Genomic DNA, 187,751 nt, shown 5'->3' on the forward strand with positions numbered 1-187,751 from the left:
CACATCAGGCCGAACGTGATGACGCGGCGGCGCGATCCGCCGGGAAGGATGTTGACCAGGACGTCGACGCCGACATGGATGCCGGTGCGCACCCCGTAGGCCGCGCCGAATTTCGCCATCCAGATGAACATGTAGATGCAGAGTTCCTGCGCCCAGGACAGGTCGAGCGCGGCAAGCCAGACGAACGCGGCTCGCATGGGGACGGCCAGGAAGGCCAGGTTGCGGGCCTCCGCCCATTTGGCGATGTCGATCGACAGCCCGGCGCCATACCGGTGCAGCACGGCAACGAAGATGAGCGATGTCGCGGCCGCGATCATCGTCGCGATCAGCCATTCCTCGAGATGATTGAGCACACGATTCAATGCACGCAGCAACTTGGTCCCCTCAGTTTGGCTCATCATTCAAGAGCAACGGCCGGGAGTGCGATCACCCCCGACCGTTCATGGTTGTTCTCAAAGCGCGCCGGCGTCAGTTCATCTTGACGTCGAGTTCCTTGGCGACGAGATCAAGCACCTCCTGCCCGACCCGCCCCTTCGCCCATTTATAAGTCGGCTGCATCGCTTCCTGCCATGCCTTACGATCGGCGTCAGTGAGATAATGCAGCGTGGTCTTGCCCGTCTTCTTGATCTCGACCAGCGCGTCCTCGTTCTCCTGGTGCGCGATCTGGTTGGTGTAGTCGGTCGCCTCGTTCATCGCCTTCTCGAGCTGGGCGCGGATATCGGGCGGCAGGCCGGACCAGAATTTCGAATTGACGATGACGGCATATTGCAGGTGCGCGTGATAGGACACGGTGATGTCCTTCTGCACCTCGTAGAACTTCTGCGTCAGGTAGTTGGACGCGGTGTTCTCGCAGCCATCGACCACGCCCGTCTGCAAGGCCTGGTAGACTTCGGAAAACGCCATGATCTGAGGGATGGAGCCCATGATCCGGAGATATTGGTCGGCGACCTTCGATCCGGAGATGCGGAATTTGAGACCCTGGAAATCGGTCGGCTTCGCCAATGGACGATTGGCGGAGAGCATGTGGAAGCCGTTGTCCCAATAAGCGAGCCCGGTGATGCCCTTGGTCTCGAGCTTCTCGAACAGCCACTTGCCGATCGTGCCCTTCATCGCGTTCGAATAAGTCTGGTCGTCCTTGAACAGCCAGGGCAGGTCGAGCGCCTCGAACTCCTTGATGCCGAGCGGTGCGAACTTTGCGGTCGAGGGGGCGAGCATGTGCACCGAGCCGAGCTGCAGCGCCTCGATCTCCTCCTTGTCCTTGTACAGCGTGGAGTTCGGGTAGATTTCAACCTTGACCTTGCCGTCGGTGTACTTCTCCGCGAGTTCTTTAAACTTCAGGGCGCCCTTGCCCTTGGGAGTGTCGTTGGCGACGACGTGGCTGAATTTGATGACGATCGGGCTCTGGGCCTGGGCCAAGACGGGGGACAAGGCAGGCGCCACGAGAACGGCTGCGGCGGCGACCGCAAAAAGCAGCTTGCGCATGAACGAACCTCCCAACAACCTCTAAAACCGGGTCTTTTTTGTTTTCCGGTTTCTGTAGTGACAGCAATCCGCCACCCGAACAACTAGACCTAAGCCCAATTTGCCGTAGCCAAGCTGGCTTCAAGCTATCTTGACGGCTGCGGAATGCGCAACCCGGCACCTGCCGCCGTTCCCGGAAGCGAGCGTTTATGTCGCATTGCGGCAGTGCGATCAGCCGTTGCGCTGGGCGACGATGAACAAGCGCCGGAACGGAAACAGCGTTTGTCCCGCGGCGTTCTTCGGATAGGCTTCCGCGACCCGCATCCCATAGGCGGCTTCGAACGCGGCCTTCTCGTCGCCTTGCAGGATGTCGAGATAGCGCGTCAGCCAGGTCCCCTTGGTCCACTCCTTCACGGGGTTCTCGCCTTCCAGCACTTGCAGATATTCGGTCTCCCAGATGTCGATATTGGCCGACATCGGAGCAAGAAGACCGTGATAATAGGCTGGCCCTTCGACCGGCGGCGGCGTGACGAGATGCTCGACCTTGGACCGCCAGGGACCGTTCAGCGCGGTCTCGCCGATCAGCACATGCGAGGGAGCCAGAAAGTTGCGCGGCATCTGTACAGCGAGCATCCCGCCGGGCGTCACCTTCTCCATGACCGACGGAAACAGTGCCGCATGATTGGGCAGCCAGTGCAGTGCGGCATTGGAATAGACCACGTCATATTGCTTCGTCGGGCGCCAGTGGCCGAGGTCCTCGTGTGACCATTCCACGTCCGGCGCTGCCTTGCGGCCGGCGGCAACCATCTCGGCTGAGCCCTCGACACCGGTCACCGTCGCGTCCGGCCACCGCTCCTTGATCAGCTTGGTGACGTTGCCGGCGCCGGCGCCGAGATCGGCAACCGCACGCGGACCAGAATCCGGAATCCGCATCAACAGGTCGACGGCGGGGCGGAGCCGGTGGCCCGAGAACTTCAGATATTGCTGCGGATCCCAGACCATCCTTCGACGCCTTTTCTTTTTCGTGTTTCCTTCAACGCGGCTCTTGGTTACCACTGCTCGTCCCGCCCAGGCAATTCGCAAAGCCAGCGGGACGGGCAGGAAACGAACAACAACAAGCAAAAACGCAAACAAGAGAGCGTGCCACCATGGACCTCGGGCTCAAATCGAAAACCGCTATCGTCACCGGAGCGAGCGTCGGCATCGGCCGCGCCATCGCCAAGGGTTTGGCTGCCGAAGGCGTGCGCGTCGTCGGCGTGGCACGGCGAACCGATCTGCTCGCCGGGTTGGTGAAGGAAGTTGGCTCCGGCCTTATCACCCCGTTCGAGCAGGACGTGATGGTTAAGGACGCGGCGGAGAAGATTTCGGCCTTCGCGCTCAAAGAGCTCGGCCACGTCGACATTCTCATCAACAACGCCGGCGGCAGCCGCCCCCTCCCCGTCGATGCGCCTGACAGCCAATGGGACGAGGCGATCGCGCTGAATTTCACCAGCTATCGCCGCATCGCGCATGCGCTGCTGCCGCAGATGATCGAACGCAAATGGGGCCGCATCGTCAACATCACCGGCAAGTCCGAGCCGGAGGGCCTCAACGCCGCGTTCGCCGCCAAAGCCGCCGTGCACGCCTGGGCCAAGGGCCTGTCGCGCGAGATCGGCGAGCACGGCATCACCATCAATTGCATCCCACCCGGCCGCATCATGAGCGAACAGATCCGCCGCAACTACGCGCCGGATTATCGCGAGCGCTTTGCCGAGGAAGAGATTCCCGTCGGCTATTGGGGCGAGCCGGAAGATCTCGCCGCGCTCGCCGTGTTCCTGGCGTCACCCGTGGCGCGGTACATCACGGGCACGGTGATCCCGGTGGATGGTGGGTTGCGGCGGTATCAGTTCTAGAACCGATTGGACTTCGTAGGATGGGTAGAGCGCAGCGAAAACCCATCGACAGCATACGACGTGAAACCTGATGGGTTTCGCAAGTGCTCTACCCATCCTACGGCCTACGGCCTACCGCCTTACTCATGCAGCAGCGTTTGCCAGTCCGGAGGCACCGCGCCGTCCGGTCCGGGCACCGGCTGATCCAACGGATGCGCGTGAGGACCTTGAAGCTTCGGGCCGGCGAAAGCCTCTCCCGTGCGATAGTCGTAAAACCATCGTTCGCCCGGCTCGAAGCTCGTGATGATGGGATGACCTGTCGCCGCGCTGTGTTTCGTTGCGTGCTGATTTGGTGACGCATCACAGCAGCTGATGTGACCGCATTCGACACATCTGCGAAGGTGAAACCACCACCCGCCCGCAGCCGAGCATTCCACGCACCCCGTTCCGCTTGGCTTGGCCGCGAGATTGATTCCATCCCTGTCAGACTTCATAGGTCAGCTCACTGGAATTGCCCGCAGCCACCACCGATGCATTCGCGATCTCCGCCACGATCGCATTTTGCCAGTGTTTTGCCCGACGGGTCAACGTCATGGCGGCGGCGAATGTCGTCGTGACGCGGTTCGAAAATCCCTTATCGATCAAGGGGCCCTCTACTGTGCATGGGGTTGTTTTCGCGTTTTTTGTTTCGGCCCCTCCAAAAAAACACGCAAGACCCCGCATGACCACCTCACCCCGCCTGCAGGATCTCCGCGATCGCAGCCCCCGCGGCGATCGTGCCGAGCTTGCCGCCGACGTCGCGCGTCGCCCTGCCCTCGCCGATCGCCTTCGCCACGGCCGCCTCGATCGCACGTGCGGCCTCCTCGTAGCGCACCGCGCCGCTGTTCTCGCCGTGCCATCCGAGCAGCAGGGCCGTCGAGAGGATCAGCGAGGCCGGATTTGCTACGTCCTGGCCTGCGATGTCGGGCGCCGAGCCGTGCGCGGCTTGCGCCATGGCGTGGCTGTGACCGACATTGAGCGAACCACCGAGGCCGAGGCTGCCTGAGAGTTCGGCCGTGAGATCGGACAGGATATCGCCGAACATGTTGGTGGCGACGATGACATCGAAGCGGTCGGGGTTGCGCACCACATGCGCCATCATGGCGTCGACGAGGATGTCGTCGACCCCAAGGCCCGGATAGGCGTTCGCCGTCTCGCGGCAGATGTCCAGAAACATGCCGTCGCCGAGCTTGAGCACATTGGCCTTGTGCACGATGGTCAGATGCTTGCGCCGCTTCATCGCCAGCCGGCACGCCGCATGCGCGATGCGCTCGCAGCACAGGCGCGTGATCCGACGCAGCGAGATCACGACATCCGATGTGACCAGCATCTCGCCATTGCCCTGCTCCATGTTGCGGTCGGCGTAAAACCCCTCCGTGTTCTCGCGCACCACGACGAGGTCGAAATCGCCGACCCGGCCGGACCGCCCTGCATAGGTGCGTGCGGGCCTGACATTGGCGTAGAGGTCGAGGTTCTTGCGAAAATGCCGCGACGGGTTGATCTCGCCATGGGCCTCGTCCTTGAAGTCGAAGGTCGCGGTCGGGCCGAGGATCAGGCCGTCGGCGGCGCGGACGATGTCGAGCAGCTCGGGGCGCACGGTCGTGCCAAATTGCTTGAGGCTCGCATGGCCGACTGCGTGCTCCTCCAGGCGCAGATTGAGCTGGAAGCGTTCGGAGGCCGCGCGCAGCACGCCTGATGTCGCGGTCGTGATCTCGGGCCCGATGCCGTCACCGGACAAAACGACGATGTGCATGGCGCTCCCCTGACATTGCAGCAGTTCGCGCGATGATACGCCGGCGCCCGGATTCATCGCCCAGCCTTCGCGCATACACTGCATGCAAGCATGTGCCTGTGGAAGGCGGCCGCGCCGTAGTACATGCCAAAGTCCCTTGGAGCCGGCCGCCGGAGCAACGCGCTAACGCAATGACAATCACGTTACCTGCCGCCGCGCGCAAGCCCGACCACACCATTCCCGACGGTCTTCCGCCCGCACAACGGCGCTGGGCCATCGCCGCGATCTTCACCGCGCTGGCGATGGCCTCGCTCGACACCGCGATCGCCAACATCGCGCTGCCCGCCATCGCCGGCGACCTGCATGTCAGCCCGGAGCAATCGGTCTGGGTGGTCAACGTCTACCAGATCGCGCTGGTGGCGACGCTGCTGCCGTTGGGAGCGCTCGGCGAGATCGTCGGGCACCAGCGCATCTATCTCGGCGGCCTGATCCTGTTCACCATCGCCTCGCTGTTCTGCGCGGTGGCATGGTCGCTGGAGAGCCTGCTGGTTGCGCGCACGCTGCAAGGGCTGGGTGCGAGCGGCATCATGAGCGTCAACACGGCGCTGGTGCGCTTCGTCTATCCCGGCCGGATGCTCGGCCGCGGCTTCGGTCACAACGCGCTGGTGGTCGCGACCGCCTTCACCTTTGGTCCCTCGATCGCCTCCGCGATCCTCGCGGTCGGCCCCTGGCCATGGCTGTTTGCCGTCAACATCCCGTTCGGACTCGTCGCGATCGGCATCGGCTTTGCGATGCTGCCGAAGACGCCGCGCGCCGATCACGGCTTTGACTTTCTCGGCGCGGCCCTCGCGTCAGCCTGTCTCGGGTTGTTCATCACGGGCATCGGCAGTGCCGCGCATAATCTCTCACCGATGGTCGTGGGCATCGAGCTGGTCACGGCGTTAGTGCTCGGCTTCATCCTGACGCGCCGCCATGCCGACCATCCGGCGCCGATGCTGCCGATCGACCTGTTCAGCCGGCCGATGTTCGCGCTGTCGGCCGCGACCGCGGTGTGCTCGTTCGCGGTGCAGGGTCTCGCCTTCGTCTCGCTGCCGTTCTATTTCGAGGACGTGCTGGGGCGATCGCAGGTCGAGACCGGCTTCTTCATGACGCCGTGGCCCCTGGTCGTCGGCATCATGGCGCCGATCGCGGGCCGCCTCTCCGACCGCCATGCGGTCGGGCTACTCGGCGGCATCGGGCTCGTGCTGCTCGGCCTCGGCATGGCGCTGCTCGCGATGCTGCCGGCCAATCCTGCGATCCCCGACATCATCTGGCGGATGGTGATCTGCGGCATGGGATTCGGCTTCTTCCAGGCGCCGAACATGAAGGCGGTGATGTCGAGCGCGCCGCCACATCGCAGCGGCAGCGCCTCGGGCATCGTCGCCACCGCGCGCCTGACCGGACAAACGACGGGGGCCGCGCTCGCCGCAGCCTGCTTCTCGCTCGCCGGTCACGACGGCGCGACCGTAGCGCTGGCACTCGGCGCGGGCTTCGCCGCGCTCGGCAGCGTGATGAGCTTTTTGCGGCTGGCGGTGAAGTAGACCGTCAGGCCAGATGTCGGGCTGCCGTCACGTCGATTGTCGCGACCGGAATGACCGTCTCCTCATCCAGCGCGGCAAGGCGTTCATCGATGGCAGCGATGACCTTGCGCGAGAACGGCCCGAGATGCGCATAGGCCGCGATCATCTGCACCGCGATCCGCGCCGATGTTGTGTCGCGCTTGGCGCAGTTCATGAAGGTCTGCCACAGCGGCCCGCGCGCCTCGGGAAGGGCTGTCACCACCTTGTGCACCGTTTCCATCGCGCCGATCCCGGCGCGGATATCGCCCTCGGCGAGCTCTTGGCGCTGCTTGGATCGGTCGAGCAGCGTCATCAAGCGATCGACGCGCCTTGCATAGGCCGCCGGGCTGTAGATGTGCTCCAGCACGCGCTTGTAGTCCGTCAGGATGTCGCGCAACGGGCGCACCGGATCGAAGTTGATTCCGGCGGTGCACTGATCGGCGCCGATGGTCGGCGCCAAATCGTGGCCCGGATGCAATCGGCCTTCGCGCTCCAGGCGGCGCGTCAGCTGCGTGTTCGGCAAGGCATAGAGCAGGCCGACCATGCTGACCGGGATCGCCGCCTCTTCGATGAAGTCGATCATGGCATCCGCCATCGAGAGCTTCTCATTGTCGAAGCCGACGATGAAACCCGCGGTGACGAGCATGCCCGCGGCGTAGATCTTGTGGATGCTCTCGGCGATATTGCGCCGCGTGTTCTGCTTCTTCCGCATCGCGACCAGCGTCGCCGGATCCGGACTTTCGATACCGACGAAGATGGCGAAGAAATTCGCCTGGCCCATCAGGTCCAACAGCTCGGGATCGTCGGCCAGATTGACCGAGGCCTCGGTCGACAATTCGAAGGGATAGCCGTGAGCACGCTGCCATTCGGCGAGCTGGGGCAGGAACAGCCGCAGCGACTTCTTATTGCCGATGAAATTATCGTCGACGAAATCGAGATGGCCGCGGTAACCCATGGCGTAGAGCCTGTCGAGCTCGACCAGCATCTGCGCATTCGTCTTGGTTCGCGGCACCCGCCCATAGAGCTCGATGATGTCGCAGAACTCGCAGGTGAACGGGCAGCCGCGGGAATACTGCACGCCGAGATAAAGGTAGTCCTCGAACTTCAGCAGGTCGAAGCGCGGCACCGGCGTCTTGGTGACGTCGGCCTGGAATTTTGGCGCGATGAAGACGCCGGACCGTGCGCCACTGTCCCAGGCCGCGACGAACTCGTGCAGAACGCTTTCGGCCTCGCCGAGCACCTGGAAGTCGGCCCTCTCATAGATATGGGGGCTCGAGGTGGGATCGGGACCGCCGATGACCACCGGCTTGCCCGCGGCACGGCAAATTTCGATCAGGCGCAGCGTGTCGGCCTGCTGCGGCATCATTCCGCCGGTGAAGACCACGTCGGCCCAGGAAAGATCCTTGTCACTGAAGGCTTCCGTGTTGCAATCGATCAGCCGGACCGTCCAGTGCTCGGGCAACATCGCGGCAACCGTGATCAGCCCCAAAGGGGCCGCGGGGCGCTTCACGCCCAACACTTTGCAGGATTCGCCAAAGCTCCAGAAGGACTCTGCCGAGAACAGCGGATAGAGCATCAGGACTTTGCAAGGCTGCGGTACGTTCATGGAACCCCTTTTTGGCTGATTCCACTGTAGCAGAGCATTGTCGACTTGCACCCCGGCAAAAGGGACAAACTGTCGCTCTCGGTTCCATCGGCGTCGGCCCGGAAGCCGGTAGACGTCGCCCCAAGCCGTGCCGCGAGCGCCCGGGGAGGGAATCTCCGGCGGATACCCCTCGGACTATTGATTTGAACCTTTCCAATTTGCCGGACACATTGCGCCGCTGAGTCCAATCGGTGGATTGGGCCAATCAGGGGACTTGCGATGGCAGATCTAACAATCAACGGAAAAACCTTCACGCTCGACGTCGAGCCGGATACGCCCCTGCTGTGGGCGATCCGCGAGAATGCCGGCCTGACCGGCACCAAATATGGCTGCGGCATTGCACAATGCGGCGCCTGCACCGTTCACATCGACGGCGTCGCCACCCGCTCCTGCGGGGTTTCGGTCGGCGAGGCCGCAGGCAAGAAGATCACGACCATCGAAGGGCTCGCCTCCGGCAACGCACTGCACAAGGTGCAGGAAGCCTGGATCGCCCAGGACGTTCCGCAATGCGGCTATTGCCAGAGCGGCATGATCATGGCGGTGGCGGCGCTGCTGAGCGAGAAGCCGAAGCCGACCGACGCCGACATCGACGAGGCCATCACCAATATCTGCCGCTGCGGCACCTTCCAGCAGGTGCGCGAAGCGATCCACACGATCGCAAGCGCGTAAGGAGCCGCCACATGAACAAGCATGTCTCTCCCAGGATGAACCGCCGAGCCTTCGTCATCGGCACCGCCGCGGTCGGCGCAGGTCTCGCAATCGGCCTCGATATCCCCTTCGGCGGCCCCGCCGTGGTCCGCGCGGCCGACGGCTCCCCCGAGATCGGCGCCTGGGTCGTGGTCAGGCCCGACGACACCGTCGTCATCCGCATCGCCCGCTCCGAAATGGGCCAGGGCTCGCTCACCGGGCTTGCCCAGCTCGTCGCCGAGGAACTCGAATGCGACTGGTCGAAGGTCTCGACCGAATATCCGACACCGGGCCAGAGCGTCGCCCGCAAGCGCGTCTGGGGCGATTTCTCGACCGGCGGCAGCCGCGGCATCCGCTCTTCGCAAGACTATGTCCGCAAGGGCGGCGCCACCGCACGCGTGATGCTGATCCAGGCCGCCGCCGAGGCGTGGAAAGTTCCGGCGTCCGAATGCACGGTTGCCAACAGCGTCATCACCCACGCGCCGTCCGGCAAGACCACGACCTACGGCAAGGTCGCCGAGGCCGCGGCCAAGCTGACGCCGCCGGCCGACGTCAAGCTGAAGGACCCCAAGGACTGGAAGCTGATCGGCAAGGGCGTGAAGCGGCTGGACACCGCCGAGAAGACCACCGGCACCATGATCTACGGCATCGACGTCAAGCTGCCGGGCATGCTGAACGCCGCGATCAAGGACTGCCCGGTGTTCGGCGGCAAGCTGAAGAGCTTTGACGAAGCCAAGATCACCGGCATGATGGGCGTCAAGAAGGTCGTCAAGGTCGGCGATACCGCGGTCGCGGTCGTTGCCGACACCTGGTGGCACGCCAAGACAGCGCTGGAGGCGCTGCCGATCGTCTGGGACGAAGGCGACAACGCCAAGGTCTCGAGCGAGTCGATCGCGAAATGGCTGACCGAGGGCCTCGCCAACGAGCAGCCGGCCTATGTCGGCAACAAGAACGGCGACGCGAAGGCAGCGATTGCCGGTGCCGCCAAGAAGATCGAGGCCGTCTACAGCTATCCCTACCAGAACCACGCCACCATGGAACCGATGAACGCCACGGCGGTCTACACGGCGGACAAGTGCGAGGTCTGGTGCGGCACGCAGAATGGCGAGGCGGCCTTCGCGGCCACGCTGGAAGCGTCGGGCCTGCCGGCGGAGAAGTGCGACGTGCACAAGGTGATGCCCGGCGGTGGCTTCGGCCGGCGCGGCCAGACCGACTATGTCCGCCAGGCGGTCTTGATCGCCAAGGAGATGCCGGGCACGCCGATCAAGCTGTTGTGGTCGCGCGAAGAGGACATGGCGCACGGCCGTTATCACCCGATCACCCAGTGCAAGATGACCGGCGCGTTCGATGCCGACAACAACCTGGTCGCGTTGCACTACCGCCTCTCCGGGCAATCGATCCTGTTCTCGCTCCGCCCCGAAGCTTTGCAGAACGGCATGGATCCGGCCGCATTCCAGGGCGTCGCCCAGACCGGCGAAGCCGCGTTCGGCTACTCCGTGCCAAACCTCCTGGTCGAGCATGCGATGCGCAACCCGCACGTTCCGCCGGGCTTCTGGCGCGGCGTCAACGTCAATCACAACGCGATCTACATGGAATGCTTCATGGACGAGCTGGCCCAGGCCGCAGGCCAGGACCCGCTCGAATTCCGCCGCAAGCTGATGGGCAACCACCCCAAGCATCTGGCGGTGCTCAATGCCGTGGCGGAGAAGATCGGCTGGAGCACCCCGGCACCGCAGGGCATCTATCGCGGCATCGCGCAGGTGATGGGCTACGGCAGCTATGTCGCCGGCGCCGCCGAAATCTCGGTGACCGACGGTAACAAGATCAAGGTGCATCGCATCGTCGCCTCCACCGATCCCGGCTACGTCGTCAATCCGGCGCAGGTGGAGCGGCAGATCGCGGGGTCCTTCGTCTATGGCCTCTCCGCGCTGTTCTACGGCGGCTGCACCGTCAAGGACGGCAAAATCGAGCAGACCAACTTCGACACCTACAATTCGATGCGCATCAACGAAATGCCGAAGGTGGAGTCGGTGATGGTGCCGAGCGGCGGGTTCTGGGGCGGTGTCGGCGAGCCGACCATCGGCGTCGCGGCGCCGGCAGTGCTCAACGCGTACTTCGCGGCGACGGGCAAACGCATCCGCTCGGTGCCGCTGCGCGACCAGAACATCACCTTCGCCTGAGAAACGCCGCGGCGCCCGTAACGGCCGCCGCGGCCCACTTTCCGGACAAGACTCATGAATGCGCCGGTGACACGGCGGGATGCCGTCCTCGGCATCACCGCCGCGGCCACATCATTCGCCGTTCCTTCGATCCTGCACGCGCAATCGGCGGGCCGCGTCGTCGTGGTCGGCGGCGGCTTTGGCGGTGCGGCGTGCGCCCGCGCGCTGAAGCGCGCGCAGGCAAACTTGCAAGTCATCCTGATCGAACCCAATGCGGTCTTCACCTCCTGCCCGTTCAGCAACGAGGTGATCGCCGGCCTGCGCGAGATCGAAGCGCAGCAGTTCGGCTATGACAAGCTCGCCACCGAGGGCGTCACCGTGATCGGCCAAGCCGTGACCACAATCGAACCACAGCGGCGCAGCGTCATAACGGCCGATGGCGTTGCGCTGCCCTATGACCGTCTCGTGCTCTCTCCCGGCATCGACTTCCACTTCGAGGCCCTGCCCGGCTACGACGAAGCCGCATCAGAAAAAATGCCGCACGCCTGGAAGGCCGGCGCGCAGACGCTGCTATTGCGCCGCCAGCTGGAAGCCATGCCGGACGGCGGCACTGTCGCCATTGCGATCCCCGCCAATCCCTCACGCTGTCCGCCGGCGCCTTACGAGCGCGCCAGCCTGATCGCGCATTACCTGAAAACCAAGAAGCCGCGCTCGAAAGTGCTGATCCTCGATGCCAAGGACAATTTCTCCCAGCAGCGACTGTTCGAGAAGGCGTGGAAGGAGCTGTACGGCGACATGATCGAACGCATCGGGCTGTCGCAAGGCGGCCGCGTGACCTCGGTCGATCCCGCGACAAGGACCATCGTCACCGAATTCGGCAACTACACGCCTGATGTCGCCAACGTCATTCCGCCACAACGAGCGGGACGCATCGCCGAGATCGCGGGCGCTGCGGATGCGACCGGCTGGTGCCCGATCGATCCCGTCACCTTCGAGTCGAAGCTTGTCCAGAACATCCACGTCATCGGCGATGCCTGCCTCGGCGGGGGCATTCCCAAATCGGCCTCCGCGGCAAGTGCGCAGGGCAAGGCCTGCGCTGCCGCGATCGTGAACCTCCTTGCCGGCCGCGCGCCAGAAACGCCGCGATTGACAGGCGTCTGCTACAACATTGTCGCACCCGGCTACGGCTTTTCACTCGCGGGCAATTACCAGCCCAGGGGCGACATCTTCGCCGAGGTCGAGGGCGGAGCGACCAGCCCGGTCGATGCGCCGCGCGAATTACGCGCCCGCGAGGCGGCTGAAGCCGAGCACTGGTTTCAAACCATCACGGCGGACACCTTTGGCTAGGGCATCGGTCCATATCGCAGCTCTGATCGCCGCCAGTTGCGCCTTCGCCTGCCATGTGGGAGCCGAGGAACTCCTGCCCTACAACATCACCGGCGACGGCATTGCGGAATCGCTCACCGGCGCGCCGGGCGATGCCGCGCGCGGGCGCGCGCTGGTGCTGGCGCGCACAACGACTTGCATCCTCTGCCATTCCGGTCCCTTCCCGGAGACCCGGTTCCAGGGGGACCTCGCGCCCGACCTCTCGGGTGCGGGGAACCGCTGGACGGTGAGCCAGTTGCGGCTTCGACTGGTCGATGCAGCGCGCTTCAACCCCGAGACCATCATGCCGTCCTATTATCGCACCGACCGCCTCGCGCGGGTCGGGCGAAATTTCGCCGGCAAACCGATCTTGTCCGCCGCCGAGATCGAGGACATCGTGGCTTTTCTCGCAACGCTTCGGGACTAGGACTGTTTCATGCCGACCACGCGACGACAATTCCTGAACCTCGCCGGAAGCGTGACGTTCGCCGGGACGATCCCGATCGTCACGCTGCGGCCGCTCGAGGCGACACCGGCGATGCTCACCGCCGCGATCCGCAACGTCGTCGGCGAAGCACCTGTCCGCACCGGCAAGGTGAAGCTCGACATTCCGCCGCTGGTCGAGAACGGCAATACGGTGCCGCTGACCGTGAGCATCGCGAGCCCGATGACAGCGGACGACTACGTCAAGAGCATCCACGTCTTCAACGAGAAGAACCCGCAGCCGAACATCGGCAACTTCTACCTCAGCCCCTCCTCCGGCCGCGCCCAGGTCTCGACCCGGATCCGGCTCGCCGACACCCAGAAGGTGGTGGCGATCGCACGTCTTTCCGACGACACGTTCTGGCAGGTCACGACCGAAATCGTCGTAACGCTGGCCGCCTGCACCGAGGAGATGAATTGATGGCCGCGCTCATCAACGTTCCGGCGAAAGCCAGACGCGGCGAAATCATCGAGATCCGTACGTTGACCTCGCACATCATGGAGACCGGATTCCGCCACACGGCGGACGGCGCTCTGGTACCGCGCGACATCATAACGAGCTTTACGTGTCGCTATAACGGCACCGAGATTTTTCGCGCCGATCTCTTCCCCGCGATCGCGGCCAATCCTTATCTGTCGTTCTTCACGGTCGCGAAGGAGAGCGGCAAGTTCGAATTCGAGTGGATCGGCGACAACGGCTATTCGTCCAGCGCATCGGCGTCGATCACGGTCGAATGAGTTTTTGGCGCGCGATATCGGCCGCGGCACTCCTCGCCACGGCCCCTGCCCTGCTCGCCGGCGAGATTCCGCCGGACGCGCGCCGCTCCGGCTATTCGTTCATGGGCCCCGACACGCGCGCGATGCAGGATGACGACACCTCAAATCCCGGCATGCTGTTCGTGCTCGACGGTGAGGCGTTGTGGACGAAGAAGACCGGGAACGCCGACAAGGCCTGTGCGGATTGCCATGGCGATGCCCGCGGCAGCATGAAAGGCGTCGCGGCGCGCTATCCGGCCTTCGACAAGGCGCTGGCGCGCCCCGTCACGCTCGACCAGCGCATCAATCTCTGCCGCAGCAATCATCAGCAGGCAACGCCGCTACCCTACGAGAGCCGCGACCTGCTGGCTCTGTCCGCCTTCGTCGCGCACCAATCGCGCGGCACCGCGATCACGGCCGGCGACGATCCGCAACTGAAGCCATTCGTCGAGCAGGGCCGCGACCTCTTCATGCAGCGCGAGGGCCAGCTCAACCTTGCCTGCACCAATTGCCACGACGACAATTTCAACAAGCGACTCGCCGGTGCGCCGATCACCCAAGGACAACCAACCGGCTATCCGCTTTATCGCCTGGAATGGCAGACGCTGGGATCGCTGGAGCGGCGGCTACGCAGTTGCATGACGGGTGTCCGCGCCCAGGCCTATGATTTCGGCGCGCCCGAGCTGGTCGCGCTCGAACTCTATCTGATGTCGCGAGCGCATGGCTTGCCGATGGAAACGCCGGCCGTGCGGCCCTGAATTCCACCGATTAGGGCTAGGCAGACGCGGAACGGCCGCTAGTATCCGCCCAAATTGAGTCACAGGGAGGGACCTAAAGTGGTCAACCACAAAATCTCGCGTCGTACGCTCTTGACGGGCACTGCCGCAGCTGGCGCGCTCAGCCTGACGGGATTGCCGGCGCGCGCCGAGGTGAACTGGAAGAAATACGCGGGGACCAAGCTCGAGGTGATCCTCGCCAAGGGACCTCGCGGCGACAACCTGCAAAAATACGTCAAGGAGTTCACCGAGCTCACCGGCATCCAGGTCGAATCCGAGCAGATACCCGAGCAGCAGCAGCGCCAGAAGGTGGTGATCGAGCTGACCTCGGGGCGGCCGAGCTTCGACGTCGTCCATCTCAGCTACCACGTGCAGAAGCGGCAGTTCGAGAAGGCCGGCTGGCTCGCCGACTTGACGCCCTTCATGAAGGACCCCGCGCTGACCGCGCCTGATCTCGTCGAGAGCGATTTCTCGGCCGCGGGCCTGCAATACGCCAGGAACGACAAGGGCCAGATGCTGTCGCTGCCGTGGTCGGTCGATTATTTCATCCTCTATTACAATAAGGAGCTGTTCGAGAAGAAGGGCGTCGCCGTTCCCAAGACTCTCGACGAGATGGCTGCGGCGGCCGAGAAGCTCACCGATGCCAAGGAAGGCACCTTCGGCTTTGTCGGGCGCGGCTTGCGCAACGCCAACATGGCGATGTGGAGCAACTTCTTCCTCAACTATGGCGGGGAATTCCTCGACGCCAAGGGCAACATCCTGACCGACGGTCCGGAAGCCATTGCCGCAACCAAGCTGTATCAGACGCTCCTGACGAAATCGGCACCGCCCGGCGTCGCCGGCTTCAACTGGATGGAGTCGATGGCCTCGTTCACACAAGGCCGATCCGCGATGTGGATCGACGGCGTCGGCTGGGCGCCACCGCTGGAAGATCCGGCCGCCTCGCGCGTCGTCGGCAAGGTCGGCTACACCGTCGTGCCCGCGGGGCCGAAGGGGCAATATTCCTCGACCTATGGCGACGGCATCGGCGTCGCTGCCGCGAGCAAGAACAAGGAAGCCGCCTATCTGCTCTGCCAATGGGTGGTCTCGAAGACCCAGGGAGCCCGACTGCTGCAGGCCGGCGGCGGCGTGCCGTTCCGCAACTCGATCCTTGGCGATCCCGAGGTCCAGAAGGGCGTCAAGACCAAGGAGTGGCTGCAATCGGTGATCGATTCCGGCAAGATCAGCAAGCTGGGCCTGCCCGTCGTGATTCCGGTCGCCGAATTCCGCGACATCGTCGGCGCCGCGGTCACTGCGACCTTGTCTGGCGCCGATCCTGCCGCCGAGCTGAAGAAGGCCAACGATCAGTACCGGCCGATCCTGGAGCGTAGCGAGAAGGCGTGAGTGCGTTGACACAATCGACTCCGGGCGCGGCACAGTCTGATGCCGCGTCGGAGAAGGAGTTGCGACCGCCGTCGTACTGGCCGTTCGTGGTGCCGGCGCTGGTCGTCGTGATCGCGATCATCATCTTCCCGTGGGTCTTCACGATCTGGATGAGCCTGAACGAGTGGAAGGTCGGCTCGTCGACCACCTTCGTTGGATTGTCCAATTATCTGCGGCTGACGAGTGATCCCCGCTTCATTGAGGCCATCGGACATACGCTGGTCTACACCATACTGTCTGTGCTGCTGCCGCTGGTGCTCGGCACGTTTGCGGCCGTGGTGTTTCACCAGAAATTCCCTGGCCGCGGCTTTCTGCGCGGCGTCTTCATCATGCCGATGATGGCGACGCCGGTGGCGATCGCGCTGGTCTGGACCATGATGTTCCACCCGCAGCTCGGCGTGCTGAACTATCTGCTGTCACTGGTCGGAATCCCAGCGCAGCTCTGGGTGTTTCATCCCGCGACCGTCATTCCCTCGCTGGTGCTGGTCGAGACCTGGCAATGGACGCCGCTGGTCATGCTGATCGTGCTCGGCGGACTGGCCGCGATCCCGAGCGAGCCTTATGAAAGTGCACAGATCGATGGCGCCAGCATCTGGCAGGTGTTCCGCTTCATCACCCTGCCGCTGATCATGCCGTTCCTGTTCATCGCCGGCATGATCCGCATGATCGACGCCGTGAAGAGCTTCGACATCATTTTCGCAATCACCCAGGGCGGACCGGGATCGGCGTCGGAGACGATCAACATCTACCTCTACAGCGTCGCCTTCTCCTACTACGACCTCGGTTACGGCTCGGCGATCGCGGTCGTGTTCTTCCTGCTGATCGTTCTGCTTGCAGCGGTGATGCTCTATGCCCGTCAACGCATGCTGTGGACCGAGATCGCGAGCGGCACATGACCCCACGTCAGATCATCGGTAAGATCGGCCTGTGGTTCTCGGTGTTCGTCATCGTGTCGCCGGCAATCCTGTTCTTCCTCTGGATGCTGTCGCTGTCGCTCAAATTCGAGATCGACAACGCCGCCTATCCGCCGGTGTTCTTTCCCGAGCACATCGCCTGGAAGAACTATGCCGACGTGCTCGCCTCCAACCGCTTCCTGACCTATTTCATCAACAGCCTGATCGTGACCGGCAGCGCGACGCTGCTTGCGCTGCTCGTCGGCGTTCCCGCCGGCTACGGGATTGCGCGGATGGCCGCGCACAAATCCGCGATCGTGATCCTGATCGCCCGTATCACACCGGGCCTGTCCTATCTGATCCCGCTGTTTCTCATGTTCCAGTGGCTGGGACTGCTCGGCACGCTGGTGCCGCAGATCATCATCCACCTCGTGGTCACGGTGCCGATCGTGATCTGGATCATGATCGGCTATTTCGAGACGACACCGATGGAGCTGGAAGAAGCGGCCCTCATCGACGGCGCCACGCGCTGGCAGGTCTTCCGCCATGTCGCGCTGCCGATCGCCAAGCCCGGCATCGCCGTCGCCTTCATCCTGGCCGTGATCTTCTCCTGGAATAATTTTGTCTTCGGCATCGTGCTGGCCGGACGCGAGACCCGCACCCTGCCGGTCGCTGTCTACAACATGATCTCGTTCGACCAGCTGAGCTGGGGGCCGCTCGCGGCCGCCGCGCTGATTGTCACCCTCCCGGTGCTGCTGCTCACGGTGTTCGCCCAGCGACAGATCGTCGCCGGGCTCACCGCTGGTGCCGTCAAGGGCGGGTAGCTACTCCGCCGGTGCGGCGTGCATGTCCGCATGCGGCATGTAGGGCTCGCTCGCGCCGAGCCTGCTGGCCGCGAACAGACCGGCGGCCATCACGGCATAGGCGAACGCCACCGCGGGCGTGACGCCAAAGCCGCCGCCGATGCCGACGGCTTCGCCGTGCATGAAACCGAAGTAGGTCAGGACCGCACCAACCAGCGCAAACGCCGAGGCCTTCTCGAAGTCGCGCTCGATGATGAAGACGCCGATCGCACCCAGGATCAGGCCGCCGAGGATGGAGCCGCCGCCCATCACTTCAAGTCCGTGATAGAACACGCCCTGCTGCGGCAGGGCTGCGATCGCCGCAGCCTTGACCGCGTCGGCCTTGTCGGCGGCCATTCCTCCGACGGTCGCAGCCGCGTTCATGGTCGAGCCCAGCATGGTGTCAATCTGGAGCTTGGCCCACGCTGCGAGATGCGGCGTCAGCGCCAGTACGACCGCGGGTGCATGCTTGACCGGCGTGGTCTGGAACGCCTGTGCGCCGATCAGCATGCCGATATAGAGCAGGATCGGCGAGATCGCGACCACCGGCACCAGCGCCAGCAGCACCGGGATGATGCCGAACCACGCCAGCACGACCACCATGATGCCGGTCGCGGCCGAATAGCCGATCCGGCCGCCCATCGCCTTCCAGCCGGGATGACCGATATAGACGGCGTTGATGAAGGGGTTGCCCATCAGGCAGCCGATCAGGCTGACGACGCCGTCGGCCGTAAGCACGCGCGTGGTCGGATATTCGTCGCCAGCGGCTTCCGCGCTCTCGACATTGTCCATGGCCTCGACGAGGTCGTAGATGCCGAAGGGAATGGCGGTGACCAGGATGATTCCGAGGAATTCGAATCCGGAGAAGACGTAGCCAACGGCGGGGATCGGCACCGAGAAACCGAAACTGGCGAAGGCATCGCCGACGCCCTTGACGCTGAGCCCGCCGAGACCGAGGCCGAACAGCTTCGAGCCCCAGGCAATGACCATGCCCACCGCGATCGCAACGAGACCGGCAGGTATGCCGCGCCAATATTTCACACCGCCGAACCAGCTCACCAGGATGATGGCAAAGCAGACCAGGCCGATCTGCGGCGTCATGTACATTTCGAGCGCCGGCCGCATCGAGATGAAGGTGACGGATACGCCGGCGAGCGTGCCGAGCAGCGCCGCGCGCGGCGTGATCTTTCGGATGAACGGCGCGATGAAGCCGCCGATCATCAGGATGAAGCTCTGGAAGAACACCCAGACGAGACCAGCCGACCAGCCTTTGAGCGGATCACCGGTCTTGATCGTGATCGGCAGCATGATCACGAAGGTGACGATGAACATGTGCGGCACGCTGACGCCCGAAGGCAGTGCACAGACGTCGTTGCGGCCGGTCTTCTGCGCCAGACGATAAGCGAGGAACGCGTAGTAGAAGGTGGAGAGACACATCATCAACCCGAGCGCGGGCAGGATGCGGCCGAACACGAGACTGTCAGGCATCTTCAGCACGAAGCGCAACAGGCCCGTGAGCACCAGCATGTTGACGAGGATGTTGGTGCCGAAGCCGAAAAACGCGTTCCAGTCGCCCGGTGTCCATAGTGCCGGCTTGAACTCGGAGGTGCCGGCCGTCCCTGTCGTGCTTGTGCTCATGGTGATGCCCCTAAGCTGGTGTGGAAATCTTCATCGCCTCCAGTACCGCGGCTGAGCTTGCGACCCAGCCGAAGATGCCGCCCTGGGCCTTGATCATCTTCAAGCCCATCTCATGAAATTCGGGGAAGTAGGACGCGCAGCCGTCCGAGATGACGACGCAGCGATAGCCGCGGTCGTTGGCCTCGCGTACGGTGGTGTTGACGCACACTTCGGTGGTGACGCCGCACACCAGCAGATTCTCGATGCCGTATTTCTCCAGCACGTCGGTGAGCTCGGTGGCGTAGAACGCGCCCTTGCCGGGCTTGTCGATCACGATCTCGCTGTCGAGCGGATAGAGCTCCGGGATGATGTCGTGGCCGGCCTCGCCGCGAATGAGAATGCGGCCCATCGGGCCCGGATCGCCGATGCGCAAGGATGGCGCGCCGCGCTCGATTTTCGCCGGCGGCGCGTCGGAGAGATCGGGCAGATGGCCTTCGCGCGTGTGGATCACCAGCATGCCGGTATCGCGCGCGGCCGTCAGCACCGCACCGATCGGCTTCACCGCGCGCGCGAGCTGGCCGACGTCGTTGCCGAGCGTCTCGCCGAAGCCGCCGGGCTCCATGAAGTCGCGCTGCATGTCGATGATGAGGAGCGCGGTGGCGGGCCAGTCGAGCTTGACCGGCTCCGGTTCGGCGCTGATGACACCCAGTGTCGGCTTGGTTGAGTTCAACATGACTCAAGGCCCCCGCGAGAACTCTCTCTGCAGGAGTTCTGCAAGCGCCGTGCCATTGTGTACAATTGGAGTTGAACCGGCGGCGCAGGAAAATTTACTGCGCTGTCAGAATGTTATTCGAAAAGCCGGGGTCTGCTTATTCGCTGTGCGGCGGCTTTGCGGCGTGCATTTGCCCAAAGGATGAGCGCTCTCCGTCGTCATTCCGGGGCGACGCTTAAGCGTCGAACCCGGAATCCATCGGGCGGCTAAACACGCGGTGAAATGGATTCCTGGCTCGCGCTACGCGCGCCCCGGAACGACGAAGGTGGCGTTAGCGACCCTCTCCATACAGCCCGCCGATACTCCTTCAGCGTCGCCATCCAGAGCGACCTTCAGGTCTTGAGGCTGACGGGATCGGCCAGCGGCTTGAGTTCGCGAAGACGTCTGTCGAGGGCTGTCGGCGGACCAACGATATCGGCCGTGCCGCGCAATACCTCTGCTTGCAGCATCTGACGCGGCTGACGCCACGGCCCGATCAGCGCCTCAGCCGTCTCCGTGATCTCGGTATCGAACGCTTGTGCCGTCATGGTGTCCTCCGCAAGCAAGCCATGACCAGCAGGAGCGCCACGGATGCGGCCAGCGATATTGACTTCGACTGTACTTGCCTTTGACTGTCACAATTCGCGTCGCGCAGCCGCTCCTCCCTCCCGCAGCGCAAACCCCGAAGTCGAATAAGAGCCGAGCAAGAGACGAGGACTCCTGAAATGACGCTGATGCAGGTCGAGCTGGACGACAAATACCGGCTCGAATCGAAGCGGATCTTTCTGTCCGGCACGCAGGCGCTGGTCCGGTTGCCCATGTTGCAGCGCGAACGCGACCGGCTTCAGGGCCTCAACACCGGCGGCTTCATATCGGGCTATCGCGGTTCCCCGCTCGGCATGTACGACCACGCATTGTGGCGCGCGAAGTCACATCTCCAGCAGCACGACATCGCCTTTGTCCCCGGCCTGAACGAGGACCTTGCGGCGACCGCGGTCTGGGGCAGCCAGCAGGTCGGCCTGTTTCCCGGTTCCAAGGTCGATGGCGTATTCGGCATCTGGTACGGCAAGGGGCCCGGCGTCGATCGCTCGGTCGATGCGCTCAAGCATGCGAATGCCGCCGGCACCTCCCTCAATGGCGGCGTGCTCGCGCTTGCCGGCGACGACCACGGCTGCCAGTCCTCGACACTGGCGCACCAGAGCGAGCAGGTCTTCGCAGCGGCGCTGATCCCCGTCATCAACCCGGCGACACTGCAGGATTATCTCGACCTCGGCCTCTACGGTTTTGCACTGTCGCGCTTCTCCGGCTGCTGGGTCGGCTTCAAGGCGATCAGCGAAACGGTGGAGAGTTCAGCCTCGATCTATAGCGACCCCGAACGCATCCAGATCAAGCTCCCCGACGATTTCGAGATGCCGCCCGGCGGCCTCAACATCCGCTGGCCCGACCCGCCGCTGGACGCCGAGAAGCGCCTGTTCGGCCCGAAGATGGCGGCGGTGCAGGCCTTTGCGCGCGCCAACCAGCTCGACCGCATCATGCTCGACTCCAAGCCGGCACGGCTCGGCATCGTCGCGACCGGCAAGGCCTATCTCGATCTGCGGCAGGCACTGGCCGATCTGGGCATTACCGACAAGGACGCGGAGGACCTTGGCCTGCGCATCTACAAGGTCGCGATGACCTGGCCGCTGGAGGAAAGCGGGGCCAAGCGCTTCGCCGAAGGACTTCAGGACGTGCTGGTCGTCGAGGAGAAACGCGGCTTCATCGAAGACCAGCTGATGCGCATCCTCTATAATATCGATGCGTCGAGGCGCCCGACCGTGACGGGAAAACGCGACGAGCGCGGCGCACCGCTATTGCCGAGCGAGGGCGAGTTGACGCCGACCATCGTTGCATCCGCGCTGGTGGCGCGGCTGCGCAAGCTCGGCCATCACAGCCCGGTGCTGGAGCAGCGCCTCGCCCGGCTCGAGGCGTTCGACACTCCTGTTCCCGCTACCGCGCAAATCAAGCTCGCGCGCACGCCGTTCTTCTGCTCGGGCTGCCCGCACAACACCTCGACGCGCGTGCCCGAGGGAAGCCGTGCCATGGCCGGTATCGGCTGTCACGGCATGGCTTTGAGCATGCCGACCCGCCGCACCGATTTGATCTCGCATATGGGCGCCGAGGGCGTGAACTGGATCGGACAAGCGCCCTTCACCACCGAGCAGCATATTTTCCAGAATCTCGGCGACGGCACCTACACCCATTCCGGACTGCTTGCCCTTCGCGCGGCATCGGCGGCCGGCATCAGCATCACCTACAAGATCCTCTACAACGACGCCGTCGCGATGACCGGCGGCCAGCCGGCCGAGGGCGGCTTCAACGTCGCCCAGATCGCGCATCAGGTCTGGGCCGAGGGCGTCAAGCGCCTCGCGATCGTCTCGGACGATCCCACCAAATACCCTGAAGCCAATTACTTCCCGCAAGGCGCGACCGTCCATCATCGCCGCGAGCTCGACGCCGTGCAGCGCGAGCTGCGCGACATCAAGGGCCTTACGGTCATCGTCTACGACCAGACCTGCGCCGCCGAAAAGCGCCGCCGCCGCAAGCGCGGGCTCTATCCGGACCCCGCCAAGCGCGCCTTCATCAACGAGCTGGTCTGCGAAGGCTGCGGCGATTGCTCGCAGGCCTCGAACTGCGTCTCGGTGCAGCCGCTGGAGACCGAGTTCGGCCGCAAGCGCCAGATCGACCAGTCGAACTGCAACAAGGACTTTTCCTGCGTCGAGGGCTTTTGCCCGAGTTTCGTCACCGTGCACGGCGGCACGCTCAAGCGGATCAAGACCTCGGCGGTGGACTCGGGCCAGTTGTTTGCCGACCTGCCGCTGCCGCCCGCGCGTGAGCTGGACGCTCCCTACAATATCCTCGTCACCGGCATCGGCGGCACCGGTGTCATCACCATCGGCGCGCTGCTCGGCATGGCCGCCCATGTCGATGGCCGCGGCTGCTCGGCGCTGGATTTCACCGGCCTGTCGCAGAAGAACGGCGCGGTGATGAGCCATGTCCGCATCGCCGCGAAGCCGGAGGATATTTCCGCAGTCCGTATCACCACGGGCGGCGCCGACGTCATCCTCGGCTGCGACATGATCGTCTCGGCCGGTCCCTCCGCGCTCAGCCGTGCCGAACGCGGCGTGACCAAGGCCTATGTCAATGCCGACCTGCAGCCGACCGCAAGCTTCGTGCAAAACCCGGATCTCGATTTCGAGATGGGCGCGATGCAGACGGTGCTGCGCGATGCCGTCGGCGACAAGAACCTCGACGTCATCGATGCCACCGGCATTGCCTCGGCGCTGATGGGCGACTCCATCGCGACAAACCCCTTCATGCTCGGCTTCGCCTTCCAGAAGGGTGCGATCCCGCTGTCGCTGGAAGCGTTGCTCCGTGCCATCGAGATCAATGGCGCCGCGATCGAAATGAACAAGCTCGCCTTCACCTGGGGACGCCTCGCCGCCCACGACATGTCGCGGGTGCGCAGCGTGCTGCAATTCAGGAGCCGGGCCTCCGCGCCGACGAAGTCGCTCGACGACATCATCGCGACGCGCGCCAAGTTTTTGACCGGCTATCAGGACAAGGCCTACGCCGACCGCTACCTGGCGGCGATCGCCAAGGTGCGCAAGGCGGAAGCAGCCGCCTCGCCCGCGTCCGCGGAGCTGACTGAGGCTGTCGCGAAAAACCTGTTCAAGCTGATGTCCTACAAGGACGAGTACGAGGTCGCGCGCCTCTATACCGACGGCAGCTTCTCAAAGAAGGTCTCGGAGAAATTCGACGGCGACTTCAAGCTGAAATTCTATCTGGCCCCGCCGATCTTCGCGCAGCGCGACAAGACGACGGGACACCTCCAGAAGAAGGAATTCGGCGGCTGGATGATCCACGCCTTTCGCGTGCTCGCCAGGCTGAAATTCCTGCGCGGCGGCGCGTTCGATCCGTTCGGCCGTACCGAGGAGCGCCGGACCGAGCGGAAGCTGGTCGAGGATTATCTCGGCATGATCGATCAGCGGATCTCCGGGCTCAAGGCGGAGCAGATCCCGCTGCTGACGAGGCTCGCGCGGCTGCCGGAGACGATCCGCGGCTTCGGCCATGTCAAGGAAGCCAACATCAAGCTGGCGGCCGCGGAGAAGGCGCGGCTGGAAGCGGAACTGGAGAACAGCCGCTTTGCGGTGGCTGCGGAGTAGCGGAAGACTGGCGCCACATTCTCGGCGTCATCGCCCGATCCAGTACTCCGAGGCGGTTGTGATTAGTCCAATGGGCCGCGGCGTACTGGATGCCCCGCCTTCGCGGGGCATGACAGCGCTGGGGATGGTTAGACTGAGGCTGCGGTCGCACCCGTAGCGACAATCACCCCCTCCGCCAGATGCCGCCCCGCGATGTACCCGAACGTCAGCGCCGGCCCGAGCGTGATCCCTGGCCCGGGATAATTGCCGTTCATGATCGAGCCCATATCGTTGCCGCAGGCGTAGAGCCCTGCGACCGGCGTGCCGTCCTCGCGCAACACGCGCGTCTGGGCGTCCACCTTCATGCCGATCGCCGTGCCGAGATCGGCTGGATAGATGCGCAGCGCAAAAAACGGGCCACGGAGGATGGGCGCGACGCAGGGGGTGGGCTTGTGGCTGATATCACCGAGATGGCGCTGGTAGATGGTGCTGCCACGACCGAATTCCGGGTCGCGCCCCTCCTTCGCACCGGAATTGTAGCTCGCGACAGTTGCTGAAAGCGTCGACGGCTTGATACCGATCTTCACCGCGAGTTGCGCGACATCAGGCGCCTCGATCAACTCGCCACTCGCCAGATAGCGCCGGACACTGCGCGCAAACGGCCGGATGCGGCCGAGACCATAACTCCACAGGAACGGACGGTCGCAGATCAGATAGAACGGCCGATCCGGTTCGCCGTCGCTGTCGCGCAGCATGGCGAGCACGAACTCGTGGTACGACAACGCCTCGTTGACGAAGCGCCGGCCGGCCGCATTGACCGCAATCACGCCGGGCTTGGCGCGGTCGGTCACAGTGTGCGGGAAAACGCCACGGCTTCCATCGGGGCGCCGGAACAGCGAGGCCGGCACCCAATAGGCCGGGCTCGTCGCATCCGTATTGAGCGCTGCGCCGGTTGCGGTCGCGAGGCGGAGCCCGTCGCCCGTAGCGGACATGTGGGCCGCCGAGATAAATCCGGCCGCGGGTGGGAAGAAGCGCTTGCGCAAGGTTGCGTCGTGCGAGAAGCCGCCGGTCGCGAGCACCACGCCGCGGCGCGCGGCAATCAGGCGATCGCGCGCCCCATGACGGATAATGACGCCGCCGACGCGATCGCCCTGCATCGACAAATCCTCGACGTCCGCGCTGAACAGGATCTCGACCTGCCGGACCAGCAGCGAGGCATACAGCTGTGCGGCGAGCGCGTTGCCGAGATGCAGCGTCGTGCCGCGCGGGCTCCGCAGCCGCTGCCACACATACTCCGAAACCAGCCGCGTCGCGCGAACAGTCGCGCGCAGCGATTTTCGGACCCGGCGCAGATGCGGGATGTCGCGGCGGCTGACCATCATCCCGCCGAACAAAGTGAACTCCGGCAGCGGCGCGCGCAGCCGCGCGAAATGCGCGCCCAGCCGCGTGCCGTCGAAGACGACCGGCTCGAGCACGCGCCCGCCCGGCGTCGCGCCCAATCGCTCCGGATAATAATCCGGATAGGCCTTCACCGGCTGGAGGCGCACTTGCGTGTTGGCTTCGAGATAGGCGACCGCCTCCGGTCCGCGCGCGAGGAAAGCGGCGCGGAGGCCCGCATTGGCGGGCTCGGGCACCGTGCTCGACAAATATTGCACGGCGTCCGTGACGCTATCGCAGAGCCCCACTTCTTTCATTTTGGCATTGGCGGGAATCCAGATCATGCCGTCGGACCATGCGGTGGTGCCGCCGACGAAAGCGGTCTTCTCGATCACCAGCACGCGCAGGCCTTCGGCGGCGGCGACGGCCGCGGCCGTCATGCCACCGGCGCCGGCGCCGACGACGATGACATCGTAGGTCTCATGCGCCGGCATCATGCGGCGGGGGTCCCGAAGCGAGGCATGACACCGTCATACCCCGCCTGGGCGCCCACACGCTAGCGCGCCGGCTTGCGCTCGACCGGGTCGATATCGATCGCCCGCAGGCGGCCCAGCCGCAGCACGTCCATGGCCAGCCGCCGGCCGATCCGGTCGCGGTCGAGCACGCGGATCAGATCGTCGACGCCGTTGATCTCGACGCCGTCGAGGCCGATCACGACATCGCCGGACAACAGCCCCGCCTTGGCCGCCGGCCCGTCCTGCTCGATCTGCGCCAGCAGCGCGCCCATCTTATTCTCGACGCCGGCCAGCACCGCGTGTCGCCGCGGGATCGGCGCGGTCTGGCCGGCCACGCCGATATAGGCGCGGCGGACATAGCCGTGGCGGATGATCTCGGACAGCACGAATTGCGCGGTGTTGCTGGCGACTGCGAAGCAGATGCCCTGTGCGCCGCTGATGATGGCCGTGTTGATGCCGATCACCTCGGCATTCGACGACACCAGCGGCCCACCGGAATTGCCGGGATTGAGCGCAGCATCGGTCTGGATCACGTCCTCGATGGTGCGGCCACTGACCGAGCGGATCGAGCGCCCGAGCGCCGAGACCACTCCGGCGGTGACGGTCGATTCAAAGCCGAGCGGGTTGCCGATCGCGATCACGAGCTGGCCGCGCCGCAAGGTCTTGGAGTTGCCGAGAGCCGCGTAGGGCAAATCCCGCGCCCCGTTGGCGCGAAGCAGCGCAAGGTCCGTGTCGGGATCGACGCCGAGGACCCGGGCGTCGCCGACATGGCCCTCGACGTCGCGTAGCCGGATCTCCTTCGACGAGCCGACCACGTGGCTATTGGTAAGCACGAGCCCGTCCGGCGAGATCACGATGCCCGAGCCGAGCCCGCCGCGCTCGCGGCCGTTCGGCACCTTTGGCCCGGTCTCGACGCGCACGACGGCCGGACCGACGCGGTCGGTTACGTCGATCACGGCATTGGAATAGGCGTCCAGCAGGGCCCGGTCATCGACCGGGACAGCCGCCATCGCCCGCGATGACGATCCGTCATCGACGATGTCTGAAGTAAAATCCAACATGGCAAGAGTCCTTGAGGCTCACACAGATGGTGGCCTGCTCCGTTAGGCGCAAGGGATCCGTCCGGGGCGCAAGGCTGGACTGCCCAGGTGGCTAGGGCGCCCGTCGCAGCGCGCCCGCCCTTGCCTTGACCGGGTCGAGCAGCGACCAGTCGCCATCCGGCAGCACGTAACCCATGGGAAACGGCGCACGCGGCTCCAGCCCAAGCGAGCGCAAAACGCGATCGTCGCGGTAGTAACATTGCAGCACCACGCGGACGAGCGTGGCCGCAGCCGGACCGCCGGAACTGCGAAACTCCTGCGCCACCGCATCGCGCCTGGCAGCATCCAGCTCGGCGAACGGTTGGCCCGCGAGGCGCGCCAGATGGTCGAGCGCAGCCGCCACCAATTTGGCGTCACGCCCCAGCGTCGCCAGTATGTCGTCCTGGATCGCGGAATCGTCGGCGCCGGGCACCTTGTACTCGTCGCTGGCGGGAACGATCATCGCGGCGATGGTGCGAAGGTCGTCGCGCTGGGCGCGCGTCAGTTGATTGTCTGCGGACATGACGGCCTCAATCGAAGAGGTTGGCGAGGCGCTGCTTCATCTGGTCGGCGATGTAGAGCGCAAGGGCCTGGATGGTGGACGTTGGATTCACGCCGCCCGAGGTGACGAAGATGCTGCCATCGACGATGAAGAGATTCTTGACGTCGTGCGAGCGGCCCCATTCGTTGACGACGGAGCGCGAGGGATCGGTGCCCATCCGCGCGGTGCCGAGCAGGTGCCAGCCGCCCCACGGGATCGGCGAGTTGACGCAGATGTCGGTCGCACCCGCCGTTTCGAGAATCTCGCGGCCGCGCGCCAGCGCATGCTCCATCATCTTCCGGCTGTTCTCGCTGATCGTGTAGTCGATCCTCGGCGCGGGAATGCCGTGGCTGTCCTTCAAGACCGGATCGAGCGTAACCTGGTTATGCTCCTCCGGCAGGTCCTCGCAAATCGCGGAAAACCCGAGTCGGTGTCCATTGAGCTTGCGGAAGACGCGGTGATGATCGGCGCCCCACGGCAGAATGCCCTTCTGCTCGCTGACGACAGCCTCGAACACCGGCCCGGCGCCGCGCACGAACTGGACGCCGTAGCCGCGCACGAAGCCCCGCGACGGGTCGGTGTCGTACCACTCCTTGCTCCACAGGCAGGTCGGCGGCGCGCGGTTGCTATCGGTCGGCTCCTTCACATAGCCGTAGATCTGCGCATAAGGATGGAACATCAGGTTCTTGCCGACGAGGCCGGACGAATTTGCAAGGCCGTTCGGAAAGCGGTTCGATGCCGAGTTCAGCAGCAGCCGCGGCGTGCCGACGCCGTTGCAGGCGATGATGACCACATGCGCCGGCTGGAACTGCTCGACGCCGTCCTTGTCGTAATAGACCACGCCGCTGGCCATGCCGTTCTCGTCGGTGGTGATCTCGCGCACCCGGCAGTGCGTGCGCAGCTCGACGCCGGCGCGGACCGCATGCGGCCAATAGGTGATGTCAGTCGAGGACTTGGCGCCTTGCGCGCAGGCCGGCGTGCAATGGCCGAGATTGATGCAGCGCGCGCGGCCCTCGTAGTCCATGGTCGCGACCGTCGTATCCGACGGCCACCAGTGCCAGCCCAGCTTGTTCATGGCCTTGCCGATGATCGCACCGGACAAACCGAGCGGCTGTTGCGGCATCGGCGGATGCGTCAGCGGGGAAAGCGGGTCGCCCGACAGGCCGGAGGTGCCCATCATCCGGTCGTTCTCTTCGAAGAACGGGGTCAGCGCGTCGTAGTCGATCGGCCAGTCGTCGGCGACGCCGTCGAGCGTCTTCACCTTGAAATCGGACGGATGCAACCGCGGCCAGTGCGCGGTGTACATCACCGTCGAGCCACCTACCGCATTGTAGTTGACGACCTTGATCGGCGAATTGTCGTCGTTGATCGGATAGTCCTCGGGCCGGCCGCGGACATTGGGGCTGGACGACCACTCGCCGTAGAACTTGGCCTCCCAGTCCCGGCCCGTGCTGGGATATTCCGCCGGGTTCATCCAGCCGCCCTGCTCCAGGCAGAGAATATGCATCTTGGTTTCGGCCAGCGACCACGCCACCGCCGCGCCTGAAGCGCCGGCGCCGATGATCAGGACGTCCACGGGGTCTTTCATCGCGAAATTTTCCTCCCTTCGCCGCTTCCCGGGCGATTCGGCCTCCGCTCCGCAAGGCCGGGGAACGATAGGATCAGAGCTGCGGCCGAGTAAAGCCACGAGGCCGGAATGTCGCACTTCGCGGGGCGCAGACCATTGGTATCGCCACATCCGGATGCTAGGAACAAGGCGCACGAGCCATCGATAGCGAGACCTTATGTCCTTCCGAATATCCTTTGCCAGCGCCCGCGCTTTCGCGCTCGTTTCCTTTCTCGCCCTGTCCGGATTTCTGGGCACCGCCGACCCGGCCTACGCGCTGACCGCCGCCGCGACGGTCCGCGACGGCAACGCCATCCAGCTCGGCGACATCACCTACCGCCTCGACGGCGTCGACGCGCCCGAGCTGGACCAGGTCTGCATCGACGATCACGCCGATCCCTGGACCTGCGGTATCGAGGCCCGCGACCAGCTCGCCAAGCTGATCGGCAAGCGATCCGTGCGTTGCGACGATGTCGGGCCGGAAAAGAGTTTTGGCAAGCGGCACCGCGCGATCTGCACGGTCGAGGGCGACAAGACCAGCTTGAACGAGCAGCTAGTCAAGCTCGGCTATGCCATTGTCCGCGAGCCGGTCAAGGCGAACGTCAAGTCGGCCGCAGCCGACGCGAAATCAACCTCCGCCGGAATCTGGAAGGGCTGCTTTGTTGCACCGCAAGAATTCCGCACCGGCAAGAAGGACGGCGCGCTCCTCGGCGCCGCCTGCCGCGCCGACCGCGACAAGGAGATTCGCGCGGTGTTGTTTCCCGATGATCTGACGATGCCGCCGAGCTGTGGCATCAAGGGCAAGCTTGCGGTGCGCGCGCGCGTGACCGGCAATATCGGCATCTACCATTTACGGGGCTGCCCGAGCTACCCCGCGACCACCAAGCCGGACCGCTGGTTCTGCTCGGAGGACGACGCCCAGGCCGCAGGCTTCCGCAAGGCCTACAATTGCCGACGGCCGAAATAACGAAGCCCATCACGCACCCGTGAGCGGCAGCCGGAGACAGTATTCGTCCGGAATTGAACTCTATCGAGAGTTGCTGCATTTGTAAGCGTACGCAAGCGCTTTGCGCGAGCGTTTCCTTGGCGGCAATCCGGCTCCGGCCAGATTGCTTTGCTCGGGCGTTTCCTCCCTAGACTTGGGCCGCTTGTCACTACAAGCGGCTCTTCTTTTTTGCACGATGCGCTAACGGCGCATTGTCATGATCTGATCCATGGCCGGCATGTTCGCGTTCAGATGCGCCATGATCCAGACGGTGCCACCGACCACCAGGAACACCACCAGGAGCCCGAAGGCGAGCGCCAGCACGTTGTTGGTGTTGTCGGGGCCGGTCGTGATGTGCAGAAAGAACACGAGATGCACGCCCATCTGCGCGATCGCCAGCACGATCAGCGCGACGGGAATGGAAGGCTGCCAGACCAGATCCGTGCCGGCGATGAAGAACGAGGTCGCCGTCAGCAGCAGGGCAAGAACAAGACCCACCACGTAGCCGAGGATGCGCGTGCCGACACTGTGTTGCTCCTCATCGCCCGGCGCAAGGTCATGACCGGCCGGCATGTGGGTCTGATCGCTCATACGCCACTCCCAAGCAAATAGACGACGGAGAAGACTCCGACCCAGACGATGTCGAGCGCATGCCAGAACAACGCAAAGCACATCATCCGGCGCAGCACGTCGGCACGAAAACCCTTTGCGAAAACCTGGGCCATCATGGTGAGCAGCCACAATGTGCCGGCCGAGACGTGGAGGCCGTGGCAGCCGACCAGCGAGAAGAACGAGGTCAGGAAAGCGCTTCGCGATGGGCCATAGCCGCGGGCAACGAGATCGGCGAATTCGCGAAACTCAATGACGAGAAAGATGAGGCCGAGCAAACACGTCACGGCCATCCCGAGATAGAACCAGAACCGGTTGCGCACATCGGCCGCGATACTTGCCATGCCGCAAGTGAAGCTCGACAGCAGCAGGCACACCGTCTCGATCGCGACGTTCCGCTGCTCGAATATCTCGGAACCCTTCGGGCCGCCGGCGGTCTGGTCGGCCAGCACCGCATAGGCCGCGAAGAAGCAGGAGAACATCACGATGTCGGAGAGCAGGAAGACCCAGAAGCCATAGGCGGTCACGATGCGCTTCGGCGCTGGGCCCGGATGCTCGATGACGAGGCCGATGTGATGCGGATCGGCGTGCGCACGGCCGGCGGTCGCGGTCATTGACATCAGACTGTCCCCGCCATGCTGACGAGGCTGCGCCGCTCCTCGAGATTGACACGATCGATCGCCGCGACCTCTTCGGCCGGAATGACGTATTCGTCATGGTCGCGCCAGGCGAACACGACGAAGGTCGCGAAGGCTCCGATGCCGCCCAGAATCACCATCCACCAGATATGCCAGATCAGCGCGAAGCCCATGATGGTGGCGAAGAACGCGCAGACGAAGCCGGTCGGCGAATTCCTGGGCATCTCGATGTCCTGATATTCCGGTCCGCCGTGCTCGAGCGATTGCTGCTGGGCACGAGCCTTCATGTCCCAATAGGCATCTTCGCCGCGCACATCGGGATTGAAGGCGAAATTGAAAACCGGTGGCGGCGACGACGTCGCCCATTCCAGCGAGCGGCCGTCCCAGGGATCGCCAGTGCGGTCGCGCAGGGCTTCGCGGTTGCGGATGCTGACCACGAGCTGCACGATCTGGCAGATCACGCCAATCGTCAGCACGGCCATGCCGGCGGCTGCAACCAGCATCCATGGCCGCCACGCCGCGACGTCATAGTGCTGCATGCGCCGCGTCATGCCGAGCATGCCGGCGACGTAGAGCGGGATGAAGGTGACGTAGAAGCCGAGGAAAGTGAACCAGAACGCGAGCTTGCCCCAGCGCTCGTCGAGGCGAAAGCCGAACGCCTTCGGGAACCAGTACTCGAAGCCGGCGAAGGCGCCGAACAGCACGCCGCCGATGATGACGTTGTGGAAGTGCGCGACCAGAAACATGCTGTTGTGCAGGATGAAATCGGCCGGCGGCACCGCGACCAGCACGCCCGTCAATCCACCGATGATGAAGGTGACCATGAAGCCTATCGACCACAGCATCGGCGTCTCAAACCGGATGCGTCCGCCATACATCGTGAAAAGCCAATTGTAGATCTTCACCCCGGTCGGTATCGCGATGATCATGCTGGCGATGCCGAAGATGGCGTTGACGTCGGGGCCCGCGCCCATCGTGAAGAAGTGATGCAGCCAGACCATGAAGGAGATGACGCAGATCGCCATGGTCGCCAGCACCATTGAGCGATAGCCAAACAGCGCCTTGCCGGAGAAGGTCGAGACCACCTCGGAGAAGATGCCGAAGGCCGGCAGCACCAGGATGTAGACCTCGGGATGCCCCCACGCCCAGATCAGGTTCATGAACATCATGACATTGCCGCCGGCCTCATTGGTGAAGAAGTGGAAGCCGAGATAGCGGTCGAGCAGCAGCATCGCGAGGGTGGCGGTGAGAATCGGGAAGGCCGCGACGATGAGGAGGTTCGAGGCCAGCGTGGTCCAGCAGAACATCGGCATGCGCAGATAGTTCATGCCTTTGGTGCGCAGCTTCAGCACCGTCGTCACGAGATTGATGCCAGCCACCAGCGTGCCGACGCCGGAGATCTGCAGCGACCACGCGTAATAGTCGACGCCGACGCCCGGCGAGTAGGACAGTTCCGACAGCGGTGGAAATGCAAGCCAGCCGGTACGGGCGAACTCGCCGATCACGAGCGAGAGATTGACCAGCAGCGCACCGGTCGCGGTCAGCCAGAAGCCGACTGAATTGAGTGTCGGGAAAGCGACATCCCGCACGCCAAGCTGGAGCGGCACGATGAGATTCATCAGTCCGATAACGAACGGCATCGCCACGAAGAAGATCATGATGGTGCCGTGCGCGGAGAATATCTGATTGTAGTGCTCCGGCGGCAGGTAGCCCTGCGACTGGTAGGCGACCGCCTGCTGGATCCGCATCATGATGGCGTCGCTGCCGCCGCGCAGCAGCATCACCGAGGCCAGCAGGATGTACATCACGCCGATCCGCTTGTGATCGACGCTGGTGATCCACTCGTGCCAGAGATAGGGCAGATGCCCCTTGACCACGACCCAGGCCAGCACGGCGAGAATTCCGACCAGCACCACCGCCCCCGCGATCAGGGGGATCGGCTGATCGAACGGAATGGCCGACCAATCGAGCTTACCGAGCATCATGGCCTCCACTGTGCGACCGGCCAGCTTCGGATGCGAGCTCCGGCCCCGGTCCCGGCGGAATGTGCTGGGTCGCGATCAGGTCGAACAGTCGGGGATCGTCGAGCCGGTAGGTCGGCCTGCCTTTTTCGATGCCCTGCTGCATCAGCTTCTTGTAGCTGTCCTCATTGAGGACAGCATCGCTCTTCGCTGTGGTCGCGACCCAGTCCGGAAAGGCGAGCGGCGAGATCACGTTGACGTCGAACATCATGTCCGGAAAGCCGTCGCCGGAGAAATGCGCCGACAGGCCTTGCAGCTTGCCTTCGTTGTCGGCGCGCAGGTTCAGCTTCGTCACCATGCCGTTCATGGTGTAGATCATGCTGCCGAGCTGCGGGATGAAGAACGTGTTCATCACGCTCGACGACGTCAGCTGGAAATTCAGTTCGGCGCCTGCCGGCACCGTCAGCGTGTTGACGGTGGCGATGCGCTGGTCCGGATAGATGAAGAGCCATTTCCAGTCGAGCGAAACGGCTTGGATGCGGACCGGGCTGCCGGTGCCGGGCACCGGCGCTGCGGGATCGAGCTGGTGCGAGCCGATCCAGGCGACGCCGCCGAGCAGGATCACGGTGAGCGCGGGGATCGCCCACACCACCATCTCGACGCGCCCGGAATAGACGAAGTCGGGCTGAAACTTTGCTTTCGGATTCGAGGCGCGAAACCAGAAGGCAAAGGCCAAAATCGCGAAAATCGTCGGCACCACGATCGCGAGCATGATGAAGACGGAATCGACCAGGATGGTGCTGTTGGCGGCAGCAACAGGCCCTTGTGGATCGAGCAGATTCATCGGCAAGCCAATGGCGGTTGGGAAGCCCCGGGACAGAGCCTAGCGCGGGAAAGGCTCCGCAACAAACGCGATCGTGCAGGGTCGGTTCCTAACGGCGCGGGTCGATCGTTCGCTCTTCTCGCGCGGCGGCATGCAATTGCATGCGATGTCAATGACATGAAAGCGGGAGCCCGGCCCTTCTCGCCGGTCAGCGCGATTGCTAGAGTGCACGAAAATAATCGGGGTGAAACGACATGCAGGGGCCCGAGGACGATCCCGGTCTCGCCGGCAAGGTGGCGCTGGTCAGCGGCGGCGGCGCTGCGGGCGACGGTATCGGCAATGGCCGTGCTGCCGCAATCTTGCTGGCGCGCGCCGGCGCCAGGGTGCTGGTGGCCGATCGCGATCTCAAGCTCGCCGAACGTCACGCTGCAAGCGCCCGAACGCGAGTCACAAGAACACTAGCAAGGAAGGAAACACAGGGATGGCCCGCCTGCCCTATCTCGAGGCCGACCAGGTCGCGCCCGAATATCGCGACATGCTCAAGCGCAACACCAATCTGCACAAGCTGCTGGTCAATTCGCCGGAGATGGCGCGCGCCTTCAACGGCATCGGCGGCTACATCCGCTTCAAGAGCAAGCTCGACCCGCGCCTGCGGGAGCTCGCGATCCTCCAGGTCGGCTGGATGGAGAAATCGGAATACGAATTCACTCACCATGTGAAGATCGGCAAGGAGTTCGGCGTCACCGATGATGATATCGCCGGCCTGATGGCCGAGACCGACGGCAAGCCCTCGACGCTGGAGCCACAGGCGAAGGCGATCCTGAAAGGTGCCCGCGAGATGGTACGCGAGCTCGCGATGTCGGATGCAACCTTTGCAGAGATCAAGCAGCATCTGTCGGACGAGCACATGGTCGACCTCGTGCTGACCATCGCCTTCTATTGCGGCGTGGTGCGCGTGCTCGCCACCATGAAGATCGACAACGAGCCCTACTACAAAGAGGTACTCCAGCAGTACCCGATCCCGGGAGTGAACTGACATGCGCTTGAAGGACAAGATTGCGATCGTGGTCGGGGCCGGGCAAAGCCCCGGCGAAGGCATGGGCAACGGCCGCGCCACCGCGCTGACCTTCGCGCGCGAGGGCGCCAAGGTGCTTTGCGTCGATCATCATCTGGAATCGGCGCAGGAAACCGCCGCCATGATCGCGGCGAAGCATGGCACTGCCGCGGCGTTCAGGGCCGACGTGACCAAGATCGCCGACATCAAGGCCATGGTCGCGGAGGCGCAGACGCGCTGGGGCCGGATCGACGTGCTGCACAACAATGTCGGCGTCAGCCTGTCCGGCGGCGACGCCGAGCTGCTGCAAATCACCGAAGAGGCGTTCGACCGCGTCGTCGCCATCAATCTGAAGAGCTGCATCCTGGCGGCGAAGGAAGTCATCCCGATCATGCGTGCGCAGAACAGCGGCGTGATCATCAACATCTCCTCGATGGCGGCGATCACCACCTACCCCTACGTCGCCTACAAGGCGACGAAGTCGGCGATGATCGCATTCACCGAGCAGCTCGCCTACCAGAACGCCGAATACGGCATCCGCGCAAACGTCATCCTGCCGGGCCTGATGAACACACCGATGGCCGTCGATACCCGCGCCCGCGAATGGCACAAGACCCGCGCCGAAGTCGAAGCCGAACGCGACAGCAAGGTGCCGCTGCGCAAGAAGATGGGTACGGGGTGGGACGTCGCGAATGCCGCACTGTTCCTGGCGTCGGACGAGGCGAATTTCATCACGGGTGTGACGCTGCCGGTGGATGGCGGAGCGAGTGTTAGACGGGGGTGAGCGACGCGAGCCTAGTTGCTTCTTTCCTTCTCCTCTTGCGGGAGAAGGTGGCGCGAAGCGCCGGATGAGGGGTTGCATCCACGAACTAAACTGGCGAAGCGACTCGCCGATAGAACCCCCTCACCCGTCTCGCCGCTGCGCGCCGAGCCACCCTCTCACGCAAGGGGCGAGGGTACACTTCATCGCGGCACGCTTGTCACCCGCCAGATCGTGCCGTTGCCATCCTCCGACACCAGCAGCGAGCCATCCTTCGCCACGGCAACTCCGACCGGCCGCCCCCACACCTCGGTATCGCTCACCACGAACCCGGTGACGAAATCCTCGTACTCGCCCGTGGGCTTGCCGTCCTTCATCCGGATGCGGATCACCTTGTAGCCGGTGCGCTTCGACCTGTTCCAGGAGCCGTGCTCGGCCGCGAAAGCATCGCCCTGGTATTCGGATGGAAACTGCGTGCCCTGATAAAAGGTCATGCCGAGCGAGGCGGAGTGCGGCTGCACCAGCACATCGGGGACCGTCACCTTGTCCTTGAGGTCCGGCCGCGCGCCGACGTGGCGCGGGTCTTCGTTGCCGCCGATATAGAACCACGGCCAGCCGTAGAACGCGCCTTCCCTCACGCTGGTGACGTAATCAGGCACGAGATCGTCGCCGAGCCCGTCGCGTTCGTTGGTCGAGCACCAGGGCAGCCCGGTCTGCGGTTGGACCGCGAGTCCGACGCAGTTGCGGATTCCGGTGGCGTAGATCTTCCGCTCCTTGCCATCAGGATTGAAGGCGAGCACGGTGGCGCGTTCGGTCTCGCTGGCCCAGGCCGCACCGAGCGGTTGCGCTTTCGACCAGGCCTCCAACCCGCCCGGCGGCGTGCCCATGCCCTCGGCGACGTTGCTGAGCGAGCCGACCGACACCAGCATGCGCTTGTTATCAGGCGTGAAGACGATGTCGCGGGTGGAATGGCCGCCGTCATGCGGCAGGCTCGCCACGACCGTCTCCGCCTTGCCGCGCGCCTTGAGATCGCCGGCCTGATAGGGAAAGCGGACGACGCTGTCGGTGTTGGCGACGTAGACCCATTGCGGATTGTCGCCGTTCGGGAAGAAGGCGATACCGAACGGCTGCCTCAGTCCGGCAGCGAACACCTCGTTGGTCGCGGCCTTGCCGCCTTCGCCGGCGCGCAACACGCGGATGTTGCCCGCGCGCGTCTCCGCGACGAAGACATCGCCGTTCGGCGCCACGCGGACGATGCGCGGGGCGCGCAGCCCCTCGGCGAACAGCTCGATCTTGAAGCCGGCTGGGACCTGAAGCACGGCCTCCGGCGGGCGCGGCACCACCCGCGACGAACTCGCAACCGACCGTGTCGCGCCGGGCCGGACCAGATCCTGCGGCCGGATCAACCTGACCGTGCCGGGCTTGTCGGCCTGCCAATCGCCGTAGGCATCCCTGCCCTGCAGCACCGCCTCCGCCTGTGCGCAGGTCGCGACCGCGACCAGCCACCCCGCGGACATCGCAACCAACGAAATCCTGTTCCTCACGTCGTTTCCTCCCGGCCTTCACGTCTGGCGCATCAACGCCGATCGACGCGCAAACGTTCTGCGACAGGTCAAATGCCTGCCGAATCCCACGTCAGCTCATGCCCGCACGATGTGCACCAGCCGCAGCCCATCGTACTGGAAAATGCGGCTGATCGGTGCGACACATTGTGAGGGCGGGGCGGCCGGTTGCGGTCATCAAGCTGCGGCATTGGTGTCGCATCTGTTGGGATGATCATGTGGGGATCCATCATATCGGAATGGGCGAGCCTGCTGCTCCGCTGGCTGCATGTGGTGGCGGCGATCGCCTGGATCGGCAGTTCCTTCTATTTCATCGCCCTCGACCTCAGCCTCAGGCCCAAAACCGACTCTCCTGAGAGCGATCTGCCGGACGGCGTGCAGGGCGAGGCCTGGCAGGTCCATGGCGGCGGCTTCTACCGGATCATGAAATATCTGGTCGCGCCCGCCCAGATGCCGGACGAGCTGACCTGGTTCAAATGGGAGGCCTACACCACCTGGCTGTCCGGCTTCGCGCTGATGGTGGTGGTGTATTATCTCGAGGCCGATTTGTTCCTGGTCGACAGGTCGATCCTCGACCTCACGCCATTCCAGGCCGGCCTGTTCAGCTTCTGCAGCCTCGCGCTGGCATGGCTGCTTTATGAAGCGGCTTGCCGTACGGGGCTCGCGCAGCGCGAGCTGCCCTTCGCCATCGGCGGATATCTGTTCCTGGTCGCGTTGACCTATGCTTTCACCCACGTGCTGAGCGGGCGCGGCGCCTTCAACCAGATCGGGGCGATCATCGGCACCATCATGGTTGCCAACGTCTTCGCGCTGATCATCCCGAACCAGAAGAAGATCACAGCCAGCCTGATCGCGGGACAGGCGCCCGATCCAAAGCTCGGCAAGTCCAGCAAGGAGCGCTCGGTCCACAACAACTATCTGACGCTCCCCGTGGTCGTGCTGATGATCAGCAACCACTATCCCCTGCTCTACGGCACCCGCTTCAACTGGATCATCGTCGCGATCATCCTGGCGCTGGGTCCCGTGATCCGCCATTTCTTCAACGAGGGACATGCGGGGCGCAAATCGCCGTGGTGGGTGTGGGGCGTCGCGGCGGCTGGCGTGATCGCGATTCTCTTCCTCTCCGCCGCCGGCCCGCGCGAGGTCAAGACCGGCGCACTGTCGGCGCAGCCGACGCTTGCCAATGTCGAGGAGATCGTGATGTCCCGCTGCAGCATGTGCCACGCCGCCGAGCCGGTCTGGGCCGGCATCGTGACCGCGCCGAAGGGCATATTGCTCGACGCGCCCGAGCACATCCATCGCAACATCCGCCTGATCGGCCGCGTCGCCGCCTGGTCCAATGCGATGCCGCCGGGCAACATCACCGAAATGACCAGCGAGGAGCGCGCCATCCTCGCCGCCTATATCGAGCAGGCGCGCTGACGCCATCACGCGTCGATATCGGCTTTCGCGGAACGAAATTTCCGCATGTCCCGCCGATTTGAAAATGACTTGAACGCTTATCCGGCGTAGAGAGAAGCAGTGGCCCGGCGCGGCCTCAAGTCAGTTTGCATTCGGGGATGAGAACAGTGGCACTCAAGAACGTCATCGGTATCGACCACGCCGTGGTCATGGTGCAGGACCTCGACAAAGCCGCCGAAAACTACCGGCAGCTCGGCTTCACCATTTCGCCGCGCGGCACCCACAGCGCGCATATGGGCACCGGCAACTACACCATCATGTTCGACCCGGACTATATGGAGCTGCTCGGCGTGCTCGCCGCGACCGAGCACAACGCGCCCGCGCGCGCCTTCCTCGACAAGCGCGGCGAGGGCATCGAGCGCATCGCCTTCACCGCCGTCGATTCCACCGCCGGCGCGGAGGAAATCCGCGCGCGCGGCCTGGAGCCGATCGGCCCGACCGATTTCGAACGGCCCGTGACGCTGCCTAACGGCACGATCTCGGCGGCGAAATTCCGCACCTTCATGTGGCCGACCGCGGAAGCGCCCGGCGGCGTGCGAATCTTTGCCTGCCAGCACAAGACGCGCGAGACGGTGTGGATTCCCGAGCTGATGAAGCATGCCAATGCAGCCAGGCGCATCAAGCAGGCATTGATCGCGACGCCCGAGCCCGCGCCGGAAGGCGCGCATCTGGGACGGCTGATCGACCGCGAGCCGAAGCCCGAGGCCGACGGCGCGGTGACCGTGCCCTCCGGCGGCGATCGTGCCGATTTCGTTTACTTGACACTGGAGCAGCTCGGCAAACGCTATCCCGGCGTGCCGCTCGCAGGTCTTTCCGAACGCGGCGGCGCGGCCCTGGTGCTGGTGAGCGGCGATCTCGCGGCCACCGAGAAGGCGCTTGGTTCGGCCGCGGTGCGCAGCGGGCCTGCGATCTGCGTGCCGCCGGCCAAGGCCAACGGCACCCTGCTCGCCTTTGTTGCCGGCTGATTTGAACCAGACCGTGCTGTCGCCCGGCGATGCCGCCGAGATCGCGATGCGCAAGGACTTTCCCAAAGTCTAATTCGAGGCGCGCCTGCCGCCGGACTTCCGCCGCTGCTCGGACGAGGAGTCCGTCGGCGCATCCAGGAAGACCACCGGCATGCCGCGCTTGACGTGCTCGCCCAGCGCGCGCACGTCCCAATTGGTCAGCCTGACGCAGCCATGCGACGCGGACTTGCTGACCTTGTCGGGCTCCGCCGTTCCGTGGATTCCGTAACCCTGTGCGGACAAGCCGATCCAGTATGCACCCACCGGATTGTTCGGGCCCGGCTGAACGTCGAACGGCTGTTTCGATTTGACGCTGCTGAACTTGTAGTCGGGGTTGTAGTGATAGACCGGATTCTCGTGGGTGCTGGTGACCTTGAGCGTACCGCTCGGCGTCGGACGATCCGGACTTCCGATTGACGCGGGATAGAATGCGATCAGGGTGCCGGCTCCGTCGAACGCCTTCAGGGTCTCGTTCTTCTTGTCGATCTCGAGGCGCGCAACGGGCGGCAGCTCCCTTCGTGCAGAGACGTTCGCAACCGTAATCGTCTCTCCGGCCTTGTCGAAGGACTTGCCGGGATTGAGCGTCCGAACCAGCTCCCCGCTCATGTGGAATTTTTCGGCGAGCCCTTCGAGCGGGCTGGTGTAGCTCAGCGCCTTCAGCGACTTCATGTCCTCGAGCTTGCCGGGCAGCTCCTTCAGAAACGGGCCCTTCACATCGGCATCCGTGATCTTGTATTCGACGAGGACAGGGCCTTCGCTCGCGGCATTCAACTTATCCCAAAGCTCCGCCGCGATCGTCTTGTCGGATGCGATACCGTTCTGCTCGGCAAATGCCTTCGACGCCTTCTGCGCGTTCTCGCCGAACTTGCCGTCGATTTCGCCAGGCGAGAACCGGGCACGGTCCAGCATGATTTGCAGCTTCACAACGGACGCGCTGATCTTGTCGGTCGCCGGCTGCTTTGCGGGGCGCGCAGCGTCGTTTACCGCTGCTGCATCGAGATTGTTCCCGAGCGCCGGAGAGATCACCGCCAGCGAAATCATCGCGCCAAGCATCCACCGCATCATCTCGCTCGTCCCAATTCACCAATCCCCCGCAAAACCGCGGAGAGTTTTGCGACGGGAACACCGTAGTAACACCGGCGGAACCGACGAGACCGCAGCTTTGCCGCAATCGCACGGTTAAGAACTCGTTATCGCCGGCACAGCCGCTGGCAGTTCATCCCACAGTTCGAGGTTGTCCACGCAATGCGATTTGTCGTCGCGGCTTGCGCCGCGTTCATGATTCTGATGTGCGACCTCGATCCGTCGGCGTCCCGCCAAACATCGGCATTCGATCACGCCGTTCTTCAAAACACCCAGGCCTCGCCACTTGTTCCGGTGGTCGAGCTGTTCCTCGCAAGCGTGCAGGCCCTCGAGCTCGCCAATGCGCGTGCGGCCTATGAGGAGACACCCGAGCCGCCGCATGCGGTCGAACCTGTCGCGCAGGCGCCGGTTTCGCCGACGGAGCGATTCTGCCACACGCTTCGTGAAGCCGCCGAGGCCAGCGGCATTCCGGTGCCGTTCTTTGCGCGTTTGATCTGGCAGGAGAGCCGCTTCAAGTCCAACGAGGTCAGCCAGGCCGGCGCGCAGGGCGTCGCACAGTTCATGCCGGAAACGGCGGCGGAGGTCGGGCTGGATGATCCGTTCGATGCGATGAAAGCGCTGCCGGCGTCGGCCAGATTCCTGCGTAAACTGCGCGACGATTTCGGCAATCTCGGGCTTGCCGCAGCCGCCTACAACGCAGGTCCCGGCCGGATCCAGAAATGGCTCGCCAAAGAGAGCGAGCTGCCGCGCGAGACACGCGACTATGTCCGCATCATCACCGGCACCAGGGCCGAGGACTGGACCGAACGTGCGGAAGCGCTCGCGATCCGGATCGACCTGCCGCGCGAAGCCCCATGCGAGGGCATCGGCAGCCTGTCCAAGACGAAGGACGTGGCCTGGGTTCCGGTGAACCTGACGCGCTCGGTCACGACCATCATTCGCAAGGCGGAGCAACTGGCGGCGCGATCGACGGCCAGCCGCGCACGCAAGCGGCTCGCGTCCCTGATCCGCAAGAGCAGCCACGGCAAGGCACGCAGCATGATCGCCGCGCGCGCGGCGGGAAAGAGCGCGAAGGCCCGCGCCATCCGCCTCGCATCCAGCGACCGCTGACCGGTCACACCGGCTTGTCTTCGTCGGTCACCGGCGACGTCAGGGCGCAGCGCTGTCGCGAGCAGATCCTGCGCCCTACTCCGCCTTGATATCCGCGGCGGCAACGACTTCGGCGAGTTCCCTGGTCTCCTTCGCGATCTTGGCGGCGTAGTCGGCCGGGCTGAGCACGGACACCACGCCTTGCGAGCCAAGCCGCTCCTGCGCTGTCGGATCGTTGGCGGCGGCGACGATCTCCCGGTGCAGCATCTCGAGCGTCGGCGCGGGCGTTGCCTTCGGCATGAAGAAGCCGACCCAGAACGAGATGTCGAAGCCGGGATAGCCGGCTTCCGCGACGGTCGGCACATCAGGCAGTGCCGGCAGCCGCTCGGCAGAGGACACCGCGAGCGCGCGCAGCTTGCCGGCCTTCACCAGCGGCACGGCGGACAAGGGATCGAACACCGCCAGGACCTCCTGCGCGAGGATGCCGACCTCGGACGCAGCACCACCGCGATAGGGCACGTGGATCATCTTGACGCCGGCCTTCTGGCTGAGCAGCTCCATGGCGAGATGGGCGAGGTTGCCGTTGCCGCCCGAGCCGTAGGCAAGCGCGCCGGGCGCAGCCTTTGCCGCAGCGACGAGATCGGCGACGGAGTTGATGTTGGCCGTCTTGGGATTCTCCGGGTTGACCACGAGCACGAGCGGCGCCGACACGACGGTGGTCAGCGGCGCGAAGTCTTTTTCCGGGTCGTAGCGGATGTCCTTGAACAGCGTCCTGTTGAGCGTGATCGTGGAGGAGTTGCAGGCCAGCATGGTGTAGCCGTCGCCTTCCGCACGCGCGACGCCTTCGGCTGCGATCATGCCGTTGGCGCCGGCGCGGTTCTCGACCACGAAGGCCTGCCCGAGCTTGTTGCTCAGCCGATCGGCGACGATGCGCGCGACGACGTCGACCGGGCCGCCCGCGCTGAAGCCGACCATGATCTTGACCGGCCGCACCGGATATTTTTGCGCGAGGGCCCCGGTCGTCGCGCACAATCCGGCGAAGATCGCCAGCAGGCGAAGCGTTCGTTGCATTCGTTCTCTCCCCAGACGGATCGCGGCGCCTTTGCATGATGCGGCGCATTCGCGGATCATGATGAGCGGCGGCGCCGGATTTCGCAATCGCGTTTGCACGCTGGCATTCCGTCGCGCGGCACGTCGGAGCCGCTTCGAAACAAAAAACGCGAAAACAACCCCATGCACAGTAGCCGGCACCTGCAAGAACAATGACTTGCACGGACAAGGATTTGCACGAACGAGGATTGCGCGCTTCGCAATGTTCGTTTGACTCGTCGGGCAAAACACCGGCAGAATGTCATCATCGCAAAAATCGCCAGCGTCCATGCCGCCCGACCACGGGGCGCCTCGCGGCGATTGCGCGTAAGCCCTTCATCGACATCTCGAAAATCCCGCAGGCGCGCAAGCCGAGCGATCGATTTCGCGAGCAATGCACCCGCGCGGGCAAAGGACACAGCACATGACGACATCTGCGAAACGCCACAGCACGCCGCCGGTTGCGGCAAACGATCGCGAGCGCCCCGCCGCGAGCCCGCGGATCAAGCTCTACAAGCGGGGGATTGCGATCCTCCATGCCGACCCGCAAGCCGGCGAGCGGCTGCTGGCCGAGGCGCTCGGCGCCGCCGACCGCGACGCGCTGCATGGTCTCCTCAAGCAATTGGTGAAGGCCAGCATGACCGGACGGAAGCCCGATGAAGCCAATCTCGCCTTCATGATCTCGCTGGTGAAGAGCATCGCGCCGAAGGATTCGATCGAGGCCATGCTCGCGGTGCAGATGGTGTCCGTTCACGCCGCGGCGATGCGCTCTGCCTGCCGCCTCGCCCTCACCGACGACGTTCCGCAGCAAGAGAGCATCACGCGCGCATTGACCCGGCTGGCTCGCACCTTCGCAAGCCAGATCGAGGCACTCAGCCGCCACCGCAACAACGGGGAGCGCGCAATCACAGTCCAAAATTTGTCGGTGCAGGACGGCGGCAGGGCGATCGTGGGCAACGTCACGCAGCACGCGAGCATGATCGTCGCGGAACCGAGCGCTGCGACAGCTGCAGGACTGGTCCCGCCCCACGAAGCCGGCGAATGCGAACAAGCCGTCTCCAGACAAGGCGCCGGCGCATGAGCGGCGATCGCATTCGCAAAACGAGCGCGATGATGACGAGCCCGCGCTGTGGCGCCGAAACGCGAAGCGGCACCACTTGCCGCGCGCCGGCCGTGCACGGCAAGGCCCGCTGCCGCATGCACGGCGGCGCACGGAGATCAGGCGCGCCGAAGGGAAATCAGAATGCGCGGACGCATGGCGCCTTCACGCAGGACGGGATCGCGGAAAGACGGGCCATTCGAGCACTGCTCGGCGAGACATGGGAACTGCTGCGAGAACTCGATTTCGGTGAGTGAGGGGGCGCAGGCGGAACCTCCTCCGTAACGAGGCGCTAGAACGCATTATAAACCACATAAAATGCTCTTAAGAGCATCTTCGGTGTAAAAAACGGCATTCGGAACTTAGACTCTCACAGAGCTGCACGGAGTAAACTCTCAAATTCTTCCGCAGACGCTTTTCGCGGAGCCGTGGCATTCGAGTGGTCGGCCAAAGCTCGGACAACTGTTTGAGGAATATGCCGAGCCTCAAAACCCATCTGGCCGAGCGTTACTGGTAGCTTTAACGATTGGACGAGATCGGACACCGCAGTGGCGAGGTTGGTTTCGCGCGAAATGCAAAATATATCGCTCAGCTTCTCGTATTTGTTCCCCACGCTTTGCGCGTTGAAGCGCAGAATGTGCGGCAGGAACACGCCGTTCAGCATACCATGATGTAGTGTCGGCGAGCGTAACGCGCCGGCGGCATGAGAAAGCGAATGCACCGCGCCGAGCCCTTTCTGAAACGTGAGCCCACCTTCGAGCGCCGCCATCATCATCTCCCAACGCGCCTCGCGGTCCACGCCATTTGTGACAGCGCGTTTGATAAAGTGCCATGCACGCTGTGCACCGTCGAGCGCGATCGCTTCCGCCGGCGGGTTGACCAATGGCGACAGAAACGTTTCGATACAGTGCGTTAGCGCGTCGATGCCAGTTGCCGCCGTCAACAAAGGCGGCAGTCCGAACGTGAGTTCAGGATCGCAGATCGCCCTTTTTGGTATCAAGTATGGGCTGATCAACGCCAGCTTCGAGCCATTGGTCAGATTGATCAAAGCACCGCGGCCGACCTCGCTGCCAGTCCCCGCAGTAGTCGGGATAGCGATCACAGGTGCGACCTTCGCAGTGATCTTGCCGACACCGCCACGGATTGCCGCGTAGTGCTCCAATGGCCCTTCGTGGGTTGCGGCCAAAGCTACGCCTTTGGCAAGGTCGATAGGCGAACCGCCGCCGAGTGCAATGACGCCGTCGCAGCCGCCGTCGCGGTAGGCGACAACGCCTTCAAGTACTGCTTCCTCCGTCGGATTCGGCGGAGTGCCGGCGAATACCGAAACGGTTATCGGATCGAGGTGAGTCAGCACCTGCGCTGCTATGCCGGCGGCCTGTATGCCGGCGTCGGTGACAACCAACGGCCGACGAATTCCGAGAGCTTCCAACTCAGTCGGCAAGCTCTTAATAGCGCCGAAATCGAATATCGTCGTCGTCAGATAGCCAATGGTCGACACGGTTGCCTCCTCCAATCGAAGACGCATTTGCTGCGCTGCCGAAATTTCTTATTCATCCGATATTTAACATCGGATGATTGCGACGGCAACAAAATCGGTGTATCGCTCTAACGTGCCAGCAGGACTTAGAGCCGCGGTCGGGGGAGTGAACAGTCGTTGAGCGCCAAGCGCATCAAATCCGCTGAGAAGCGATTGAAGCCAGGCCGCATCCACGCGGTTCTAACCACACTCGGCCGCGAAATCGCCCAAGAGATCATCCCGGCTGGCGCGGTATTGCCGCCGGAGAACGAACTCGAAGCCCGTTTCGGTGTTGGCCGCGGAGTAGTCCGTGAAGCAATCAAAATGCTTTCAGGGAAAGGGCTCGTCAGCGTACGGCCGCGCCACGGCACTCACGTGTTGCCGCGTCGCGATTGGAGCCTGCTCGATCGCGACGTCCTGAACTGGCTGGTCGGTCAGGATAAACTCGACCGCGAATTGCTGTTGGCTATTCAGGAGGTGCGCTCAATCATTGAGCCCGCTGCTGCCGCGCTGGCTGCGACGCGCGCCACCAAGCAGGACCGGCAACGCATAAATGCGGCGCTGGCGGCGATGGAAGCGTCGAATGATCAGGCTTCCGCAACGACTGCAGACAAGGCGTTTCACCTCGCCATTCTTGACGCCACGCACAATCCGGTGCTGCAGGGCTTTCGCGGAGCGATCGACACGATTCTGAGCGCGGTATTTGTAGTCGCCGTCGATAGCATCGCTGGCTGGTTCGAAGAAAATATCGCCAACCACGCTGCCGCTGCCCGCGCCATCGAAGAAGGTGATGCAAAAAGGGCTCGTGAAGCCATGGAGCAAGTCCTTGGTTACACCCACTCCAAACTGTCTAGAAAAAGTGCCGGTTCCGTTCGGCGAGCCGCGCGGCCGAGCGGCACCCGCAGCGTAAGGAAAGCGTGATGCCGCACAGGCTCTCGTCCGCACTTTGGTTCTGCGCTCCCTTTATAGTGCTTATCGTTCTATGGGCTGTTTTCATCCCGTATTTCGACGTCAATCCTCGGCTGTTTCCTCATCTCTCCTCTGTGGTCCAAGCTGGGATTGAGGGAATTCAAGATGGCACCCTGGTTCAGCACATCAGTGCGAGCCTGCTGCGCGTCGCCGTCGGCACAGTGCTCGCGCTATTGGTCGCCATTCCCTTAGGCGTCGCGATGGGCGTCAGTCCTTTTGTCTCCAATTTCCTGACACCCTTGTTCAGGTTTTTCTCGGTGCTGGCTGGCATCGCTTGGATCCCAATTGCGACGCTTTGGTTTGGTTACGGCTTCGGCGCCATCACCTTTGTCATCTTCAATGCCGTGTTTTTCATCGTGACGTACAATACTCTGCTCGGCGTATCGACCATTCCCATTCACGTCCGCAATGCGGCCGCATCGCTCGGTGCGGGGCGATGGGCGATGTTGACCGAAGTGCTCCTGCCGGGCGCGCTTCCTAACATCGTCACTGGCATACGTACCGGGTTGGGCTTTGCCTGGCGTGGGCTGATCGCAGCCGAGATGATCGCTACCAACGTTGGCCTTGGTTACATGCTGTTTGTAGCACGCGACTTCTATCGGACTGAAGTGATCGTGCTTGGCATGATTGTAATTGGCGTGCTTTGGCTATTACTCGACCGGCTGGTTTTGGCCCCAATCGAGCGCGCCACTATTGAACGCTGGGGCATGGTGCGGCGCGCATGAAGCAGTTCCTTCTCAAGTTTTGGGGCCACTGCGTGCGCCTGACGGCGCGCTGGCCGTCGATCGGCTCCATCGCGCCTTTCATTCCGGTGATCGCGGCCTGGTGGATTGTCACAGAGTTGCAAATATTTCCCCGCGTGTTCCTGCCGGGACCAATGGAGGTAGTGCGCTCGTTCGGATCGCTCGTTTATACGGGGATCCTGCCGGCGTACCTGCAGGACAGCATAGTGCGCTTGGCCGTTGGTACGTTCTGGGGCATCGCCCTCGGCATTCCCCTCGGTATCCTGCTGGGCCTTAGCCAGCGAGCGCGCACGGCGCTGTGGCCGCTGCTACTGTTTTTTCAGGCCATTGGCGATATTGCATGGCTGCCGATCCTGGTGATCTGGTTCGGCTATGGCCTCACGACCATAACCGTAGTCATCGTCTACACGGTAATCTTCCCAGTGGTTTTGAACACGGTGCTGGGTGTGCGCTCGACCCCCATCACGTTGCATCGCGCTGCCCAAAGTCTTGGCGCCTCGCGCATTCGCATATTGTGGGAGGTGGTGTTGCCGGGAGCGCTGCCCAACATCGTAACCGGCCTGCGCAACGGACTCAGCTATGGCTGGCGCGCTCTGATTGCAACCGAAATCATCGTCGGCACCAGCGGTATCGGATTTCTCATGTTCGACGCGCGCCGATCCGGGTCGGTCGTCGAGATCCTGCTCGGCATGATCATCCTGGGAATTCTCTGGTACATCGTCGATAGCTGGATACTGGCACCGATCGAGCGGGCTACAGGACAGCGGTGGGGGTTGGTGACGCGATGAAGGATCTGACTATTCGCAATCTGTCGAAGACGTATTTCGACCCCTATGCCGGCACCAACGTCACCGCAGTGCATGATGTGTCATTGAAGGTGGAACAAGGAGAGTTCGTCTGCATCGTCGGGCCTTCGGGCTGCGGTAAGACGACGATCCTCAACATGATCGCGGGCTTCATTCCGCACACAGGCGGCGAGATCCTGGTTGGCGGCCGTCCGGTTAAGGGGCCGGGCGCCGACCGCGGCGTGGTTTTCCAATCTTTTGCCCTGTTCCCGTGGCGAACCGTGCTCGAGAATGTCGCCTTCGGTCCGAAGATGCGCGGCGTCCGCAAGGTCGAGCGCGAGAAGATCGCGCATGAATATCTGGCGCTCGTAAAGCTGACCGAGGCGGCCGGACGTTATCCCGCCGAATTGTCGGGCGGAATGCAGCAGCGTGTCGGCGTGGTGCGTGCGCTGGCGAACGAGCCCGACGTGCTGCTGATGGATGAGCCGTTCGCGAGCGTCGACGCCCAGACCCGAATGACGCTCCAGGAAGAACTGACGCGGATCTGGCAGGAGAAGCGGCCGACGGTCATCTTCATCACGCATGACGTCGCTGAAGCCGTTTTTCTCGGCAACCGGGTGATCGCGCTGTCGAAGGGCCGTGTGCTGGAGGAAATTTCCGTGGACTTGCCACGGCCGCGATCATGGGACGCGCTCAACGATGATGCGCGGTTCAAGGAATTGTCGGGACGCGTTCTTCAACTCGTACGATCGGCCTGAGCCATGTTGAAAGATGCCCTTCGATCGCGAAAGGCTCACATCCTCATAGCGGTGGCGGCTGGCTATCTGGCGTGGCAGCTTTGGCTGACTATCGCCGCACAGCAAAAGATCGCGAACTTCGCCGGCGGCTCGGAAAAGGTGAATATCCTCGTCGTGCTGCCGTTCGAACCTGAACGTTTCCACGTTCAGCTGATGCAGACGTACGGCCGGGTATCCGGAACACAAGAAAAATCCGTTGAAGTTCGAGGAGTGAAAAGAGCGGACTTGACGACCGTCGCCCGGCCTTACTGGGTTACGCGCATCGAGCCGCTTCAACCAGGGGGATGACCAAATGCGACGACTTGCGATGCTGCTCTGCGCCTTGTTGCTGCTGCCGTCACTGGCAATGGCGCAGGCCAAGGATCCCATAAAACTCAAGGTTGGCATGGTGGCCGCGGTGGACATGCTGGCGCTGCCGATTGCACTGGAGCGCGGCTTCTTCGAAAAGTACGGGCTCGACGTGACAATCGCCCGCCCATACGCAACCGGCGTCGATGCGCTCAATGCCTTGCAGGCCGGTGAAACTGACATGGTGCAAGCCGGCGTGCCAGCCATCGGTGCCATTCTACGCAACATGGACCTGGTTTTCTTTGGCAACTTCAGTGGCAACGCCACAAAGCTTGGATCCGATGCCACCCTCGCCCTCATTGCCAACGGCGACTCCGGGATCGGTAAAGGCGATCTGAAAAGCCTCAAGGGCAAAAAAATCGCAACTTCGTTCGGCACGATCAACCATCTCTACATTCTCGGCTTGCTCGAGAAGGCTGGCCTCGCGCCGACCGACGTGACGCTGATCAATACGCCGCCGCCGGAGATGAGCGTGGCGCTGCTTGCCAAGGGCGTGGACGCATTTGTGTGCTGGGACCCGGCACCGGTGATTGCCATGAAGGATGTGCCGGGCGCCGTCGAGGTCATTCGCGGCGGCGATGTCATCTCCTATCTCGGCTTCAATATCGCGCTACGGCCCTGGGTGGAGAAGAACGGGGCGACGGTCGAGAAATTTCTGGCAGCCGTGTCGGAGGCCGACCAGTGGATGCGCAAGAATTCCAAGCAGGCCGCCGCGATCGGTACGCGCTGGATTCCGGGGTTGAAGCTGGACGTGGCGGAGACCGCGATGCAGTACAACATCCAGCAAGTAGACCGCCGCATTTCTGCCCACAACTATCGCGCGCTGTGGAAGGCGCAGGATACGCTGCAACGGCTTGGCGTGATCAAGTCGGTGTTCGATGTGAACAAATACATCGAGCCAAAATTCATCCTTAACGTGATGAATACTTATCCGGACCTATTTTCCGATCTGCAGCCCATTCCGGCAGACGTGGCAATTAAACCGGGCTTCGTGTTCACTCCCTGAAGCTGAGTGTTGCCGCGCGCCCTGAAGCTGGTGCGCGGCAACCTATGACCTCAAGATCATGAGCCTAACGAGCGAGCGCGGCCGACCCAGCCGCGGTCAACCGCTGCACGCCCCGTTAACACCGCACCACGCAAGCCCTGCCAGCGCCGCGCACCGCGGCGCCGGCCGTCTCGCGTCCGCTACTGCGACCGGTCCGAGGTCCAGCCCTTGTACTCGCCGACATTGTCGCGCGTCACCAGTTTCGACGGCAGCAGCTCGACGGTGGACGCCGGCTTCTGGCCGTTGAGAATGTTGACGCCGACCTGCACCGCGCGGCGGGCCATGAAGAACGGGTCCTGCGAGGCGGAGGCCTGGATCTGCGTTGCCTGCGGGTCCTTCAGAGCTGCTTCGATGTCGGGTGCGCCGTCGACCGCGGTGATGACGATGCCGGTACGCTGCTGCTGACGCGCCGCGAGGTCGGTGCCGATCGCCTGCGGATCGTTGATGGCGAAGATGGCGTCGATCTTGGCAAAGCGGGTCAGATAGCCCTGCGCCACCGTGAGGCCGCCTTCGCGCGAGCCCTTGCCGTCCTGGTCGTTGGACAGCACCTTGATGCCGGGATTCTTGCCGAGCACGTTCTTGCAACCGACGACGCGGTCGATCACCGCGGAGACCTGCGGGCCGTTCTCGATGATGACGTCGCCTTTGCCCCCCAGCTTGTCGACGATGTACTGACAGGAGATCTCGCCAGCCTGGACGTTGTTGGTGGTCACCGTGGCGTCGGCGCCGTCGGCTGCGGTGTCGACGGCAACGACGACGATGCCGGCGGCCTGCGCCTTCTTGATCGCCGGTCCGACCGCCTTGGGATCGCCGGGATTGAGCAGGATCAGGTCGACGCCGGCGGCGATGAAATTGTCGATCTGGGTGACCTGCTTGCCGAGATCATATTCGAAGCCGACGGTGGTGATCTTCACGTTGGGGTTGGTCTTTTTGGCTTCGAACTCGGCGCCCTTCGACAACGCGACGAAGAACGGATTGCCGAGCGAGCCCAGCGAAACGCCGATCGACTTGAGCTCCTTCGCGAAAGACGGCGCGGAGCTCAGGACGAGCGCCATCGCGGCGCCTGCAAGCGAGATCGACTTCAACATTGGCTTCCTCCCTGGTCTGTTTGAATCCCCGCCACCGCGACCAGTTGCCGTGACGGAATGAACATGACGGCGCAGCGCCCGCTGCATTTTTCCCGCTTGTTGTCTGAGCATGATCTTTTCGAAAAACCGCTTCGCACTTTCTCGGATCATGCGCTCAGGTCCGCGCCGAGCCCTGCAACCGATAGCGGTCCAGCGCGACCGCGCCGATGATCACCAGGCCCTTGATCACATATTGCCAGACGTCGGACACGCCGATCAGGATCAGGCCGTTCGACAACACGGCAATGATCAGCGCGCCGACCAGCGTTCCCCAGATCGAGCCGATCCCGCCGACGAAGGAGGTGCCGCCCAGGATCACCGCGGTGATGGCGTCGAGCTCGTAGGACTGGCCGAGCTGCAGGCCATTGGCGGCGTAGAGGCGCGCCGCCTGCATCGCGCCGCCGAGACCCGCGAGGAGGCCGGACACGCCATAGACGAAGATCAGCACGGCCCAGACCTTGATGCCGGCGAGCCGCGCCGCGCTCTCGTTGCCGCCGACCGCGTAGATGTGCACCCCGAGCACGGTGCGCTTGAGCACCAGCCACGACACCAGGATGACCAGCAACGCGATCACCCAGAGCCAGGGAATCGACAATACGCCGGGAATGAGGGTCAAGGCACCGTTGCCGATGAAGGCATAGGGTATCGACGGATTGAACACGGTGGTGTCGGCGCCGAGCAGGCGCGCCGCGCCCCGGACGGCGGTCAGCGATCCCAGCGTGACGATGAAGGGCGGCAGGCGCAAGAGCGCGATCAAGCCGCCATTGAGAACGCCGAAGACGGCGCCGGTGAGCACCGCGGCCGGCAACCACAGTGCCCCGAGATCCGGGAATTTGGAGATGATCAGCCCGGCCATCGCCGCCGCCGCCAGGATGGAGCCGACCGAAAGGTCGATGCCGCCGGTGAGGATGACGAAGGTCATGCCTGCGGCCAGCACGGTATTGACCGCGGACTGCTGCACCACGATGCCGATGTTCTGGCCGGTGAAGAAGCGGCCGTCCGACAGCACGTGAAAGCCGATGCACAGCAACAGCAGCACCGGCAGCATGCCGACCGCGCGAATGATCATCCGCGTGCGCTGCCGCTTCGTCTCCTGCGCGGCGGCAAGACCGGACCCGGCAGGGGCGGCTTTGGCGGGGGCGATGTTGGAGGAAGCGCCGTTCTCAGGCATCGAGCTGCTCCGTTCCGGTGGCGAGTGCCATGATCTCTTCCTGACTGAGCGGCGATGTCGCGTCGCGCCGGATCTGCCCGGCGATCTGTCCTGCGCGCATCACGATGACGCGGTCGCAGATGCCGATGATCTCGGGCAGGTCGGACGAGATAACGAGAACCGCGGTGCCCGACTTCGCGAGATTGTCGATGATCGAATAGATCTCGGACTTGGCGCCGACGTCCACGCCGCGCGTCGGCTCGTCGAGGATCAGGATTTTCGGGCCGATCGCGAGCAGCCGCGACAGCAGCACTTTCTGCTGGTTGCCGCCGGAGAGCCCGCCGGCGGGAACGCCGACATTGGCGGCGCGGATGCCGAGCCCCGCGAACGCGCGCTTGGCGCGGTCGCGAGCCTTGTCGCGGTCGAGGATGCCGCCGAATCTCGCATCCCGGCCGAGCACCGCGAGATTGATGTTGTCGAGGCAGGACATGTCGAGGAACAGGCCGAGCGCCTTCCTGTCTTCGGTGAGGTAGGCAATGCCCGCGTCCAGCGCCTCACCGGGCGTGCGGATGGAGACCGCACGCCCCTCGATCTCGACATGGCCCGAGATCATCGGCGCGGCGCCGATGATGAGGTGCGCAAGCTCGGTGCGGCCGGCGCCGACCAGGCCGGCAAGGCCGACGACCTCGCCCGCATGCACCGTCAGCGAGCATCCCTTGACACGCCTGCCGTCGGCGATGTCGACGGCCGCAAGCACGGGCGCGCCCTGCCGCGCGTTGGGATCGTTTTTGGGATCATGGTCCTTCTTGTAGAAGGATGAGACGTCGCGTCCCACCATCATCCGGACGATGGTGTCGGCGCGGATGTCGCCCTTGTCCAGCGAACCGACCAGCGTGCCGTCACGCAGCACGGTGACGCGGTCGCCGAGCGCATAGACTTCGTCCATGCGATGCGAGATGTAGATGATGGCGAGACCTTCGGCGCGCAGCTGGCGGATCAGCGCGAACAGCCTTTCGCTCTCGCCGGCCGAGAGCGCGGTGGTCGGCTCGTCCATGATCAAAATCCTGGAGCGGGCATGCAGCGCGCGCGCGATCTCGACCAGTTGGCGCTGGCCCATCGAGAGATTGGCGACCTGGGTCTGCGGCGTGAAATCCGCGCCGAGCCGCGCAAGGATCGGACCGACGGCGGCCTGCATCGCCTCGCGCGCCAACAAGCCGCCGCGGGAGACCTCGCGACCGAGATAGATGTTCTCCGCAACGCTCAGATTGGGGGCGAGCGAGAGTTCCTGATAGATGATCGCGATGCCGGCCGCGCGGCCGCCGAGCGGGCCGCTGATCTGCACGGGCTCGCCGTCGATGCGGATTTCGCTGCCCGGGTCGGGCCGGTAGGCGCCCGACAAGATCTTCATCAGGGTGGATTTGCCGGCGCCGTTCTCGCCCATCAAGGCGTGGATTTCGCCGGCGTAGACGGTGAGGTCGACGTCGCGCAGCGCCTTGATGCTGAAAAATGATTTGGAGACCCGGCGCATCTCGAGGATGGGCTCGCTCATCACACCTCCCCGACGCGCCGACGGCGGCATCGCAATCTCACCCGCGTCTCGTTGGTCCCTGGCGCGGGTGAAAGCATTAAACAAAAGGTTGTGGCGCGAGGCAATACCTCCCGCATGCCGACGAACGATCCGGCGCTGCTTTTATCTTTTGCGGACGGAACCGATCCCGGACGTGATGCCATTTCTTCGCCACATCATCGCGTATTGCGATCAGCGCCGCGGCCGGTACAGGCGGCGCCATTCCGGAAGCCGCTCGGCATAGGCCTGCGCAAGCGCGGGCTCAGGCTCGAACGTCTCGACGCGTTGTGGCGCGGTGCAGACGGCGTCGATCGCCTCACCGGTGACGGCCAGGCGGCCGAGCCGCGCCGCACCAAACGCCGCGCCGGTCTCGCCGTCGGCAAAGCGATGCACCGGCACGTTCAGGACATTGGCCAGCACCGAGAGCCAGAACCGCGACCGCGAACCGCCGCCGATAACATCCACCTCCGCGATCGCGAGGCCAGTCTCGGCAAGCACGTCCCGGCAATCCGCGAGCGCGAAGGCGACGCCTTCCAGTACGGCTTGCACGATCGCGCCGCGATCAGTGGCATGACTGAGCCCATCGAGCATGCCGCGCACATCGGGATCATCGTGCGGGGTGCGTTCGCCGGAGAGATACGGCAGGAAGCTGACCGGCGACGGCGCCCTCGGGCGCAACCCGAGCGGCGCCAGCAGGTCGGCCTCGGTGGTTCCGAACAGCCGCGCGATCCACGCCAGGCACGATGCTGCCGAGAGGATCGCGCCGGCCTGAATCCACCTGCCGGGGACGGCGTGACAGAAGGTGTGCACGACACGCTCCGGGTTGGCCGCGATCGTGTCGGTCGGCACCAGCAATGCCCCGGAGGTTCCGAGCGAAATGAAGGCTGCGCCGGGATTGATGGCGCCGATGCCGACGGCTCCCGCCGGATTGTCGCCGGCCCCGCCGGCGATCATCGGCCGCCCGGTCATGCCCCAGCGTTGCGCCAACTCGCTGCGCAGCCGTGCCGACGGCGCGCAGCCCTCGACCAGACGCGGCATCTGCCGGCGCGACAGAGCGGTCGCGGCGAGCCCCTCATCCGACCAATCGCGGCTGACAACATCGAGCCACAGCGAACCCGAGGCGTCCGAGACATCCTCGATCGCCTCGCCGCTCAGCACCAGGCGCAGATAGGCCTTGGGCTGCAGCACGAGTTTTGTCGCCGCGAAGATTTCCGGTTCGTGCCTGGCGACCCACAGCAGTTTTGGCGCGGTGAATCCCGGCATCGCCTTGTTGCCTGTCGTCGTCCGCAAGGCCGGCCAGCGCCGCTCCAGCTCGGCGCACTCCGCAAAGGACCGACCGTCATTCCAGAGAATGCAGGGCCGCAACGGCACGAGACCGGCGTCGAGCAGCGTCGCGCCGTGCATCTGGCCGGACAGGCCGATGCCCTCGACCTCGGCCAGTTCGCGCGCATGATCTGCCTTCAGGGCATCCAGCGCCGCGAACGTGGCCTCGATCCACTGTGCCGGGTCCTGCTCGCAATGGCCGGGATGCGGCGAAGAGACCGTCAGCGACCGGCTGCGGCTCGCCACCACGCGCTGCGCGTCGTCGACCAGAACGATTTTGACGGCAGAGGTGCCGAGGTCGATGCCGAGATACATGATGTCACTTGCCTTGTGCATCCATGACATTGCGGGCATGGCGTTCCCGATGTTGGCATGCACCCGCCAATCATGTAACCCCACCCGAAACCTTGCCGGGACGCAACGCCCATGACCACCGCCACCACCAACGACGCGGGAGCCACCCGCGCGCTGATCTTTGCGCTGCTCGCGCTCGCCTGTGGGCACATGCTCTCGACCTTGCTGCGCACTATTCCGGCGGTCAGCCTCGACCTGATGGCGGCGGATTTCGGCATCGAGCCGCAGGCGCTGGCGAGCCTCACCTCGGTCTACCCGTTCGCGTTTGCGGCTGCGCAGATCCCGGTTGGTGCGGCGATGGACCGCTTTGGCGTGCGGCCGGTGTCGCTGAGCCTGCTCGCGGGAACCGTGGTCGGCGCCATCGCGTCCGGGTTCGCAACGGGACCCGAAAGCTTCGCCGTCGGGCAGGTGCTGCTGGGCGTCGCCACCTCCGGCATGCTGATGTGCCCGATGACGTTGGCCGCCAAGCAATTGTCGGCCGCGCGCTTTGGGCTGTGGTCGGGCGCGATCCTCTCGATCGGCAATATCGGCATGCTGCTGTCGTCGAGCCCGCTCGCCTTCGTGGTCGACACTTACGGCTGGCGCGCCGGGTTCTGGATCTCGGCACTCGGCGGCGTCGCCGTGGCGCTCGCGGTGTTCCTGCTGGTGCCGAGCCAGCCGGCCGAGCACAAGGACGAATCCTCGCCGCTGTCGCAGATGATCGAGGTGCTCAGGCTGGGACTCTCGCGGCCCTTGCGCGGCCTGATCGCGCTGGCGCTGGTGTCGCTTGCGACCTCGCTGGTGCTGCGCGGCCTGTGGGGCGGGCCGTGGCTGATGCAGGTCAAGGGATTGTCGCGGGTCGAGGCCGGCAACCAGCTCGGCGCGTTCACGCTGGCGATGATCGCAGGCCCGCTTCTCGTCGGCATGATCGACCGCAGGATTGGACGCCGCCGCGCGCTGGTGGCGGGAACGCACCTGGTCGGCGCATTGCTGCTGGCGCTGATGGCGTTAGGAGCGCCGCACTACGCGGTCTCCGTGTTGTTCGGCGTGCCCGTGATGCCGCCGCAATACGACCTGGTGCTGTTCGTGCTCATCGGCTTGGCGACCTCGGCGCAGCCGCTGCTGTTCGGCATGTCGCGGCAGCTGGTCGACGCCCAAGTTGCGGGCAAGGCGCTCGCGGCGATCAACCTCGCCTTCTTCCTCGGCGCGGCGCTGATGCAGTCGGTCACCGGCGCGGTAGCGGCGTTCGCGGGGCTGCCGGCGGTGCTGCTTTTCATGGCTGCCATGCTTGGCATCGGCGCGCTGATCTTTTTGGTCTACACCTCGCCAAGTCCGGCGATAGAGTAGAGCCCTGCATCAAGGGGATATCTCATGCCTGTCGACACCAAAGCCGCCACCGAACGCCTCATGCGCTTCCTCGCCGTCGAGGGCGTGACCGGACAGGAGGCGGCGATCGGGCGTGAGCTCACGGCCGCGCTGAAGGAGAGCGGCGTGCCGGCGAAGGCGATCCGGCTCGACGACGCCAATTCGCGCATTCCGGTGCCGACCGAGACCGGCAATCTCATCGTCGACCTGCCCGGCCGCGGCGCGCTGCACAACCAGCCCCGCATCATGTTCATGACCCACATGGACACCGTGCCGCTGTGCGCCGGCGCCAAGCCGAAGAAGTCGGGTCGCAAGATCGTCAACGAGGCCAAGACCGCGCTCGGCGGCGACAATCGCTGCGGCTGCGGCGTGCTGGTGACGCTGGCGGCCGAGCTCGAAAAGCAGCAGCTCGATCACCCGCCGATCACGCTGCTGTTCTGCGTGCGCGAGGAGAGCGGGCTGTACGGCGCGCGCCACGTCAAGCTGGACGAGCTCGGCTCGCCGGTGATGGCGTTCAACTATGACGGCGGCGCGGCCTCCAACGTCGTCATCGGCGCGGTCGGCGCCGACCGCTGGACCGTCGAGATTTTCGGCCGCGCCTCGCATGCCGGCGTCGCGCCCGAGCGCGGCATCTCCTCGACCATGATCATGTCGCTGGCGCTTGCCGACGTGAAGGCCGGCGGCTGGTTCGGCAAGGTGGTGAAGGGCAAGGGCGCAAGCGCGCGGCAGGGCACCAGCAATGTCGGCCCCGTCACCGGCGGCGAGGGCCGGCCTGCCGGCGACGCCACCAACGTCGTCACCGACTACGTGCATGTGCGCGGCGAAAGCCGCAGCCACGACGGAAAGTTCTTCAAGGAGATCACCAAGGCCTACAAGGCCGCGTTCGAGAAGGCGGCCAAGAAAGTCACCAACGCGCAAGGCAAATCCGGCAAGGTCAAGTTCAAGGCCGAGACCGATTATTTCCCGTTCCGCATGAAGGACAACCTTCCCGTCGTCAAACGCGCGGTGGAGGCCGTGTCCGCCGTCGGCGGCACCCCGAACGTGCGCACCGCCAATGGCGGCCTCGATGCCAACTGGATGGTCCGCCACGGCGTTCCGACCGTGACCTTCGGCGCCGGCCAGAACGAGGCGCACACGATCGACGAATGGATCAATCTGGACGAATATGACCGCGCCTGCGCGCTGGCGGTGCAGCTCGCGACGATGCGGTGAGGCGTGCCGGCAAAATCGAGGCGGCCCCGGCCCGCTGCGCTTGATCTAAATCAAGTGACACAGAGGCCAAAGGTCCAGCAGTGGGCGAAGGTCGCGAAAGATCGGGGCACGGACCCATTGCCATTCCTCGCAGCATGAGCTCCCAGGCCACCTCCCGCACTTGCCGGCGCGTGACGGGCGTCTTGATCCTGTCTCTTGCTTGCGCATCCTGTGCAGGACGCCCCTTGCAGGGCGTACTCGTTCCGGTCGAGGCCGCGGAGAGCACGTCGCGTGTCCCGATCCTTGTTGCGACGACGCGCGAGCGCGCCGCCGTCGACAGCGGCGACATGTTCAGCCGGGAACGTGCCGCCGCGATGTCCTACGGGATGGTCTCTATCTCAATTCCGCCTGACGAGGCCCGCGTCGTCGGTGCGATCCAGTGGCCGGTGGTGCCGCCCGGCGATCCGCGCCGCGAGTTCGTCACGGTGTCGGCCGACTACCTCGACAGGTCCGCCTTCAATACAGCCATCAACAGTGTCGCCAAGACAACCCGCCGCAGCAAGGCGATGATCTTCGTTCACGGCTTCAACAACCGCTTCGACGATGCGGTCTATCGCTTCGCGCAAATCGTCCAGGACTCGAGAGCCCCGGTAATTCCGATCCTGTTCTCCTGGCCCTCGCAAGGCCTGGTCGGATTGCGCGCCTATGAGCGCGACGGCGAGATCGCCCGTGACTCCGTCGGATCGCTCGACGGGCTGATCGAGCAAGTCGCGCTCAACCCCGCAATCCGCGAGGTCACCGTGCTCTGCCATTCCATGGGCTGCCTGATCACGTTGAACGCCCTCCAGGCCAGGGCAGGCCGGACCGGGAAGATCGGCGGCAAGATCAGGAACGTGGCTATGGTGGCCCCCGATGTCGACTTCGCGGCGTTTCGCGAACAGATGCAGGGGATGGGATCGTCGCGGCCGCGCTTCGCGCTGTTCCTGTCGCAGGATGACGGTGCGCTGAAGCTGTCGAAGTCGATCGCGGGCGGCCTCACCCGGCTCGGCGATATCAACGCGGAGGAAGAGCCTTACAAGAATGAGCTGGCGCGGGCTAATATTCTGGTGTTCGACATCACCCGCCTGCAGGGACAAGCGCACTCGCGCGCCTTTGAAGACGTGACCACCGTCATGGGCATGATCGAGCGCAGGCTCGCTCAAGGTCAGCAACTTGCCGAGGACGCTTCGCGGCGACCATCACAGTAGCCCGGCGCAGGCTTGCATCTGCAAGCGGTCAGTCGACACGCTGTTCATTTCGGAACGCATTCCACATTGAAGGCGATGATGATCTGCGCCGGGTCGGCCTTGCCCAGAGTCTTCAAATCCTCCAGACCGCTTCTCAACCTCGCGCCGGCATCCTTCAAGCTGTCCTCCAGTTTCGACTTCGCCGTCTTGCATCGCTTTTCGTTGGAGAACTCCTGGAACACGACGTTCGGAAGCAGTCTCCATTCGGCCCTGTCATTGGTGGCGGCCGGACTGACGGAGTAGGAGAATACATACATCAGGATCCACATCGGGCGCTCCTTCTGATCGAAAGCCGTACGGCATGTCTCCACCCCGGCGATAGTCTCAGTTGATCTACATCAACCTGCTGGCCTCGGCCGATGCCGGGGGCCCCGCAAGGTGCGCCAGGATTTTCACCACGACTGCATTGCCTGGCGGTGCCTGCCGGCCTAGCCTGCAAAGAAAACGCAGGGAGGCTGCATGCCGCGCATTTCGACCATTGAGACCGGGTTTTATCGGATCCCCCTGCCCGTCATGCTCTCCGACTCGACCCACGGCGACATCGCGGCTTTCGAGCTGATCACCTGTCGCATCCGCGATGCCGATGGCGCCGAGGGCGTCGGCTACACCTACACGGTCGGGCGCAATGGCGGCGCCGTCGCCGACATCCTCAAGCGCGAGATCCCGCCGCTGGTCGAGGGCCGCGAGGCCGATGATACCGAGGCGATCTGGCATCAGGTCTGGTGGGGCCTGCATTATGGCGGCCGCGGCGGGCCGGCGGTGCTGGCGCTCTCGGCGCTCGACATCGCGCTGTGGGATTTGAAGGCGCGGCGCGCGAAATTGCCGCTGTATCAGTTGCTCGGCGGTTTCGACGCGCGCGTGCCCTGCTATGCCGGCGGCATCGACCTCGATCTCTCCGTCGAGGCGCTGCTGAAGCAGACCGACGGCAATCTCGCCAAGGGCTTTCGCGCCATCAAGATGAAGGCCGGCCGGCCGGACCTGAAATCGGATGTCGCCCGGGTCGCGGCGATGCGACAGCATCTCGGGGACGGCTTTCCGCTGATGGTAGATGCCAATATGAAGTGGACGGTCGAGGAAGCGATTCGCGCCGCCCGCGCGTTCCAACCCTACGACCTCACCTGGCTCGAAGAGCCGATCATCCCCGACGATGTCGCGGGTCATGCGCGCATCATGCAGGCCGGCGGCGTGCCGATCGCGGCGGGCGAGAATTTGCGCTCGCTGTGGGAGTTCAAGAACTACATCGTCGCAGGCGCAGTGTCCTATCCCGAGCCTGACGTCACCAATTGCGGCGGCGTCTCCGCCTTCATGAAGATCGCGCGGCTGGCGGAAGCGTTCAACCTGCCCGTCACCAGCCACGGCGCGCACGACATCACCGTGCACCTGCTCGCGGCCTGCCCGAACCGCTCCTATCTGGAGGCGCACGGCTTTGGGCTCGACAAGTATATCGAGCATGCGCTGGTGCTGGAGGACGGGCTTGCGCTCGCGCCAGACCGTATGGGGCACGGCATCAGCTTCGACTGGAAGGGGCTGGCGAAGCTGGCGGTGTAGCGCGGATTCGCGGCCGCGGATGCGCCCCCTCTCCCGCTTGCAGGAGAGGGTTGGGGAGAGCGTGTCTCCACAGTGAGATCCTCAATGACGATCGAGCCCTCTCCCGGCCTCTCCCGCAAGCGGGAGAGGTGAAGTGGAACGCGCAGCGCGGTCGGTTTGCGCCAGCAATCACCAACGCGTTGCTGCACGCGAGGCATTCGCTGGCGCTTGATGCAAGCTGCGGTTATTCGGCTATGGTGTCGAAGCCGACACAATCCGAAAGACCCCCCCTTGACCCCCGAGCTGCACCAGAAACTGACCGCGTGGCGCCGGCATTTGCATGCGCATCCCGAACTGTCCCTCCAGGAGAAAGCCACCGCCGCCTTCGTCCAGGACAAGCTCACCGAGCTCGGCGTTCCCTTCGTGTCAGGCGTTGGCGGCCATGGCATCGTCGCGACCCTGACGCGCGGCCACGCCCAGGGCCGCGTCGGCCTGCGCGCCGACATGGATGCGCTGCCGATCACCGAAGATACGGGGCTACCTTACGCTTCGCAAAATCCCGGTGTGATGCATGCCTGCGGCCATGACGGGCATACCGCCTCGCTGCTCGGCGCCGCCGCGCTGCTCGCCGCGGACACCAGCTGGAGCGGGACGGTCGACTTCATCTTCCAGCCGGCCGAGGAAGGTTACGGCGGCTCGCGCGCGATGGTCGCGGCCGGGCTGTTCGAGCGCTTTCCGATGGATCGGGTGTTCGGCTTTCACAACTGGCCGGGACTTAGCACCGGCATCATCGCGGTCCATGACGGCGTCGTCATGGCCTCCGGCGGGCGCGTCAGCATCACCATCGATGGCCATGCCGGGCACGCCGGCATGCCGCATCTGACACGCGATCCGGTGATGGCGGCCGGGCATCTGATCGTGGCGCTGCAATCGATCGTGTCGCGCAGCGTCGATCCGCTCGACACTGCCGTGCTCTCGCTCTGCACGCTCGAAGGCGGCACGGCACGCAACCAGATCGCCGGACGCGTCTCGATCGGCGGCACGCTGCGTTACCATCGCGATGCGGTGAAGGATACCGTCGTGGCGCGGATCGAACAGGTCTGCGCCGGCATTGCCACGAGCTTCGGCGTCAAGGTCACCCCCGAGATCGTCATCGGCGTCGGCGTCGTGATCAACACGCCGGCCGAGGCGGATCTCGCGCGCCTCGCCGCGGACAAGGTGCGGGCCGAGCTGCGGCGCGACCTCGCGCCCAGCATGGCCGGCGAGGATTTTGCCCACTATCTCTCGCGGTGTCCCGGCGCCTTCGTCTGGATCGGCAACGGCGAGTTGCGTGACGGCGCCGAGCTGCACGGCCCGCGCTATGATTTCAACGACGCGATCCTGCCGGTGGCATCGAGCTGGATGGCGGAAGTCGCCAAGGCGGCGCTGGCCTCGAACTAGGCCCGCTCAGGAGATCTCGCGCGGCAGCTTCCAGCCGGGCTTCGGCTCGAACGTCTCCTCGACCTGCGCGACGTGATAGCCGGCAGGCAGAAGCCTGCCGCCCTCCTCGTCCGCGACCGGCACGTCGGTCACCAGCCCTTCGATCAAGGCGGCTTCCCACACCTCCTTCTCGGTAGGAAAGGGATCGCCGATCTGCTTGTTGCCTTCAAACAGCGCGTACATCGGTTCCGGTCCTGCGTTGATCAAGCTCACGAGCAACGTATCGGCCGCACGGACGTTCCCATCCGGCAAATCGCAACGGACGGACACGTCAAACATGGCGCGCGTTCTGATCGGAACTTCCGGCTGGCATTACGCCTCCTGGCGAGGCCCGTTCTTTCCAGAGGGCGTGACGCTGAAGCAGCAGCTGCGCTATTACGCCGGACAGTTCGACACCACCGAGCTGAACGGCGTGTTCTACCGCACCCCGACGCCGGAGGCCGTCAAGGCATGGCGGGAGCAGACCGGCCGCGATTTCGTCTTTGCCTGGAAGGCCTCGAAATTCATCACGCATTGGAAGCGCCTGTCGGATCGCTCGGTGAACAGCCTCGAGCTGCTCGAGGATCGCATCTCACGGCTCGGCGGCAAGGCCGGCCCGATCCTGTTCCAGCTTCCGCCGCAATTCGAAGCCGACGCGGACCGCCTCGCCGGCTTCTTCAAGCTATTGTCGCGGAAGCGGCGTTACAGTTTCGAATTCCGTCATCCGAGCTGGTATCAGCCGCGCATCTTGCGGATGCTGGCCGACGAGAACATCTCGCTGTGCCTGTCCGATCATCACGACGCGCCCGCGCCATGGAAGCGCACGGCGGATTTCGTCTATGTGCGCGGACACGGGCCAAGCGGGCGTTATCACGGGCACTATACGAAACCCGCGCTCGCGCAATGGGCGCGGCGCATCAAGTCCTGGAAGCGGCAGGGCTGCGACGTCTTTGTCTATTTCGACAACGACCAGAAGAGCGCGGCGCCGGCCGATGCCCGGGCCTTGAAGCAATTGCTGTAGCGCCCACAAGCGCAGGACATTGCCTATGGCGTGCACGATGCGGCAAGCTCGCCTGCGGCCATCCTTCGAGACGCCCGCCTGCGGCGGGCCCTCAGGATGAGGTCGTGTTTCGCGGCAAAGATACCGTGCCCTTCCTCGCTAAACGATGCCGCCTTGCCGGAGCGCCGCGATCGCGGCCTGGTCGTAGCCGAGCTGGCCCAGGATAAGGTCGGTATGCTCGCCGAGCGTGGGGGCACGCGTCGCGATTTCGCCGGGCGTTTCGGACAGGCGGACGGCGGCGCGCGCCACCGGTGCGGGCTTCGGCAGACCGGGATAGTCGACGTCCTGCATGAAGCCGGCGGCGCGGATGTGCGGATGATCCAGCGCCTGCTGCGGGCTCAGCACGGGGCCGGTCGGAATCATGGCCTTGCCCAGGGTGTCGACGGCTTCCTGCGTGGTGCGCTCGGCGCACCAGCGCGCCATCCGCTCGCTGATGACGGGGCCGTTGTTGCCGCGGCTGATATCGTCGGCAAAGCGCGGATCGTTCAGCCAGACCTCCTCCTCGCCCATCAGTTTCGCCCAGCGCTTGAACAGCGGATGCCCCGTGACCTGGCACAGCACCCAGCCGTCCCTGGTGCGATAAATGTCGGCGGGCGCCGCGGTCTGGCCGAGATTGCCTGTCGGCACGCGATTGACGTTGATGACGGCCTGCTCGATCAGCGTGGCATTGGTGAAGGACAAGGCGGTTGCGAGCAATGCGCCCTCGACGACCTGTCCACGTCCGGATTTGCCGCGCTCGATCAGTGCGGCGAGCGTGCCGAACGCGCAATGCAGCGCCGTCCCGAAATCGACCCAGTTGACCGCGGCTCGGTAGGGCGGATCGCCGGTGCCCGTCATGTACACCGAACCCGACATCACCTGCCCGACGCCATCGAAGCCGACGCGGTCGGACCAGGGCCCCGGCCCGCCGAACGCAGTTGCCGTCGTCAGGATGATGTCCGGCTTGATCGCTTTCAGTGAGTCGTAGTCGAGCTTCATCGCGCGCAGGGTCTGCGGCGGCAGATTCGCGACGACCACGTCCGCGGTCGCAATCAGGCGGCGCATCACCTCCTGCCCTTCCGGCTTCATCGGATCGAGCGTGAGGCACTTCTTGTTGCGGTTGACCTGAAGAAACAGCGCGCCTTCGCCATTTTCGCCGACCGGCGCCACGAAGCGATCCTCGCTGCCGTCGCGCTTCTCCACGCGAATGACCTCAGCGCCGAATTCGGCCAGCAAGGTCGCGCAATAGGGCCCCGCGATATAGCGCCCGAAATCGAGAACGCGGACGCCGTCCAGAACCCCTCCCATCGATCTCTTTCCTTTGTGCTTTTTGTCAGCTTACAGGGATTGGCATTTGCGGCAAGGTGGCAACGGAGGCCATGCCCTGCCCTCGAGATGTGATCGGCGAATCATTTCGACTGGCGGAAATTGTGCTCTAATATGGACCTGTCCCTTCCCCATCAGAGCCCCGTCCATGCCGCAACAATTCGATCGGTCCAAAGAAGATCTCGGCAACGCGATCCATTTCGAGCACGTCAACATCCAGGTCCCGGACCAGCGGCTTGCCACGCTGTTCTATGTCGCAGGCCTCGGGCTCACCCGCGATCCGTATCTGATGGTGTCCGACACCAACATGTGGATCAACGCCGGACGGAGTCAGTTTCATCTGCCGAGCGGCCGGCCGCAGGTGCTGCGCGGTCATGTCGGGCTGATCATCGCGGGCCGCGAGGCGCTGCTGGCGCGATTGGCGTCGGTCGCGAAGAAGCTCGAGGGCACGGCGTTCGCCTTCTCCGAGCATAACGATCATGTCGAGGCGATTTGTCCGTGGGGCAACCGCCTGCGCTGCTACGAGCCCGACGCCGCGCGCTTCGGCCGCATCGCGCTCGGCATTCCCTATGTCGAGTTCGACGTGCCGGTGGGATCCGCCGCGCGCATCTGCGCCTTCTATCCCGAGATCATGGGCATGCCATCAGAGCTGTGGAACGGCGACGGCGCGGTTGCCGCCGTGAAGACGGGCCGCGACCAGCATTTGTTGTTTCGCGAGACCGATCGGCCGCAAGGCGACTATGACGGCCACCATGTCCAGATGTACATCACCGATTTCTCCGGCCCATATCGCAAGCTGCTGGCGCGCGATTTGATCTCGCGCGAGGACAATCAGTACCAGTACCGCTTCTGCGACATCGTCGATCTCGACAGCGGCAAACCGCTGTTCACGGTCGAGCACGAGGTGCGTAGCGCCACCCACCCGATGTTCATGCGGCCGATGGTCAATCGCAATCCGGCGCTGAACAATCGCAATTACGCATCCGGCCACGATCAATCGCTTTGGGCGATGGGGCCGGACCAGTATGAGGGATAGGTGATAACGAAGTCCCGGGCGGCTCCGCTGAGTGGAGCCGCCACATGTTGCGTGCGCTCCGGTGGGACGGGCATGCCCCACCTTTCGCATCAGATGGGTTAGCGTCCCATCAGAAGTGGACCTCGGTGCGCATGCCAAGAACCACGGCGTTGTCGGTCTTCACGCCCACGGCGTTATAGCCGCGCCCGCCGGGGTTGATGACATACTGGGCGTCGAACTTGAGGTTCAGCCAGCCGGTCGCCTGCCATCCATACCAGACTTCGAGCGGCACTTCGTTGCCGCCGGCGTTGGGACTGAGGGCAGCCGTGTTCACGTGAGTCGTGCCGACCGCGAAGCCGACTTCGTCCATGGGACGCCAGCTGAACGTTCCGGTATGCCTGAAGCCCAGGGCGATCTGGTAATCCTGGTACGACGTCCGGTGATCGGCGACAGTCGTATTGAGGAAGGTATACCAACCCTGCGCGCCCGGACCCTCAACGGTCAGCCGCTGCAGGATCGACTCGTAGACACCGTAGCGGCCGCGTTGATCGCTGATATTTTGATCGGGCACACCGCCGACGCCCGGGACGGTGCTGATCACACCCGGAAGACCACCATCAATGGACGAGGCGCTGTCGTACCAGCCGCCAACTCTCCAGGTCCCGGTCAAGGGCCCCTTCGGCGTCCAGACCAACTCCACCGGCACCATCACGCCACTGGCGCGATTTGAGGCGGGAATGCCGGGCAAGAAGTAGACGCCAGGGTCTGACGTCGTCAGGTAACCCGGATTGGCGTCGTAGACACCGACCGACACCGTGAATTCCGGCGCGATCTTGTAATGCACGACACCGGCCCACTGGCTCACCGGCCAGTTGTAGATGTAGCCGCCCTGGATGTTGCCGGGCTGGCCGCCGCAGAAGGTCAGGTTGATGAACTCGCACAGGCCGAAGAAGAAGTCGGAGCCGACCGGAAGACGGCCGCCTTTCAGTTCAAGGCGGTCATCGAAAAGCTTCTGCGAGTAGTAGAGCTGCGTCAGACGCAGGATATTGCCGCGGCCGAACACTTCGTTGGTCAGCTGCAGGGCGGGAATGTCCGCTTCGGTATTCAGATTCTTGCCGAAGCGATCGACCAGCGTGAGACCGACCGTGCCGCCGGGGATGCCGGCGAGTTTTCCCATGTCCAGCTTCGCACCAAACCACAACTGACCGGCGTTGGCTGCGGTGTTCCTGCTTCCACCCGACACGTTGCCGACGGATTCGTTGCCGAGCGTCAGGCCGATATCGATGCCCTGCTCCTTGAGCCTGGTCCTGCCGAGATCGCCGAACAGATACGGTCTCGTCCAGAAGTCGTCAGCCGTAGCATACGGAACAGGCGCAGCTTTGGTCGAAAAATCGGCCGCGTAGACTCCACCGCCAAACAGCGATGCAAAAGCAATCCCCACACCGCACACCCCTGCGGTGTTTATAAACCTGCGCAACATTTTACTCGTCCTCCCGCCGTCTCAGGCTTTGCTTGTTTCGCCTCACGTCCCTGCCCAAAGCCCTCGAGCCTGGAACGCGCTCCTTCCCCAGCGGCCACCGACGCCCTTTGCGGCAACTGGAGTGTGGATCTGTCATGCCTGATCGCCCGTTCTCGCCGGCAACGCATCCGCGCCGCGCGGTGAGGCGCCCTGCTGGCCTTGCACAAGTGTCGATTTCGGTGCGGTGCGCGCGACGCCGGCCAGTGCCAGCTTGCGCCGCCGTCGCGCCTGCAATTGCTGATCCGCCAACACGCCGATCAGAATGACCGTGCCCATCACCGCGAAGTTCAGCGAGTTGGGAATGCCCAGGATGTTCACGAGGTTCTGCAGCACCTGCAGCAGCGCCGTGCCCAGCACGATACCGAGAATAGACCCTTCGCCGCCGCGCAGGCTGCACCCGCCCAGAACGGCGGCCGCGATCGCGTAGAGCTCGTAGAAATTTCCGAACGAGCTCGGAGACACCGAGTTCGTGTAGAACACGAACAAGACCGTCGAAACGCCGGCGAGCCCGCCGCTGATGATATAGGCGGTTGCGATCACGATGTTCGTGTTGATGCCCGAGAAGCGCGCGGCTTCCTCGTTCTTGCCGACGGCATAAAGCCAGCGCCCGTAGACCGAGCGGTGCAGCAGCACGCCAAGGATCAGCGCAAGGACGATCAGGAGGATGAAGGTGTTCGGGATTCCCGCCAAATTGCCCGAGGCGATGCTGCTCAGTGTCGCCGCCTCGTCGCCGTAACCGAAGCCGCGGGTCGAATCGCTCGTGTAATAGCGGGCGGCGCCGCGATAGATCAGCAACCCACATAGCGTCACGATGAAGGGCTGCATTTTCAGCCGGGTGATCAGGAACCCCTGGATGCCGCCGAGCACCAGCCCGCCCAGCAGCACGGCCAGCAGCGCCAGGGGCCACGGCACCTCGTAGGTCGTCAGAAGATCGACGAACACGACGCCGAGCAGCGCAAACATCGAGCCGAGCGACAGGTCGATGCCGCCGGTGATGATCACAAGCCCTTCGCCGAGCGCGAACACGCCGAAGAGACCGATCAGATTGGCCATGTTCAGCAAGTTCACCAGCGACAGAAAGGCGGGATTGATCGCGCCCGTGATGGCGGCGATCACGACCAGCAGCAATCCCAGACCAAGCTCTTTCCTGATCATGGTGCGGCGGCTTCCACGGTTTCCAGCGCCTGACCCATGGCTAGCCGCAACACGTTGTATTCGCTGAACTGCTCCCGCTCGAGCACGCCGCTGACGCTGCCCTCATGCATCACCGCCACCCGGTCGGAGACGCCGATGACCTCCTCCATGTCCGAGGAGATCATCACGATCGCCACGCCCTGGTCGGCAAGCTCGCGCATCAACGCGTAGATCTCGCCCTTGGCGCCCACGTCGATGCCGCGGGTCGGCTCGTCGAAGAACATCACGCGCGGCTGCATGGATAGCCATTTGCCCAGCACGACTTTCTGCTGGTTGCCGCCGGAGAGCGTCACGGCCTCCATATCGATGCTTGGCGCCTTGATGGAGAGGCGCCTCACCTGCTCCTTCGCGATCTTGCGCTCGGCCTCGCTGCCGACCAGCCACATTCGCGCATGATCCAACAGGCTCGCCAGCGTCACGTTCTCGCAGATCGGCAGTTCCAGCACGAGCCCGGATTTCTTGCGGTCCTCCGGCACCAGATAGATGCCTTGGCTGATCGCTTCGCGCGGCGATGCGACAGCGACCGGTGCGCTGTCGATCCTGATCTCGCCTCCCAGCAGCGGGTCGATGCCAAACGCTGCGCGGGCAAGGGAGGTGCGGCCAGCGCCCACGAGTCCCGCCAGGCCGAGGATCTCGCCATGCCGCACGGAGAGATCAACCTGCCGGTCGGGAAAGGCTGATGTCACGAGGCCGACGATGTCGCAGCCACCCGGCTGCGGCGCCTGTTTCGGCGGGGTGTGCAGCGCCTTCAGATCCCGGCCGATCATCAGCCGGATCATTGCGGCATGGCTCAGCTGATTCCGCGCCAGCTCTCCCACGGTGCGCCCGTCGCGCAGCACCACGACGCGGTCAGCGCAGGTCATGATCTCGCCGAGCCGGTGAGAGATATAGATCACCGAAATGCCGTGCGCCTTCAGATCGGCGATCACCTCCAGCAACCGTTCGGTCTCCGAGATCGTCAGGCTCGAGGTCGGCTCGTCCATGATGATCACGCGGGCGTCGATCGAGAGCGCCTTGGCGATCTCCACCATCTGGCGTTCCGCGATCGACAGATTGTCGACCAGCGTGTCCGGGGTGAAATCGGCGCCCAGCCGTTCCAGCAGCGGCGTCACGCGGGCGCGCATCTGCGCGTTGTCCACCAGCTTCAGCGGGCCGCCCAAAAGCTTCTCGCGTCCGATGAAGACGTTTGCAGCGACGTCGAGATTCTCGAACAGGTTCAATTCCTGATGCACGAAGGCGATGCCGGCCTTCGTCGCCTCGCTCACGGTCATCCGGGCATGGTCGTTGCCGCCGATGCGGATCACGCCCTCGCTCGGCGCGATCACGCCGCCCAGCACGCGCATCAGCGTCGACTTGCCGGCGCCGTTCTCGCCGATCAGGCCCACGACCTCGCCGCGATCCACCCGCAGGCTGACGTCATCGAGCGCCATGACCCCGGGATAGGATTTGCTGATCCCGGCGAGCTCGAACAGGATTTCCGCCATTCATTTCCTCCCGCACGACGCCCGGCGGCCGTGCCGCCGGGCGCCTGAAACTCACTTCTTGAGGAGGTTCTTCATGTCCGCGGTGAACGCCGCGACGTTGGACTTGCTGATCACCTTGGTCGGCACGATCAGCTTGCCGCCCGCCGGGATCCATGACTTGTCGCCGTTCAGCGTCTTGATGATGTTGGTGGCGGAGAGGTAGCCGAACTCGTAGGGCTGCTGCACCACGGTCGATTCGATCGTGCCGTCGGAAACGCCCCGCAGCGTGCGCTGGTCCTCGTCGAAACCGACGATCTTCACCTTGCCGGCCTTGCCCGCCGCCTTGACCGCGTCATAGATCAGCGGTGTCTCGTAACTCCAGAGGCCGGACAACAGCGCGATGTCGGGATATTTGACGAGCACGTTCTCCATGTTCGCCTTGGCCTTGGCGAAGTCCACCTGGTCGGTGAACACGTCCACCAGCTCGACCTTGGTGCCGGCGATCGCGTCCTTGATGCCCTGCACCCGCTCGCGGGCATTGTCCGCATCCATCGTGCCGACAAACAGCGCGATCTTGCCGCCGTTCGGCAACGCCTTCTTGATCTCTTCGCCCGCTTGCCGTCCGGCCGCGACGTTGTCGGTGCCGATATAGGCGAGGCGATTGCTCTGCGGCGCATCGCTATCCGTCGTGATCAACACGGTCTTGGCAGCAACCTTGTTGAGCTGTTCGGTTGCGTGCGGCGCATCGTCCACCGAGATCGAGATGCCGGCGACGCCGCGCACCAGCAGGTCGTCCAGCTCGCGCCGCTGGCCCGCCGCGGTCGCCTCGTTGGTGACGATCAACTGGATATCGTATTCCGGATGCTCCTTCTGAGCCTTCTCGAGCCCTCGGCCCGCGATGGTCCAGAAATCGGCCGCGGCATTGGTCACCAGCGCGATGGTCTTTTTCTGCTGGGCCTGCACCGCCCCCGTGGCAACCGCCAGCGCAGCTGCGGTCGCAAACAGCGGCACCATTAGTTTCTTCATCGGTCCGTTCATGTACACCTCCCTTGGTCACCCCCGGTTGAGGGGTTCACAGCGCTTATGCGCCATCTTTTATTTACGTCGCGAACAAATGCCGCAGGGCAAACCAGCCGGTTCAGGATGTACTCGCCCCTTCTTCAAGTCTAAATAGTACAGGAGGTACGATAATAGTAAATATGGCTGCTGAAAACGACTCCGATTGTGCTTTTCCCGTCACATTCGCGTCTCACCTCATCTATTAAATTTATGTTATGAATTAAAGAGGCAGCATGGTTGACCAAATTGAGCCGTCCAGACGCGGATCGAACACGGCCCGGGAATCCAACCGCGGCCGTCTCGTCGAAGTCTTGCGACGCCAGGGGCCGCTGCCGCGCGTCGCGCTCGCCCGGAGTACAGGGCTGAGCTTCCCGGCCGTTTCCGGCCTGACGTCGCGGCTGATCGCAGAGGAGCTGCTCTGCGAGACCGAGACGGCGGCACCTCCCTGGTCCGAGGACGGCGAGGACGAGGATGCGGACGGGCCGAATGGCCGTCGCCGTGGCCGCCCGGCCGTACTGCTGACCCTGAACCCGGAGTTCGGGCGCATCGCCGCGGTCTCCGTGCGCATGAACCTGATCGAGACGCTGATCGCGGATTTCCGGGGCTCCGGCGTAGCGCAGTCGCGACTTGTACTGTCGACGCGTGCTCTCGATGCAGGCGCGCTGCGCGATCTCGTGATCGCGCAGATCAATGCGCTGCTGGATGCGACTGCGACGCCGCGCGATCGGCTGTTGGGAATCGGGATTGCGCTCCAAGGCATCGTAAACGTCGACACCGGCACGACGCTGTGGAGTCCCGCGCTGTCGATCACCGAAGTCGATCTCGCGACGCCGATACGTCAGGCTTTCGGGGTCGAGGTCGTGATGGCGAACGACGCTGTCGCGGTCGCGCTCGCCATCACGGCGGCCGAACCGGCATTGGCGCAAGGCCTCTCGGCCACGATCATGGTCGGTCACGGCATCGGGATGGGCGTCGTTGCCGATGGTGAAGCACGCTGGGGCGCCGGCAGCGAGATCGGCCATGTCAAGCTGGCGCCGGACGGCCCGCAATGCCGCTGCGGCCAGCGCGGCTGCATCGAGGCTTATCTTGCCGATTATGCGCTCTACCGCGACGCCCGCACCTTTCTCGACCTGCCGCCGGCGGACTCGCAGCAGCCATCCGAAGGACAGATGGCCCTGCTGCGCGAGCGCGCACTGGGCGGCGATCCACGTCTCGAGCATCTATTCCAGCAGGCAGGTCGCGCGCTTGCGGAGGCGGTCGCCGCAACGATATCCGTGCTGCGACCACACCATGTCATCCTGGCGGGTCCAGGCCTGATGGCATTCGACATGATGCGCCACGCCTATGAGGAGCGGCTTGAGCAGGCGGTGTTGCCATGGCTGCTCAGGTCCACGGCGATCCATCTGCGTCCAAGCGAGTCGGCGGTCATTGTCGAGGGCATGGTGCGACGGACGCTGCGGGTCGTCGACCAAAACCACATGGAAGCGACCGAGTAGCCGCCGCGAGCCGCGGCGCGCTGGCTGGGGCGGAAGGGATCGAACCTCCGAATGGCGGGATCGCCAGCGCCATTTGGCTCGGCATCGCCATCTACAACGCCTGGCCACTGAAATGCATCTCCTACCTGGAGGACTGCTGCATCAAGGCGGAGGCGCCGAAGCAATGGCTTGGCTCAGTCGCGAAGGCTCAATCCCGAACATTTCTCGAAAGCTGGCACTGAAGTGAGCCGAGGATGAAAAACCCGTTGCGAGCGCGGCATCTGTAAGCCTCGCGCCAGCGCGCATCATTCGAATGGCCGCTCCCATAGACACCCACATGCGATACCGGCGAAATGGGATCCCGACGTCGCGCTTGAAGATGTGCATGAGACGGGACTCGGACAATTCTAGTTCCTTGGCGATGGACGCCAAGGACGTCCGGGCGGCCGGCTCGGCATGAAGTTGTTCAATCAACCGCGCGATCCGACAATCAATGCCGCCAGGCGCGGGGGCGTTGAGGTGCTCAACGAGCTCGACGCGCGCCTTCCTCCAGTCGATCACCCCATCCGATAGCCGAGTGGATAATTCGATCAGCTCATTTTCGACGCTCAGGTCGAATGAGGCTCTTGGTGTCCGCTCGGCTGCAAGCGCCTGCAGGTGCTCCAGGTCGCGGCTGCGCGCATCCACATAAAGGAAAGCAATGCGGCCCCGCCCAATATGGAAATGATGCAACATATTCGGCGGGATCAACGCAGTCCGGCAACTGCGATAAGCGGAGTTTTGCATCTTCGGATTGCTGGCAACGCCGAATGGTCGATCGACGCCAATTGCCAGCACGGCTACGGCGTTCCGATGAGGGCTCAGTCGAAAACTCGGGCCGACGTAGAAGGCACGTGCTCCCCAGGAAAAAAGCAGCCCGGACGCAGCAGGTTTTTGAAAGCGACTGTTTCCCATGTCGGGCATAATACCTCCATGAACGATTTGACGCTCTATCACAATCTCGCTTCCGCATCGTCGCAGAAGGTCCGCCTGACTTTGGCGGAAAAGAAGCTGGACGTTCGAAGCGTAGAAATATCGCTGGGAGGCGAGCAGCACACGCCAGGTTACCGTGCCGTCAACCCAGCCGGCGTCGTGCCGACGCTGGTGCACAAGGGCCACCGCATGTTCGAAACGGGCGCCATTCTCGAATATCTAGATGAGGTGTTTCCGTCTCCGCCGTTGAGCCCTTCCGACCCGGTCTTGCGGCAGCGGATGCGTGCTCACATCTGCCGGCTCAATGAAGTCAACCATCCGGCCAATGGTATGATGCACTATGCGATACTCGCGCGGCCGGCTCTTCTCCAGTTGCCTTCCGACCGGCTAGAGGCGCTGTTGGCCGCGATGCCTAACGAGCGAGACCGGAAATTGCGCCGGGCAGCCGTGAGCCAGGGCCTAAAGGCAATGGAGTTCGCTGATGCCGTGCGCACTCAAGAGCAGATGCTCGACACATTCGAGCAAATGCTGGGCCGCACCTCCTACCTGATCAACGATGACGTGACCCTGCTCGATCTCACGGCGCTGCCTTACATCGCCCGGCTCGACCAGATGGGGCTGATTGAGTTGATCACGAACTGTGATCGGCCTCATCTTGCGGCCTGGTACGCGCGCATGAAGCTTCGCCCCTCGTGGGAGGCCAGCTTCGCCTTTCTCGCGGCCGGCCCCTTCAAGGATTGGCCGACAATGGGTCGCGCGACGATGCCAAGCATCCTGCCGCTGCTGCGCAGACCGCCGACATGACAAATGGCACCCTTCGGACCTCGCTGAGGTCCGAAGGCGGTGAACCGCACCGGGCGCTCGTTTGCGAGAGCGTCCAGACCGCCAAAGAGCAATCGAGCCCGCCGTCCCCCTCCGTTCGAAGTTTTCCCGAAATCAACTATGGAGTACGCCATGACCGACACCATCATGCCATCAAAGCAGGAACAACCGCCGGCCATTGCCGCTCCGAAAGACGCACGGCCTGTCATTGTGACTCTCGACATGACCGCTCGCAACGCGGAGGCCTTAAAGCAGCACCTGCTGACGGTCATACCAGTGACACGGAAGGCCGCGGGGCAACGATTCAGCTGGTCGACTCAGGATCCGGAAAACGCCGCCCGTTTCACCCTGATCCAGGAATGGCAAAGCCTCGCGCAGCAGCAGGGTTACATCGCGTGGCGGACACAAAGGGGCGATCTTACCACTCTTCTGGATATGCTTGAGGCTCCTCCACGCATTGAAATACGAGAAGTCTTCGATCGTTGAGGGGGAACGTGCATCCACTCCAGCAGAGCAAAGGAGGCTCGACAATTCCATCAGCAAACGCCGGTATCGTCGATGGCGAGGACGTTCGCCGGCTGTTGCAGACCAACTGCAAGCTGCAGTCGGCGGGACCTGATCGAACACCGAAGAAAGGACAGGATAGATGAGCGTTATCAAGTGGCTGGGGCGGGAGGGATCGAACCTCCGAATGGCGGAATCAAAATCCGCTGCCTTACCACTTGGCTACGCCCCATCAGGCCCTCGGGAACGGCGGCGAGACGAGCGTCCGCGGATTCCCTCGAGTGGTGCCGGTCTATAGCGAGAGGCGGGGCATTTCAACCGCCCGGAGGGGCAAAATACCACGGGCGCCGGTGGCGCCGCGCCATGCCTTATATGAGCGCTACGCCTCCCCGTTCCCGACAGCCGCTCCGCCACCCGTCCTGACAGTTGAGACCTCCCCCGTTTCATGGGAATACGGCGGCAAGAACTATCCCGCCAAGACCTGTCCCCGGGAGTGAGCCATGACCTACCGCGCGCCGATCTCTGACATGCTGCTGTCGCTCAACCACGGCGCCGGCCTGAAGGCTGCCATGGAGGCCGGCCATTACGGCGATTTCGACGGCGATATCGTGAGCGCCGTGCTGGAGGAAGCCGGCAAGTTCGCAACCGACGTGCTGGCGCCGCTCAACAAGGTCGGCGACGAGCACGGCATCAAGCTCAGCGACGGCAAGGTCACGACCGCGCCGGGCTGGCCGGACGCCTACAAGCGCTGGACCGAGGGCGGCTGGAACGCGGTCTCCGGGCCCGAGGATTTTGGCGGCCAGGGCCTGCCGCTCGCGATCAACGCGGCCTGCACCGAGATCTGGAGCGCCGCCAACGTCGCCTTCGGCCTCTGCCCGCTGCTGACGGCGTCGGCGATGGAGGCGCTGGACGCGCATGGCAGCGACGAGCTGAAGAAAATCTATCTCGAGAAGCTCGTCTCCGGCGAATGGACCGGCACGATGCAGCTGACCGAGCCGCAGGCCGGCTCCGATGTCGGCGCGCTGCGCACCCGCGCCGAGAAGCAGGCCGACGGCACCTATCGCATCAAGGGGACGAAGATCTTCATCACCTATGGCGAGCACGACATGACCGACAACATCGTGCATTTCGTGCTGGCGCGCCTGCCGGATGCGCCCGCCGGCACCAAGGGGATCTCGCTGTTCCTCGTGCCGAAATTCATGGTCAACGAAGACGGCTCGCTGGGGCAGCGCAACGACATCTTCGCAAGCGGTGTCGAGCACAAGCTCGGCATGCATGCCTCCCCGACCTGCACCATGACCATGGGCGACCATGGCGGCGCGGTCGGCTTCCTGGTCGGCGAAGAGAACCAGGGCATGCGCTGCATGTTCACGATGATGAACCAGGCCCGCCTCGGCGTCGGCCTCGAAGGCGTCGGTGTTGCCGACCGCGCCTATCAGCAGGCCTTGTCGTACGCACAAGAGCGCAAGCAGGGCCGCGCCCTCGGCAAGAAGGGTGACGGCTCCGACGCGATCTTCGTGCATCCCGACGTCAAGCGCATGCTGATGCGGATGCGGGCGCAGACCGCGGCGGCGCGCACCATCTGTTATGCGACCGCGGTCGCGATCGACGTCTCGACCCGCGCCAGCGATCCGAAGGTCCGCGCGGACGCTGCCGCGCGCGCGGCACTGCTGACGCCGATGGCCAAGGGCTATTCCACCGATATCGGCAACGAGGTCGCCTATCTCGGCGTGCAGGTGCATGGCGGCATGGGCTTCATCGAGGAGACCGGCGCGGCGCAGCACTATCGCGATGCCCGCATCACCGCGATCTACGAGGGCACCAACGGCATCCAGGCCATCGACCTCGTCACGCGAAAACTCGCGGCCAACGGCGGCGCGTCGGTGTGGGCGCTGCTCGACGAGCTCTCCGCAATCGTGAAGCAGGTCGAAGCCTCCAACGATCCCGCCTTCGGCACCACGGGCGTGAAATTGCGCGAGGCACTGGAGGCGCTGACGCGCACCAGCAAATGGCTGCTGGAGCGGGTTGCGTCCGCGCCGAACGAGGCGCTGGCCGGCGCGACGCCGTATCTGCAACAGTTCGGCGCCACGCTCGGCGGCTGCTTGCTGGCATCCGAAGCGCTCGCCGCTAAATCCGAGGGCTTCACGGACGCCGCGCGCTACGTCTCGCTGGCGCGCTTCTTCGCCGAGAACATCGCCGTGCAGGCCGGCGCGCTCGAGCGCACCGTGACGGAGAGTGCGGAGTCGGTCGCGGCGGCGGATGCGGTGCTGTTGGGGTGAGTGAGGCCCACCCTCCTCCTCACTGTCATTCCCCGCGAAGGCGGGGAATCCAGTACGCCGCGGCTTCTCGATAGACTACAGACGTCTCGGATTACTGGATCGCCCGATCAAGTCGGGCGATGACACCGAGTGTGCGGGACAAACTACGAAGCTGCGAGCTTCGTACGTCTCCCCGGCCGCCACAGCACAACGCCCGCCGCCACCAGATCGAGCACCACGCACATCGCAAACGCCGTCGAGTAATCGCCGGTTACGCTGCGCACGAGGCCGACGATGCCGGGGCCGAAGGCGCTGACGATGCCGCTGATCGAGGTGCCCAGTCCCATCGCGGCGGCGAAGGCGCTCGCGCCGATCTCGCGCTGGATGATCAAAGGCGGGAACGTGATCATGTTGCCGATCGAGAAACCGTAGACGGCGCAGCACGCGAGCAGCACGGTCGGGTTCGTGCTTTGCAGCAGCACGAACAGAGCCGCCGCCTGACTCGTCATCGATGCCGCGCAGGCGACCCGCGGATCGAGCCGATCGACGAACAAGCCGAGCGACAGGCGCCCGACCACCGCCATCGCCGCCATGATGGTGACGGCAAGGCCCGCACTGGCGCGGCCGATCAGCGGCTCGAGGAACGTCACCTGGTGGATGATGAATCCCATCTGCGCCAGCAGCGCGACCGCGATCGGCAGCACCATGGTCCAGAACGCCGCGTTGGCGAGTAGCGTCTTGCGCGAGTGAGCCGCAGGCAAGGCAGTGCCGCCAGCGGACAAGTCTCCGCCCGACGTCGGCGACATTTCGGTCCGCCAGCCGGTGAAGATCACGACCACCGGCAACACCAGCACCACCATCGCCAGCGTGGCCGCCAGCATCGCGGAACGGAAGCCTATGCTGCCGCTCAGCGACAGCAGCAGCGGCACGAGGACGATGCCGCCGCAAGTCGCGCCGTTGTAGGCGAGGCTGAGCGCGAGCCCGCGGCGCCGTTCGAACCAGGAGTTCAGCACCGTCGCGATCACCACCGTGCCCATGCCGGTCCAGCCGACCGACATCAGCGCATAGGCCAGATAGAGCTGCCAGGGCGTCTGCAGCAGCGCCAGCAGCACCGTCGAAGCGCCGAGCGCCGCCAGGCCGCACAGGATCAGCGACCGCAGCCCGATGCGGGCGAGCAGATCGTCGGTGAAGATGACGAGGACGGCAGTCAGGAGAAAGGAAAAGGTGCTGGCCGCGGAGACCAGCGTGCCCGGCCAGCCATGGGCGCGCTGCAGTTCGGCGAGATAGACGCCCTGGCCGTACAGGCCGAAGCCGAACATGAAGAAGGCCATCAGGAAGCATGCCAGCACGACGCGCCAGCCGCGGTAGTGCAGCGAGGATTCGTCAACACGCGTGGCGGCAATCATCAATCAGGCAATCGGCCAAATGGAACGGCGCGAGGCGATCGTGCACCACAACCAGGGGTTTTTCAATCGAAAATGGTGGCTGATCATTGCAACGCGGACACGGCGGCGTGCTTGATGCGCCCGTCTCAGGCGAATTCAGTCTCCAAAAGGTCGAGCGAGCGCATTGGCACGCCTGCAAGATGATGTAGGCTGACGTTTCGCGAGTCTAGCCAATGTCAGTATCGCGGCGACCGCAGGGGCCCCTCATGCCGAATGGCAATATCGTCGTCACTGAAGAGCGCGGAACGCGCGTGATCACCCTGCGTCGCCCGAGCAAGAAGAACGCGATCACGCAGGACATGTATCGGGAGATGAGCCGCGCGATCGACACCGCGCAGAACAATCCCGACATCCGCTGCATGATCATCACCGGGGGCTCCGGCGTGTTCACCGCCGGCGACGATATCGACGATTTCATGCACGCCGACACGTCGCGCCCCGAGACGCTGTCGGACGGCGCCAAGTTTCTCTATTCGCTCGCCCTCAACGCCAAGCCGGTGATCGCGGCCGTGGACGGCGCGTCGATCGGCATGGGCACCGTGATGCTGTTCCATTGCGACTATGTGCTGGCCTCGAACGCGGCGACCTTCTCCGCGCCCTACATCCATCTCGGCCTCGTGCCGGTCGGCGCATCCAGCCTCTTGATGCCGAACACGATGGGCTACCAGCGCGCCTTCGCCATGCTGGTGATGGGACGGACTTTTACGGCCGCGGAAGCGCATGCCGCCGGCTTCGTCAACACCGTGGTCTCGCCGGGGCATACCGAGGTCGAGGCGCGCAAGGTGGCGCGCGATATCTGCCGGCTCCCCGCCGAAGCGGTCGCAACCTCGCGCAAACTGCTGCGCGTCGCATCCGAGGAGCTCACCCGCCGCATCGATCAGGAGGCCCATTTGTTCGGCGAGCGGCTCAAGTCGGAAGAAGCCACCGCCGCGTTCGACGCGTTTGCGAACAGGAAGAAGAAAAAGTAGGGAAGAAAGCTTCGTGAAATCTTCGTGCCGAACGACTAGTCTGGTTCCATGCGACATGTCCTCCGCCTGACCGTCTTTTCGCTCGCGCTCGCCGCCCTGCCCGCGTCCGCCCAAACCGCCGCACCCGTCGAGCTGCGCATCCTCGCGATCAACGATTTCCACGGCAATCTTCGCCCGCCGCCGGGCGGCATCCGGATCAGCGATCCCGAGGACAAGTCCAGGAAGGTGATGGTGGCGGCCGGCGGTGCCGAATACATGGCGACACTGGTGAAGCAGCTGCGCGAAGGACACAAGAACACGATCTTCGTCGCCGCCGGCGACCTGATCGGCGCGAGCCCGTTCCTGTCGGCGATGTTCCACGACGAGCCTTCGATCGAATCGCTCTCGATGATGGGGCTCGCGATCAGTTCGGTCGGCAATCACGAATTCGACGAGGGCAAGACCGAGCTCCTGCGGATGCAGAACGGAGGCTGTCATCCGGTCGACGGCTGTCAGGGGCCGCATCCCTTCCTAGGCGCCAAATTCCGCTATCTCGCGGCGTCCACCATCGAGACGACGACGGGCAAGAGCGTGTTGCCGCCTTACGAGATCAGGGAATTCGAGGGCATCCCCATCGCCTTCATCGGGCTGACCTTGAAGGACACCGCGGGCATCGTCTCGCCATCAGGCATCACCGGCCTCGAATTCCGCGACGAAGCCGAGACGGTGAACGCGCTGGTGCCGCAGCTGAAGGCACGCGGGGTCGAGGCGATCGTGGTGCTGATCCACCAGGGCGGCGAGCCGGCCGGCGACTACAACGAATGCCCTGCCATCACGGGGCCGATCGTCGACATCGTGAAAAAATTCGATCGCGCCGTCGACGTGGTCGTCAGCGGCCACACTCATCGTGCTTATGTTTGCCACGTCGACGGGCGGCTCGTCACCAGCGGCGACAAATACGGTACGCTGGTCACCGCGATCGACCTCAAGCTCGATCCGGCAACGCGCGACGTCGTCGGCGCCAGGGCCGAGAACGTCCTCGTCGCCAATGCCTCGCTGCCAAAGGATCCCGAGCAGACCGCACTGATCGATGCCTATGACAAGCTCTCGGCGCCGATCGCCAATCGCCCGGCCGGATCGGTGACGCAGACGTTGTCACGCGTGCCGAACGAGGCCGGCGAAAGCGCGCTCGGCGACGTCATCGCGGACGCGCAGCTCGCCGCGACCAGGGACGCCAAGGACGGCGGCGCCGTCATCGCGCTCACCAATCCCGGCGGCATCCGCACCGACATCGTTCCAAAGGAGAACGGCGCGATCACCTTCGGCGACGTTTTCGCCAGCCAGCCGTTCCGCAACCGGCTCGTCACCATGACGCTCACGGGCGGCCAGCTCAAGGACATGCTGGAGCAGCAATGGCTCGATCCGAAGCGGCCGCGGATTCTCCAGGTCTCGAACGGGTTCAGTTACGCCTGGGATGCGGCGAAGCCATTCGGCGAGCGCGTGATCGACGAGAAGATGATGCTCAACGGCAGACCGATCGAAGCCGGAAGCGGCTACCGCGTCACCCTCAACGATTACCTCGCAGTCGGTGGCGACGGCTTTACGGTCGTCAAACAGGGCACGGGGCTGCAATATGGCGGCTACGACGCCGACGCGCTGTTCGCGTTCTTCAGGGCGCACGGACCGATCGGGCCGCTGCCGCTGAGCCGCATTCTCCGCGTGAATTGATCCGGATCAAACGGACCGGTTCGGGACCACCCTTTGCCATTCCCGGGGGAACGCATAGATTGGGTTTTGCATTTGCGTTTTGGCGCCGGATGCGCCAAGCGACGTCGAGAGCCCGCATCCCATGAGGCCGACTGATGAGTACGCTTCTCCTCTCCCACAAGGCCTGCCTCGACCACGTCACGCCGCCCGGACACCCCGAAAGGCCGGACCGCCTGCGCGCGGTGGAGGAGGCGCTGTCGCATGAGCGCTTCCAGTTCCTGGTGCGCGACCAGGCGCCGGAGGGCGATCTCGACCTCGTCACGCTCTGCCACAACGAGCACTACGTCACCGAGCTGCGCCACATCGCGCCGACCAGCGGACTGGTCTATATCGATGGCGACACCTCGATGTCGCCGGGCACGTGGGAAGCGGTGATGCGCGGCGTCGGCGGCGCGGTCGCAGCGACCGAAGCCGTGATGGCGGGCGAGCATCGCAACGCCTTCGTCGCGGTGCGCCCGCCCGGCCACCACGCCGAGATCGGCAAGCCGATGGGCTTCTGCTTCTTCGACAACGTCGCCATCGCCGCGCGCCACGCGCAGCGCAAATACGGCATCACGCGCGCGGCCATCGTCGATTTCGACGTGCATCACGGCAACGGCACGCAGGACATCTTCTGGTCGGACCCGACCGTGATGTACTGCTCGACGCACCAGATGCCGCTGTTTCCGGGCACCGGTGCCAAGGGCGAGCGCGGCGACCACGACACCATCGTCAACGCGCCGCTCGCCTCCGAGGACGGCGGGCCGGAATTCCGCGTCGCGTTCGAGAATTTGATCCTGCCGCAGCTCGAAAAATTCAGCCCGGAGCTGCTCGTCATCTCTGCCGGCTTCGACGCGCATTATCGCGATCCGCTGGCGTCGCTGAATTTGCGCGCGGAGGATTATGCCTGGGTGACGCGCAAGCTGATGGACCTCGCCGACAAGACCGCCGGGGGGCGCGTTGTTTCTGTGCTCGAAGGCGGCTACGACCTGCAAGGACTGAAAGAATCTGTTACGGCGCATGTCGGCGCCCTGATGGGCGCCTGACGCACCCGCCACATTGCGCCCGCAAAACTTTGCTTTCTCCGACGTGAAGCGAATCGGGCAATCGGAAACTTATATGGCCGAAAATACCCAAATCGACGTCTCCAGGCTGACCTTTGAACGCGCCATCGAGGAGCTCGAAACGATCGTGAAGCGGCTCGAGGACGGCAAGGTGCCGCTCGAGGAATCCGTGACGATCTACGAGCGCGGCGAGGCCCTGAAGCGCCGCTGCGAGGAGTTGCTGCGCCAGGCCGAGGCGCGCGTCGACAAGATCACCACCGATGCCAACGGCCAAGCCACCGGCACCGCGCCGCTCGACGTCCAGTAAGGGCCGCCTTCAAAGCCGCCCATCTCACGCATCGGCCGCCCGCAATTTTTCATGATCGCACGCCGCCTCGGGGCCAATGCTGCTGCTTTTGATCCAGGGAACCGGCGCTCTGGAGATCACGGAACTTCCTCAGGAGGGCCGCTCGCCCTCTTGAATCCCGTGTAAAATAGCTTCTTCAGCCGCCAAAAACCTGCCGAGGAACCGGGCAAGCTTGGAACCCGTCCGCGGGCGCCAGGATTAACCACTCTGGCCCGCGGGTTGCAGGTGCTTGCCGGTAATCGGCCCAGCGGGTTGGCTTTGGCCCAAGCTTTGGTGTAAAGCTGCGCGGAGTGTGGCTTTTTGTAAGCCTTGCGTGGGCACTGATTACCGACGACAAGCGCTTCAAACTGCTGATGAATTGGCTGGGATGGACGAAGCCAATAGAAGTGACAGGGATCACAGAGACTGAACCGGAGAGCATTTAGGCTCACCTAAGCTTGAAGACGGGGCTTTGCCCCATGCAGGTGGCTCCGACGGTTTAAGGACTCGCGCTGCGCCGATATTGAGCAAACCCATCGCGCACCGGAACGATCTTCCGGCGCTGACAAATTGGAAATCGCCGTGAACGCATATAGTAAAACGCCGCTTCTCGACACCATCCGGACGCCGGACGACCTGCGCAAGCTCAAGGTCGAGCAGGTTCGCCAGGTCGCCGACGAGCTGCGTCAGGAGACCATCGATGCCGTCTCGGTGACCGGCGGTCACTTCGGCGCAGGCCTCGGTGTGGTCGAGCTCACCACTGCGATCCATTACGTCTTCGACACCCCGCGCGACCGGCTGATCTGGGACGTCGGCCACCAGGCCTATCCGCACAAGATCCTCACCGGCCGCCGCGATCGCATCCGCACGCTGCGCACCGGCGGCGGCCTGTCCGGCTTCACCAAGCGCAGCGAGAGCGATTACGATCCGTTCGGCGCCGCGCATTCCTCGACCTCGATCTCCGCCGGCCTCGGCATGGCGGTCGCGCGCGACCTCGCCGGCGGCAAGAACAACGTTATCGCCGTGATCGGTGACGGCGCGATGTCGGCGGGCATGGCCTATGAGGCCATGAACAATGCGGGTGCGATGAACTCGCGCCTGATCGTCATCCTCAACGACAACGACATGTCGATCGCGCCGCCGGTCGGTGCGATGAGCGCCTATCTGTCGCGGCTCTACTCGGGCAAGACCTATCGCACGCTGCGCGATGCGGCCAAGCAGATCAACAAGCGCCTGCCCAAGATCATCGCCAGCCGCGCCAACCGCGTCGAGGAATATTCCCGCGGCTTCATGATGGACGGCGGCACGCTGTTCGAGGAGCTCGGCTTCTACTACGTCGGCCCGATCGACGGCCATAACCTCGACCATCTCCTGCCCGTGCTGAAGAACGTGCGCGACATGGAGACCGGCCCGATCCTGGTTCACGTCGTGACGCAGAAGGGCAAGGGCTACGGCCCGGCGGAAGCCTCCGCCGACAAGTACCACGCGGTCGTCAAGTTCGACGTCGCGACCGGCACCCAGGCCAAGTCCAAGCCGAACGCGCCGGCCTATCAGAACGTGTTCGGCCAGAGCCTCGTAAAGGAAGCGGAGAAGGACGACAAGATCGTCGCCATCACCGCGGCGATGCCGTCCGGCACCGGCGTCGACATCTTCAACAAGGCGTTCCCGGACCGCACCTTCGACGTCGGCATTGCCGAGCAGCACGCAGTGACGTTCGCCGCCGGTCTCGCCACCGAAGGCTACAAGCCGTTCTGCGCGATCTACTCGACCTTCCTGCAGCGCGGCTACGACCAGATCGTGCATGACGTCGCGATCCAGAGCCTGCCCGTGCGCTTCGCCATCGACCGCGCCGGCCTCGTCGGCGCCGACGGCGCCACCCATGCCGGCTCGTTCGACAACGCCTATCTCGGCTGTCTGCCGAACATGGTGATCATGGCCGCGGCCGATGAGGCCGAACTGGTGCACATGGTTGCGACCCAGGTCGCGATCAACGATCGTCCGAGCTCGCTGCGCTATCCGCGCGGCGAAGGCCGCGGCATCGAGATGCCCGAAGTCGGCATTCCGCTCGAGATCGGCAAGGGCCGCATCGTCCGCCAGGGCAGCAAGATCGCCCTGCTCTCCTTCGGCACGCGCCTCGCCGAATGCGAGAAGGCCGCCGACGAGCTCGCAGCCCACGGCCTTTCGACCACGATCGCGGATGCGCGCTTCATGAAGCCGCTGGACACCGAGCTGGTGCTCAAGCTCGCGCGCGACCACGAGATCCTCATCACCATCGAGGAAGGCTCGGTCGGCGGTTTCGGCTCGCATGTCGCGCAGTACCTGAGCGACCAGGGCGCGCTCGACAGCGGTCTGGTGCGGTTCCGCACCATGGTGCTGCCCGACGTGTTCCAGGACCACGACACCCCGGCGGCGATGTACGGTCGTGCCGGTCTCGACGCCAAGGGCATCGTCGCTAAGGTGTTCGAGGCGCTCGGCAAGGACGTCAAGGCCGAGACGGTCAAGCTCGCCTGACAGCGAGCTTCGACCTTCCGCGAAGCAGCTCTGATGAAAATCTATCTGGCAGGCCCCGACGTGTTCCTGCCAGATGCGGTCGAGATCGGCCGGCGGAAGGCCGCGATCTGCGCCGCGCACGGCCTCACCGGCCTCTATCCCCTCGACAACGACATCGACCTCGCCGCTCCCGACACCTCCCGGCAGATCTTCTGCGGCAACGAGGCGATGATGGACGCGGCCGATGCGATCATCGCCAACCTCACGCCGTTCCGCGGCGCCGGCGCCGATCCCGGCACCGTCTACGAGCTCGGCTACATGGCCGGCCGCCGCAAGTTTTGCCTCGCTTATTCCAATGACGGCGCCGCCTATGCCGACCGCCTCAGTCGCTTCATGGACGTGACGTCCGAGAACGGGCGGCTGGTCGACGCGCAGGGGCTGACGGTCGAGGATTTTGGCCTCGTCGACAATCTCATGATGATCCACGCGCTGGAGCTGCATGGCTGCCCGATGGTGACGCCGGCGCAGATGCCGATCGACGTCTGGCACGATCTGGCCGCGTTCGAGGCTTGCGTCCGGATGGCGGCCGCGCGATTGATCGCTACATAAGCGCCTCAGGCGTCTTTCGGAGAGATTATGTCCCCTGCCCGCAAGCGCGCGGATGTTCTGCTGGTCGAGCGCGGCCTGTTCGAGAGCCGGGCGCGGGCGCGCGCGGCGATCGAGGCCGGGCTCGTCACGGCCGACGACAAGCAGGTCGCAAAGCCGTCGGAGACCATCGCCGAGGACGCCGTGATCCAGGCCGAGCCCGCGCACCCCTACGTCTCCCGCGGCGGCGTCAAGCTCGCCGGCGCGCTGGAGCGCTACCCGATCGAGATCGAGGACCATGTCTGCCTCGACGTCGGCGCTTCCACCGGCGGATTCACCGAGGTGCTGCTGGCGAACGGCGCGAGCCTCGTCTTTGCCGTCGATGTCGGCACCAGCCAGCTGCATCCCTCGCTGCGCGGTCAATCCAAGATCGTGTCGATGGAAGAGACCGACATCCGCGCCTATGACGGCAAGCGCCTGCCGGCGCGGCCCGATGTCGTCGTGATCGACGTCAGCTTCATCTCGCTCAAGACGGTGCTGCCCGTGGCGCTGTCGCTGGCGGCCGCGCCGATGAGCCTGCTGGCGCTGATCAAGCCGCAATTCGAGGCGGACCGGAAGCACAACAAGAAGGGCATCATCCGCGACGCCGCCGTGCACCGCGAGATCTGCGACGACATCGCCGCCTTTGCGGCCTCGCTCGGATGCACCGATATCGAGGTGTTCCCGTCGGCGATCACCGGCGGGGACGGCAATATCGAATTCTTCCTGGGCGCGCGCCGTGGTTGAGCGCGTCAAGATCGATCACGTCGGCCATCGCGGCGACGGCGTCTCGCTCGACGTCGGCGATGCCATCTATGTGCCCTACACGCTCGGCGGCGAGACCGTCGAGGTCGATCGCGTCGTCGGCAATCATCCTGACCGCCGCAAGTTGCTGGCGGTGGATGTCGCCAGCCCCGAGCGCGTTGCGCCGTTCTGTCCGCATTTCGGCGTCTGTGGCGGCTGCGCGATCCAGCACTGGGCGGCTGAACCGTATCACGCCTGGAAGCGCGGCATCGTGGTCGAGACCCTGGCCCAGGCCGGCATCGCCTGCGAGGTGGCGTCGTTGGTTGACGCCCACGGTGCGGGGCGCAGGCGCATCACGCTGCACGGCCGGTTCGGCACCCATGACATCCTCAAGGTCGGCTTCTCGGCTGCCAGCTCGCACGACGTCATCCCGATCGATCGCTGCCCGATCCTCGATCCCGGGCTCGCGGGCGCGCTCGATGCCGGTTGGGCGCTTGCCGAGCTGCTGACGTCCAAAATGCCTGTGACGAAACCGCTGGACATCCAGGTCACCGCGACCGCCAACGGTCTCGACATCGACGTGCGCGGCTCCGGCCCGCTGCCAACGCCGCTCGTGACGGCGCTCTCGCGCGTCGCCGAGCAGCACCGCCTGGCGCGGCTGACACGGCACGGCGAACTGGTGCTGCAACGCCTGCCGCCGACCCTGCAGATGGGCCGCGCCGAGGTGACGCTGCCGCCGGGCTCGTTCTTGCAGGCGACCGTCGCGGGCGAGGAGACGCTTGCGTCGCTGGTCGCCGAGCGCATCGGCAAGGCCAGGAACGTTCTCGATCTCTTCTGCGGCGTCGGGCCGTTTGCGTTGCGGCTTGCCGAGAAGGCGCGCGTCACCGCCCATGACAACGACGCCGGCGCCATTGCAGCGCTCGAAAAAGCCGCGCGCACGCCGGGGCTCAAGCCGATCAAGGCCGAACCGCGCGATCTGTTCCGCCGTCCCTTGGTGGCGCCGGAGCTGCGCGATTTCGACGCAATCGTGTTCGACCCGCCGCGCCAGGGCGCGCAGGCACAGGCCTTGAAGCTCGCCGCGAGCAAGGTGCCTGTGGTGGTCGCGGTCTCCTGCAACGTCGCGACATTTGCCCGCGACGCGCGGCTGCTGATCGATGGCGGCTACAAGATGGATGCCGTGGTGCCGGTCGACCAGTTCCGGCATACGCCGCATGTCGAGCTGGTGGCGCGGTTTGTGAGGTAACCGCGTCTCTCCCGACCTTGACGCCGGTCAACCGACCGGCTCTGCCGATGCGCTAAGCACGCACGGAATGGCCGCGGAGCGGATGATGGCGATCGACCGACGACAATTCATGACCAATACGTTCGGCCTTTCCGCGGCGGCGCTCACGGCCAGTCCCGCGCAGGCCTCGACCGGGAGCTATGAGGACGCGGTGCAGGCGGCACGGGCGCCGCTGCGATCGACCCCGAGAGATCGCGAGCTCGTGCGTTTTGCGACACTCGCGGCCAACAGCCACAACACGCAGCCCTGGATTTTTTCCGCCCATGACAATGCAATCGTGATCAGGCCCGACGTCGCACGCCGCTGTCCCGCGGTCGACCCGGACGATCACCACCTCTTCGTCAGCCTCGGCTGCGCCGCCGAAAATCTCGCGCTTGCGGCGGCAACGCTGGGCTGGCGCGCAAGCCAGACGGTCGACGGCGACCGGATCGTGATCGCACTCGACCAAGCTCCGCCGGCCGCGTCGGCGCTGGCGGCCGCAATTCCCGTCAGGCAATGCACCCGCGCGGCATTCGACGGCAAACCGATCGCGCCCGAGATGTTGCGCCAGCTCGAGGACGCCTGTCGCGAGCCGAACGTCTCGGCAATCCTGCTGACCGATCGCGCAGCCATCGCTGGGGTCACCGACTATGTGCTCGAAGGCAATTCCGCACAAATGCGCGACAAGGCTTTCATGAGCGAACTCGTGAGCTGGATGCGCTTCAACGAGGCGGATGCGGTCGCGTCCATGGACGGGCTGTTCTCGCGCGCGTCGGGCAGCCCATCACTGCCCGCATGGGTCGCGCGGCCGCTGCTGAGGCTCGTCTTCACCGAGCAAGGCGAGAACAGAAAGTACCGCGACGAGCTCGACAGCTCTGCGGGGATCCTCGTGCTTGCCGCCGACCGGAGCGACACGTCGCAGTGGATCGCGGTCGGGCGCGCTTGCCAGCGGTTCGGTTTGCAGGCGACCGCACTGGGGCTGAAATATTCCTTCGTCAACCAGCCGGTCGAGGTGCCGACACTGAGGTCGCAATTCGCAGCCTCACTCGGACTCGGCGAGCGGCGTCCCGACATTGTGATCCGGTTCGGAGCCGGGCCGGATTTGCCGAAATCGTTGAGGCGCGGCCCGGAGCTGGTGATGCGCGGATGATGCAGTCTAGCGCCGAAGGCCGCCCAGGGCCGGCGACTCGCCGGGCAGCATCGACGAGTTGATGTCGCTGTCCATGCGCCCGGATTGCTGCTGGGTGAAGCCGGCGCCGAACGACAGGCTGAGGTTGGAGGTCGGCTTGAACTCGACGCCCGCAAATGCGCCGTAGCCGGGCGAGGCGCTGGAGGTGAGCGGCGCAATCGAGCTGCCAATGCCGCCGCCGTATTTCAGTGTGTCGAAACCGGCAAAGAACGTGACGGGCATGCCGCCCGCGGTCTTGGTGTTGTAACCAAATTGCGTGCCATCATAAGAGAGCGCGCTGAAACTGCCGACTGGCCCGCTCTGGCTGAAACCGTTCAAACCGAGACTGCCGCGCTCGCTTCCGACAAAGAAACCGGGACGAAAACTGTAGCTTCCGTCGGCATCGCCGGCCTTGAAGCCTGGAAAGTTGCCTGAGGCATCCGCACTCTGGCCCACACTGCCACCCCAACCGAAAGGACCGCCCGGGATCCAATACCTCACGGGCGCCACTTGCGCATGAGCCGATGCTCCGCCGAGGCAAAGCACGGTAAAGAGAATTGCGAGGGCGTGTGAATCTGTGAGGCTGGACATTCGGTTGACCGTCAAGGAAGTGCGGAAATTATACGCGACGGATGCCCCGAATGCCAGTGGAGCCGGCCCGGAGCGTCGTTTCGATCAACTCCCGCATGCGTTGCCGAGGTCTTGCACGGTTCCCCACGGTGACAAGAAGGCCCAGAGCGTTCCGCCGCTGCCACCGCTCGCCGCCAAGTAGCCGATGCGTTCGATTGCAGTACCGTGGCGGCGCTGACATCATGCCGCGGCAAACGACGACGAGGCGCTATGCCGTCCTGTCCACCGAGGACGATGTATCCGCGGGCGGATATTTCGTCACGGGCACCACGAAGGACTTGTTGCGGACCTGATAGATGATCTTGCCATTCTGCCCGTCGTCGGTCGCAATCTGCGCCTGCCCGAACATGATGACGTTCTTGTACACGGTGCCGGTGCCCTGACGGGTAACGCCGTCGGTGGTAACGCTGACCTGCGCTTCGTTGCCGTTGACAGCGAGCACCTTGAAGCTCGCGCTCTTGCCATTGTCGCTGGAATAGCCGCCCCAGCTTCCCATCAGGCGGCTGTCGGAGGCCGGCGGCGCCTGCTTCTCGAGAGTCGCGGTCTGCTTGCCCGCGCCTGCAGATGACAACAGCACCAGACTCTTGCCGTCCTTGGTGCCGACCGTGACCGTGCCGAAGGTGAGAAGCGAACCGGCAACCTCGCCAAAACCGCGCTCCGTGCGCCCGTTATGGGTGTACTCGACCTGCGCCCGGGCACCGCGGATGTTCACGACCTTGAAGCTGACGGGCTGGTTGTTGCCAGCCCAATTGCCTTTCCACTCACCGAGCAGGGAGCTCTGGTGATACACCCGCTCGAGAGCGGGAGAAATCTGGCTGGTGCTCGATGTGACGATGGCCATTGGATTGCTCGGCGGATTTGTCTGACAGGCCCGCTTGGTTCGCGCCCCGACAGGAACGTCAGAACATTATCCGCAAACAATTGGAAACAGCCGATTAGGGCCACGCAACAATTAACGCATGGTTAAGATTCCATCGCAGGCAAACAGGGCAAAAGGTCTCGTCCGGCTGCAGCGCTCAGCGACCCCAGCGGTCCGACCAGATCTTCTCGCCGATCATGCAGTTCACACGCGGCTCCTTGTCCTTATCCGCAACCCGCATCACGGGGCGCTCCGGCATACGGCCTGCAACCTCCATCAAGAGCTTGGTGCGGATGGCTTCCTTGAACTTGTCGCGGTCCTTGATCGTGATGACGAAGGAACCGGGGCCGCCGATGACGCAATCCTCATAGTAGAGATCGAGATTGTCGATATCCATGGTCGAATAGGAGGGCTCCTTGACCATGATCGGCAGGCCGTTGATGACGATCCCCTTCTCGATCGCCGCGTCGCGCGCCACCGCGACCGGAGCGCCATTGTTGTTGGGACCGTCGCCGGAAATGTCGATCACACGGCGCAGCCCCCGATAGGGATCCTCATCGAACAGCGGCATCGCGAAGGTGATCGCGCCGGAGATCGAGGTGCGCGATGCACGCCGAATCGGCGTCTTCAAGATTTCGGCGGCGACGGCATCAGCGGTCTCCGGTCCGTCGACCAGCCGCCAGGGAATGATGATCTTCTGGTCGGTCGAGGCGGCCCACTCGAAATAGGTCACCGCGATCCGGCCGTTCGGGCCCAGTTTCAGCGCCTGCAGAAATTCCTTCGACTGGATCGCCTGCGCATAACCTTCACGCTGGATCGCGAGCTCGTCCATGTCCATGGAGTAGGAGACGTCGACAGCGAGGATCAGCTCGACATCGACCGTCTGCGCGTCCCTGTCGGCGGCTTGCCGCTGCGGCTGATTTTTCAGCAAGTCGAGTCTGGGCGACTCAAACCTGGGGCCTGGTGCCGCGATGCCCGCGACGTCCCCTCCGGCAAACATGCCGGCCACCAGCACAGCCCCGATCGAGAACAGCAAGCGCATCGCAGCCTCCCGTCGTATGACGCGATGGTGACATGCAATCGCCTTGCCGCAAAGTCCGAAGATCGCTTGCGCTTCACATTCCGGTTAGGGATTTGCCGGTTAGGGATTTGCCAGTTAGGGAATTGCGCAGCATTGCGCAAAGCTGCCGCCATGTTGCCGCGCTCGCGCCGCTGGGCTGCGCGATTGTTGGCACTGTCATGCGCAGTGCGCTGCCGGAATGACGGGCCACTGGACAGCGCACCCTCGCCCACTTGTCCGGGGCGATTTCCATGCTAGGCTGGCGTCACAGATGGGGATGGAGTCCCCCGACAACCGCCCGGCGGCTTGTGACCGTAGTGGGCTGATGACTCCTGCTTGAGGAGGGGCAATTTCTAAGCCTTTGCCTTCGGCGGGAGCATGGACAAACCCGCCGCTGGCGGGTTTTTTGTTGCCTAGACGCGAAGGCCAGAGAGAGGTCAAGGAGAAGTACTCGACGTGACGACGACGACGACACCGAATGTTGCACGTGCGGGGCTGCCCAGGGGGATCTGGGTGCTCGGTTTCGTCTCGATGCTGATGGACGTCTCTTCCGAGATGGTCCACGCGTTGCTGCCGGTCTATCTCGTCACCGTGCTCGGCGCCTCCACGCTCACCGTCGGCTTCATCGAGGGCATTGCCGAGGCGACCGCCTCGATCACGAAAATCTTCTCCGGCGCGTTGTCCGACTGGCTCGGCCGGCGCAAATTGCTCGCCGCGCTCGGCTACGGGCTCGCCGCGCTGACAAAACCGCTGTTCCCGCTTGCCCCCAGCGTCGGATGGCTGGTTGCCGCGCGCTTCATCGACCGCGTCGGCAAGGGGATTCGCGGCGCGCCGCGCGATGCACTGATCGCCGATATCGCACCCATCGGCCTGCGCGGCGCGAGCTTCGGCCTGCGGCAGTCGCTCGACACCATCGGTGCGTTCGTCGGGCCACTCATGGCGATCGGCCTGATGTGGTGGACGGCGGACAATTTTACGGCGGTGTTCTGGGTTGCGGTGCTGCCGGCGTTCCTGTCGTTCGGACTGATCGCGTTCGCAGTGAGCGAGCCGGAGCCTGACCCAGACCGGGAGCCGTCGAAGAATCCGCTAAACATGGCCGCGATGCGCCAGCTTGGATCCGTGTACTGGCGCGTGGTCGCGGTTGGCGTCGTGTTTACGCTGGCGCGCTTCAGCGAAGCCTTTCTGATCCTACGCGCGCAGAACATCGGGCTCAATGCCATGTGGGTGCCAGCCGTGCTGGTGCTGATGAACATCGTCTATGCGTTGTCGGCCTATCCGGCCGGCGTGCTCTCGGACCGGATCAACCGCACCGGCCTGCTCGCGCTCGGCCTCGTCTTCCTTGCCGGCGCCGATCTCGCGCTCGCGCTGCTGCCAAACCTTGGGGGCCTCGCCCTCGGCGTCGTGCTGTGGGGACTGCATATGGGATTGACGCAAGGCCTGCTCTCGGCCCTCGTCGCCGACGCAGCGCCACCGAGCCTGCGCGGCACCGCGTTCGGCTATTTCAACCTGTTCACCGGCCTTGCCATGCTGGCCGCAAGCGTAATCGCCGGCGCGCTGTGGGATAGCAACGGTCCGGCCGGCACATTCCTGGCCGGGCTCGGATTCGCCCTGGTCGCGCTCGTGGGGCTATTCGCCGTCGGCAACGGGCTGGCAACGGAGGAGAGATGATGACGGGGGGCTGTTCGCCGTGCTGAGCGGAGTGCTTGCGATCATGATTGGCAGCGTGCTCGGCGGCTGTGCGCGCTATTCCATCTCCGGCGCGATCGCGCGGCGGCTGGGCGAGACGTTTCCGTGGGGCACCGTGACCATCAACGTCACCGGCGCCTTCCTGATCGGCATTTTTGGCGCATTGGCGACCCATCCTGGCTCGGCCTTCGCCGCGCCCAATCCATGGCTGTTCGCGGTAACCGGCTTTCTTGGTTGCTACACAACGGTGTCCTCGTTCAGCCTGCAAACGCTGATGCTGGCGCGCAACGGCGAGCCGATCCGCGCGCTCGGGAATGTCGCGGTCTCGGTCGGGCTGTGCCTCGCGGCCGTCAGTTGCGGCTTCCTCCTGGCGGACACTCTGGGAGGCTAGAGACAGATGAAGTCCCCCTCCTCTGCGGATCGCTGGCGCACCGCGACGCTCTATGCCTGGGTTGCCGCCGGCAGCATCGTCGGCGGGCTGACGCGCTATCTGGTCGGGCTTGCGCTCGACACGGGTCCCGGCTTCCCCGTCGCGACGCTGTTCATCAACGCCACCGGCTCGCTGATCATCGGCTTCTACGCGACGCTGACCGGGCCCGACGGCCGCGTGCTGGCGCGGCCCGAGCACCGGCAGTTCGTCATGACCGGGTTCTGCGGCGGCTACACGACGTTTTCGACCTTCAGCCTGGAGGCCTTCCGCCTGTTCCACAGCGGCATGAAATATACGGCGCTCGCCTATATCGCCGCGTCCGTCATTTGCTGGCTGGCATCGGTATGGGCAGGCCATATCATAGCCAGCAGCACCAACCGCTTGAGAAGGAGCTGACCATGCAAATCCCCAATCAGGCAGTTTCGCTCCGGATCTTCATTGGCGAGAGCGACCATTTCGACGGCAAGCCGCTCTATGAGGCGATCGTGATGACGGCACGCGAACGGCATCTGGCCGGCGCCACCGTGCTGCGTGGCCCCATGGGCTTCGGCAAGTCGAGCCGGCTCCACACCTCCAAAATCCTGCGGCTCTCGGAAGACCTGCCGCTGCTGATCGAGATCGTCGACAGCGAGGACAACATCAACGCATTCCTGCCCATCCTGGATGGCATGATGTCGAGCGGCCTGATCACCTTGGAGAGGGTGCAGGTCTTGCAATATGGTGAGAAGGCCGCGCGCTGAGCGCGCCGGCAGGAACCCGAGCCCGCCATATCCGGGAGGCGGAATGAACGACACTGTTGCCAAACCGAAAACCAGGACGAAGACCAAGGTCGAGCGGCCGAAGCTGCATAAGGTCATCCTGATCAACGACGACTTCACGCCCCGCGAATTCGTCACGATGATCCTCAAGGCCGAATTCCGCATGACCGAGGATCAGGCCTACAAGGTGATGATCACCGCCCACAAGCTCGGCGCCTGCGTGGTCGCCGTGTTCACCAAAGACGTCGCAGAGACCAAGGCCACCCGCGCCACCGACGCCGGCCGCACCAAGGGCTATCCGCTGCTGTTCACGACGGAGCCGGAGGAATAATGGCACCGGTCCGGCTGGCGGCGCGCGACGCCTCAAGAAGCCCGCGATCGGGAATTCGTCGAATTCCGCTTTGAACTTGATCGTTTGGGATGTGATCGGCCCGGATTAGCGCTTTTGGCGCCCTCTTTCGATTTCAGCGTCGAATCTGCTCTGCCGAATAAAGTATCTATTGGCCGTCAACAGGCGCATGCTGAGCCATCACCGGCCCATCACGGCATCCATCGGTGACTGAGAGAGTCTTTGCGCTCCCGCCCAACGCGGAGCGTCCAGTGCAAGACACCACCAAGAGAACCATCCCGCTGAGCAATCGCCTTGCCCAATTGGCAGCCGAGGCCCGCCGTCGCGCCGAGATTGCTCCGCCCGGCGCTCCGAGGGAAGCGCTGCTCAAAGCGGCGCGATTGAGCGAAACGGCCTCGCACATTCATGATTGGCTCAGTTCGCCAGGCCTGAAGGCGCCGCGCTAGTCGCGAATGCAGCATTGGCCTGCCGACGGAGCGGAGGCCGAAGGCAGCAGTGCCAGTTGAGCGCTGGTGCGGTATTGCAGGCAAACCGAACTCAAATATAAGTTGTACGTGGTGAACGATATCTTGTTTTGATTGTTGAGATAGCGTTCCCCGAACGCAGCGGGAGCAGCCAACAGCAAAGCAGCCCCCCATGATGAGATCCCTGACAGCCAAATCCCTGACGGGCAAATCTCTGACGACCCTGGCGATCTTCGCGCTCCTGGGAGGTGCTGCAATTGCGTTGCCCGGTTTTGCTCCGCAAGTGAAAGCGCGCGAAACCGTTGCTTTGGCGAAGGCCGACCGGCTGGCGAGCCACCCGGTAGCCAGGAATTGCCTGGGCCAGGTCTGGCCCGACTTCGAAGCATCGTGTCTGCGCCGAGGTGAATCCGATGTCAGGGTTCATGAAGCTCGTTTGGTCACCGCGCGCCGCTAGACCAACAACCGCAAAGCGCCGGCCGAGCTTGTCGGATGATCCAGGAAAGTGTCGTGCACAGATGTCAACGCCCCCAACCTCCTTGCCGAACGTTCTCGTCGTCGAAGACGAGATGATATTGCGCATGCGCGCGGTCGATATCGTGGAGGATGCAGGATACTGCCCCGTGCAGGCCGTCAACGCCGACGAAGCAATCTCGATCCTCGAATCGCGGTCAGACATCTCGCTTCTTTTCAGCGACATCCAGATGCCCGGGACCATGGACGGCTTGAAGCTGGCCCACGCCGTGCACAATCGCTGGCCTGCCATCAAGATCGTGCTGGTTTCCGGCCACGTAAAGCCGTCTGAAGCCGAAAGGCCGGCGGACAGCCGCTTCTTTCGCAAGCCGCTCGCCGTCGACGAAATGATCTCGCAGTTGCAGACGATGATCGGAGCGGGCGCGCTAAAAATCCTTCCGAACACAACGACGGATCCTGGAGAAAATCCTGAGGTTGCTCGATCGCCACAGGAATCGGTTCTGGTAGCGGAGAACGACAATCTGCGCCTGTTGCTGGAACAGGCCGACACCGACGCCAAGGCCCTGCTCGCTCAAGCCGGCATCGAAGCTCACGAGCGCGAGGCTGCCGACAAGTTGCAAAAGCTCATCCTCGGAGAGCTGCATCACCGCATCAAGAACACGCTTGCGACTGTGAGCGCAATCGCAGCCCAGAGCTTCCGGGCCGCGATCAATCTCGAGCAAGGCCAAAAAGCCATGGATGGCCGCTTGCTGGCGTTGGGGCGCGCCCACGACCTGTTGATACAGGTCAGCTGGTCGAATGCGAGCCTCACTCACACCCTGAGCGGCGCCACCGATCCTTACGACGTCAAGGGGGGCAGACGATTCCATTTCAATGGGCCGGACCTCAGGATCACATCCGGTGCCGTGATAGCGCTCGCGATGACGTTCAACGAGCTCTGCACCAACACGACGAAATTCGGCGCACTGTCCAATTCCTCCGGGCATGTCGAGATCGCATGGACGGTGGACGAAATCGAGCAAAGGCTGCGCCTGAAGTGGAGCGAAAGCGGCGGCCCTGTGGTGGCGCCGCCGACACGACGGAGCTACGGCACCCGGATGATCGAGTCGCTCGGCCAGCAACTGAACGGACAAGTGCGGCTGGCCTATGAACCGTCCGGATTTGTCTATCAGCTGGATGTCCCGCTGAAGTCGGTGATGGCGTCGAACACCTGAATTCTGCTTACCGGGTTGGTGGCGGCGGACTTCCGAGGACGACCTCAGGCCATCACCACCGGCGTCTCCTCCGCGAGCCCGTACACGCGCTGCGCCTTGGAAAATCCCGCGATCGGGAATTCACCGAGCTCGTGCCAGTCGTTGCGGCAGACATTGGCGAAGCCTTCCGAGGCCACGACGGTCCGCCCCAGGCGACCCGTGATCTTCTCGAGCCTGGCGGCAAGGTTCACGGCGGGGCCGATGCAGGTGAAGTCGAGGCGATTGCCGCCGCCGATATTGCCGTAGAGGATGTTGCCGACGTGGAGCGCCACGCCGAAGCGGAAGCGCTCGATGACGTCGCCGACAGGATACGCGAGCGCCTCGACGCTGGCGCGGGATTCGCGCGCTGCCTCCAGCACGCGCGTGCAGACATGCGCGGCATCGCCGACATATTCGTCGATCGGGAACACCGCGAGCAGGCCGTCGCCCATGAATTTCAGCACCTCGCCACCATGGCCGCGGATCGCGGTGACCTGGCAGTCGAAATAATGGTTGAGGATCTCGACCACGGTCTCGGCCGGCAGCCGGTCCGACAGCGCGGTGAAGCCGCGCAGGTCTGAGAGCCAGATCGCGGCCTGCATGGTGTCGTTATGGCCGCGGCGGATCTGGCCGCCAAGGATGCGCGCGCCGGCACGATTGCCGACATAGGTGTCGAGCAGCATCTCGGCGGTGCGGCGCAGGCTGATGATCTCGGCAACACGCGCGAGCGGCGTCACGATGGAGCGGATCGCAGCGATCTGGTTGTCGCTGAAGCCACCGGGATGCCGTGTCACCCAGCTCGTCGCATGGACCGAGCCGTCGAGAAACGGCATCGGCACCGCGATATAGTCGGTCGCTCCTTCGGCCCGCATGTCGTTGATGAACGGAAATCGCTCGCTGTCGGGATCGTCGACGCGGCCCCTGACCTCGACCCCCTGCTCGAACACGATCCGAAGCGGGCTCTGGGCGAATTCGGGCGTGTCCAGGATCTCGAAATCGACGGTGCCGATTTCGACCTTCTCGCCCTGCCGCCAGATGAAGTTGCGGCCGAAGATCTCAGGATGCAGCGTGCGGATGAAGATGCCGAACCGCCACAACGGCAAGCCGGCTTCGACCAGATGTTCGCAGACGTCTGCGATCATCTCCGCCGGGGTCCCTGACGACCTCGCGCCGTCGATCAGCCAGTTGGCGATGCGCTGGAGCTCGGAGCTTTCCATGCCCGCATTTGCCGACGAAGTTGTGGGATCGTCAAGCTGCGCGGTGGGCTAGTAGCGCGGCACAAGCGCTAGCGCCCGACCTGACCGCGGTCGCGCAGGAAATGATCCGCAAGCACACAGGCCATCATGGCTTCGCCGACGGGGACGGCACGGATGCCGACGCAGGGATCGTGGCGCCCCTTGGTCATGATCTCGGTGTCGGCGCCGTTGCGATCGACGGTGAGACGCGGCTGCAGGATCGACGAGGTCGGCTTCACTGCGAAACGCACCACCACCGGCTGTCCGGTGGAGATGCCGCCCAGCACGCCGCCGGCGTGGTTGGACAGAAAACGCGTGCCGTCATTGCCGGTGCGCATCTCGTCGGCGTTCTCTTCGCCGGTGAGTTCGGCCGCGCCGAAGCCGGCGCCGATCTCGACGCCTTTCACCGCATTGATGCTCATCATTGCGGCGGCGAGCTCGGCGTCGAGCTTGGCGTAGATCGGCGCGCCGAGGCCCGCCGGCACACCTTCGGCGACGACCTCGATCACAGCGCCGATCGAGGAGCCGCTCTTGCGGATGCCGTCGAGATAGGTCTCGAAGAACGCGGCCTTGTCCTTGTCGGGACAGAAGAACGGGTTTTTCGCAATCTCGTCCCAGTCCCACTTCGCGCGGTCGATCTTGTGCGGCCCCATCTGCACCAGCGCGCCGCGCACCTTCACGTCGGGCAGCACCTTTCGCGCGATCGCGCCGGCGGCAACGCGCGTCGCGGTCTCGCGCGCCGAGGAGCGGCCGCCACCGCGATAGTCGCGCAGGCCGTACTTCGCTTCATAGGTGAAGTCGGCATGACCGGGGCGAAACTTGTCCTTGATCTCGGAATAGTCCTTCGAGCGCTGGTCAGTGTTCTCGATCAGGAGCCCGATCGGCGTGCCCGTCGTCACCTGCACGCCGGTCTCCGGATGCGCCATCACGCCGGAGAGGATCTTGACCTGGTCCGCCTCCTGACGCTGGGTCGTGAAGCGCGACTGGCCGGGCCGGCGGCGATCAAGATCACCCTGGATGTCGGCCTCGACGAGCGGAATCATCGGCGGGCAGCCGTCGACCACGCAGCCGATCGCCACCCCATGGCTCTCGCCGAAGGTCGTGACGCGGAACATGTGGCCGAAGGTGTTGAAGGACATGCCGGACTGCCGCTTGGCGTTGACGTTTTGCACAGACGTTGGCCAACGTCGTAGCGCCGAGGAGCGTTGGGTTCAACCCTAGTTCCGTCATTCCGGGGCGATGCAAAGCATCGAACTGGGGTGCGCAATTGCGCACCTGAGAATCTCGAGATTCCGGGTTCGCCCTTTGGGCGCCCCGGAAAGACAGTTGCTTAGCTAAACTTCTCCAGCCGCCCGTCGCGGAACAGGTAGACGGCGCCCTGCTCGATATAGAGTTCGGCGGCGCTCGCCGGCGTCTCCAGGCCGAGTGAAACCATCAAGGCCCGGCAGGTCCCGCCATGGGCGACCGCGACGATGTCGGTCCGGAGCTGGTCGTACCAGGCGCGCACGCGGACCTGCACATCGGCGTAGGTCTCCCCGCCCGCTGGGCCCACAGTCCATTTGTCGGCGAGGCGTCGGGCGTAGATGTCGGGGTCGGAGGCCTCGCTCTCGGCCAGCGTCAGTCCCTCCCAGGTGCCGTAGCCGATCTCACGCAGGCGATCGTCGAGGGCATAGTCCGCCGTCGGCAGTTCGAGCTTGCTCCGCGCCAGTTCCATGGTCTCTCGCGCGCGGCCAAGCGGACTCGACACGTAGGGCAATGCAGCCTTGTCGCGGCCCTCGCGCTTGAACAGATCGGCGAGAATGCCACCGGCCTGCGCGGCCTGACCGCGACCGCGCGCGTTCAGCGGAATGTCCTTGGTGCCCTGAAGCCTCCCGAGCGCATTCCACTCGGTCTCGCCGTGGCGAAGATAATAGATCGTGGGCACGGGCATTGCCGGGTGAAAGGTTAGTCCTTCCCGCCGAACGAGATGTCCGGCGCGTCCGGGCGCTTCATGCCGAGCACGTGATACCCGGAATCGACGTGGTGCACCTCGCCGGTGACGCCGCGCGAGAGGTCGGAGAGCAAATACAGCGCGCTGCCGCCGACGTCTTCCGTGGACACGTTGCGCCGCAGCGGTGCGTTGGCCTCGTTCCACTTCAGGATATATCTGAAATCGCCGATGCCGGACGCCGCGAGGGTCTTGATCGGCCCCGCCGAGATCGCGTTGACGCGGATGTTCTTCTCGCCGAGATCGGCGGCGAGATAACGCACGCTCGCTTCGAGCGCCGCTTTCGCCACGCCCATGACGTTGTAATGCGGCATCCACTTCTCGGCGCCGTAATAGCTGAGCGTGATGAGCGAGCCGCCGTCGGTCATCAGCTTCTCGGCGCGCTGCGCCACGGCCGTGAACGAATAGCAGGAGATCAGCAGGGACTTCGAAAAATTCTCCTGCGTGGTGTCGACGTAGCGGCCGTCGAGCTGCTCGCCATAGGCGATCGCATGCACCAGGAAGTCGATCTTGCCCCACTTCTCCTTCAGCACCGCGAAGGCAGCATCGATGGTCGCGGCATCGGTGACGTCGCAATGGCCGAGCACGAGCCCGCCGATCTCGGCGGCGAGTGGCTCGACGCGCTTCTTCAGCGCATCGCCCTGATAGGTGAAGGCGAGTTCGGCGCCGGCCGCGTGGCATGCCTTGGCAATGCCCCAGGCGATCGAGCGGTTGTTGGCAACGCCGAGGACCACACCCCGCTTGCCCTGCATCAGACCTGAATTCTGCGCCATTTGCTAACGTCCCGTCGAGCTTCCGGTAAGGTTTGGAGGTACACCAGCCCTCCGTTGCGGTACAGTCCTAATACGCGGCGTTAACGCTGTTTCAAGCGCCGGAATAGCCGTTCCGGTCGGGTGTTATGATCGTTGTGGCGCTCGCGCCGAACCTCAGGACGTCAAGACCGCAATGAGTGCGTTTCGCCAGAGCGTTGAAGCCATGATCCCCGCGTTGCGCCGCTACGCTCGCGCCCTCACGCGCGAGGCGGATGCGGCCGACGATCTGGTGCAGGATACGCTGGTGCGGGCGCTGCGTTCGGAGCGTCTGTTTCTCGGAGGCGACGTCAGGAGCTGGCTCTATACGATCCTGACCAACCTCAACAAGAACCGGCGGCGCTCGCTGGCACGGCGGCCGCAATTCATGCAGCTGACGGAGAACAACCCGGATGCCAGCGGGACCGAAGCCGAAGGGCGCGACATCGAGAGGGCGCTGGCGACGCTCGTCGAGGAGCAACGCTCGGTGCTGCTTCTGGTGATGCTGGAGGGCATGAGCTACCGCGAGGTCGCCGACATCCAGGGCGTGCCGATCGGCACCGTGATGTCGCGCCTGGCACGCGCCCGCGCCCACGTCAAAGCCTCGCTGGAGGGTGCGCGCCCGGCGCTCAGGCGGGTGAAATGATGGCAGGATTGATGCATCGCGCCTGTCGTTTCTCCTGCATGGCATGGGAAGCGGCGCAGTTGAACCACGAAGAACATTTTGGGCCGCAGAGCCAGAGACGATCGATATGAACGACCGCAAGATCCCAGTGACCGAGGACGAACTGCACGCCTATGTCGACGGCGAGCTGCCGGCCGAGCGCCGCGCCGACGTCGAGGCCTGGCTTGCCGCGCAGCCTGAGGATGGCGAGCGCGTGCAGTCCTGGCGCGCCATGGCCGAGATGCTGCACGCCCGCTACGATTCCGTCGCCCAGGAGCCGGTGCCGGCGCGGCTGGAGCTCGAACGGCTGGAGCGCCGCCCGCGGCACTGGTTCTATGGCGCCGCCGCGGCCGTGCTGGTGGCCTTCGTCGCCGGCGGCACCGCTGGCTGGCTGGCGCATGGCGCCGCCAACGCGCCCTCGACCTTCCAGAGTTTTACGACTGACGCGCTCGACGCCCATCGCCTCTATGTCGTCGAGGTTCGCCATCCCGTCGAGGTCGGCGGCAACGAGCGCGACCACCTCCAGGCCTGGCTGACCAGACGCTGCGGCTGGACCGTGTTTGCACCGAACCTGGAGGCGAGTGGATTGAAGCTCGTCGGTGGCCGGCTCTTGCCGGGGCCGAACGGCCCGGCGTCGTTCCTGATGTATGAGGGCGCCTCGGGCGAGCGATACACGATCTACACCGCCAAGACCGAGAACGGCGCGACGCAGATGCGCTACGCCAGAACGGACAAGGACGAAGCGCTGTTCTGGGCCGAGCGCGGCGTCGGCTACGTCGTCAGCGGTGGCAGCGACCGGGATCGGCTGACCAAAGTGGCGCAGGCGGTCTACGACCAGGCAGAGAAAAACGGCACCTAGACGAGCACGCAGACGCGGTGCCTCGATTCCGACATTGAAAATTTGGAATGAAGACATCGGCGCGTCTCATTATCGCACCGGATGATCACGCGAAAATGAGCGGCGTTCGATCCGCCGATCGACGCGGGCGGCCTCGATTGGGGTTTTTGGTACCGCGCTGGTCCCCCTCTCGAGGCCGCACCTTTTTATCGGCTGCCCCGCCGGACAACCGACACGTCGAGCACGTGAGCCAAGACGGGCTACCACGCCTCGGAAATATGACGAGCATCATCTCGATGGACGACGCTCTCAGTCTTTAGGAGAACCCCTTCAGCTGCCAATCTCGCCCAAAAAGCGCGACACATCGCGCTTTAGCTCTTGTTTGCACATGATCGTTTCGGAAAACGCTACACGCTTTTTCGGATCACGCTTTAGCCAAACCCGCTACGTGGATTGTAGGGGTGCTGGTCCCGCCACTTCTCCATCAATGCTTCAAGCTCGGCGTCGTTCCCGTCCGGTAGCATAATCCTGACGGTAACGAAGAGATCCCCGGTTCCGCCAGCTTTTGGCAATCCTTTGCCCTTAAGGCGGAAGGTCCGGCCGCTCGAGGTGTTCTGCGGGACCGAAAGCTCCACGGCATTGCCGAGGGTGGGCACGCGGACCTTGCCGCCAAGCACCGCCTCGTAGAGCGTGACCGGCATGTCGATCCGGAGATCGGCGCCCTCGATCTTGAAGAACGGATGCGGCGCGATGCCGATCGTGATCAGGAGATCGCCCGGCGGATGGCCCTGAGCGCTCTCGCCCTGTCCCCGCAACCGGATCTGCTGACCCTCGGTCACGCCGGCCGGAATCTTGACGTTGAGTTCCTTGCCATTCGGTAGCCGGACGCGCTTCTCGCCGCCCTTGACCGCCTCTTCCAGCGAGACGGTCATGGCGACAGTGACGTCGAGATCGAGCCCGATCCCGCCGGTGTCGAACTCGAACTGGGCACCGCCGCCGGCCCCGGGGCGCGGACGCTGCCCACCGCCGAACATGCTGTTGAGAATGTCCTCGAACGCGCCGCCGCCGGGACCAGGGCCCGCACCGCCACCGCGGAACGTATGGCTCTCGAACCCGCCAGGACCCGCGCGACCGCGCGGCCCGCCGCCCGGAAAGCCCTGGAAGCGCGGCTTGCCGTCGGCGTCGATCTCGCCGCGGTCGAATTGCTTGCGCTTGTCCTCGTCGCCGAGGATCTCGTTGGCCGTATTGAGCTCTGCGAAGCGCTCGGCCGCCTTCGGGTCGTTCTTGTTGCTGTCGGGATGGTGCTTCTTGGCAAGCTTGCGATAGGCGCTCTTGATCGCGGCAGCGTTGGCGCTCCGCGGCACCCCCAAGACCTCATAGGGGTCGCGCATCCGTCACGTCTCCTTCAAGAAATCGAATTGTTCAAAGGGCTCCCCGCCCCACCTGAGCCTCATGTGGGGGGCGAGTGGTATTTTTGCAACTAGCCTAGTGAAGCGATTCCTAGCTCCGCCATGGCTTTAGCGTATGAATCTCCCAACTGCCACGGCTGCTTTGGCAGCCGGCGCCCTGGAGCCAGCTTTCAGTGCTGCCGTTGACGTAGCTCGCCAGGAAGTCGCGGCACTTGCGGCCGTCCTCGGCGGCATAGGATTGCGCGATCGGCGTGACCGAACCGCGCGCCCCGGTTTCCGGGTTCTCCCAATGCTGACTGGAATCCTTGTCGTTCTTGCTGAGGACGTCGGACGCGGCGTTGCGGGCGAAGGCGAGATCGGTGTCGGTCGGGGCCTTGGCCGGCATTGCGATCGAGCCGGTGAGATCGCTGTCGTCGGCTTTGGCGTAGGCACTCTTGTCGTTGCGGGAAAAGCTGCAACCGCCGGTGCCGAGCCCGATCAGAATGATCGTCATGACGAAGCCGGACGGCCGGATCGCCGATAGGCCAACGCGTCCCCATACCCTATATAGGGCGGTAGCAGACAACAGCGCGTTTTGGACCGCAGGACGCAACTCGGACCCCAGACATGACCGACACGACCTCGATGAAACACCAGACACCCTTAACATCCGGTGATTTCACCGCCGCCGACGAGCCTTTTGCGCTGTTCGAGGCTTGGCTGAGCGAAGCCATCAAGAGCGAGCCGAACGATCCGAACGCCATGGCGCTCGCCACCGTCGATGCCGACGGCCTGCCGGACGTGCGCATGGTGCTGATGAAGGGCTTCGATAAAGATGGTTTCGTCTTCTACAGCCACATCGCCAGCCAGAAGGGCCGCGAACTCGCCGCAAATCCTAAGGCGGCGTTACTTTTTCACTGGAAGTCGCTGCGCCGTCAGGTGCGCATCCGCGGCAACGTGACGCCGGTGAGCGAGGCCGAGGCCGACGCCTATTTCGCCACCCGCCCGAAGCAGGCGCAGATCGGCGCCTGGGCGAGCAAGCAGTCGCAAGAGCTCGAGAGCCGCTTCGCCTTCGAGCAGGCGATCGCCAAGGTCGCCGCCAAGCACATCATCGGCGAGGTGCCGCGTCCGCCGGGCTGGAGCGGCTGGCGTATCACGCCGTCGCGTATCGAGTTCTGGCACGACCGCCCATTCCGCCTGCACGACCGCATCGAATTTCGCCGTGACGCGGCCGGCCAGAAATGGTCCAAGACGCGCATGTATCCCTAGTATTTTGTTCGACCATGATCCTTTGGGAAAGCCGCTGCACGCTTTGCGCTAAGGCGGCCCTCCGGGTCCGGATCATGCTCCAACCTGAAAGACCTTCATGCCGCAGCATTCCAACGCGCCTCGCCGTACGCTGCTCCTGACCGGGGCGAGCCGCGGCATCGGCCATGCCACCGTCATCCGATTTTCCTCGGCCGGTTGGCGCGTGATCACCTGCTCGCGACATCCGTTCCCGGAGGATTGTCCCTGGGACGCAGGCCCTGAGGACCATATCCAAGTCGACCTCGCCACCCCCGCCGATACCACCCGCGCGATCTCCGACATCCGCGACCGTCTCGAAGGCGGCATGCTGCATGCGCTGGTCAACAACGCCGCGATCTCACCGAAGGGCGCCGGCGGCTCCAGGCTCGGCTCGATCGACACCGACCTCGACACCTGGACGCACGTGTTCAACGTCAACTTCTTCGCGCCGATCATGATGGCGCGCGGGCTGATCGAGGAACTGAAGACGGCCAAGGGCTCTGTCGTGAACGTCACCTCGATCGCGGGCTCGCGCGTGCATCCCTTCGCGGGCGCCGCCTACGCCACCTCGAAGGCCGCGCTGGCATCCCTGACGCGCGAGATGGCCTCCGATTTCGGCCGCGTCGGCGTGCGCGTCAACGCGATAGCGCCGGGCGAGATCGACACCTCGATCCTGTCGCCGGGCACCGAGAAGATCGTCGACCAGCAGATCCCGATGCACCGGCTCGGCACGCCCGACGAGGTCGCCAAGATCATCTACGTGCTGTGTACGGACACCAGTTCTTACGTCAACGGCGCCGAGATCCACATCAACGGCGGCCAGCACGTCTAGGCAAGCTATCATTGCGAGCTCCTCGCAATGGCTGATTGGAAAAAACGCCGGGGAAGCAAGGCGATCCAGATGACGCCGCCGCAAGACCTGGATCGCCCTTAGCTTCCGGTGCTCAATCGAGTCGAATCCGACGTGACCTCTCGCGTGGCTGCGGAGCGGCCGTGCTGATTGCAGTCGAGCAATCGTCGTCGTTCTCGCCGTCGAGCAGCGGAGCACCACAGTGCCGGCACATGCGTGCCGACATCGACGACGCCTTGCCGCTCGTCACGACGTGGCGATAGCTCGCCAGATCGATGACGTTGGGGGGCGTCGTTATGTGTTTTTCAACCATGGCTGTTCCTCGCGGCTTACCTGCTCCTTATCGCAGACAAGTTTCGCGCAAACGTTCAGCCCACCGCTCAAATTTTACCGGAGGAATTGGGGCGGCGAGCAGACATCGCCGTGCGGCCGCAATCCCGCTCTATTCTGCGACACCAGACACCGTGTCTCTGCGTCCGGCGTAAGGTCTCGGTAGCTATTACAGCCACTTCTTCCACTTGAAGATCCAGTACGGAACGATCGCCGCAATCAGCATCAAGACCAGCGCGAACGGATAACCGTGCACCCATTCGAGTTCCGGCATCGACTTGAAGTTCATGCCGTAGATCGAGGCGATCAGCGTCGGCGGCATCAGGACAACGGCCATGACCGAAAACAGCTTGATGATGTTGTTCTGCTCGAGATTGACGACGCCGAGCATGGCGTCGAGCACGAAGGTGATCTTGCTGGAGAGGTAGGAGGCGTGGTCGGTCAGCGAGACGACGTCGCGCTGCATGGTCTTGAGCTGCTCGCGCATGTCCTTCGACCATTTCACGCCCTCCACCACCGCCGAGAGGAAGGCGACGACGCGGCCGATCGAGACCAGGCTCTCGCGAACCTTGGAGGTCAGGTCGCCCTTGCGGCCGATTGAGATCAGGATTTGCGAATATTGCTTGGCGTGACCGTGGCGCTCGCTCTCCGGCTCGAAGATGTCATGGGAGACCTGGTCGATCTCGGCGCCGCAGCGCTCCAGGATGTCGGCGCAGCGGTCGATCACGGCATCGAGCAGCTCCATCAGCACCATCTCGCCCGTGATGGCCGGCGCGCAGGAACGGGCCAGCTTGGCTTCCACCAGGGCGAAGGGCTTGGGCTGGTCGTAGCGCACCGTCACCAGACGATGGTCGCCGAGAATGAAGGTGACGGCCGTGGTCCTGGGCATGTCGGTATCGGATTGGCACATCAGCGTCGCGGTCATGTAGCGCGCGCCGTTCTCCATATAGAGGCGGCTGGAGATCTCGATCTCCTGCATGTCCTCCCGGGTCGGGATGGCGATCCCCGAGAGCTTCTCGACTGCTTTGTCCTCGGCCGCGGTCGGGTTGACCAGGTCGATCCAGACCGCATGCTCCGGGACTGCCGCGAGATCATCGACGATGGCCTTCTTGAGCGAGGACTCGGAGGGAACGAACACAGAAAACATGCACTACTCCAGCAAGGGCCTGCGACAGACTGACAGCCCTTAGCGCGATTCTGACAAGTTGATGATGACAAGCACATTAACGGAACGTTTGCATTTGTGGCGGCCCCATGGCCCAACTGTGGCATGGAATCGACACATGGCCCGTTTTGCCTAGAAACCGACTCTGGCCCGCAAAACTTGCGGCAGAAAAGCCACAGGTAAGGTCTTGCAGCGCGGGAGAAGCTTCGTAAGGCTGGAATTGTGGCAGATTTCAACGATAATAGAGCCAACGGAATCGTGGAAATCGGGCTTGCTCAAGCCCCACGAAAGTTTGTTGTTGTCGATTGGAACCAAATCATGTCGTCGCTGAAAGTTACGCTGGGTATTTTGGCCGCTGGCCTGATGCTGTCGGGCTGCATGCAGGCCACGCATTTTGAAGCGACCGACACCAAGGCCTTCAAGCCGAAGGACAAGGAACTCCTTGCCAAGGTTCGGTACGAGAACACCCCGGTCGCAGAGCCGTTCCGCCGCGCCATTGTCGAGTACCACCGCAAGGAATCGCCGGGCTCGATCGTGGTCGATTCCGACAACCATTACCTCTACTACGTCCTGGATGGCGGCAAGGCGATCCGCTACGGCATCACCGTCGGTGAAGAAGCCATGGCTTGGTCCGGCATTGCCAAGGTCGGCAGCATGACCGAATGGCCGGCCTGGCACCCGACCCCCGGCGAGATTTCGCGCCTGGGCGTGCCCACCTTCGTCGCCCCCGGTCCGGACAATCCGATGGGCTCGCGCGCGATGTATCTCTATTCCGGTGGCAAGGACACGTTGTTCCGCATTCACGGCACCAATCAGCCGGAATATATCGGCGCCTCGATCTCGTCGGGCTGCATCCGCCTGACCAACGAGGATGCGATCGACCTCTATGGTCGGGTCAAGGTCGGCACCATCGTCGTGGTGCTCGAGCCCAAGCATGGCGACTCGCCCTACAATTCGCGCCTTGCACTCGGCGGCAGCCAAACCGGCCAGGCGGGCAGCTACTGATCAGGTTCCTGATCTCAGACATTCAAAAGCGCCGGTTTCACCGGCGCTTTTTTGTTGCCGGCTTCTGCGGGCGGGTTTTGTTACCGTCGGCCGCCGGCTTGTCCGCAGGCGCAGGAGCTTTCTCCTCATCAACTCCCTGCTTGGCTTCGGGCTTCGCTTCGGGTTTGGCGGCGACTTCACGCGGGGGCGCCTCCTCGGGCCGCTCCGCCGGCAGGAGGGGGGCAAGCTGCGGCAGGGGATCCCAGACGTTCCACTGGCAGATCCGGTAGTCGTTGCGCCGCTGCGCCAGGTCGAGATGGATATGGTCCTCGTGGTACCAGTCCGAGCCGGGGCCGAGCACGGTCGAAAAGCGCGAGCAGACCGAATGCAGCACGCGCTCGCGCACCTCGCGCGACATCGTGCGGTCGGTCAGGCCGATCGACTGCCCGTTCGCGAGCTTGATGGCGCGCACATCGATCGCGTTGGCCTTGCCGTGCTCGGAGAGCATGGCGCCGACAACGCGGTTGCGGCCGCGGCACTCGAAGCTGTCGAAATTGTCGAGATCGCTAATGGTCGAGCCGAGGCTCGCGGCCAGCGGCACCACGTCCTTGCGCACCCAATCGGCGATTGCGGACGCCATTGTGCAGCGGAGGATCGCCGCGGGCTTGACCGCCACCTTGCGTTTGTCCGGCAGCACGATGGCTTCGAGCCGCACCAGATCCTCGCCGCCGCAGGCGCCGGGGCCGCGGATATCCGGGATCGAGGGCGCGACAGCGATCTCCTCGGTCAGCGCAAGGCGGCATGCCGAGGCCTGCTTCTCGGGCGGGGGCGCCGCCTCGGCGGGCTTGGTGGCGCCAGGTTTGTCCGCGGAAGGCTTGCCGTCGGTCTCCGGTGGAGCCTCGTCCGATGCCTTGGTAGATGCCTTGGCCGATGCCTTGGGGGCCTCCTCGGGGCGAGGCCTTGGAAGCGGGATCTTGCCGGAGATATTGGCAGAATGAACCGTCGCGCGCGGCCGTGGTGCAGCAATACCAAAGATATCCAGCGGGGACCCATATTTGCGCGCCTCTGCCCGATCCGCGAGCCCGAGCGCGACGGTAACCATTGCCGCGCCGACGGACATATAGCCGCGACAAGACCATTTGCGGCGAAAGGCGGGCAGGCTAAAACTCATGACAATTCTTTGGCCCAACGCTGAGAGCGACAATCCGCCCAGCGGCTTCTCGGAGGAACGACGGAATGCTTGGTTTGATGCAAGACTGGCCCCTGCTCTGCCACAGGATCATCGAACACGCTGCCAAGATTCATGGCAAGCAGGAGGTCGTCACGCGCTCGGTCGAGGGACCGATCCATCGCACCACCTATGCCGACATCCACAAGCGCGCGCTCAAGGTCTCGCAGATGCTGGAGCGCGACGGCATCAAGTTCGGCGACCGTGTCGCGACGATCGCATGGAACACCTGGCGCCATCTTGAGGTCTGGTACGGCATCATGGGGATCGGCGCCATCTGCCATACCGTCAATCCCCGCCTTTTCCCCGAGCAGATCGCCTGGATCATCAACCATGCGCAGGACCGCATCGTGATGACCGACATCACGTTCATTCCGGTCCTGGAGAAGATCGCCGACAAGCTGACAAGCGTGGAACGCTACGTCGTGCTGACCGACAAGGCGCACATGCCGCAGACGACGCTGAAGAACGTGGTCGCCTACGAGGACTGGATTGCGGAGGCCGACGGCAAGTTTAAATGGAAGGACTTTGACGAGAACACGGCGGCCGCGATGTGCTACACGTCAGGCACTACCGGCGACCCCAAGGGCGTGCTGTATTCGCATCGTTCCAACGTGCTGCATGCGCTGATGGCGAACAATGTCGACGCGCTCGGTACCAGCGCCTCCGAGACCATGCTTCCCGTGGTGCCGCTCTTCCACGCCAACAGCTGGGGCATCGCCTTCTCAGCGCCCTCGCAGGGCACCAAGCTCGTCATGCCCGGCGCCAAGCTCGACGGCGCCTCGGTCTATGAGCTGCTCTCGACCGAGAGGGTGACGCATACCGCCGGCGTGCCCACGGTGTGGCTGATGCTGCTCCAGCACATGACCGCCAACAATCTCAAGCTGCCGGACCTCAAGATGGTGATCTGCGGCGGCTCGGCGATGCCGCGTTCGATGATCAAGGCCTTCCTCGACATGGGCTCGAACGTCCGCCACGCCTGGGGCATGACCGAGATGAGCCCGATCGGCAGCGTCGCGGCGCTGAAGCCGCCGTTCCAGAATGCGACCGGCGAGGCGCGGCTCGACGTGCTCCAGATGCAGGGCTACGCGCCGTTCGCGGTCGAAATGAAGATCACCGACGATGCCGGCAAGGACCTGCCGTGGGATGGCACGACCTTCGGCCGTCTCAAGGTCGCCGGCCCGGCCGTCGCCAAGGCCTATTACCGGGTCGACACTGACATCCTCGACGAGGACGGCTTCTTCGACACCGGCGACGTCGCGACCATCGACGAAGCCGGCTACATGCGAATCACCGACCGCTCCAAGGACGTGATCAAGTCCGGCGGCGAGTGGATCTCCTCGATCGAGCTGGAAAACCTCGCAGTCGGCCATCCCGCGGTGGCGGAAGCCGCCGTGATCGGCGTGTTCCATCCCAAATGGGACGAGCGTCCGCTGCTGATCGTGCAGCTGAAGCAGGGCCAGCAAGCCAGCCGCGAGGACATCCTGAAGTTCATGGACGGCAAGATCGCCAAATGGTGGATGCCCGACGACGTTGCCTTCGTCGAGGGCATCCCGCATACGGCGACGGGCAAGATCCTGAAGACCGCGCTGCGCGACCAGTTCAAGGAATACCGCTTCCCGAACGCGGCGGCGTAAGTCACGACCACCGTCATGCCCGGGCTTGTCCCGCCTGCGGGGCCGAAGCCCCTTCGGCGCGGCGAAGGCCCGGGCATTCACGTCTCGGCGGCAAGAAAGGCGTGGATGGCCGGGTCAAGCCCGACCATGACGATGCAACGGTATGCGGAACCCTTGAATTTGCCTCGGGGCCGTGGTCTCAACGGCCCATAGTCGTGCCAGATCGGCCGGCACCGCCCCCAAGACCCCGGCAGAGCTCACTCGATGGCCCGCAGGTTTTCCGCTCCCTATCAGTCGGAGCCCGTGTCCAGCCTCGCGAGCTGGGCGCGCAATCTGGCCGTGTTCGCCGTGGTGGCGGTGGTGGTCTCGATCATCATCCTCCGGTTCGGCTTCCTGGAGATGAAGCCGGCGCTCGCGACCTTCTTCGGCGGGCTCGGGATCGCCGCGCTCTCGATCCTGTTCGGGCTCGCCGGCTTTGCCGCGATCTGGCAGAACGGCTCGCGCGGCATGGCGCGCATCCTGCTTGCCTTCCTGATCGACGGCGCGATCCTCGCCTATCCCGCTTATCTGGGCCTGCAATACCGCAAGCTGCCGGCGATCCACGACATTACCACCGACCCGATCGACCCGCCGCGCTTCGACGCACTGGCCCGCCTGCGCACCGGCGATGGTGCCAATACCGCTGTGTATGCCGGCCTCTATTCGGCCGAGCAACAGCGTCAATTCTATCCTGATATCGAGCCGATCGAGCTGGAGATTTCGGTCGACCGCGCCTATGCGATCGCACTTCAGCTGGTCAACAAGCGCAAATGGCTTGTCATCGACGAGCGCGCGCCGCAGCCGCCGCGCCGCATCGGCCGCATCGAGGCGGTGGCGCGCTCACCGATCATGGGGTTCCGCGAGGACATTGCGATCCGGGTCGTCCCCGACGGCGAGGATTCCCGCGTCGATATCCGCTCCGCGTCGCGCTATTTCGAGAGCGACCTCGGCAGCAACGCCGCGCGCGTGAAGAAATTCATCGACGATCTCAACACCGCCGCCGATGCCGACGCACTCAAGCCGGTGAAGAAGACGCCGGTGGCGCCGCCGAAGGCTCCGGCGAAGACGGTGAAGAAGTGACGGGACGCTAAGCGTTCGTCATCCGATACGTCCCGCCAATCACGGGATCGCCGTCCGTCGCCACCACGCCGCGAGCGACCAGGTCTTCCAAATGCGCCAGCACGGAATAGCCCGCCGCGGTGGTGAGCCTCGGATCGATGCCGATATAGATCGCCCGGACCATGGTCGGAATGTCGGTCTCGCCCTTGGCGAGGCGGTGCAGGATGGAGGCCTCGCGCGCCTTGCGGTGACGGATCAGGAAGCGCACGAAGCGCGGACCGTCCGGAATTTCGGGACCGTGGCCGGAGAAATACACATCCTCCTCGCGCGCGGCGAGACGATCCAGCGATTCCATGTAGTCGATCATCGAGCCGTCGGGCGGCGCCACGATCGTGGTCGACCAGCCCATCACGTGATCGCCGACGAAGTTGAATTTTCGCTCGGGCCAGGCGAACGCGAGGTGATTGGCGGTATGGCCGGGCGTCGCCACAGCCTCGAGCCGCCAGCCGTCTCCTTCGACGACGTCGCCATGGGCGATCCTGATATCGGGCGCGAAGTCGCGGTCGGCACCGGATTCCGGGTTGTGCCTCTCGCTCTCGAAACGCGGGCGCGAGGCGCGGTGCGGGCCTTCGGCGTAAACAGGTGCGCCGGTCGCCTGCTTGATCCGCGCAGTGTTCGGCGAATGGTCGCGGTGGGTGTGGGTGACGAAGATATGGCTCACCGTCTCGCCGCTGACGGCATCAAGCAGCGCCGCCGCATGCGCTTGGTCGTCCGGACCGGGATCGATGATCGCGACGTTGCCCCGGCCCACGATGTAGCTGACCGTGCCGGTGAACGTGAACGGGCTCGGATTGTTACAGAGCACGCGCCGCACGCCGGGGCGGACTTCCTCGACGATGCCGGGCTTCAGCGGAAAGTCGCGGTTGAACGGGACGTCGTCGTTGTCGGACATGGGGCTTCCTGTAGCCAAACTCTCTGCCGTCATACCCCGCGAAAGCGGGGTATCCAGTACGCTGTAGCGCCGGTGGCGAAGGCGAGGTCTCTGGATCGTCCGCCCAGTGCGCAATTGCGCACAAGGCGGACGATGACAGCGGAGCAAGGCAACTGTCATTGAGCACACGGCGCTCAGAAAAACGCCTGAATGCCCGTGATCGCGCGGCCCAGGATCAGGGCGTGGACGTCGTGGGTGCCTTCGTAGGTGTTGACGGTCTCGAGGTTATGGACGTGGCGCATCACGTGATACTCGATCGAGATGCCGTTGCCGCCGTGCATGTCGCGCGCGACGCGGGCGATGTCGAGCGCCTTGCCGCAATTGTTGCGCTTCATGATCGAGATCATCTCGGGCGCGAACTTGCCCTCGTCCATCAGGCGACCGACGCGGAGCGAGCCCTGAAGGCCCAGCGCGATCTCGGTCTGCATGTCCGCGAGCTTCTTCTGCACGAGCTGGGTCGCAGCGAGCGGCTTGCCGAACTGCTTGCGGTCGAGCGTGTACTGGCGGGCGCGGTGCATGCAGTCCTCGGCCGCGCCGAGCACGCCCCAGGAAATGCCGTAGCGGGCGCGGTTGAGGCAGCCGAACGGGCCCTTCAGGCCGGAGACGTTGGGCAGCAGCGCGTCTTCCGGAACCACGACGCCGTCCATCACGACCTCGCCGGTGATGGAGGCGCGAAGTGACAGCTTGCCGCCGATCTTCGGTGCCGACAGCCCCTTCATGCCCTTCTCCAGCACGAAGCCGCGGATCTGGTTGTCGTGCGCGGCCGACTTGGCCCAGACCACGAACACGTCGGCGATCGGCGCGTTCGAGATCCACATCTTGCTGCCGGTCAGGCGATAGCCGTCCGAAACCTTCTCGGCGCGGGTCTTCATGCCGGCCGGATCGGAGCCGGCGTCAGGCTCGGTCAGCCCGAAACAGCCGACCCACTCGCCGCTGGCGAGCTTCGGCAGGTACTTCTTGCGCTGGTTCTCGTCGCCATAGGCGTAGATCGGATACATCACCAGAGAGGACTGCACCGAGTTCATCGAGCGGTAGCCGGAATCGACCCGTTCGATTTCGCGCGCGACGAGACCATAGGCGACATAGCCTGCATTGGCGCAGCCATATTCCTCCGGCAACGTGATGCCGATCAGGCCGAGCTCGCCCATCTCGTTGAAGATCTCGCGATCCGTCTTCTCTTCGAGATAGGCCTTGGCGACGCGCGGCATCAGCTTGTCCTGCGCGTAGGCGCGCGCGGTGTCGCGCACCATGCGCTCGTCTTCGGTGAGCTGCTCGTCGAGCAGGAACGGATCGTCCCACTGGAAAGAAGCCGAACTCGGCTTGTCCTTGGCCTGAGGGCGCGCGGTCATGAAACGTCCTTTCGTCTGGTTCCGTCAAAATTCGCCCGACAAAGTAAAGCGCCGCGGCAACAAGTGCAATTGCGTTGCAGATGTATCTGTCTGCGTGAATCCCGGGGACCCGCGAGACGCACCTCGGGGGATGCGCTTCGCGCACCCCGGGATGACAGCGCTAGCTTTCGAGCAACTCGTTGGCGACGATCTCGATGCCGAAGCCCGAAAGGCCCTTGTAGTCGTGCACCGAGGAGGTGAGGTGCCGGATCGAGGTGACGCCGAGATCGCGCAGGATCTGTGCACCGACGCCGACTTCGCGCCACTGCCGGTTGCGGTCAGCCTCGGTCGCGCTCTCATCGGGCAGCGGCGCCACGGGGACACCAGCCGCGCCGTCGCGCAGATAAACCAGGACGCCACGGCCGGATTTCTTGAAGTGCTCGAGCACCGCCGCCATGCGCTTGTGGCCGGTGAAGATGTCCTTGACGATGTTCGGCTTGTGGAAGCGTGTCAGGACGTTCTTGCCGTCGCCGACGCCGTTGTAGACGAAGGCAACGTGGGCGATGGAATCGAACGGCGAGCGGTAGGCATAGCCCTGAAGCGGCCCGATCGGGCTCTCGGTGACGAAGGTCGAGACCCGCTCGATCAGCTTCTCGCGCACCTGGCGGTAGGCGATCATGTCGGCGATGGTGACGTGCTTGAGCTTGTGCTGGGCGGCGAAGCGGGCGACCTGCTCGCCCTTCATCACGCTGCCGTCGTCGTTCATCAACTCGCTGATGACGCCGACCGGCGGCAGGCCGGAGAGCTTGCATAGATCGACCGCGGCCTCGGTATGGCCGGAGCGCAGCAGCACGCCGCCGTCCTTGGCGATCAGCGGAAAGATGTGGCCGGGACGGGCGAAGTCGTTGGCGCCGGCGTTGGGATTGGACAGCGCGCGGCAGCACGAGGCGCGCTCCTCGGCCGAGATGCCGGTGCCGCCGTCGGGCTTGTAGTCGATCGAGACCGTGAATGCCGTGGTGTGCGCGGAATCGTTGTGGGCCACCATCGGATCGAGCCGCAGGCGGCGCGCATCCTCGGTGGTGATCGGCGCGCAAACGATGCCGGAGGTGTGGCGGATGATGAAGGCCATCTTCTCGGCGGTGCAGAACGAGGCGGCGACGATCAGATCGCCCTCGCCCTCGCGGTCTTCGTCGTCGGTGACGACCACGAGCTCACCCCGGGCAAAGGCCTGCAAGACTTCCTGGACGTTATCCGGCATTTCCCAATCTCTATCGGTTATGGCCCGGAGGCTTAGCCGGACTTGGGCCGGGGCGCTAGTGTCCCCGGCGCAACCACATATGCCGGACCGCAGCCCTGCCCGGGGCGGCTCGCACCGGGCCCAAGCCCGGCGAGAAGCCGGCCGGGCGCCGTCAGGGCAGCACTTCGCGCCGCTCGCCGAGCCGCTGATCGAGCTCGGCACGCTTGTCGGCCAACAGGCCGGCCTGGGCGGCCTCGATCACCGTGAACAACTCATGGGCGTCGCTGAGCCGGGTGACGGTGACATAGCTGGCGCCAGCTGCGTAGAGTTCGCCCACATCCGCCAACAGATCGGCCGTGGCAATGATCATGGCGGTCGGGTTGAGGGTGCGGACGTGGCGGACCAGCTTCTCGTTGCTCGCACCCTTCAGAAGTGCATCCGGTACGCTGAGGATGATCATCTCGGACTTGCCGATTCCGGCATGGAGCAGCGTGTCGGCGCTGCTGATATCGCCATAGATCACGTGCAGGCCGCGCGAAAGCAGCGTCTGGTACACATTGGGATTGAAGTCGATCACGGTGATCTGCTCGAGCAGCACCGGTGCCTGCCGTTCGATCTCGGCCAGCAGCGCGCTCGCCGCACGGAAAAAGCCGAGGATAACGATGCGGCGCGCCTCGCCATGGCCTTCGTGCCCTTCCTCGCCCTGGCCATTGCCGTGGTCGAGATCGCGCAGGCCGAGCCGCTTCAGGGGGCCGATCGCCCAGCGGGTGATCTCGTCGCTGCGGGTCATCACGAAGGTCGAGAGCACCGCCAGCACCACGAAGGCGAAGGAGGCCGCATTCGCTGTCTGGGCTGCGATGTGGTGGTCGGCAACGCCGGTCTGGATCACCACCAGCGAGAACTCGGAGATCTGGGCGAGATTCAAGGCCGGCAACAGGCTGGCGCGCAGGCCCTGCTTCATCAGATAGAGCGGAACGAAGGTGGTGACGAGGCGGCTCACCACAGTGAACGCCGCGATCATCAAGGCAAGCCCGATCACGGAGAGGCCGGGCACCGGAATGGTCATGCCCAGCGCGACGAAGAACAGCGTGATGAAGAAATCCCGCAGCGTGGTGACCTTGGCCGTGACGTCGAGCGCATAGGGAAAGGTCGAGAGCGAGACGCCGGCGATAAGGGCGCCCATCTCGCGCGACAGCGACAGCCGCTCGGCGGTCTCCGCGACCAGGAAGCACCAGGCGAGCGCGCCGAGCAGGATCAGCTCGGGGCGGCGGGCGATCTGGTGAAACAGGCGCGGCAGCACGTAGCGGCTCACCAGCAGCGCGGCGGCGACCAGCACTGCGACGCGGCCGATCGAGAGCAGGATGACGCTGATTTCCAGATTGGCAAGGCTCGGCTGCACCGCCAGGAACAGGATGGCAAAAATGTCCTGGAGCACCAGCACGCCGAGGGTGATGCGGCCCGGCAGCGTGTCGAGCTCGCGCTTCTCGTAGAGCACCTTGACTATGATGACGGTGCTCGACAGCGCGCAGGCGACGCAGAGGTAAACCGCATCGAACTTCCCGCCGCCGAGCGACAGGCCGATGCCGACGAAGAACAGCAGCCCGAGCAGGCAGCCGCCGAGGAGCTGGCCGCCCGCCGCGAAAAGGATGACCTTTCCCGCCCGCACGATCTTCTTCAGGTCGATCTCCAGGCCGATCATGAACAGCATGAAGATCAGGCCGAGCTCGGAGATGACGCTGATGGATTCCTGCGACTTGACCCAGCCGGCGCCAAATGGACCAATGCAGAAGCCGGCGATAAGGTAGGCCAGGATCAGCGGTTGCCTGGTGAAGTGGGCAAGCAGGCCCAGCATCCAGGCAAACAGGATACAGAGAGTGATGTCGCGAATGAGCTCGTGCATGCCAAATTGGTCCGTTTTGCCGCACCCTAGTGATCGAGTGCGGCGCGGCAAGCGAGCAATTCGTCACATGCGGACGGGACTCGCCATTGCAATGCTGCTATGCCCCCTCGCCTGCTCCGTGCCCGCGGCCGCTCAATCCAAGGTCAATATCGAGCAAACCTTTGCCGATTCCCTCACCGCACTGCCGAAAGAAGAACTCGCCGTCTCCGGCGGGTTCTACGTGCCTGCCTATTCCAGCGTGGCGATGAGCCAGGGCAAGCTGCGTGTCGACTTCTCGGTGACCTTGAGCGTGCACAACGCCTCCGAGACGCAAGCACTGGTGGTCAAACGCATCGCCTATTTCGACACTGCAGGCAAGCAGGTCGAGAGCTATCTGAAGGCGCCCGTCGCGTTGAAGCCCCTCGCCACCGTCTCGATCTTCATTCCGACCGACGACGTACGCGGCGGGACCGGCGCCAATTTCCTCGTCGATTGGGCCGCAACAAGCGAGATCGCCGAGCCTGCCGTCGAGGCCCTGATGGTTGGCGGCGTCGCCAATGCGCATTACGCTTTCATCAGCCAGGGCCGTCCGACCCGGACGATCGGCAAGAAGTAAGCAAGTCGTACGATTGACCGGCGCAAAGCCGGCAGACTGATAAGAAAGAATAGAACGAGGAACGCGCCCATGACGTCCAGCTTCGATTTTGCGCCCCTGTTTCCCGCAGGGCTGCCGGCCCCCTCTGCGCGCTGGACGGGCCTTGCCAAATATAGCTTTGTCGGCGGCAACAACGACTCCGAGCAGCTGCCGCTCGATCATCTGATCGAGGCGGCCAACCTGGCTCTGCAGCGCGAAGGCCGCTCGCTCGCCACTTACGGGTTGGCACATGGTCCCCAGGGCTATCTGCCCTTGCGCGAATTCCTGGTGACAAAACTCAAGCGCGATGCCGGCATCAAGTGCACGGTTGATGATCTCCTGATAGTATCCGGCTCGCTGCAGGCGCTCGACCTCGTCAACGCCACGCTGCTGACGCGCGGCGATACCGTGATCTTCGAGCAGGATAGCTATCAGGGCTCGCTGACCCGCCTGGCACGGCTCGGAGTCAACGTGGTCGGCGTCCCCCTCGACGAGGACGGCATGCGCACGGATGTGCTGGCCACGACGCTGGCCGACCTCAAGAGCCGCGGCATCCGGCCGAAATACATCTACACCATTCCGACGGTGCAGAACCCGACCGGCAGCATCATGCCGGAGGGCCGCCGCATCGAGCTGTTGCGGCTGTCCGCAGAATACGGCGTGCCAATCTTCGAGGACGATTGCTATGCCGATCTGGTCTGGTCAGGACAGCGGCCGCCGGCGATCCATGCGATGAGCCCGAACGGCGGCGTGATCCATATCGGCTCGTTCTCGAAGTCGATCGCGCCCGCGCTGCGCGTCGGCTTCATCGTCGCGCCGTGGGATGTGATGTCGCGGATGCTGGCGCTGAAGACGGACGCCGGCTCCGGCGCATTGGAGCAGATGGTGCTTGCCGCCTATTGCAAGCCGCATTTTTCGACCCACGTGCCGGCCCTGACGAAGGCGCTGCGCACCAAGCTCGACACGCTGATGGAGGCCCTCAACGAGCAGTTCGGGACGGCCGCCGAGTTCGAGGAGCCCAAGGGCGGCATCTTCCTGTGGGTGAAGCTGCCCGATCAGGTCGATACGCAGAAGCTGTATCAGGCCGCGCTTGCCGCCGGCGTATCAATCAATCCGGGGCTGGAATGGTCGACCGACAAGTACCATTCCAGATCGCGACTGCGGCTTTGCTTTGCGAGCCCTTCGCATCAGCAGATCCGCGAGGGCATCGCCGTGCTGGCCGAAGTGTGCCGCAAGGAGTTCGGCGTGCCGGCCCGCAGCGCCAATGTGGAGAAGGCATGGGTGTGAGGGGATGCCTTACGCCGCGACGTGAAACTCCACGTTGACCTGGCCGCTGCCGGACGACGGAAAATACTCGCAGATCTGCTCGGCCGCGCCGCTGTACTCGTACCAGCCAAGCGCGGCGAACAGCATGATGGTGTCGGCCATACCGCCCTCGCCGTTGCACTTGGTTGCGTAATCCGGAAGCATGTCGAGGAATTCGCGGTAGCGACGGCTCTGCCAGAGTTCGAGCACGCGCAAATCGACCTGCCGGTTGAACTCGCTGGCGACCGACGTCCATGCCTCCGGGCCCAATTTCTTGTTGGGCCAGAGCCGGTGCGAGAGCGAGCCGCTGGCGAGGATTGCGACCCGTTCGCCGGATTTTTCGATGGCACGACGCGTCGCCTCGCCGAGGCTCCGGCTTTCCTCGAACGACGTGAACAGCGGCGAGGCGATCGAAACCACCCTCGCGAAGCCATCCGAATTCATGTAGTGCATCGGCACGATCGTGCCGTATTCGAGCCCGAGGCTCGGGACCTGATGCGCATCGACATCGAGACCTGCAGCGCCGGCTTCTCCGGCGATCGCTTCGGCGAGCCTCGTGTCGCCCGGCAGATCGTAGCTCAAATCCTGGATCATGTGCGGCGCCTCGTGGCTGGTGAACGAGGCGCGATGCCGCGCGTTGGCGTTGATATGGTAGCCGAAATTGGAGAGCCAGTGGGTGTCGAACACCACGAAGGTGGTGACGCCGCGCGCTTTCGCCCGCCGACCGAGCTCGCGCAAGGAATCCACGGCCGCCTCGCGCGCCGAGCGCAAGTGACTGCCCGGCTTCTCCGACAGCATCAGCGATGGGACATGCGTGACCTTGGCTGCCAGTACGAGTTGCCCCATCGTGCTCACCTCATGCGTCAAGCCGCCTGGGGCTGGCTGCCGTGGATCGCGGAGGCCAGCCGCAGCAGCAGCACGATCGAGACGTTGCCCTTGCCGGCCTCGATCTGGGCGATGTAGCGCTCGGAAATCCCGGAGCGGCGGGCAAGCTCCCGCCGCGACAGGTCGCAGCGCATGCGCGAGGACCTCAAGCGGTCGCCCAGCTCGGCTAGAAACGCGGTCTCGGAATAAGGCGGCACGGCACAGCTCCCCGGCAGCACCTCGCCTGCGAAATCCCTGACTTGATTCAGCATCGGTCTATCCAATTTCGCCTTCGGGAACGCCATCCTACCCCGGAAGCGGCCGGCCTCATTGACGCGGATCAAATTCGCGCGCGAATGGAAGCCGCCGTGGACGATGCCGCGCGGGATGCTACACTTCGGAATTATTCGTAGGTGGGGCTTTTCAGGACATGAGTCGTTGTTTGAGCCGTTGGATCGCGGCAGCAGTGCTTTGGGTTGCGTTCACGCCTGCGGCCGGTGCCGAGTCGCTTGCGGCGACCGTCGAGCAATGGGGCCTGCTCGGCTCATGGGCGGTGGACTGCGCGGCCCGGCCCGACCGCGACAAGGGCGCGCTCCTGACTTACGAGATCCGGAAGGACGGAAGGGTGATGTACCAGCGCAATTTCGGCGAGGCCAAGGACGAGAGCGAAGTGGTATCGGCGACGGTCAACACCGACGGCCTGCTCAATGTGATGGTGTACTTCCCCTCGCTGAAGCAGACCCGCGAGTTCGGTCTGCTACTCTCGAAGCAAGGTAGCTTGCGCGCGATCTACAATCGCAGCGAGCGCGGCGAGTACACGATCAGGGATGGCAAATACGTCGCAACCGGCGCGCCAACACCTTCACAGCAGCGCTGCTATTAACTCACCTGAACAGCCGTTCAGAAATCTCCTGCGATTCCTCCGGAACGTTCACGCGAATGCGCCGTTTAGATTTGCATTCTATTGGAGGAGGACATCATGAAGAAGCTTGGTTATGTGCTTGCTGCTGTCGGCGCGCTCGCGGTTGCATTGCCGACGCTCGCCAGCGCGGAGACGGTGGTGATCAAGCGCGGTCATCATCACGGCGCGTATGGCGCCCGCGCCGAATACGGCATGCATCGCGATCACGGCTGGCATCGCGGCTGGCAGCATCGCGACCGCGTCGTCGTGGTCAAGCGTGGTCACCGCCATCATTGGGACTAATGCGCAACGCAATATGGAAATGGCCCCTCACGGGGCCATTTTCTTTGCGTGTTCGAAACGTTCGGCTTGGTCAGTCCCACGCCGGTGCGAAGCCGGGATTGACGCAGCGCCTGTCCTTCGGCAGCGCGGCGATCTTGTTGCGGTCGGCATCGTCGAGCGTGATCTTCAGCGCGTCGAGATTGGCCTGCTGGCTCTCAGCGCGCGAGGCTTTCGGGATCGCGGCGACACCGTCCTGGTCGAGCAGCCATTTCAGTGCGACCTGCGCGGCGGTCGCATTGTGCTTGGCGCCGATCTCGGCCAGCACCTCATCTGATGCCACGCGTCCCTGCGCCAGCGGGCAATAAGCGACCAGCGGGATCGATTTGGCGTTGAGATAGGCCAGCACCTTCGATTGATCGAGCATGGCGTGATACTCGATCTGATTGCAGGCGATCGGCGCCTTGATGTCCTCGACCGCGATCTTGAGCAGCGCCGTGGTGAAGTTGGCGACACCGATCGCCCGCGTGCGCCCCTCCTCCTTCAGCTTCATCAGGGTCTCGAACACCGCACCCCAGTTCGCCGCCTTGGACGGCCAGTGCACGAGATAGAGGTCGACATGGTCAAGCCGCAGCTTCGTCAGGCTGGCGTCGAAGGCGCGGCGGATGGCGTCGGGGCTGAGGTTCTCGTGCCAGACCTTTGTCGTGACGTGCAGTTCGCCGCGCGGCAGCCGAGCCGCGGCGAGCGCCGCGCCGATCGGTTCTTCGTTGCCGTACATCTCGGCGGTATCGATATGGCGATAGCCGATCGACAGCGCGCTCTCGACCGCCGCGCGACAGGCATCGCCCTGCATGCGGAAGGTCCCGAGGCCGAGCTTGGGCATGCTGATGCCCTGTGTCTTGAGAGTATCCATGAAAAAGCTCCTGACATCGTTCAGTCCGCCGGAGGCCCGCAGCGAAGCTGCGTGAGCAAACTCTTCGGGAATGGAAAAAGAGGTGGCGGAAACGGACAGCATAGCGCGACAGGCGCAAGGCGGCCAATCAAGATCGGGTTAGCGACCTACGAATGCTGCGCCACCACGGCTGGACGCGCCTGCGGCTGCGGCACGATATCGACCGACCAGAGGTCCCGATTGTCGACGTCCTTCAGCGTCACGGTCATCACGCCGGTCCGGCCATCGATGTCGACCTTGCCGAAGAACTGCAGTCCGAAACAGGGCGCGAGGTTTTCGCCCTGCGCTTCGCTGCATCCGTTCTGGTACATCGCGACCGGACCAAAGGTGTCGTCGAGCTCGCCCGGCCCCCACGTGCCGGCGTGCAAGGGCCCCGAGACGAATTCCCAGAACGGTTCGAAATCGCTAAATTGCGCCCGGTTCGGATCGTAATAATGCGCGGCGGTGTAGTGCATGTCGGCGGTGAGCCAGACGATGTTGCGGAGTCCGGCGCGCTTGATGGACGCGAGAAGATCGGCGATCTCGTGCTCACGCCGGTCGGGCGGCCCATCACCCAGTGCAACCGCATCGAGACTGACCAGACCGATCGGCAAATCGGCCGCGATCACCTTCCAGGTCGCGCGCGAGGCGGCGAGCTCACGCTTCAGCCAGGCGAGCTGTTCGGCACCCAGGATCCAGCCGCGGTGATCGCCGCCCTTGTTCCAGCTATCGTCGCGATAGCTGCGCATGTCGATCATGAAGACATCGAGCAACGGACCATAGGCGATCTTGCGATAGACCCGCCCCTTTCGCGCACCGATGTCGCGGATCGGCATGAAGTCGAAGAAGGCGCGTCGGGCGCGCGCGACCAGGCGCGGGGTGCCGTCATCCTCATGACCAGACCCGTCATAGCTGCCGGTCGGCGACCAGTCGTTGGTGACCTCGTGGTCGTCCCACTGCGCGAACATCGGCACCTCGGCGTGGAAGGCGCGGAAATGCTCGTCGAGATGGTTGTATTTGTAATTGCCGCGGAACTGCGCCAGCGTGTGCGCGACTTCGGATTTCTCCTCGGTCACGACATTGCGCCAAGTCTCGCCGTTCGCCAGCTTCTGCTCGGAGGGAATCGTGCAGTCGGCGTAAATGTGATCGCCGGAGTGGATGAAGAAGTCCGGGCGATTGTCCAGCATGGTGCGATAGCTGTGATAGCCGCCGCGCGACGTGTCGATGCCCCAGCCCTGCCCCGCGGTATCGCCGGACCACAGGAACGAGATCGACCGGCCGGCAACCGGCGCAGTGCGGAAATGGCCGATGCGGCTTTCGCCGGCGATGCCGGTCGCGATGTCGTCGAAGCGCACACGATAGAAGACGTCCTGCCCGGGCGGCAGGTCGTCCAGCAGGAGCTTTGAGGTGAAGTCGGCATCGGGCGACGCATCGTTCGAAACCGACGCGATGACGGTCTTGAAGCTTTCCACGGTCGAATAGTCCACCTGCATCCGCGCTGGCCGGTCGGCGCGCGCCCAGATTACGGCGGAGCCATCCGAGACGTCGCCGGACGTGCCGCCTGCGATCTGCGGACGATCAGCCGCGCGGCTGAGATGTGGCTTTGCGAGCGCGGCGACGGCGAGGCTGGAGGTGGAACGGACCAGGAATTGCCGCCGGGTCCAGGCGCGCGAGGCGCGGGGCGCTACCATTCAGGAAACCTTCGTCGAATCGCGACGGAAGGTGCCTGCGTCGTTTGACCCCCGGCTTACGGTTTCTTGACCGCGGGCCTACGGTTTTACGACGTGCGGATGACGGCTCCGAACTGACCTAATGCTTCCAGTTGCAGATGCCGCCACTACGGCACGGCCAGGTCTGGATGCGGGTGTCCATCGCCTGCGCGTCGAGCGGATTGCCGTGGCGATGGGCGAGCTTGGTACGCGCCGCGCCGCGTGGCTGCGCGGGCTTGGCGTGCGCGACCTTCGGCTCCGACACGCGCACGCGTTCGGCAGCGACCTTCTTCGGCACATCGACCGGCTCGGCGCGCGCCTGCGCCTCGTTGCCGCCGCGCGCCTCCAGCGCGACCGGCGCGAATTGGGTTTCGGGCCCGAGCCGCTTCGGCGACAATACCGCCTTGGAAAGATCGAGGCCGAGATATTCACTGGGCTTGTAGTCGTCAGCGCACGCGACGCCGCCCCATGCGAGCATGAGGGCAACGGCAATGGCAAAAGGAGCGCTCTTCAGAATCACGGACGCCTCCTGAAATTGATTGTTAAGAGGTAATTTATCTCTATTTAGGAAGCGCCGCGCGCAATTCCAGCGGCCAGCTGCCGCCGTGGTTAAGAAGTTTGGCGGTGTCAGGCGACCTTTTTCGCCGTTCCCTTCCCCTCGAGGAACCCCATCAGACGGGTACGGATGATGGTTTCTGCCTCAGCCATGATCCTATCGACGAGTTCCTTGCAGGTGGGGATGTCGTGGATGAGGCCTGCGACCATGCCGCAGCTCCAGGCACCCGCGTCCATCTGCCCGTCCAGCATGATCCTGGGGTAGACGCCCGCGACCTGGTCGTGGATGTCGTCGATCTTCAGCTTGTCGCCCTTCTCGCGTTCGATCTCGAGCAGGCGGTCGACATTGGCGTTCTTCAGCACGCGCTCGGTGTTACGCAGGCTCCGCATGATCAGGCGGGTGTCGAGCTCTGTCGCCGCGACCAGCGCGTTCTTGACGTTCTGATGCACCGGGGCTTCCTTGGTGGCGATGAAGCGCGTGCCCATGTTCATGCCGGCCGCCCCCAGCGACAGCGCCGCGACGAGGCTGCGGCCGTCGGCCATCCCGCCGGACGCGACGAACGGGATCTTCAATTCCTCCGCCGCGCGCGGCAGCAGGATCATGTTGGGAATGTCGTCCTCGCCGGGATGGCCGCCGCACTCGAAACCGTCGACGCTGACGGCGTCGCATCCGATGCGCTCGGCTTTCAGGGAGTGGCGCACCGAGGTGCATTTGTGGATGACCTTGATGCCGGCGGCCTTCAGCGCGGGCATGTAGGCTTCCGGGCTGCGGCCCGCAGTCTCCACGGACTTGATGCCGCCTTCGACGATGGCCGCGATGTATTCCGGATAAGGCGGCGCGGCGAAGGTCGGCAGGAAGGTGAGGTTCACGCCGAACGGCTTGTCGGTCATGTCGCGGCAGCGCGCGATCTCTTTTGCCAGCAGCTCCGGCGTCTTCTGCGTGAGACCGGTGATGATGCCGAGCCCGCCGGCATTGGAGACGGCAGCCGCCAGCTCGGCAAAGCCGACGAAATGCATGCCGCCCTGGATGATGGGGTGCTCGATGCCGAACAGTTCGGTGATCGCGGTCTTCACTTAAGTTACCTCCCGGACTTCTGCTTGACGTTCGGACCAGTCTAGCCGGACTTTTGCGCCGCGGTCACCCTTTCTCTCCGAACAGCCGTTGGCTCAATGCCCCCGCGCAGGCGCGCCCAACTCAATCGGGCGCAGCACCGCGGCGGTCGGGATCATCAGCACCGCGATAATGGCGAGTGTCCAGAACACGTCGATATAGGCGAGCAAATCGACCTGCTGTTGCAAGGTACGGCCGACCCAGGCGACCGCCTGCGAGGCCGCATCGCTCGCATTCGAGCCCTGAGCCTGGAAGAAGCGGGTCATCGTCTCGATGGTCTGCTGGTAGCCGAGGTCCGACGGCGCGGCGTGCTCGATCAGGCGGCTCTGGTGGAATTGCTGGCGCTGCGCCAGAGTGGTCTGCGCGAGTGCGACGCCCATGGAGCCGCCGATATTGCGGGCGACGTTGATCAGCGCCGAGGCCTGGTTGGTCTTGTCGGGCGGCACGCCGTCATAGGACGCGGTCGTCACCGGCAGGAACAGGAAAGGCAGACCGAGCGCGAGGAAGATGCGCGACATCGCGGCATAGCCGTAGGTAATGTCGCCGGTGAGGCCCGTGAGATGCCACATCGAGAACGCGACAATGGTGGCGCCAAGCATGATGAGGTATTTCGGCTGCACGCTGCTGACGAGACGGCCGACTACCGGCATCAGCACCAAGGTCGCGATTCCGCCCGGTGACAGCGCGAGCCCCGCCAGCATGGCGGTGTAGTTCAATTCGCTCTGGAGGAGTTGCGGCAAAAGCTGCGTGGTCGAGATCAGTACCGCGCCGGTCGCAAGCATGACCAGGAAGCAGGCGGCGAACTGGCGGCGGCCGAGCAGGCGGAGATCGACGATGGGATCCTCGCGCGTCAGCTCCCATGGGATCAGCGCAAGCAGTGACACGGCCGAAAGTACTGCGAAGAACACGATCATGTTCGAGCCGAACCAGTCGTTGCGCTGGCCTTCGTCGAGCACGTATTCGAGCGAGCCGAGCCCGATCGCGACCAGCAGGAAGCCGACATAGTCGACCCGCAGGCCCTTGCTCAGCAGCTTCTCCCTCTCCTCCTCCGCACCCGACGGCTCCTTGACCAGCGTGCCGACCAGGAACAGCGACAGCATTCCCATGGGAACGTTGATCAGGAACACCCAGTGCCAGGTGTAGGTGTCGGTGATCCAGCCGCCGAGCGTCGGTCCGACCACGGGTGCGACCACGACGGCGACGCCGTAGATTGCGAAGGCCTGGCCGCGCTTGTGCGGCGGGAAGGAGTCGGCAAGGATCGCCTGCTCGCTGGTCGCCATGCCGCCGCCGCCAAGGCCTTGAAGGATGCGGAACAGCACCAGCGACTGCAAATTCCAGGCGAAGCCGCACAAGAGCGAGGAGACCGTGAAGATCGCAACGCAGATCAGGTAGAAGCGCTTGCGGCCGATCACCGTCGACAGCCAGCCCGAGATCGACAGCACGATGGCGTTGGCGACGAGATAGCTGGTGATGACGTAGGTGCTCTCGTCGATGCCGACGGCAAGTCCACCGGCGATGTGGCGCAAGGCGACGTTGGCGATGGTGGTGTCGAGCACCTCCATGAAGGTCGCGATCGAGACGACGAACGCGATGAGATAGGGATTATGACCGCCCGCCGCCGAGCGCTCCGGCGACCAGCCGCCCGCGGACGCGCCGCCTTGCGCCGTGTCGGTCATCGCACCCTGGTCCAGGGCACGACAGACATGCCGGGACCGACGGGCAAATCGGCCGGCCAGCTGTCGACCACGATCTTCACCGGGACGCGCTGCACCACCTTGACGTAATTGCCTGTGGCGTTCTCCGCCGGCAGCAGGCTGAACGCGGTGCCGGACCCCGGCTGCACGGACTCGACATGGCCGGTAAGCTTGCGCCCGGGATAGGCGTCGATCCGGATCTCGACTGGCTGGCCCGGCCGCATGTCGTTGAGCTGCGTCTCCTTGTAGTTGGCGACGATCCAGACCTCGTCAGGCACGAACATCATCAGGCTCTGGCCCGCGTTGACGAACGTGCCCGTGGCGCCGCTGAGCTTGACGACGCGGCCGGACTGCGCCGCAACGACGCCGGTATATTGCAGGTTCAGCTTGGCCTGATCGAGCTGCGCCTGCGACTGCGCGAGTTGCGCCCGGGCGCCCTCGAGCTGCGCTTGCAGCGTCTTGATGCCGACTTGCGCGGCCGTCACCGCGGTCTTCGCGCGTTCCGTATTGGCCTGCTGCGCCTGAAGATCGGAGCGGGTCTGCTGCTGGCGCTGCACGGTGCCGGCGCCCTTCTCGACGAGATCCTGGGCGCGCGCGAATTCTTCCTGCGAGAACTGGAGCTGGGCCTGGGCCTGTTCGAGCTGCGCCTCCGCCTGCTTGATCTGCTCCTGCTGCGCGACGATCTGCGCCTCGACATTGGCGATGTTCGCTCTGGCGACCGCAACCTGCGCATTGGCCTGATCGATGGCGATGCGATAGTCGCGCTCGTCGATCTTGGCGAGAAGGTCCCCGGCGTTGACATGCTGGTTGTCCGTGACCGGGACGTCGGTCACGTAGCCTCCGACCTTGGAGGCCACGGAAAAGCTGCGCGCGGCGACGAAAGCATCGTCCGTGGATTCATAGTGGCGCACCTGGAGCCAATAGAGCAGTCCGCCGATCAGGGCCGCGAGCAAGACGATGGCGCCAATGGTTGCCAACAAACAATGCTCGCGAATTCGGTCTCGCAGCGACGGCGCCTTTGCCGGCTCCTGGTCCTTGGCGTCGCGAGCCTGATCGGGAGAGGTCTTTGGAGCTTCCTTCGCCCTCTGCGGCTGCTCCGCGGACGGCCCACGCTCCCGTGTCTGAGCATCCACGGTGAACACCTTTCAGGATTCAACTGGCGGCAGAGCGGCCAACGCCGGCTCACGCGCCGCGAGCCCAACGACAGCCCCGGATCATGGTTCCGCTTCGCGCGAGCTCCCTCACCATTCGTGAACGCATTGCTCAAAAAGCGAGCGCGGCACATGCGGTGCCGCGCTCGCCTCGATATCTTATGGGACGCGCACCTTGGTGTCAGTGCGTCTTCGTCCCGTGCCATTTCTCGAGATCGGGCTTCACCTCGTCCGATGATCCCTGCTCTTTTTCCGGATTGCCCTTCCAGGGCGTGTCCGTCTGTTTGTGCGATCCCCAATCGTTCTGCTGCCGGGGATCGTCGTTGGGCCGTTCCTTGCTCATCGAGCTTCCTTTCAGTGGAATCACTTAAGCGAAGGGGACGCCGTAATAGGAGTTGATGCCGCGAACCGCGGCGTCGTCACCCCAGTTCCAATCACTCCGTTCGCCGAATTTCGGCGCGCCTTCCAGCTCCTTGGTGGTGATGCCGGTGACGTAACCGCCGAGCTCGGTGTCGTATTTCAGCGATTGCCACGGCAACGGATAGTGGTCGTTGCCGAGGCCCAGAAATCCGCCGAAGCCGAGCACCGCGTAGGACACCTTGCCGCTGACCTTGTCGATCATCACGCGTTCGATCGAGCCGATCTTGTTGCGATCGGCGCCATAGACCGATGTTCCCTCGACCTTGTCGCTGCCGATCAGCCGACCCATCTCGTTTTGGTCCAGTTCACCCTGATTCAACATCTCAATTCTCCACTCAGCCAGTGTGGAGAGAACCCGATGAGGTGTGCGATCGTTCCGGCATGTTCCGGCGAGACTTGAGGAACATCGTCGGAATCGAGCGGTTCTCTCGACTTCAAATCCGGAAACCCAAATCCCGGAAACCGAGAGCCGCCCCGATGTCCCAGACCGTCTCCGACTTCATCGTTCAACGTCTGCATCAATGGGGAGTGCGTCACCTGTTTGGCTATCCCGGCGACGGCATCAACGGCGTGTTCGGGGCCCTTCAGCGCGCTGAGGGCAAGATCGGCTTTGTCCAGGCGCGGCATGAGGAGATGGCCGCCTTCATGGCGACCGCCTATGCGAAGTTCTCTGGCCAACTCGGGGTCTGTATCGCGACTTCGGGCCCCGGCGCCTCGCATCTGATCACCGGGCTCTATGATGCCCTGCTGGATCACCAGCCCGTGCTCGCGATCGTCGGCCAGCAGGCGCGCAATGCACTGGGCGGACACTATCAGCAGGAACTCGACCTCGTCTCGATGTTCAAGGATGTGGCTGGCGCCTATGTCATGCAGGCCTCCTCGCCGGCGCAGATCCGGCATCTGATCGATCGAGCGACCCGGATCGCGCTGGCCCGGCGGACACCAACGGTGATCATCCTGCCCAACGATATCCAGGAGGAGCCCTACGAGGATCCGCCGCGCGCTCACGGCACCCTGCACTCCGGCATCGGCTATAGCGCTCCGAGCATCAAGCCTCGTGATGCAGACCTCGACCGCGCAGCCGAGGTGCTCAACGCCGGCAAGAAGGTCGCGATGCTCGTCGGCGCCGGCGCGCTCCAGGCCACCGAGGAGGTGATCGCGGTTGCCGACCGCTTGTCCGCCGGCTGCGCCAAGGCGCTGCTCGGCAAGGCGGCGCTCCCTGACGATCTGCCCTGGGTCACCGGCTCGATCGGCCTGCTCGGCACCGAACCCAGCTACAACATGATGATGGAGTGCGACACGCTGCTGATGGTCGGCTCGGGGTTTCCCTATGCCGAGTTCCTGCCGAAAGAAGGCGCGGCGCGCGGCGTGCAGATCGACATCGACGCCGGCATGATGTCGATCCGCTTTCCCATGGAGGTCGGCCTCATCGGCAATGCCGCCGAGACGCTGCGCGCCCTGCTACCGCTACTGAAACCGAAGAGCGACGGCGCCTGGCGTCAGGGTATCCAGGACGACGTCGTGAAATGGTGGAAGACGCTGGATGATCGGGCACATCAGCCGGCGGCACCGGTCAATCCGCAGCTCGTCGCCTGGGAACTGTCTCCGCGCCTGCCCGACCGCGCCATCATCACCAGCGATTCCGGCTCCTGCGCCAACTGGTTCGCGCGCGACCTGAAGATGCGTCGCGGCATGACGGCCTCGCTTTCAGGCGGCCTCGCCTCGATGGGTGCCGCGGTGCCCTATGCGCTCGCCGCGAAATACGCCCATTCCGACCGCCCGGTGATCGCCCTCGTCGGCGACGGCGCGATGCAGATGAACAACATGGCCGAGCTGATCACCGCCGCGAAGTATTGGCGCGACTGGAAGGATCCGCGCTTCATCGTTTGCGTCTTCAACAACGAAGACCTCAACCAGGTGACCTGGGAGCAGCGCATCATCAACGGCGATCCGAAATTCGAGGCGTCGCAGCGCATCCCGAACGTGTCCTATTCGCGCTTTGCCGAGCTGATCGGCCTCGCCGGCATCTACGTCGACAGCCCGCGGATGCTCGGCTCGGCCTGGGAGCAGGCGCTGGCGAGCGAGATGCCGGTGGTGCTGGAGGTGAAGACCGACCCTGAAGTGCCGCCGCTGCCGCCGCACATCACCTTGCAGCAGGCCAAGAACTTCTCGCTTGCGCTGATGAAGGGCGATCCCAACGAGAGCGGAGTGATCAAGGGAGCGGCGCGGCAGGTGCTCGAAAAGATCCTGCCTGGAAAGGAATGAGGTGACGCATGAGCGATTTCCGCGATATCCAGCACGGCGTCAACGATCCCGTCGATGGCCTCGACGTGAAGCGACAGATCAACGACAGCCGGACGCCGCACGAGCGGGCACAACGCCATGCAGACGTGCGTGCCGAGGCCACCGCCACGCCGACCGAGCCGTTTCTGCCCGAACGGCTTCGGCGCAAGCCGACCGATCCCATCAATCCGCGCACCGGTCGGCATCCAACGGAATAGCCGTTTAGGAACCTCGGCCCCTGCGGCGTGTTGGTCGGCGCAACGTCGCGCGGCGAGAGGCTGCGCGTTCAATCGGAGAGACCGGACCATGAAACGTACCATCATCGCAGCTGCCTGCGTGCTGCTAGCAGGCCCCGCACTCGCCCAGTCGCTCGGCGAGAAGACCGGCGTCAACTCGGCGCTTGGCGTCGCGCCTGCCACCGCCGACTTCGTCAAGGAAGTCGCCATCAGCGACATGTTCGAGATCGAATCGAGCAAGCTCGCCCAGCAGAAAGGCAACGCGCAGGAGAAGAGCTTTGCGCAGCAGATGGTGACCGACCACACCAAGACCAGCGGCGAACTCAAGGGCCTCGTCAGCGGCGGCAAGGTGCAGGCGACCCTGCCGACAGCGCTCGACAGCTCGCACCAGAGCAAGCTCGACAAGCTCAAGAGTGCGAATGGCAAGGACTTCAGTTCGGACTACAATTCGTACCAGGTCAGCGCCCATGAGGACGCGGTCTCGCTGTTCGAGCGTTACGCCAAGGGCGGCGACAATTCCGAGCTGAAGGACTGGGCCGGCAAGACACTGCCGGCGCTCAAGCACCACCTCGACATGGCCAAGGAGCTCGGCAAGGCGCCGAGCGTCGGCCAGACCAAGTAAACATCCTTGCGAGGACGCCGGCCCCACCGGCGTCCTCCCGTTTTGCAACGATGCCTCTCTCCGCGCATTGAGATCGCGAGATCGCGGAGACCGTCATGACACATCAAGACAAGGCTTCAGTATCCCGCCGGCACGTCGTCCAAGCGGCGAGCGCAACGCTTGCTGCTGCTTCGCTGGCCTCTTCGACAGCGAAAGGAGACACGTCCATGTCCGAGCAGAAAATGGCCGCGCAGAACCTGGTCGATCCCGTCACCCGCTTTCCAAAGCCGCCGTTCAAAAAACAGTCGCAGCCCTGGCCGGGCCTCGCCGGCAAGATGGAGCCGCCACCGGATCACGGCGAGACCAGCTACAAGGGCTCCGGCCGGCTCGCCGGCCGCAAGGCGCTGATCACCGGCGGCGATTCCGGCATGGGCCGCGCCGCCGCGATAGCCTACGCACGCGAAGGCGCCGACGTTGCCATCAACTATCTACCGGCGGAAGAGCCCGATGCGCAGGACGTCATCGCGCTGATCAAGAAGGAAGGGCGTACCGGGCTTGCGATTCCAGGGGACCTCAAGGATGAGGCTTTCTGCAAGAAGCTGGTCGAGCAGGCCGCGCAGGGGCTGGGCGGCCTGGATATCATCGTCTGCAACGCCGCACGCCAGCAGAGCCGCGAGTCGATCCTCGACGTATCGTCCGAAGATTTCGACGCAACGATGAAGACCAACATCTATGCGCCGTTTTGGATCATCAAGGCGGCGCTGCCGCATTTGAAGCCCGGCTCGTGCATCATCGGCACGACGTCGGAGCAGGCGTACGACCCGTCTCCGGAACTCTACGACTACGCGCAGACCAAGGCAGCGACGATGAACTACGTCAAATCGCTGGCGAAGCAGTTGGGCCCGAAGGGCATCCGCGTCAATGGCGTCGCACCGGGACCGATCTGGACACCCCTCCAGGTCTCCGGCGGCGCCACGATGGAGAAGCTCGAAAAATTCGGCGGCATGACGCCACTCGGCCGTCCGGGCCAGCCCGTCGAACTGGCCTCAATTTACGTGCAGCTCGCCGCAGCCGACGCGAGCTATGCGACGGGCCAGGTGTATGGGTCCGCTGGTGGATCGGGACAGCCGTAGTCCGGCGCCGCAGGCTGATGCCACGCGATTGAGCCCAGGAACCTTCTTTAATTCCGGGCTTTACAAAACTGTCATGAAGGACATCACGCTTGCACATCGATGGCGTTAGTAGAGGTCAAACCTAGCCGGATCGACACCGCGATCGCGGATAAGATCGCCGAGCACACCAATTCAGGCATCGAGCACGCCGCCCAGACATTGACCTGGGCCGCCGACGAGCACGTGCTGCTCGCGCTGGCCGCGGCGGGGTGGCTCTATGCTCATATTCGGCAGCCGCAGCAACGGCCCCTGGCAAATCACGTTCTGGCCGTGTCGCTGGCGACTGCCGTCCTGCCGCATATCCTGAAATCCGTGTTCGATCAGGTCAGGCCAGATCGGCTGACCATAAGCGGACACCGACATGGCGTACCCATCTCAGGACAAGCACGCGACGCCTTCCCGTCCGGTCACGCGGTCCATATGGGCGCACTTGCCTCGGCGGCGGGCTTGCTGCCGAAGACGCCGCGCCGATTGCTGCGCACTGTCGCGATCGCGCTTTCGCTGACACGGATCGCGGTGCTCGCGCACTGGGCAAGCGACGTGGTCGCAGGCTTTGCGCTGGGCGCGGCCACAGAGAGACTCTTGCGGCCATGGACACTGACGCAATCGTCCCACAAGCAGATCAATTGGCGGAAACGGCCGTGACCGAATACGTCCTGCGCTTCATCGCCGGTGGCATCATCGTCTCCGCTTTTGCGATTCTAGGCGATATGCTCAAACCCAAAAGCTTTGCGGGGTTGCTCGGCGCAGCACCGTCGGTCGCACTGGCAACGCTCGGCATCGCCGTCGTCCAGCACGGCCCGCAATATGCTGCGGCTGAAAGCTGGACGATGATCTATGGCGCGGTCGCGCTCGGCTGCTTCAGCGTCGTCGTCTGCCATCTGCTGATCAGATACCGTGTGTCCGCGCTGCCCGCGACCGTCCTCGCTGTTATCGTGTGGCTGGCGGTCGCCTTCGGCCTGCTCGCCGGCTTCGGAGGTGCTGCCTGATGCCGGTCAAGCTGTCATTCGCAGCGCTCAAACAGACACGCTGGTACGAATACGGCATTCGTTTCCTGCTCGGTGGCCTGGCGACCGTGCTCACAGGAGTGTTGGGAGCGCGCTTCGGCGTATCCGTCGGCGGACTTTTCCTTGCGCTTCCCGCCATCTTCTGCGCGAGCGCCACGCTGGTCGAAAGCCATGAACGCCGCACCAAGGAGAAGGCCGGCCTCAGCGGCACGCGTCGCGGGCAAGAGGCCGCCGCGCTCGACGCGGCTGGCGCCGCCTGGGGAAGCATCGGCCTCCTGGCATTCGCCGCCGTCTTTCATCTCACCGTGGCCGCGAGCGTTCCAGGCGCTTTCACTGCCGCGTTGATCGCCTGGGCCGTCGTTTCGGTATTGGCCTGGTGGTTCAGGCGCAAGCTGCGCATCGTCTCCCGCAGACCGCACCGATCAGCCCATTCGCTATCGGCAAAGAGCTCTCACCTGACGAAGCGTTAGCCCGCTTTGGCATGCGTTGCCGGCTGCAGTCTCGGCGGTTGGAGGCCCGGGCTGTTGGCCCAGCGTTCGACTTGCTCGATGACCTTCTGGTGGCTAGAGCGCACCGGCTTGGGTGCGTCGCTCTCTTCCAAATGTTTGCGGGGCAATGTGACTTCGTTGGTCATGATGTCTCTCCGATTTGCCGGGAGCATACACCTATCCGAGGACCGTTGCACCATTTAACTTATTGATTTTATTATACTTTCTTGCTAATTTGGCGCCATAGCCGCATCTTGTGGAACCGCGGCCGAATGAGTTCGTTGAGTAAACTACTCAACTTGCTCATTTTGGGTGATTGATCATGAACGACCTTCGCGCCGAGCGGCTCCAGGTCATGCTGTCACCGGAAGAACTGGCCGCAGTCGACGACTTCCGGTTCAAACATCGCATGCCGACGCGAGCCGCGGCCGTGCGCGAGCTCCTGAAGCTCGGACTGGCCACCGCCGCGGTCGACGCGGGGGCGAATGTCAAATCGAGCAGGTTCGGGGTTTTCGGGCGTGGCCCGGACGGCCACACGCAACCACACCCACAGCCCGACGCCGAGGATTAGTCCAGCCTGACGCTCAAGCAAACGGCCCCGGCACGGGGGTGCCGGGGCCGTCCTTGGAGATTACTTCCGGATCACCGGGGGCATGACAACCGGAAGCAATCCCTCGACTCTTTGCGCGGAGATTCGTTCCTGGTGGAATTAGCCGCTCGGCGCGTCGCCGGAATCATCCGGCGTCATGCCGGAGCCGGGCGTCTTGCTGTTGTCGTTCAGTTTGGGATCGCGCGTGGCCTCACGAGAGGGCGAGCCCTTTGGCTCCGACTTGTGCACGGTCTGCGCGCGCTGCTTGTCCCGCGGCTGCTGTTCACCGCGCTGATCTCTGATGATGCCTTGGTCGGAATGGGCCATGATAGCTCTCGCCTCTTTGCTGTGTCGAAGCGCTTACGCGCCGGAGCGTCGAAGGTTCCGGGCGCGCGAGACGAGACGGCGACTAACTGTGCGCCGAGTGTACCGGGGCCGATGCATTTTCATGATGCACCTGCCGCACCGTCGTCACCGTCGCGAACGCGACCGACACGCCAAAGGCGAGAATGAGCGAAAGAAGAGCCAGACGTGGAGCCATTGCAAAAACCTCCTGGAATAGGAAATCAACGCGATCGACTGTTACGAATGATCCTGCTTGCCGTCCGTGAGCAGTCTCACACGCAGATCCACGAACGAGAGTGTTACGCAACCTGCTTTTGCAGGACGCGGGCTGGAACAGGCGGGACCTCGCCGTCGAGCCAATCCTGCTCGTCGGCGAGTGCCGTCCACGCGTTCGCCATGCGCAGAAAACGATTATGTGCCGGCTGTGCTTCGGCCTTCTCAGCGAGCTGGAGGCAGTTGTCGGCGTTATCCCTGAAGATCTCGGACTGTTTCATCAACATGAATTGGGGACGGAACCGTCGCGTCGCAACCGCCCTTACCGGATCGTAACATTTGCGGAACTTTCGACCGCCGTCCGCCATTGGATATGCATGCGGATTTTTATCGCGATCGTCCTGGCGTTCATCAGCAATGCAGCGCTTGCGGACAGCACCGCGGAGCAAAGGCCGGCCGGTCGCACGCCGACCGCGACCGAGACCATCGGCGACCTCTACACTTTCAGCCGCTTCCAGCAGGGCCTGCTGGAGAGCACCGACCTGAAGGGCAACGCCGAGGTCAAGCACCTCGCCGCGCTGCGCGCCGAAGAAGCGGCCCTCCGCGACAAGGCCCTGAAGCAGATTCACGAGGCGATCGGCACCGAACCGCGCGTCACCAAGACGACCCCGGCGAGCGCGAGCCTGATCGAACCCGAAACCTCGGACGGGCCGACTTTCGTCAGAAGCTTCTATGCCGCGCAGATTCCCGAGTATGAATCGGTGATCGACCTGCTCGAACGCTATCTCAAGGCGCCCGATAATGCCGCGCTTGCAGCGTTCGCGCGCGAGCAGCTCCCGATGTTGCGCTCACAGGTCAAGGACGCCAAGCGCACCATGGCGGACAAGTAGCGGCGAACAAGTAGCCCCGTATTACTTGTCGTTAGGATGACTTTGCTGGCTCTGCGGCCGTACGGTGCGGTCGCTCTCCGGCATTCTGTCCCGGCCGGCGTCCCCATTGTCATCCTTACCACCCGAACTCGATGTGCCGCTGCCGCTGGGGTTCGACCGGGTCGACGTCCCCGTGGTCGGTGTGTCCGCGCGTGGGGTGGCGGAGCTTGCGGCGGGGTCGCCGGTCACGGCACCACGGCCGCTGGGCGCGCCGCCTTGTGCGAACGCCGATCCGGCCAACAACATCACGGTGCCAATGACGGCAAATCCTGCTTTCATATCCGCTCTCCCTCTGTTTTGGGGGCTAACAAGCAGGCCCGGCGGTCCGTTCCGGAAGGCCATGACCGAGGCCCCGAAAACGTCCCCCGTATCTCTTCCGCCGGGAAAAACTGGGAACCCGGCGGAACCATTCCTGAGGGGCGCGATTATGTTAATCGGGCTGAGCAAAGCAGGTTCCATCCTAGCGCCGTTACGTTGGCGCTTGATTTCGAATTTGGCTGACGCTCTATTTTGACAATCGCGTCTTGCTTGGGATTCGGCCGACGCTTGCGGGGGAATAATTATGAGCGACCTCGATCCCGGAGCTGCATCACGTTCCGGTCGTCGCGTTCCAAAGCCAAAAGCCAACGGCATGTCGGAGCCGGATTCCCGGGCGGAATTGCTCCTCGTCCTGCAGGCCATGCGCAACGGCGATTTCTCCGTGCGCATGAGCGGCGACTATCTCGGCATCGACGGCAAGCTCGCGGACACTTTCAACGACATCATCGCCGCCAATCAGCGCATGGCGCAGCAGCTCGAGCTGGTCGGCCAGGTGGTGGGCCGCGAGGGCAAGACGCGGCAGCGCGTGAAGTTCGGGCTGGCCTCCGGCTCCTGGGCCGACATGGAAGGCTCGGTCAATACGCTGATCGACGATTTGTTGTGGCCGACGCGCGAGGTGACGCGCGCGGTCGCAGCCGTGGCGCAGGGCGACCTGCTCCAGACCGTGAAGCTCGACGTCGATGGCCGTCCCCTGCGCGGCGAGTTCCTGCAGTCGGCGACCATCGTCAACACCATGATCAAGCAGCTCGGCGTGTTCACCTCCGAGGTGACGCGCGTGGCGCGCGAGGTCGGCACCGAAGGCAAGCTCGGCGGCCAGGCCCAGGTGCCGGAAGTGACCGGCGTCTGGAAGGATCTGACCGAGAGCGTCAACTCGATGGCGAACAACCTGACCAACCAGGTTCGCAACATCGCCGAGGTGACGATCGCAGTTGCGAACGGCGACCTCTCGAAGAAGATCACGGTCGACGTCCGCGGCGAGATCCTTCAGCTCAAGGAAGCCATCAACACGATGGTGGACCAGCTCCGCTCCTTTGCCTCGGAAGTGACGCGCGTGGCGCGCGAAGTCGGCACCGACGGCAAGCTTGGCGGCCAGGCCATCGTGCCCGGCGTTGCCGGCACATGGAAGGATCTCACGGATAGCGTCAACGCCATGTGCGGCAATCTCACCGCGCAAGTTCGCAACATTGCCAACGTCACCACCGCCGTGGCGCGCGGCGACCTTTCGCGCAAGATCACGGTGGACGTGCGCGGCGAAATCCTGGAGCTGAAGGACACCATCAACACCATGGTGGACCAGCTCAACTCGTTCGCCTCGGAAGTGACGCGCGTGGCGCGCGAGGTCGGCACCGAAGGCAAGCTCGGCGGCCAGGCCCAGGTACCGGGCGTCGCCGGTACCTGGAAGGACCTCACCGACAACGTCAACTTCATGGCGTCGAACCTCACCGCGCAGGTCCGCAACATCGCCGATGTTGCCACCGCGATCGCCGGCGGCGACCTCTCCAAGAAGATCACGGTGAACGTCTCGGGCGAAATTCTTCAGTTGAAAGAAACGCTCAACACCTGCGTGGACCAGCTCAATGCCTTTGCTGGCGAAGTCACGCGCGTCGCCCGCGAGGTCGGTACCGAAGGCCGGCTCGGCGGCCAGGCCAATGTGCTCGGCGTCGCCGGCACCTGGAAGGACCTGACCGAGAGCGTCAACTCGATGGCCTCGAACCTCACCGCGCAGGTCCGCAACATCGCGGAGGTGACGACCGCGGTCGCCGGCGGCGACTTGTCGAAAAAGATCACCGTGGACGTGCGCGGCGAAATTCTCGAGCTTAAGGACACCATCAACACCATGGTGGACCAGCTCAATGCGTTCGCCGGCGAAGTCACGCGCGTCGCCCGCGAGGTCGGCACCGAAGGCAAGCTCGGCGGCCAGGCCCAGGTGCGCGGCGTCGCCGGCACCTGGAAGGACCTCACCGACAGCGTCAACTCGATGGCCTCGAACCTGACGGGCCAGGTCCGTAACATCGCCGAGGTCGCGACCGCCGTCGCCAAGGGCGACCTGTCCAAGAAGATCACCGTGAACGTGTCGGGCGAAATCCTTCAGCTCAAGGAAACGCTCAACACCATGGTCGACCAGCTCAACGCCTTCGCCGGCGAAGTCACCCGCGTCGCGCGCGAGGTCGGCACCGAAGGCAAGCTCGGTGGCCAGGCCCAGGTGACCGGTGTCGCCGGCACCTGGAAAGACCTCACCGACAACGTGAACTCGATGGCGGGCAACCTCACCGCCCAGGTCCGCAACATTGCCGAGGTCGCGACCGCGATCGCCGGCGGCGACCTCTCGCGCAAGATCACGGTGGACGTCCGCGGCGAGATCCTTCAGCTCAAGGACACCCTCAACACGATGGTCGACCAGCTCAACCGCTTCGCGGGCGAGGTGACGCGCGTGGCCCGCGAGGTCGGCACCGAAGGCCGCCTCGGCGGCCAGGCCAACGTGCCCGGCGTCGCCGGTACCTGGAAGGACTTGACGGACTCCGTGAACTCGATGGCCGGCAACCTCACCGCCCAGGTCCGCAACATCGCCGAAGTGACCACCGCCGTGGCGCGCGGCGACCTGTCCCGCAAGATCACCGTGGACGTGAAGGGCGAAATCCTCGAGCTCAAGAATACCATCAACACCATGGTGGACCAGCTCAACGGCTTTGCCGGCGAAGTCACGCGCGTCGCGCGCGAGGTCGGCACCGAAGGCAAGCTCGGCGGTCAGGCCGAAGTGCCCGGCGTTGCCGGCACCTGGAAGGATCTCACCGACAACGTCAACTTCATGGCGTCGAACCTCACCGCGCAGGTCCGCAACATCGCCGAGGTCGCGACCGCGATCGCCGGCGGCGACCTGTCGAAGAAGATCACGGTGGACGTGCGCGGCGAAATTCTGCTGCTCAAGGACACCTTGAACACCATGGTCGAGCAGCTCCGCTCCTTCGCCGCGGAAGTGACGCGCGTCGCACGCGAGGTCGGCACCGAGGGCCGACTCGGCGGCCAGGCCGTCGTGCCCGGCGTCGGCGGCACCTGGAAGGACCTCACCGACAACGTCAACCTGCTGGCCGCGAACCTCACCACGCAGGTCCGCAACATCGCCGAAGTCACCACCGCCGTCGCGCGCGGCGACCTGTCGCGCAAGATCACCGTCGACGTGAAGGGCGAAATCCTCGAGCTCAAGAACACCATCAACACCATGGTGGACCAGCTCAACGCGTTCGCCGGCGAAGTGACGCGCGTTGCCCGCGAGGTCGGCACCGAAGGCGAACTCGGCGGCCAGGCCCAGGTGCCCGGCGTCGCCGGCACCTGGAAGGATCTCACCGACACCGTCAACTTCATGGCGGCGAACCTGACCGAGCAGGTCCGCGGCATCGTCAAGGTGGTGACCGCGGTCGCCAACGGCGACCTCAAGCAGAACCTCACCGTCAAATCGAAGGGCGAGGTCGCGGCGCTCGCCGACACCATCAACAACATGACCGAGACGCTCGCGACCTTCGCCGACCAAGTGACGTCGGTGGCGCGCGAGGTCGGCGTCGAGGGCCGGCTCGGCGGTCAGGCCGACGTGCCCGGCGCCGCGGGCACCTGGAAGGACCTCACCGGCAACGTCAATTTGCTGGCAGCCAACCTCACCTCGCAGGTGCGCGCGATCGCGGAAGTGGCGACCGCCGTGACCAAGGGCGACCTGACGCGGTCGATCCAGGTCGACGCCCGCGGCGAGGTCGCGGAGCTGAAAGACAACATCAACACGATGATCACGAACCTCCGTCTCACGACGGACGTGAACACCGAGCAGGACTGGCTGAAGACCAATCTGGCAAAATTCACCAACATGCTTCAAGGCCAGCGCGACCTCACAACCGTCGGTCGCCTGCTGCTGACCGAATTGTCACCGCTGGTGAACGCGCATACCGGCGTGATCTATCAGGTCGAGAACGAAGACAATCCGCGGCTCCTGCTGCTTGCCTCCTATGCCGGCGACGGCGTCTATCCGTATCCGCGCGTGCTGCCATTTGGCGACGGCCTGATCGGCCAATGCGCGCTCGACCGGCGCCCGCGCGTGATTGCGGACATTCCGCCCGACGTGGTGCCGATCAACTCGGCGCTGCTTCGCGTGGCGCCGAAGAACCTCGTGGTGCTGCCGGTGCTGTTCGAAGGCCAGGTCAAGGCGGTCATCGAGCTCGCCTCGCTCACCTCGTTCACGACCTCGCAGATGACCTTCCTGGAGCAGCTCACGGACTCGATCGGCATCGTGCTCAACTCGATCGAGGCGACGATGCAGACCGAAGGCCTGCTCAAGCAGTCGCAACAGCTCGCCGGCGAACTCCAGACCCAGCAGCGCGAATTGCAGCAGACCAACGACCAGCTCGAACAGAAGGCGCAGCAGCTCGCCGAGCGCAACGTCGAAGTCGAGCGCAAGAACCAGGAGATCGAGCAGGCCCGCCGCGCGCTGGAGGAAAAGGCGACCGAGCTGGCGCTGACCTCGAAGTACAAGTCCGAATTCCTGGCCAATATGAGCCACGAGTTGCGCACGCCGCTGAACTCGATCCTGATCCTCGGCCAGCAGCTCACCGACAATCCGGACGGCAATCTTACCGGCAAGCAGGTCGAATTCGCCCGCACCATCCACGGCGCCGGCACCGACCTGCTCAATCTCATCAGCGACATTCTCGATCTCTCCAAGATCGAGTCCGGTACGGTCACGGTTGACGCCGAAGAAATCCTGACCTCGAACCTGCTCGATACGGTCGGACGACCGTTCCGTCACGAGGCGGAGAACCGCAACCTTTCGTTCAAGATCGACGTCGATCCGAACCTCGCGCGCAGCCTCGTCACCGACTCCAAGCGCCTCCAGCAGGTTTTGAAGAACCTGCTCTCCAACGCCTTCAAGTTCACCGCCGAAGGCGAGGTGCGCCTGAAGGTCGCCGCCGCGGTCGGCGGCTGGGGCACGGATCATCCCGTTCTGAATTCGGCGCCGGCCGTGATCGCATTCGAAGTGTCCGACACCGGCATCGGCATTCCCCTGGAGAAGCAGAAGCTGATCTTCGAGGCGTTCCAGCAAGCGGATGCCGGCACCAGCCGCAAATATGGCGGCACCGGCCTCGGCCTTGCGATCAGCCGCGAGCTCGCAAGCCTGCTCGGTGGCGAGATCCACCTGCGCAGCTTGCCGGGCAAGGGATCGTGCTTCACGCTTTACCTGCCGCTGAAATATTCCGGCCCGACGCTCGCGCCCCGCGCGGCGCCCCAACAGAGCCAACCGCCGGCGCTGCAGCCCGCGACAGCCGAACCGCAGCGCATCATCGAGCAGCTTCCCGACGACCGACTCAACCTCGAACCCGGCGACAGCATCCTCCTGATCGTCGAGGACGACCCGCACTACGCGCGCGTGCTGGTCGACCTCGCGCGCGACAAGGGATTCAAGGTGCTGGTCGCCGCCCGCGGCGCGGAGGCGCTGGAACTTGCAAAGCAGTACCAGCCGAGGGCCGTCTCGCTCGATGTATTCCTGCCTGATATGCTCGGCTGGACCGTGCTGAGCCAGCTCAAGCACAATCCGCTGACCCGCCACATCCCCGTGCAGATCATCACGCTCGACGAGGACCGCCAGCATGCGCTGGCGCGCGGCGCCTTCTCCTTCGTCAACAAGCCGACGACGACCGAGGGCGTCTCTGCCGCGCTGACGCAGATCAAGGAATATGCGCGGCCGCGGCGCAAGCGGCTGCTGATCGTCGAGGACAACGAGGCCGAGCAGCTGTCGATCCGTGAGCTCCTGCACCACGACGACATCGAGATCGTGACGACCGGCACCGGTACCGACGCGCTCTCGATGCTGCGTGAGAACCCCTGTGATTGCGTCGTGCTCGACCTGCGCCTGCCCGACATGACCGGCTTCGAGGTGCTGGACCAGATCCGCAACGACGAGGCACTGTCGAATGTCCCGGTCGTCGTCTTCACCGGCCGCGAGCTGTCGGCGGAGGAAGATGCGGAACTCCACACCATGGCGCGGAGCATCGTCGTCAAGGGCGTGGAATCGCCGGAGCGCCTGCTTGACGAGACCGCGCTGTTCCTGCACCGCGTGATTACGGAATTGCCGGTCGAGAAGCAGCGCATGCTCGAGAAGCTGAACAGTTCCGACGAGGACCTGATCGGCAAGACCGCCCTGCTCGTCGACGACGACGCCCGCAACATCTTCGCGCTGTCGAGCGTGCTGGAGCGGCGCGGCATGAAGGTGCTGACGGCCACGACCGGCAACGAGGCGGTGACCTTGGTCGAATCCAACCCGGAGATCGCCATCGTGCTGATGGACATCATGATGCCGCAGATGGATGGCTATCAGACCATCGGGGTCATTCGTGAAAATCCGACCTTCGCCCGTCTTCCGATCATCGCGTTGACGGCCAAGGCCATGAAGGGCGACCGCGAGAAATGCCTCGAGGCCGGCGCGTCCGACTACCTCGCCAAACCCGTCAACACCGATCAATTGCTGCTTGCAATCCGCATGTGGCTGCACCGCTGAGTTGGATGCCCGTATGGACCACGAAAAGGTCAACATCCTCCTCGTCGACGACCAGCCGGCCAAGCTGCTCGCCTATGAGGTGATTCTGAAGGATCTCGGCCAGAACCTCGTGATCGCCTCGTCCGGTCGCGAGGCTCTGGAGGTGCTGCTCAAGACCGAGATCGCGGTGATCCTGGTCGACGTCTGCATGCCCGAGCTCGACGGCTTCGAGCTCGCCGCGATGATCCGCGAGCACCCGCGCTTCCAGAAGACCGCGATGATCTTCATCTCGGCCATTCAAGTCAGCGACATCGACCGCCTGCGCGGCTATGAGATGGGCGCGGTCGACTACGTCCCGGTCCCGGTCGTGCCGGAGGTGCTGCGCGCCAAGGTCAAGGTGTTTGCAGAGCTCTATCGCAAGACGCGCGAACTCGAACGACTGAACCAGGATCTCGAGGACCGCGTGCGTGCACGCACCGCCGAATTGGAGAATTCCACCGCAAAGCTGCGCGAGAGCGAAGAGCGGCGCAGCATGGCGATCGCCGCCGGCAAGATGGGCTCCTGGGACTGGGACTGGATCACCGGCGACTGGATGTGGGACGAGGGGCAATACCGCATCTTTGGTGTTGGCCCGGAGAATTTCGAGGTGAATCCGGCCAACGTTCAGGCTCTGTTGCATCCGGATGACGTCGATCAGTTGCGCAGGGCGATCGCCGAATTCAACAAGGGCACACGCTCCTATGAAACGGAGTTCCGCATCGTGCGGCCCGACGGCGACGTGCGCTGGTGTGTCGGCACGGCCGCCGCCACGGTTGACGATAGCGGTCGGGTTATGCGCGTCAGCGGCGTGACGGTGGACATCACCGAACGCAAGCGCGCCGAGGAACGGCAGACTCTCCTCGCGCGGGAAGTCGATCATCGCGCCAAGAATGCGCTGGCGCTGGCGCAATCGATCGTGCGCCTCACCCGCGCCGACGAGGTCAAAGCCTATGTCAGCGCCGTCGAGGGACGCATCAATGCACTGGCGCGTGTACATACGATCCTGTCGCTGTCGAGCTGGCAGGGTGCCGAACTCTCGAAGCTGATCGACGAGGAACTTGCGCCCTATTCCCTCGGCGGCCAGATCAAATTGGCAGGGTCCGAAGTTCAGTTGCTGCCGGCGACCGCCCAGACGCTGGCGCTGGCGCTGCACGAGCTTTTCACCAACTCGGCGAAGTATGGCGCGCTCTCGACGCAGGCGGGACGGCTCGCGATCGGCTGGCAGGTCGAGGACGATCTGCTCACGCTGACCTGGGAGGAATCCGGCGGCCCGCTCGTCATGACGCCGAAATCCCGCGGCTTTGGTACGCGGAGCCTGCTTGCGAGCGTCGAGTCCCAGCTCGGCGGGCACGCGCGATTCGATTGGCGCGCCGAGGGCCTGTTGTGCCGGCTTGAGGTGCCGCTGGTCCGCAAGACTGCCGCGACAACCGCGCCCGGCAACTTTGAAGCCGCCAGCTCCGTCGGATTGCAGCGCGCGTCCGGTTAACCGGAGGCCGCACTCTTCATGCGTTCCGCCGCCCGCGGTTCGCGCGCGACGCGTCCTTCGAGCCAGGCTTCCGTTTGGGCGAGATCGCGCAGCGCCTTGGCATAGCGGCGCGCCGCGCTTCGCTCCGGGCCGCGGGGCAGCTTGCGCGCTTTGCGGAGGATGTCCGCGGCGGCGTTGCGATAAGCCAGCGAGCGGTAAAGAAAGACCACCTTACCCATGTCGAATGTTCCCGTGTTGCGTATTCATTCTCGCAGGCCCGGCATGAACGTCGGATGAAGCGGTAGATGACAATTGCTTCATGCGCGTTGGAACCGGCGCGTGTCGCACGCGTTGCATGCGAGATCGGGATAGAGTTCCATGCGCGCGAAAAAGTCGTCGGACCTGATCTCTGCGAGCGGGCTCATCAAGCTGATGACGCACGCGATGATGGGCGCAGCCCTAGGGCTCGCTTTCAGCCTCGTGCTCGTGCTGTCGAATCCCGGCGTCGCCAGTTTGCTGAGTCACGGCGGAAGCCAGGCCGTTGTCGTTTTCGCCCTCACATTGGTGACGACGTTCGCGATCGGCGCGACACTGACCGGCCTCGTATTCATCCTCGCAGAAGACAAGCAATCTTGAAGTATTGGTGATTGACCGGAACTCCTTTGTTCGGAACTCCTGTGACGAAGAGCGGTTGGCTGCCTGCGTCAATTCAACTCAGGGAGTTCCCGCACATGAAGACCACTAAGCTCGCTCTTGCCGTGATGTTGGCGACCGGCCTCGCAGCCGCGCCGTTCGCCGTGCAAGCGAAGTCGCACAAGGCGAAACACGAATCCTCGACGTCATCGTCGCAGACCACCACGGGCGCCAACACCAAGTCCTCCAAGGGTGCTGACCCCTCCGGTCAGGGCGGCTCTGGCCCCGGCTCCGACCAGGGCGGCACCATGACGAACAACAAGAGCGGCACGATCAACACCAAGTAGGTTCGCCGAAATCAAGGAGGGCCCCGCCATCGCGGGGCCTTTTGCTTTGGGTGTTCGAGCGAACTCTTTCTCAGACCGCTTCGTCAAGATCCGGCATCGACGAACTCCGCACGTCGCGCTGCGCGCACGCTTCAGCTACGTTGGCCGCCCAGGATGTCAGGTTGAACGCCTGCAGGATCTGATTTCACCAGATGATCGAGTCGTGCACGCTTGCGCGCGATCAAGAGCTGGGCCGCGGCGTCGTCGAGCCCCTCGCGTTGCAGCTGCCGGATGGCAGAGCCCAGTTCGAGAATCTCGGCCCGTAGCTTTAGAATCCGGTACGCATCGGGGTCTTCCTCCACCGTGCGCTCCCATGCTCTCAGCGGCGCGCGATCACGCGCAGAGGGCTACCCGCTGTCTTCGCGGAACGAAGGCGCATCCTGTCGCGGACATCCGGCAGGACATCGCCGCCACCTGCAGCCTTCCATTCGCCGATCAGCAGATTGATTTTCCGGCGCAGATCCATCTGCGCCAAGGCCTTCTCTGTGCAGTCGCGATCGCGGTCCACGAGTTCGCGCACGGACACCTCGATATCGGCCATTTCCAGCCTCAAGGCGCTGATTTTGCGTCGAATTTCATTAATTCTGTTGTCCATGGCTTGTTAGAACAAAATAAGAACATATAGTCAAGTCACGATTTCAGAAAGGAGAAGCCACATGCAGGTTCAAGGTAGATACGACGCCAAGACTTTCCTTACCGAGCAGATGACGCGAGCGCAGGGCCTGCGGCTGAAGCGGCTGAGCGAAGAGGCGTATCAACCCGCGCAATATGCGCGGGATCTGTCCTCCAGCGAGGCAGCACGGCGCATTCAGGTGCTGGAAGCGGAGATCGAGCTGGCGGATTCGTTCTAGGCCAGGTCGCGTATCCGGGACGTTGCCTGCGCTTTCGGAACCATGCCTGTCTCGGATGGTTTTCCCCGGCCAAGGGAGAACATGCATGGCACGCAAGGCAAAGAAGCGCCGCTACTCGCGCAGTTCCGGCAGCGATGTCGAAGGCGAGATGAAGCGCTACAAGAAGGGGACCGCGAAAAGCGGACCGGGCGGTCGAGGCGGACGCGTGAAGAGCCGCAAGCAGGCAATCGCGATCGGCCTGTCGAAAGCGCGCAAGAAGGGCAAGAAAGTCCCGAAGAAAGCCGCGAAGCGAAAGACGTCCAAGAAAACATCAAAGAAAACGTCAAAGAAAACATCTCGGAAAACATCCAAGAAGACTTCGAAGAAAGCGTCGAAGCGCAAATCCTCCAAACGTTCTCGCTGACCTCTGTCAGATCATGCTGCCCGGCATGAAGCAGCGGATCGAAACACCGAACGCGGTCTTCACCGGCCACACCATGGTGCGGCCGGCCCGGTTCGGCTCGGTGATCACAGCTTCGTCCGGCACCTCGACCCATTCGCCGTCGAGCCGCACGCGATAATGTCCATTGTGCGAGTCCCAGTCGGGATCGGCGACGGCAAACCCATCCGCATCCGAGCAGCACGGACCGAGATGGCTGCGCAGGCCGTCGAACCACGGCTTGAGAGGTGAGTCCGCGTAGCGGCCATCGTCGCGCCCGAGAGCGTTTCCACCCCACAGCACGAATGGCGCTACCAACGGCGCCACAAGCAGCGCGCTTCTCAGCGAGAGCTTCAATCGATCCATGTCGGCACCGATCAAATGCGAACTATCGGCCAGCCGCCAAGGGGGCCGAGTGGCGGCAAGGTCGAAGTTCCACGCTTGCAATCATCCCGTCGGCTTCGTTGCCGCCGGGCACATACGAGAGTCCGAACTGTGATGAGCGAACACGGCTTTTTCGGACGAAACCGGGTCATCCTCCCTGCCGTTAACGAGAATGTTATCGGCGCTCCGCGGAAATCCTGAGGGCGAGCAGGAAAGGCGGCCCGCAGGCCGCCTTTTGGAGTTGCACAGGTCGAGCTTCCCCTTATGCGAGCGGCACCGCGACGAACCGGGTCGCCTGCGCGCTTCTGACCTGCAGGAGCACGCTGCGCTTGCCGGACGATTTCGCCTGCGCCAGTTCCGAACGGACATCGCCGATATTGGCAACGGCCTTGCCGCCCACATTGAGGATGACGTCGCCAGTCTGGATGCCGCGTTGCGCGGCCGGACCTTGCGGATCGACTTCAGTGACGACGACGCCCTTCTGGCCGGCGCCCTGCACGTCGCCGGCCGGAGCCAGGCTGAGCCCGAGACGCGGAGGCATGCCGGCATCTGGCTGCGACTTGCCCTCGTCGGCTCTAGCCTGCCGCTCGTTCGGCAACTCGCCGAGCGCCAATGTCACCGTCTTGCTGTCGCCCTTGTGGACGACGTCGAGCTTCACTGACGTGCCCGGCGCCAGGGTGGCGATGGTGCGGGCGAGATCGCGGGAATCCTTGATCGCGGTGCCGTTGACGGCGGTGATGACGTCGCCCGCCTCGATGCCCGCCTTCGCCGCCGGGCTGCCGTCCTGCGGATTGTCGACAATGGCGCCGCGCGCGTCCTTGAGGCCGAGGCTGTCGGCGATATCCGATGTCACCGGCTGCACCTGCACGCCGAGCCAGCCGCGCGTAACCGCGCCCCTGTCCTTCAACTGTGCGACGACGAGCTTTGCAGTCGAGGCCGGAATGTCGAAGCCGATGCCGACCGAGCCGCCGGAGGGCGAGAAGATCGCGGTGTTCACGCCGATCACGTTGCCGTTCATGTCGAAGGCCGGGCCGCCGGAATTGCCCTTGTTGATCGGCGCGTCGATCTGGATGAAGTCGTCATAGGGACCGTTGCCGATGTCGCGGCCGCTGGCCGAGACGATGCCGGCGGTCACGGTGCCGCCGAGGCCGAAGGGATTGCCGACCGCGACCACCCAGTCGCCGATGCGCGGCTTCTGGTCGGAGAATTTGACGAACGGAAAATCCTTCTTGCCTTCGACCTTGATCAGCGCGAGATCCGTCTTCGGATCGGTGCCGACCACTTTCGCGCTGTAGATCGTGCCGTCGTCCATCGTCACTTGCACCGACTCGGCGTGATCGACGACGTGATTGTTGGTCACGGCATAGCCGTCGGCGGAGATGAAGAAGCCGGAGCCCTCACCCGTGATCATCTGGCGGTGCTGGCGCGGCATGCCGTCCATGCCACCCGGGCCACGGAAGCCGAATTGCCGCGAGAACTGGTCGAACGGCGATGCTTCGTCCGAATCCATCCGGTTCTGTTGCAGCATCGCGCTCTTGTCGTTGTCCTGGTCGATCCTGACCCGCACCGAGATGACGGCGGGTTTGACCTTGCTGACGAGGTCGCCGAAGCCCGGCGGTGTCGCGGCGGTCTCCGCGGCCTGGGCGGGTGCGATGAAGGAGGACGCGCTGAACGGCGAAGAGCCGGGTGCAGTCGCCAGCACGGCCAGGCCAAGCGCGGCCACGGTACCGAGCAGCGCAAGCCGGCGTGGCCTCAGGATCTTGCGGGTCGCGGTGGTGTCGGAATTGACGCGATCGGTCATGTCGATATGTCCATGTTGGGTAAGTCGCCTTGCACCCAACATGGTGGTCGCCACCTTACAGCGTCCCGTCCATGCGATTAAATCTTGGCAAAGTAGCCGGGGGCGGCGACAAAACGCCAGGCTGCACATTTGATGCAGCTCAACGCGGGTCCTGCGCATCGTGAAAGACTGCGGCCACCGGATGATGTCCATCGGAGGCGCGTCATGTACAAAGACATTCTCGTCCACATCCCCACCGAGCGCCCGATGCGCCCGGTGATCGACGGCTCGATCTCGCTCGCAGCGGGCCTCAACGCCCATCTCGATGCAGTCGCGGTTGGTTATGTGGCAACCAGCGCGGCCTACGTGATGGAGGGCGGCGCCGCGGTGGCGGCGGTTTTCGAGATGGAGCGCGAAAGCGCAGTGGAGCGGGCCGAGGCGGCGCTCGCGGTGTTCAAGTGCGAAGCGGTGAACGCCGGCATTTCCTACACATGCCACCCGCTCGGGGCGATGCCGGGGGATGCGGTCGGCTTGCTCGGCGAGATGGCGCGGCTGCACGATCTCAGCATTGTGCTCCAGCCGGATCCGGCGCAAGGCTCACTCGACAACGATGTGCCTCGCGAGATCCTGTTCCAGGCGGGCGGCCCGGTGCTTTTCCTGCCCTATACCTTCCATGGAGCGTTCAAGGCGAAACGGATCGGCATCTGCTGGGATGGCAGCCGCCTCGCCGCGCGCGCCATGCGCGACGCCGCACCATTCCTGGCCCGCGCCGAGGAAATCGTGATCATTGCGATCAACGAAACAGAGACGGCTCCCGACGAAGTCTCGACGCGCAATCTGGCAAGGCATCTTGGCCGGCGCGGACTGTCGACCCGCACCGTCAACCTGTCGGCGGCGCGCTCTGACATTCAGCCGACCATGCTGTCGCTAGCAGCCGATGAGAGCCTCGATCTTCTGGTCATGGGCGGCTACGGCCATTCGCGATTGCAGGAGCGGTTCCTCGGCGGCGTCACCCGCGCCATGCTGGAAGCCATGACGGTGCCGACGCTGATGTCGCATTGATCGAGGGCTGATCCAGGTCGGGTCGGTCACAAGCCTTGTCGTTCGGGCTGAGAACCGCATCCTTGAGCGATGCCGGCATCGGCAAGTTCAGGTCATGTTCGAACAAGTTGGACCGTCACGCCGCGGCGGGCCTCTCCCACGCCGTGGCCTCGACGCCCTCCTCGTCGTGTTGTGCATTGCACGCGTCGAAATGCGCCTTGAGTTCGACTTCGGCGAGATATTCGAAATGTTCGGCCTGGCCGAGCAGTTCCCAACTCTGGAGCGGCCGGTAGGCGGCCTGCTGACGACAGAGGGACGCTAGCGCGCGGTAGCGACGTACGTTGTCCATGAGACCCTCCCTCGCATTCACAGAGCTTATTGCTCTTATTTGCGTCAGGGCGATGGCGGTTGTGCAAAAGATTTGCTGCGCCCGCCGCGCGCTTGACCCGCTTGTTTTTAGGCAAACGCGTATTCAGGCGAAAGTTCCAATCAGCGCGGACTCAGTATGTCCGGAGGAAAGTGGCACGCCCTGGCACAGCCATGCCGGTGCCCGCTCGCTTCGCCTGTACCCCTTAGTCTACCTGATGAGCGCGGGCTCACCGGCTCGCATCGTCCGCTCCGAACTATGTTGCAGGTTCGGAACCCTGCCGGCTTCCGCGGCAGTGCGGATGGCCGCGATGTTGCCGGCATAGTCCGCGCTGCTCTTGCCGCGAAACACCGCCGAACCTGCCACAAGCGTATCGGCGCCCGCTGCGGCCACGGCAGCGGCATTGTCGCGCGTGATGCCGCCGTCAACCTCGAGCCGGATCGGCCGGTCGCCGATCATGCTTCGAACGCGCCCAATCTTCTCGAGCTGAGACTCGAGGAAGGACTGGCCGCCAAAGCCCGGATTGACCGTCATCACCAGGACGAGGTCGAGGCGATCGAGCACGTATTCGATCGCGCTTGCGGGAGTAGCGGGACACAGGCTGACGCCGGCTTTCTTGCCGAGCGCGCGGATGGCCTGGAGCGCGCGATCGAGGTGCGGACCGGCTTCGGCATGCACCGTGATGACATCCGCGCCGGCCTTCGCGAACGCGTCGAGATAAGGATCGGCCGGCGCGATCATGAGATGCACGTCGAACATTTTCTTCGTCAGCGGCCGGATCGCCTTGATGACGTCCGCACCATAACTGATGTTCGGGACGAAATGCCCGTCCATGACGTCGCAATGAATCCAGTCGGCGCCCGCAGCGTCGATCGCCGCGATCTCCTCGCCGAGGCGCGCGAAATCCGCAGCCAGGATCGACGGCGCGATGAGGATTTCTCTCGTCATGGCTTTGCACTCGTCTGCGCGTCCGCACCGCCGCTGAAGACGCGACTCGCCAGGACGTCCATGGGATCGATCGTTTCGAGGTCGGCGATATCGAGCATGCGATCGAGATCGGATACCAGGCGATCGGCCTGCCGCAGGCGGATGCGGTCGACGGCGTTGCGGATCGAGCGCGCATTGGAGAAGAACGGCTGGGTCCGGCGCAGCGCGATGTATCTCTCGAACGCCTCACGCGCCGCCGCCGAGAGGCGATAACCCCGTTCCTTCAGCATCAGTTCGGCGATGACGAGCAGCTCGGCTTCCGCATAGTCCGGAAAGTCGATGTGGTGCGCGATGCGCGAACGGAAGCCGGGATTGGAGGCGAAGAAGCTGTTCATTCGCTCGCCATAGCCGGCAAGGATCACGACGAGGTCCTCGCGCTGGTTCTCCATCACCTGGAGTAGAATCTCGATCGCCTCCTGGCCGTAGTCGCGCTCGTTGTCGGGACGGTGCAGATAATAGGCTTCGTCGATGAACAACACGCCGCCCATCGCCTTCTTCAGGATCTCCTTGGTCTTCGGCGCGGTGTGGCCGATATACTGGCCGACGAGATCGTCGCGCGTCACCGAGATCACCTGCCCGCGCCGCACGAAGCCAAGGCCGTGCAGGATCTTTGCCATGCGCAACGCGACGGTCGTCTTGCCGGTGCCGGGATTGCCGGTGAACGACATGTGCAGCGTCGGCGGCGACGAAGCCAGTCCCGCCCGCTGCCGGATACGTTCGATCAGCAAGAGCGACGCGATTTGGCGCACGCGGTTCTTCACCGGCTTCAATCCGATCAGCTCCTGCTCGAGCTGCTGCAGCGTGCCGATGATTCCAGCCGCTTCGGCCTCCTTGCGGAGATCGAAACTGGTCTCACCGGGGTCAGTGGTCATTGCGTGGGGAACATCCAGCATCGGCACCTCGAAGAAAAGGGCTTCGCCGCGGGGGGAGCGGCGAAGCAGTGGTCCGCCAAGGAAACGGAGCAGGGAGTGCTCCGCGCGGAGGAGGATGACTTAGGTTGACGCGAGCGCGGGTTGCCGGCGCACGGTTGCGTAGCGGATCGCGCGCCCGCCGACCTCCTGCCGCACCAGCTCGAACTCGGCCTCCTGCGGCGGGCGGTTGACGATGAACGAGATCCGAACCGATTCCCAGCCATGGCTGGAGTCGAAGCCGCTAAGGCGGATGTAACGGTCGCCATACACTCTGCGGCATTCGGCGAGCTCCATCATCACGCCGGCGGCGTCCTGGAGATCGAACATCGGCAGGCCCCACATCTCCCAATAGGTGTTGCGGGGATGCGGATCGTCGGTGAACTCGATGTTCACCGCCCAACCGTTGGTCAGGCAATACTGCACCTGCTTGGTGATCTGATCGTCGGTCAGATCTGGCAGGAACGAGAAGCAGCCTTGGGTCAGCTTCATGTCAAATCTCCTCAAACGGTTTCGAGCGCGGTCGGCACGAAGTCCGGCGTGTCGGTGGATTCATAGTTGAAGGTCACGTCCTTCCAGACCTCGAGCGCGGCCTTCAGCGGCGTGCAGGTCTCGGCCGCCCTGGCCAGGATTTCCGGCCCTTCATGGACGTAGTCGCGGCCCTCGTTGCGGGCGAGGATCATCGCTTCCAGCGCCACGCGGTTGGCGATCGCGCCGGCCGCAATGCCCATGGGATGGCCGATCGTGCCGCCGCCGAATTGCAGCACGACGTCTTCGCCAAGCAGGTTGAGCAGCTGATGCATCTGGCCGGCATGGATGCCGCCCGAGGCGACCGGCATCATCTTGTTCAGGCTCGCCCAGGACTGGTCGAAGAACAGGCCATGCTCGAGCATGGTCGGGTTGAAGTCCTCGCGGCAGACATCGTAATAGCCGCGCGTGGTGTTCGGATCGCCTTCGAGCTTGCCGACCACCGTGCCGGCATGGATGTGGTCGACGCCGGCAAGGCGCATCCACTTGGCGATGACGCGGAACGACACGCCGTGGCTCTTCTGCCGCGTGTAGGTCGAGTGACCGGCCCGATGCAGATGCAGGATCATGTCGTTGCGCCGCGCCCACTTCGCCATGGACTGGATCGCGGTGTAGCCGATCACGAGGTCGATCATGACGATGACCGAACCGAGCTCCTTGGCGAATTCCGCGCGCTCGTACATGTCCTCCATCGTCCCTGCGGTGACGTTCAGGTAGGTGCCCTTCACCTCGCCTGAGGCCGCCTGCGCACGGTTCACCGCCTCCATGCAGTAGAGGAAGCGGTCGCGCCAATGCATGAAGGGTTGCGAGTTGATGTTCTCGTCGTCCTTGGTGAAGTCGAGCCCGCCCTTCAGCGCCTCGTAAACGACGCGGCCGTAGTTGCGGCCGGAAAGCCCCAGCTTCGGCTTGACCGTTGCGCCGAGCAACGGCCGGCCGAACTTGTCGAGCCGCTCGCGTTCGACCACGATGCCGGTCGCCGGCCCCTGGAAGGTCTTCACATAGGCGACCGGAAAGCGCATGTCCTCGAGCCGCAACGCCTTGAGCGGCTTGAAACCGAACACATTGCCGATGATCGAAGCCGAGAGGTTGGCGATCGAGCCCGGCTCGAACAGGTCGAGATCGTAGGCGATATAGGCGAAATAGGAGCCTGGCGTGTTGGGCACCGGATCGACGCGATAACACTTCGCGCGATATTTCTCCGCGGCAGTCAGACGGTCGGTCCACACCACCGTCCAGGTCGCGGTCGAGGATTCGCCAGCAACCGCGGCAGATGCTTCGATCGGATCGACGCCCTCTTGCGGCGTCACACGGAAAAGCGCGATAACGTCGGTGTCCTTCGGGACATAGTCGGGCTCCCAATAGCCCATGCGTGCGTATTCCATGGTGCCCGAGCGATAGCGCTCTTTGCCGCGGACCGTGCCGGTGTGTAGATTCATGTCAGCCTCCTTAAGGCGTTTGCTCGCTTCGCTGCTCTCTGTATTTTGCTCAGGCCGCAACAGACGCGCGGGCATCGATCCGCGGGTCTAGGTCGCCACCACGGTACCGGCGCGCCATCTCGCTCATCGGCACGACCTTGATCTTGCTTGCGTGGCCCGCGGTGCCGAACTGCTCGAACCGTTCGCGGCAGAGGTCGCGCATCGCGTCCATCGCCGGTTTGAGGAACTTGCGCGGATCGAACTCGCTCCGGTTTTGCGCAGCCACTTTGCGGAACACGGCGGTCATCGCCAACCGGCAGTCGGTGTCGATATTGACCTTGCGCACGCCGCTCTTGATGCCGCGGACGATCTCCTCCACCGGCACGCCCCAGGTCTGCGGCATCTCGCCACCGAACTGGTTGAACATGTCCTGGAGCGGCTGCGGCACCGAGGACGAGCCGTGCATCACGAGATGCGTGTTCGGCAGCCGGCGGTGGATCTCCTCGACCACCCGCATCGCCAGGATATCGCCATCCGGCTTGCGGCTAAACTTGTAGGCGCCGTGCGAGGTGCCCATCGCAATCGCGAGCGCGTCGACCTTGGTGGCGCGGACGAAATCGACGGCCTGGTCGGGATCGGTCAGCAGCTGGTCGTGGCTGACCTTGCCCTCTACGCCGTGGCCGTCCTCCTGCTCGCCGCCGCCATGCTCGAGCGAACCGAGCACGCCGAGCTCGCCTTCGACGGAGACGCCGACCCAGTGGGCGAGATCGACGACGCGGCGGGTGATGGCAACGTTGTAATCGTAATCGGCCGCGGTCTTGGCGTCGGCCTTGAGTGAGCCGTCCATCATCACCGAGGTGAACCCATGGGCGATCGCGGAAGCGCAGGTCGCCTCGTCGTTGCCGTGGTCCTGGTGCATGCAGAGCGGGATATCCGGATAGGTCCGCTCCAGTGCGTCGATCATGTGGGAGAGCATGATATCGCCGGCATAGCTGCGCGCGCCGCGCGAGGCCTGCATGATCACGGGCGCATCGACCTCGGCCGCCGCCTGCATGATCGCGATGCCCTGCTCCATGTTGTTGATGTTGAACGCCGGCACCGCGTAGCCGTGGTTGGCGGCATGGTCGAGCAGCTGGCGAAGGGTGATACGGGCCACGGCAATTCCTCCTGTTATCTCTTGCTTGCGCGGGCGATGGCGCGACGCGCGGCTTCCGCGATTCCTTGCGGCGTAATGCCGAATTCGCGGTACAGCACGGGTGCGGGCGCCGAGGCGCCGAAGCCGCGCATGCCCACGAACTCGCCATCGGAGCCGATCCAGCGATGCCAATCGCCGGCGACTGCCGCCTCGATGCCTACCCGTGGCGCAGTGCCGAGCACGGCAGCGCGGTAGTCCTCGGGCTGCTCCTCGAACAAGGCGAAGCAGGGTGCGGAGACCACGGCCGCGCGAACGTGCTCGGTGGCGAGCAGGCGAGCCGCTTCCAGCGCAATTGACACTTCCGAACCCGTTGCGATGAGCGTCACGTCTCGGCCGCCGTCAGGCGAGACGATGAGATAGGCGCCACGGGCGACGCGATTTCTACCGCGGACATCGCTGCGGAAGGTCGGCAGGGCCTGACGGGACAGGCACAGCACGGAGGGACGATCTTCAGCTTGGAGCGCGCAGTCCCATGCTTCCAGCGTCTCGACCGCATCGGCCGGCCGGAACACAAGCAGGTTCGGAATGACGCGAAGCGCTGCGAGATGCTCGACCGGTTGGTGCGTGGGGCCGTCCTCACCGAGGCCAATGGAGTCATGGGTCATCACGTGAATGACGCGGATCCGCATCAAGGCCGCAAGACGGATCGCCGGACGGCTGTAATCGGAGAAGGCGAGGAAGGTGCCGCCATAGGGAATGAAGCCGCCGTGCAGCGCGAGGCCGTTCATCGCGGCCGCCATGCCGTGCTCGCGGATGCCGTAATGGATGTAATCGCCGGCGAACGCGTCGCGCTTGACCGGGGTCTGCGCCTTGGCATGCGTCAGGTTTGAATGCGTCAGGTCCGCCGAGCCACCGACAAATCCGGGAATCGTCCCAGCGATGGCCTCGAGCACCTGTTGCGACGCCTGCCGCGTCGCGAGCTTTGGACGCTCGGTGGCAAAGCGTTCGCGCAATTTCGCCGAGGCCTGGGCATAGGCGTTCGGCAGGGCAACCGCCTTGCCCTCGATAAACAGGTCGCGCTGCTCGGCCGTCGCGCATTCGTAGCGATCGAGCCAGGCGAGACGCTCGACCTGCCCGCGCTGCCCGATCATCCGCCATGCTTTCAGCATCGTGACAGGCACCACGAAGGGCTGATAGTCCCAGCCGAGCGTTCGCCGCGCCGCCGCGGTCTGCTCGGTGCCGAGCGGCGCGCCATGCGCCTTCTCGGTGCCCTGACGATCCGGCGCGCCATAGCCGATGACGGTGCGGCAGGCAATCAGCGACGGTCTTGTGCTCTCACGCTCCTCGGCAATCGCCTGCGCGACTGCTTCGGGATCGTGCCCGTCGACACGGCGCACCGACCAGCCGGATGCAGCGAAGCGCGCGAGCTGGTCGTCGGAGGTCGCGAGCGAGGTCGGGCCGTCAATGGAGATGCCGTTGTCGTCGAACAGCACGATCAGGCGGGACAATTGCAGATGGCCGGCGAGCGAGATCGCTTCCTGGCTGATGCCTTCCATCAGACAGCCGTCGCCAGCGATCACGTACGTAAAGTGATCGACGAGGCCCTCGCCATGCCGCGCATTGGCCATGCGCTCGGCGAGCGCCATGCCGACCGCGGTCGCAATCCCCTGCCCCAGCGGACCGGTCGTCGTCTCGACGCCCGGCGTATGGCCATATTCCGGATGGCCCGGCGTCTTCGAGCCCCATTGCCTGAAGGCCTTGATGTCATCGAGGCTGACGTCGCCGCCGGTGAGATAGAGCAATGCATAGAGCAGCATCGAGCCATGGCCCGCCGACAGCACGAAGCGGTCGCGGTCCGGCCAATTGGGGTGAGCCGAGTCGAATTTCAGGAATCGCGAGAACAGCACGGTGGCGACATCGGCCATGCCCATGGGCAGGCCGGGATGACCGGATTGCGAGGCTTCGATGGCGTCGACCGCGAGGAAGCGGACGGCGTTGGCGAGATCGCTGTGCGAGACCGCCGTGAGGTCGGCGTCGGCGTGAACTGAGATGTTCATCGGATCCTCTCCTTGTTCACTTTAGGTTTCGCTTGCGCTCGATCAGCTGCATGATCAGCGGCGTCAGGATGAGCTGCATGGCAAGATCGAGCTTCGCGCCGGGGCACACGATCGAATTGGCACGCGACATCCAGCTTTGCGGCAGCATCGAGAGCAGATAGGGGAAGTCGATGCCGCGCGGGTTCTTGAAGCGGATCACGACCATCGACTCGTCCGGCGTCGGGATCCAGCGCGCGATGAACGGATTGGAGGTGTCCACCGTCGGCACGCGCTGGAAGTTGATGTCGGTCTCGGAAAACTGCGGGCAGATGTAGTGGATGTAGTCGGGCATCCGCCGCAGAACAGTGTCGGTGACGGCCTCGGTCGAATAGCCTCGCGCACTGCGGTCGCGATGCAGCTTCTGGATCCATTCGAGATTGATGACGGGCACGACGCCGATCTTGAGGTCGGCATAACGCGCGACATTGACCTTGTCGGTGACGACGGCGCCGTGCAGGCCCTCGTAGAACAGCAGGTCGGAGTTCTCCGGCAGCCGTTTCCATTCGGTGAAAGTGCCGGGTGCGGCGCTATGCGTCGCGGATTCTTCGGCATCGTGGACATAGTGCCGCGTCGTCGCCGTGCCGGTCTCGCCATAGTCGCGGAACGCCCGCTCCAGCTCCTCGAACAGGTTGGTCTCGGGGCTGAAATGGCTGAAATGCCTGTTGCCGCGCTCGGCCTCCTTGGCCATCTGCGTGCGCATTTCCGCGCGATCGTAGCGATGAAAGGCATCGCCTTCGATGTAGGCGGCGTTGACCTTCTCGCGGAAGAATATCTGCTCAAAGGTCTTCTTGACCGAGGTGGTGCCGGCGCCGGAGGAGCCAGTGATGGAGATGATCGGATACTTCCTGGACATGGAATGCCTCGCTCACAGCCGGAAGAAGCCGCGCCGCGCGAACAGCGGTGCGGAAACGCTGGCGACCAGCAAGGGATCGCAATGCAGTTCCTCGACGCGCTGCACCTCGTTGCTCGAGCCCATGATCAGCGGCACGCGCTGATGCAGGCTCTGCGCCGCGAGTTCGAGGATGCGTTCGCGCCCGGTCGAAGCCGAGCCGCCGGCCTGCTCGATGATGTAAGCCATCGGATGCGCTTCGTAGACGAGGCGCAGACGGCCGTCGCCATAGCCGGGCCGTGCATCGGAGGGATAGAGGAACACGCCGCCGCGGGTGAGGATGCGATAGGCCTCGGCAACCAGCGATCCGACCCAGCGCATGTTGAAATTGTGGTTGGCCGGACCTTCCACACCGGCGAGGCATTCGTCGACGAAGGCGCGCACCGGCTGTTCCCAATGCCGGCGGTTCGAGGCGTTGATCGCGAACTCCTCGCAGGTCTCCGAGATCTGCACGGCGCTGCGCGCGAGACGGAAGCAACCGGACTTGCGGTCGAGCGTGAAGATGTCGACGCCGTCGCCGAGCGTCAGCACCAGCGAGGTCTGCGGGCCGTAGGTGACGAACCCCGCCGCGAGCTGCGCCGAGCCGCGCTGATGGAAGGCGAGCGCAAGATCATCCGGCGCGGGCAGGATCGAGAAGATCGTGCCCACGGTCATGTTGATGTCGATGTTGGAGGAGCCGTCGAGCGGGTCGATCGCGATGCAGATCTTCGCCGCGCGATCACCGATCTGAGGTTCGCGCATCTCCTCTGACGCCAGTGCCGCGATCGGCAGCTTGCCGAGACAACGGCGCAGGATCGCGTCGGCCTGCACGTCGAGATCGCACTGGACGTCACCGTCGCTATTGCGGCCGGTGGTCAGGCCGGAGGCGTCCGCAAGGTCTCCGGTGGCGATGAGATCGGCGATCTCGATCGCGGCCGCCGCGATGGCATCGACCGCGGCCGCCACGGCCAGCGCATGCGGCGCCGTGTCAGAATACCGTTGAAGGTGGTCGTCCAGCCTGAGTTGCCCGGTCATCTGCGTCCATCCCCTTTGTTGGTGCCGCATCCAGTTCCCTCGCGCTGGAGGTCGGTGCGGTCAGTGCCAACAACGATGAGATTGACAGGGGAGGCTTAATAAGGAAAATTTCTATTCATAATGAGCGCCAAAGAAATATCTTATAATGCCCACTCGGCGGCGCAGCTCCGGCATCTCACGATCCGGCAGCTTCGCTCGCTTGCGGCGCTCTCGGCCAGAGGCAGCGTCACGGCAGCCTCGAGCCAGCTCGGCCTGACGCAGCCGGCCGTGACGCAGCAGCTGCGCCAGCTTCAGGATCTCGCCGGCCTGCCTCTGCTGCAGCGGACCGGCGACGGCATGCTGCTGACGGAGGCGGGCAAGGAGGTGCTGGCGCTCGCCGAGCGCGTCGAGGCCGCAATCGCGGACTGCCAGGGCTCGCTCGACCTGCTTGCGGGGCGGACCGGCGGCACGGTGCATCTCGGCGCGGTCTCGACCGCAAAATATTTCGTGCCGCACGCAATCGCGGCATTCTCGAAGCGGCATCCGAAGATCGAGATCAAGCTCACCGTCGGCAATCGCGAGGAGATCCGCGGAGCCATGCACGGCTACGACCTCGACTTCGCGGTGATGGGTCGGCCACCGGCCGATGTCAGCGTCGACGTCCGCCAGCTCGGGCGCAATCCGCATATCATCGTCGCGCGCAAGGGGCACTGGCTCGAGAACGATTCCGGCCTCAACCTGACCGACCTCGTGCATGAGACCTTCCTCACCCGCGAGCCCGGCTCGGGCACGCGGACGCTGATGGAAGGCATGTTCCAGAGGTCGGATCTCGAGCCGATCATCGGCATGGAGATGAGCAGCAACGAGACCATCAAGCAGGCGGTGATCGCCGGGCTCGGCATCGCCTTCATCTCGGCCCACACCGTGGCGCACGAGCTCACCGAGGGCCGGCTCGTCGTGCTCGACGTCGCGGGCCTGCCGATCGTGCGGCAATGGTATGTGATCCGCCGCAGCGACAAGGTGCTGTTGCCGCCGGCGCAGGCGATGTTCGATTTTCTGGGCTCGGAAGGGTCGAACTATCTTCCCGAATTGCCCGAATTCGGCGCGCGATAGCCTACCGAAGTTCAGCCCATCAGCTTCATCGCGACCGTGGCCGCAAGAATGACGATGATCTGGAGCAGGCGCTCGGTCGTGAAGATGCGGTTGAAGGTGGTCATCGCTTGCCCCGGCCGAATTGGGATGTCTCGGTCGGGACGTTGCTAGCACAGGCGGGCGTCGAGATAACTCCGTAGTCGACCCGTGTTTTCCGTGCACGCCCCGACGACGCGGGCCTGCCCAAGGCCGCGCCGATGGTTAACGATCAGGCCGCACGGGTAGCAGCGTAATCCATCCGCGCGGCGAAATAGGCTTCCAGCTCCAGCAGCGCCCGTGCTTCCCAATCCCTCGCCTGCTCGAGCAGCGACCAGCTCTGGCCTGGGCGGAATGCAGCGGTCTGGCGATAGAGCGACGCGATACCGCGGTAGCGGCGCACGTTCTCCAAGATGGCGTGACCGGTGATTTGGCCGTTCATGTCCGAAAACTCCCTCGTCATTCCCGGGGGAGAAATTGCGGCCAAATCTTTTTCGAAAAGTTAGCGCCGCGCGGCAAGCGCGCGAATGGTTTCCGGACTGTTGCCCGCGCGCAACGAGCGCGGCCGCGCAAGGCCGGTCTATTGCGAATTCGTTGCCGCGCTCTCGCTGCGCGGCTTCAACCCGCCGCGGCTGATGATCGCCATCGTCTCGCGGCAGAGATCGGCAAGGCCGATCACCAGCACGGCGAGCAGGCAGAACAGCTTGATGGAATCGGCATGCGCGCTGGTCAGCGAATTGAATTCGAAGAAGGGCGGCATGAACGCCCACCACACCAGCGGAATGGTGAGCAATGCGGCAAACGCCGCAGCTGGCACGCCCGCGACGATACCGAGCACGAACAGGCTTGGCAGGAATACCGCGAAATAGAGTTTTGCGCCGAGCGCGACACAGGCGCCCTGGAGCGCAGCCGACATTGCGACAACGAGGAATCCAAGCAGAAACGCCTGCCATGACCACGGTCGTACCCGCAGTACGCCAACCAGCCCCGCACGCCTCATCAGCCTCCCCCTGCCGCCCGTTAACCAGGCTCGCTTGCGACCAAAGTACTACACCGGCAGGGAAACTGCGAGGCGGAAATTGCCGGCGGGACGGCCTTGGTAAACGGGCCGAATCGCACGACTTGGGCGGCCCCGGCCCCTATTCGGTGGCCGCATAGATCAGGCCTGCGACGGGCAGCGCGAGGCCAATGGCCGATGCGAGCGTCCAGCCGCCTTGCGCAAACGCCCAGGCGCCGACCGCCGAGCCCGCCGCGCCCGCGGTGAAGAACGTCGCCATGTAGAGGCCGTTGAGCCGGCTGCGATGCTCATGCCCCAGCGCGAAGATCGCGCGGAAGCCGAGCACGACGTTGCCCTGCACGCCGATGTCGATCGCGATCGCGGCCACGACCAGGCAGGCGAGGTTCAGCACCGATCCGGGCGCGCCGATATGCGTGATCAGGAAGCCCACGGCCGCCAGCAGCAGCGCGACCAGCGTTGCCATGCGGCTGTGGCCGCGATCGGCAAGCCGCCCCGCGATCGGGGCCGCGAACACGCCGGCGACACCGGCAAGCGCGAACAGCGCGATGCCGCGCTGAGTGAAGCCGAATTCGCTGGCGAGCAGCAATGGCGTCACGGTCCAGAACAGGCTGAAGGCGCCGAACAGGCTGGCCTGGTAGAGCGCGCGGCGGCGCAGCAGCGGCGTGGTCCGCACCAGATGCGGCATCGACAGCAGCAACGCGCCGTAATGCATGCGCGCGACCGGCTTGCGCTTCGGCAGCGTCATCCAGAGCACGGCTGCGAGCACGATCATCAGCCCGGCCGAGCAGAAGAACACCGCGTGCCACGACAGCACCGCCGTGACGAAGCTCGACACCGGCCGCGCCAGCATGATGCCGAGCATCAGGCCGGTCGAGACGTTGCCGACGACGCGGCCGCGAATGGCTGCTGGCGCAAGATGCGCCGCATAGGGGATGATGATCTGCACCGCGACCGAGCCGAGCCCGATAAACAGCGCGGCGATCAGGAACGGCAGCGCGTGGGACGCGAAGCCCGCGGCGAGCAGCGCTGCGGCGCCGAGCGTGATGACCGAGCAGATCAGGGTACGGTTCTCGACGAGGTCGCCGAGCGGCACGATGAAGAGAAGCCCCACGCCGTAGCCGATCTGCGTCATGGTGACGATCAACCCCGCCGCCGCGTGCGACAGGCCGAGCGCGGCGCTGATCGGCGCGATCAGCGGCTGGGCGTAATAGATGTTGGCGGCGACCATGCCGCAGGCCGCGGCAAGCACGAAGGTCAGTCGCTGCGACACCGCAGCCGGATCCGGCGCGGTCTCGATCGTGGCATTCATCGTCATTCACACGGTCTCCAGATATAGGAAACGCTTGTTTCCTAATATGACAAATAATTCAGGCGAGCAGCTTCATGGCGACGGCGACCAGGCGCTTGCCGTCGAGCGACAGGCGCGCCTTGCCGACGACGCGCAGACCCTGCGTGATGCAGATCATCAGGCGCGCGGTGTCGTCGGCGGCGACATGGCGGGGAATCGAGCCGTCGGCCTGCCCCTCGCGAATGAGACTGGCGATGAAGTTTTCGTTGGTTTCGAGTCGCGCGCTGACGAGGGCGGCGACCACCGGATCGACCGCGGACAGTTCGACCGCGCTGCCGACCACGAGGCAGCCGCGCCGCCCCTCGCTGCCCTGGGAATGCTCCACATACGAAAGCAGCAGGTTGCGCAGCCGCTCGCGACCATTGGCGCCTTGCGCCGCGGCGCTGCGGGTCTCCTCCTGGCGCAACGCGACGTAGCGCTCGAAGGCGGCGAGAAACACCGCATGCTTGTCGCGAAACGCCTTGTAGACGCTGCCGGTCGCTAGCCGCATCGCCGCGGTGAGATCGCCGATCGAGGTGGCATGATAACCGCGCTCGGAGAACACGCGGACGGCCCTGTCGAGCGCGGTGTCCATGTCGAACTCCCGGGGACGTCCGGGCGGACGGGCAATTGGCTGGGATTTGCGGGCGGCTTTTTGCATTGCGGGATAATAGGGAATGATTGTTTCCGAATAAAGACATTCGAAAAACAACTGGTTGTGATGAGGGTGTGTCCAAACTGGAAGCCACCAACTCCGGCGTCGTCCTGGCCTAGTGCGCAATTGCGCACGGGGGGCCAGGACCCATTACCCCGGGGAGGGGTTTGGCGAAGACTCGCTCGGTGGGATTGATGCCGCCTCAAATCGACAGACCTCGCGGTATGGGTCCTGGCCCCCCGTGCGCAATTGCGCACTAGGCCAGGACGACGTTTGAGGTTGTTGCGCCAACTCGCAGACACGGTTTCGCAGCCTCGCGGCGCGTTTCGCCCGAGCTTGCTCGATCTATTCACCCCCTTGTCCAAGAGGGCGCAGGGAAGGCCGGGTGCCGGCCGGCACCCGCGGTCCGCTGCGCGAAAAGCACACGCAGGAAAACCGCACAGCAGCATACAGGTGGTGCCAATCACTCGGCCTTCCCTGCGCGATGGTTGGACGGCTTATGCCGTGCTCTCCCGGGAGCCGAGTTCCTTCTGGCCTCCCTCGCCTTCGCGAAATTCACCGACACCGCGCCGGTTGACGCGCATGCCGCATCCGCAAGAGCTTGACCGTAGCAACGACGGCCAGGACCACACGTCTATATTTTGGTACTCGGTGAAACACGCCGAAACTAACAAAAGACTTTAAAACAAGCGCTTTTCTACTACCCTGATGCAGGCTGTTTCAGCGGGCTTCACCAAATTAAGGGCCCGGCCCTAAGCCTTTCAGCGTCCGCACGACAAACTGAAAGCCCCAAAGCCGAGCCCTTTGGTCCCAAGCCTTAGGAGCCGAAACCACATGAATAGTACCATTGTCCCCTGCCCCCTTGGCAAGCGCGGCCGCAACAGCAGCGTCATCCTGACCGACCGACTGTGCGAGAAGCGCGTCGCCAAGCGGACCAAGCTCTACGACCGCAAGTGCCCCGGTCTCTACGTCAGCATCACCACGGCGGGCGCGGCGACCTTCTCGTACAAGTTCACCGACCGGCAGACCGGGAAGCAGCGTACCGGCTGGCTCGGCGTCTACAATCCCGAGGCTTTTACCGTCGAGGACGCCCGCAGCAGGGTCTACGGCCTCAAGGGACTGGGTACCGAGGCTCTCGCCGAAACCTTCCGCGACCAGAAGACCGCAAAAGCGAGGCGCGGCAAGACCGTCGCCGAGATCATCGAGGAGCGGATCGAGTGGATGAAGACGCCAGTCAAGAAGCCGGATGGCGAGATGCGGCCCCGGCTGGAGGCTTGGGAAAATACGGCGAGCCACCTGCGCCGCTTCCTCGGTGCGAGGCTTGGCAAAACACTCGCGAGAGACGTCACTAAGCATGACATCGCAACACTCTCGAATGACATCGTCGCGGGGAAGTTCGGCAAGCCCTCCGTCAGCAACGCCCGTCATATGCGCAAGGCAGCTTCGGGGCTGTTCAACTGGGCGGCGGAGGCGGGCCGCGACTATGTGACCGCCAGTCCTTGCATTAACCTGCCGAAGCTAGATCCGGAACACCCGCGCACCCGAGTCCTGTCGGAGCATGAGATCAGGATCTTCTGGCGTGGTCTCGACCGCAGTGATCTGCCCTATGACCGCCGCACCCGCCTCGCCCTCAAGTTCGAGCTGGTGACTATGCTGCGCTCACGCGAACTGCTCGGTGCGCATCGGAATGAGCTGTTCGACCTCGACGGCAAACATGCGCGCTTGGACGTACCTCTCAAGCGGGTCAAGAAGCGGCGGGTGATTCAGCAGCCCTTGTCGGAGTTGGCCGTCGAGATCATCAACGAGGCGCTGACCTCGAATGATCAGCAGTTCGTATTCGAAAGCTCGATGTACAAGGGCCAGCCGATCCACCGCAAAGCGATGGCAAACGCCTTGCGCGGCACCAAACACGAGAAGAACAAGGACAAGACCAAGACGCCCGGCCTGTGTGAGCTGTTGGGCCTCAAACCGTTCACGCCGCACGATCTGCGGCGGACAGCGGCGACGTTGGCCGGGGATCTCGGCTTTGACGATGCTGCCATTGCCAAATGCCTTGACCACGCCGTGACGAAGAAGGGCGACACCATCGTGCCGACGGTTACGGGCAAGGTCTACAACCACTCCCGACGGATGAAAGAAAAGCGTGCAGTACTGGACGGAATCGCCACCGAGCTGCGGCGGATCGTGGGCGCGCCTGTCGCTAAGGCTCTAGGAAAAGAGGGGCAACGGCTCGCCGCCTGATTGCTTAGGCAGACAGATTCCGAGCCCGGCCCCCATCCCTGTCCTTTTCCAGCCGATTCCTCGGGCGGTCAACGGAGGCGAGCGACCGGAGCCGCTCGCCCGAGTTGTCGCGCTGACTATGCCGTGCGCCCGGTGCGCTGTGCGGCTTCGTCCTTGCTGCCGACGTGCGTGACGCCTTTGAGCACTTGGTTCACGGCGCGCGGATTTATCACATATGCCGCTGCGATCTCGTGCTGGTACTGCCCGCTCCAGCGGCGCAGCCAGACGTCAACAGCTTCCTCGAATGTGAACTTAGTTTTACGGGGTTGGTTGTCTTGAACGACCGGACTAGCCACGCTAGGGTCTCCTTCGTGGTGACGGACATGCGAAAGCATCTCCTGTGAGAAACGCCACGGAAAGCCGAGCCCGCCTGCGAAGTGTGCTCGGCTTTTCCATGCGTGATTTAGCAAACTGCCAAAGCACTCGCCCATTAGGTCAAAGCCGTCAGGGTCGCGCAAGGTGGCGCGTAAAGTCATCCGTTTCAAGGGATTGCGGGATAGTTCCCCACGATTTACAGGCAAAACGCGATTCGCCGTCCCCATGCCAACATGCCCTACCCGCAAAAGATCACCTTCGGTGAGATGCGCGCCATGGGCGTGCGCGGCGTCCTGGTCTATTGCCGTCACCGCTGCGGCCACCACACCGAAATCAGCGCGGACGGCTGGGCTGACCACGTCAGGCTCTCCGACATCGAGCCGCGCTTTCTATGCCAGCGCTGTTGCAAGCGGGGCGCCGAGATCAGGCCGAACCACAACCCAGCCAAGATGGGGACCGGCTCCCGGTGAACAGCCGGCTGGTGGGTTCAAGCCCGGGCTCACCTTCCTTCCTCTTTAACGATGCCTGTAAGGCTCTCCAGCTGACTTGCCAGTGCCGTCCAGCTTCGTGAGATGCTCGTTAGAACGGTCGTCCGGCGGGGTGAATTCCCGGGTTCAGTGGCGCGTAATTTGTAGTCTGCGGCATAGACACGGCATTGTTCAGCGGTCGGCACTTTTTCCCCCTGCGCCTCTCAGCTCACCCGGTGATGGCTGAGAGCATGACGATCATCATCACCATGCTGGCGATCCGCCACAAAGAGGAGAAGCGCGATGCAGCTGTGTGGTTTTTTGCCGCTATGCAATTTGCGCCGGATCTGCCGCTAGTGGTTGCCGAAACGCGCGGCTGACCTTTTTGGTAAGCCAATTGACGATGCATCGGGTAAGCCGAGAGATCAGTTCAAGGCGCGCTGGGTGAGCTTCCGGATCAAGCCGCGCAGGCTGTTGATGTATTCCTGGACCAGTTGGCGGGCCTCAATCATCCGCGGCAAAACATGCTCGCGCTGGAGGTCGGTGTCGTCCTTGGGCAGCTCGGAGGGTGGATTTTGTGTCTGTCGCATCGATTCGACGTGAATGAAAGTTACAGCTCGCTCGACTATGCAGGCGATTTCAGACCTGTCCTTCCGGGTTATGTGGGCCCGAGGCTCGCCCGGCACTTAGCGTGGATTATCCGCAGCAAGGTGCCGGGCCTGCGCCCGCATGCAACCGCTTATCGCCGCACCCCAACGCGATTGACGCCACCATTCATGTTGCCACCAGCGTTGTGACGGACCGCGGCGCGCGCCACCGGACGAGCCCCGAGCACTACGCCGGGCCGGGCAACGCACCCGCCGGGATACCCAACATAGGTGCAGTACACGACCGCGTTAGCCGGCATTGGAGTAAGCGCGAGACCGGCAAGCCCAAACAGGACGCTGGCGACAATCCCAGTGGCTGCCGCTGAGTTGATCGAAAGACGCTTCCATGGACGCATAGCGAAACCTCCTTTGGCGCTGCTGATGACGAGGGTCGCTTCAGCGGCGTTTGACATTGCTGATCGGCGCGGCATCGATGCCGTTGACCTATATCAATGGAACGTCAGTCCGAGTTCGCGAGCGCCCAGCGCGATACCAGCTGTCGGAGCGCTTCGAGACCAGCCCCTCCAGTCCCATCAGACAGGCGTGCCGAAACAGATCCGGGCCGAGACCAATCTGACGCGGTTGCTCGCGCGCCGGGTCGACGGCATCCACGTTGCGCCCGGTCATGTGTCGTGAAGACGGCCCACCGCAACAAACAATTGTCCGCCTTTAACAAGCACATCTCTTTGCAAACGCCTATTTTGGCGAAGTGCAGCGCTGCGGTATCGGTGCGGCCCTCACTTATGCATCCAGCCCGCAACGCCACCTTTTAGGATCTTCAGTTTTGAAAGATTGCAACACGTCCGCGTCGACGCTGATTGAATTGAGAATTTCCCAAGCCTACGTCAGACTCTGCTCCCTTCCCGAGGGCGGTCCTCAAGCATCGGTTTCCGTCGCTTCGATCGGCAGCTATGAGATCCGGATGTTGGCGAATCCGGCGGCCGATGTTGATAGCACGCCGCTATTTTGGCTGGAGTTGATCGATCACGGCACCAAAACATCTGTCGACAGCTTCTGTTGCTATCAGATCCAAGACGCTGTGCCGGTAGTCCACGATTTCTTCAAGCAGGTGGATGATTCGAACAAACCCGGTGACACCTGCTGATGAAGGACTATCGAACCCATTTGGAAACCCTGCGCCAGCAGGCGGCCGAGGCAGCCTTAATCAGCGCTCTGACAACCGTCCGGCACAAGCGGGAGCTGTTCGCGAAGCATGCACAACACTTAGATGCGCTGGCGGATGAGGTTGAGCACGCAAATGAACAGGCGCCGCCGGCATAGGTAGTCAGCCGAAAGCTTAGGATCCGCGCGAGTTGGCACGCATTGAGAAATCCATGCGGGCCGATCCTCAGAAAATCACCTTCGGCGAGATGCGCGAGATGGGCGTGCGCGACCTGCTGATCTACTGCCGCCACCGCTGTGGCCACCACGCCGATGTGCCAATCCATTGCGGTGGCTCACCGCTGTGGGTCGACTTTTTCGGCGAGCGCCCAACCAGTTATGCAGCGGCAGCAATTACCGAAGCCATCCTTGTCGAGGATGACGAAAATCGTAACGTCTTCGACATCTTCGCGCGCACGAAGTATCTGGCCGATGGCGATAGCACTCTCAACGTCCTCGCTGAAAAGGCATTTATGGCACCAGTGCGCTGGGTGTTCCCTCCATTCATTGAATGGCGAATCTCTAAGAGGCCCACTGCCACGCAGATCGATCCATTCGATCTTGCAATGCAAGTCACGCTGTGGAGGCACCCAAGTTGACCAAATCCGGATGTCCAAGGCGTTCTCAGCATGTTTGTTGTATTCGGGTCGTTATCGGGGATGCCCTTTGAATAAACGAGACCTTTGATCACACGGGCTTCCCGCGCCTGCATGACGGGCACGGGATGTTTTTCCGACCGCCGCCAGAAGAAGAATCGCATTGCTGACCCTCAAAACAAGAATCACGCTCGAAAGCCTGGCGCGTTCGGTTGCGACCTCGCTACTTTGATGTCCACCACCATTTTTTTCCTGCTTCGGTTGATGTTGCGTCGGGATCATCGCTCGCACATACGCGCCCCCCGGCCGCGGCGCTTGAAAGCAGCGCTTGGTGTCAGACGGCCCCATCGTCGCGCTTCGTCGCAGCCGGTTGGGGTACGGGTGTCGGACGCGAAGGCTCGCTATAGGACTGGGTGCCGCTACCGCTGTAGGGCTGGGTCGTCCCTTTCGGGCTCATGCTGACGATGCAGTGGGAGAACACCGTTGTCACATCACGCGACCCTGACAGGTACATCGACCAAGGCCGCTCGTTACCTTCCTTGAACCGCACCCAGAACGTCGTGGCCCCCGCGAACGTTTCCACGAAATTCACCGATAGATCAGGCCGCACTTCAAATTCGACCATGCCGCCAGTCGGCCTGCCAGCTGCTGGATTGTAACCGTATGCGTTCCCGTCGAGCAGGGGCACCTGGTCGAATCCGACCGTCATCGGAATCGGTGTGCGATCCGTCGGAAAGCGCCAGCTGGCCTTGAAGATTTGCACGGTGAGGCCGGGCCTTCCGATGAAATGCTTCACCATGACCGAACTGCGCTCGATTTGATTCACGATGGTGGACATGCCGCAAGCACCGGCTTCCCGTGAATAAAATGCCTGCCAGTAGCCCGAGCTGTACAGCTCTTCCGCCGATGCTAAGCGGGTCGCGGCCATCAATAATACAGCGGCTCCAAGGAAGGACCGTCTCATAGGCTGCCTGCCTGCCCCAATGGGATGCTGGGCTTGTTGCCATAGGGCTGCGTCGGTTGCGCGGGCGTCGGTTGCGGCAATGACGGTTGGGCGAGCGTGGGCTGCGGTAACGGGGTGGCGCAGCGCGCCGATGCCTGCATCAGTAGCATGTTGCCTTTCTTACGGTCGTACAGCCACTCCATGTAAGTGAGGCTGCCTTCGTCGCGGCGGACTTCGCCGATCATGTAAAGGTGCGAGGCGCGGACGAGTGAACCCTGCCATTGAATCTTGCGTCCATCGCTCGCATCTTGAATGGCGTACTGCTCACTGCGCGAAACCACCAGACCATCGCGGCGCTTGTGGAAGATGCGCCAAGCGTGGTCGTCAGGGGCATATCGGATCTCAACACCGACGACCGGGTTGCTGTCACGCGGATCGTCACCGAGCGCGACCTGTGGCGCTCCGCAGTTCAACTCAATCGCGAATGCCGCAACGGTGCTGACCAGAAGAGCTGGGACGGCAAGTAAAAATCGCTTCATCTTAACGGGTCCTTGAACTCAGAACATCGCGATGATGCGGTTGACGCATCACCACGGGAAACGCTTCGATTGTATGAAAGAAGAGACCGGTTGAACTGTCACAAATTCGCAGCCCGATCTTGTGATGGCGCGCCAGAAATTTGCTTGTTTGCGCCAATGATCGACGAGCCCGGCCCCCGTCGGGCCTAGCTATTTTCGCGATCTCAGGCACCTGTGGCTATGCCGTCTCCATTACCCGGCTAAACGCCGGGCGCGTCCGGTTCTTGACCTTGATCCAGTTCGGGGACGGGCCCCCGCGGTACCAGCTGCCGCAAGCTTAGACACCAGACCCACTAGGCCAAGCTTGCAGGCGCAATCCTTCTCACCTCGTGTCGGGTAAGGAATTGCTCGGCATATTGGTACGGGAGTCGGTGAAGATCTTCGCAGTGGGGCACAGAGCAGCTTCCAGAACTGGCGAGCACGTAGAAAGCCCCAGCGTCGCTGATTTGATGGACAAGTGATGTTTCAATCGGGGCCGGCCCGATCAGGCTTTCCGCTCCGTTGCAAAAGAGCGGTTCCGTCTCACTGGCCATTGATCCACATCAAGAGAGCCTTCTGCTTTTCTTGCGTTCCATTCTACGTAGTTGCGACTGTGTTGGAGAGAACCATGGCCCTAGCAACTATTGCCTATCTGGCGAAGCGATACACGGCGCTCGAAACGGAAACCGCGGATGCACTGCGAGATCGTCCGGCGGACGACATCGCGATCGCTCATCGGGAGTATCGCAAGCTGACAATTGCAGACGAGATCCAGAATTTTCATCGATTGATCGAGCGTCACGTTAGGCGACTCATTCACCAGCCAAAGGCAATCGATTGCTGCGCCAACTCCTGAGAATCGTCACGCATCCGGCGACCATCATTGCGGGGGTCGTCTCTGGTCTGCTGTTCGGATTCTATCTGCCCGAGCCCGCCCACGCGCTGGTGCCGTTCGCGAAACTTTACGTTGCCCTGCTGTCGATGAGCATGTTGCCCATCCTGGTGACGGCGCTCACCTGGGGCATCGGACAGATGTTGCGCAACGCGACGACCCGCGCGCTCTTCCCGCGCATGACTTTGTCCTATCTGCTGCTGCTGCTGATTCCGAGCGCATCGGCGGTGCTCGTGTGCATCGGTCTGAGCCCGGGCGAGAGTTTGGGCGAGGGCGCTGCCGCGGCGCTCGGCCAGCAGCTTGCCAGTGAGCCGGCGGTGGTGTCCGGCGGTCCGATCATGGCATTCCTGCAGGGCATGGTGCCGTCGAATATCTTCGCGGCGCTGTCGGGGGCGCAGTTCATCAGCATCGTTTTTTTCTGCGTTCTGCTCGGACTGGCCCTCGGCGTTATCGAGTCCCCCGGTGCTGACGAGACACTGCGGATCCTGAACGCCCTCAACGAGGCATTTGCGACCATCTTCCACTGGGTGCTGATCCCGCTGCCGCTCGGCCTCTTCGCCCTCGGCGCGGCTCATGTGGCGGAGGCCGATCGGGAGTTGCTGGGTGCGCTAGTACGCTACGTCGGCTATTTCTACCTGGCAGGACTGTTGGCGGTAGCCGGGCTAACGGCGGTTCTGTCGATCGTATGCCGCAAGGCGCCCTGGCGGGTCCTGTCCGATCTCAGCCAGCCCCTCGTGATCGCCTTTGCCACCGACAACCCCCTGGCTGCACTGTATTCGGCGATCGAAGTGCTACAGGAGCGGTTCCGCGTAGACCGCAGCGTCGTCGACACAGTGACGCCGTTTGGCGTCCTCGCCAACCAGCACGGCCAGGTTCTGCTGTTGACCTTTACTGTGCTTTTTCTCGCGCAGGTCTACGGCATTTCGCTTGGCACGGCCGCGACAGTCATCGTTGCGGTTTCGTGCCTGATTTCGGGCGCGGCGGCAGTCGGAGGGGGACCGGCGCTGGCGACCATCCTTGCGCCGATCCTATTGAATGCGAAGATCCCCGATGCGCTGGCGGTCGTGGTGCTGGCGACCACGCAGCCCGCGGTCGCGCCGATGGTCTCGCTGCTTACCGTGCTGGGTACGGCGGCGCTGACTGTCATTACGGGGGAGCCGAGGAAAAGCGCATGAATGCGAGATCGTGGCGCATACGGGTGATGGGCGCGTTGTTGGCGTTGGCGGTCCTGCCGCCGGTCCTATCCGCGACGACGGTGCTTTCGAGCTTTCCCGATATTCGCCAAGTGCAGGAGCGTGGCGCGCTACGCGTCGGGCTGGTCGCCAAGGAAATTCCGCCACTACTGGTTACCGGAAGCGACGGCGAGCCTTCCGGCATCGAAATTGCCATGGCGAATGGCCTTGCAAGGCGCCTGGATGTCAGGCTTGAGTTCGTGCGCACTGCCGCGACCCACGATGAACTGGTGGCCCAGGTAGCCGCGGGCGAAGTGGACGTTGCGGTGTCATCGGTGACGCGGACCGTTGAACGGGCCAAAATGGTGCGCTTTTCGCGCCCGTACCTGACCCAGTCGGTGGCCGTTGCGTTGAACCGGGTGCGGGCGTTGCGTGACAATATTGCCTGTCCGAATACGCCAGCCGATGCGGCGGCCCTGGCGGCGCGGCCGGACGGACTCGGCATCACGCGCGGGGGTGCCTACGAACAGGCGCTGCGCAACCAGGATAGCAAAATCAATCCGGTGGTCTTCGACACCGGAAAAGATCTCTATCACGCGCTGGAAACCGACGGGCTGCTCGCCGGTCTGGGCGGCGAGATCGAGTTGCGCCAGTTGTTCGCCGAGCACCCGGCGGCTCGTATCAAGCTCAAGCTTTGCCTGGTGGGCGAGCAGAGGGACCAGATCGCCGTTGCTGTGCGGCCCGACGCTCCCAATCTCACCGCGTGGATCGATGTCGTTCTGGACAATGTCGGCTTGCAGCTGAAGCCCAGCGGCATCTTCACCCTCGGTACCGACTGGAGCTTCTGAGCGATACGGCGTACCCAGACTCGGCGCACTCATCAGGACCGGTTATCCGACGACACCCGTGGCCAGCACCGGCGCTAGGGGCCGTTCTACTCGGTCGCTCGTCAAAGGTGGCCCCAACGGCCGGTCGACGTTCAAAGCGCGGTGGGCCGCTTTTGAGCCAATGTCCGCTTTGCTTAAACAGCGGTCGGGCCAAGTTCGGCTCGACGTCGGCACTAGCGACAGCCGACGGGCTAAATGTCGCCGCCACCGCCTGTAAGGCGTGGAACCGCCGAAGTGTGGGATTGTTTGTCAAGCTAGGTGGAGGGCGTGCAAAGAGGATGCGCCTTTGGAATGACTCACTTGGTATTAGTCGTAGACGATGATGCCAGCGTACTCGAAGTCATCGCGGACATGCTGGAAGACCTTGGTTGTGAGTCGTCACGGGCGCAAGCGGCGCAGAAGCCCTCGACCAGCTGAGTTCGAACAACCGCATCACGATCTTAATCACCCACATCAACATGCCAGTAATTGACGGCCATGAGTTGGCCGGGCGGGCGATGCGACTCAACCCTGCGCTGCGGGTCCTTTAACTGTCTGGTCGCGAGCGACGGCGCGACCGGTTTCCTATCCAGGAAACCGTTCTCCGAAGAGGACCTGCGCGAGAACATTAAACGAACGACGGGCGTTTGTTGAACGACGTCTATAGCATCACCACCGCCCAAACCGCGATCATCGCCCTGGTCGCGTCCCTATGTGGGCAAAGACTTCTAGCGCCAACACGGCGGCTTAACGTTGCGTCCGAGCCTTCTTGGCGGCGTCGAGCCCCAGCTCCACCAGCCTTCTAATCGCCTCCGAGAGGTTCGGCAGATCAGCCTCCCGGCGCCGCCAGCCATCGACCTTTTCAATCAGGCTGGAGGGAATCACCATGTGCAGGCGCTGCACGTTATCGTCGAGCCTTTTTGGCATTTGGAACTCCGATTTTTGTTGTGCATCGAGGGCATCATGTGTATGATGTGATTATCAGATCGGAACACAGAAAACAACAGGAGCAGACCAATGAAATTAACTTTGTTCGTCGGCGGCCTGCTGGCCAACCAAGTGCTCGCGATCATCACGATCCGGTACAGGGCTGATCTGATCATGCCGATGCTCTCCTAGCGCTCGACACCCGGCGGCCCTGCGGGCCTACCGGGGTTGCGGTGTCAGTGAACCCTGACACTGGAGAAGGATCGTGAAACGTCTAATGACTGCCGCAACCGTCCTGCCGGGCCTGTTGGTCGCGCTGCTCATTGTCACCGTCATGCCGGGATCTTCGGCCTTGGACATGAACATCGATGTCGGCATCAAGGTTTTCGCTTTTTACCTCGCCTTCGTCGCTTGGGCAGTGCTTAGCGTCCTGCTGGTGAACGTCATGTTCGCCCCGTGGACGCTCGACGGCGGTTCGGCGGTGCGCAAATGAGGCTGATCAACAAGCTGCTTGATTTTCTGGTGCTCGCCTTCTGCGAAGCCAGCGCCCATCCGGACGACCCGGAAGACTGAACAACATCACTCAACCCCGGCGGTCGCGAGACCTACCGGGGTTCAGACGACAGCGAATGGTCCCAGGGCCGGAGACGAACAATTTTTCGCAAGATCGTACTGACCGCCGCCGTGCTGGCGGCCTGTCTCACTGCGGCTAACGCTGCCCCGCTCACCAAGGCTGACAAGGGTTACGTCAACATTGCCATGGGCAGTGTCGTCTTCTTCGGCAAGTGCGATGGTTACAGCGCTGTCGACGAGAGCATGGTCAAGCTTGGCGATAAGCTCGACATCTCGGATGACATCCCGTCCGCGACTGGAGCCGCCATTAAGGTGCTCTTGGATCTCGACTATGAGCACGACGACCTGATCCCGGAAGTCACCCAGTTTGCGACGGGCGCGCTGAACACTTTCCTCAAGGAGAGCAAGGCGAAAAACTTCTGCTCCTCAATGGGCAAGACCTTCGTCGACAACGACATGGTGACCAAGGACTAAACCGCGATCAACTCACTCACCCCCGGCAGCCGCAAGGCCTACCGGGGTTGAGGTGTCAGGGAATGGCCCCGATAAAGGAGAAAGCAAGTGAGGATTGGTAACAAGGAAATCAGAAGTATGCAGGGCGTCTGGCTGGTGGACGTCATTTGGGACGACGGTCGCAAGGCTACGCTGCCGACGGCCCACCGCCGCTTCTTCGACAGCGCCACCAAGCGCTACCAGCACAACAACGCCGGTATGTTGAAGTACCCCGGCAAGTTGAAAGCTTGGAAAGAGGCAATCGTCAAACACGGCGCGGTCGTAATGACCGACGACGACTGGACCGGGCGTACACCGAAACAGAACGGATATTCCGACGTGTTCGCCATTACCGATCTGCGACTGGACGACGATGGTTCTGATCACAGCTTCACGGTTACCCGGTGGCTGTAGAAGCAGACGATGACCTTACCCCCGGCGGCCTTATGGCTGACCGGGGTTGAGGTATCAGGAAAACCTGACAACGGAGAAGCAGATGAAACGTTTGTTACTGCCGCCACCGTTCTGTCGGCCCTGTTTGCCACACTGCTCGTCATTACCGTCATGCCGGGATCATCCATCTTAGACTTGGATATCGACGTGGGCATAATAGTTCTCGCCTTTTACGTCACGTCCATCGTTTGAGCAGCCCTAACCGTCCTGCTGGTGAACGTCTTCTTCACTTTGTGGAGCGCTCGCGGCCCCCCCGAGCTTGAGGGATCAGTGAACTCTGAGAAGGGAGAAAGAATTGACAAACGCAAACGAACGCTATGAGGAGTGCGTTGAAGATCGGGTAGAAGTAATCGAAGCACGAATTCGCCGGCTGAATGAATTGCTCAAGCAACTACAGTTTAAAGCACCAGCGAAGGAGGCCAGACACTAATCTTCCTTCCCCGTCGGCTTAGGCCTACCGGGGTTGCAGTGTCACGGGATCGTCCCAGCCATCGTGATCAATGATCACCAGCCTCACCGGTACCTACCTGATCACCCGCGATACGTTGGCGGACATCAAGCCATCTTTCGAACTCGACACCAATATTGTCTCGCCACCTCCAGACGAGCCGACATTTGCCAACTGTATGAGATCTGTCGAACGTGTCGGAAGACAATTATGGGTAACTCTCGGCCTTCAAAAAACAGCAAACCATCTACGGAATGTTGATTCATGTGCAGCCCTCAGTCCGTTGCCGCGCTGGCTTTGACTTTTAGGAACAGAATGCTGACTCAACATCGAGCGTATCTCTCAGCAATCGGCGTGAATATCGGGAACCCGAGTTACAGTTAAACGGCCAATTTCAATTAGATGGTTGGTAAGTGCGGACCGCACATTGCCAGCGCCTGCCGTCACGTCATCGCTGCGACGCGAAGGCGCATGGTCGACGAGCATCACGCAAGGGATGAGGCGGGGCTAGTTCATGCCTGTCAGGCGGAAAGCGACCAATCTTAGGACCACGCACAGCATTTGACGGCACAAATTGAGCCCCCGTGGAGAAAGAATTGGATGCCACAATCAAGGACCCGCATCTCCACATTGGACGCCTCCGGCTGTGACGGGGTGGGCCGCTCCCGCGGTCGTCGGCGGCGTGTAGTCTGGAAATTTACTGAGTAGAGTAGCTTTAACAAACTCGAAACGGGTAATCTCGGTGGTCAATTCCTTGAGACGTCGCTGCCCTTCGGATATCTCGGCTGTGAGGATGTTTTGGTGATGGTTGTTGAGCGGCTCGCGCTCCAGATACTCGTCATCTCCGCTGCCGATAGTCACCGCTGCCCGCGCGAGGACATCATCGACTCGTTGGCTCAAGCCAAGCTTCTCAACCTCCGCCGCATGCAATGCGTAGTCAATTGCCGCTATGATAAAGCCCCCACGGGCGGTACCGGCGTCCCTCCCCTGGGAACGGGCCCAGGAAACAGCGCTTTTCAAGGCCAAGCTAAGATAAATTCCCAAATCGCTCATCAGATCTGGCTTCTTCTTTATTGAAGGAGTCGGAAGAGCCTCTGTACAATCATTTCTCGCCGAGTGAGGCACGGTAGCTCGATGCACTCTAATGCATTTTGGTCAGACTAGAGTGGGCTCTTGCCTGGAACTATTGTCCCAGAGGACATTGTGCCAAAGGTGATGAGACGGTCGATTGGTGCCAGACGGTCGACGAGATTGAGCCGACCCCGCTTAGGTCCTACTCGCAAGTTTCACCCCTTGAACTTCCCGTAAAATCGGCATGTACAGTCCCGCCAATTGACGCTGGCGGACCGCCATTTTGTGCTTCCAGTGTTCCGAGTTGACGCCTTTTATTGCGCCACTTAGATCGATAGGGGCGTCTAGATCGCTTTGATCCTCACACAAATCACGCAAATGATCATAAAAACGGGCAGAGCGTCCCGAAGAACTATATGGCCAGCTAGTCACTTTCCAGTCGCGAACTCGCGGTTTGGGTCCGTATCTCGTCCGAATGGGGTAATAGGACCTTTGATTTGGCGCTATATCGCGGCGCGATGTAGCCGCCTTCAGATCGTCCTCTCAGTTTTCGCCGCGGCTTCCACCTCAATCATTTCGTCGCCTTCAGCCGGCGGATCGCCGCGCACAGTCAGTCGCTCTCCTGTTGGCGCGTAGAATCGGGCTGGCTTAGCAACGGTGGCATCTGAGAGCGTGGCGCAGGTGGTCTTTGACTACGATGCGCCACGAATTGTTTGCTGCGGGTGAATACAAGACCAAGCAACCCGATCACTATTGAAACAGCCCCCGCAATCATTAGCCAATGCGGCAACATGAGCGACCAAAGCAAATCCATTTGTTTCCGCCCTAGCGTCAGCCGGGACTCACCCACCTCCACGCTTCCGGCCCGTCGGGCAAGGCCGCCGGATCGGTCGACTTCACGTTTGCCCCCTCATAAGAAACACCTTGGTTCTTCCGCAATTCGATTGATCTGAATCAAACTTACGCCGAACTAGGTCCGCTTTGAATTGTTTCCGTTGGCTCAAAAACCGGAGTGCGGACGTGGCTATAGGCGTTGTGAAGTGGTTCAATGCGACCAAGGGATTCGGGTTCATCCAGCCCGATGACGGCGGCCAAGATGTTTTCGTGCATATTAGCGCAGTGGAGCGCGCTGGCCTGTCGGGCTTAGCCGAGGGACAGAAGCTCTCCTACGAGCTAAAAGTGGATTCAAAGCGAGGGAAGAGCAGCGCGGAAAATCTGCGTGTTTGACTCCCGGCAATCACCACAATCTCAGATTGTCACGGTGAATGGTCAGCACACCTCGTCCAGGTATTCGACGTCCCGATTGCGAGCGGCGGGTATCAAGGCGGTGTGCTGGTTGCTCACGAAGCGGACCCGCGGGATGGCAAGATCGTCATTCGTAATCTCAAGGGGCCGTCCAAGAGGGCATTGGCAAAAAAGTGGGCGCGAATTGCGTTAGGTGTGCCCTTCGGCGCTTCCAACCTTGAGGTCATAAGAGTCCCCGAGCTGACAATCGCCACCATCCCGCAGCAGTAGGTTGCTGGCGACGGCGAGCTCGTCACGCAGACGCCAATCCAGATCTCCGTAAGGGCGTGATGCACTGCATTTGATGACGCCTGAGGGATTTGTAGAATGACGATCGAGATGCATCGATGAGCGTTGGACTGATCGCCCTTCTGGACGATCTTGCGACGATCGCAAAGGCAGCGGCAGCTTCCCTCGACGATGTAGCGAGCCAAGCCGCGAAGGCAGGTGTAAAGGCGGCTGGGGTCGTGATCGACGATGCTGCGGTTACCCCCAGTTACGTGATCGGATTTGCAGCCAAGCGCGAGCTGACGATCGTGGGCAGGATCGCGGCCGGATCGCTTCGCAACAAGCTCCTGATCTTGATGCCCGCTGCCCTAGCCCTTGGCTATTTCCTTCCCCGGACGATTACACCGCTTCTGATGATTGGCGGCGTCTACCTGTGCTACGAAGGCGCGGAAAAAGTGTTCGAATCCGTCATGCCACATGGTGCACTTCAGCATGAAGCGCAACTCGGCACGATCTCTTTGAGTGCGACCACGTTGGAGGATGAGAGGGTCGCAAGCGCCATCAAGACCGACTTCATTCTTTCGGCCGAGATCATGGCAATCACGCTGGCGGCTCTACCCGCTGGAGGCTTCCTGACGCGGGGACTTGTGATGGCACTTGTCGCGATCGGGATCACAGTCGTTGTGTATGGCGCCGTAGCGCTGATCGTGAAGGCCGACGATTTCGGTACAACCCTTGCCAACAACGACAGCGCGTCGGTCCTTGCCGGCATAGGCCGCGTGTTCGGACGCGGCCTCGTTCGCGGGATGCCTGCCTTCCTGGCAATCCTTAGCGCGGTCGGCACGGCTGCCATGATCTGGGTTGGCGGCGGCATCGTCCTGCATGGCCTGGAAGCATACGGCCCGGCTTCAATCGGCTCGACCGTCCACGCCGCAGCTGAAACCGTGGCTCACTTATTGCCGTCAGCTGCCAAAGTGGTCGAATGGGCTGTTGAGGCGGCCATCGCGGGTGTCATGGGATTGTTGATTGGCGCGGCCACGATCCCGATCGTCGGATATGCTCTTGCACCTGCATGGAAAAAGGTGAGGCGCTTGCTGCCGGGCGGCCAGAAATAAAGTAACGGGTAGAGCAATTTGCCCGACCTCAAGTCGCCATGTGTTCTTGCGATCAATCGTGTGACCTCCAATCCTCCACCGCAATCCAAAGGGACCGCACTGGTATTTGGCCAGAAGCAAGTTGCGGAAGTTGAGGCGTCCAAAAATCGATCTTGGCAGGGTTTCGTGGTGGCCGGTCGCGGTGTAGCAGCGGTCTGCGTTGACCTAAATCAATGTCCCGCTCCGGGACCGGGTACACAGGTCAAAGCACGTTTTCGAACGGCGACCCATTAATGTGTTTAAAGTCGAATTGAGATAACGGCATAGCCGGCTGCAGTTATCGCGCGACGTTAGCCTGCGAAACTGTAGGACTTGCGCATGCCCAAGCTCGAAGACTTCTTTCGACTAGATGCAAGCCGGGCCGAGCTCGCGAAGCTCAACAATTTTAGCGCAATCCGCTTTTCCGGCACTGAACGGATGGCGAATGGGAGGGCGCTTCGTCGTAAGATTCCGCGCTCCTCCCATGCGGAATTCCGACCGGCGCGCGGACGACCCGACCCGGTTTCGGTCCTTGAGGCGCAGAATGCCACCCGCATCAAGGAGCTCGTGCCGGTGCGGATGGCACGTATGCTGACTTCGCCGTTCGCGTTTTTGCGGGGAAGCGCTGGGATCATGGCGGGAGATCTCGCGAACTCTCCGCGCACTGATCTCGAGGTGATGGCCTGCGGCGATATGCACTTGATGAATTTCGGCCTGTTCGCGTCGGCGGAGCGCAACCTCATTTTCGCAATCAACGATTTTGACGAGGTTCTTCCCGGGCCGTGGGAGTGGGATCTCAAGCGGCTGGCCGCGAGCGCCGCGGTTGCCGCGCTATTTCTCGGCGGCGACGGGATGGATGCCGAACAGGCGGCGCGAGCAGTGGTCGAGTCCTATGTCAGGAGGATTCGCGGCTACGCCGAGATGGGATTTTTGGAGGTGTGGTACGACCTGATCGACGAGCGGACGATCCTCGCCGCAGCCCCGCAGCGCCTTCGAAAGCTCGCCCAGGCCACATTCGCCAAGGCCCGCGCCCGAGGCCATATTAGAGCCCTAGATCGGCTAACAGAAGAGGTCAACGGTGAGCATCGGATCGTAGAAGACATACCCCTGATAGTTCGCGCGAAACATCTCCCGGACGGCACACCGATGAAAGAAGCGCTGGAGACCATGCTGCGATCGTATCTCGCATCCCTGCCAGAAGACCGCAGGCGCCTGCTCTCGCGCTACCGGATCATCGATGTCGCTCGTAAGGTTGTCGGTGTCGGCAGCGTCGGCACCAGTTGCTGGGTTGTGTTGCTTGAAGAGCAAGGAGCCCGTAGTCCGCTGTTTCTTCAGATAAAAGAAGCGCGTGAATCCGTGCTGGCGCCCTATCTCCACAAAAAGGGTTCGATCACACAACAGGGGCGGCGCGTGGTAATTGGTCAGCGAATGATCCAGGGCTCCCCGGACATCTTCCTTGGCTGGGGACCTGTCAATTCAGCAAACGGCAGTGGACGGCACTACTACGTCCGGCAACTCGCCGACATGAAGGGTGGCCTGAATTTGAAGGAAGGCGATCGCGAGGCCCTTAACGGCCTCTCGAGGTACTGTGGTTTGTGCGGATGGGCACTCGCGCTTGCGCACGCAAAGTCGGGCGACGCAGCCATGATATCGGGTTATTGCGGCACCGGAGATGCGCTCCCGGATGCCATCGGAAAGTTCTCGTTGGCCTATCTCGAGCAGACTGAGCGTGACCATGGCGCACTTGAGGCGGCGGCCCGGCGTGGCAGGATCCCGGTGGCTCGATAGAGCTGAACGGAGCGGTCGGCGCGTTGCAGGTGCGCGCCGCTTCAGGACAGGCGCCCACCTGTGCGATCATCCTGTCTTCGTTTGCAATCACAGTGACCAATGATGTGGAACTCACAGATTCCTTGGCCAAGTCGCGCGTGTGTTCTTAAGGGGTTGCCATTGCCGGTCCTGATTTGGATTGCTCAGGTTATCAGCGGTGGCGCCATTGGCGCCCGGCCCGACCATCCTCGCCCGGTTTCCACCGCGTTCGAGGACTTCACGTCGACTGGGTTAGGCCACTTCTTCGGTCCGGCCTCCGATAAGCATTCCGGCTTGTCCGGCTTCAGCCTGTTGAGCCATGGGCGCGACGCCTTCATCGTCCGTCTGGCATTGGCCGACCTGGCCGAGCGAAGCCTCGACATGCAGTACTACATGTGGGACGGCGATACGACTGGCCGGATTGTCGTCGACCACGTGATGAAGGCTGCCGATCGCGGCGTCCGTGTGCGACTACTCGTTGACGATCCCTTCTACAAGGACAGCGATTCCATCAAAGCTTGCCTCGATGCTCACCCGAATGTTGAGATCCGCCTGTTCAACCCGCTCGCTAACCGGCGCTGGTCAATCCTCGACTTCATTTTCGACTTCGGCCGGGTCAATCGCCGCATGCACAACAAGTTGATGGTTGCTGACAATACGGCTGCAATTGTTGGTGGGCGCAATATCGGTGACATCTATTATGGCGTGAACACCATCGCCAATTATCGCGATCTGGATGTGTTGGCGGTTGGGCCTGTCGTCCGCGATTTGTCGCGCGTCTTCGATCGGTACTGGAACAGCTGCTCGACCGTGCCGATCGCTGCCATCGTTGATCGCGCCCATGGCGCGGACGATCTCGATGCCGTCATGGTTCGCTTGCGTCAGGCGATCGCCGCGTCCCACTACCCTTATCCCATTCAGCAAGACCTAGACGAGTTGGCGGCCCAGAGCGCCGAGCTTCGTGACAATCTCGTCTGGGCACACGGACGAATCATTGCGGACGACCCGGAAACCATCGCCCGTGGCGAGGAGAGCGATGACGTGGTTGAATTCATTCGTGGGCGTATCGCCCAGTTAAAAGAGGAATTGCTCGTCGAGTCGCCCTATTTCGTCCTGCCCGCCAGGGCGCAGGCAACCGTCAAGGCTCTGCACGAGCGCAATGTCCGAGTGCGCGTACTGACCAACTCACTCGCTTCGAACGACATGCTGCCGGCACATTCAGGCTATGCCAAGACACGAAGGCGGCTTCTTGAGAACGGTATGGAGTTGTACGAGCTGCGCCCAGATACCGACGCCTTCCGGCCGGGCTGGTCGTTTCTTTCGGGGCGGTCACCGGCCGCGTTGCACACCAAAGCGATGGCCTTCGATGGCGAAGCCGTGTTCATCGGTAGCTTCAACCTCGACCCACGCTCAGCCGTGATCAACACTGAAGCCGGACTCTATATCGAGAGCCCAGAGCTTGCCAAACAATTGAGGGCCTACATGGAGACTGGCGTTTTGCCCGTCAACAGCTACCGCACATTCCTCGACACGAACGACAAGATCGTCTGGGAGACGGTCAAAGACGACAAAATACTGCGCTACCATGACGAGCCCGAAACCGGCTTTCGACGCCGGTTCGTCGCCAACCTATGGAAGATGTTACCGATCGACTCGCAACTCTGACTGCGAGCGTCATGCATCTTTCATATGATCTCGTAGCCTCGACACGCCCCGCTTGCAACTTTCAGAAACCACATCGACAGAATTGTTCCGATCTCTGTGGTGTAGAATGTCGGATAATTCCTCGGGCATCGAGGCCACCGTAAATGCGATGCACATCTGAGAACACAGGCACGGCAAGCTTCAACGGGCGGGGAGTCTTGGCTTGTCCTCTTGATCCAGATCAACCTAGGTCGGCACTAGGTGCTCAAGCTTAAGTCGGTCAGGAAATCCATTCGGACGCGGCAGGGTGATCAGAAACTTTCCTCGGCGCGTTAGCGTCTAGCTGTGTGCGGAGTGCATTCGTTCAATGGCCGTCAAAACAAACAAGGCCTCTCCGGACCATTCGGGGCACAGCCTCTCTGCGCTGAGTTTGGCCGCCCTCGGCGTGGTGTATGGCGATATTGGCACAAGCCCGCTCTATACGCTCAAGATCGTGCTTGGTGCCGCGGGCCAGCATCCCGCGCCGGAGGCGGTTCTCGGCTCACTGTCGCTGATTGTGTGGACGCTCATCATCATCACGACGGTAAAGTACATCATCCTGGCGCTCCGGGTCGACAATCAGGGTGAAGGTGGCGTTCTCGCATTGATGGCGCTGCTGAGCCGGAAGCCGGAACGGCATCTCGTCTTGCTCGTCGGCATGTTCGGCGCTGCGCTGGTATACGGCGACTGCGTCCTCACGCCGGCGATCTCGGTGCTGTCGGCACTCGAGGGGCTGGAGGTCATCGCACCTGAACTCGACCGTTTCGTACTGCCGGGGACCGTGGCCATTCTCGCCGCCTTGTTCGCCGTCCAGCAACGCGGGACCGCTGTGCTCGGTCGATTCCTGGGGCCGGTCATGGCAGCCTGGTTCGCAGTGCTTGCGCTGCTCGGCCTGTGGGGAATCGCTCAGTATCCGGCTGTGTTATGGGCGCTTAATCCGTCACTGGGCCTGCACTTCCTATTCTCCGGTGGCGGCAACGTCATGCTGGTGCTCGGCGGCGTGTTCCTTTGCGTCACCGGGGCGGAAGCGCTCTACGCTGACCTCGGCCATTTCGGCCGGACGCCGATCCGGTTGGGCTGGTGCGTGGTTTTCCCGGCGCTGGTCCTGAACTATGCCGGGCAGGCGGCTATCGTGCTGGCCGGCGGGCCGATCGAGGGAAGTCTCTTCTTTCGCCTCTGCCCCGCGCCGGTGTTGCTGCTGCCGCTGGTCATCTTCGCCACGGTTGCAACGGCCGTCGCGAGCCAGGCGGTCATTACGGGTGCCTTCTCGATGACGCGCCAGGCGATCCAACTGGGCTGCCTGCCACGGCTGCGAATTGTCCAGACGTCGGCTGGGGGCTTTGGTCAGATCTACCTGCCGGCGGTGAACTGGCTGCTGATGGTTGCAACGCTCGTCCTTGCCATCGGCTTTCGAACCTCGGAGAACCTGGCCGCCGCCTATGGAATAGCGGTGTCGGCGGACATGGTGCTGACAACCTTGCTGCTTTCGATTGCGCTACGCGAGATCTGGGGCTTGCCGCTGCCGGCGGCGATCGCCATTGGCCTCGGGTTTGCCACGGTGGAGGGAGCCTTCCTGGCCGCCAACATGTTGAAGTTTGCCGACGGCGGATGGGTGCCTGTGCTGTTTGCCATCGTGCTCTTCACGCTGATGCGGATCTGGCAAACGGGCAGCGCGGCGGTGCACAGATTGGCGGATGTACCGCAGATCCCGATCGGCGATATCGTAGCGCAGATCGAGAGCGGTCAGATTCGGCGCGTGCCCGGCACTGCCGTGTTTGTCGCGCGCATCACACGCGAGATTCCGCCGCTCCTTGTCTGGCACCTCAGACACAATCACGCATTGCACGATTCCGTCGGGATCCTCAATGTCGTCACCGAGATGATCCCCTACGTGGCTGAGAAGGACCGGTTGGATGTGCGGCAGATCGGCCCGCAGGTGTGGCGAAACCAGGCTCATTACGGTTTTATGGAGCAGCCCGATCTCCCGGCCTTGCTGGAGCGCGCGCGCGCTGAAGGCTACCCGGTAGATCGCTCCAACACGACCTATTTCATCGGGCGCGAGACAGTTGTAAGGCGCAAGGATGGCAAGGGGCTGCCGTGGCTGGTAGAGATCGTGTTCTCGTTCATGTTACGCAATTCGAGCGAGGCGATCGACTACTTCCAGCTGCCGAGGGATGAGGTTGTCGAGATCGGGCGACAATTTGCGATTTGACCCGGGCGGTGCCCGATACTTTGTCCGCGCCTGAGATCCATCAGAAAGCCGTGGTCTCATCCCGGCTGACCTCCAGCGCGATGACCTGAAGTTGCCTTGATCGGCAGGCATCAGCGTGCGGCGCCGATTCTCAGTATCCGGCACTCATGCTGGCTGAATACCACCGACGGCAAGCGTGCGCTACCGTACTGACGCCGCGTAAGCGGCAAGTGATTGAATTTGTGATTCAGAGCAGATATTTGCGTTGCCCGAACGCGTTGTCATCCGATACTCAGGCACCGGAACATTGGCCCGCCTACAGCCGCCGAACAATTTCACCACGCATATCGCACGCCAGCCGCTCCGCGAATGCCATTACGCCTGCCGCCGTCGGTGTCGCCGACAGAGAACTGGTAGTCGGCATTGGCGTAGAAGCTGACAG

187 protein-coding genes, 1 tRNA gene, 1 pseudogene and 1 riboswitch (1 of these 190 only partly in view) are annotated in these 187,751 nt (G+C 63.7%); of the genes and pseudogenes, 99 read left to right on the forward strand and 90 right to left on the reverse strand.

Features of this window, described 5'->3' with window-relative positions:
* The 3 genes and pseudogenes from C7G41_RS38735 to C7G41_RS11950 form a co-directional block, all read right to left on the reverse strand.
* Positions 1 to 401, reverse strand: a pseudogene (locus C7G41_RS38735) (TRAP transporter small permease) (its annotated part extends 160 nt beyond the left edge of the window); the annotation flags it as partial.
* 67 nt (positions 402 to 468) lie between these two features.
* On the reverse strand, positions 469 to 1,482 hold the full coding sequence (locus C7G41_RS11945; protein WP_106942732.1) for a DctP family TRAP transporter solute-binding subunit: 1,014 nt from the start codon (positions 1,480 to 1,482) through the stop codon (positions 469 to 471).
* A 210-nt stretch (positions 1,483 to 1,692) separates the two neighbouring features.
* A complete protein-coding gene (locus tag C7G41_RS11950; RefSeq protein ID WP_106942733.1) occupies positions 1,693 to 2,463 on the reverse strand; it encodes a methyltransferase domain-containing protein in 771 nt (256 codons plus the stop codon).
* A 146-nt stretch (positions 2,464 to 2,609) separates the two neighbouring features.
* Between C7G41_RS11950 and C7G41_RS11955 the strand changes: the two genes are divergently transcribed.
* Positions 2,610 to 3,353, forward strand: coding sequence for an SDR family NAD(P)-dependent oxidoreductase (locus C7G41_RS11955; RefSeq protein ID WP_106942734.1), 744 nt, complete (start codon positions 2,610 to 2,612; stop codon positions 3,351 to 3,353).
* 119 nt (positions 3,354 to 3,472) lie between these two features.
* Here C7G41_RS11955 and C7G41_RS11960 read toward each other — a convergent pair whose 3' ends face one another.
* The 3 genes from C7G41_RS11960 to C7G41_RS11965 all read right to left on the reverse strand — a co-directional run bounded on the left by C7G41_RS11960 (position 3,473) and on the right by C7G41_RS11965 (position 5,124).
* A complete protein-coding gene (locus C7G41_RS11960) occupies positions 3,473 to 3,826 on the reverse strand; it encodes a UBP-type zinc finger domain-containing protein (protein ID WP_106942735.1) in 354 nt (117 codons plus the stop codon).
* Positions 3,816 to 3,977: a hypothetical protein gene (locus tag C7G41_RS37340; RefSeq protein WP_158267999.1), complete on the reverse strand. Its 162-nt coding sequence runs from the start codon at positions 3,975 to 3,977 to the stop codon at positions 3,816 to 3,818. The genes C7G41_RS11960 and C7G41_RS37340 overlap by 11 nt, the downstream gene beginning before the upstream one ends.
* Positions 3,978 to 4,062: 85 nt before the next feature.
* Positions 4,063 to 5,124, reverse strand: a complete 1,062-nt coding sequence (locus C7G41_RS11965; RefSeq protein ID WP_106942942.1) for an isocitrate/isopropylmalate dehydrogenase family protein — start codon at positions 5,122 to 5,124, stop codon at positions 4,063 to 4,065.
* 170 nt (positions 5,125 to 5,294) lie between these two features.
* Between C7G41_RS11965 and C7G41_RS11970 the strand changes: the two genes are divergently transcribed.
* The gene (locus C7G41_RS11970; RefSeq protein ID WP_106942736.1) at positions 5,295 to 6,683 is read left to right on the forward strand and encodes an MFS transporter; all 1,389 of its coding nucleotides are present in this window, start codon (positions 5,295 to 5,297) and stop codon (positions 6,681 to 6,683) included.
* A 4-nt stretch (positions 6,684 to 6,687) separates the two neighbouring features.
* On the opposite strand, the gene C7G41_RS11975 is transcribed toward C7G41_RS11970, so the two are convergent.
* Entirely contained in the window at positions 6,688 to 8,307 is a 1,620-nt protein-coding gene (locus tag C7G41_RS11975; RefSeq protein WP_106942737.1) for a B12-binding domain-containing radical SAM protein, read from the reverse strand.
* A gap of 258 nt (positions 8,308 to 8,565) precedes the next feature.
* Between C7G41_RS11975 and C7G41_RS11980 the strand changes: the two genes are divergently transcribed.
* From C7G41_RS11980 to C7G41_RS12025, 10 genes are all read left to right on the forward strand, one after another.
* Complete coding sequence (locus tag C7G41_RS11980; protein WP_106942738.1) at positions 8,566 to 9,015, forward strand: (2Fe-2S)-binding protein; 450 nt, start codon at positions 8,566 to 8,568, stop codon at positions 9,013 to 9,015.
* An 11-nt stretch (positions 9,016 to 9,026) separates the two neighbouring features.
* Entirely contained in the window at positions 9,027 to 11,213 is a 2,187-nt protein-coding gene (locus tag C7G41_RS11985; protein ID WP_106942739.1) for a molybdopterin cofactor-binding domain-containing protein, read from the forward strand.
* A gap of 54 nt (positions 11,214 to 11,267) precedes the next feature.
* Entirely contained in the window at positions 11,268 to 12,539 is a 1,272-nt protein-coding gene (locus C7G41_RS11990; protein ID WP_106942740.1) for an NAD(P)/FAD-dependent oxidoreductase, read from the forward strand.
* Positions 12,532 to 12,984 (forward strand): sulfur oxidation c-type cytochrome SoxX, encoded by a 453-nt coding sequence (soxX, locus tag C7G41_RS11995; RefSeq protein WP_106942741.1) that lies wholly within the window; start codon positions 12,532 to 12,534, stop codon positions 12,982 to 12,984. Before C7G41_RS11990 ends, soxX begins: the two co-directional genes overlap by 8 nt.
* 9 nt (positions 12,985 to 12,993) lie before the next feature.
* The gene (locus tag C7G41_RS12000; protein WP_106942742.1) at positions 12,994 to 13,461 is read left to right on the forward strand and encodes a SoxY-related AACIE arm protein; all 468 of its coding nucleotides are present in this window, start codon (positions 12,994 to 12,996) and stop codon (positions 13,459 to 13,461) included.
* A complete protein-coding gene (gene soxZ, locus C7G41_RS12005; protein ID WP_106942743.1) occupies positions 13,461 to 13,778 on the forward strand; it encodes a thiosulfate oxidation carrier complex protein SoxZ in 318 nt (105 codons plus the stop codon). Before C7G41_RS12000 ends, soxZ begins: the two co-directional genes overlap by 1 nt.
* Positions 13,775 to 14,554 (forward strand): sulfur oxidation c-type cytochrome SoxA, encoded by a 780-nt coding sequence (gene soxA, locus C7G41_RS12010; RefSeq protein ID WP_199198319.1) that lies wholly within the window; start codon positions 13,775 to 13,777, stop codon positions 14,552 to 14,554. Before soxZ ends, soxA begins: the two co-directional genes overlap by 4 nt.
* Before the next feature lie 78 nt (positions 14,555 to 14,632).
* A complete protein-coding gene (locus C7G41_RS12015) occupies positions 14,633 to 15,955 on the forward strand; it encodes an ABC transporter substrate-binding protein (protein ID WP_199198320.1) in 1,323 nt (440 codons plus the stop codon).
* Positions 15,952 to 16,890: a carbohydrate ABC transporter permease gene (locus C7G41_RS12020; RefSeq protein WP_106942746.1), complete on the forward strand. Its 939-nt coding sequence runs from the start codon at positions 15,952 to 15,954 to the stop codon at positions 16,888 to 16,890. The genes C7G41_RS12015 and C7G41_RS12020 overlap by 4 nt, the downstream gene beginning before the upstream one ends.
* Positions 16,887 to 17,711 (forward strand): carbohydrate ABC transporter permease, encoded by an 825-nt coding sequence (locus C7G41_RS12025; protein ID WP_199198321.1) that lies wholly within the window; start codon positions 16,887 to 16,889, stop codon positions 17,709 to 17,711. The genes C7G41_RS12020 and C7G41_RS12025 overlap by 4 nt, the downstream gene beginning before the upstream one ends.
* Here C7G41_RS12025 and C7G41_RS12030 read toward each other — a convergent pair whose 3' ends face one another.
* The 3 genes from C7G41_RS12030 to C7G41_RS12040 all read right to left on the reverse strand — a co-directional run bounded on the left by C7G41_RS12030 (position 17,712) and on the right by C7G41_RS12040 (position 20,645).
* On the reverse strand, positions 17,712 to 19,367 hold the full coding sequence (locus tag C7G41_RS12030) for a regulator (protein ID WP_106942748.1): 1,656 nt from the start codon (positions 19,365 to 19,367) through the stop codon (positions 17,712 to 17,714).
* A 10-nt stretch (positions 19,368 to 19,377) separates the two neighbouring features.
* Positions 19,378 to 20,079 (reverse strand): cysteine hydrolase family protein, encoded by a 702-nt coding sequence (locus C7G41_RS12035; RefSeq protein ID WP_106942749.1) that lies wholly within the window; start codon positions 20,077 to 20,079, stop codon positions 19,378 to 19,380.
* Between the two features lie 371 nt (positions 20,080 to 20,450).
* Complete coding sequence (locus C7G41_RS12040) at positions 20,451 to 20,645, reverse strand: hypothetical protein (RefSeq protein WP_146159760.1); 195 nt, start codon at positions 20,643 to 20,645, stop codon at positions 20,451 to 20,453.
* A gap of 177 nt (positions 20,646 to 20,822) precedes the next feature.
* On the opposite strand from C7G41_RS12040, the gene C7G41_RS12045 reads away from it, so the two are divergent.
* Positions 20,823 to 24,299: an indolepyruvate ferredoxin oxidoreductase family protein gene (locus C7G41_RS12045; RefSeq protein WP_106942751.1), complete on the forward strand. Its 3,477-nt coding sequence runs from the start codon at positions 20,823 to 20,825 to the stop codon at positions 24,297 to 24,299.
* A gap of 128 nt (positions 24,300 to 24,427) precedes the next feature.
* Here C7G41_RS12045 and C7G41_RS12055 read toward each other — a convergent pair whose 3' ends face one another.
* From C7G41_RS12055 to C7G41_RS12070, 4 genes are all read right to left on the reverse strand, one after another.
* The gene (locus C7G41_RS12055) at positions 24,428 to 26,152 is read right to left on the reverse strand and encodes an FAD-dependent oxidoreductase (RefSeq protein ID WP_106942753.1); all 1,725 of its coding nucleotides are present in this window, start codon (positions 26,150 to 26,152) and stop codon (positions 24,428 to 24,430) included.
* Positions 26,153 to 26,211: 59 nt separating this feature from the next.
* Complete coding sequence (locus C7G41_RS12060; RefSeq protein WP_106942754.1) at positions 26,212 to 27,231, reverse strand: S1C family serine protease; 1,020 nt, start codon at positions 27,229 to 27,231, stop codon at positions 26,212 to 26,214.
* Positions 27,232 to 27,322: 91 nt separating this feature from the next.
* Positions 27,323 to 27,772 (reverse strand): hypothetical protein, encoded by a 450-nt coding sequence (locus tag C7G41_RS12065; protein WP_106942755.1) that lies wholly within the window; start codon positions 27,770 to 27,772, stop codon positions 27,323 to 27,325.
* A 7-nt stretch (positions 27,773 to 27,779) separates the two neighbouring features.
* Entirely contained in the window at positions 27,780 to 29,378 is a 1,599-nt protein-coding gene (locus C7G41_RS12070) for a GMC family oxidoreductase (protein ID WP_199198322.1), read from the reverse strand.
* Positions 29,379 to 29,574: 196 nt separating this feature from the next.
* Here C7G41_RS12070 and C7G41_RS12075 point away from each other — a divergent pair, with 196 nt between their 5' ends.
* Positions 29,575 to 30,363, forward strand: a complete 789-nt coding sequence (locus C7G41_RS12075; protein WP_106942757.1) for a thermonuclease family protein — start codon at positions 29,575 to 29,577, stop codon at positions 30,361 to 30,363.
* A 219-nt stretch (positions 30,364 to 30,582) separates the two neighbouring features.
* On the opposite strand, the gene cyoD is transcribed toward C7G41_RS12075, so the two are convergent.
* From cyoD to C7G41_RS12095, 4 genes are read right to left on the reverse strand one after another with little or no spacing between them, the layout of a single operon-like run.
* Entirely contained in the window at positions 30,583 to 30,972 is a 390-nt protein-coding gene (gene cyoD / locus C7G41_RS12080) for a cytochrome o ubiquinol oxidase subunit IV (RefSeq protein WP_106942758.1), read from the reverse strand.
* A complete protein-coding gene (locus C7G41_RS12085; protein WP_106942759.1) occupies positions 30,969 to 31,610 on the reverse strand; it encodes a cytochrome (ubi)quinol oxidase subunit III in 642 nt (213 codons plus the stop codon). The genes cyoD and C7G41_RS12085 overlap by 4 nt, the downstream gene beginning before the upstream one ends.
* Entirely contained in the window at positions 31,610 to 33,610 is a 2,001-nt protein-coding gene (cyoB, locus tag C7G41_RS12090) for a cytochrome o ubiquinol oxidase subunit I (protein WP_106942943.1), read from the reverse strand. Before cyoB ends, C7G41_RS12085 begins: the two co-directional genes overlap by 1 nt.
* Positions 33,600 to 34,433, reverse strand: a complete 834-nt coding sequence (locus C7G41_RS12095) for a cytochrome ubiquinol oxidase subunit II (protein WP_106942760.1) — start codon at positions 34,431 to 34,433, stop codon at positions 33,600 to 33,602. Before C7G41_RS12095 ends, cyoB begins: the two co-directional genes overlap by 11 nt.
* Positions 34,434 to 34,893: 460 nt before the next feature.
* Between C7G41_RS12095 and C7G41_RS12105 the strand changes: the two genes are divergently transcribed.
* Entirely contained in the window at positions 34,894 to 35,448 is a 555-nt protein-coding gene (locus C7G41_RS12105; protein ID WP_106942944.1) for a carboxymuconolactone decarboxylase family protein, read from the forward strand.
* 1 nt (position 35,449) lies between these two features.
* Entirely contained in the window at positions 35,450 to 36,250 is an 801-nt protein-coding gene (locus C7G41_RS12110; protein ID WP_106942761.1) for an SDR family NAD(P)-dependent oxidoreductase, read from the forward strand.
* 179 nt (positions 36,251 to 36,429) lie between these two features.
* Here C7G41_RS12110 and C7G41_RS12115 read toward each other — a convergent pair whose 3' ends face one another.
* Positions 36,430 to 37,770, reverse strand: a complete 1,341-nt coding sequence (locus C7G41_RS12115) for a sorbosone dehydrogenase family protein (protein WP_106942762.1) — start codon at positions 37,768 to 37,770, stop codon at positions 36,430 to 36,432.
* 234 nt (positions 37,771 to 38,004) lie between these two features.
* Between C7G41_RS12115 and C7G41_RS12120 the strand changes: the two genes are divergently transcribed.
* Positions 38,005 to 39,210, forward strand: coding sequence for a urate hydroxylase PuuD (locus C7G41_RS12120; protein ID WP_106942945.1), 1,206 nt, complete (start codon positions 38,005 to 38,007; stop codon positions 39,208 to 39,210).
* A 146-nt stretch (positions 39,211 to 39,356) separates the two neighbouring features.
* On the forward strand, positions 39,357 to 40,214 hold the full coding sequence (locus C7G41_RS12125; RefSeq protein WP_106942763.1) for a VOC family protein: 858 nt from the start codon (positions 39,357 to 39,359) through the stop codon (positions 40,212 to 40,214).
* Between the two features lie 69 nt (positions 40,215 to 40,283).
* On the opposite strand, the gene C7G41_RS12130 is transcribed toward C7G41_RS12125, so the two are convergent.
* Entirely contained in the window at positions 40,284 to 41,318 is a 1,035-nt protein-coding gene (locus C7G41_RS12130) for a L,D-transpeptidase (protein ID WP_106942764.1), read from the reverse strand.
* 180 nt (positions 41,319 to 41,498) lie between these two features.
* Between C7G41_RS12130 and C7G41_RS12135 the strand changes: the two genes are divergently transcribed.
* On the forward strand, positions 41,499 to 42,446 hold the full coding sequence (locus tag C7G41_RS12135) for a lytic transglycosylase domain-containing protein (protein ID WP_106942765.1): 948 nt from the start codon (positions 41,499 to 41,501) through the stop codon (positions 42,444 to 42,446).
* A gap of 75 nt (positions 42,447 to 42,521) precedes the next feature.
* Here C7G41_RS12135 and C7G41_RS12140 read toward each other — a convergent pair whose 3' ends face one another.
* Complete coding sequence (locus tag C7G41_RS12140) at positions 42,522 to 43,496, reverse strand: tripartite tricarboxylate transporter substrate binding protein (protein ID WP_106942766.1); 975 nt, start codon at positions 43,494 to 43,496, stop codon at positions 42,522 to 42,524.
* Between the two features lie 442 nt (positions 43,497 to 43,938).
* Here C7G41_RS12140 and C7G41_RS12145 point away from each other — a divergent pair, with 442 nt between their 5' ends.
* Both C7G41_RS12145 and C7G41_RS12150 read left to right on the forward strand, forming a co-directional pair.
* Complete coding sequence (locus C7G41_RS12145) at positions 43,939 to 44,595, forward strand: hypothetical protein (RefSeq protein WP_106942767.1); 657 nt, start codon at positions 43,939 to 43,941, stop codon at positions 44,593 to 44,595.
* Complete coding sequence (locus C7G41_RS12150) at positions 44,592 to 44,870, forward strand: HGGxSTG domain-containing protein (RefSeq protein WP_106942768.1); 279 nt, start codon at positions 44,592 to 44,594, stop codon at positions 44,868 to 44,870. The genes C7G41_RS12145 and C7G41_RS12150 overlap by 4 nt, the downstream gene beginning before the upstream one ends.
* A gap of 113 nt (positions 44,871 to 44,983) precedes the next feature.
* On the opposite strand, the gene C7G41_RS12155 is transcribed toward C7G41_RS12150, so the two are convergent.
* Positions 44,984 to 46,111 (reverse strand): iron-containing alcohol dehydrogenase, encoded by a 1,128-nt coding sequence (locus C7G41_RS12155; RefSeq protein WP_199198323.1) that lies wholly within the window; start codon positions 46,109 to 46,111, stop codon positions 44,984 to 44,986.
* 156 nt (positions 46,112 to 46,267) lie between these two features.
* On the opposite strand from C7G41_RS12155, the gene C7G41_RS12160 reads away from it, so the two are divergent.
* The 6 genes from C7G41_RS12160 to C7G41_RS12185 are packed head-to-tail and all read left to right on the forward strand — an operon-like array spanning position 46,268 to position 50,777.
* Entirely contained in the window at positions 46,268 to 47,050 is a 783-nt protein-coding gene (locus C7G41_RS12160) for a FadR/GntR family transcriptional regulator (RefSeq protein WP_106942770.1), read from the forward strand.
* Positions 47,050 to 47,823, forward strand: a complete 774-nt coding sequence (locus tag C7G41_RS12165) for an ABC transporter permease (RefSeq protein WP_199198324.1) — start codon at positions 47,050 to 47,052, stop codon at positions 47,821 to 47,823. Before C7G41_RS12160 ends, C7G41_RS12165 begins: the two co-directional genes overlap by 1 nt.
* Positions 47,820 to 48,629 (forward strand): ABC transporter permease, encoded by an 810-nt coding sequence (locus tag C7G41_RS12170; RefSeq protein ID WP_106942772.1) that lies wholly within the window; start codon positions 47,820 to 47,822, stop codon positions 48,627 to 48,629. Before C7G41_RS12165 ends, C7G41_RS12170 begins: the two co-directional genes overlap by 4 nt.
* A complete protein-coding gene (locus C7G41_RS12175; RefSeq protein ID WP_106942773.1) occupies positions 48,626 to 49,384 on the forward strand; it encodes an ABC transporter ATP-binding protein in 759 nt (252 codons plus the stop codon). Before C7G41_RS12170 ends, C7G41_RS12175 begins: the two co-directional genes overlap by 4 nt.
* A 3-nt stretch (positions 49,385 to 49,387) precedes the next feature.
* Entirely contained in the window at positions 49,388 to 49,711 is a 324-nt protein-coding gene (locus tag C7G41_RS12180) for a hypothetical protein (RefSeq protein WP_245446501.1), read from the forward strand.
* Between the two features lie 4 nt (positions 49,712 to 49,715).
* Positions 49,716 to 50,777 (forward strand): ABC transporter substrate-binding protein, encoded by a 1,062-nt coding sequence (locus C7G41_RS12185; RefSeq protein WP_106942774.1) that lies wholly within the window; start codon positions 49,716 to 49,718, stop codon positions 50,775 to 50,777.
* A gap of 179 nt (positions 50,778 to 50,956) precedes the next feature.
* On the opposite strand, the gene C7G41_RS12190 is transcribed toward C7G41_RS12185, so the two are convergent.
* The 4 genes from C7G41_RS12190 to xylB all read right to left on the reverse strand — a co-directional run bounded on the left by C7G41_RS12190 (position 50,957) and on the right by xylB (position 56,298).
* Complete coding sequence (locus tag C7G41_RS12190) at positions 50,957 to 51,904, reverse strand: ABC transporter substrate-binding protein (protein WP_106942775.1); 948 nt, start codon at positions 51,902 to 51,904, stop codon at positions 50,957 to 50,959.
* Between the two features lie 154 nt (positions 51,905 to 52,058).
* Positions 52,059 to 53,114: a ribose ABC transporter permease gene (locus tag C7G41_RS12195; protein ID WP_106942776.1), complete on the reverse strand. Its 1,056-nt coding sequence runs from the start codon at positions 53,112 to 53,114 to the stop codon at positions 52,059 to 52,061.
* Positions 53,107 to 54,642: a sugar ABC transporter ATP-binding protein gene (locus tag C7G41_RS12200; protein WP_106942777.1), complete on the reverse strand. Its 1,536-nt coding sequence runs from the start codon at positions 54,640 to 54,642 to the stop codon at positions 53,107 to 53,109. Before C7G41_RS12200 ends, C7G41_RS12195 begins: the two co-directional genes overlap by 8 nt.
* 210 nt (positions 54,643 to 54,852) lie before the next feature.
* Positions 54,853 to 56,298 (reverse strand): xylulokinase, encoded by a 1,446-nt coding sequence (gene xylB, locus C7G41_RS12205; protein ID WP_106942947.1) that lies wholly within the window; start codon positions 56,296 to 56,298, stop codon positions 54,853 to 54,855.
* A 111-nt stretch (positions 56,299 to 56,409) separates the two neighbouring features.
* On the opposite strand from xylB, the gene C7G41_RS12210 reads away from it, so the two are divergent.
* The 3 genes from C7G41_RS12210 to C7G41_RS12220 all read left to right on the forward strand — a co-directional run bounded on the left by C7G41_RS12210 (position 56,410) and on the right by C7G41_RS12220 (position 60,119).
* Positions 56,410 to 57,663 (forward strand): MFS transporter, encoded by a 1,254-nt coding sequence (locus C7G41_RS12210; RefSeq protein ID WP_106942778.1) that lies wholly within the window; start codon positions 56,410 to 56,412, stop codon positions 57,661 to 57,663.
* A 24-nt stretch (positions 57,664 to 57,687) separates the two neighbouring features.
* A complete protein-coding gene (locus C7G41_RS12215) occupies positions 57,688 to 58,893 on the forward strand; it encodes a M20/M25/M40 family metallo-hydrolase (RefSeq protein ID WP_106942779.1) in 1,206 nt (401 codons plus the stop codon).
* A 224-nt stretch (positions 58,894 to 59,117) separates the two neighbouring features.
* Entirely contained in the window at positions 59,118 to 60,119 is a 1,002-nt protein-coding gene (locus C7G41_RS12220) for an alpha/beta hydrolase (RefSeq protein WP_245446503.1), read from the forward strand.
* Between the two features lie 44 nt (positions 60,120 to 60,163).
* On the opposite strand, the gene C7G41_RS12225 is transcribed toward C7G41_RS12220, so the two are convergent.
* On the reverse strand, positions 60,164 to 60,427 hold the full coding sequence (locus tag C7G41_RS12225; protein WP_106942781.1) for a hypothetical protein: 264 nt from the start codon (positions 60,425 to 60,427) through the stop codon (positions 60,164 to 60,166).
* Between the two features lie 190 nt (positions 60,428 to 60,617).
* Between C7G41_RS12225 and C7G41_RS12230 the strand changes: the two genes are divergently transcribed.
* Together C7G41_RS12230 and C7G41_RS12235 are read left to right on the forward strand one after the other, a co-directional pair.
* Positions 60,618 to 61,706, forward strand: coding sequence for a mandelate racemase/muconate lactonizing enzyme family protein (locus tag C7G41_RS12230; RefSeq protein ID WP_106942782.1), 1,089 nt, complete (start codon positions 60,618 to 60,620; stop codon positions 61,704 to 61,706).
* Between the two features lie 270 nt (positions 61,707 to 61,976).
* A complete protein-coding gene (locus tag C7G41_RS12235) occupies positions 61,977 to 63,125 on the forward strand; it encodes an amidohydrolase (protein WP_106942783.1) in 1,149 nt (382 codons plus the stop codon).
* A gap of 6 nt (positions 63,126 to 63,131) precedes the next feature.
* On the opposite strand, the gene C7G41_RS12240 is transcribed toward C7G41_RS12235, so the two are convergent.
* The gene (locus C7G41_RS12240) at positions 63,132 to 63,347 is read right to left on the reverse strand and encodes a hypothetical protein (protein ID WP_007594172.1); all 216 of its coding nucleotides are present in this window, start codon (positions 63,345 to 63,347) and stop codon (positions 63,132 to 63,134) included.
* 94 nt (positions 63,348 to 63,441) lie between these two features.
* On the opposite strand from C7G41_RS12240, the gene C7G41_RS12245 reads away from it, so the two are divergent.
* Complete coding sequence (locus tag C7G41_RS12245; RefSeq protein WP_106942784.1) at positions 63,442 to 64,164, forward strand: DUF72 domain-containing protein; 723 nt, start codon at positions 63,442 to 63,444, stop codon at positions 64,162 to 64,164.
* Between the two features lie 138 nt (positions 64,165 to 64,302).
* Here the strand turns inward: C7G41_RS12245 and C7G41_RS12250 are convergent, their stop codons facing one another.
* Complete coding sequence (locus C7G41_RS12250) at positions 64,303 to 65,490, reverse strand: CaiB/BaiF CoA-transferase family protein (RefSeq protein WP_106942785.1); 1,188 nt, start codon at positions 65,488 to 65,490, stop codon at positions 64,303 to 64,305.
* Positions 65,491 to 65,656: 166 nt separating this feature from the next.
* Here C7G41_RS12250 and C7G41_RS12255 point away from each other — a divergent pair, with 166 nt between their 5' ends.
* Entirely contained in the window at positions 65,657 to 66,544 is an 888-nt protein-coding gene (locus C7G41_RS12255; protein WP_106942786.1) for a VOC family protein, read from the forward strand.
* 109 nt (positions 66,545 to 66,653) lie between these two features.
* On the opposite strand, the gene C7G41_RS12260 is transcribed toward C7G41_RS12255, so the two are convergent.
* The 4 genes from C7G41_RS12260 to C7G41_RS12275 form a co-directional block, all read right to left on the reverse strand.
* Entirely contained in the window at positions 66,654 to 68,003 is a 1,350-nt protein-coding gene (locus C7G41_RS12260) for a carbohydrate porin (RefSeq protein WP_106942787.1), read from the reverse strand.
* Positions 68,004 to 68,135: 132 nt separating this feature from the next.
* Complete coding sequence (locus C7G41_RS12265) at positions 68,136 to 69,197, reverse strand: ABC transporter permease (protein ID WP_106942788.1); 1,062 nt, start codon at positions 69,195 to 69,197, stop codon at positions 68,136 to 68,138.
* Entirely contained in the window at positions 69,194 to 70,720 is a 1,527-nt protein-coding gene (locus tag C7G41_RS12270; protein ID WP_106942789.1) for a sugar ABC transporter ATP-binding protein, read from the reverse strand. The genes C7G41_RS12265 and C7G41_RS12270 overlap by 4 nt, the downstream gene beginning before the upstream one ends.
* A 51-nt stretch (positions 70,721 to 70,771) precedes the next feature.
* On the reverse strand, positions 70,772 to 71,737 hold the full coding sequence (locus C7G41_RS12275) for a sugar-binding protein (protein WP_106942790.1): 966 nt from the start codon (positions 71,735 to 71,737) through the stop codon (positions 70,772 to 70,774).
* A 254-nt stretch (positions 71,738 to 71,991) separates the two neighbouring features.
* Between C7G41_RS12275 and C7G41_RS12280 the strand changes: the two genes are divergently transcribed.
* The gene (locus C7G41_RS12280; RefSeq protein ID WP_106942791.1) at positions 71,992 to 73,254 is read left to right on the forward strand and encodes an ROK family protein; all 1,263 of its coding nucleotides are present in this window, start codon (positions 71,992 to 71,994) and stop codon (positions 73,252 to 73,254) included.
* 141 nt (positions 73,255 to 73,395) lie between these two features.
* On the opposite strand, the gene C7G41_RS12285 is transcribed toward C7G41_RS12280, so the two are convergent.
* The gene (locus C7G41_RS12285) at positions 73,396 to 74,196 is read right to left on the reverse strand and encodes an AraC family transcriptional regulator (RefSeq protein ID WP_106942948.1); all 801 of its coding nucleotides are present in this window, start codon (positions 74,194 to 74,196) and stop codon (positions 73,396 to 73,398) included.
* Between the two features lie 9 nt (positions 74,197 to 74,205).
* Between C7G41_RS12285 and C7G41_RS12290 the strand changes: the two genes are divergently transcribed.
* Together C7G41_RS12290 and C7G41_RS12295 are read left to right on the forward strand one after the other, a co-directional pair.
* Positions 74,206 to 75,009 (forward strand): glutathione S-transferase family protein, encoded by an 804-nt coding sequence (locus tag C7G41_RS12290; RefSeq protein WP_158268000.1) that lies wholly within the window; start codon positions 74,206 to 74,208, stop codon positions 75,007 to 75,009.
* 150 nt (positions 75,010 to 75,159) lie between these two features.
* Positions 75,160 to 75,513, forward strand: coding sequence for a putative quinol monooxygenase (locus C7G41_RS12295; RefSeq protein ID WP_146159762.1), 354 nt, complete (start codon positions 75,160 to 75,162; stop codon positions 75,511 to 75,513).
* Positions 75,514 to 75,688: 175 nt separating this feature from the next.
* Here the strand turns inward: C7G41_RS12295 and C7G41_RS12300 are convergent.
* Positions 75,689 to 75,763: transfer RNA gene (locus C7G41_RS12300), tRNA-Gln, on the reverse strand.
* 268 nt (positions 75,764 to 76,031) lie between these two features.
* Here C7G41_RS12300 and C7G41_RS12305 point away from each other — a divergent pair.
* On the forward strand, positions 76,032 to 77,810 hold the full coding sequence (locus tag C7G41_RS12305; protein WP_106942794.1) for an acyl-CoA dehydrogenase: 1,779 nt from the start codon (positions 76,032 to 76,034) through the stop codon (positions 77,808 to 77,810).
* Positions 77,811 to 77,953: 143 nt separating this feature from the next.
* Here C7G41_RS12305 and C7G41_RS12310 read toward each other — a convergent pair whose 3' ends face one another.
* Positions 77,954 to 79,195, reverse strand: a complete 1,242-nt coding sequence (locus tag C7G41_RS12310; protein ID WP_106942795.1) for an MFS transporter — start codon at positions 79,193 to 79,195, stop codon at positions 77,954 to 77,956.
* Positions 79,196 to 79,440: 245 nt separating this feature from the next.
* Between C7G41_RS12310 and C7G41_RS12315 the strand changes: the two genes are divergently transcribed.
* The 9 genes from C7G41_RS12315 (at position 79,441) to C7G41_RS12355 (ending at position 89,585) form a co-directional block, all read left to right on the forward strand.
* Positions 79,441 to 80,202 carry an enoyl-CoA hydratase-related protein gene (locus tag C7G41_RS12315; protein ID WP_106942796.1) on the forward strand — a complete coding sequence of 254 codons (762 nt, stop codon included), beginning with the start codon at positions 79,441 to 79,443 and terminating at the stop codon, positions 80,200 to 80,202.
* A gap of 48 nt (positions 80,203 to 80,250) precedes the next feature.
* Positions 80,251 to 81,909: a bifunctional UDP-sugar hydrolase/5'-nucleotidase gene (locus C7G41_RS12320; RefSeq protein ID WP_106942797.1), complete on the forward strand. Its 1,659-nt coding sequence runs from the start codon at positions 80,251 to 80,253 to the stop codon at positions 81,907 to 81,909.
* Between the two features lie 134 nt (positions 81,910 to 82,043).
* Entirely contained in the window at positions 82,044 to 82,973 is a 930-nt protein-coding gene (locus tag C7G41_RS12325) for a histone deacetylase family protein (RefSeq protein ID WP_106942798.1), read from the forward strand.
* Positions 82,974 to 83,046: 73 nt separating this feature from the next.
* A complete protein-coding gene (locus C7G41_RS12330; RefSeq protein WP_106942799.1) occupies positions 83,047 to 83,298 on the forward strand; it encodes an exodeoxyribonuclease VII small subunit in 252 nt (83 codons plus the stop codon).
* Between the two features lie 600 nt (positions 83,299 to 83,898).
* Entirely contained in the window at positions 83,899 to 85,827 is a 1,929-nt protein-coding gene (dxs, locus tag C7G41_RS12335; protein WP_027568725.1) for a 1-deoxy-D-xylulose-5-phosphate synthase, read from the forward strand.
* A gap of 33 nt (positions 85,828 to 85,860) precedes the next feature.
* Positions 85,861 to 86,415 carry a nucleoside 2-deoxyribosyltransferase gene (locus tag C7G41_RS12340; protein WP_106942800.1) on the forward strand — a complete coding sequence of 185 codons (555 nt, stop codon included), beginning with the start codon at positions 85,861 to 85,863 and terminating at the stop codon, positions 86,413 to 86,415.
* 27 nt (positions 86,416 to 86,442) lie between these two features.
* Positions 86,443 to 87,177 (forward strand): TlyA family RNA methyltransferase, encoded by a 735-nt coding sequence (locus C7G41_RS12345; RefSeq protein WP_199198325.1) that lies wholly within the window; start codon positions 86,443 to 86,445, stop codon positions 87,175 to 87,177.
* Positions 87,170 to 88,417 carry a class I SAM-dependent RNA methyltransferase gene (locus C7G41_RS12350; RefSeq protein ID WP_106942802.1) on the forward strand — a complete coding sequence of 416 codons (1,248 nt, stop codon included), beginning with the start codon at positions 87,170 to 87,172 and terminating at the stop codon, positions 88,415 to 88,417. The genes C7G41_RS12345 and C7G41_RS12350 overlap by 8 nt, the downstream gene beginning before the upstream one ends.
* 85 nt (positions 88,418 to 88,502) lie before the next feature.
* Positions 88,503 to 89,585, forward strand: a complete 1,083-nt coding sequence (locus C7G41_RS12355) for a Tat pathway signal protein (protein ID WP_199198340.1) — start codon at positions 88,503 to 88,505, stop codon at positions 89,583 to 89,585.
* Between the two features lie 6 nt (positions 89,586 to 89,591).
* Here the strand turns inward: C7G41_RS12355 and C7G41_RS12360 are convergent, their stop codons facing one another.
* The 3 genes from C7G41_RS12360 to C7G41_RS12370 form a co-directional block, all read right to left on the reverse strand.
* The gene (locus tag C7G41_RS12360) at positions 89,592 to 90,194 is read right to left on the reverse strand and encodes a hypothetical protein (protein WP_106942804.1); all 603 of its coding nucleotides are present in this window, start codon (positions 90,192 to 90,194) and stop codon (positions 89,592 to 89,594) included.
* A 247-nt stretch (positions 90,195 to 90,441) separates the two neighbouring features.
* Positions 90,442 to 91,074 carry a hypothetical protein gene (locus C7G41_RS12365; protein ID WP_106942805.1) on the reverse strand — a complete coding sequence of 211 codons (633 nt, stop codon included), beginning with the start codon at positions 91,072 to 91,074 and terminating at the stop codon, positions 90,442 to 90,444.
* Positions 91,075 to 91,249: 175 nt separating this feature from the next.
* Positions 91,250 to 92,134 (reverse strand): DUF1194 domain-containing protein, encoded by an 885-nt coding sequence (locus C7G41_RS12370; protein WP_106942806.1) that lies wholly within the window; start codon positions 92,132 to 92,134, stop codon positions 91,250 to 91,252.
* A gap of 282 nt (positions 92,135 to 92,416) precedes the next feature.
* A riboswitch (Fluoride riboswitch) is annotated at positions 92,417 to 92,494 on the forward strand.
* A 114-nt stretch (positions 92,495 to 92,608) separates the two neighbouring features.
* On the opposite strand from C7G41_RS12370, the gene C7G41_RS12375 reads away from it, so the two are divergent.
* The 7 genes from C7G41_RS12375 (at position 92,609) to C7G41_RS12410 (ending at position 97,524) form a co-directional block, all read left to right on the forward strand.
* Complete coding sequence (locus tag C7G41_RS12375) at positions 92,609 to 93,820, forward strand: MFS transporter (RefSeq protein WP_106942807.1); 1,212 nt, start codon at positions 92,609 to 92,611, stop codon at positions 93,818 to 93,820.
* 10 nt (positions 93,821 to 93,830) lie between these two features.
* Positions 93,831 to 94,229, forward strand: coding sequence for a fluoride efflux transporter CrcB (gene crcB / locus C7G41_RS12380; protein WP_199198341.1), 399 nt, complete (start codon positions 93,831 to 93,833; stop codon positions 94,227 to 94,229).
* A gap of 6 nt (positions 94,230 to 94,235) precedes the next feature.
* Positions 94,236 to 94,664 (forward strand): fluoride efflux transporter CrcB, encoded by a 429-nt coding sequence (crcB, locus tag C7G41_RS12385; RefSeq protein ID WP_106942809.1) that lies wholly within the window; start codon positions 94,236 to 94,238, stop codon positions 94,662 to 94,664.
* Between the two features lie 2 nt (positions 94,665 to 94,666).
* On the forward strand, positions 94,667 to 95,008 hold the full coding sequence (locus tag C7G41_RS12390) for a DUF190 domain-containing protein (RefSeq protein ID WP_106942810.1): 342 nt from the start codon (positions 94,667 to 94,669) through the stop codon (positions 95,006 to 95,008).
* A gap of 43 nt (positions 95,009 to 95,051) precedes the next feature.
* Positions 95,052 to 95,357, forward strand: a complete 306-nt coding sequence (clpS, locus tag C7G41_RS12395; protein WP_007594672.1) for an ATP-dependent Clp protease adapter ClpS — start codon at positions 95,052 to 95,054, stop codon at positions 95,355 to 95,357.
* A 654-nt stretch (positions 95,358 to 96,011) separates the two neighbouring features.
* A complete protein-coding gene (locus C7G41_RS12405) occupies positions 96,012 to 96,293 on the forward strand; it encodes a hypothetical protein (RefSeq protein ID WP_306768033.1) in 282 nt (93 codons plus the stop codon).
* 61 nt (positions 96,294 to 96,354) lie between these two features.
* A complete protein-coding gene (locus C7G41_RS12410) occupies positions 96,355 to 97,524 on the forward strand; it encodes a sensor histidine kinase (RefSeq protein ID WP_106942812.1) in 1,170 nt (389 codons plus the stop codon).
* Between the two features lie 44 nt (positions 97,525 to 97,568).
* Here the strand turns inward: C7G41_RS12410 and C7G41_RS12415 are convergent, their stop codons facing one another.
* From C7G41_RS12415 to fabI, 4 genes are all read right to left on the reverse strand, one after another.
* Positions 97,569 to 98,759, reverse strand: a complete 1,191-nt coding sequence (locus C7G41_RS12415; protein ID WP_106942813.1) for an adenylate/guanylate cyclase domain-containing protein — start codon at positions 98,757 to 98,759, stop codon at positions 97,569 to 97,571.
* Between the two features lie 68 nt (positions 98,760 to 98,827).
* Positions 98,828 to 99,916: a chorismate synthase gene (gene aroC, locus C7G41_RS12420; protein WP_106942950.1), complete on the reverse strand. Its 1,089-nt coding sequence runs from the start codon at positions 99,914 to 99,916 to the stop codon at positions 98,828 to 98,830.
* A gap of 191 nt (positions 99,917 to 100,107) precedes the next feature.
* Entirely contained in the window at positions 100,108 to 100,707 is a 600-nt protein-coding gene (locus tag C7G41_RS12425; RefSeq protein ID WP_106942814.1) for a histidine phosphatase family protein, read from the reverse strand.
* A gap of 14 nt (positions 100,708 to 100,721) precedes the next feature.
* Positions 100,722 to 101,537 (reverse strand): enoyl-ACP reductase FabI, encoded by an 816-nt coding sequence (gene fabI / locus C7G41_RS12430; protein WP_106942815.1) that lies wholly within the window; start codon positions 101,535 to 101,537, stop codon positions 100,722 to 100,724.
* Between the two features lie 172 nt (positions 101,538 to 101,709).
* Between fabI and C7G41_RS12435 the strand changes: the two genes are divergently transcribed.
* Positions 101,710 to 102,198: a sigma-70 family RNA polymerase sigma factor gene (locus C7G41_RS12435; protein ID WP_106942816.1), complete on the forward strand. Its 489-nt coding sequence runs from the start codon at positions 101,710 to 101,712 to the stop codon at positions 102,196 to 102,198.
* Between the two features lie 106 nt (positions 102,199 to 102,304).
* Positions 102,305 to 103,075 carry an anti-sigma factor gene (locus C7G41_RS12440; RefSeq protein WP_106942817.1) on the forward strand — a complete coding sequence of 257 codons (771 nt, stop codon included), beginning with the start codon at positions 102,305 to 102,307 and terminating at the stop codon, positions 103,073 to 103,075.
* Positions 103,076 to 103,485: 410 nt separating this feature from the next.
* On the opposite strand, the gene C7G41_RS12445 is transcribed toward C7G41_RS12440, so the two are convergent.
* Positions 103,486 to 104,445, reverse strand: coding sequence for a DnaJ C-terminal domain-containing protein (locus tag C7G41_RS12445; protein ID WP_106942818.1), 960 nt, complete (start codon positions 104,443 to 104,445; stop codon positions 103,486 to 103,488).
* 109 nt (positions 104,446 to 104,554) lie between these two features.
* Complete coding sequence (locus tag C7G41_RS12450; RefSeq protein ID WP_027516547.1) at positions 104,555 to 104,956, reverse strand: RT0821/Lpp0805 family surface protein; 402 nt, start codon at positions 104,954 to 104,956, stop codon at positions 104,555 to 104,557.
* 113 nt (positions 104,957 to 105,069) lie between these two features.
* Here C7G41_RS12450 and pdxH point away from each other — a divergent pair, with 113 nt between their 5' ends.
* Together pdxH and C7G41_RS12460 are read left to right on the forward strand one after the other, a co-directional pair.
* A complete protein-coding gene (pdxH, locus tag C7G41_RS12455) occupies positions 105,070 to 105,711 on the forward strand; it encodes a pyridoxamine 5'-phosphate oxidase (RefSeq protein WP_106942819.1) in 642 nt (213 codons plus the stop codon).
* 97 nt (positions 105,712 to 105,808) lie between these two features.
* On the forward strand, positions 105,809 to 106,561 hold the full coding sequence (locus C7G41_RS12460; protein ID WP_106942820.1) for an SDR family NAD(P)-dependent oxidoreductase: 753 nt from the start codon (positions 105,809 to 105,811) through the stop codon (positions 106,559 to 106,561).
* Positions 106,562 to 106,673: 112 nt separating this feature from the next.
* Here the strand turns inward: C7G41_RS12460 and C7G41_RS12465 are convergent, their stop codons facing one another.
* Together C7G41_RS12465 and C7G41_RS12470 are read right to left on the reverse strand one after the other, a co-directional pair.
* Entirely contained in the window at positions 106,674 to 106,892 is a 219-nt protein-coding gene (locus C7G41_RS12465) for a hypothetical protein (RefSeq protein WP_106942821.1), read from the reverse strand.
* Positions 106,893 to 107,078: 186 nt separating this feature from the next.
* Entirely contained in the window at positions 107,079 to 108,056 is a 978-nt protein-coding gene (locus C7G41_RS12470; protein ID WP_106942822.1) for a magnesium transporter CorA family protein, read from the reverse strand.
* A 336-nt stretch (positions 108,057 to 108,392) separates the two neighbouring features.
* Between C7G41_RS12470 and C7G41_RS12475 the strand changes: the two genes are divergently transcribed.
* Complete coding sequence (locus C7G41_RS12475; protein WP_106942823.1) at positions 108,393 to 109,079, forward strand: L,D-transpeptidase; 687 nt, start codon at positions 108,393 to 108,395, stop codon at positions 109,077 to 109,079.
* Between the two features lie 37 nt (positions 109,080 to 109,116).
* Here the strand turns inward: C7G41_RS12475 and C7G41_RS12480 are convergent, their stop codons facing one another.
* Positions 109,117 to 110,229: an extensin family protein gene (locus C7G41_RS12480; RefSeq protein WP_106942824.1), complete on the reverse strand. Its 1,113-nt coding sequence runs from the start codon at positions 110,227 to 110,229 to the stop codon at positions 109,117 to 109,119.
* 65 nt (positions 110,230 to 110,294) lie between these two features.
* On the opposite strand from C7G41_RS12480, the gene C7G41_RS12485 reads away from it, so the two are divergent.
* The gene (locus C7G41_RS12485) at positions 110,295 to 111,923 is read left to right on the forward strand and encodes a fatty-acid--CoA ligase (protein WP_106942825.1); all 1,629 of its coding nucleotides are present in this window, start codon (positions 110,295 to 110,297) and stop codon (positions 111,921 to 111,923) included.
* Between the two features lie 243 nt (positions 111,924 to 112,166).
* The gene (locus C7G41_RS12490; RefSeq protein WP_106942826.1) at positions 112,167 to 113,021 is read left to right on the forward strand and encodes a DUF1499 domain-containing protein; all 855 of its coding nucleotides are present in this window, start codon (positions 112,167 to 112,169) and stop codon (positions 113,019 to 113,021) included.
* A 7-nt stretch (positions 113,022 to 113,028) separates the two neighbouring features.
* On the opposite strand, the gene C7G41_RS12495 is transcribed toward C7G41_RS12490, so the two are convergent.
* The 4 genes from C7G41_RS12495 to C7G41_RS12510 form a co-directional block, all read right to left on the reverse strand.
* On the reverse strand, positions 113,029 to 113,952 hold the full coding sequence (locus C7G41_RS12495) for an MBL fold metallo-hydrolase (RefSeq protein WP_106942827.1): 924 nt from the start codon (positions 113,950 to 113,952) through the stop codon (positions 113,029 to 113,031).
* A 173-nt stretch (positions 113,953 to 114,125) separates the two neighbouring features.
* Positions 114,126 to 115,340 (reverse strand): acyl-CoA dehydrogenase, encoded by a 1,215-nt coding sequence (locus tag C7G41_RS12500; protein WP_106942828.1) that lies wholly within the window; start codon positions 115,338 to 115,340, stop codon positions 114,126 to 114,128.
* Between the two features lie 160 nt (positions 115,341 to 115,500).
* Positions 115,501 to 116,577: a 3,4-dihydroxy-2-butanone-4-phosphate synthase gene (gene ribB, locus C7G41_RS12505; protein ID WP_106942829.1), complete on the reverse strand. Its 1,077-nt coding sequence runs from the start codon at positions 116,575 to 116,577 to the stop codon at positions 115,501 to 115,503.
* A gap of 151 nt (positions 116,578 to 116,728) precedes the next feature.
* A complete protein-coding gene (locus C7G41_RS12510) occupies positions 116,729 to 118,456 on the reverse strand; it encodes a cation:proton antiporter (protein ID WP_106942830.1) in 1,728 nt (575 codons plus the stop codon).
* Between the two features lie 67 nt (positions 118,457 to 118,523).
* Between C7G41_RS12510 and C7G41_RS12515 the strand changes: the two genes are divergently transcribed.
* The gene (locus C7G41_RS12515) at positions 118,524 to 119,051 is read left to right on the forward strand and encodes a DUF3124 domain-containing protein (RefSeq protein ID WP_199198326.1); all 528 of its coding nucleotides are present in this window, start codon (positions 118,524 to 118,526) and stop codon (positions 119,049 to 119,051) included.
* 69 nt (positions 119,052 to 119,120) lie between these two features.
* On the forward strand, positions 119,121 to 120,356 hold the full coding sequence (locus C7G41_RS12520) for a PLP-dependent aminotransferase family protein (RefSeq protein WP_106942831.1): 1,236 nt from the start codon (positions 119,121 to 119,123) through the stop codon (positions 120,354 to 120,356).
* A 9-nt stretch (positions 120,357 to 120,365) separates the two neighbouring features.
* Here C7G41_RS12520 and hpaD read toward each other — a convergent pair whose 3' ends face one another.
* Positions 120,366 to 121,220 carry a 3,4-dihydroxyphenylacetate 2,3-dioxygenase gene (gene hpaD, locus C7G41_RS12525; RefSeq protein ID WP_106942953.1) on the reverse strand — a complete coding sequence of 285 codons (855 nt, stop codon included), beginning with the start codon at positions 121,218 to 121,220 and terminating at the stop codon, positions 120,366 to 120,368.
* Positions 121,221 to 121,237: 17 nt separating this feature from the next.
* Positions 121,238 to 121,510 (reverse strand): helix-turn-helix domain-containing protein, encoded by a 273-nt coding sequence (locus tag C7G41_RS12530; RefSeq protein WP_106942832.1) that lies wholly within the window; start codon positions 121,508 to 121,510, stop codon positions 121,238 to 121,240.
* A 158-nt stretch (positions 121,511 to 121,668) separates the two neighbouring features.
* Between C7G41_RS12530 and C7G41_RS12535 the strand changes: the two genes are divergently transcribed.
* Together C7G41_RS12535 and C7G41_RS12540 are read left to right on the forward strand one after the other, a co-directional pair.
* Positions 121,669 to 122,121, forward strand: a complete 453-nt coding sequence (locus C7G41_RS12535; RefSeq protein WP_106942833.1) for a hypothetical protein — start codon at positions 121,669 to 121,671, stop codon at positions 122,119 to 122,121.
* 96 nt (positions 122,122 to 122,217) lie between these two features.
* A complete protein-coding gene (locus C7G41_RS12540) occupies positions 122,218 to 122,442 on the forward strand; it encodes a hypothetical protein (protein ID WP_106942954.1) in 225 nt (74 codons plus the stop codon).
* Between the two features lie 70 nt (positions 122,443 to 122,512).
* On the opposite strand, the gene C7G41_RS12545 is transcribed toward C7G41_RS12540, so the two are convergent.
* The 8 genes from C7G41_RS12545 to C7G41_RS12580 all read right to left on the reverse strand — a co-directional run bounded on the left by C7G41_RS12545 (position 122,513) and on the right by C7G41_RS12580 (position 130,311).
* A complete protein-coding gene (locus C7G41_RS12545; RefSeq protein ID WP_106942955.1) occupies positions 122,513 to 123,331 on the reverse strand; it encodes an aldo/keto reductase in 819 nt (272 codons plus the stop codon).
* Positions 123,332 to 123,477: 146 nt separating this feature from the next.
* A complete protein-coding gene (locus C7G41_RS12550; protein WP_106942834.1) occupies positions 123,478 to 125,040 on the reverse strand; it encodes an alkaline phosphatase in 1,563 nt (520 codons plus the stop codon).
* Positions 125,041 to 125,158: 118 nt separating this feature from the next.
* Positions 125,159 to 125,578, reverse strand: coding sequence for a hypothetical protein (locus C7G41_RS12555; protein WP_106942835.1), 420 nt, complete (start codon positions 125,576 to 125,578; stop codon positions 125,159 to 125,161).
* Positions 125,579 to 125,685: 107 nt separating this feature from the next.
* On the reverse strand, positions 125,686 to 126,687 hold the full coding sequence (locus C7G41_RS12560; protein ID WP_106942836.1) for a nitronate monooxygenase family protein: 1,002 nt from the start codon (positions 126,685 to 126,687) through the stop codon (positions 125,686 to 125,688).
* 93 nt (positions 126,688 to 126,780) lie between these two features.
* Positions 126,781 to 128,400: a DHA2 family efflux MFS transporter permease subunit gene (locus tag C7G41_RS12565; RefSeq protein ID WP_106942837.1), complete on the reverse strand. Its 1,620-nt coding sequence runs from the start codon at positions 128,398 to 128,400 to the stop codon at positions 126,781 to 126,783.
* On the reverse strand, positions 128,397 to 129,551 hold the full coding sequence (locus C7G41_RS12570; RefSeq protein ID WP_106942956.1) for an HlyD family secretion protein: 1,155 nt from the start codon (positions 129,549 to 129,551) through the stop codon (positions 128,397 to 128,399). The genes C7G41_RS12565 and C7G41_RS12570 overlap by 4 nt, the downstream gene beginning before the upstream one ends.
* 199 nt (positions 129,552 to 129,750) lie before the next feature.
* Complete coding sequence (locus C7G41_RS37740) at positions 129,751 to 129,912, reverse strand: hypothetical protein (RefSeq protein WP_199198327.1); 162 nt, start codon at positions 129,910 to 129,912, stop codon at positions 129,751 to 129,753.
* 24 nt (positions 129,913 to 129,936) lie between these two features.
* Positions 129,937 to 130,311 (reverse strand): PRC-barrel domain-containing protein, encoded by a 375-nt coding sequence (locus C7G41_RS12580; protein ID WP_106942839.1) that lies wholly within the window; start codon positions 130,309 to 130,311, stop codon positions 129,937 to 129,939.
* Positions 130,312 to 130,466: 155 nt separating this feature from the next.
* On the opposite strand from C7G41_RS12580, the gene C7G41_RS12585 reads away from it, so the two are divergent.
* The 7 genes from C7G41_RS12585 (at position 130,467) to C7G41_RS12615 (ending at position 135,758) form a co-directional block, all read left to right on the forward strand.
* Complete coding sequence (locus C7G41_RS12585) at positions 130,467 to 132,254, forward strand: thiamine pyrophosphate-requiring protein (protein ID WP_106942840.1); 1,788 nt, start codon at positions 130,467 to 130,469, stop codon at positions 132,252 to 132,254.
* Positions 132,255 to 132,262: 8 nt separating this feature from the next.
* Complete coding sequence (locus C7G41_RS12590; protein WP_106942841.1) at positions 132,263 to 132,490, forward strand: hypothetical protein; 228 nt, start codon at positions 132,263 to 132,265, stop codon at positions 132,488 to 132,490.
* A gap of 88 nt (positions 132,491 to 132,578) precedes the next feature.
* Positions 132,579 to 133,130, forward strand: coding sequence for a DUF4142 domain-containing protein (locus C7G41_RS12595; RefSeq protein ID WP_106942842.1), 552 nt, complete (start codon positions 132,579 to 132,581; stop codon positions 133,128 to 133,130).
* Positions 133,131 to 133,336: 206 nt separating this feature from the next.
* Positions 133,337 to 134,242, forward strand: a complete 906-nt coding sequence (locus C7G41_RS12600) for an SDR family oxidoreductase (RefSeq protein ID WP_199198328.1) — start codon at positions 133,337 to 133,339, stop codon at positions 134,240 to 134,242.
* Positions 134,243 to 134,341: 99 nt separating this feature from the next.
* On the forward strand, positions 134,342 to 134,926 hold the full coding sequence (locus C7G41_RS12605) for a phosphatase PAP2 family protein (protein ID WP_106942844.1): 585 nt from the start codon (positions 134,342 to 134,344) through the stop codon (positions 134,924 to 134,926).
* A complete protein-coding gene (locus C7G41_RS12610) occupies positions 134,923 to 135,270 on the forward strand; it encodes a DUF3147 family protein (RefSeq protein ID WP_106942957.1) in 348 nt (115 codons plus the stop codon). The genes C7G41_RS12605 and C7G41_RS12610 overlap by 4 nt, the downstream gene beginning before the upstream one ends.
* A complete protein-coding gene (locus C7G41_RS12615; protein ID WP_106942845.1) occupies positions 135,270 to 135,758 on the forward strand; it encodes a DUF3147 family protein in 489 nt (162 codons plus the stop codon). Before C7G41_RS12610 ends, C7G41_RS12615 begins: the two co-directional genes overlap by 1 nt.
* Here C7G41_RS12615 and C7G41_RS37745 read toward each other — a convergent pair.
* Positions 135,755 to 135,922 (reverse strand): hypothetical protein, encoded by a 168-nt coding sequence (locus C7G41_RS37745; RefSeq protein ID WP_199198329.1) that lies wholly within the window; start codon positions 135,920 to 135,922, stop codon positions 135,755 to 135,757. The two genes, C7G41_RS12615 and C7G41_RS37745, sit on opposite strands and share 4 nt — an antisense overlap.
* A 176-nt stretch (positions 135,923 to 136,098) precedes the next feature.
* Here C7G41_RS37745 and C7G41_RS12620 point away from each other — a divergent pair, with 176 nt between their 5' ends.
* The gene (locus tag C7G41_RS12620) at positions 136,099 to 136,347 is read left to right on the forward strand and encodes a hypothetical protein (RefSeq protein ID WP_106942846.1); all 249 of its coding nucleotides are present in this window, start codon (positions 136,099 to 136,101) and stop codon (positions 136,345 to 136,347) included.
* A gap of 138 nt (positions 136,348 to 136,485) precedes the next feature.
* On the opposite strand, the gene C7G41_RS12625 is transcribed toward C7G41_RS12620, so the two are convergent.
* Together C7G41_RS12625 and C7G41_RS38250 are read right to left on the reverse strand one after the other, a co-directional pair.
* Positions 136,486 to 136,692, reverse strand: coding sequence for a hypothetical protein (locus C7G41_RS12625; protein WP_106942847.1), 207 nt, complete (start codon positions 136,690 to 136,692; stop codon positions 136,486 to 136,488).
* Between the two features lie 317 nt (positions 136,693 to 137,009).
* Positions 137,010 to 137,204: a hypothetical protein gene (locus tag C7G41_RS38250; protein ID WP_106942958.1), complete on the reverse strand. Its 195-nt coding sequence runs from the start codon at positions 137,202 to 137,204 to the stop codon at positions 137,010 to 137,012.
* Positions 137,205 to 137,300: 96 nt separating this feature from the next.
* Between C7G41_RS38250 and C7G41_RS12635 the strand changes: the two genes are divergently transcribed.
* The 3 genes from C7G41_RS12635 to C7G41_RS12650 all read left to right on the forward strand — a co-directional run bounded on the left by C7G41_RS12635 (position 137,301) and on the right by C7G41_RS12650 (position 146,206).
* A complete protein-coding gene (locus tag C7G41_RS12635) occupies positions 137,301 to 137,813 on the forward strand; it encodes a DUF4142 domain-containing protein (protein ID WP_106942848.1) in 513 nt (170 codons plus the stop codon).
* A 601-nt stretch (positions 137,814 to 138,414) separates the two neighbouring features.
* Positions 138,415 to 144,702 carry a HAMP domain-containing protein gene (locus tag C7G41_RS12645; RefSeq protein ID WP_106942849.1) on the forward strand — a complete coding sequence of 2,096 codons (6,288 nt, stop codon included), beginning with the start codon at positions 138,415 to 138,417 and terminating at the stop codon, positions 144,700 to 144,702.
* A 13-nt stretch (positions 144,703 to 144,715) separates the two neighbouring features.
* Positions 144,716 to 146,206, forward strand: coding sequence for an HWE histidine kinase domain-containing protein (locus tag C7G41_RS12650; RefSeq protein ID WP_106942850.1), 1,491 nt, complete (start codon positions 144,716 to 144,718; stop codon positions 146,204 to 146,206).
* Here C7G41_RS12650 and C7G41_RS12655 read toward each other — a convergent pair.
* Positions 146,203 to 146,424: a hypothetical protein gene (locus C7G41_RS12655; protein ID WP_106942851.1), complete on the reverse strand. Its 222-nt coding sequence runs from the start codon at positions 146,422 to 146,424 to the stop codon at positions 146,203 to 146,205. The two genes, C7G41_RS12650 and C7G41_RS12655, sit on opposite strands and share 4 nt — an antisense overlap.
* A gap of 139 nt (positions 146,425 to 146,563) precedes the next feature.
* Here C7G41_RS12655 and C7G41_RS12660 point away from each other — a divergent pair, with 139 nt between their 5' ends.
* Together C7G41_RS12660 and C7G41_RS12665 are read left to right on the forward strand one after the other, a co-directional pair.
* The gene (locus tag C7G41_RS12660) at positions 146,564 to 146,821 is read left to right on the forward strand and encodes a hypothetical protein (protein ID WP_106942852.1); all 258 of its coding nucleotides are present in this window, start codon (positions 146,564 to 146,566) and stop codon (positions 146,819 to 146,821) included.
* Positions 146,822 to 146,916: 95 nt separating this feature from the next.
* Positions 146,917 to 147,165, forward strand: coding sequence for a hypothetical protein (locus tag C7G41_RS12665; RefSeq protein ID WP_106942853.1), 249 nt, complete (start codon positions 146,917 to 146,919; stop codon positions 147,163 to 147,165).
* Between the two features lie 131 nt (positions 147,166 to 147,296).
* On the opposite strand, the gene C7G41_RS12670 is transcribed toward C7G41_RS12665, so the two are convergent.
* Together C7G41_RS12670 and C7G41_RS12675 are read right to left on the reverse strand one after the other, a co-directional pair.
* Complete coding sequence (locus C7G41_RS12670) at positions 147,297 to 147,506, reverse strand: hypothetical protein (RefSeq protein WP_106942854.1); 210 nt, start codon at positions 147,504 to 147,506, stop codon at positions 147,297 to 147,299.
* A gap of 17 nt (positions 147,507 to 147,523) precedes the next feature.
* A complete protein-coding gene (locus C7G41_RS12675; protein ID WP_106942855.1) occupies positions 147,524 to 147,745 on the reverse strand; it encodes a hypothetical protein in 222 nt (73 codons plus the stop codon).
* A 115-nt stretch (positions 147,746 to 147,860) separates the two neighbouring features.
* On the opposite strand from C7G41_RS12675, the gene C7G41_RS12680 reads away from it, so the two are divergent.
* Both C7G41_RS12680 and C7G41_RS12685 read left to right on the forward strand, forming a co-directional pair.
* A complete protein-coding gene (locus tag C7G41_RS12680; protein ID WP_106942856.1) occupies positions 147,861 to 148,055 on the forward strand; it encodes a DUF3072 domain-containing protein in 195 nt (64 codons plus the stop codon).
* A gap of 85 nt (positions 148,056 to 148,140) precedes the next feature.
* A complete protein-coding gene (locus C7G41_RS12685) occupies positions 148,141 to 148,458 on the forward strand; it encodes a DUF6496 domain-containing protein (protein ID WP_106942857.1) in 318 nt (105 codons plus the stop codon).
* 6 nt (positions 148,459 to 148,464) lie between these two features.
* Here C7G41_RS12685 and C7G41_RS12690 read toward each other — a convergent pair whose 3' ends face one another.
* Positions 148,465 to 148,839, reverse strand: a complete 375-nt coding sequence (locus C7G41_RS12690; protein ID WP_106942858.1) for a hypothetical protein — start codon at positions 148,837 to 148,839, stop codon at positions 148,465 to 148,467.
* Positions 148,840 to 149,119: 280 nt separating this feature from the next.
* Entirely contained in the window at positions 149,120 to 150,658 is a 1,539-nt protein-coding gene (locus C7G41_RS12695) for a Do family serine endopeptidase (RefSeq protein WP_199198332.1), read from the reverse strand.
* Positions 150,659 to 150,862: 204 nt separating this feature from the next.
* Here C7G41_RS12695 and C7G41_RS12700 point away from each other — a divergent pair, with 204 nt between their 5' ends.
* Positions 150,863 to 151,699, forward strand: coding sequence for a universal stress protein (locus C7G41_RS12700; RefSeq protein ID WP_199198333.1), 837 nt, complete (start codon positions 150,863 to 150,865; stop codon positions 151,697 to 151,699).
* A gap of 115 nt (positions 151,700 to 151,814) precedes the next feature.
* On the opposite strand, the gene C7G41_RS12705 is transcribed toward C7G41_RS12700, so the two are convergent.
* The 9 genes from C7G41_RS12705 to C7G41_RS12745 form a co-directional block, all read right to left on the reverse strand.
* Positions 151,815 to 152,027 (reverse strand): hypothetical protein, encoded by a 213-nt coding sequence (locus C7G41_RS12705; protein WP_106942860.1) that lies wholly within the window; start codon positions 152,025 to 152,027, stop codon positions 151,815 to 151,817.
* A gap of 228 nt (positions 152,028 to 152,255) precedes the next feature.
* Positions 152,256 to 152,993: a ribulose-phosphate 3-epimerase gene (gene rpe, locus C7G41_RS12710; RefSeq protein WP_106942861.1), complete on the reverse strand. Its 738-nt coding sequence runs from the start codon at positions 152,991 to 152,993 to the stop codon at positions 152,256 to 152,258.
* Complete coding sequence (gene cbbX / locus C7G41_RS12715; protein ID WP_199198334.1) at positions 152,990 to 153,925, reverse strand: CbbX protein; 936 nt, start codon at positions 153,923 to 153,925, stop codon at positions 152,990 to 152,992. Before cbbX ends, rpe begins: the two co-directional genes overlap by 4 nt.
* A gap of 99 nt (positions 153,926 to 154,024) precedes the next feature.
* Positions 154,025 to 154,432, reverse strand: coding sequence for a ribulose bisphosphate carboxylase small subunit (locus tag C7G41_RS12720; protein WP_106942863.1), 408 nt, complete (start codon positions 154,430 to 154,432; stop codon positions 154,025 to 154,027).
* Between the two features lie 11 nt (positions 154,433 to 154,443).
* The gene (locus tag C7G41_RS12725) at positions 154,444 to 155,904 is read right to left on the reverse strand and encodes a form I ribulose bisphosphate carboxylase large subunit (RefSeq protein WP_106942864.1); all 1,461 of its coding nucleotides are present in this window, start codon (positions 155,902 to 155,904) and stop codon (positions 154,444 to 154,446) included.
* A gap of 49 nt (positions 155,905 to 155,953) precedes the next feature.
* Positions 155,954 to 157,039, reverse strand: coding sequence for a class II fructose-bisphosphate aldolase (gene fba / locus C7G41_RS12730; protein ID WP_106942865.1), 1,086 nt, complete (start codon positions 157,037 to 157,039; stop codon positions 155,954 to 155,956).
* A gap of 14 nt (positions 157,040 to 157,053) precedes the next feature.
* Positions 157,054 to 159,075: a transketolase gene (gene tkt / locus C7G41_RS12735; RefSeq protein ID WP_106942866.1), complete on the reverse strand. Its 2,022-nt coding sequence runs from the start codon at positions 159,073 to 159,075 to the stop codon at positions 157,054 to 157,056.
* Between the two features lie 16 nt (positions 159,076 to 159,091).
* Positions 159,092 to 159,967: a phosphoribulokinase gene (locus tag C7G41_RS12740; protein ID WP_106942867.1), complete on the reverse strand. Its 876-nt coding sequence runs from the start codon at positions 159,965 to 159,967 to the stop codon at positions 159,092 to 159,094.
* A gap of 12 nt (positions 159,968 to 159,979) precedes the next feature.
* Positions 159,980 to 161,017 carry a class 1 fructose-bisphosphatase gene (locus C7G41_RS12745; protein WP_106942868.1) on the reverse strand — a complete coding sequence of 346 codons (1,038 nt, stop codon included), beginning with the start codon at positions 161,015 to 161,017 and terminating at the stop codon, positions 159,980 to 159,982.
* A gap of 120 nt (positions 161,018 to 161,137) precedes the next feature.
* Here C7G41_RS12745 and C7G41_RS12750 point away from each other — a divergent pair, with 120 nt between their 5' ends.
* Positions 161,138 to 162,109 carry a LysR family transcriptional regulator gene (locus tag C7G41_RS12750; RefSeq protein WP_106942869.1) on the forward strand — a complete coding sequence of 324 codons (972 nt, stop codon included), beginning with the start codon at positions 161,138 to 161,140 and terminating at the stop codon, positions 162,107 to 162,109.
* Positions 162,110 to 162,356: 247 nt separating this feature from the next.
* Here the strand turns inward: C7G41_RS12750 and C7G41_RS12755 are convergent, their stop codons facing one another.
* The 4 genes from C7G41_RS12755 to C7G41_RS12770 form a co-directional block, all read right to left on the reverse strand.
* Complete coding sequence (locus C7G41_RS12755) at positions 162,357 to 162,566, reverse strand: hypothetical protein (RefSeq protein ID WP_106942870.1); 210 nt, start codon at positions 162,564 to 162,566, stop codon at positions 162,357 to 162,359.
* 138 nt (positions 162,567 to 162,704) lie between these two features.
* Positions 162,705 to 163,124 carry a DUF4118 domain-containing protein gene (locus C7G41_RS12760; RefSeq protein WP_106942871.1) on the reverse strand — a complete coding sequence of 140 codons (420 nt, stop codon included), beginning with the start codon at positions 163,122 to 163,124 and terminating at the stop codon, positions 162,705 to 162,707.
* A 139-nt stretch (positions 163,125 to 163,263) separates the two neighbouring features.
* Positions 163,264 to 164,457: an MFS transporter gene (locus tag C7G41_RS12765; RefSeq protein WP_106942872.1), complete on the reverse strand. Its 1,194-nt coding sequence runs from the start codon at positions 164,455 to 164,457 to the stop codon at positions 163,264 to 163,266.
* A 52-nt stretch (positions 164,458 to 164,509) separates the two neighbouring features.
* Positions 164,510 to 165,130, reverse strand: coding sequence for a TetR/AcrR family transcriptional regulator (locus C7G41_RS12770; RefSeq protein WP_106942961.1), 621 nt, complete (start codon positions 165,128 to 165,130; stop codon positions 164,510 to 164,512).
* Between the two features lie 828 nt (positions 165,131 to 165,958).
* On the opposite strand from C7G41_RS12770, the gene C7G41_RS12780 reads away from it, so the two are divergent.
* Positions 165,959 to 167,365 carry a site-specific integrase gene (locus tag C7G41_RS12780; protein ID WP_199198335.1) on the forward strand — a complete coding sequence of 469 codons (1,407 nt, stop codon included), beginning with the start codon at positions 165,959 to 165,961 and terminating at the stop codon, positions 167,363 to 167,365.
* 116 nt (positions 167,366 to 167,481) lie between these two features.
* Here C7G41_RS12780 and C7G41_RS38740 read toward each other — a convergent pair whose 3' ends face one another.
* Positions 167,482 to 168,078, reverse strand: coding sequence for a hypothetical protein (locus tag C7G41_RS38740; protein WP_306768034.1), 597 nt, complete (start codon positions 168,076 to 168,078; stop codon positions 167,482 to 167,484).
* A gap of 359 nt (positions 168,079 to 168,437) precedes the next feature.
* On the opposite strand from C7G41_RS38740, the gene C7G41_RS38745 reads away from it, so the two are divergent.
* Positions 168,438 to 168,566: a hypothetical protein gene (locus tag C7G41_RS38745; protein WP_306768035.1), complete on the forward strand. Its 129-nt coding sequence runs from the start codon at positions 168,438 to 168,440 to the stop codon at positions 168,564 to 168,566.
* Positions 168,567 to 168,611: 45 nt separating this feature from the next.
* Here the strand turns inward: C7G41_RS38745 and C7G41_RS37345 are convergent, their stop codons facing one another.
* Both C7G41_RS37345 and C7G41_RS38260 read right to left on the reverse strand, forming a co-directional pair.
* The gene (locus C7G41_RS37345) at positions 168,612 to 168,776 is read right to left on the reverse strand and encodes a hypothetical protein (RefSeq protein WP_158268001.1); all 165 of its coding nucleotides are present in this window, start codon (positions 168,774 to 168,776) and stop codon (positions 168,612 to 168,614) included.
* Between the two features lie 149 nt (positions 168,777 to 168,925).
* Positions 168,926 to 169,189: a hypothetical protein gene (locus C7G41_RS38260; RefSeq protein WP_106942962.1), complete on the reverse strand. Its 264-nt coding sequence runs from the start codon at positions 169,187 to 169,189 to the stop codon at positions 168,926 to 168,928.
* A gap of 428 nt (positions 169,190 to 169,617) precedes the next feature.
* Between C7G41_RS38260 and C7G41_RS36935 the strand changes: the two genes are divergently transcribed.
* The 3 genes from C7G41_RS36935 to C7G41_RS12810 are packed head-to-tail and all read left to right on the forward strand — an operon-like array spanning position 169,618 to position 170,593.
* Positions 169,618 to 169,938 carry a hypothetical protein gene (locus C7G41_RS36935; protein ID WP_146159763.1) on the forward strand — a complete coding sequence of 107 codons (321 nt, stop codon included), beginning with the start codon at positions 169,618 to 169,620 and terminating at the stop codon, positions 169,936 to 169,938.
* Complete coding sequence (locus C7G41_RS37750; protein WP_199198336.1) at positions 169,938 to 170,114, forward strand: hypothetical protein; 177 nt, start codon at positions 169,938 to 169,940, stop codon at positions 170,112 to 170,114. The genes C7G41_RS36935 and C7G41_RS37750 overlap by 1 nt, the downstream gene beginning before the upstream one ends.
* A gap of 32 nt (positions 170,115 to 170,146) precedes the next feature.
* Positions 170,147 to 170,593, forward strand: a complete 447-nt coding sequence (locus tag C7G41_RS12810; protein WP_146159764.1) for a hypothetical protein — start codon at positions 170,147 to 170,149, stop codon at positions 170,591 to 170,593.
* 331 nt (positions 170,594 to 170,924) lie between these two features.
* On the opposite strand, the gene C7G41_RS12815 is transcribed toward C7G41_RS12810, so the two are convergent.
* The gene (locus C7G41_RS12815) at positions 170,925 to 171,518 is read right to left on the reverse strand and encodes a hypothetical protein (RefSeq protein ID WP_158268002.1); all 594 of its coding nucleotides are present in this window, start codon (positions 171,516 to 171,518) and stop codon (positions 170,925 to 170,927) included.
* A 32-nt stretch (positions 171,519 to 171,550) separates the two neighbouring features.
* Positions 171,551 to 172,072, reverse strand: coding sequence for a hypothetical protein (locus tag C7G41_RS12820; protein WP_106942879.1), 522 nt, complete (start codon positions 172,070 to 172,072; stop codon positions 171,551 to 171,553).
* 646 nt (positions 172,073 to 172,718) lie between these two features.
* Here C7G41_RS12820 and C7G41_RS12830 point away from each other — a divergent pair.
* Genes C7G41_RS12830 through C7G41_RS12840 form a run of 3 tightly spaced genes read left to right on the forward strand, consistent with a single transcriptional unit; the run spans position 172,719 to position 175,002 of the window.
* Entirely contained in the window at positions 172,719 to 172,946 is a 228-nt protein-coding gene (locus C7G41_RS12830; RefSeq protein ID WP_146159766.1) for a hypothetical protein, read from the forward strand.
* Positions 172,928 to 174,157 (forward strand): dicarboxylate/amino acid:cation symporter, encoded by a 1,230-nt coding sequence (locus C7G41_RS12835; protein WP_106942882.1) that lies wholly within the window; start codon positions 172,928 to 172,930, stop codon positions 174,155 to 174,157. The genes C7G41_RS12830 and C7G41_RS12835 overlap by 19 nt, the downstream gene beginning before the upstream one ends.
* Positions 174,154 to 175,002 carry an ABC transporter substrate-binding protein gene (locus C7G41_RS12840; RefSeq protein ID WP_106942883.1) on the forward strand — a complete coding sequence of 283 codons (849 nt, stop codon included), beginning with the start codon at positions 174,154 to 174,156 and terminating at the stop codon, positions 175,000 to 175,002. The genes C7G41_RS12835 and C7G41_RS12840 overlap by 4 nt, the downstream gene beginning before the upstream one ends.
* A gap of 765 nt (positions 175,003 to 175,767) precedes the next feature.
* Here C7G41_RS12840 and C7G41_RS12850 read toward each other — a convergent pair.
* Positions 175,768 to 175,947, reverse strand: coding sequence for a hypothetical protein (locus C7G41_RS12850; RefSeq protein WP_106942884.1), 180 nt, complete (start codon positions 175,945 to 175,947; stop codon positions 175,768 to 175,770).
* Positions 175,948 to 176,224: 277 nt separating this feature from the next.
* On the opposite strand from C7G41_RS12850, the gene C7G41_RS12855 reads away from it, so the two are divergent.
* From C7G41_RS12855 to C7G41_RS12870, 4 genes are all read left to right on the forward strand, one after another.
* Complete coding sequence (locus tag C7G41_RS12855) at positions 176,225 to 176,440, forward strand: hypothetical protein (protein WP_106942885.1); 216 nt, start codon at positions 176,225 to 176,227, stop codon at positions 176,438 to 176,440.
* 191 nt (positions 176,441 to 176,631) lie between these two features.
* Positions 176,632 to 176,994: a hypothetical protein gene (locus C7G41_RS12860; protein WP_146159767.1), complete on the forward strand. Its 363-nt coding sequence runs from the start codon at positions 176,632 to 176,634 to the stop codon at positions 176,992 to 176,994.
* 117 nt (positions 176,995 to 177,111) lie between these two features.
* Entirely contained in the window at positions 177,112 to 177,426 is a 315-nt protein-coding gene (locus C7G41_RS12865; protein WP_106942887.1) for a hypothetical protein, read from the forward strand.
* Between the two features lie 9 nt (positions 177,427 to 177,435).
* On the forward strand, positions 177,436 to 177,657 hold the full coding sequence (locus C7G41_RS12870) for a hypothetical protein (protein ID WP_106942888.1): 222 nt from the start codon (positions 177,436 to 177,438) through the stop codon (positions 177,655 to 177,657).
* Positions 177,658 to 178,522: 865 nt separating this feature from the next.
* On the opposite strand, the gene C7G41_RS12875 is transcribed toward C7G41_RS12870, so the two are convergent.
* Positions 178,523 to 178,966 (reverse strand): hypothetical protein, encoded by a 444-nt coding sequence (locus tag C7G41_RS12875; protein ID WP_106942889.1) that lies wholly within the window; start codon positions 178,964 to 178,966, stop codon positions 178,523 to 178,525.
* A 1,038-nt stretch (positions 178,967 to 180,004) separates the two neighbouring features.
* Here C7G41_RS12875 and C7G41_RS12880 point away from each other — a divergent pair.
* The 5 genes from C7G41_RS12880 to C7G41_RS12905 all read left to right on the forward strand — a co-directional run bounded on the left by C7G41_RS12880 (position 180,005) and on the right by C7G41_RS12905 (position 187,330).
* Entirely contained in the window at positions 180,005 to 180,211 is a 207-nt protein-coding gene (locus C7G41_RS12880; RefSeq protein WP_106942890.1) for a cold-shock protein, read from the forward strand.
* 404 nt (positions 180,212 to 180,615) lie between these two features.
* Positions 180,616 to 181,611, forward strand: coding sequence for a DUF808 domain-containing protein (locus tag C7G41_RS12890; protein WP_106942892.1), 996 nt, complete (start codon positions 180,616 to 180,618; stop codon positions 181,609 to 181,611).
* Positions 181,612 to 181,968: 357 nt separating this feature from the next.
* Positions 181,969 to 183,417 carry a DUF2252 domain-containing protein gene (locus C7G41_RS12895; protein WP_106942893.1) on the forward strand — a complete coding sequence of 483 codons (1,449 nt, stop codon included), beginning with the start codon at positions 181,969 to 181,971 and terminating at the stop codon, positions 183,415 to 183,417.
* 159 nt (positions 183,418 to 183,576) lie between these two features.
* Complete coding sequence (locus C7G41_RS12900) at positions 183,577 to 185,100, forward strand: phospholipase D family protein (RefSeq protein WP_158268003.1); 1,524 nt, start codon at positions 183,577 to 183,579, stop codon at positions 185,098 to 185,100.
* A 346-nt stretch (positions 185,101 to 185,446) separates the two neighbouring features.
* Positions 185,447 to 187,330 (forward strand): potassium transporter Kup, encoded by a 1,884-nt coding sequence (locus C7G41_RS12905; protein WP_106942895.1) that lies wholly within the window; start codon positions 185,447 to 185,449, stop codon positions 187,328 to 187,330.
* The last annotated feature ends 421 nt before the right edge of the window (positions 187,331 to 187,751 follow it).

This window comes from Bradyrhizobium sp. MOS002, assembly GCF_003020115.1.
GTDB lineage: Bacteria > Pseudomonadota > Alphaproteobacteria > Rhizobiales > Xanthobacteraceae > Bradyrhizobium.

Bases quoted from the DNA above. Each gene is read 5' to 3' on its own strand.
- C7G41_RS12060 (WP_106942754.1), bottom strand. From the start codon at position 27,231: ATGTTGGATTTTACTTCAGACATCGTCGATGACGGATCGTCATCGCGG.
- C7G41_RS12580 (WP_106942839.1), bottom strand. From the start codon at position 130,311: ATGTTGAATCAGGGTGAACTGGACCAAAACGAGATGGGTCGGCTGATC.
- C7G41_RS12765 (WP_106942872.1), bottom strand. From the start codon at position 164,457: ATGACGATGAATGCCACGATCGAGACCGCGCCGGATCCGGCTGCGGTG.
- C7G41_RS12095 (WP_106942760.1), bottom strand. From the start codon at position 34,433: ATGAATCTGCTCGATCCACAAGGGCCTGTTGCTGCCGCCAACAGCACC.
- C7G41_RS12170 (WP_106942772.1), top strand. From the start codon at position 47,820: ATGAAGCAGTTCCTTCTCAAGTTTTGGGGCCACTGCGTGCGCCTGACG.
- C7G41_RS12890 (WP_106942892.1), top strand. From the start codon at position 180,616: ATGAGCGTTGGACTGATCGCCCTTCTGGACGATCTTGCGACGATCGCA.
- C7G41_RS12495 (WP_106942827.1), bottom strand. From the start codon at position 113,952: ATGTCCGACAACGACGACGTCCCGTTCAACCGCGACTTTCCGCTGAAG.
- C7G41_RS12305 (WP_106942794.1), top strand. From the start codon at position 76,032: ATGACCTACCGCGCGCCGATCTCTGACATGCTGCTGTCGCTCAACCAC.
- C7G41_RS12130 (WP_106942764.1), bottom strand. From the start codon at position 41,318: ATGATGCGGTGGATGCTTGGCGCGATGATTTCGCTGGCGGTGATCTCT.
- C7G41_RS12190 (WP_106942775.1), bottom strand. From the start codon at position 51,904: ATGTTGAAGTCGATCTCGCTTGCAGGCGCCGCGATGGCGCTCGTCCTG.
- C7G41_RS12690 (WP_106942858.1), bottom strand. From the start codon at position 148,839: ATGGATCGATTGAAGCTCTCGCTGAGAAGCGCGCTGCTTGTGGCGCCG.
- cbbX (WP_199198334.1), bottom strand. From the start codon at position 153,925: ATGCTGGATGTTCCCCACGCAATGACCACTGACCCCGGTGAGACCAGT.
- C7G41_RS12225 (WP_106942781.1), bottom strand. From the start codon at position 60,427: ATGTGGATCCTGATGTATGTATTCTCCTACTCCGTCAGTCCGGCCGCC.
- C7G41_RS11985 (WP_106942739.1), top strand. From the start codon at position 9,027: ATGAACAAGCATGTCTCTCCCAGGATGAACCGCCGAGCCTTCGTCATC.
- xylB (WP_106942947.1), bottom strand. From the start codon at position 56,298: ATGTATCTCGGCATCGACCTCGGCACCTCTGCCGTCAAAATCGTTCTG.
- C7G41_RS12545 (WP_106942955.1), bottom strand. From the start codon at position 123,331: ATGGATACTCTCAAGACACAGGGCATCAGCATGCCCAAGCTCGGCCTC.
- C7G41_RS12660 (WP_106942852.1), top strand. From the start codon at position 146,564: ATGCGCGCGAAAAAGTCGTCGGACCTGATCTCTGCGAGCGGGCTCATC.
- C7G41_RS12310 (WP_106942795.1), bottom strand. From the start codon at position 79,195: ATGATTGCCGCCACGCGTGTTGACGAATCCTCGCTGCACTACCGCGGC.
- C7G41_RS12585 (WP_106942840.1), top strand. From the start codon at position 130,467: ATGTCCCAGACCGTCTCCGACTTCATCGTTCAACGTCTGCATCAATGG.
- C7G41_RS12210 (WP_106942778.1), top strand. From the start codon at position 56,410: ATGACCACCGCCACCACCAACGACGCGGGAGCCACCCGCGCGCTGATC.
- C7G41_RS12595 (WP_106942842.1), top strand. From the start codon at position 132,579: ATGAAACGTACCATCATCGCAGCTGCCTGCGTGCTGCTAGCAGGCCCC.
- C7G41_RS12035 (WP_106942749.1), bottom strand. From the start codon at position 20,079: ATGTTGAACTCAACCAAGCCGACACTGGGTGTCATCAGCGCCGAACCG.
- C7G41_RS12140 (WP_106942766.1), bottom strand. From the start codon at position 43,496: ATGCAACGAACGCTTCGCCTGCTGGCGATCTTCGCCGGATTGTGCGCG.
- C7G41_RS12485 (WP_106942825.1), top strand. From the start codon at position 110,295: ATGCTTGGTTTGATGCAAGACTGGCCCCTGCTCTGCCACAGGATCATC.
- C7G41_RS12460 (WP_106942820.1), top strand. From the start codon at position 105,809: ATGCCGCAGCATTCCAACGCGCCTCGCCGTACGCTGCTCCTGACCGGG.
- C7G41_RS12655 (WP_106942851.1), bottom strand. From the start codon at position 146,424: ATGGGTAAGGTGGTCTTTCTTTACCGCTCGCTGGCTTATCGCAACGCC.
- C7G41_RS38250 (WP_106942958.1), bottom strand. From the start codon at position 137,204: ATGAAACAGTCCGAGATCTTCAGGGATAACGCCGACAACTGCCTCCAG.
- C7G41_RS12000 (WP_106942742.1), top strand. From the start codon at position 12,994: ATGCCGACCACGCGACGACAATTCCTGAACCTCGCCGGAAGCGTGACG.
- C7G41_RS12175 (WP_106942773.1), top strand. From the start codon at position 48,626: ATGAAGGATCTGACTATTCGCAATCTGTCGAAGACGTATTTCGACCCC.
- C7G41_RS12390 (WP_106942810.1), top strand. From the start codon at position 94,667: ATGCAAATCCCCAATCAGGCAGTTTCGCTCCGGATCTTCATTGGCGAG.
- C7G41_RS12435 (WP_106942816.1), top strand. From the start codon at position 101,710: ATGAGTGCGTTTCGCCAGAGCGTTGAAGCCATGATCCCCGCGTTGCGC.
- C7G41_RS37345 (WP_158268001.1), bottom strand. From the start codon at position 168,776: ATGCGACAGACACAAAATCCACCCTCCGAGCTGCCCAAGGACGACACC.
- rpe (WP_106942861.1), bottom strand. From the start codon at position 152,993: ATGACGAGAGAAATCCTCATCGCGCCGTCGATCCTGGCTGCGGATTTC.
- cyoD (WP_106942758.1), bottom strand. From the start codon at position 30,972: ATGAGCGATCAGACCCACATGCCGGCCGGTCATGACCTTGCGCCGGGC.
- C7G41_RS12500 (WP_106942828.1), bottom strand. From the start codon at position 115,340: ATGACCGCGCGCCCTCAGGCCAAGGACAAGCCGAGTTCGGCTTCTTTC.
- C7G41_RS12045 (WP_106942751.1), top strand. From the start codon at position 20,823: ATGACGCTGATGCAGGTCGAGCTGGACGACAAATACCGGCTCGAATCG.
- C7G41_RS12490 (WP_106942826.1), top strand. From the start codon at position 112,167: ATGGCCCGCAGGTTTTCCGCTCCCTATCAGTCGGAGCCCGTGTCCAGC.
- C7G41_RS12605 (WP_106942844.1), top strand. From the start codon at position 134,342: ATGGCGTTAGTAGAGGTCAAACCTAGCCGGATCGACACCGCGATCGCG.
- C7G41_RS12770 (WP_106942961.1), bottom strand. From the start codon at position 165,130: ATGCAAAAAGCCGCCCGCAAATCCCAGCCAATTGCCCGTCCGCCCGGA.
- C7G41_RS12700 (WP_199198333.1), top strand. From the start codon at position 150,863: ATGTACAAAGACATTCTCGTCCACATCCCCACCGAGCGCCCGATGCGC.
- C7G41_RS12780 (WP_199198335.1), top strand. From the start codon at position 165,959: ATGAATAGTACCATTGTCCCCTGCCCCCTTGGCAAGCGCGGCCGCAAC.
- C7G41_RS12445 (WP_106942818.1), bottom strand. From the start codon at position 104,445: ATGCGCGACCCCTATGAGGTCTTGGGGGTGCCGCGGAGCGCCAACGCT.
- C7G41_RS12410 (WP_106942812.1), top strand. From the start codon at position 96,355: ATGTCAACGCCCCCAACCTCCTTGCCGAACGTTCTCGTCGTCGAAGAC.
- C7G41_RS12675 (WP_106942855.1), bottom strand. From the start codon at position 147,745: ATGGCCGATATCGAGGTGTCCGTGCGCGAACTCGTGGACCGCGATCGC.
- C7G41_RS12325 (WP_106942798.1), top strand. From the start codon at position 82,044: ATGAGTACGCTTCTCCTCTCCCACAAGGCCTGCCTCGACCACGTCACG.
- C7G41_RS12340 (WP_106942800.1), top strand. From the start codon at position 85,861: ATGAAAATCTATCTGGCAGGCCCCGACGTGTTCCTGCCAGATGCGGTC.
- C7G41_RS12565 (WP_106942837.1), bottom strand. From the start codon at position 128,400: ATGACCGACACGGCGCAAGGCGGCGCGTCCGCGGGCGGCTGGTCGCCG.
- soxZ (WP_106942743.1), top strand. From the start codon at position 13,461: ATGGCCGCGCTCATCAACGTTCCGGCGAAAGCCAGACGCGGCGAAATC.
- tkt (WP_106942866.1), bottom strand. From the start codon at position 159,075: ATGAACATCTCAGTTCACGCCGACGCCGACCTCACGGCGGTCTCGCAC.
- C7G41_RS12165 (WP_199198324.1), top strand. From the start codon at position 47,050: ATGCCGCACAGGCTCTCGTCCGCACTTTGGTTCTGCGCTCCCTTTATA.
- C7G41_RS12515 (WP_199198326.1), top strand. From the start codon at position 118,524: ATGCGGACGGGACTCGCCATTGCAATGCTGCTATGCCCCCTCGCCTGC.
- C7G41_RS12290 (WP_158268000.1), top strand. From the start codon at position 74,206: ATGAACGATTTGACGCTCTATCACAATCTCGCTTCCGCATCGTCGCAG.
- C7G41_RS12085 (WP_106942759.1), bottom strand. From the start codon at position 31,610: ATGTCAATGACCGCGACCGCCGGCCGTGCGCACGCCGATCCGCATCAC.
- soxA (WP_199198319.1), top strand. From the start codon at position 13,775: ATGAGTTTTTGGCGCGCGATATCGGCCGCGGCACTCCTCGCCACGGCC.
- C7G41_RS12065 (WP_106942755.1), bottom strand. From the start codon at position 27,772: ATGTCCGCAGACAATCAACTGACGCGCGCCCAGCGCGACGACCTTCGC.
- C7G41_RS12145 (WP_106942767.1), top strand. From the start codon at position 43,939: ATGACGACATCTGCGAAACGCCACAGCACGCCGCCGGTTGCGGCAAAC.
- C7G41_RS12315 (WP_106942796.1), top strand. From the start codon at position 79,441: ATGCCGAATGGCAATATCGTCGTCACTGAAGAGCGCGGAACGCGCGTG.
- C7G41_RS11945 (WP_106942732.1), bottom strand. From the start codon at position 1,482: ATGCGCAAGCTGCTTTTTGCGGTCGCCGCCGCAGCCGTTCTCGTGGCG.
- C7G41_RS12510 (WP_106942830.1), bottom strand. From the start codon at position 118,456: ATGCACGAGCTCATTCGCGACATCACTCTCTGTATCCTGTTTGCCTGG.
- C7G41_RS12750 (WP_106942869.1), top strand. From the start codon at position 161,138: ATGAGCGCCAAAGAAATATCTTATAATGCCCACTCGGCGGCGCAGCTC.
- C7G41_RS12120 (WP_106942945.1), top strand. From the start codon at position 38,005: ATGTGGGGATCCATCATATCGGAATGGGCGAGCCTGCTGCTCCGCTGG.
- C7G41_RS12075 (WP_106942757.1), top strand. From the start codon at position 29,575: ATGTCCTTCCGAATATCCTTTGCCAGCGCCCGCGCTTTCGCGCTCGTT.
- C7G41_RS12635 (WP_106942848.1), top strand. From the start codon at position 137,301: ATGCGGATTTTTATCGCGATCGTCCTGGCGTTCATCAGCAATGCAGCG.
- C7G41_RS12280 (WP_106942791.1), top strand. From the start codon at position 71,992: ATGGTTGACCAAATTGAGCCGTCCAGACGCGGATCGAACACGGCCCGG.
- C7G41_RS12105 (WP_106942944.1), top strand. From the start codon at position 34,894: ATGGCCCGCCTGCCCTATCTCGAGGCCGACCAGGTCGCGCCCGAATAT.
- C7G41_RS37745 (WP_199198329.1), bottom strand. From the start codon at position 135,922: ATGACCAACGAAGTCACATTGCCCCGCAAACATTTGGAAGAGAGCGAC.
- C7G41_RS12275 (WP_106942790.1), bottom strand. From the start codon at position 71,737: ATGAACGGACCGATGAAGAAACTAATGGTGCCGCTGTTTGCGACCGCA.
- C7G41_RS11965 (WP_106942942.1), bottom strand. From the start codon at position 5,124: ATGCACATCGTCGTTTTGTCCGGTGACGGCATCGGGCCCGAGATCACG.
- C7G41_RS12865 (WP_106942887.1), top strand. From the start codon at position 177,112: ATGCAGGGCGTCTGGCTGGTGGACGTCATTTGGGACGACGGTCGCAAG.
- C7G41_RS12450 (WP_027516547.1), bottom strand. From the start codon at position 104,956: ATGACGATCATTCTGATCGGGCTCGGCACCGGCGGTTGCAGCTTTTCC.
- C7G41_RS37740 (WP_199198327.1), bottom strand. From the start codon at position 129,912: ATGAGCAAGGAACGGCCCAACGACGATCCCCGGCAGCAGAACGATTGG.
- C7G41_RS12030 (WP_106942748.1), bottom strand. From the start codon at position 19,367: ATGAGCACAAGCACGACAGGGACGGCCGGCACCTCCGAGTTCAAGCCG.
- C7G41_RS12615 (WP_106942845.1), top strand. From the start codon at position 135,270: ATGCCGGTCAAGCTGTCATTCGCAGCGCTCAAACAGACACGCTGGTAC.
- C7G41_RS12745 (WP_106942868.1), bottom strand. From the start codon at position 161,017: ATGACCGGGCAACTCAGGCTGGACGACCACCTTCAACGGTATTCTGAC.
- C7G41_RS38745 (WP_306768035.1), top strand. From the start codon at position 168,438: ATGACGATCATCATCACCATGCTGGCGATCCGCCACAAAGAGGAGAAG.
- cyoB (WP_106942943.1), bottom strand. From the start codon at position 33,610: ATGCTCGGTAAGCTCGATTGGTCGGCCATTCCGTTCGATCAGCCGATC.
- C7G41_RS12040 (WP_146159760.1), bottom strand. From the start codon at position 20,645: ATGACGGCACAAGCGTTCGATACCGAGATCACGGAGACGGCTGAGGCG.
- C7G41_RS12215 (WP_106942779.1), top strand. From the start codon at position 57,688: ATGCCTGTCGACACCAAAGCCGCCACCGAACGCCTCATGCGCTTCCTC.
- C7G41_RS12600 (WP_199198328.1), top strand. From the start codon at position 133,337: ATGTCCGAGCAGAAAATGGCCGCGCAGAACCTGGTCGATCCCGTCACC.
- C7G41_RS12480 (WP_106942824.1), bottom strand. From the start codon at position 110,229: ATGAGTTTTAGCCTGCCCGCCTTTCGCCGCAAATGGTCTTGTCGCGGC.
- hpaD (WP_106942953.1), bottom strand. From the start codon at position 121,220: ATGGGGCAACTCGTACTGGCAGCCAAGGTCACGCATGTCCCATCGCTG.
- C7G41_RS12870 (WP_106942888.1), top strand. From the start codon at position 177,436: ATGACCTTACCCCCGGCGGCCTTATGGCTGACCGGGGTTGAGGTATCA.
- C7G41_RS12150 (WP_106942768.1), top strand. From the start codon at position 44,592: ATGAGCGGCGATCGCATTCGCAAAACGAGCGCGATGATGACGAGCCCG.
- C7G41_RS12840 (WP_106942883.1), top strand. From the start codon at position 174,154: ATGAATGCGAGATCGTGGCGCATACGGGTGATGGGCGCGTTGTTGGCG.
- C7G41_RS38260 (WP_106942962.1), bottom strand. From the start codon at position 169,189: ATGCGTCCATGGAAGCGTCTTTCGATCAACTCAGCGGCAGCCACTGGG.
- C7G41_RS12025 (WP_199198321.1), top strand. From the start codon at position 16,887: ATGACCCCACGTCAGATCATCGGTAAGATCGGCCTGTGGTTCTCGGTG.
- C7G41_RS12895 (WP_106942893.1), top strand. From the start codon at position 181,969: ATGCCCAAGCTCGAAGACTTCTTTCGACTAGATGCAAGCCGGGCCGAG.
- C7G41_RS12875 (WP_106942889.1), bottom strand. From the start codon at position 178,966: ATGAGCGATTTGGGAATTTATCTTAGCTTGGCCTTGAAAAGCGCTGTT.
- C7G41_RS12740 (WP_106942867.1), bottom strand. From the start codon at position 159,967: ATGTCCAGGAAGTATCCGATCATCTCCATCACTGGCTCCTCCGGCGCC.
- aroC (WP_106942950.1), bottom strand. From the start codon at position 99,916: ATGTCCTTCAACACCTTCGGCCACATGTTCCGCGTCACGACCTTCGGC.
- C7G41_RS12415 (WP_106942813.1), bottom strand. From the start codon at position 98,759: ATGGAAAGCTCCGAGCTCCAGCGCATCGCCAACTGGCTGATCGACGGC.
- C7G41_RS11980 (WP_106942738.1), top strand. From the start codon at position 8,566: ATGGCAGATCTAACAATCAACGGAAAAACCTTCACGCTCGACGTCGAG.
- C7G41_RS12645 (WP_106942849.1), top strand. From the start codon at position 138,415: ATGAGCGACCTCGATCCCGGAGCTGCATCACGTTCCGGTCGTCGCGTT.
- C7G41_RS12405 (WP_306768033.1), top strand. From the start codon at position 96,012: ATGATGAGATCCCTGACAGCCAAATCCCTGACGGGCAAATCTCTGACG.
- C7G41_RS12530 (WP_106942832.1), bottom strand. From the start codon at position 121,510: ATGCTGAATCAAGTCAGGGATTTCGCAGGCGAGGTGCTGCCGGGGAGC.
- C7G41_RS12820 (WP_106942879.1), bottom strand. From the start codon at position 172,072: ATGAAGCGATTTTTACTTGCCGTCCCAGCTCTTCTGGTCAGCACCGTT.
- C7G41_RS12135 (WP_106942765.1), top strand. From the start codon at position 41,499: ATGCGATTTGTCGTCGCGGCTTGCGCCGCGTTCATGATTCTGATGTGC.
- C7G41_RS12320 (WP_106942797.1), top strand. From the start codon at position 80,251: ATGCGACATGTCCTCCGCCTGACCGTCTTTTCGCTCGCGCTCGCCGCC.
- C7G41_RS12255 (WP_106942786.1), top strand. From the start codon at position 65,657: ATGCCGCAACAATTCGATCGGTCCAAAGAAGATCTCGGCAACGCGATC.
- C7G41_RS12260 (WP_106942787.1), bottom strand. From the start codon at position 68,003: ATGTTGCGCAGGTTTATAAACACCGCAGGGGTGTGCGGTGTGGGGATT.
- C7G41_RS12250 (WP_106942785.1), bottom strand. From the start codon at position 65,490: ATGGGAGGGGTTCTGGACGGCGTCCGCGTTCTCGATTTCGGGCGCTAT.
- C7G41_RS37750 (WP_199198336.1), top strand. From the start codon at position 169,938: ATGAAGGACTATCGAACCCATTTGGAAACCCTGCGCCAGCAGGCGGCC.
- C7G41_RS11970 (WP_106942736.1), top strand. From the start codon at position 5,295: ATGACAATCACGTTACCTGCCGCCGCGCGCAAGCCCGACCACACCATT.
- C7G41_RS12815 (WP_158268002.1), bottom strand. From the start codon at position 171,518: ATGGCCGCGACCCGCTTAGCATCGGCGGAAGAGCTGTACAGCTCGGGC.
- C7G41_RS12475 (WP_106942823.1), top strand. From the start codon at position 108,393: ATGTCGTCGCTGAAAGTTACGCTGGGTATTTTGGCCGCTGGCCTGATG.
- C7G41_RS12295 (WP_146159762.1), top strand. From the start codon at position 75,160: ATGACCGACACCATCATGCCATCAAAGCAGGAACAACCGCCGGCCATT.
- C7G41_RS12360 (WP_106942804.1), bottom strand. From the start codon at position 90,194: ATGTCCAGCCTCACAGATTCACACGCCCTCGCAATTCTCTTTACCGTG.
- C7G41_RS12590 (WP_106942841.1), top strand. From the start codon at position 132,263: ATGAGCGATTTCCGCGATATCCAGCACGGCGTCAACGATCCCGTCGAT.
- C7G41_RS12270 (WP_106942789.1), bottom strand. From the start codon at position 70,720: ATGGCGGAAATCCTGTTCGAGCTCGCCGGGATCAGCAAATCCTATCCC.
- C7G41_RS12265 (WP_106942788.1), bottom strand. From the start codon at position 69,197: ATGATCAGGAAAGAGCTTGGTCTGGGATTGCTGCTGGTCGTGATCGCC.
- C7G41_RS12620 (WP_106942846.1), top strand. From the start codon at position 136,099: ATGAACGACCTTCGCGCCGAGCGGCTCCAGGTCATGCTGTCACCGGAA.
- clpS (WP_007594672.1), top strand. From the start codon at position 95,052: ATGAACGACACTGTTGCCAAACCGAAAACCAGGACGAAGACCAAGGTC.
- pdxH (WP_106942819.1), top strand. From the start codon at position 105,070: ATGACCGACACGACCTCGATGAAACACCAGACACCCTTAACATCCGGT.
- C7G41_RS12760 (WP_106942871.1), bottom strand. From the start codon at position 163,124: ATGAGGCGTGCGGGGCTGGTTGGCGTACTGCGGGTACGACCGTGGTCA.
- C7G41_RS12855 (WP_106942885.1), top strand. From the start codon at position 176,225: ATGACTGCCGCAACCGTCCTGCCGGGCCTGTTGGTCGCGCTGCTCATT.
- C7G41_RS12185 (WP_106942774.1), top strand. From the start codon at position 49,716: ATGCGACGACTTGCGATGCTGCTCTGCGCCTTGTTGCTGCTGCCGTCA.
- C7G41_RS12650 (WP_106942850.1), top strand. From the start codon at position 144,716: ATGGACCACGAAAAGGTCAACATCCTCCTCGTCGACGACCAGCCGGCC.
- crcB (WP_106942809.1), top strand. From the start codon at position 94,236: ATGAAGTCCCCCTCCTCTGCGGATCGCTGGCGCACCGCGACGCTCTAT.
- C7G41_RS12680 (WP_106942856.1), top strand. From the start codon at position 147,861: ATGCAGGTTCAAGGTAGATACGACGCCAAGACTTTCCTTACCGAGCAG.
- C7G41_RS12355 (WP_199198340.1), top strand. From the start codon at position 88,503: ATGGCGATCGACCGACGACAATTCATGACCAATACGTTCGGCCTTTCC.
- C7G41_RS12285 (WP_106942948.1), bottom strand. From the start codon at position 74,196: ATGCCCGACATGGGAAACAGTCGCTTTCAAAAACCTGCTGCGTCCGGG.
- C7G41_RS11960 (WP_106942735.1), bottom strand. From the start codon at position 3,826: ATGAAGTCTGACAGGGATGGAATCAATCTCGCGGCCAAGCCAAGCGGA.
- C7G41_RS12535 (WP_106942833.1), top strand. From the start codon at position 121,669: ATGAGTCGTTGTTTGAGCCGTTGGATCGCGGCAGCAGTGCTTTGGGTT.
- C7G41_RS12070 (WP_199198322.1), bottom strand. From the start codon at position 29,378: ATGAAAGACCCCGTGGACGTCCTGATCATCGGCGCCGGCGCTTCAGGC.
- C7G41_RS12695 (WP_199198332.1), bottom strand. From the start codon at position 150,658: ATGACCGATCGCGTCAATTCCGACACCACCGCGACCCGCAAGATCCTG.
- C7G41_RS11990 (WP_106942740.1), top strand. From the start codon at position 11,268: ATGAATGCGCCGGTGACACGGCGGGATGCCGTCCTCGGCATCACCGCC.
- C7G41_RS12720 (WP_106942863.1), bottom strand. From the start codon at position 154,432: ATGAAGCTGACCCAAGGCTGCTTCTCGTTCCTGCCAGATCTGACCGAC.
- C7G41_RS11950 (WP_106942733.1), bottom strand. From the start codon at position 2,463: ATGGTCTGGGATCCGCAGCAATATCTGAAGTTCTCGGGCCACCGGCTC.
- fabI (WP_106942815.1), bottom strand. From the start codon at position 101,537: ATGGCGCAGAATTCAGGTCTGATGCAGGGCAAGCGGGGTGTGGTCCTC.
- C7G41_RS12705 (WP_106942860.1), bottom strand. From the start codon at position 152,027: ATGGACAACGTACGTCGCTACCGCGCGCTAGCGTCCCTCTGTCGTCAG.
- C7G41_RS12230 (WP_106942782.1), top strand. From the start codon at position 60,618: ATGCCGCGCATTTCGACCATTGAGACCGGGTTTTATCGGATCCCCCTG.
- C7G41_RS12540 (WP_106942954.1), top strand. From the start codon at position 122,218: ATGAAGAAGCTTGGTTATGTGCTTGCTGCTGTCGGCGCGCTCGCGGTT.
- C7G41_RS12470 (WP_106942822.1), bottom strand. From the start codon at position 108,056: ATGTTTTCTGTGTTCGTTCCCTCCGAGTCCTCGCTCAAGAAGGCCATC.
- C7G41_RS12200 (WP_106942777.1), bottom strand. From the start codon at position 54,642: ATGAGCGAGCCCATCCTCGAGATGCGCCGGGTCTCCAAATCATTTTTC.
- C7G41_RS12330 (WP_106942799.1), top strand. From the start codon at position 83,047: ATGGCCGAAAATACCCAAATCGACGTCTCCAGGCTGACCTTTGAACGC.
- C7G41_RS12725 (WP_106942864.1), bottom strand. From the start codon at position 155,904: ATGAATCTACACACCGGCACGGTCCGCGGCAAAGAGCGCTATCGCTCG.
- C7G41_RS12465 (WP_106942821.1), bottom strand. From the start codon at position 106,892: ATGGTTGAAAAACACATAACGACGCCCCCCAACGTCATCGATCTGGCG.
- C7G41_RS12370 (WP_106942806.1), bottom strand. From the start codon at position 92,134: ATGCGCTTGCTGTTCTCGATCGGGGCTGTGCTGGTGGCCGGCATGTTT.
- C7G41_RS11975 (WP_106942737.1), bottom strand. From the start codon at position 8,307: ATGAACGTACCGCAGCCTTGCAAAGTCCTGATGCTCTATCCGCTGTTC.
- C7G41_RS12830 (WP_146159766.1), top strand. From the start codon at position 172,719: ATGGCCCTAGCAACTATTGCCTATCTGGCGAAGCGATACACGGCGCTC.
- C7G41_RS12245 (WP_106942784.1), top strand. From the start codon at position 63,442: ATGGCGCGCGTTCTGATCGGAACTTCCGGCTGGCATTACGCCTCCTGG.
- C7G41_RS12625 (WP_106942847.1), bottom strand. From the start codon at position 136,692: ATGGCCCATTCCGACCAAGGCATCATCAGAGATCAGCGCGGTGAACAG.
- C7G41_RS12345 (WP_199198325.1), top strand. From the start codon at position 86,443: ATGTCCCCTGCCCGCAAGCGCGCGGATGTTCTGCTGGTCGAGCGCGGC.
- C7G41_RS12850 (WP_106942884.1), bottom strand. From the start codon at position 175,947: ATGCCAAAAAGGCTCGACGATAACGTGCAGCGCCTGCACATGGTGATT.
- C7G41_RS12755 (WP_106942870.1), bottom strand. From the start codon at position 162,566: ATGAACGGCCAAATCACCGGTCACGCCATCTTGGAGAACGTGCGCCGC.
- C7G41_RS12905 (WP_106942895.1), top strand. From the start codon at position 185,447: ATGGCCGTCAAAACAAACAAGGCCTCTCCGGACCATTCGGGGCACAGC.
- C7G41_RS11955 (WP_106942734.1), top strand. From the start codon at position 2,610: ATGGACCTCGGGCTCAAATCGAAAACCGCTATCGTCACCGGAGCGAGC.
- C7G41_RS12110 (WP_106942761.1), top strand. From the start codon at position 35,450: ATGCGCTTGAAGGACAAGATTGCGATCGTGGTCGGGGCCGGGCAAAGC.
- C7G41_RS12195 (WP_106942776.1), bottom strand. From the start codon at position 53,114: ATGCCTGAGAACGGCGCTTCCTCCAACATCGCCCCCGCCAAAGCCGCC.
- C7G41_RS12440 (WP_106942817.1), top strand. From the start codon at position 102,305: ATGAACGACCGCAAGATCCCAGTGACCGAGGACGAACTGCACGCCTAT.
- C7G41_RS12180 (WP_245446501.1), top strand. From the start codon at position 49,388: ATGTTGAAAGATGCCCTTCGATCGCGAAAGGCTCACATCCTCATAGCG.
- C7G41_RS12520 (WP_106942831.1), top strand. From the start codon at position 119,121: ATGACGTCCAGCTTCGATTTTGCGCCCCTGTTTCCCGCAGGGCTGCCG.
- C7G41_RS12550 (WP_106942834.1), bottom strand. From the start codon at position 125,040: ATGGTAGCGCCCCGCGCCTCGCGCGCCTGGACCCGGCGGCAATTCCTG.
- C7G41_RS12240 (WP_007594172.1), bottom strand. From the start codon at position 63,347: ATGTACGCGCTGTTTGAAGGCAACAAGCAGATCGGCGATCCCTTTCCT.
- C7G41_RS12055 (WP_106942753.1), bottom strand. From the start codon at position 26,152: ATGATGCCGGCGCATGAGACCTACGATGTCATCGTCGTCGGCGCCGGC.
- C7G41_RS12665 (WP_106942853.1), top strand. From the start codon at position 146,917: ATGAAGACCACTAAGCTCGCTCTTGCCGTGATGTTGGCGACCGGCCTC.
- C7G41_RS12425 (WP_106942814.1), bottom strand. From the start codon at position 100,707: ATGCCCGTGCCCACGATCTATTATCTTCGCCACGGCGAGACCGAGTGG.
- ribB (WP_106942829.1), bottom strand. From the start codon at position 116,577: ATGCCGGATAACGTCCAGGAAGTCTTGCAGGCCTTTGCCCGGGGTGAG.
- C7G41_RS12365 (WP_106942805.1), bottom strand. From the start codon at position 91,074: ATGGCCATCGTCACATCGAGCACCAGCCAGATTTCTCCCGCTCTCGAG.
- C7G41_RS12685 (WP_106942857.1), top strand. From the start codon at position 148,141: ATGGCACGCAAGGCAAAGAAGCGCCGCTACTCGCGCAGTTCCGGCAGC.